At 70.3% G+C, this 226,569-nt stretch carries 197 protein-coding genes, 1 tRNA gene and 23 pseudogenes (1 of these 221 only partly in view); 114 read left to right on the top strand and 107 right to left on the bottom strand.

Translation table 11 applies throughout. The features are described from left to right. Positions 1-18, top strand: partial view of a calcium-binding protein gene (locus KSF81_RS01050; RefSeq protein ID WP_217377350.1) — the 3' portion only. The gene continues 3,738 nt to the left of window position 1, outside the view; 18 of the gene's 3,756 nt are visible here — the last part of the coding sequence; its start codon lies off the left edge, out of view; its stop codon occupies positions 16-18. Between the two features lie 210 nt (positions 19-228). Here the strand turns inward: KSF81_RS01050 and KSF81_RS28805 are convergent, their stop codons facing one another. The 9 genes and pseudogenes from KSF81_RS28805 to KSF81_RS28785 form a co-directional block, all read right to left on the bottom strand. After that, entirely contained in the window at positions 229-612 is a 384-nt protein-coding gene (locus KSF81_RS28805) for a PQQ-dependent sugar dehydrogenase (RefSeq protein ID WP_309139435.1), read from the bottom strand. Beyond that, positions 548-1,360 (bottom strand): PQQ-dependent sugar dehydrogenase, encoded by an 813-nt coding sequence (locus tag KSF81_RS01045; RefSeq protein ID WP_254453302.1) that lies wholly within the window; start codon positions 1,358-1,360, stop codon positions 548-550. Before KSF81_RS01045 ends, KSF81_RS28805 begins: the two co-directional genes overlap by 65 nt. 103 nt (positions 1,361-1,463) lie before the next feature. After that, on the bottom strand, positions 1,464-2,606 hold the full coding sequence (locus tag KSF81_RS01040) for an acyltransferase (RefSeq protein WP_217377349.1): 1,143 nt from the start codon (positions 2,604-2,606) through the stop codon (positions 1,464-1,466). 221 nt (positions 2,607-2,827) lie between these two features. Then, positions 2,828-3,163: a thioredoxin TrxA gene (gene trxA, locus KSF81_RS01035; RefSeq protein WP_217377348.1), complete on the bottom strand. Its 336-nt coding sequence runs from the start codon at positions 3,161-3,163 to the stop codon at positions 2,828-2,830. Between the two features lie 116 nt (positions 3,164-3,279). Next, positions 3,280-3,750 (bottom strand): PD-(D/E)XK nuclease family protein, encoded by a 471-nt coding sequence (locus KSF81_RS28800; RefSeq protein WP_309139685.1) that lies wholly within the window; start codon positions 3,748-3,750, stop codon positions 3,280-3,282. A gap of 361 nt (positions 3,751-4,111) precedes the next feature. Then, positions 4,112-6,763: pseudogene (gene addA, locus KSF81_RS01030) on the bottom strand (double-strand break repair helicase AddA); the annotation flags it as partial. Then, positions 6,760-7,998, bottom strand: a complete 1,239-nt coding sequence (locus tag KSF81_RS28795) for a PD-(D/E)XK nuclease family protein (protein WP_309139434.1) — start codon at positions 7,996-7,998, stop codon at positions 6,760-6,762. The pseudogene addA and the gene KSF81_RS28795, both read right to left, overlap by 4 nt. Positions 7,999-8,012: 14 nt before the next feature. Continuing rightward, complete coding sequence (locus KSF81_RS28790) at positions 8,013-9,686, bottom strand: hypothetical protein (RefSeq protein ID WP_254453301.1); 1,674 nt, start codon at positions 9,684-9,686, stop codon at positions 8,013-8,015. After that, the gene (locus tag KSF81_RS28785; RefSeq protein ID WP_254453300.1) at positions 9,646-9,894 is read right to left on the bottom strand and encodes a hypothetical protein; all 249 of its coding nucleotides are present in this window, start codon (positions 9,892-9,894) and stop codon (positions 9,646-9,648) included. Before KSF81_RS28785 ends, KSF81_RS28790 begins: the two co-directional genes overlap by 41 nt. A 197-nt stretch (positions 9,895-10,091) precedes the next feature. Between KSF81_RS28785 and KSF81_RS01020 the strand changes: the two genes are divergently transcribed. After that, positions 10,092-11,069, top strand: coding sequence for a tripartite tricarboxylate transporter substrate binding protein (locus KSF81_RS01020; protein ID WP_217377347.1), 978 nt, complete (start codon positions 10,092-10,094; stop codon positions 11,067-11,069). A 35-nt stretch (positions 11,070-11,104) separates the two neighbouring features. Here KSF81_RS01020 and KSF81_RS01015 read toward each other — a convergent pair whose 3' ends face one another. From KSF81_RS01015 to tsaE, 3 genes are all read right to left on the bottom strand, one after another. Beyond that, complete coding sequence (locus tag KSF81_RS01015; protein WP_217377346.1) at positions 11,105-11,833, bottom strand: nucleotidyltransferase family protein; 729 nt, start codon at positions 11,831-11,833, stop codon at positions 11,105-11,107. 168 nt (positions 11,834-12,001) lie between these two features. Then, positions 12,002-12,991: an aminoglycoside phosphotransferase family protein gene (locus tag KSF81_RS01010; protein WP_217377345.1), complete on the bottom strand. Its 990-nt coding sequence runs from the start codon at positions 12,989-12,991 to the stop codon at positions 12,002-12,004. Next, positions 12,988-13,461 carry a tRNA (adenosine(37)-N6)-threonylcarbamoyltransferase complex ATPase subunit type 1 TsaE gene (gene tsaE / locus KSF81_RS01005; RefSeq protein WP_217377344.1) on the bottom strand — a complete coding sequence of 158 codons (474 nt, stop codon included), beginning with the start codon at positions 13,459-13,461 and terminating at the stop codon, positions 12,988-12,990. The genes KSF81_RS01010 and tsaE overlap by 4 nt, the downstream gene beginning before the upstream one ends. A gap of 185 nt (positions 13,462-13,646) precedes the next feature. Here tsaE and KSF81_RS01000 point away from each other — a divergent pair, with 185 nt between their 5' ends. Next, on the top strand, positions 13,647-14,681 hold the full coding sequence (locus KSF81_RS01000; RefSeq protein ID WP_217381513.1) for an NAD(P)/FAD-dependent oxidoreductase: 1,035 nt from the start codon (positions 13,647-13,649) through the stop codon (positions 14,679-14,681). A gap of 239 nt (positions 14,682-14,920) precedes the next feature. On the opposite strand, the gene KSF81_RS00995 is transcribed toward KSF81_RS01000, so the two are convergent. The 3 genes from KSF81_RS00995 to gtdA all read right to left on the bottom strand — a co-directional run bounded on the left by KSF81_RS00995 (position 14,921) and on the right by gtdA (position 17,750). After that, a complete protein-coding gene (locus KSF81_RS00995) occupies positions 14,921-16,003 on the bottom strand; it encodes an IS5 family transposase (protein ID WP_217377343.1) in 1,083 nt (360 codons plus the stop codon). Between the two features lie 71 nt (positions 16,004-16,074). Then, a complete protein-coding gene (locus KSF81_RS30840; RefSeq protein WP_256444231.1) occupies positions 16,075-16,209 on the bottom strand; it encodes a hypothetical protein in 135 nt (44 codons plus the stop codon). A 452-nt stretch (positions 16,210-16,661) separates the two neighbouring features. Beyond that, a complete protein-coding gene (gtdA, locus tag KSF81_RS00990; protein ID WP_217377342.1) occupies positions 16,662-17,750 on the bottom strand; it encodes a gentisate 1,2-dioxygenase in 1,089 nt (362 codons plus the stop codon). A gap of 113 nt (positions 17,751-17,863) precedes the next feature. On the opposite strand from gtdA, the gene KSF81_RS00985 reads away from it, so the two are divergent. Together KSF81_RS00985 and KSF81_RS00980 are read left to right on the top strand one after the other, a co-directional pair. Continuing rightward, positions 17,864-17,940: transfer RNA gene (locus KSF81_RS00985), tRNA-Arg, on the top strand. 105 nt (positions 17,941-18,045) lie between these two features. After that, positions 18,046-19,626 (top strand): transposase, encoded by a 1,581-nt coding sequence (locus KSF81_RS00980; RefSeq protein ID WP_217377341.1) that lies wholly within the window; start codon positions 18,046-18,048, stop codon positions 19,624-19,626. Between the two features lie 32 nt (positions 19,627-19,658). Here the strand turns inward: KSF81_RS00980 and KSF81_RS00975 are convergent, their stop codons facing one another. Together KSF81_RS00975 and KSF81_RS00970 are read right to left on the bottom strand one after the other, a co-directional pair. Then, a complete protein-coding gene (locus KSF81_RS00975) occupies positions 19,659-20,252 on the bottom strand; it encodes a transposase (protein ID WP_217377340.1) in 594 nt (197 codons plus the stop codon). Further along, positions 20,158-20,685 (bottom strand): winged helix-turn-helix domain-containing protein, encoded by a 528-nt coding sequence (locus tag KSF81_RS00970; RefSeq protein WP_217377339.1) that lies wholly within the window; start codon positions 20,683-20,685, stop codon positions 20,158-20,160. The genes KSF81_RS00975 and KSF81_RS00970 overlap by 95 nt, the downstream gene beginning before the upstream one ends. Positions 20,686-20,749: 64 nt before the next feature. Here KSF81_RS00970 and KSF81_RS00965 point away from each other — a divergent pair. Further along, positions 20,750-20,950 (top strand): annotated as a pseudogene (locus KSF81_RS00965) (IS110 family transposase); the annotation flags it as partial. A gap of 731 nt (positions 20,951-21,681) precedes the next feature. On the opposite strand, the gene KSF81_RS00960 reads toward KSF81_RS00965, so the two are convergent. The 11 genes and pseudogenes from KSF81_RS00960 to KSF81_RS00905 all read right to left on the bottom strand — a co-directional run bounded on the left by KSF81_RS00960 (position 21,682) and on the right by KSF81_RS00905 (position 34,971). Then, entirely contained in the window at positions 21,682-21,849 is a 168-nt protein-coding gene (locus KSF81_RS00960) for a hypothetical protein (protein ID WP_217377338.1), read from the bottom strand. A 219-nt stretch (positions 21,850-22,068) separates the two neighbouring features. Continuing rightward, the gene (rpiA, locus tag KSF81_RS28780; RefSeq protein ID WP_254453299.1) at positions 22,069-23,295 is read right to left on the bottom strand and encodes a ribose-5-phosphate isomerase RpiA; all 1,227 of its coding nucleotides are present in this window, start codon (positions 23,293-23,295) and stop codon (positions 22,069-22,071) included. After that, complete coding sequence (gene pgl, locus KSF81_RS00945; RefSeq protein WP_217377337.1) at positions 23,292-23,996, bottom strand: 6-phosphogluconolactonase; 705 nt, start codon at positions 23,994-23,996, stop codon at positions 23,292-23,294. The genes rpiA and pgl overlap by 4 nt, the downstream gene beginning before the upstream one ends. Beyond that, entirely contained in the window at positions 23,993-24,658 is a 666-nt protein-coding gene (gene rpe, locus KSF81_RS00940; protein WP_217377336.1) for a ribulose-phosphate 3-epimerase, read from the bottom strand. The genes pgl and rpe overlap by 4 nt, the downstream gene beginning before the upstream one ends. Further along, positions 24,655-25,482 (bottom strand): Cof-type HAD-IIB family hydrolase, encoded by an 828-nt coding sequence (locus KSF81_RS00935; RefSeq protein ID WP_217377335.1) that lies wholly within the window; start codon positions 25,480-25,482, stop codon positions 24,655-24,657. Before KSF81_RS00935 ends, rpe begins: the two co-directional genes overlap by 4 nt. A gap of 34 nt (positions 25,483-25,516) precedes the next feature. Then, on the bottom strand, positions 25,517-27,058 hold the full coding sequence (gene zwf / locus KSF81_RS00930; RefSeq protein WP_217381511.1) for a glucose-6-phosphate dehydrogenase: 1,542 nt from the start codon (positions 27,056-27,058) through the stop codon (positions 25,517-25,519). A gap of 24 nt (positions 27,059-27,082) precedes the next feature. After that, positions 27,083-28,048: pseudogene (gnd, locus tag KSF81_RS00925) on the bottom strand (phosphogluconate dehydrogenase (NAD(+)-dependent, decarboxylating)); the annotation flags it as partial. Positions 28,049-28,071: 23 nt separating this feature from the next. Next, complete coding sequence (locus KSF81_RS00920; RefSeq protein WP_217377334.1) at positions 28,072-30,888, bottom strand: bifunctional transaldolase/phosoglucose isomerase; 2,817 nt, start codon at positions 30,886-30,888, stop codon at positions 28,072-28,074. After that, positions 30,885-32,976 (bottom strand): annotated as a pseudogene (gene tkt, locus KSF81_RS00915) (transketolase). The gene KSF81_RS00920 and the pseudogene tkt overlap by 4 nt, the downstream one beginning before the upstream one ends. 176 nt (positions 32,977-33,152) lie before the next feature. Next, entirely contained in the window at positions 33,153-33,854 is a 702-nt protein-coding gene (locus KSF81_RS00910; RefSeq protein WP_254453298.1) for a CBS domain-containing protein, read from the bottom strand. 592 nt (positions 33,855-34,446) lie between these two features. Then, positions 34,447-34,971, bottom strand: a complete 525-nt coding sequence (locus KSF81_RS00905; protein ID WP_217377333.1) for a hypothetical protein — start codon at positions 34,969-34,971, stop codon at positions 34,447-34,449. Positions 34,972-35,281: 310 nt separating this feature from the next. Here KSF81_RS00905 and KSF81_RS31770 point away from each other — a divergent pair, with 310 nt between their 5' ends. Beyond that, positions 35,282-36,112 (top strand): IS6 family transposase, encoded by an 831-nt coding sequence (locus KSF81_RS31770; protein ID WP_375293295.1) that lies wholly within the window; start codon positions 35,282-35,284, stop codon positions 36,110-36,112. 12 nt (positions 36,113-36,124) lie between these two features. Here the strand turns inward: KSF81_RS31770 and KSF81_RS31765 are convergent. Beyond that, positions 36,125-36,301, bottom strand: a pseudogene (locus tag KSF81_RS31765) (ISAzo13-like element transposase-related protein); the annotation flags it as partial. A gap of 1,182 nt (positions 36,302-37,483) precedes the next feature. On the opposite strand from KSF81_RS31765, the gene KSF81_RS00890 reads away from it, so the two are divergent. Next, positions 37,484-37,705, top strand: coding sequence for a DUF2945 domain-containing protein (locus KSF81_RS00890; protein WP_217377331.1), 222 nt, complete (start codon positions 37,484-37,486; stop codon positions 37,703-37,705). A gap of 1 nt (position 37,706) precedes the next feature. Continuing rightward, positions 37,707-38,243, top strand: coding sequence for a DUF488 family protein (locus KSF81_RS00885; RefSeq protein WP_217377330.1), 537 nt, complete (start codon positions 37,707-37,709; stop codon positions 38,241-38,243). A 3-nt stretch (positions 38,244-38,246) separates the two neighbouring features. Here the strand turns inward: KSF81_RS00885 and tnpC are convergent, their stop codons facing one another. From tnpC to KSF81_RS00845, 8 genes and pseudogenes are all read right to left on the bottom strand, one after another. Next, positions 38,247-39,842, bottom strand: a complete 1,596-nt coding sequence (gene tnpC / locus KSF81_RS00880; protein ID WP_217377329.1) for an IS66 family transposase — start codon at positions 39,840-39,842, stop codon at positions 38,247-38,249. Positions 39,843-39,855: 13 nt separating this feature from the next. After that, positions 39,856-40,212, bottom strand: a complete 357-nt coding sequence (tnpB, locus tag KSF81_RS00875; protein WP_217377328.1) for an IS66 family insertion sequence element accessory protein TnpB — start codon at positions 40,210-40,212, stop codon at positions 39,856-39,858. Continuing rightward, positions 40,209-40,634 (bottom strand): IS66-like element accessory protein TnpA, encoded by a 426-nt coding sequence (gene tnpA / locus KSF81_RS00870; protein WP_217377327.1) that lies wholly within the window; start codon positions 40,632-40,634, stop codon positions 40,209-40,211. The genes tnpB and tnpA overlap by 4 nt, the downstream gene beginning before the upstream one ends. Positions 40,635-40,979: 345 nt before the next feature. Further along, complete coding sequence (locus tag KSF81_RS00865) at positions 40,980-41,180, bottom strand: hypothetical protein (protein WP_217377326.1); 201 nt, start codon at positions 41,178-41,180, stop codon at positions 40,980-40,982. 33 nt (positions 41,181-41,213) lie between these two features. Next, complete coding sequence (locus KSF81_RS00860) at positions 41,214-42,539, bottom strand: MFS transporter (RefSeq protein ID WP_217377325.1); 1,326 nt, start codon at positions 42,537-42,539, stop codon at positions 41,214-41,216. 137 nt (positions 42,540-42,676) lie between these two features. Continuing rightward, a pseudogene (locus KSF81_RS00855) lies at positions 42,677-43,045 on the bottom strand (transposase); the annotation flags it as partial. 149 nt (positions 43,046-43,194) lie between these two features. Next, positions 43,195-45,372 (bottom strand): sensor histidine kinase, encoded by a 2,178-nt coding sequence (locus tag KSF81_RS28775; RefSeq protein ID WP_254453297.1) that lies wholly within the window; start codon positions 45,370-45,372, stop codon positions 43,195-43,197. A gap of 321 nt (positions 45,373-45,693) precedes the next feature. Beyond that, a pseudogene (locus KSF81_RS00845) lies at positions 45,694-46,409 on the bottom strand (IS6 family transposase). A 233-nt stretch (positions 46,410-46,642) separates the two neighbouring features. Here KSF81_RS00845 and KSF81_RS00840 point away from each other — a divergent pair. The 6 genes from KSF81_RS00840 to KSF81_RS00815 all read left to right on the top strand — a co-directional run bounded on the left by KSF81_RS00840 (position 46,643) and on the right by KSF81_RS00815 (position 52,487). Continuing rightward, positions 46,643-46,864, top strand: coding sequence for an acetyl-CoA carboxylase biotin carboxyl carrier protein subunit (locus tag KSF81_RS00840; protein WP_217377324.1), 222 nt, complete (start codon positions 46,643-46,645; stop codon positions 46,862-46,864). Positions 46,865-47,054: 190 nt separating this feature from the next. Then, positions 47,055-48,653: an ABC transporter substrate-binding protein gene (locus tag KSF81_RS00835; RefSeq protein WP_217377323.1), complete on the top strand. Its 1,599-nt coding sequence runs from the start codon at positions 47,055-47,057 to the stop codon at positions 48,651-48,653. Positions 48,654-48,684: 31 nt separating this feature from the next. Next, positions 48,685-49,599, top strand: coding sequence for an ABC transporter permease (locus KSF81_RS00830; protein WP_217377322.1), 915 nt, complete (start codon positions 48,685-48,687; stop codon positions 49,597-49,599). Between the two features lie 92 nt (positions 49,600-49,691). After that, on the top strand, positions 49,692-50,489 hold the full coding sequence (locus KSF81_RS00825) for an ABC transporter permease (RefSeq protein WP_254453792.1): 798 nt from the start codon (positions 49,692-49,694) through the stop codon (positions 50,487-50,489). Between the two features lie 7 nt (positions 50,490-50,496). Further along, complete coding sequence (locus tag KSF81_RS00820; RefSeq protein WP_217377320.1) at positions 50,497-51,480, top strand: ABC transporter ATP-binding protein; 984 nt, start codon at positions 50,497-50,499, stop codon at positions 51,478-51,480. Beyond that, positions 51,477-52,487 (top strand): ABC transporter ATP-binding protein, encoded by a 1,011-nt coding sequence (locus KSF81_RS00815; protein WP_254453296.1) that lies wholly within the window; start codon positions 51,477-51,479, stop codon positions 52,485-52,487. The genes KSF81_RS00820 and KSF81_RS00815 overlap by 4 nt, the downstream gene beginning before the upstream one ends. 21 nt (positions 52,488-52,508) lie before the next feature. Here KSF81_RS00815 and KSF81_RS00810 read toward each other — a convergent pair whose 3' ends face one another. Next, positions 52,509-54,035: an acyl-CoA carboxylase subunit beta gene (locus tag KSF81_RS00810; protein WP_217377319.1), complete on the bottom strand. Its 1,527-nt coding sequence runs from the start codon at positions 54,033-54,035 to the stop codon at positions 52,509-52,511. 123 nt (positions 54,036-54,158) lie between these two features. Between KSF81_RS00810 and KSF81_RS00805 the strand changes: the two genes are divergently transcribed. From KSF81_RS00805 to KSF81_RS28765, 3 genes and pseudogenes are all read left to right on the top strand, one after another. Further along, positions 54,159-56,351 carry an acetate--CoA ligase family protein gene (locus tag KSF81_RS00805; RefSeq protein WP_217377318.1) on the top strand — a complete coding sequence of 731 codons (2,193 nt, stop codon included), beginning with the start codon at positions 54,159-54,161 and terminating at the stop codon, positions 56,349-56,351. Continuing rightward, positions 56,312-57,262: pseudogene (locus KSF81_RS28770) on the top strand (carboxyl transferase domain-containing protein); the annotation flags it as partial. The gene KSF81_RS00805 and the pseudogene KSF81_RS28770, both read left to right, overlap by 40 nt. Beyond that, positions 57,174-57,959: a carboxyl transferase domain-containing protein gene (locus KSF81_RS28765; protein ID WP_309139433.1), complete on the top strand. Its 786-nt coding sequence runs from the start codon at positions 57,174-57,176 to the stop codon at positions 57,957-57,959. The pseudogene KSF81_RS28770 and the gene KSF81_RS28765, both read left to right, overlap by 89 nt. Here KSF81_RS28765 and KSF81_RS00795 read toward each other — a convergent pair. Next, positions 57,956-58,507, bottom strand: coding sequence for a transposase (locus tag KSF81_RS00795; protein WP_217377317.1), 552 nt, complete (start codon positions 58,505-58,507; stop codon positions 57,956-57,958). The two genes, KSF81_RS28765 and KSF81_RS00795, sit on opposite strands and share 4 nt — an antisense overlap. Positions 58,508-58,542: 35 nt before the next feature. Next, positions 58,543-59,052 (bottom strand): helix-turn-helix domain-containing protein, encoded by a 510-nt coding sequence (locus KSF81_RS00790; RefSeq protein ID WP_217377316.1) that lies wholly within the window; start codon positions 59,050-59,052, stop codon positions 58,543-58,545. Between the two features lie 60 nt (positions 59,053-59,112). On the opposite strand from KSF81_RS00790, the gene KSF81_RS00785 reads away from it, so the two are divergent. The 3 genes and pseudogenes from KSF81_RS00785 to KSF81_RS00775 form a co-directional block, all read left to right on the top strand. Further along, positions 59,113-59,925, top strand: a complete 813-nt coding sequence (locus KSF81_RS00785) for a tripartite tricarboxylate transporter substrate-binding protein (RefSeq protein WP_309139432.1) — start codon at positions 59,113-59,115, stop codon at positions 59,923-59,925. A 37-nt stretch (positions 59,926-59,962) separates the two neighbouring features. Beyond that, positions 59,963-60,301: a glycosyltransferase gene (locus tag KSF81_RS00780; protein ID WP_217377314.1), complete on the top strand. Its 339-nt coding sequence runs from the start codon at positions 59,963-59,965 to the stop codon at positions 60,299-60,301. Positions 60,302-60,843: 542 nt separating this feature from the next. Then, positions 60,844-61,215: pseudogene (locus KSF81_RS00775) on the top strand (transposase); the annotation flags it as partial. A gap of 550 nt (positions 61,216-61,765) precedes the next feature. Here KSF81_RS00775 and KSF81_RS00770 read toward each other — a convergent pair. Then, a complete protein-coding gene (locus KSF81_RS00770) occupies positions 61,766-62,155 on the bottom strand; it encodes a hypothetical protein (protein ID WP_217377312.1) in 390 nt (129 codons plus the stop codon). 222 nt (positions 62,156-62,377) lie between these two features. On the opposite strand from KSF81_RS00770, the gene KSF81_RS00765 reads away from it, so the two are divergent. From KSF81_RS00765 to KSF81_RS00755, 3 genes are all read left to right on the top strand, one after another. Further along, the gene (locus KSF81_RS00765) at positions 62,378-65,119 is read left to right on the top strand and encodes a hypothetical protein (RefSeq protein ID WP_217377311.1); all 2,742 of its coding nucleotides are present in this window, start codon (positions 62,378-62,380) and stop codon (positions 65,117-65,119) included. 1,767 nt (positions 65,120-66,886) lie between these two features. Continuing rightward, a complete protein-coding gene (locus KSF81_RS00760; protein WP_217377310.1) occupies positions 66,887-68,440 on the top strand; it encodes an IS3 family transposase in 1,554 nt (517 codons plus the stop codon). A gap of 69 nt (positions 68,441-68,509) precedes the next feature. Next, positions 68,510-68,989: an autotransporter domain-containing protein gene (locus tag KSF81_RS00755; RefSeq protein WP_217377309.1), complete on the top strand. Its 480-nt coding sequence runs from the start codon at positions 68,510-68,512 to the stop codon at positions 68,987-68,989. On the opposite strand, the gene KSF81_RS00750 is transcribed toward KSF81_RS00755, so the two are convergent. After that, positions 68,961-69,812, bottom strand: coding sequence for an IS5 family transposase (locus KSF81_RS00750; protein WP_217377308.1), 852 nt, complete (start codon positions 69,810-69,812; stop codon positions 68,961-68,963). The two genes, KSF81_RS00755 and KSF81_RS00750, sit on opposite strands and share 29 nt — an antisense overlap. Before the next feature lie 63 nt (positions 69,813-69,875). Between KSF81_RS00750 and KSF81_RS00745 the strand changes: the two genes are divergently transcribed. From KSF81_RS00745 to KSF81_RS00735, 3 genes are all read left to right on the top strand, one after another. Then, positions 69,876-70,298, top strand: a complete 423-nt coding sequence (locus KSF81_RS00745; protein WP_217381507.1) for an autotransporter outer membrane beta-barrel domain-containing protein — start codon at positions 69,876-69,878, stop codon at positions 70,296-70,298. Then, positions 70,264-70,944 carry an invasion associated locus B family protein gene (locus KSF81_RS31760; RefSeq protein ID WP_375293294.1) on the top strand — a complete coding sequence of 227 codons (681 nt, stop codon included), beginning with the start codon at positions 70,264-70,266 and terminating at the stop codon, positions 70,942-70,944. The genes KSF81_RS00745 and KSF81_RS31760 overlap by 35 nt, the downstream gene beginning before the upstream one ends. Positions 70,945-71,794: 850 nt before the next feature. Next, the gene (locus KSF81_RS00735; RefSeq protein ID WP_217377306.1) at positions 71,795-72,130 is read left to right on the top strand and encodes a helix-turn-helix transcriptional regulator; all 336 of its coding nucleotides are present in this window, start codon (positions 71,795-71,797) and stop codon (positions 72,128-72,130) included. A 306-nt stretch (positions 72,131-72,436) separates the two neighbouring features. On the opposite strand, the gene KSF81_RS00730 is transcribed toward KSF81_RS00735, so the two are convergent. After that, entirely contained in the window at positions 72,437-74,827 is a 2,391-nt protein-coding gene (locus tag KSF81_RS00730; RefSeq protein WP_217377305.1) for a heavy metal translocating P-type ATPase, read from the bottom strand. Positions 74,828-75,027: 200 nt separating this feature from the next. On the opposite strand from KSF81_RS00730, the gene cueR reads away from it, so the two are divergent. The 4 genes and pseudogenes from cueR (at position 75,028) to KSF81_RS00710 (ending at position 78,465) form a co-directional block, all read left to right on the top strand. Next, positions 75,028-75,513, top strand: a complete 486-nt coding sequence (cueR, locus tag KSF81_RS00725) for a Cu(I)-responsive transcriptional regulator (RefSeq protein WP_217377304.1) — start codon at positions 75,028-75,030, stop codon at positions 75,511-75,513. A gap of 82 nt (positions 75,514-75,595) precedes the next feature. Next, positions 75,596-75,991: a hypothetical protein gene (locus KSF81_RS00720; RefSeq protein WP_217377303.1), complete on the top strand. Its 396-nt coding sequence runs from the start codon at positions 75,596-75,598 to the stop codon at positions 75,989-75,991. A gap of 147 nt (positions 75,992-76,138) precedes the next feature. Then, positions 76,139-77,038, top strand: coding sequence for a DUF305 domain-containing protein (locus KSF81_RS00715; protein WP_217377302.1), 900 nt, complete (start codon positions 76,139-76,141; stop codon positions 77,036-77,038). A 535-nt stretch (positions 77,039-77,573) separates the two neighbouring features. Continuing rightward, a pseudogene (locus KSF81_RS00710) lies at positions 77,574-78,465 on the top strand (transposase). A gap of 783 nt (positions 78,466-79,248) precedes the next feature. Here KSF81_RS00710 and rpsD read toward each other — a convergent pair. Then, positions 79,249-79,866: a 30S ribosomal protein S4 gene (rpsD, locus tag KSF81_RS00705; protein WP_217377301.1), complete on the bottom strand. Its 618-nt coding sequence runs from the start codon at positions 79,864-79,866 to the stop codon at positions 79,249-79,251. A gap of 197 nt (positions 79,867-80,063) precedes the next feature. Between rpsD and KSF81_RS00700 the strand changes: the two genes are divergently transcribed. The 4 genes from KSF81_RS00700 to KSF81_RS00685 all read left to right on the top strand — a co-directional run bounded on the left by KSF81_RS00700 (position 80,064) and on the right by KSF81_RS00685 (position 83,122). Next, positions 80,064-80,264, top strand: a complete 201-nt coding sequence (locus KSF81_RS00700; protein ID WP_217377300.1) for a hypothetical protein — start codon at positions 80,064-80,066, stop codon at positions 80,262-80,264. A gap of 393 nt (positions 80,265-80,657) precedes the next feature. Next, the gene (locus KSF81_RS00695) at positions 80,658-82,100 is read left to right on the top strand and encodes a sorbosone dehydrogenase family protein (RefSeq protein WP_217377299.1); all 1,443 of its coding nucleotides are present in this window, start codon (positions 80,658-80,660) and stop codon (positions 82,098-82,100) included. 80 nt (positions 82,101-82,180) lie between these two features. Then, positions 82,181-82,654 (top strand): c-type cytochrome, encoded by a 474-nt coding sequence (locus KSF81_RS00690; protein ID WP_217377298.1) that lies wholly within the window; start codon positions 82,181-82,183, stop codon positions 82,652-82,654. Between the two features lie 105 nt (positions 82,655-82,759). Then, on the top strand, positions 82,760-83,122 hold the full coding sequence (locus KSF81_RS00685; protein ID WP_217377297.1) for a transmembrane 220 family protein: 363 nt from the start codon (positions 82,760-82,762) through the stop codon (positions 83,120-83,122). Here KSF81_RS00685 and KSF81_RS00680 read toward each other — a convergent pair. The 4 genes from KSF81_RS00680 to KSF81_RS00665 form a co-directional block, all read right to left on the bottom strand. Continuing rightward, positions 83,109-84,029: a TatD family hydrolase gene (locus KSF81_RS00680; protein WP_217377296.1), complete on the bottom strand. Its 921-nt coding sequence runs from the start codon at positions 84,027-84,029 to the stop codon at positions 83,109-83,111. The two genes, KSF81_RS00685 and KSF81_RS00680, sit on opposite strands and share 14 nt — an antisense overlap. Before the next feature lie 15 nt (positions 84,030-84,044). Further along, entirely contained in the window at positions 84,045-84,884 is an 840-nt protein-coding gene (locus KSF81_RS00675) for an EboA domain-containing protein (protein WP_217377295.1), read from the bottom strand. A gap of 101 nt (positions 84,885-84,985) precedes the next feature. Continuing rightward, positions 84,986-86,281, bottom strand: coding sequence for a metabolite traffic protein EboE (gene eboE, locus KSF81_RS00670; RefSeq protein ID WP_217377294.1), 1,296 nt, complete (start codon positions 86,279-86,281; stop codon positions 84,986-84,988). After that, the gene (locus KSF81_RS00665; RefSeq protein ID WP_309139684.1) at positions 86,278-87,339 is read right to left on the bottom strand and encodes a 3-dehydroquinate synthase; all 1,062 of its coding nucleotides are present in this window, start codon (positions 87,337-87,339) and stop codon (positions 86,278-86,280) included. Before KSF81_RS00665 ends, eboE begins: the two co-directional genes overlap by 4 nt. Before the next feature lie 581 nt (positions 87,340-87,920). Between KSF81_RS00665 and KSF81_RS00660 the strand changes: the two genes are divergently transcribed. Then, positions 87,921-88,451 (top strand): DUF882 domain-containing protein, encoded by a 531-nt coding sequence (locus KSF81_RS00660; protein ID WP_254453294.1) that lies wholly within the window; start codon positions 87,921-87,923, stop codon positions 88,449-88,451. Positions 88,452-88,494: 43 nt separating this feature from the next. On the opposite strand, the gene putA is transcribed toward KSF81_RS00660, so the two are convergent. Then, positions 88,495-92,478: a trifunctional transcriptional regulator/proline dehydrogenase/L-glutamate gamma-semialdehyde dehydrogenase gene (gene putA, locus KSF81_RS00655; protein ID WP_217377292.1), complete on the bottom strand. Its 3,984-nt coding sequence runs from the start codon at positions 92,476-92,478 to the stop codon at positions 88,495-88,497. A 235-nt stretch (positions 92,479-92,713) separates the two neighbouring features. Here putA and KSF81_RS00650 point away from each other — a divergent pair, with 235 nt between their 5' ends. From KSF81_RS00650 to KSF81_RS00625, 6 genes are read left to right on the top strand one after another with little or no spacing between them, the layout of a single operon-like run. After that, positions 92,714-94,120, top strand: coding sequence for a Xaa-Pro peptidase family protein (locus KSF81_RS00650; RefSeq protein ID WP_217377291.1), 1,407 nt, complete (start codon positions 92,714-92,716; stop codon positions 94,118-94,120). A gap of 22 nt (positions 94,121-94,142) precedes the next feature. Further along, the gene (locus tag KSF81_RS00645; RefSeq protein WP_217377290.1) at positions 94,143-94,397 is read left to right on the top strand and encodes a GAF domain-containing protein; all 255 of its coding nucleotides are present in this window, start codon (positions 94,143-94,145) and stop codon (positions 94,395-94,397) included. Further along, positions 94,394-95,392 (top strand): tripartite tricarboxylate transporter substrate binding protein, encoded by a 999-nt coding sequence (locus tag KSF81_RS00640; RefSeq protein WP_217377289.1) that lies wholly within the window; start codon positions 94,394-94,396, stop codon positions 95,390-95,392. The genes KSF81_RS00645 and KSF81_RS00640 overlap by 4 nt, the downstream gene beginning before the upstream one ends. Positions 95,393-95,396: 4 nt before the next feature. After that, a complete protein-coding gene (locus KSF81_RS00635) occupies positions 95,397-96,275 on the top strand; it encodes a gamma-glutamyltransferase (RefSeq protein ID WP_217377288.1) in 879 nt (292 codons plus the stop codon). Further along, positions 96,184-97,032 (top strand): gamma-glutamyltransferase, encoded by an 849-nt coding sequence (locus tag KSF81_RS00630; RefSeq protein ID WP_375293293.1) that lies wholly within the window; start codon positions 96,184-96,186, stop codon positions 97,030-97,032. The genes KSF81_RS00635 and KSF81_RS00630 overlap by 92 nt, the downstream gene beginning before the upstream one ends. A 13-nt stretch (positions 97,033-97,045) precedes the next feature. After that, a complete protein-coding gene (locus KSF81_RS00625; RefSeq protein ID WP_217377286.1) occupies positions 97,046-98,035 on the top strand; it encodes a tripartite tricarboxylate transporter substrate binding protein in 990 nt (329 codons plus the stop codon). 186 nt (positions 98,036-98,221) lie between these two features. Here the strand turns inward: KSF81_RS00625 and KSF81_RS00620 are convergent, their stop codons facing one another. Both KSF81_RS00620 and KSF81_RS00615 read right to left on the bottom strand, forming a co-directional pair. Continuing rightward, the gene (locus KSF81_RS00620) at positions 98,222-98,686 is read right to left on the bottom strand and encodes a hypothetical protein (RefSeq protein ID WP_217377285.1); all 465 of its coding nucleotides are present in this window, start codon (positions 98,684-98,686) and stop codon (positions 98,222-98,224) included. A gap of 574 nt (positions 98,687-99,260) precedes the next feature. After that, positions 99,261-100,601, bottom strand: a complete 1,341-nt coding sequence (locus KSF81_RS00615; RefSeq protein ID WP_217377284.1) for a hypothetical protein — start codon at positions 100,599-100,601, stop codon at positions 99,261-99,263. Between the two features lie 594 nt (positions 100,602-101,195). Between KSF81_RS00615 and KSF81_RS00610 the strand changes: the two genes are divergently transcribed. The 3 genes from KSF81_RS00610 (at position 101,196) to KSF81_RS00600 (ending at position 105,436) form a co-directional block, all read left to right on the top strand. After that, the gene (locus KSF81_RS00610) at positions 101,196-103,439 is read left to right on the top strand and encodes a penicillin acylase family protein (protein ID WP_217377283.1); all 2,244 of its coding nucleotides are present in this window, start codon (positions 101,196-101,198) and stop codon (positions 103,437-103,439) included. After that, the gene (locus KSF81_RS00605) at positions 103,436-104,965 is read left to right on the top strand and encodes a GH3 auxin-responsive promoter family protein (protein ID WP_217377282.1); all 1,530 of its coding nucleotides are present in this window, start codon (positions 103,436-103,438) and stop codon (positions 104,963-104,965) included. Before KSF81_RS00610 ends, KSF81_RS00605 begins: the two co-directional genes overlap by 4 nt. 159 nt (positions 104,966-105,124) lie before the next feature. Further along, positions 105,125-105,436: a hypothetical protein gene (locus tag KSF81_RS00600; RefSeq protein WP_217377281.1), complete on the top strand. Its 312-nt coding sequence runs from the start codon at positions 105,125-105,127 to the stop codon at positions 105,434-105,436. A 159-nt stretch (positions 105,437-105,595) separates the two neighbouring features. Here the strand turns inward: KSF81_RS00600 and KSF81_RS00595 are convergent, their stop codons facing one another. The 9 genes from KSF81_RS00595 to KSF81_RS00555 form a co-directional block, all read right to left on the bottom strand. Next, complete coding sequence (locus KSF81_RS00595) at positions 105,596-106,033, bottom strand: PPC domain-containing DNA-binding protein (RefSeq protein WP_217377280.1); 438 nt, start codon at positions 106,031-106,033, stop codon at positions 105,596-105,598. Then, complete coding sequence (locus tag KSF81_RS00590) at positions 106,018-106,941, bottom strand: SMP-30/gluconolactonase/LRE family protein (RefSeq protein ID WP_217377279.1); 924 nt, start codon at positions 106,939-106,941, stop codon at positions 106,018-106,020. The genes KSF81_RS00595 and KSF81_RS00590 overlap by 16 nt, the downstream gene beginning before the upstream one ends. Before the next feature lie 14 nt (positions 106,942-106,955). Further along, on the bottom strand, positions 106,956-108,650 hold the full coding sequence (locus KSF81_RS00585; RefSeq protein WP_254453293.1) for a GMC family oxidoreductase: 1,695 nt from the start codon (positions 108,648-108,650) through the stop codon (positions 106,956-106,958). Next, the gene (locus KSF81_RS00580) at positions 108,647-109,261 is read right to left on the bottom strand and encodes a gluconate 2-dehydrogenase subunit 3 family protein (RefSeq protein ID WP_217377278.1); all 615 of its coding nucleotides are present in this window, start codon (positions 109,259-109,261) and stop codon (positions 108,647-108,649) included. Before KSF81_RS00580 ends, KSF81_RS00585 begins: the two co-directional genes overlap by 4 nt. Next, complete coding sequence (locus KSF81_RS00575) at positions 109,254-110,201, bottom strand: hypothetical protein (protein ID WP_254453292.1); 948 nt, start codon at positions 110,199-110,201, stop codon at positions 109,254-109,256. Before KSF81_RS00575 ends, KSF81_RS00580 begins: the two co-directional genes overlap by 8 nt. A gap of 30 nt (positions 110,202-110,231) precedes the next feature. Then, entirely contained in the window at positions 110,232-111,497 is a 1,266-nt protein-coding gene (locus KSF81_RS00570; RefSeq protein WP_217377277.1) for an alpha-hydroxy acid oxidase, read from the bottom strand. 4 nt (positions 111,498-111,501) lie between these two features. Beyond that, the gene (locus tag KSF81_RS00565; RefSeq protein WP_217377276.1) at positions 111,502-113,289 is read right to left on the bottom strand and encodes a thiamine pyrophosphate-requiring protein; all 1,788 of its coding nucleotides are present in this window, start codon (positions 113,287-113,289) and stop codon (positions 111,502-111,504) included. Next, complete coding sequence (locus KSF81_RS00560; RefSeq protein WP_217377275.1) at positions 113,270-113,908, bottom strand: hypothetical protein; 639 nt, start codon at positions 113,906-113,908, stop codon at positions 113,270-113,272. Before KSF81_RS00560 ends, KSF81_RS00565 begins: the two co-directional genes overlap by 20 nt. A 233-nt stretch (positions 113,909-114,141) precedes the next feature. Continuing rightward, positions 114,142-115,185 carry an SDR family oxidoreductase gene (locus tag KSF81_RS00555; protein WP_217377274.1) on the bottom strand — a complete coding sequence of 348 codons (1,044 nt, stop codon included), beginning with the start codon at positions 115,183-115,185 and terminating at the stop codon, positions 114,142-114,144. A 153-nt stretch (positions 115,186-115,338) separates the two neighbouring features. Here KSF81_RS00555 and KSF81_RS00550 point away from each other — a divergent pair, with 153 nt between their 5' ends. The 11 genes from KSF81_RS00550 (at position 115,339) to KSF81_RS00500 (ending at position 127,061) form a co-directional block, all read left to right on the top strand. After that, positions 115,339-116,040 (top strand): cytochrome c3 family protein, encoded by a 702-nt coding sequence (locus KSF81_RS00550; RefSeq protein WP_309139431.1) that lies wholly within the window; start codon positions 115,339-115,341, stop codon positions 116,038-116,040. A gap of 492 nt (positions 116,041-116,532) precedes the next feature. Then, a complete protein-coding gene (locus tag KSF81_RS00545) occupies positions 116,533-118,860 on the top strand; it encodes a 4Fe-4S dicluster domain-containing protein (protein ID WP_217377273.1) in 2,328 nt (775 codons plus the stop codon). Further along, positions 118,857-120,212 carry an NrfD/PsrC family molybdoenzyme membrane anchor subunit gene (nrfD, locus tag KSF81_RS00540; protein WP_217377272.1) on the top strand — a complete coding sequence of 452 codons (1,356 nt, stop codon included), beginning with the start codon at positions 118,857-118,859 and terminating at the stop codon, positions 120,210-120,212. The genes KSF81_RS00545 and nrfD overlap by 4 nt, the downstream gene beginning before the upstream one ends. Beyond that, positions 120,209-120,730 carry a DUF3341 domain-containing protein gene (locus tag KSF81_RS00535; protein WP_217377271.1) on the top strand — a complete coding sequence of 174 codons (522 nt, stop codon included), beginning with the start codon at positions 120,209-120,211 and terminating at the stop codon, positions 120,728-120,730. Before nrfD ends, KSF81_RS00535 begins: the two co-directional genes overlap by 4 nt. Next, positions 120,730-121,245, top strand: a complete 516-nt coding sequence (locus KSF81_RS00530) for a cytochrome c (protein ID WP_217377270.1) — start codon at positions 120,730-120,732, stop codon at positions 121,243-121,245. The genes KSF81_RS00535 and KSF81_RS00530 overlap by 1 nt, the downstream gene beginning before the upstream one ends. Beyond that, the gene (locus KSF81_RS00525; protein WP_217377269.1) at positions 121,242-122,303 is read left to right on the top strand and encodes a hypothetical protein; all 1,062 of its coding nucleotides are present in this window, start codon (positions 121,242-121,244) and stop codon (positions 122,301-122,303) included. Before KSF81_RS00530 ends, KSF81_RS00525 begins: the two co-directional genes overlap by 4 nt. Beyond that, positions 122,293-123,435 (top strand): hypothetical protein, encoded by a 1,143-nt coding sequence (locus tag KSF81_RS00520; protein ID WP_217377268.1) that lies wholly within the window; start codon positions 122,293-122,295, stop codon positions 123,433-123,435. Before KSF81_RS00525 ends, KSF81_RS00520 begins: the two co-directional genes overlap by 11 nt. Beyond that, positions 123,432-124,373, top strand: coding sequence for a cytochrome c oxidase subunit II (coxB, locus tag KSF81_RS00515; protein ID WP_217377267.1), 942 nt, complete (start codon positions 123,432-123,434; stop codon positions 124,371-124,373). Before KSF81_RS00520 ends, coxB begins: the two co-directional genes overlap by 4 nt. Further along, positions 124,370-126,052: a cbb3-type cytochrome c oxidase subunit I gene (locus KSF81_RS00510; RefSeq protein ID WP_217377266.1), complete on the top strand. Its 1,683-nt coding sequence runs from the start codon at positions 124,370-124,372 to the stop codon at positions 126,050-126,052. The genes coxB and KSF81_RS00510 overlap by 4 nt, the downstream gene beginning before the upstream one ends. Then, the gene (locus KSF81_RS00505) at positions 126,049-126,690 is read left to right on the top strand and encodes a cytochrome c oxidase subunit 3 (RefSeq protein ID WP_217377265.1); all 642 of its coding nucleotides are present in this window, start codon (positions 126,049-126,051) and stop codon (positions 126,688-126,690) included. The genes KSF81_RS00510 and KSF81_RS00505 overlap by 4 nt, the downstream gene beginning before the upstream one ends. Next, positions 126,687-127,061 carry a cytochrome C oxidase subunit IV family protein gene (locus KSF81_RS00500; protein ID WP_217377264.1) on the top strand — a complete coding sequence of 125 codons (375 nt, stop codon included), beginning with the start codon at positions 126,687-126,689 and terminating at the stop codon, positions 127,059-127,061. Before KSF81_RS00505 ends, KSF81_RS00500 begins: the two co-directional genes overlap by 4 nt. Before the next feature lie 74 nt (positions 127,062-127,135). On the opposite strand, the gene KSF81_RS00495 is transcribed toward KSF81_RS00500, so the two are convergent. Beyond that, positions 127,136-128,734 (bottom strand): ABC transporter substrate-binding protein, encoded by a 1,599-nt coding sequence (locus KSF81_RS00495; RefSeq protein WP_217377263.1) that lies wholly within the window; start codon positions 128,732-128,734, stop codon positions 127,136-127,138. Positions 128,735-129,184: 450 nt separating this feature from the next. Between KSF81_RS00495 and KSF81_RS00490 the strand changes: the two genes are divergently transcribed. Next, entirely contained in the window at positions 129,185-130,063 is an 879-nt protein-coding gene (locus KSF81_RS00490; RefSeq protein ID WP_217377262.1) for a tripartite tricarboxylate transporter substrate binding protein, read from the top strand. A gap of 247 nt (positions 130,064-130,310) precedes the next feature. Here KSF81_RS00490 and KSF81_RS28760 read toward each other — a convergent pair whose 3' ends face one another. Next, positions 130,311-132,869, bottom strand: a complete 2,559-nt coding sequence (locus KSF81_RS28760; RefSeq protein WP_254453291.1) for an MFS transporter — start codon at positions 132,867-132,869, stop codon at positions 130,311-130,313. Positions 132,870-133,094: 225 nt separating this feature from the next. Between KSF81_RS28760 and KSF81_RS00480 the strand changes: the two genes are divergently transcribed. The 5 genes and pseudogenes from KSF81_RS00480 to KSF81_RS31755 form a co-directional block, all read left to right on the top strand. After that, entirely contained in the window at positions 133,095-133,535 is a 441-nt protein-coding gene (locus KSF81_RS00480; RefSeq protein WP_217377261.1) for an AraC family ligand binding domain-containing protein, read from the top strand. Positions 133,536-133,596: 61 nt separating this feature from the next. Beyond that, complete coding sequence (locus KSF81_RS00475) at positions 133,597-133,923, top strand: helix-turn-helix domain-containing protein (RefSeq protein WP_217377260.1); 327 nt, start codon at positions 133,597-133,599, stop codon at positions 133,921-133,923. Between the two features lie 13 nt (positions 133,924-133,936). Next, the gene (locus KSF81_RS00470; RefSeq protein WP_217377259.1) at positions 133,937-134,893 is read left to right on the top strand and encodes a transposase; all 957 of its coding nucleotides are present in this window, start codon (positions 133,937-133,939) and stop codon (positions 134,891-134,893) included. A 53-nt stretch (positions 134,894-134,946) separates the two neighbouring features. Next, positions 134,947-136,179: pseudogene (gene istA / locus KSF81_RS00465) on the top strand (IS21 family transposase); the annotation flags it as partial. A 26-nt stretch (positions 136,180-136,205) separates the two neighbouring features. Continuing rightward, positions 136,206-136,274: pseudogene (locus KSF81_RS31755) on the top strand (hypothetical protein); the annotation flags it as partial. 303 nt (positions 136,275-136,577) lie between these two features. Here KSF81_RS31755 and KSF81_RS00455 read toward each other — a convergent pair. The 5 genes from KSF81_RS00455 to KSF81_RS00435 form a co-directional block, all read right to left on the bottom strand. Beyond that, a complete protein-coding gene (locus tag KSF81_RS00455; protein WP_217377258.1) occupies positions 136,578-137,204 on the bottom strand; it encodes a response regulator transcription factor in 627 nt (208 codons plus the stop codon). An 838-nt stretch (positions 137,205-138,042) separates the two neighbouring features. Further along, complete coding sequence (locus KSF81_RS00450) at positions 138,043-138,771, bottom strand: Crp/Fnr family transcriptional regulator (RefSeq protein WP_217377257.1); 729 nt, start codon at positions 138,769-138,771, stop codon at positions 138,043-138,045. A 277-nt stretch (positions 138,772-139,048) separates the two neighbouring features. Further along, entirely contained in the window at positions 139,049-139,498 is a 450-nt protein-coding gene (locus KSF81_RS00445; RefSeq protein WP_217381865.1) for a hypothetical protein, read from the bottom strand. A 701-nt stretch (positions 139,499-140,199) separates the two neighbouring features. Then, positions 140,200-140,721 (bottom strand): YdcF family protein, encoded by a 522-nt coding sequence (locus tag KSF81_RS00440; RefSeq protein ID WP_217377256.1) that lies wholly within the window; start codon positions 140,719-140,721, stop codon positions 140,200-140,202. Next, on the bottom strand, positions 140,718-141,962 hold the full coding sequence (locus KSF81_RS00435; protein ID WP_217377255.1) for a bifunctional 2-polyprenyl-6-hydroxyphenol methylase/3-demethylubiquinol 3-O-methyltransferase UbiG: 1,245 nt from the start codon (positions 141,960-141,962) through the stop codon (positions 140,718-140,720). Before KSF81_RS00435 ends, KSF81_RS00440 begins: the two co-directional genes overlap by 4 nt. A gap of 82 nt (positions 141,963-142,044) precedes the next feature. Between KSF81_RS00435 and KSF81_RS00430 the strand changes: the two genes are divergently transcribed. Beyond that, a complete protein-coding gene (locus KSF81_RS00430) occupies positions 142,045-142,620 on the top strand; it encodes an invasion associated locus B family protein (protein WP_254453290.1) in 576 nt (191 codons plus the stop codon). Next, positions 142,617-143,783 carry a 23S rRNA (adenine(2503)-C(2))-methyltransferase RlmN gene (rlmN, locus tag KSF81_RS00425; RefSeq protein ID WP_217377254.1) on the top strand — a complete coding sequence of 389 codons (1,167 nt, stop codon included), beginning with the start codon at positions 142,617-142,619 and terminating at the stop codon, positions 143,781-143,783. Before KSF81_RS00430 ends, rlmN begins: the two co-directional genes overlap by 4 nt. Positions 143,784-143,796: 13 nt before the next feature. Here the strand turns inward: rlmN and KSF81_RS00420 are convergent, their stop codons facing one another. Together KSF81_RS00420 and KSF81_RS00415 are read right to left on the bottom strand one after the other, a co-directional pair. After that, positions 143,797-144,792 (bottom strand): tripartite tricarboxylate transporter substrate binding protein, encoded by a 996-nt coding sequence (locus tag KSF81_RS00420; RefSeq protein ID WP_217377253.1) that lies wholly within the window; start codon positions 144,790-144,792, stop codon positions 143,797-143,799. Between the two features lie 14 nt (positions 144,793-144,806). Continuing rightward, positions 144,807-145,301 (bottom strand): MaoC family dehydratase N-terminal domain-containing protein, encoded by a 495-nt coding sequence (locus KSF81_RS00415; RefSeq protein ID WP_217377252.1) that lies wholly within the window; start codon positions 145,299-145,301, stop codon positions 144,807-144,809. Between the two features lie 121 nt (positions 145,302-145,422). On the opposite strand from KSF81_RS00415, the gene KSF81_RS00410 reads away from it, so the two are divergent. The 8 genes from KSF81_RS00410 to KSF81_RS00375 all read left to right on the top strand — a co-directional run bounded on the left by KSF81_RS00410 (position 145,423) and on the right by KSF81_RS00375 (position 154,541). Next, the gene (locus KSF81_RS00410) at positions 145,423-145,719 is read left to right on the top strand and encodes a SemiSWEET family sugar transporter (RefSeq protein WP_217377251.1); all 297 of its coding nucleotides are present in this window, start codon (positions 145,423-145,425) and stop codon (positions 145,717-145,719) included. A 405-nt stretch (positions 145,720-146,124) separates the two neighbouring features. Beyond that, positions 146,125-146,331 (top strand): hypothetical protein, encoded by a 207-nt coding sequence (locus tag KSF81_RS00405; RefSeq protein ID WP_217377250.1) that lies wholly within the window; start codon positions 146,125-146,127, stop codon positions 146,329-146,331. Then, positions 146,322-149,573, top strand: coding sequence for a carbohydrate-binding domain-containing protein (locus KSF81_RS31230; protein WP_217377249.1), 3,252 nt, complete (start codon positions 146,322-146,324; stop codon positions 149,571-149,573). The genes KSF81_RS00405 and KSF81_RS31230 overlap by 10 nt, the downstream gene beginning before the upstream one ends. Before the next feature lie 600 nt (positions 149,574-150,173). Beyond that, positions 150,174-151,532, top strand: coding sequence for an aldehyde dehydrogenase family protein (locus KSF81_RS00395; RefSeq protein ID WP_217377248.1), 1,359 nt, complete (start codon positions 150,174-150,176; stop codon positions 151,530-151,532). A gap of 71 nt (positions 151,533-151,603) precedes the next feature. Then, a complete protein-coding gene (locus tag KSF81_RS00390; protein ID WP_217377247.1) occupies positions 151,604-152,353 on the top strand; it encodes an SDR family oxidoreductase in 750 nt (249 codons plus the stop codon). Positions 152,354-152,393: 40 nt separating this feature from the next. Beyond that, entirely contained in the window at positions 152,394-153,239 is an 846-nt protein-coding gene (locus tag KSF81_RS00385; RefSeq protein WP_217377246.1) for a fumarylacetoacetate hydrolase family protein, read from the top strand. Positions 153,240-153,251: 12 nt separating this feature from the next. Next, positions 153,252-153,536: a hypothetical protein gene (locus KSF81_RS00380; RefSeq protein WP_217377245.1), complete on the top strand. Its 285-nt coding sequence runs from the start codon at positions 153,252-153,254 to the stop codon at positions 153,534-153,536. A gap of 30 nt (positions 153,537-153,566) precedes the next feature. Beyond that, entirely contained in the window at positions 153,567-154,541 is a 975-nt protein-coding gene (locus tag KSF81_RS00375) for a hypothetical protein (RefSeq protein ID WP_217377244.1), read from the top strand. Positions 154,542-154,562: 21 nt separating this feature from the next. Here the strand turns inward: KSF81_RS00375 and KSF81_RS00370 are convergent. Next, positions 154,563-156,097, bottom strand: a pseudogene (locus KSF81_RS00370) (UxaA family hydrolase). A 452-nt stretch (positions 156,098-156,549) separates the two neighbouring features. Between KSF81_RS00370 and KSF81_RS00365 the strand changes: the two are divergent. The 3 genes from KSF81_RS00365 to KSF81_RS00355 all read left to right on the top strand — a co-directional run bounded on the left by KSF81_RS00365 (position 156,550) and on the right by KSF81_RS00355 (position 159,251). Then, positions 156,550-157,512: an acyltransferase gene (locus tag KSF81_RS00365; RefSeq protein WP_217377243.1), complete on the top strand. Its 963-nt coding sequence runs from the start codon at positions 156,550-156,552 to the stop codon at positions 157,510-157,512. A gap of 168 nt (positions 157,513-157,680) precedes the next feature. Beyond that, complete coding sequence (locus tag KSF81_RS00360; protein ID WP_217377242.1) at positions 157,681-158,808, top strand: ABC transporter substrate-binding protein; 1,128 nt, start codon at positions 157,681-157,683, stop codon at positions 158,806-158,808. Further along, on the top strand, positions 158,775-159,251 hold the full coding sequence (locus KSF81_RS00355; protein WP_217377241.1) for a hypothetical protein: 477 nt from the start codon (positions 158,775-158,777) through the stop codon (positions 159,249-159,251). Before KSF81_RS00360 ends, KSF81_RS00355 begins: the two co-directional genes overlap by 34 nt. Before the next feature lie 165 nt (positions 159,252-159,416). Here the strand turns inward: KSF81_RS00355 and KSF81_RS00350 are convergent, their stop codons facing one another. Both KSF81_RS00350 and aspS read right to left on the bottom strand, forming a co-directional pair. Beyond that, positions 159,417-160,262 (bottom strand): EipB family protein, encoded by an 846-nt coding sequence (locus tag KSF81_RS00350; protein WP_254453289.1) that lies wholly within the window; start codon positions 160,260-160,262, stop codon positions 159,417-159,419. A gap of 30 nt (positions 160,263-160,292) precedes the next feature. Next, a pseudogene (aspS, locus tag KSF81_RS00345) lies at positions 160,293-162,105 on the bottom strand (aspartate--tRNA ligase). A gap of 139 nt (positions 162,106-162,244) precedes the next feature. Here aspS and rnd point away from each other — a divergent pair. Further along, entirely contained in the window at positions 162,245-163,429 is a 1,185-nt protein-coding gene (gene rnd / locus KSF81_RS00340; RefSeq protein ID WP_217377240.1) for a ribonuclease D, read from the top strand. Between the two features lie 215 nt (positions 163,430-163,644). Here rnd and KSF81_RS31750 read toward each other — a convergent pair whose 3' ends face one another. The 8 genes and pseudogenes from KSF81_RS31750 to KSF81_RS28750 all read right to left on the bottom strand — a co-directional run bounded on the left by KSF81_RS31750 (position 163,645) and on the right by KSF81_RS28750 (position 170,738). Beyond that, positions 163,645-163,776 (bottom strand): hypothetical protein, encoded by a 132-nt coding sequence (locus tag KSF81_RS31750; RefSeq protein WP_375293292.1) that lies wholly within the window; start codon positions 163,774-163,776, stop codon positions 163,645-163,647. A gap of 91 nt (positions 163,777-163,867) precedes the next feature. After that, a pseudogene (locus tag KSF81_RS31745) lies at positions 163,868-164,194 on the bottom strand (Ppx/GppA family phosphatase); the annotation flags it as partial. 127 nt (positions 164,195-164,321) lie between these two features. Further along, a pseudogene (locus KSF81_RS31740) lies at positions 164,322-165,032 on the bottom strand (Ppx/GppA family phosphatase); the annotation flags it as partial. A 158-nt stretch (positions 165,033-165,190) separates the two neighbouring features. Beyond that, positions 165,191-167,392 (bottom strand): RNA degradosome polyphosphate kinase, encoded by a 2,202-nt coding sequence (locus tag KSF81_RS00330; RefSeq protein ID WP_217377239.1) that lies wholly within the window; start codon positions 167,390-167,392, stop codon positions 165,191-165,193. Positions 167,393-167,401: 9 nt separating this feature from the next. Continuing rightward, complete coding sequence (locus tag KSF81_RS00325) at positions 167,402-168,184, bottom strand: chromosomal replication initiator DnaA (RefSeq protein ID WP_217377238.1); 783 nt, start codon at positions 168,182-168,184, stop codon at positions 167,402-167,404. Continuing rightward, on the bottom strand, positions 168,181-169,329 hold the full coding sequence (locus KSF81_RS00320; protein WP_309139430.1) for an AI-2E family transporter: 1,149 nt from the start codon (positions 169,327-169,329) through the stop codon (positions 168,181-168,183). The genes KSF81_RS00325 and KSF81_RS00320 overlap by 4 nt, the downstream gene beginning before the upstream one ends. Before the next feature lie 46 nt (positions 169,330-169,375). Then, entirely contained in the window at positions 169,376-169,921 is a 546-nt protein-coding gene (locus KSF81_RS00315; protein WP_309139429.1) for a CDP-alcohol phosphatidyltransferase family protein, read from the bottom strand. Between the two features lie 43 nt (positions 169,922-169,964). Continuing rightward, entirely contained in the window at positions 169,965-170,738 is a 774-nt protein-coding gene (locus KSF81_RS28750) for a hypothetical protein (protein ID WP_254453288.1), read from the bottom strand. 178 nt (positions 170,739-170,916) lie between these two features. Here KSF81_RS28750 and purM point away from each other — a divergent pair. The 3 genes and pseudogenes from purM to KSF81_RS00300 all read left to right on the top strand — a co-directional run bounded on the left by purM (position 170,917) and on the right by KSF81_RS00300 (position 172,864). Continuing rightward, positions 170,917-171,982: pseudogene (gene purM / locus KSF81_RS00310) on the top strand (phosphoribosylformylglycinamidine cyclo-ligase). Beyond that, positions 171,982-172,695 carry a phosphoribosylglycinamide formyltransferase gene (gene purN / locus KSF81_RS00305; RefSeq protein WP_309139682.1) on the top strand — a complete coding sequence of 238 codons (714 nt, stop codon included), beginning with the start codon at positions 171,982-171,984 and terminating at the stop codon, positions 172,693-172,695. The pseudogene purM and the gene purN overlap by 1 nt, the downstream one beginning before the upstream one ends. A 10-nt stretch (positions 172,696-172,705) precedes the next feature. Continuing rightward, positions 172,706-172,864 carry a hypothetical protein gene (locus tag KSF81_RS00300; RefSeq protein ID WP_217377235.1) on the top strand — a complete coding sequence of 53 codons (159 nt, stop codon included), beginning with the start codon at positions 172,706-172,708 and terminating at the stop codon, positions 172,862-172,864. A gap of 94 nt (positions 172,865-172,958) precedes the next feature. Here KSF81_RS00300 and ndk read toward each other — a convergent pair whose 3' ends face one another. Then, positions 172,959-173,381 carry a nucleoside-diphosphate kinase gene (gene ndk / locus KSF81_RS00295; RefSeq protein ID WP_217377234.1) on the bottom strand — a complete coding sequence of 141 codons (423 nt, stop codon included), beginning with the start codon at positions 173,379-173,381 and terminating at the stop codon, positions 172,959-172,961. A gap of 220 nt (positions 173,382-173,601) precedes the next feature. Between ndk and KSF81_RS00290 the strand changes: the two genes are divergently transcribed. The 4 genes from KSF81_RS00290 (at position 173,602) to KSF81_RS00275 (ending at position 178,616) form a co-directional block, all read left to right on the top strand. After that, entirely contained in the window at positions 173,602-174,624 is a 1,023-nt protein-coding gene (locus tag KSF81_RS00290) for a hypothetical protein (RefSeq protein ID WP_217377233.1), read from the top strand. A 118-nt stretch (positions 174,625-174,742) separates the two neighbouring features. After that, a complete protein-coding gene (locus tag KSF81_RS00285; RefSeq protein ID WP_217377232.1) occupies positions 174,743-176,611 on the top strand; it encodes an ABC-F family ATP-binding cassette domain-containing protein in 1,869 nt (622 codons plus the stop codon). A 143-nt stretch (positions 176,612-176,754) separates the two neighbouring features. After that, positions 176,755-177,081 (top strand): hypothetical protein, encoded by a 327-nt coding sequence (locus KSF81_RS00280; RefSeq protein ID WP_217377231.1) that lies wholly within the window; start codon positions 176,755-176,757, stop codon positions 177,079-177,081. Between the two features lie 548 nt (positions 177,082-177,629). Continuing rightward, complete coding sequence (locus tag KSF81_RS00275) at positions 177,630-178,616, top strand: alpha/beta fold hydrolase (protein WP_217377230.1); 987 nt, start codon at positions 177,630-177,632, stop codon at positions 178,614-178,616. A gap of 19 nt (positions 178,617-178,635) precedes the next feature. Here KSF81_RS00275 and KSF81_RS00270 read toward each other — a convergent pair whose 3' ends face one another. Beyond that, positions 178,636-179,433, bottom strand: coding sequence for a class I SAM-dependent methyltransferase (locus KSF81_RS00270; RefSeq protein WP_217377229.1), 798 nt, complete (start codon positions 179,431-179,433; stop codon positions 178,636-178,638). Between the two features lie 208 nt (positions 179,434-179,641). Here KSF81_RS00270 and KSF81_RS00265 point away from each other — a divergent pair, with 208 nt between their 5' ends. From KSF81_RS00265 to KSF81_RS00205, 13 genes are all read left to right on the top strand, one after another. Beyond that, entirely contained in the window at positions 179,642-180,919 is a 1,278-nt protein-coding gene (locus KSF81_RS00265) for a hypothetical protein (RefSeq protein WP_217377228.1), read from the top strand. Further along, on the top strand, positions 180,920-181,684 hold the full coding sequence (locus KSF81_RS00260) for a glycosyltransferase family 2 protein (RefSeq protein ID WP_217377227.1): 765 nt from the start codon (positions 180,920-180,922) through the stop codon (positions 181,682-181,684). It begins immediately after the preceding gene. Between the two features lie 328 nt (positions 181,685-182,012). Beyond that, positions 182,013-182,294 carry a phosphopantetheine-binding protein gene (locus KSF81_RS00255; RefSeq protein ID WP_254453287.1) on the top strand — a complete coding sequence of 94 codons (282 nt, stop codon included), beginning with the start codon at positions 182,013-182,015 and terminating at the stop codon, positions 182,292-182,294. 387 nt (positions 182,295-182,681) lie between these two features. Beyond that, on the top strand, positions 182,682-183,650 hold the full coding sequence (locus tag KSF81_RS00250; RefSeq protein WP_217377226.1) for an AMP-binding protein: 969 nt from the start codon (positions 182,682-182,684) through the stop codon (positions 183,648-183,650). Next, positions 183,650-183,949, top strand: coding sequence for a hypothetical protein (locus KSF81_RS00245; RefSeq protein ID WP_217377225.1), 300 nt, complete (start codon positions 183,650-183,652; stop codon positions 183,947-183,949). The genes KSF81_RS00250 and KSF81_RS00245 overlap by 1 nt, the downstream gene beginning before the upstream one ends. Continuing rightward, positions 183,946-184,935 carry an acyltransferase gene (locus tag KSF81_RS00240; RefSeq protein WP_217377224.1) on the top strand — a complete coding sequence of 330 codons (990 nt, stop codon included), beginning with the start codon at positions 183,946-183,948 and terminating at the stop codon, positions 184,933-184,935. The genes KSF81_RS00245 and KSF81_RS00240 overlap by 4 nt, the downstream gene beginning before the upstream one ends. Then, complete coding sequence (locus tag KSF81_RS00235) at positions 184,841-185,449, top strand: LolA-related protein (protein WP_217381864.1); 609 nt, start codon at positions 184,841-184,843, stop codon at positions 185,447-185,449. The genes KSF81_RS00240 and KSF81_RS00235 overlap by 95 nt, the downstream gene beginning before the upstream one ends. Positions 185,450-185,475: 26 nt before the next feature. After that, positions 185,476-187,788 (top strand): MMPL family transporter, encoded by a 2,313-nt coding sequence (locus KSF81_RS00230; protein WP_217377223.1) that lies wholly within the window; start codon positions 185,476-185,478, stop codon positions 187,786-187,788. Next, positions 187,788-189,002 carry a beta-ketoacyl-ACP synthase gene (locus KSF81_RS00225; RefSeq protein WP_254453286.1) on the top strand — a complete coding sequence of 405 codons (1,215 nt, stop codon included), beginning with the start codon at positions 187,788-187,790 and terminating at the stop codon, positions 189,000-189,002. Before KSF81_RS00230 ends, KSF81_RS00225 begins: the two co-directional genes overlap by 1 nt. Beyond that, entirely contained in the window at positions 188,999-189,808 is an 810-nt protein-coding gene (locus tag KSF81_RS00220) for a beta-ketoacyl synthase chain length factor (RefSeq protein ID WP_217377222.1), read from the top strand. Before KSF81_RS00225 ends, KSF81_RS00220 begins: the two co-directional genes overlap by 4 nt. After that, the gene (locus KSF81_RS00215) at positions 189,805-190,239 is read left to right on the top strand and encodes a phosphotransferase (RefSeq protein ID WP_217377221.1); all 435 of its coding nucleotides are present in this window, start codon (positions 189,805-189,807) and stop codon (positions 190,237-190,239) included. The genes KSF81_RS00220 and KSF81_RS00215 overlap by 4 nt, the downstream gene beginning before the upstream one ends. Continuing rightward, complete coding sequence (gene fabG, locus KSF81_RS00210; RefSeq protein ID WP_217377220.1) at positions 190,236-190,955, top strand: 3-oxoacyl-ACP reductase FabG; 720 nt, start codon at positions 190,236-190,238, stop codon at positions 190,953-190,955. The genes KSF81_RS00215 and fabG overlap by 4 nt, the downstream gene beginning before the upstream one ends. A gap of 280 nt (positions 190,956-191,235) precedes the next feature. Then, positions 191,236-192,135 (top strand): tripartite tricarboxylate transporter substrate binding protein, encoded by a 900-nt coding sequence (locus tag KSF81_RS00205; protein WP_309139428.1) that lies wholly within the window; start codon positions 191,236-191,238, stop codon positions 192,133-192,135. Between the two features lie 153 nt (positions 192,136-192,288). Here the strand turns inward: KSF81_RS00205 and KSF81_RS00200 are convergent, their stop codons facing one another. Beyond that, on the bottom strand, positions 192,289-192,489 hold the full coding sequence (locus KSF81_RS00200) for a hypothetical protein (RefSeq protein ID WP_217377219.1): 201 nt from the start codon (positions 192,487-192,489) through the stop codon (positions 192,289-192,291). A 40-nt stretch (positions 192,490-192,529) separates the two neighbouring features. After that, positions 192,530-192,787 carry a hypothetical protein gene (locus tag KSF81_RS00195; RefSeq protein WP_217377218.1) on the bottom strand — a complete coding sequence of 86 codons (258 nt, stop codon included), beginning with the start codon at positions 192,785-192,787 and terminating at the stop codon, positions 192,530-192,532. A 96-nt stretch (positions 192,788-192,883) separates the two neighbouring features. On the opposite strand from KSF81_RS00195, the gene KSF81_RS00190 reads away from it, so the two are divergent. Further along, a complete protein-coding gene (locus KSF81_RS00190; RefSeq protein WP_217377217.1) occupies positions 192,884-194,191 on the top strand; it encodes an NAD(P)/FAD-dependent oxidoreductase in 1,308 nt (435 codons plus the stop codon). 387 nt (positions 194,192-194,578) lie between these two features. Beyond that, a complete protein-coding gene (locus tag KSF81_RS00185; protein WP_217377216.1) occupies positions 194,579-195,586 on the top strand; it encodes a glycoside hydrolase family 16 protein in 1,008 nt (335 codons plus the stop codon). Positions 195,587-195,731: 145 nt separating this feature from the next. On the opposite strand, the gene KSF81_RS00180 is transcribed toward KSF81_RS00185, so the two are convergent. Together KSF81_RS00180 and KSF81_RS00175 are read right to left on the bottom strand one after the other, a co-directional pair. Next, the gene (locus tag KSF81_RS00180) at positions 195,732-196,118 is read right to left on the bottom strand and encodes a hypothetical protein (RefSeq protein WP_217377215.1); all 387 of its coding nucleotides are present in this window, start codon (positions 196,116-196,118) and stop codon (positions 195,732-195,734) included. A gap of 60 nt (positions 196,119-196,178) precedes the next feature. After that, entirely contained in the window at positions 196,179-197,168 is a 990-nt protein-coding gene (locus tag KSF81_RS00175) for a ketopantoate reductase family protein (protein ID WP_217377214.1), read from the bottom strand. 341 nt (positions 197,169-197,509) lie between these two features. Between KSF81_RS00175 and KSF81_RS00170 the strand changes: the two genes are divergently transcribed. The 5 genes and pseudogenes from KSF81_RS00170 (at position 197,510) to KSF81_RS00150 (ending at position 202,222) form a co-directional block, all read left to right on the top strand. Further along, on the top strand, positions 197,510-198,688 hold the full coding sequence (locus KSF81_RS00170; RefSeq protein WP_217377213.1) for an MFS transporter: 1,179 nt from the start codon (positions 197,510-197,512) through the stop codon (positions 198,686-198,688). A 358-nt stretch (positions 198,689-199,046) separates the two neighbouring features. Next, positions 199,047-200,120 carry a ribonucleotide-diphosphate reductase subunit beta gene (locus KSF81_RS00165; RefSeq protein WP_375293291.1) on the top strand — a complete coding sequence of 358 codons (1,074 nt, stop codon included), beginning with the start codon at positions 199,047-199,049 and terminating at the stop codon, positions 200,118-200,120. Positions 200,121-200,293: 173 nt separating this feature from the next. Then, the gene (locus KSF81_RS00160) at positions 200,294-200,986 is read left to right on the top strand and encodes an SCO family protein (protein WP_217377212.1); all 693 of its coding nucleotides are present in this window, start codon (positions 200,294-200,296) and stop codon (positions 200,984-200,986) included. A gap of 97 nt (positions 200,987-201,083) precedes the next feature. Next, a complete protein-coding gene (locus KSF81_RS00155; protein WP_217381496.1) occupies positions 201,084-201,365 on the top strand; it encodes a hypothetical protein in 282 nt (93 codons plus the stop codon). 91 nt (positions 201,366-201,456) lie between these two features. Continuing rightward, a pseudogene (locus KSF81_RS00150) lies at positions 201,457-202,222 on the top strand (alpha/beta fold hydrolase). Between the two features lie 5 nt (positions 202,223-202,227). Here KSF81_RS00150 and KSF81_RS00145 read toward each other — a convergent pair. From KSF81_RS00145 to KSF81_RS00130, 4 genes are read right to left on the bottom strand one after another with little or no spacing between them, the layout of a single operon-like run. Then, a complete protein-coding gene (locus tag KSF81_RS00145) occupies positions 202,228-202,914 on the bottom strand; it encodes a DNA-3-methyladenine glycosylase (RefSeq protein WP_217377211.1) in 687 nt (228 codons plus the stop codon). A gap of 22 nt (positions 202,915-202,936) precedes the next feature. Further along, on the bottom strand, positions 202,937-203,905 hold the full coding sequence (locus KSF81_RS00140) for a tripartite tricarboxylate transporter substrate binding protein (protein WP_217377210.1): 969 nt from the start codon (positions 203,903-203,905) through the stop codon (positions 202,937-202,939). A gap of 49 nt (positions 203,906-203,954) precedes the next feature. Beyond that, a complete protein-coding gene (locus tag KSF81_RS00135; protein ID WP_217377209.1) occupies positions 203,955-204,458 on the bottom strand; it encodes an L-lactate permease in 504 nt (167 codons plus the stop codon). A gap of 11 nt (positions 204,459-204,469) precedes the next feature. Further along, the gene (locus tag KSF81_RS00130) at positions 204,470-205,393 is read right to left on the bottom strand and encodes a hypothetical protein (protein ID WP_217377208.1); all 924 of its coding nucleotides are present in this window, start codon (positions 205,391-205,393) and stop codon (positions 204,470-204,472) included. A 48-nt stretch (positions 205,394-205,441) separates the two neighbouring features. On the opposite strand from KSF81_RS00130, the gene KSF81_RS00125 reads away from it, so the two are divergent. Continuing rightward, positions 205,442-205,870 carry a gamma-glutamylcyclotransferase family protein gene (locus tag KSF81_RS00125; protein ID WP_217377207.1) on the top strand — a complete coding sequence of 143 codons (429 nt, stop codon included), beginning with the start codon at positions 205,442-205,444 and terminating at the stop codon, positions 205,868-205,870. Positions 205,871-205,898: 28 nt separating this feature from the next. Here the strand turns inward: KSF81_RS00125 and KSF81_RS00120 are convergent, their stop codons facing one another. Continuing rightward, positions 205,899-207,032 (bottom strand): M20/M25/M40 family metallo-hydrolase, encoded by a 1,134-nt coding sequence (locus KSF81_RS00120; protein ID WP_217377206.1) that lies wholly within the window; start codon positions 207,030-207,032, stop codon positions 205,899-205,901. Between the two features lie 208 nt (positions 207,033-207,240). Between KSF81_RS00120 and KSF81_RS00115 the strand changes: the two genes are divergently transcribed. After that, positions 207,241-208,131, top strand: coding sequence for a TauD/TfdA family dioxygenase (locus KSF81_RS00115; RefSeq protein ID WP_217377205.1), 891 nt, complete (start codon positions 207,241-207,243; stop codon positions 208,129-208,131). Between the two features lie 21 nt (positions 208,132-208,152). Here KSF81_RS00115 and KSF81_RS00110 read toward each other — a convergent pair whose 3' ends face one another. The 8 genes and pseudogenes from KSF81_RS00110 to KSF81_RS00080 form a co-directional block, all read right to left on the bottom strand. Then, a complete protein-coding gene (locus tag KSF81_RS00110; protein WP_217377204.1) occupies positions 208,153-209,127 on the bottom strand; it encodes a tripartite tricarboxylate transporter substrate binding protein in 975 nt (324 codons plus the stop codon). Positions 209,128-209,200: 73 nt separating this feature from the next. After that, entirely contained in the window at positions 209,201-209,638 is a 438-nt protein-coding gene (locus KSF81_RS28745; protein WP_254453285.1) for a tripartite tricarboxylate transporter substrate-binding protein, read from the bottom strand. 37 nt (positions 209,639-209,675) lie between these two features. Further along, positions 209,676-210,176, bottom strand: a pseudogene (locus KSF81_RS28740) (Bug family tripartite tricarboxylate transporter substrate binding protein); the annotation flags it as partial. A 14-nt stretch (positions 210,177-210,190) separates the two neighbouring features. After that, positions 210,191-211,147, bottom strand: a complete 957-nt coding sequence (locus tag KSF81_RS00095; protein ID WP_217377201.1) for a tripartite tricarboxylate transporter substrate binding protein — start codon at positions 211,145-211,147, stop codon at positions 210,191-210,193. 48 nt (positions 211,148-211,195) lie between these two features. Continuing rightward, a complete protein-coding gene (locus KSF81_RS28735) occupies positions 211,196-211,363 on the bottom strand; it encodes a hypothetical protein (RefSeq protein WP_254453284.1) in 168 nt (55 codons plus the stop codon). A gap of 79 nt (positions 211,364-211,442) precedes the next feature. After that, positions 211,443-212,189: pseudogene (locus tag KSF81_RS00090) on the bottom strand (Bug family tripartite tricarboxylate transporter substrate binding protein); the annotation flags it as partial. 12 nt (positions 212,190-212,201) lie between these two features. Further along, positions 212,202-213,191 carry a tripartite tricarboxylate transporter substrate binding protein gene (locus KSF81_RS00085; protein WP_217377200.1) on the bottom strand — a complete coding sequence of 330 codons (990 nt, stop codon included), beginning with the start codon at positions 213,189-213,191 and terminating at the stop codon, positions 212,202-212,204. A gap of 61 nt (positions 213,192-213,252) precedes the next feature. Next, a complete protein-coding gene (locus KSF81_RS00080; protein WP_217377199.1) occupies positions 213,253-214,251 on the bottom strand; it encodes a tripartite tricarboxylate transporter substrate binding protein in 999 nt (332 codons plus the stop codon). 206 nt (positions 214,252-214,457) lie between these two features. Between KSF81_RS00080 and KSF81_RS28730 the strand changes: the two are divergent. From KSF81_RS28730 to KSF81_RS00070, 3 genes and pseudogenes are all read left to right on the top strand, one after another. Beyond that, positions 214,458-215,111: pseudogene (locus tag KSF81_RS28730) on the top strand (ABC transporter transmembrane domain-containing protein); the annotation flags it as partial. Between the two features lie 76 nt (positions 215,112-215,187). Continuing rightward, the gene (locus KSF81_RS28725) at positions 215,188-216,237 is read left to right on the top strand and encodes an ATP-binding cassette domain-containing protein (RefSeq protein WP_309139427.1); all 1,050 of its coding nucleotides are present in this window, start codon (positions 215,188-215,190) and stop codon (positions 216,235-216,237) included. Between the two features lie 174 nt (positions 216,238-216,411). Continuing rightward, the gene (locus KSF81_RS00070; protein WP_217377198.1) at positions 216,412-216,846 is read left to right on the top strand and encodes a CBS domain-containing protein; all 435 of its coding nucleotides are present in this window, start codon (positions 216,412-216,414) and stop codon (positions 216,844-216,846) included. On the opposite strand, the gene KSF81_RS00065 is transcribed toward KSF81_RS00070, so the two are convergent. Then, positions 216,818-217,120: a hypothetical protein gene (locus KSF81_RS00065; protein ID WP_217381863.1), complete on the bottom strand. Its 303-nt coding sequence runs from the start codon at positions 217,118-217,120 to the stop codon at positions 216,818-216,820. The two genes, KSF81_RS00070 and KSF81_RS00065, sit on opposite strands and share 29 nt — an antisense overlap. Before the next feature lie 322 nt (positions 217,121-217,442). Between KSF81_RS00065 and KSF81_RS00060 the strand changes: the two genes are divergently transcribed. The 3 genes and pseudogenes from KSF81_RS00060 (at position 217,443) to KSF81_RS00050 (ending at position 220,295) form a co-directional block, all read left to right on the top strand. Beyond that, positions 217,443-218,285 carry a TRAP transporter substrate-binding protein gene (locus KSF81_RS00060; protein WP_254453283.1) on the top strand — a complete coding sequence of 281 codons (843 nt, stop codon included), beginning with the start codon at positions 217,443-217,445 and terminating at the stop codon, positions 218,283-218,285. Positions 218,286-218,448: 163 nt separating this feature from the next. Continuing rightward, positions 218,449-218,985 (top strand): TRAP transporter small permease, encoded by a 537-nt coding sequence (locus tag KSF81_RS00055; protein ID WP_217377197.1) that lies wholly within the window; start codon positions 218,449-218,451, stop codon positions 218,983-218,985. Positions 218,986-218,989: 4 nt separating this feature from the next. After that, a pseudogene (locus KSF81_RS00050) lies at positions 218,990-220,295 on the top strand (TRAP transporter large permease). Here KSF81_RS00050 and KSF81_RS00045 read toward each other — a convergent pair. Beyond that, positions 220,261-221,223: a peptidoglycan-binding domain-containing protein gene (locus tag KSF81_RS00045; RefSeq protein ID WP_217377196.1), complete on the bottom strand. Its 963-nt coding sequence runs from the start codon at positions 221,221-221,223 to the stop codon at positions 220,261-220,263. The pseudogene KSF81_RS00050 and the gene KSF81_RS00045 overlap by 35 nt on opposite strands. Before the next feature lie 467 nt (positions 221,224-221,690). Between KSF81_RS00045 and KSF81_RS28720 the strand changes: the two genes are divergently transcribed. Next, positions 221,691-221,909 carry an MscL family protein gene (locus tag KSF81_RS28720; RefSeq protein WP_254453282.1) on the top strand — a complete coding sequence of 73 codons (219 nt, stop codon included), beginning with the start codon at positions 221,691-221,693 and terminating at the stop codon, positions 221,907-221,909. After that, positions 221,864-222,100, top strand: a complete 237-nt coding sequence (locus tag KSF81_RS28715; RefSeq protein ID WP_309139425.1) for an MscL family protein — start codon at positions 221,864-221,866, stop codon at positions 222,098-222,100. Before KSF81_RS28720 ends, KSF81_RS28715 begins: the two co-directional genes overlap by 46 nt. Here the strand turns inward: KSF81_RS28715 and KSF81_RS00035 are convergent. The 6 genes from KSF81_RS00035 to KSF81_RS31735 form a co-directional block, all read right to left on the bottom strand. Then, positions 222,069-222,464, bottom strand: a complete 396-nt coding sequence (locus tag KSF81_RS00035) for a CBS domain-containing protein (protein ID WP_217377195.1) — start codon at positions 222,462-222,464, stop codon at positions 222,069-222,071. The genes KSF81_RS28715 and KSF81_RS00035 overlap by 32 nt on opposite strands. Further along, a complete protein-coding gene (locus KSF81_RS00030) occupies positions 222,427-222,744 on the bottom strand; it encodes a CBS domain-containing protein (protein WP_217377194.1) in 318 nt (105 codons plus the stop codon). The genes KSF81_RS00035 and KSF81_RS00030 overlap by 38 nt, the downstream gene beginning before the upstream one ends. Before the next feature lie 24 nt (positions 222,745-222,768). Then, positions 222,769-223,407, bottom strand: a complete 639-nt coding sequence (locus KSF81_RS00025) for a hypothetical protein (RefSeq protein WP_309139424.1) — start codon at positions 223,405-223,407, stop codon at positions 222,769-222,771. Continuing rightward, positions 223,401-223,784, bottom strand: a complete 384-nt coding sequence (locus KSF81_RS00020; protein ID WP_217381862.1) for a cation:proton antiporter — start codon at positions 223,782-223,784, stop codon at positions 223,401-223,403. Before KSF81_RS00020 ends, KSF81_RS00025 begins: the two co-directional genes overlap by 7 nt. Continuing rightward, positions 223,760-224,164: a cation:proton antiporter gene (locus KSF81_RS00015; RefSeq protein WP_217377192.1), complete on the bottom strand. Its 405-nt coding sequence runs from the start codon at positions 224,162-224,164 to the stop codon at positions 223,760-223,762. The genes KSF81_RS00020 and KSF81_RS00015 overlap by 25 nt, the downstream gene beginning before the upstream one ends. Positions 224,165-224,589: 425 nt before the next feature. Continuing rightward, positions 224,590-225,423: a tripartite tricarboxylate transporter substrate-binding protein gene (locus KSF81_RS31735; protein ID WP_375293361.1), complete on the bottom strand. Its 834-nt coding sequence runs from the start codon at positions 225,421-225,423 to the stop codon at positions 224,590-224,592. Between the two features lie 908 nt (positions 225,424-226,331). Between KSF81_RS31735 and KSF81_RS00005 the strand changes: the two are divergent. Beyond that, a pseudogene (locus KSF81_RS00005) lies at positions 226,332-226,569 on the top strand (hypothetical protein); the annotation flags it as partial.

Raw genomic sequence — 226,569 nt, 5'->3', positions numbered from 1 at the left:
GATTTCCTGTTCGACTGATGCCAAGGGCCTCCAGCACCATCGAGATTGCACCTGACACTGATGGCGGCTGCCCGTGACCGATCATCCGCCGCTTCAAACCTCGGGCACAAACCTGCGGTCTGCTTGGCTTCACGGCACCGGCGGCGGGCCGCAGTCTTCGCCTCGGCGCGGGTCGAAGCCTCGTGCCGCTGGTCTGTGTCATGGCCATTGGCCTCTTGTATGAAGATCTCAGCCCGGCTCCAGCCGCAGCACCCGGCCGCTCACCTCGTCGGTCAGGATGTAGAGGAAGCCCTCCGGCCCCTGGATCACCTGGCGCAGCCGCGCCTGCCGCCAGAGCAGCCTTTCCTCGCCGACCACCCGGTCGCCCTCGGTGCCGAGCCGCACCAGGCCGGGCGGGTTCAGCGCCGCCAGGAAGAGGCTGCCGCGCCAGCCGGGAAAGGCATTGCCGGTATAGAAAGCCATACCTGACGGGCTGACCGAGGGCACCCAGACATGGATCGGATCCAGCATGTCTGGTCGCGACACGCCCTCGCCGATGCGCGATCCGTCATAGTCCACGCCATGCGTCACCACCGGCCAGCCGTAATTGCCGCCCGGGCGGATCAGGTTCACCTCGTCGCCGCCGCGGGCGCCGAATTCCCGCTTCCCAGAGGCTGCCGGTCCAGGGGCTGAAGGCCAGGCCCTGCGGGTTGCGATGGCCATAGGAGAAGATCTCCGGCCGCACCCCCGGTCGCCCGGCAAAGGGATTGTCGGCCAGCGCCGCGCCGTTGCGCGAGACCCGGAGAATCTTGCCGGCCAGGTCGTCCAGCCGCTGCGCCCGCAGCTTGGTGACGAAGCGGTCGCCGGTGGAGAGGAACAGCGCCCCGTCCCGGCCGAAGGCGATGCGGCAGCCGAAGTGGTTGCGGCCGCGGGCCTGGGGCGGGGTGGCGTCCAGCAACGGCGTCACCGCTTCCAGCGCATCGGCCTCGGGCGCCAGGCGGGCGCGGGCGAGGCGGGTCGCTGCGCCGGTCTGGCCCCCGTCCCGCACCAGCGCGGCGTAGCAGAGGTAGACCTCCCGCGTCGTGGCGAAATCAGGCGCCAGCGCCAAGTCCAGCAGCCCGCCCTGGCCTTCCGCCTCCACCGTCGGCACGCCCCGCAGCGGCGGCGAGACGCGGCCGTCACGGCCGATCAGCCGCAGCCGGCCCGGCCGTTCCGTGACCAGCAGGCGCCCATCCGGCAGGAAGGCGCCGCCCCAGGGCCGTTCCAGCCCAGTGGCGAATTGGGTGACGCGGAAACTCGCGCGTTCCGAGGTGACGGGCGCCTGCGCCCTGGCCATGGGCGCGGCGAGCAGCAGCAGGGTGGCCAGCAGGAGGGGACGCATGCTGGCGAAGTAGGGGCTGGCAGCCGCGGCGCAAGCGGGTGGTGATGGTAGCGATCTGCCCGGCCATGGCGGCGCGGGCATCCGCCCCTCCTGGCCTCGCTGCTCAGGGCGTCGCCAGGGTCACGGTCCGGTCCACGACGGGCGCCTTCCGCACCCTCTCGGCGGGCATGATCGAGAAGGGGCGCTCCACCAGCAGGAACAGCAGCGCGGAGCCGACCAGGGTCAGCAGGAAGGCGGGCGGCAGCAGCACCCAGAAGGCCATCTCGCCGAGCCGATGCACCGCCGGCAGGAAGCCCAGCACGAAGAAGACCATCTTCAGGACCAGGCCATGCACGAGGTAGTAGGAATAGCTCATATTGCCGAGCCACCGCAGCGGCCGGACGACCAGCATCCCGGCGACCGGCCCGCGATGCGCGAAGCCGGCGGCGCAGAGCAGGAAGCAGGTGGCAAAGAGCGCGGTGAACTTCGCAGCGCCCGGCAGGTCCTGGAGCAGCACGAAGCCGCAGGCGGGTATCGCCGCCAGGGCCGCCGGATCCAGGGCGGGGCCGGCCCTGGGGCGGCTCCTGAGGGCCGGCAGCAGCTCGGCGAGGATCATGCCGCAGGCGAACATGCCCATCCGGGGATGCGGCAGTTGCAGCACCTGAGCGGCGATGACGGCTGCCAGGAACACCGCGACCCTGGCCCCTGGACGCCATGCCCGCAGGCGCAGCATGGCGATCAGCAGGGGCACCGTCAGGTAGAAGAACATCTCATAGCTGAGCGACCAGGCGACGGTGATGATCGGCTCGATGCTGAAGATGCCGGGAAGCAGCAGGAGATTCGCCAGCACGTAGACGAAGCCGTTCCAGGCCCCGCTCGGCAGCTTGCTCTCGGAGGGCAGCAGGAAGGAAAGCACCAGATAGACGCCGAGGAGCACCGCGAAGGCGGGGTAGAGGCGCTGCACGCGCCGGCGCATGAAGCCGGGGAAGGGCTGCGGCCTGCGGATCAGGGTGCCGTAGATCAGGTAGCCGCTCAGCACGAAGAACAGATCCACGCCGGCATGGCCGACGGTCCGCAGCACCGCGGCGACCGGCAGGGCCAGGCCCATGATGTAGGGATCGACCAGGGTGCAGTAGTGGACGAAGAAGACGAGGATGACGGCGATGCCGCGCAGGCCTTCCATCGGCAGCAGCCGGCTGGCCTCGGCCTGGCCGAGTTCGAACCACTCCGCGAGGCGGGTCGGAAGCCTTCCCTGCCGCAACGCCATGCGCCACCCCTGGACCATCACCCCCCCACGGGGGAGAGGGCACAGCCGATAGACTGCTTGCGCCGGCGCAATGCCGTCAACCCGGGAGTTTGCCCCACGCCGCGCCGGTCCAGCGGGTGGCGGGAGCGGCAGGGGAAAGGGGCAGGCCAGCCGATGGCCCTATCGGCCGGCCTGTTTCGCGAGATCGGCCCGGGAAGGCCTGCCGCCGCTGATGCGGGGCCTCAGCCCTCGCCGATATTCCCCGCAATCCAGTCCTTCAGCGCGCCCTTGGGCAGCGCGCCCACCTTGGTGTCCAGCAGCTTGCCGTCCTTGAACAGCAGCATGGTGGGGATGCCGCGCACCGCGTATTCGTTCGGCGTCATCGGGTTCTCGTCGATGTTCACCTTCGCGATGGTGAGCTTGCCGTCATACTCCTTCGCGATGTCATCGAGGATCGGCCCGACCATCCGGCAGGGGCCGCACCACTCCGCCCAGAAGTCCACCAGCACCGGGCCGGAGGATTCCAGCACGTCCTGCTTGAAGCTTTCGTCGGTGACGGCCTTGGTCAGTTCGCTCATGGTTTCGGCTGCCTCGCTCCGGGGATCGGCCCCATTCTTGCCGCAAAGTCGGGCGGCGGGGCCTCGCGGTCAAGGATTCCGAAAAAGCGGGGCCGATATGCGTGCCATGCGTAACCTTACGGTTCATGCCCATCCAGCAGCGCCGGCGGCAGCGGCATGAGCCGGGCGCCATAGGTCCAGACCAGGGCGCACTCCACTTCCCGGCCTGGAAAAGCCTGTCGCAGCACGGCCCGATAGGCGGCCATCTGCCGGAGATAGAGCGGCGCCACATCCTCTGCCCTGGCCGGGGGCGGGCGGTTGGTCTTGTAGTCCAGCACCTGCACCCGCGTTTCCGTCACCACCAGGCGGTCCACCTGGCCGGCGACCAGGTGGCCGCCCACCCTTCCGGCGATCGGCGCCTCGGCCAGGCTGTCCGGGCCGAAGGCAGCGGCGATCTCCGGCAGGGCGAGCAGGGCCAGCACCTCGGCCAGCACCTCCGCCTGGTCCGGCTCGGCCAAGCCATGGCCGGGGCGGGCGAGGAAGCGGCGGCCAGCGGCCTCGCGCTCGGCGGGCGCGCGCTCCGGCAGGTGCTGCAACAGGGCATGCACCAGGCGGCCACGGCGGAAGCGGCGGCCCCCCGGGTCGGCGGCGCCATGCGGGGCGGCGGCGGGGGTCTCCTGCTCGCCCGGCAGGGCGGAGGGGGCGAGGGCCTCCTCCGCCGCCTCGGGCGGGGCGGGGCGGGTGGCCCAGCCGGGCAGGCTCTCGGCGGCGAGGATTTCGGCGGCGGCACGATCCTCGGCGGGCGGCACGGTCTGGGCGCAGTCCAGCCGCCAGGCGGGGGCGCCGGCGAAGTCGCAGGGGGGCGGGGGCGCCGAAGGCCAAGTGGTCGAAGGGCAGTTCCGCCGCGCCCCTCTCGCGCAGGCGGCGGAAGCCCTGGGCCACCATCCCGTGCCATTCCTCGGGCTCGTCGCCCCAGCCGCAGACCAGCAGCCGGTCCTCGGCGCGGGTCAGCGCCACATAGAGCAGCCGGTTTTCCTCCTCCCGCCGCTTCGTCTCCTCGGCCTGGAGCACGGCGCGATAGGCGGGGGCGTGGAATTCCTTGCGGTTCTTCGGCGCCCAGAGGGGCAGGTCGTTGCCCTCGGCCCCGGTCCAGCGCAGCGCCTTCTCGCCCTTTCCCGCGCCGATATCGGGCAGGATGACGATTGGCGCCTGCAAGCCCTTGGCGCCATGCACGGTCATGATGCGCACCGCATCGGCGCCGCTCTCGGCCTCCCGCTTCACCTCGGCGCCGCCGCGGCGCAGCCAGTGGACGAAGCCCTGCAGGCTCGGCGGCTGCTGCCGCTCATAGGTGAGCGCCGCGTTCAGCACCTCATCCAGCGGGTCCGCCGCATCGGGGCCGAGCCGCGCCAGCAATTTCGCCCGCCCGCCGAGGCCACCCAGCGCCCGCTCCCCCAGCACCTCCGCCAGCAGCGCATGCGGGGTGATGAGATCGGCGCGGTCGGCCAGCGCCGCCAGCCAGTCCGCCACCGCGCCGAGCGGCGTCTCCGCGCCCCGTTCCGCCATCAGCGCGCCCCAGAGCGAGCCGCTGCGGCCATGCGCCAGGCCGAACAGCGCCGCCTCCCCCAGCCCGATCAGGGGGCTCTTCAGCAGCGCAGCCAATTGCAGGTCGTCTTCCGGCAGCAGCAGCACGTCGCACAGCGCGAGCAGGTCCTGCACCGCGATCTGCTCCACCAGCGCGAGGCGATCGACGCCGCCCACCGGCACGTCGCGCTCCTTCAGCGCGCGCACCAGGCGCTGCACGAATTCGGTTCGGCGACGGACCAGCACCAGGATGTCGCCGGGCCGCACTGGGCGCGGCACCAGCGCCTCGGCACCCGTGGCGGGATCGCGGCGGCGGAGGCCGCGCGCCTCCAGCCGCTCGTGCCGGATCATATGCGCGATGCGCGCGGCCAGCGCCTCGGCCAGCAGCGCCGGCGCATCGGCCACGCGCTCCGGCCGTTCCGGCACCTGCCAGGGCAGCGGCTTCGGCTTTGCCGCCGGGCGCAGCAGCGGCCATAATTCCACGCAGCCGGCATGGCCGGCGCGGTCCGGCCGGTGCTCCAGCACCATGCCATCCGGCACCACCCCGGCCCGCGCCTCGCCCTCGGCGAAGACCGCATCCACCAGCGCCAGCACCGGCGCGGTGGAGCGGAAGGAGACATTGAGCTGCACCCGGCGGAAATCGCCGCCGATGCCGGTGACGCGGCTGCGGAAACTATCCTCCCATGTGCCGAAGCCGGCGGCATCGGCGCCCTGGAAGCCGTAGATCGACTGCTTGATGTCGCCCACCGCGAAGACGGTGCGGATGCGCTCGGCCGCCTGATTTCGCCGCTCCACCCCGGCGCCGGCGAAGAATTCCTCGGTCAGCGCCGCGGCGATGCCCCATTGCGCCGGGTTGGTGTCCTGCGCCTCGTCCAGCAGCACATGGTCCAGCCCGCCATCCAGCTTGAACAGCACCCAGGCGCTACCGGGGTCGCGCAGCACCTGCTGGGCGATGGCGATGAGGTCGTCATAGGCCAGCAGCCCGGCGGAGCGCTTGCGCGCCTCGTAGTGCCGCAGCACCGGGTCGGCCAGGGCCAGCAGCGCCTCGGTCGCGGCGAGCAGGCGGCAGGAGGCAAGCTGTTCCTGCACCGCCCGCAGCCGCGCCGCCTCCGCCTCCATCGCCGCATCGCCGGCCAGCGCGGTGCGGAGCGTGCCCTTGTCGGTATGGAAGATACCGTGCCAGTCCTGCCAGCGGGCCGCCCGATCCACCTCGCCCAGCGCCAGCCAGGCGCGCATCTTGCCGGCCAGCTCGCGCGGCGTCTTGTTCTTGTGGTTGAGCAGCGCCGCCGCCGCCTGGCCCACCGCATCCGGCACCTGGCACAGCGTCGCCACCACTGCCTGCTCATCCGCCCCATCCGGCAGGTCGAGCGCCTGGGCGAGCCGGAGCCGCATCCCCGCCACGCCGTTGCAGCCTTGCAGGCAGGCGGCGACGCGATGCCGCTCCCGCATCAGCGCCGCCACCACGGCGGAGAAATCCTCGGCCGAGACCAGCCCCGCCAGCAGCGCCAGGTTCTCCGGCGGTGCCTGGCCGCCGGCCAGCACGGCCTCCCGCGCATCGGCCAGCAACGCGGCGGCATCGGCCTCCTCCACCACGCTGAATTGCGGCGGCAGCCCCGCCTCCAGCGGGAAGGCGTGCAGCAGCGACTGGCAGAAGGAGTGGATGGTGGAGATCCGCATCCCGCCCGGCAATTCCAGCACCTGGGCGAAGAGCTGGCGCGCCCTGCTGCGCAGCGCCTCGCCGGGTTCGCAACCCAGCGCCTGCAACTGCGCATCGAGCCGCGCCTCATCGGCGCAGGCCCATTCGCCGAGGCGGCGGGCGAGGCGCGTCGCCATCTCCGCCGCCGCCGCCCTGGTGAAGGTGAGGCAGAGGATGCGGTTCGCCGCCTGGCCGTCCTGCAGCAGCAGGCGCAGCACGCGGTCGGTCAGCACCTTGGTCTTGCCGGAGCCCGCCGAGGCACCGACCCAGGCGGAGACCAGAGGGTCGGAGGCCAGTTTCTGCGCCAGTTCCGCCTGTTCGCGGGCCGGGACGGGCGCGTTCATGCCATGCCCCCGGTGTCTTCCGCACCGGCCCATTCGGCGATGCGCGAGAGGTGGTCGTATTCGCTGCCCGCCGGGTCGCGGCCGGGATGCGGGCGGGCGATGAAGGCGCCCTGTCCGAGCAGGAAGCGCAGCACCAGCCCGCGCAGGTTCTCCAGGGCGTCGCTGGCCAGTGTCTCGATCTCCTGCGCCTCCTCGCTCACGCCGCGCAACTCGCCCGGCTGCGGCCCGCCGGTGAGGCGCCAATAGAGCAGCGCCTCCGCCGTGCCGGCCGGGAGGTTCTGGAAGCCGCCCGCCGCGGCGATCGCCGCCTCCAGCACAAGCTGCGGTCGGCGCCCGTCCTTGGCCTGCACCACGGCCGGCAGGGTGCCGGTCTTGTAGTCGAAGATCGCCAGCCGGCCATTGGCCAGGATGTCGATGCGGTCGGCCCGGGCGGTGAGGGTCACGGCACGGCCATCGGCATGGCGCAGTTCCAGCCGGCCCGGCACTTCCGTGGCGCTGCGGGCAATGCCGCCGCCGCTCCGCGCCGCCTCCTCCTGCGCCAGGACGAATTCGCCGATGCGCAGCAGTCGCGGCCGCCAGAAGGCGACCAGCCCGGGCCGCGCGCCGCCGCGGGCCAGCGCCGCCTCGGCGGCCTCGGCGAACCAGGTCTCCGCCAGGTCGCGGCCGGGCCAGGGGCCGGTCGTGAGCCGGCGGATGAAGCGGGCCATCGCCTCATGCACCAGGTTGCCGTAATCCGCGGCGCCGATCTCGGCATCGAGGTCGTTCAGCGGCCGCAGCCGCAGCACCCGCCTTGCGTAATAGGCATAGGGGTCGGCGATCAGCGTCTCCACCTCGGTGACGGAGATCGCATCGGGCCGCGCCGCTGCCGGCGGGCAGGGTGCCGGGCGCTCGCAGGGCCTGACCTGCTCCGGCCGGTCGAGCCGCGCTGCCCAGCCCGGCGCCGCGCTGGCCGGCAGGGCCAGCCCGCCGGGATGCGCCGCGTCATGCTGCCCGGCCAGGAAGGTCTCGATACGGGTCAGCCAGCGGGCCGGCACGGTGGGGGCGCCGCCGCGCTTGGCCGCGCGCGAGAGCACCGCCTGCGGCGCGGCGCAGGCGGCCAGCAGGAAATCGGCGCAGACCCGGCCGATCCGGGCCTCGGGCTCCGGCAGGCCGAATTGGCCGCGCATCGGCCGGCTCATCCAGGGGCCGGGATCGGTGGCGAGCGGCCAGACCGTCTCGTCCAGGGCGCCGAGCACCACCCGATCGAAGGTCAGCAGCCGCGCCTCCAGCAGGCCGAGGATCTCGACGCGCGGATGCGCCCCCCTTCCCGCCCGCGGCTGCCGCGCAGGCTCGGCGCGGCGGCGCCGGCCATGGCGGCATCGAACAGCGCCGGCCAGGCGGCGGGCGAAAGCGGCCCGAGCGCCGCCATCGCCGGGCCGAGGCTGGCCAGATGCCCGGCCAGCGCCTCGCCCTCCGGCCCGGCATAGAGGCGCAGCCCGCCCGGCCGCTCCGCCGTGCCCGCCAGCGCCTCGGCCGCCGCCAGATGCGCGGCAAGCAGGTCGGCGGGTGGCCGGACAGGGCCTTCCGGCAGGGCGGTGAAACCGTCCAGCGCCGCCTCCAGCCGGTCCAGCAGCGCCATCACCTCGGCGCCGGCCTCCTCTTCGGCGCGGTCGCGGAAGGCGGCGCGGGCGGCCTCGCGCAGCCCCGCCAAGCCTGGCGCCGGGCGCGGCCCGCGCAGCGCCGCGCGTTCCAGCCGGCGGGCGGCGCGCAGCCAGGTGCCACGCTCCCAGCCGCCGGCGCAGAGCGGGTGCTTCAGCACCGACAGCAGCGGCACCGGCGCGAGATCGGCGGCCAGCATCCGCGCCAGCAGGCGGAGGAAGCCGCCGGCGGGGGTCTCGGCCAGGCTCTCGCCGGCACTGTCATCGGCGGTGACGCCGTGTCGCGCCAGTTCCGCCGAGACGCGGCGCGCGAGGTCGCGGTCCGGCGTCACCAGCGCGGCGCGGGCATGCGGGTTCTCCAGCGCCTCGCGCAGCGTGAGCGCGATGGCCGCCGCCTCCGCCTGGGCATCGGGGGCCAGTAGCAGCGAGAGCCCCTCGGTCGCCGCCTGCCACTGCGCCGGGCGGCGCGACTGCCAGGCGGGCAGCCCGGCCGCCGGGCGCAGCGCCATGCCGAGCAAGGCGGGGCGACCGGCCGGCACGGCGCGGGCCATGTCGTCTTCCGACCTCTCTCCTGGCAGGCAGCCGGGCCAGCGCCGCACATCCTCGCGCTGCGCGCCCAGCGCCTGCAACAGCCGCTGCTGGCCGCAGAAGGGATGCGTCGGCGCCTCGCGGATCGCTTCCCAGACCTCCTCGGCGCTGCGCTGGTCGACGCCGTGCAGCACCACCATGCCCCGAGGCAGTTCCGTCGCCACCACCCGCAGCAATTCCGCCGCCGCCGGGATGGTGCCGCCGACCCCGATGCCGGCGGCGATGACGGGGTGCTCGGGCGGCGCCGCCTGCCAGGCGCGGGTCTGGGCACGCAGCGCCTGCACGCGGCGCATGCCGATATCGAGCAGCCCCTCGCGTTGCAGGAAGCCCTGCCATTCCGCCACCACGCCCCGCATGAAGGTGAGCGTCACCTGCCAATGCGCCGCATGTTCCTCCGGCACCAGACCGGCCAGGCGCCGCAGCCATTCCTCGGCCAGTTCATCCGGCGGGCTGGCGGCGAGCAGGTCGAGGTCGCGTTCCTCCAGCGCGATCTCGTCCAGCAGGGTGGCCAGGGCGGCGGCCAGCGACCAGGCCTGTTCCGGCGTGGCCGGGCCGCCATAGCGCATCGGCAGGCGGCGCACGAGTTCGGTCAGTACCGCCTGGCGGCGCAGCGCATCCACCGCGGGCGGCAGGTCGAGCAGCGCGGGCAGCGCCAGCTCATCCGCATCCTCGGTCGAGAGCCCGGCCAGCGCCCGCATCCGCGGCAGCAGCAGCGCCTGGGGAATTCGCGACGCGCAGGAAGGCGGTGCGCAGCGCGCGGGCGGAGCGCCGGGTCGGCAGCAGGATGGTGACGCGGGAGAGCCGCTCCGGCGCCTCCGCAGGTTCTTCCCCTGGCATCTGCCGCAGCAGGCCGGCGGCGAGGCAATCCAGGAAGGGCAGGTGCGCCGGGATATCGAAGAGGTTCATGCCCTGCTGCTGGATGCGATCGCCTGTCTGGATCGACAGGGTCTAGAGCATACCGCGTCCGGGTGGAACCACAGGGCGATTCGCCTACCGGGATGGCCGGTGACGGAAAATTTTGGCTGTAACCGGGAGGATTATGATCTAGTGGCGCCAATTCGGGAGCCATGCGCCACCCGGCTTCGCCGGGGAGGAGACAGGTCATGAAACGCCGCGCCTTGCTCAGCGCCGCCACGACGCTGCCACTCCTGCCGCGCCCGGGACTGGCCCAGGCCGAGGGCCCCTGGCCGTCGCGGCCGCTCCGCATGGTCATCCCCTGGCCGCCCGGCCAGTCGACCGATGTGCAAGGCCGCCTGATCGCCCAGTTGCTGACCGAGCGCCTGGGCCAGCCGGTGGTGCCGGAGAACCGGCCCGGCGCCGGCGGGCAGATCGGCACCAATGCCGTCGCCAAGGCGGCGCCGGATGGCTATACGCTGCTCGCCGCCTCGATCGGGCCGATCAGCTTCCAGCCCCTGGTCAGCCGCACGCCCTACGATGTCGAGCGCGAATTGGCGCCGGTGGTGAGCTACGGCATCGCGCCTTTCATGCTGCTCGTGCGGTCGGATTTCCCAGCCACGGACCTCCGCGCCTTCCTGGCGCTGCTGCGCGCCAATCCCGGCAAGTACAGCCATAATTCCTCGGGCGTCGGCGGGGCGCAGCACCTGGTGACTGCGCTGTTCAACGCCAAGGCCGGAATCGAGGCGCTGCACGTGCCCTTCCAGGGCAGCGGACCGGCGCTGGCTGCGCTGCTCGGTGGCCATGTGAGCTACGGCATCGACACGCCGGCGGCGGCGATGCGGCTGGTGCAGGAGGGGCAGCTCCGGTCGCTCGGCATCACCACCGGGCGGCCTTCGGCGCTGCTGCCCGGCATGCCGCCGATCGCCGCAGCGGGTGGCCCGCCGGACTACGATATCGGCGGCTGGAACGGGCTGATGGCACCGGCCGGCACGCCGAAGCCGATCCTGGACCGGCTGGGGGCGGAGGTGCGGCAGGGCCTGGCGACGCCCGCGCTCCGCCGGCATTTCGAGGCGATCGGCGTCGAGGTCGAGGCGCGGGGACCGGAGGAATTCAGGGCGCTCCTGCGCGAGCTCTGGGGAACCTTCGGCGATCTGATCCGCCAGCTCGGGCTCCGGCTGGAGTAGCGCCGGGCCGCGCTATTGCCGGCCCGGCGGGTGTTTCAGAACGGCGCCCGGATCAGCCCTGCCTGCATCGCCGCCTCCGCCCGTTGCAGGTCGGGCGGGGTCGAGAGGTGGAACCAGACGCCGTCATGCACCAGCGCGAAAAGGCGGCCGGCCGCGATGGCGCGGTCATAGAGGCGGTTCAGGCTGAAGGGACCTTCCGGCGCGTCCTGGAACAGCGCCGGCGACAGGATCTGCACGCCAGCGAAGATATAGGGCGCCAACTCCCGCTCCTTCGGCCGCCGCAACTGGCCGATCGGGTCGAGCAGGAAATCGCCGCGCCCCACCTCGCCCTCCACCTGGGCGCTGCGGACCAGCAGCAGCAGCCCATCCATGCGCTCCGGGTCGAAGGCGGCAGCCAGGCGGGAGAGCGCCGGGGAGGGGCCGTTCAGCCAGACGCTGTCGCCGTTGACCACGGCGAAGGGGCCGGGGCCGAGCAAAGGCAGGGCGCGCGTCACGCCGCCGCCGGTTTCCAGCAGCACCTCCTCGCGTTGCAGGGTGATGCGCGGCGCCTGCCGCGTGGCGACCGCGGCGGCGACCTTCCCGGCCTGCCAATGCGCATTCACCACCGCGTCGGTGACGCCGGCTTCCTCCAGCCGGTCGAGCGCGCGGTCCAGCAGGCTGCGGCCCTGCAGCAGCAGCAGCGGCTTGGCGGTGGTCTCGGTCAGTGGCCGCATCCGCAGGCCGAGCCCGGCCGCCAGCACCATGGCATGGGAGAGGTCAATCATGCCTTCCTCCGATCGCTGGAGCGCAAGGCATGACAGGAGTCGGTGGGCATCATGCCTCCCCCCGATCGCTGGAGCGCCGCAGGGCGCGGAGGCGTGAAATCGGCGGGCATTATGCCTCCCTCCGATCGCTGGAGCGCCGCAGGGCGCGGAAGCGTGAATCGGCGGGCACTATGCAGCCTCCGTGCGGGATGGCGGGTTGCGGCGAAGCTCGTGCGGCACATGCGCGTCGAGGAAGTCCCGCAGCGGCGCGCAGGCCGGCTGCGACAGCGAGCGTTCGAGCAGCGCCCAGCAGCGCGGCCCATGCTTGAGGTAGTGCGGCTTGCCGTCCCGCCGGTCCAGCCGCACCCAGAGCGCGGCGACGCGCAGGTGCCGCTGCGCCCCATGTGCCGCCATGGCGCCGAGGAAATCGCCGCGGTCCAGCCCCGGCCGCAGTGCCAGGTAGCGCGCCAGCGCCGCGCGGCGCACCGCAGGCAGCACATCCCGCCGCGCATCCTCGACCAGCGAGACCAGGTCATAGGCGGGATGGCCGAGCGCCGCGTCCTGGAAATCCAGGATGCCGGTGCGGCGCGCGCCGCTGCGGCGGGGCAGGCGCATCAGGTTGGCGGGGAAGTAGTCGCGATGGACGAAGCCGCGCGCGCCCGCGAAGGGCGCCAGCATGGCCAGCAGCGCCGCCTCCAGGCCCGAGCGCACCGCTGCCTCCGGCGCGGCGCCGAAGGCTGCCGGCCACCACCAGTCGAGGAAGGTCGCGGCAGTGGCCTGCACCATCGCCGCCGCATCCCAGGCCGGCAGGCCGGGGGGTGGCGGCGCGGCATGCAGCGCCGCCAGCGCCTCGGCGGCTTCCTCATAGAGGGGCAGGGGGTCGGCGCCGGCATCGAGCAGCCCGGCATGGGTCGCCTCGCCGAAATCCTCGATCAGCAGGAAGCCGGCCGCGGCATCCTCCGCCAGGATCTCCGGTACCGAGAGGCCGGCAGCCAGCAGGTGCCGCGCCAGGAAGGCGAAGGGCCGCACATCCTCGGGCGGCGGCGCATCCATCAGCAGCGCCGGGCGCGGGCCGCCCAGCAGACGGGTATAGTGCCGGTGGCTGGCATCGGCGGGCAGGGGCTGCCGGGCGGCCGCGGCGAAGCCATGCGCGGCCAGGAAGGGTTCCGGGAACCTCATGCCAGCAGCGCCCCGAGGCGGCCGGCCCAGCCCGAGAACCTCGCCAGCCGCGCCTCCCCCGCTGGTCCATGCGCCAGGGCCAGGGTCAGCGCGGTGGGGTCCTCGGCGGTGGGGCGCAGCGCGCCCAGCCGGTCCGGCCATTCCACCAGCACGATCCCCTCCCGCGCCTCCTCCCAGCCGAGTTCGGTGAGGTCGGTCGGGCCGGAGAGTCGGTAGAGATCGAAATGATGCGCCATCCTGCCATCCGGCAGCTCGTAGGATTGCACCAGGGTGAAGCTGGGCGAGGGCACCTCCAGCGCCGGGTCGCCGGCCAGGTGCCGCAGGAACGCGCGGGCGAAGGCGCTTTTCCCGGCGCCGAGCGGGCCTTCCAGCAACAGCACATCCCCTGCCCGCGCCGCCGGGGCAAGGCGGGCGGCCAGGCGCCCGGTGGCCGCGAGATCTGGCAGATGCAGCGTGATCGGGCCTTCCATCGGATCGGAAACCTGGTGCCTGATGGTAGCAGAAGCGGGGCCCGGAGTATCGGGGCTCAGGGTCCGGGCAATCGGGCAGGGCGGTCGCAAGGGCGGTGTTCCGGGTTGCACGCGCCGGGTTTTGCGCGCTTTCGGGTCTTCCTCTATGACGCCCCGCTGGATCAAGGAAGACGGCAATGACGGCGATGGTGTCGGATGCACGCGCCGCGGTCACGACTGAGACGGATGTGGCGATCATCGGCGCCGGCCCGGTCGGGCTTTTCGCGGTGTTCGAATGCGGGATGCTGCGGATGCGCAGCGTGGTGATCGACGCCCTGGACGCGATCGGCGGCCAATGCGCCGCGCTCTACCCGGAGAAGCCGATCTTCGACATCCCGGCCCATCCGGCGATCGACGCGCAGGACCTGGTCGACCGGCTGGAGAAGCAGGCGGCGCCCTTCACGCCGCTCTATCTGCTCGGCCGCCGGGTGGAGGCGCTGCGCGAGGTGGACGGGATGTTCACGATCGGCACCTCGGCCGGCGACAGCATCAGGGCTCGCGCCGTCATCATCGCCGCCGGGGCCGGCGCCTTCGGCCCGAACCGGCCGCCGCTGGAGGGGCTGCACGGCTACGAGGCCAGCGGCGCGGTGCGCTACCTGGTCACCCGGCGGGAGGAGTTCCGCGGCCGCCGCGTGGTGATTGCCGGCGGCGGCGATTCCGCGGTGGACTGGGCATTGTCCCTGAAGGGCATCGCCAGGGTCACGGTGGTGCATCGCCGGCCGAAATCCCGCGCCGCCCCGGAAAGCGCCGCCCGGCTCGACGAGGCCGTGGCAAAGGGCGAGGTGGAGATGGCGATCCCCTACCAGCTGCATGGGCTGGAAGGCGACGGCGCGCGGCTCACCGGCGTCACGGTGGCAACGCTCAAGGGCGAGACCCGGGTGATCCCGGCCGACCACCTGCTGGCCTTCTACGGGCTGTCCATGGAACTCGGCCCGATCGCCGCCTGGGGGCTGGCGCTGGAGCGGAACCATGTCGCCGTGGCGCCCGCGACCTGCGAGACGAATATCCCCGGCATCCACGCGGTGGGCGACATCGCCACCTATCCCGGCAAGCTGAAGCTGATCCTGCAGGGCTTCAGCGAGGCCGCGATGGCAGCGCATGCCATCCATCCCCGGGTCTTCCCGGGGGAGGCACTGCATTTCGAATACAGCACCAGCAAGGGCGTGCCGGGGGCGGGTTAGAGCAAACTCCGTCTGGGTGGCGTCACCCGAGCGGAGTAAGTTGCTCGGCAGAACAAAAGACTACAGCGGATTCCGTGAGCCGATGCGAACGGAAAACGCTCTATCAGGCTGCTGAAATTCGCGCTGGATTAGCGGGCGTGGCGGGATTTGCCGGAGCTTTCGTCGGGCGCGCTGCCGCATACTGGCTGCCGGACGGGTTTTTCCGGTTTCTGTCGTGCCCTTCGGGCAGAGTCCGGGCGTCAGGCCGCCGCCAGCAGCTTCGGCAAGCGGACGAGATTGTAGGCGGCCATGGCGAAGGTGAACTGCCAGTCGATTTTGGGCAGCCCGCGATGGCGCGCCTTGCGCAGCCCGGCGATCGTCTTGGCCCAGCCGAACGCCTCCTCGATCCTTTTGCGGATGCGCAGACTGATCGCGTAGCCGGGGTGGCGGGTGGTGCGGCCGTCAATCGCCGAGCATCGTCCGCTGGTATTCTGCGCCAGATGCGGGGTCACGTTGATCTCGCGCAGTTCAGCCACGAAGTCCTGCGTATCGAAGCCCTTGTCGCCGCCCAGCGTGACCCGTTGCGGTCGCTCGCCATGGGGCTCGACCAGATGCAGCGCCGCCAGCCGCTCGGCATGGCCCGAAGCACGGGTGGCGACCGCGCCGACGATCAGCCCGTTGCGGTTCTCCATCAGGGCATGGCCCATGAAGCAGAGCTTGGCCTCCTTGCCCCGCCCCTTGCGGTAGAGCCGGGCATCCGGATCGGTCATTGAGGCATGGGTGTCGTTGCTTCGGCGCTGGCCATGGAAGTCCTGCTCGCCATTGCGGCCCGCGCCGGGTGGTGGGCCGGAGCCATCCTTCGGCCGGAAACTCTTGGTGCTGGCCCACGCCTCCAACAGCGTGCCATCCACCGAGAAGTGCTCGGTCGAGAGCAGCGCCTTGACCTTGGGCTGCGCCAGCACCGTGGCGAGGAACTTCACTGCCACATCGCCCGCCAACAGCCGGTCGCGGTTCTTGGTGAAGGTCGTGGCATCCCACACCGGGTCGTCGACGCCAAGCCCGACGAACCAGCGGAACAGCAGGTCGAACTCAATCCGTTCCACAAGCTGGCGCTCCGAGCGGATCGAGTAGAAGGCTTGCAGCAGCAGGGCGCGCAACAGCCGCTCGGGCGGGATCGAGGCCCGGCCGAAGGGCGAATAGAGCGCGCTGAACTCGGCCGATAGATCGGCCAGGGCGGCATTGACGATGCCCCGGATCACCCGCAGCGGATGATCGGTCCGGACCCGCTGCTCCAAATCCACGTAGCTGAACAGCGACCCAGCCACCGCATCACTGCCGCGCATCCCGGCTCCATCCCCTGCCGGGCGCAAGGAATCATGCAGGCGGCAATGCCGCAACGAATTTTAGCAGCCTGCTAGGCGCCGCCCTGCTTCCGCAGCAGTTCACCGAACCGGGCGGCGTCGCGGCGCGGGGCCTCGACCTTCAGGGTCACGGCGTCATCGGCGGGCAGGATGCTGGTGCAGCGCCGGTCGAGCGGGCCTTCGCGCACCAATGCCTCGATCGCCAGCTTGGCCGCCTCGGCATCGCGGAAGCGGCAGTGGAGGGTGACGGTGTCGGCGGCCGGCGCCGCCCCCCCTGTCCGGCATCATCTCATGCGGCGGCACTGCGCGGGCGCCCTGGGAGGCCGTGGCGGCGACGGGGTCGCTGGCGGGGAAGGTGTCTTCCACCCCGGTCTCGACATTGCGGTCGGGCGTCAATTCGGGGCGTTCGTTGCCCCGGGGCTTGCCGGTTTTGCTGGACATGGCGGTCCCCTCGATTTCCTGGTGGCGAACGCGCCGGCGGCGGAGATGGTTCACCGGCGCCGTTCCGCCCCCTGGTGCAAAAGGCCGGAAAGCCCGGCTCACAGGACGGGGCGCGGCGCGATATAGGAAAGATATCAGGGAGCGGCGCCGTGCCCGTCGCGGTGCCGGGGAAGCAGGATGGTAAGGCGGGCAGGGCGCCCTACCGCGCCAGCCTTTCCTCCCGCCACAGCCCCAGCTTCTCCTGCGCCGCCTTGTCGGAATAGCCGAACAGGATCAGTCGGTTTTCCGCCTGAAGTTGCAGCGCCTGCCAGGAGGGGACCACCAGCAGGTCGCGTTCCGCCAGGGCGAATTCGCGGCCCTCGACCAGGGCCATGCCGCGCCCCTCCACCACCACGAAGACGCTGCCATCGGTGCTGCGGCGCGCAAGCGTGGTGAAGCCGGCCGGCAGGTGGCGGACCTGAGCGGCGATGGTCGGCATCACCGGCCCGCCATCCGCCGGGTTCACGAATTCCAGGGCATGGCCGAGATGCGGGTCGGGCGCCTCGGCCGCCGCCAGGGCGAGCAGGCTCTCCCGCCATTCGGCATAGGGGTAGTGGAACAGCGGCTGCTGCGCCGGGCGGCGATCCGCAGCGGTGGCGCGGAAGGGCCGGAGGTTGCGGCCATAGCGGTGCAGGCTGTCGCCGGCAGGGATGGTTTCGCTCTGCGCCGGCTGGGGCAGGCGTTCGGCGAAGGAGGCGCCATAGAAGCGCACGGTCGGGATATCGAGCCCATCCAGCCAGATCATCGGTCGGCCGGAGGCATTGCCGTGGTCGTGCCACTGCCAATTGGGGGTCAGCACCAGGTCGAAGGGGCGCATCACCGCCTTCTCGCCATCCACGGCGGTGAAGGCGCCATCGCCCTCCAGCACGAAACGCAGCGCGCATTGGGTATGGCGGTGGCAGGGCGCCACCTCCCCCGGCAGGATCAGCTGGAGGCCGGCATAGAGGCTGGGGACGATGGCGGAACTGCCGGCCAGGCCCGGATTCTCCAGGATCAGTACGCGGCGCTCGGCCTGTTCAGCGCTGATGAGGTCGCCGGCCCGCAACAGGTAGCCCCGCGCCGGGGCATAGGCCCAGAGATGCGCCTGGGCGGGGGAGCGGGGGGTGGGCGTGACCAGCGCATGCAGCACTTCCCAGAGCGGATAGAGACTGTGCGGCTGCATCTCGGCATAAAGGGCCTTCAGCTGCGCCTGCTGGGTATTCGCGCCGGATGGTCCGGTGGGGGAGGTCTTATTGGGAGTGCTGTCCATGCTTCGTTCCTCCGCTGCGCCAGCATAATCCGGGCAGGCGGCGAGGGGGAGGCGGGGACAGTGGCGCGGCGGGGCTTCCGTTGGCGCGGCGGGCGCGCTATGGAGGCGGCGACGGACCCGTAGCTCAGCTGGATAGAGCGTTGCCCTCCGAAGGCAAAGGTCGCACGTTCGAATCGTGTCGGGTCCGCCAGATTTCCCAGAGTCTTAGCCGCATTTTCGGTAAGTGGGGCAAAACCTGTTGCGAGGGTGCGGTTTGCCCTTCCCAGGTGTCGGCTGGTCTGATTCCCTCGGGAGCATGGTCCCGCCTGCCGATCCTGACACGCTGTCGCCGGCCGAGCTGAAGGCGCTGGTCAGCGCCCTGCTCGGCGAGGTGGCGGAGCTCGAGCGGATTGTGGCGGCGCAGCGCGAGGAGATCGCCCGCCTCAAGGGACTGAAGGGTCGGCCCGCGATCAAGCCGAGCGGGATGGAGCAGGCGAGCGAGCCGACGCCGCCGCGCGAGCGCCCCGACCGTCGTGGCCGCGGCAAGGTGGTGCCGCGGGTGGCGGTGGAGGCGCGGGTGCTGCGGGCCACGGTGCCGCCCGGCTCGCGGTTCCAGGGCTACCAGGACTTCCTGGTGCAGGACCTCATCATGCGGACGGAGGCGGTGTGCTACCGGCGCGAGCGCTGGCTGACGCCGGAGGGGCGGCTGGTCGTTGCGCGCTTGCCGGGCGGGGTGGATGGCCATTTCGGCCCCGAACTCCGGCGCTACGTGCTCGCCCAGTACCATCAGGGGCAGACCACCGTGCCGCGGCTGGTGGCGCAGCTGTGGGCGGTTGGGATCGCCATCTCCAAACGGCAGGTCATGCGCCTGCTGATCGCCGGTCAGCAGCCGTTCCTGGACGAGAGCCAGGAGGTGCTGCGAGCCGGACTGGCGAGCGCGGCCTGGATCACGGTTGACGATACGGGCGCGCGGCACCGGGCGGTGAACGGCGCCTGTACGCAGATCGGCAACGCCCACTTCGCCTGGTTCGGCACCACGGCCAGCAAGAGCCGGCTGAACTTCCTGGAGCTGCTGCGGGCCGGGCACGGCGACTACGTGGTGAACGCCGAGGCGCTGGCCTACATGCGCGAGCGCGCCCTGGCCGGGCCGGTGATCGCCCGCCTGGAAGGCCATCCGCAGCGCGTCTTTGCGAACCAGGCGACCTGGGCCGCGCACCTCGAGCGGCTCGGCATCCGCAGCATGGAGGACAGCCTCGCGCCGGCGCGCCTGGCCACCGAAGGCGCGCTCTGGGGTGCCATCAAGGCACATGGCCTGCTGCCGGGGACGGTGATCGTCAGCGGCGATGCCGGCCAGTTCGCCGTCGGCGAGCACGCGCTCTGCTGGGTGCATGCCGAGCGTCTCGTCCACAAGCTCGACACCTTCACCGACCAGCAGCGGACTTCCCAGGCGCGCATCCGCGAGCTGATCTGGTGGTTCTACGCCGACCTGAAGGCGTACCAACGAGAGCCCAGCCGGCGCCGCCGGGCCGAGTTGCGGGTACGCTTCGAGCGCATCTTCAAGCGCCGCACCGGCTTCGTCGTGCTCGACCGATTGCTCGAGCGCCTGCACGCCAACAAGGCGGAACTGCTGCAGGGGCTGGACCACCCCGAAATCCCGCTGCACACCAACGGATCGGAAAACGACATCCGTGCCCAGGTCACCCGGCGCAAGATCAGCGGCGGCACCCGAAGCGACATGGGGCGCGACTGCCGTGACGCCTTCCTCGGCCTGGCCAAGACCTGCACCAAGCTCGGCCTCAGCTTCTGGGACTACCTCGGCGCCCGGCTCGGCATCGCCGGCCAGCCCACCATCCCGTACCTGCCCGACCTGGTCAGAGCGCGCTGCCAGAACGCCTGAACGCCACAGGTTTTGCCCCACTTACACGGAAGTTACGTAAGGCTCAGGCCGGCGTGCCGGAAACAGCCGATGATGAAATCTGCCCGGTGCTGCAAGCGGCGGAAGGCGCGTTGGACGCGCCGGTGGAGGTCGGCAATGCCGCAGGGCAGGGCGTTTTCCATGGTACGTTTGACCCAGGCATTGCAAGGCTCCTCGGGATTGAGGTCTGGGGCGTAGGCCGGCAGGTAGGCCACTGCGAAGTCGCGCGCATGGTGTGCCAGGAAGGCGGCGGTGCGGTGGGCGCGATGGGCGTTCAACCGGTCCCAGACGACCAGAAGGGGCCGGCCGATCATGCGCCGGAAATGCTGTAGGGCCTGGATCACCACTGGGCTCGACACGCTGCCTCGGACATGCCGGGCATACAACTGCCCCGCCGGGGTCACCGCGACCACGCTCGACACCTCGCGCCGCTTGCTCAGCCGCTGCAGTACCGGGGTCACCCCGCGCCGCGCCCAGGTCGTCCCCGGACGGGCCCGGAAGCTGTGGCCGGTTTCATCGAGGAAGACGATGGTGCGCCGCTCGCGGCGGGCCCGCTTTTTTGATTGCCGCCCAGGTGCGGCGCGGCCAAGCGGCGATCGCTCGTTCATCTCGCTCCCGCGCCCGGGTGGCCGGGCGTTGCACCGAAAAGCCGAACGCCTTCAGCGGCCGCTCCAGGTAGCACGGGTGGTAGGCCACCCCGAACTCCCGCCGGATCAGTGCCGCAATGCGCCGCAGGGTCCATTGCTCGGTTTCAAAGCCGGCCGCCACCGACCCCTGCGCCAAGACCTCGCCCAGGCGCTCCCAGGCTGGGGCATCGAGGCGCGCCGGCCGGCCGGTCCGTGGCCGCGGCCGCAAGCCGCGGCGGCCCTCTTGCGCCAGCGTCGCTGCCCAGCGGCACACGCTCGCCCCACTCACCCCGAGTTGCCGGGCAATCGCCGCCTGGCTCAAGCGCCCTTGCCGCAACAGCACCGCCGCTGCCAGGCGCCGCTCCTCCAACTGCTCAACCGTCAAGCGCGTCGGCCGCCAAGCATCATCATTCATGGGCACCTCCTCACGGACGTGCTGCCCCCCCTGAGCCTTACGCCCTTTCCGTGATGGTCAGTAGCTGTTCGAGGCCGCGGCCTGCCTGCTGGTGCGGGTGCAGAGGCCGTCGGCGCTCAAGGCATGGAGCCTCAAGCTGGTGGAGCGGCTCGGCTTCGAGCGCGCGGCGGTGGCCGTGGCCCGGAAGATCGGCGTCGTGCTGCACGCCATGTGGAAGGCGGACGCCCCGTTCCAGGCTTGGCCTGCCGTCCCAGCCGCGGCCTGATCACCTCCGAGTTCACCGGTTCCGCCAAGCAGGCGGACGCAGGCGTCCCTGCCGGAACGCGACGCAGGCCATCCCGCGGTGGGTCTTGCGGCCGGGCGACCGGACCGCGCGCTCGACATGGAGGGGTCTCGTCTCGAGGCGCGTGGTGCGGCGGCCACCGAGGCCGACCGCGGAAACAGCCACGCTCCGGCGGCGACGCGGCGTAGAGGGGCAGCAGAAAGGAGTTGACGAAAGAGGCCGCGATCAAGCAACCCACCTGATCCCGCTCGGCAGGAAGCGCCCGTCCCGCGTGCCGCCGGGCGAGACCGAGACGTGGATGTCGTGCGCGAGCGCCGCCGCGGCGAAGGGCGCGCCCTGAAGCCGCTGTTGCCGAGCAGGTCGCCCTCGAAGCCGAGCGCGGCCAGCCGCGGCAGCATTGGCAGGGTGCCCGCGCGGTCGTCCGTGTTGGCCGGCTGCAATTCCAGCCCCAGCTCCAGCAGCGAGCCATACTTGTCGCAGCTGGCAAACAGCTTGACACCCTTGACCAGCTTGCCGCCGTCGATGCCCCGGCCCCATGCACTCGGAGCCGAGCGGAGCGAGCGGCTGTCGAACACCGCCGCCGAGGGCAGGACCTCGTCGCCGTGGGCCAGGCGCCAGTCCAGCGCGAGGCGCTGGCCCAGCCGGCGTCACAGCCCCAATCGCGTCCAGCGGGCGAAGCTGCTGTGCAAGGTGGTGAAGGGAATGCCCGAGAGCTAGCCGGCGATGCGGCACTGCAGGCCGCCGAAGGTCAGCGTCCAAATCGGCCCGATCAGGCGCCGCCGTAAGCTGAGGTCCGGCTTGCGGCCACGGCGGTGCACGCCGACCCGCTCGCGGTCCATGGCCTCCAGTTCCGCCTCAACGGCAAAGACGAATACCTCCACCTCGGCCAGGACGTTCCAGCCGTCACCACGGCTGGGGCGGGGAACAGGTCGGGCCGAAGGTGGAAGGAGATCAGAGGTGTTCGGACGGCTGGCGCGAGACATTGACCCGAGATGGTCAGCCCAGGCTGCCGACACGATCTATGTCTCGGAGCCGACCCGACCACCCCAAGTCATTTCGCGTCCAGCCTCTAACATACAGCACTACCGACCCATGCTGAATTATTGTCGCCCGAGTAAGCGAATACCATCGTTGGTGGCCACAATTGCGCGCTCGGCTAATCCGAGGAACAGCCCAGTCTCGACGACCCCAACTACGGCGTGCAATTGGCAATCAAGTGCGGCGGCATCGTCGATCAGACCCAGGCTGCAGTCCGCGATGTGGTTTCCGCCGTCCGTTACGAATGGAGCTCCGTCCGGAGCGCGTCGCAGCACCGGCCGCATGCCCAGTCCTTCGAGGCGAGCGAGTGTCGCCTGCCAGCCAAAGGTGACGATCTCGACCGGGACGGCTCCGCGCCCAAGGCGGGTTACGAGCTTGGATTCGTCCGCCACGACCAGCATGCGCCGGCTCGCGGCCGCGACGATCTTCTCCCGCAGCAATGCCCCGCCCCGTCCCTTGATCAGCGCGAGCGAGGACGGCTCGACCTCGTCCGCACCATCAATCGCCAGGTCCAGTTGCGCATGAGCGGCGAAGTTGGTCAGCGGCACGCCGAGCCGGCGGGCGAGGGCCGCGGTCCGCTCGGAGGTGGGTATGCCCGAGATCCGTAGTCCGTCCGCGACCCGCGCGGCCAGCGCGTGCACGGCCAGTTCCGCCGTGGAGCCGCTGCCGAGTCCAAGCACCATGCCGTCCTCGACCGCCGCCATCGCCGCCTCGGCCGCGCGCTGCTTCAGTCCATCCTGGTTGGTCATGCCCCTGCCCGTTGGCGCCACCGAGCCGAGCGCCCGGAGCATGGCCTCCACGATCTCCCGCGGTCGGTGCTCGACGGAAACGGTGATGGGCCGCTCGTCGGCGCCCGGCTCCTCGAGAGCGGCGAACTGGCTCTGCATCAGGCTCGCCGGCATGAAGTGGCCGTGACGCGCCGCCTGCCGGCGCGCGATCAGGGTCCTGTCGCCCTTCAGGTAGACCAGTCGTACATCGGGCCGGCCGCCGCGCAGCACATCCCGATAGGTCCGCCGCAGCGCCGAGCAGGCGACTACGCCGTGTTCGCCCGCGGCGCGGCGGTCATCGATCCAGGCGACGATGGCCCGCAGCCAGGGCCAGCGGTCCTCGTCGGTCAGCGGGATGCCGGCGTGCATCTTCTCGATGTTGGCCGGCGGGTGGAACTCGTCGCCGTCCGCGAACGGCCAGCCCAACCGTCCCGCGAGCAGGGTACCGATGGTCGTCTTGCCCGAGCCTGACACCCCCATGACGACGACGACCGAGATCCGGTGCCCATCCATGCCGCTCATACCCCCATGGCCGCCTGATCGGCGAAGACCGTAATGGTGCCCTTCGGCCGCACCGCGGCGGCCGGCAGGGCGGCGTCGCCATTGAGCAGCCGCCGTAGGATGGCCTGCTTCTCTGCGCCGCTCACTAGGAACGCCACCGCGTCGCTGTCGTCGAGCGCGGGGTAGGTGAGGGTGATCCGCGGCTCCGGCTTGGCGCCGAGCACGGCCACGACCCAGGCCCGGCGCTCCGCCAGCGCCGGCGTGCCCGGGAACAGCGACGCGGTGTGCCCATCCGGCCCGAGGCCGAGCAGTTGCACGTCGAACAGCGGCTCCCCCGGCCGCTGCGCCGCGAAGGCGCGGAGCTTCGTCTCGTAGCGCCGGGCGACCTCCTCGGGCGTGCCGTCCACCGGCACGGGATGCACGTTCCCGGGTGGGATCGGGACCTGCGCGATCATCGCCTCCCGTGCCATACGCTGGTTGCTGTCCGGATGGTCCGGCTGGACAAAGCGCTCGTCGCCCCAGAACAGGTGCATGCGCCCCCAGGGCACCCGGCCCCGCCAGGGCAGCGCGGCCAGCCGCCGGTAGAGCCGCTTCGGCGTGGAACCTCCCGAGAGGGCCAGCGAGAAACCGCCCCGCTTCGCGGTTGCCCGTTCGACCAGCCAGGCGGCAACACGCTCGGCGAGGGCTTCCGGGTCGGCCAGAACCTCGACTATCGGAGTCATGCCCGGTCGCTCCCACCGCGCAGCGCGGCGATGGCGGCTGCGTAGTCGGCCGCGTGAAACACCGCCGTGCCGGTCACGAGGATCTCCGCCCCGGCGGCGATCGCCGCCCCGGTATTGGCCAGGCTGATCCCGCCATCGACCGCGATCCGGGGACAGTGGCCGAGTGCAGCGCCCATGGCGCACAGCCGGCCGATCTTCGGCAGTACCTCCGGCAGGAAGGTCCGGCCTCCGGCGCCCGGATTGACGGTCATCACCAGCACCACGCCGCATAGCGGCAGCACCCATTCCGCGGCCTCGGGCGGCGTCGCGGGGTCGAGGACCACGCCGGCCTCGAGGCCCAGCGCGCGGGCCTGCAGGAGGGTGGCGTGCAGATGCGTGGTGGAGGCCGCCTCGACCTGCACCAGGACCCGGTCGGCGCCGGCGCGGGCGAAGCTGTCCAGGTGCCGTTCGGGTTCGGCGATCATCAGATGCGCCTCGACCGGCTTGCGGGTCGCGGCCCGCACCGCCCGGATGACCGGCGTTCCGAAGCTGATCTCAGGGACGAAGCGGCCGTCCATGACGTCCACATGGATCAGGTCGGCCCCGGCCCGGTCGGCCGCCCGCACCTCCTCCGCCAGCCGGCCGAAATCGGCGGCGAGGATCGAGGCCGCGACCTGCGTCATGGCGGCGGCCCGTCCAGGAAGAGGCGCTCGACCGCGCGGGCGAAGCCCTCGTCGTCGTAGGAGGCGGTGGTGGCGTCAGCCTGGGCCTGGACCTCGGGGCTGGCATTGCCCATGGCGATGGCGAAACCGCTGCGGCGGAACATCAGCACGTCGTTGGGCTGGTCGCCGATGGTGGCGACCTCGCCCTGCGCGATGCCAAGGTGGTGGGCGAACCAGTCGACCACGTCGCCCTTGTTCGCCTGCGGGTGGGTCACGTCGAGATAGTAGGGCTGCGACCGCGCCGCCGAGGCGGTCCCGCCGAGCGCCTCCTGCGCCGTACGCTCGCAGCGTGCGACCAGATCGAGGTCATCGCTGACCCCGACCAGCTTCACCGCACGGTCGAGCAGAGGGTCGAGTTCTGCCACGACCCTGGGCGGGAACTTCACCGTCCACTGCTCCCGCGCCACATGCGGCGCCTTGAGATCGCGCAGCAGCCAGTCGGCCCCGGCATAAACCCAGAGATCAAGGCCGTGGCCGCGGATGATCGAGGCCGCACGCCGTGCCGCTTCCGGCTGGAGGGTGCGGCCCTCGATCACCGACAGGTCCGGCCGCACATACTGCCCACCATTGAACCCGGCGATGGGCAGATCGAGCCCCAGCGGCTCGACCAGCATCGCCATTCCCTGCGGCGGCCGGCCCGAGGTGATGGCGAAGCGCACACTGCGCCTCCGCAGCGCCCTGGCGGCCCGGGCCGCACGCTCGGTCAGCACCTTGTCACGGGTGACCAGGGTGCCATCCACATCGGCGAGCAGCAGCGACAGCCGGGCCGGGCGTGGTCGGGTCATGCCGCACCGGGCGCCGGCGGATGCAGGGCCGGGGTCATGTGAGCTTCAGCCAATGCCGGCCATCCCGCGCCAGCAGCGCTTCGGCACCGGCAGGGCCATCGCTGCCGGCGGCGTAATGCTCGACCTCGGCCGGCGATTCGAGCATCGGCTGCACGGCGGCCCAGCTGGCCTCCACATTCTCCGCGCGCTTGAACAGCGTCGCGTCGCCGATCAGCACGTCGTAAAGGAGGGTCTCGTAGCCGGTGCTCGGCCCGGCCTTGAACCAGTCCGTGTAGCGGAAGTCCATCCTGACATCGGCAAGGCGCAGCGTCGGACCGGGCTGCTTCGCGCTGAGGGAAAGCGAGATGCCCTCGTTCGGCTGGATGTGCAGCACCATGAGGTTTGGCGTTGTGCACTCCACCGGCGTGGCACGGAACATGGTATAGGGCGCCGGCTTGAACTGGATCGCGACCTCGGTGCGCCGCACCGCCAGCCGCTTGCCGGTGCGGACATAGAAAGGCACGCCGGCCCAGCGCCAATTGTCGATGTGCAGCTTCATCGCGATGTAGGTCTCGGTCCCGCTGTCGGGTGCCACATTCGGCTCCTGGCGGTAGCCGGGGACCGCTGTGCCGCGCACCCTGCCGGCATCGTACTGGCCGCGCACCACGTCGCGCGCCAGCTCCTCCGGGCCAGGCGACCAGATCGCCTGCACGACCTTCGTCTTCTCCGCCCGCACCGCATCGGCGCCGAAGTCGTTCGGCGGCTCCATCGCGGTCATGGTGAGGAGCTGCATCATATGGTTCGGCACCATGTCGCGCAGTGCGCCGGCGGTCTCGTAGAAGCGCCCGCGGCCCTCGACACCGACCGTCTCGGCCGCGGTGATCTGCACGTGGTCGATGTGGTCGCGGCACCACAGCGGCTCGAAGATGCCGTTGGCGAAGCGCAGGGCCAGGATGTTCTGGACCGTCTCCTTCCCCAGGTAGTGATCGATCCGGAACACCTGGCGCTCATCCACCAGGCCGAGGATGCGCGCGTTCAGCGCGCGGGCGGAGGCGAGATCGGTGCCGAAGGGCTTCTCGATGACGGCGCGGCGGAAATCGCCCTGCTCCTCGTGCATCAATCCGGCCTTTGCCAGATGCTCGACGATCGGACCGAAGAAGCGCGGCGCGGTGGCGAGATAGAAGACGCAGTTGCCATGGCCCCCCGCCTGCTTCGCCGCAGCGAGGCGCTCACCCAGGCGGCGGTAGGTGGCGGCATCCTCGAAGTCGCCGGTGAGGTAGAAGAGCCGGTCGCGCAGCCAGCCCCAGGCGTGGCTATCGATCGAATCGGCGGAGAATTCGCCGCTCCTGTCGGTGGCATAGCCTTGCACGGCCTCGGTCAACCCCTGCCGGTAGGCTTCGTCGCTCCGCTCGTTGTGATCCACGCCGATCACCGTGAAGCCGTCCACCAGAAGCCTGCCCAGGCTGAGATTGTAGAGGGCCGGCATCAACAGCCGCCTGGTCAGGTCGCCGCCGGCGCCGAAGATGACGAAGCTCGCAGGGGGTGCCGGGCTGGCGCGGGCCAGCAGCGCCGGATCCGGGCAGAGGCGCTCCCTCATGGCCTGTTCCCCCCCGTGCGGTGTCTCGACATGGCCGCCGAATTGGAAGCGCATGGCGCTCAGCAGCCTCTCGCCGAAGGTGTTGCCGCTGCGCGAGCGGAACCGGGCAAAGAGCGCGGCCGAGAGCACCGGCGCCGGCACAGCCTCCTCGATCGCCGCCTGGACGGTCCATCGGCCCTCGCCGCTGTCCTGCACCTCGCCGGTGAAGGTCGAAAGGTCGGGATTCTTCGCCAGGGCTGCGGCGGAGAGGTCGAGCAGCCAGGAGGAGACCACGCTGCCGCGGCGCCAGACCTCGGCGATGTCGGCGGCGTCGAGGGTGAAGCGCTCCTCCTCCGGCAGTGCCGCGGAGCTGCGGTTGCGCAGGATGTCGAAGCCCTCGGCATAGGCCTGCATAAGGCCGTACTCGATGCCGTTATGGACCATCTTCACGAAATGGCCGCTGCCGGCCGGGCCGCAATGCAGGTAGCCCTGCTCCACCCGCGAGGCGCGCCCCTCGCGCCCCGGCGTGCGCGGGATGTCGCCGAGCCCCGGCGCCAGGGCCGCGAAGATCGGATCGAGCCGCTCCACCGCAGCCTTGTCGCCGCCGATCATTAGGCAGTAGCCGCGCTCCAGGCCCCAGACGCCGCCGGAGGTGCCGGCATCCAGATAGTCTATGCCGCGCGCCGCCAACTCCCGCGCACGCCGGATGTCATCCTTGTAGAAGCTGTTGCCGCCGTCGATGATGGTGTCGCCGCGTTCGAGCAGTCCGGCCAGTTCGGCAACGGCCTCCTCCGTGATGCGGCCGGACGGTAGCATCACCCAGACGGCGCGCGGCGGCGCCAGCTGCCGGACCAGTTCGGTGGGGCTCCCTGCCGGTGCGGCGCCGGCCGTCGCCAGGCGCTGCACGGCCTCGGCGCTGCGGTCGAAGGTCACGCAGCGGTGGCCCGCCCGCATCAGGCGCAGGCCGATATTGCCGCCCATCCGACCGAGGCCGATAATCCCGATCTCCATCCCGCCGCTCCCTGCCCTTCTGCTCACGCCAGCGCCCGGGCGATCGACGCCTCGAGCCGGCGCAGGCCGGCCTCCATTTCCGTGCCGAGATGCACGCGGAGCACCCGCCGCCCGCGCTCCCGCAGCACCGCCAGATCACCCTGGGCCTGCGCTGCCTCGACGATGCCGAAACTGTACCTCTCGCCCGGCACCGGCAGGTCGCGGGCCGGCGCGGCGGTGACTTGTAGGAACACGCCGCTGTTCGGACCGCCCTTGTAGGCCTGGCCGGTCGAGTGCAGGAAGCGCGGTCCGAACTCGGCGGCAGTCGCCACCCGCTTCGCATCGCGCACCGCCATGCGCATCCGCTGCAGAGCCGCGCGGTGGGCCTCGCTCCGCTCGAGATAGGCGAGCAGGGCGAAATAGTCGCCCGCGCCGAGCCGGCCCAGATGCGCACGGATCGCCGCGTCGAGCCCGCCGGGCGCGACCTCGCCGAACAGGGCCAGCCCGTCCTCGGCCAGCGCCGGCACCTCCTCCGGCAGCATGCCTGAGGCCGCATAGGCATCGGTCAGCGCGCGCGTCTTGATCTTGCTCGCCTCGACATCGGGCTGGTCGAAGGGGTCGATGCCGAGGATGCTGCCGGCCACCGCGGTCGCCATCTCCCACAGGAAGAAGGCCTGTCCGAGCTGCCAGCGATCGGCCAGCGCGACGCGCGCGACCGGCTGGCCGGCCTGCGCCAGCGCCTCCATCGCCACATCCTGCCCGGCATCGAGGCGGAGATGGGCGAACAGGCGGTCCTGGCCGTAGGCTTCGGGCGCGCCGAGCGCCTCGCCATCCACCGGGACGAGGCCACGCCCGCCCTTGCCCGTGCTTTCCGCGATGAGCTGCTCCAGCCAGGCGCCGAGATCGGCGATGCCTGGGGAGGCGGTAATCGTCACCTTGTCCCGCCCGCCGCGGCCGAGCACACCGAGCACGGCGCCGAGCCTTACGCCGGGATTTTGGGCCGGCGGCACGCCCGCGCCGCAAGCCCGCACCATCAGCGCCGCGGCTTCGAGGAAGCGGCGCAGGTCGAGCCCCATTGCCGCCGCCGGCACCAGGCCGAAATTCGACAGCACGGAGTAGCGGCCGCCGATCGCGGGGTCCCCGAGGAAGATCCGGCGGAACCCGTCCCGCCCGGCCATCGATTGCAGCGTGGATCCAGGATCGGTAACCGCGACGAAGTGCCGGCCGACCCTCTCCGTCCCGACAGCCGCCTTTACCCGCTCCCAGAAATGGGCCTTGAGGATGTTGGGTTCGAGCGTGCTGCCCGACTTCGAGGCGATGATCACCAGGGTGCGCGCCAGGTCGCAGCGCGCCTCGAAGGCGGCGATCTGGGCAGGATCGGTGCTGTCGAGCACCAGGAGTTCGGGGAAGCCGTCCTGCCGGCCGAAGGTCTCGGCCAGCACCTCGGGCCCGAGGCTCGATCCCCCCATGCCGAGCAGCAGGATCCGGGTGAAGCCCTCGTCACGCACCTCCCGCTGGAAGGCCAGCAGCTCCCCGAGATGGGCGCTCCGGTCATCCACGATGCCGAGCCAGCCGAGCCATTTCGCCTCCTCGGTGCCCGTCCAGAGCTTGGCATCGCCGGCCCAGAGGCGGCGGATGCCGCCCCCTTCACGCCAGCGCTCCAGCTCGGCCTCGACCGCCTTGCCCTCCGCCTCCGGCAGCCTCACCTCCAGGCGGAGCAACCGGTCGCCCAGCATCGCCGCCCGCTTGGCCGCGACGGCGCCGAGCAACTGGTCGGTGGCGTCGGCGAATTTCCGCACGCCGTCGACGATGAGCCTCCCGGTGACGCCGTCGAGATCCAGGCCGAACCGCTCCGCCGCCGCCAGCACCTCCCTGGCCTCGTCCAGCCCTTCGGTCAGCGAGGCGCGGGGGTTGCCATGATCGCGGAAGGCATCGATGGTCGCCGGCGGTAGCGTGTCCACAGTGTCCGGCCCGATCAATTCCTCCGCATACATGACATCGCGATAGGCCTTGTCCTTCACGCTGGTGCTGGCCCAGAGCAGCCGCTGCGGCATGGCGCCCCGCAGCGCCCGCCAGCGCGGGCTCGCCAGCACCTCCTGGTAGTGGAGATAGGCCAGCTTGGCATTGGCGATGGCGACGCAGCCGCGCAGCCGGCGCAGCGCCGGCGCCTCGGGGTCGCCCGCGGCAACGCGGCGGTCGATCTCCTTGTCGATCTGCGTGTCGATGCGGCTGACGAAGAAGCTGGCGACGCTGGCGATGTGGCTGATGTCCTGGCCGCGCGCGGCGCGCTCCTCCAGCCCGGCAATGAAGGCGTCGGCCACCGCGGCATAGGCGCGGCGGGCAAAGAGCAGGGTGACGTTGACATTGATCCCCTCGGCGGTCAGCCGCCGGATGGCCGGCACGCCCGCCTCGGTCCCCGGAACCTTGATCATCAGGTTGGGCCGGCCCACGGCGGCCCAGAGCCGGCGTGCCTCGGCGATCGTCGCCTCGGTCCGCTGGGCCAGATAGGGCGAGACCTCGAGGCTGACATAGCCATCGGCGCGATGCGTCGCCTCGAAGACCGGGTGCAGCACGTCACAGGCCGCGCGGATGTCCTCGATCGCCAGATGCTCGTAGATTTCCACCACGCCGTGGTCGCCTTTGGCGGCCAGCCGGCGGAAGCCCTCGTCGTAATCGGTGCCCCCGACGATCGCCTTCTCGAAGATCGACGGGTTGGCGGTGACGCCCTTCAACCCGTCGGCCAGGACCAGCCGGTGGAGGGAACCGTCGGCGATGAAGCTGCGCCGGATGAAGTCCAGCCAGAGCGACTGGCCGAAGGTCTCGAGCCGGCGCAGGGGGTTGGTCGTTTGGGTGGGGCTCATGCGGATGCTCCTCCACGTGCTGCGCGGGTGCGGGCGGCTTGGCGGCGACCTTCCTCGGCGACTCTCTCCGGCGTGAACCCGAACCTGTCCTGCAGCGCCGCGAGCGGCGCCGAGGCACCGAAGCTGCGCATCCCGATGACGGTGCCGCCGGGCCCGACATAGCGGTCCCAGCCGAGGACGGCCGCCTGCTCGATGGCGACGCGGCCGGGGATGTCCGGCGGCAGCACCTCGGCGCGGTAGGCCTCCGGCTGTGCCTCGAACAGCTCCCAGGATGGCATGGAGACAATGCGCGCCCGGATGCCTTCGGCCGCGAGCCTGTCGCGCCCGGCGAGGGCGAGTCCGACCTCGCTGCCCGTGGCGACCAGGATCACCTCCGGCGCCTCCGCCTCCGCCAGCACGTAGGCGCCGCGCGCAAGGCCAGAGGCGGGGGCAAGCCGCATGCGGTCCAGGGTTGGCAGCGCCTGCCGGCTGAGGACGAGACAGGTCGGCCTGTCCTTCTGCGTCAGAGCCACCCGCCAAGCCTCCGCCACCTCGTTCGCATCGGCGGGGCGGATCACCAGCAGACCAGGGATAGCCCGCAGGCCGGCCAACTGCTCAATGGGCTGGTGCGTCGGCCCGTCCTCGCCCACGCCGATGCTGTCGTGGGTGAAAACGTAGACCACCGGCAGTTCCATGATGGCCGAGAGCCGGATTGGTGGCCGCATGTAGTCGCTGAAGATCAGGAAGCCGGCGGCGTAGGGGCGCAGATGCGCGAGCGCCAGCCCGTTGGCGATTGCGCCCATCGCGTGCTCGCGGATGCCGAAATGCAGGTTGCGGCCGCCATAGTCGCCGGCCTCGAAGTCGCCCGCACCGGCGAAGGTGAGGTTGGTCTTGGTCGAGGGCGCCAGGTCAGCGGCGCCGCCGATCAGCCAGGGCAGCCGCGGTGCGATCGCGTTCAGCACCTTCTGCGAGGAGTCACGGCTGGCCAGACCCTTCGGGTCGGCTGGAAAGACGGGGATGTCGGCATCCCAGTCTTCGGGCAACTCGCCCCGCTCCATCAGGTCCAGTTCGCGCGAGAGCGCCGGCTGCGCACCACGGTAGCGCTCCCGGAGCGCCTCGGACTCCGCGTAGAGGCGAGCGCCGCGCCGGCCCAACACCGCGGCGAAGTGCTCGCGCACCCCATCCGGCACCAGGAATTGCGCGTTCTCCGGCCAGCCATAAGCGCACTTGGTCAGCCGCACCTCCTTCTCGCCGAGCGGCTCGCCATGCGCCTCGCGCGTGCCTTGCCTGTGCGGCGCGCCGTAGCCGATGACGCTGCGCACGATGATCAGGGTCGGCCGGTCCGCGGCGATGCCGCGGAGCGCATCCTCCACGGCTGCCGTGTTGTTCGCATCCCCCACCCGACGCACCGCCCAGCCATACGCCTCGAAGCGACGGCCCACATCGTCGCTGAAGGCGAGGTCGGTCGAGCCCTCGATGGTGATGCGGTTGCTATCGTAGATCCAGGTCAGGTTCGACAACCGTAGATGGCCGGCGATCGAGGCCGCCTCGTTCGAAACCCCCTCCATCATGTCGCCGTCGCTGCACAGCGCCCAGACATGGTAATCGAGGATCGGGAAGCCCGGCTTGTTGTACCGCTCGGCCGTCCAGCGCTGCGCCATCGCCATGCCGACGCTGTTGGCGACCCCCCTGGCCGAGCGGGCCGGTGGTGCTTTCGACGCCCGTGGTCAGCCGGTATTCGGGATGGCCGGGAGTCCGGCTGCCGATCTGGCGAAACGCCTTGATGTCGTCGAGCGTGACGGCCTCGCCCTGCCCATCCGCGTCGCGCACGTCCGCGAGGTGCAGCAGGGCATAAAGCAGCATCGAGGCATGCCCGACCGAGAGCACGAAGCGGTCGCGATTGGGCCACAAAGGGTGAGCGGGATCGTATCGCAGCACTCTCTGCCACAGCGTATAGGCGACCGGTGCGAGCCCCATGGGCGTGCCGGGATGGCCGGACCTGGCTTTCTGCACCGCATCCATCGCCAAGGTGCGGATCGTGTCGATGCACAGTCGGTCGATAGGTCGGACGGCCTGCATGCCCGGCTCCTGATCATGTTCGACACTCATGGCACCTCCGCTGCTGAGGGCTGGGGGGGAAATTCGGCTATCTGCATCGCCATCAGGCAGCGCAGGATGTTACGGGCACCCTCCACGGCGCCAAGGGTAAGCAGCACGTTCGCGCTCTCGACGCGATCGAGCGCGAACAGCGTCAGGTTGCACAGGACCCGGTCATCGCCTGATCCTCATGTGTATTCGGCGTAGAAGTATTGCGGCAGCGGCTGCGTCCGATCAGCTACACCCTTGACTCCGGGCACCTGCTCGGCCAGCACGTGCAGGCCGCGCTGCGCTGCTTCGCTGGTCGAGAAGCCGTGGAACTCAACCACGCCATCCTTGACTTCGACCACCGTGTGAGAGGTGTCTGCCCAGGGCTCGCGCCGCATCTTAGCGACGACCGCACGCCGGATAAGCTCATCGGACACCTCGGTCGCCTCCGTCGTCGGCGCGACGAGTGCCCGGAGCAGGTCTGCACGGCTGACGAGGCCGCGGAGACGGCCGTCCTCCATCACCAGCACCCGGCGGATGCCGTACTGCTCCATCAAGGCCGCAACCTCGGCGACCGGGGTCTCCGGCGTGACGGTAACGACATTGGCCGTCATCACTTCGCGCGCCACGAAACCGTGCGTGCGCGAGTAGCGGTCGGCTGCTGCCACCGGATCCGCGACGAGGGTGGTGAACCAGGAGGGCGGCTTGTCGAGCCGGGATGCAATGCGACGGATCAGATCGGCCTCGCTGACAATGCCAAGTAGCGCACCATCGGCATCGACAACCGGCACGGCCGAGATGTGGCGATCGGCGAGCAGCCGCGCGATGGCCGCCACCGGGAGATCGGGCGGGATCATCTCCACATCGGGTGTCATCAAATCCCGCGCTTTCAGGCCGTCCATGGCTGTCCCTCCTCAGGTTGTTGGTGCTCCGCCCTGCGGCGTGCGGTAGCCCTTGATGGCGCATGCCGCGCCGCTGGCTGCGATGGCAGCCGGGATGAGCTGCTTGGCGGTGCCGTGTTCGGATCACTCTCCGGCAGGCCATGAGGCTGAGCAAATCGGTCCGGCCGATCATCACCCATCTCCCGCTCCTTCGGGCCGTGCCGCATCAAATATGAGCGTGTCGGGAAGTAGCCTCGCCGGCCCGCAGAAAACAGGCAATCCCGATTTATTGGTCTTTGATTGCAAATATTCTGCTATCTCAATCAGGACAGATACCTTCGTCGTTGGGTTCCCGTCACGGACATTGTCACGGGAACCGCCGCCGGCCGAAATGAGGCGACTGGCGAGGCATGGCGGATGAGCCAGACATTCGACCTGTGTCACTGCCACCGGTTCCCGGGCGAGATCATCAACCACGCGGCCTATGTAGCGCACATTCAGCTTCAGCTCCCGAGACGGCGAGCTGCTCCCGGCCGATCGAGGCACGATCGTCTCCCACGAGAATGTCCGGTGCTGGTGACGCCTTGCTGTTGTCCTGCAATGGCGGACCTCCTCATTGGCCGTGCCCGGGCGACAGGGCGCCGACGGTGGCGAGGCGGTCGGCGCCCCCGCGCTCTGCGCGCGTCCTCGGGACCGGAGCCCGCCGCACGGCCTGCGGCAGATGGGCGACGGAGAGGACCTGGACCTCCTCCGTGCGTCCATCGTTGTGGCGGACGACCGCCTTCGATCCAGCCATCAACCCGAGCACGGCGACGCCCAGCGGTGTCGCCACTGGGAGCGCCGATTTCGGGAAGGCGTGCTTCTCCTCCGTACCGACGAGGACACGCGCCTGCGCGGCGCGTCCGCCAAGGCTGAGCACCACGCGGGAGCTCAGCGTGGCAAGGCCGGAGATGATCGCGCCGGGAGGCAGGATCACGCAGCGTTCGAGCTTCTCAGCCAGGGCGCGGCCGATCGGGTCATCCGATTCCAGCCGCGACCGCGCGATCGCCTCCAGGGTCCACAAGTCGTCCGAAGCAACGAAGGGCGCGCCCGCTCTGGGGCCACGGCGTGCACGGGCAGCATCGACCACGAGCACCACTCCTCTCGTTCCTGGACGGGGGACGCGCGCCTTCGGGGAGGGCACGTCCTCGGTCCATCCGACAGTGGTTGTCCCCGAGCCCGAGGCTAAAGGCCTGCGAGCAGAGTACTCGGCCGCCCTACGCGGCGGGATGTCGCGCTGAGCAAAACCATGTTCTTCATCTTGGGCCTGGGCGCGTCGCTTTCAACGTGCTCGCGGTCCGGCCGCTGCGTGGCGCACGAACGCCGCAGGTAGTGCAGGGGCAGGGGCGCTCCGATGCTACACGCAGCGTCGGGTCCAAACCTCTACATGGTGGCTACATGGTGGCCACATGGCGGCGGGCGGCATTGCCAAGTTGGCGGTCTCTATCCAGAACGAAGTGGCTGGGCCAAGCTGGGTTGATGGCGCCCGAGTTCGCCACCTACCCCGGCTACCGCCTCCCCGCCGAGATCATCAGCCACGCCATATGGCTCTATCATGTCTTCAACCTGAGCCTGCAGGACGTCGAGCTGATCCTGGCCGAGCGCGGGATTACGGTCACGCACGAGAGCATCCGGCAGTGGGGCCTGAGGTTCGGGACCGACTCGCCCGAAAGCTGCGTCGGCGCCGGCCGAAGCCCGGCGACACTTGTCCCCTCGATGAGGTCTTCCTGCGGATCAGCGGTGTGCTGCACTACCTTTGGCATGCGGTGGGCCAGCACGGGGTTGTGCTCGACATCCTCTTGCAGGGCCGGCGGAACGTGACCGCGGCTACATGCTTCTTCAAGCGCCTGCTGGCCGGACTGAAGTACAAGCCGAAGTGCATCGTCACGGATGGCCTGCGCAGCTACGGCGCAGCGAAGCGCAAGTTCCTGCCCGATGTACGACATCGCAGCAGCCGCTACCTCAACAACCCGGTCGAAAACTCCCATCGGCCAACCCGGCGCCGGGAGCGCCAGATGCAGCGGTTCAAGTCACCCAGGCAAGCCCAGCGGTTCCTGTCGGCGCACAGCATGATCTACGGTCACTTCCACGATCTGCACGGTCGGGATGTTGTGAGCGCAGTTGACGCACTCGCGCTTGAACACAGCCTCGATCTTCGGATCGCCGTTGTACCCATCAGTCATTTCGATGAGCGCCTGGAGCCAGCGATGCGGCGTTTGCCTGCACGGCTCACTGTCTAGATCCATGCCAAGACGGCCGAAAATCTCGGCCATGTATCGCTCGAAACGCTCCTCGTCGGCTGAGTTGCTGCCGCCGCAGTCGGCGGTGATGACCAGCCACCGGGCCTCGGGGTAGCGGGTCTGGCCCAGCTGCTGCCACCAGCGCCGGATGCTCTCGACCGCGAAGGCCGCCGTGTCGGCATCCACGCCGCCTGCGTCATCTCCACCTCAGCCAGGACATTCCCTGCGGAGAGGGTCCGCCGGTAGACCGAGCCATCCCACCGGTCAACCTGATTGAGCGGACGGCGCCGGAGTGCCCACACCGTGAAATCCAGGCGGAATGGGGGCGTGACAGCAATGGTAAAGGAAGACCGCGCCAATCCGCACTCAGCGCATCGGCACGCCCTTCACACGAATTCCTGTGGCACGATAACATCGTTGATCGTGGATAACCCCGACTCGATCCCAGGGATCTTGATGAGATTCGGCCGATTGGCTGCGGCACCGTCGCGCCTCGGTGATCAATCCACCGGTGTTGCCGACCGGACGGGGTGATATTTCAGGGCTGACAAGCCCGTCCACCTCTTGGCTTCGTGCGGCAAGTGTCCAGGGCTTGCTGTCACCCAGTGCGCCCGCAGGTGCGTGTTCGATGTGCTCAGGGGCCATTTGCAACCTCCCGCGGCTGCTCGCGCAACCGATGGCCGCTGCCACGGTTGCGGGTTCGATCGAGGGGTATCTCAGCAGTCCCGCGAACTGCACAGACAGGCGAGATCAGCGGCTATGGGAGGAGCATGCCAGCGCAGGGCAATCGGATGAAGCACATCCTTTCCCACGGTCATTCCTTCGGCGAATGCCAAGCTGCGCCGGATGGGCCTGCCATCCCAGGCCGGCGGGGCCCACGCGCACTCCACCCTGTCGCTGGCGACCTTCGAGGAGGAGGAAGGGCAGAAGGCGTCGGCGACATGGGCCGCGTCGGGACGGCAGGGGCTGGTGGTGGCTGCGGCATCCCTGAAGAGGTGACCCGAGCCTCTGACCCCCAAATTTAGGCAGGATCCGTCCTTACGGGTGGGCGGACGAGGAGGTCAAGATGGCCCGACATGGCGTATCGCTCCGTCGGGAGTTCCTGGCAGGCTCCGCCACCCGACCCGTGATCGGCCGTGGCTCGCCAGGGACACCCAGTCCAAGGCGGAACTGCAGTCGAGCGTTCGCGCGGCCATCGGGCGGCGCAGCCTGTCGCCGGAGCGGATCGCCTCGCTCCGGCCGCACGCTCCGGGTACCCGTGGAAGGGCCGGCCTCCGTGCCGTCCATGCGGCAGCCGACGCCGAACCCTCAACCGGCACAAGGTGGAACCCCATTTCCAGCCGGAGCGTTCAAATGGCGGAAGCGGGAAAGATGGGCAAGAAATTCAACATCGGAGACCATGTGAGCTGGAATTCGGAGGCGGGCCAGGTCAGTGGGACGATCACGGCCATCCACATGAGAGATTTCAGCTACAAGGGCCATATGCGACACGCCACGGAGGACGATCCGCAATACGAGATCAAGAGCGACAAGACTGACCACATCGCGGCCCACAAAGGTGGTGCGCTGAAATCCTTGGCGGGCAAAAGGTAGCTTGGACCTTCCGTTTTTCACGGTCGGCCATTCCACCCACAGCAAGGAGGAGTTCGTCGGTCTGCTGCGAACCACTGACATCGGCATCGTGGCTGACATACGGAAGATGCCGAGGTCGCGCGCCAACCCGAAGTTCAACGAGGGCACGCTCGCCGAGGCCCTGGCTCTCTTCCAGATTGCCTACGAACACATCGCGGCCCTGGGCGGCCTGCGCGGGAGGGCGAAGGCTGCGCCTGTCGCGCTCAACGGCCTCTGGGAGAACCGGAGTTTCCCCAACTACGCCGATTACACGCTGACGGCGGACTTCCGCGTCGGCCTGGATCGCTTGGTCGAGGTGGGCCGCGCGCGGCACTGCGCCATGATGTGCTCGGAAGCCGTGTGGCGGCGCTGCCATCGCCGCATCGTCGCCGACTACCTCATCGCCCGCGGCGAGGCCGTCTTCCACCTCATGGGGCAAGGCCGCATCGAACCGGCCCGCCTTACGGCCGGAGCCATCATCAGTAAGCGCGGCGACGAGGCCCGTGTGGCTCGCGTTTGACGGTCAGCCGTTGTGGTTGGGCGCCCAGCACCACGGCATGAGCTCGTCGATGCGGCCGTTGGGCCAGCCGTTCACGAGGCGGGTCAGCACGTCAGTGAAGTAGCGCTGCGGGTCGACGCCGTTCAGCTTGCAGGTCTCGACCAGGGAGGCCACGGCCGCCCATCTTGCCCCGCCATCGTCGCCGGAGGCGAATAACGCGTTCTTTCGGCTGAGACAGATCGGCCGAATGGCGCGTTCCACGGTGTTGTTGTCGAGCTCGATCCTGCCGTCATCCAGGAACCGCACCAAGCCGTCGCGATGGTTCAGCGCGTAGCGGATGGCCCCCGCGGTGGGGCTGCCGCCGGGCAGGCGTGCCAGTTGCTCCGAGAGCCAGGCGAACAGCGCCTCGACGAGGGGACGGCTCTGTTCCTGCCGGCCCACTCGACGGAGGTCAGGTGGCTTGCCGCGCAGCTCCGTCTCGACCGCGTAGAGGGCAGCGATGCGCTTCAACGTCTCCTGGGCGATCGGCGCGGTCTTGCCCCTCGCCAGTTCGATGAATTCCCGCCGCACATGGCTCCAGCAGAATGCCAGCGTGATGCCGCCATCCGCCGCGGCCAGCGTTTTGTACGCACCGTAGCCGTCGCATTGTAGGATGCCCTGGTAGCCGGCCAGCAGTGCTTTTGCATGCTCGGCGCCGCGGCCCGGCGCGTAGTGGAACACCACCGCCGGCGGGTCCACTCCGCCCCAGGGCCGATCGTCGCGCGCGATCGCCCAGGCATAGCCCTTTTTCGTCTTGCCGCGTCCTGGGTCGAGGACCGGCATGGTGGTCTCGTCGGCGAACAGCCGCAACGAGCCGAGCAGGATCTCGCGCATCCGCCGGACCACGGGGACGATCTCCGTCGCACCCGTGCCGGCCCAGTCGGCGAGCACCTCGCGGCCGATCTCGATCCCCTGCCGCGCCAGGATCTGCGACTGGCGATAAAGCGGCAGGTGGTCGGCGTAGCGGGAGACCAGCACATGCGCGACCGTTGCCTCGGTCGGCATGCCCCCCTCAATCAGGCGGGCCGGCGCGGGCTCCTGCATGACCACGCCGGGGCAGGCGCGACACGCCAGCTTCGGCCGCTTCGTCACGACGACGCGGAACTGGGCGGGGATCACGTCCAGCCGCCTGGCGGTGTCGCTGCCGATCTCGACCAGCGGGCCCTGGCAGCAGGGGCAGGTCGTCGCCTCCGGCGCCAGCACCTGCTCGACCCGTGGCAGATGCGCCGGCAGGCCGCCGCGGCCCTCGCGGCGACGCTTGGTCTGGTTATCGCGCAGCGTCGGAGACCGCTTGCCCGCCTCGGCCGCGTTGCCAGCCAGCGTCGCCTCGATCTCCTCGAACGCGAACAGCAACTGCTCCTCCGGGAGACGCTCGGACTTCGTGCCGAACTGACGGCGCTTGAGCTTCAGCAGCAGGTGCTGCAGGCGCTCATTCTGGCTCGCCAGTGCATCACGCTCGGCGGTAATGCTCCCAAGCTCGGTGCTGAGCGTGTCGCACCTCGCCAGCGTCTCGATCAGCAGCGCGCGCAGCGTCGCAGCATCCTCCGGCAGGCTCGGCGTGTCGTCATCCGCGGCGCGCATCGTGCCGCCGATTCTATGCAGGGACGCTCGGCGTGGGAATCTCCCGCGTGGCCTGGACGCGTCGCCAATCAATGCCGTCGAACAGCGCGGCGAACTCCACCGGCGTCAGGCGGACCACGCCGTCCACGATCACCGGCCAGCGGAACGTGGAGGCCTCCAGTTGCTTCCAGACGAGGACCAGGCCGCTGCCGTCCCAAAGCAGGATCTTGATCCGGTCGGCGCGCCGCGACCGGAACACCAGCACCGCGCCCGTAAAGGGATCGGCGCCCAGCACCTCGACGGCGAGCGCGGCCAGGCTGTGCGCGCCCTTGCAGAAGTCGACCGGCTTGGTGGCCAGCAGGATCCGCGCCCCGGCGGGCGGCGCGATCATGCCGCTGACGCTCGAATGGCCCGCAACACCGCCGTCAGCAGGTCGACGTCAGTGCCGGGCGTGACGCGCAGAACCGCGCCGGCCACCCCCACCTCGATTGATGGTGGCGCAGGCAATGGCAGAGCCGCCTCGGGCGCACGCACCGGCGTCTCCGCCACGACCGGCACGAAGCTCAGCGGCGCCACCGCCGCGCGCCGCATCTCCCGACGCCACGTGAACACCTGCTGCGAACTGACCTGCCAGCGTCGCGCCACATCGGCCACCACCGTGCCCGGCCGCAGCGTCTCCGCCACGATCCGCGCCTTGTCGTCCTCAGACCACTTCCGCCGTCGGCCAGGCCCGGTCAGAACCTCTACACGCCGATAGCCGCCGTCCTTCGCGCCATCGTTAATGTCGACCATAATGTCGGCCCGAAGCTCCATGCTCCACGCCGAACCAGCACATCTACCCACCCCGCAGGAAGACGGGCCTCGACGCCGCGCTTACCATCATCAGGCCGGACGTAACGATTATCTATCCCGCGAGGATCGCTTCGGCATGAATGCCCGGTGCCGCCGCGGATGTGGTGGAATCGGGTGGCGGCGTGGCCTCCTCGTAGCGACGGGCCAGTCGCGGGCGAGAGATGGTTCGACCCGATCGAAGCGGGGCCCCCCGCGAGCGGATATGCGGCCTCGCCGGCGGGCCGCTGGAAGGGAAGCCGGCGGCGACGCTGACTGCCCCTCGGTGATGTCTGGGGCCGACCCACTCGGACCCCGTCCCACACACCATCACTCTGAGGGGCAGCCGCCCTTCCGCCTATCATCAGACGGCCGGCCCATTGCGGCATCTGAGCTAAAGGGAGTTGATTGCCAAGGGTCTGTTACAGGAAGAGGCTTCACGACCTGATAGCCGATCAGCCGCAGGAGGATCATCATCAGCGTCGGTTGCCATAATTCCAGCGCCCCGATGGGCAGAACCGTTTCTGCCATCTCCAGGCTCTGCTCGGCTATGATACGGACTGGTCAGCGCACCGGACCGCTGCCGTGACAGTCGCTCCGCAGCGGTGCCACCGCGAGGAATCCCAGCACCCCCATCACCAGTGCGAATGCAACGCCCCATTGGTAGCTGCCGGTCCGGTCGATGATCAGGCCAGCCACTAACGGACCGCACAGGGCTGAAATGCTGGAGGCGGTGAAGAACACGCCCAGTATCGCACCGAGGTTTCCAAGGCCGAAGAGCTCGATCAGCACCACGGGCGTCAGTGCAATCCGCAGCCCGTAGCCAAACCCGAGCGTCGCGGCGAACGCCACCAGCCAGCCGTAGCCGGTGAACGGCAGCCACAGCAGATAGCTTGCCGCCATCACCAGCACCGAGATTTTGTATAGCCGGACCAGACCAACCTTCCGGCTGATGAGGCCGATTCCACCTCGCCCCAGGATGCTCATGCCGCCGATGATGGAGATCAGCGCCGAGGCGGCGACCGGGCTGACGCCGGTGGCGTGGGCAAAAGGTGGCAGGAAGACCATCGACGCAACGAGGCCCGTCGTGGCCAGCACCCAGGAAGCGTAGAGCAGCGCAAACGGGCGCGACCGCACGACGCTCCGCAGCGTCGTTGTCTGGGCCGCCCGGGCAAGCGGCGGCTGGCGGGCAAGCCTGGCGCAGAGCAGGAGCAGCAGGAACGAGCCCGCGCCGAACAGCGCGTAGGCCATCCGCCAGCCATGCGCCTGGATCAGCACCGCAGCCGCGGGTGGAATCAGCAATGTCCCGCATCCGGTGCCTGCCGCAGCCAGGCCCAGGGCCGTCGTGCGGTGGCGGTCGAACCATCCGCCAACGAGCGCCAGTGTCGGGATATAGGCGCAGGAGGCCCCGATGCCGACGCCAACGCCATAGGTCAGATAGCCGATCCACATCCGCGGCGCCGCGGCCGTGAGTGCCAGCCCGGCTCCCATGATGACCGCGCCCGTCGCGATGATGCGCCGCGGGCCGACGCGGTCGCTCAACCGACCGGTGACCGAGCCAAAGGAATAGAACAGCATGCCGGTGACCGCGAAGAAGACAGAGGTCGCGGTGCGGCTGGCGTGGAACTCCGCCTCCATCGGAGAGAAGAATACGCCGAAGCTGTACATCACCCCGAAGGCCACGAAACCGGCAATGAAGGCGGACAGAGTGGCGAGCCAGCCCGCGAGGGAATCTGGCGCATCAGCAGCGGCGTGGCCTTGCGTCATCCTGAAGGTGCGTTCCGCGTTGGCTGGATGGGCCAGTTTAAGGAGGGCACTGCCCGATCGGTACCCCAATTCTTTCGCCGACTTATCCAACGCGCCGGCGCGCGTGTCCGTCTCCGTCCGCATCAGCAGCGCCGGTGCGCCATCACTCACCGAGCAGGGCGCAGGTACCGCCTCCGTGCCCTGTCCGCACTGCGGTCCGTATCTCGATGGCATCTTGCACCGCGGGCTCAGCCAGCGATGGACCTGCCTCGGCGTGCCATCCCCATGGCCCGGACCAGGTCATCCACGGAGCGGGTCGAGATGCCCTGGACATAGGCTTCCTGGATCACCGCGGTCAGCGCCTTCTCGGCGGTCCGCCGGGGCTCCAGGAAGCCTGGGAAGTAGGAGCCGCGCCGGAGCTTCGGGATCCGCAGTTCAACGGTGCCGGCGCGGGTCTGCCAGTCGCGCTCGCGGTAGCCGTTGCGTTGGTTCACCCGCTCGGCGCTGCGTTCGCCATGGCCGGCGCCGCACACCCCGTCGGTCTCCAGTTCCATCAGGCGCTGCGCGGCGAAGCCGATCCTCTCGCGGAGGAAGGTGGCATCAGAGCCCTTCTCCAAGAGCTCACGAAGGGCAATCCTGTCGTCGGTCATCGTGGTTTTCCAAGGTGGGGGTTGTTGGCCTCGACAACCCAACCCTACCCAGGACCATCACCATGGCCGCCACCGTTACGATGGCGGCCTCCTACACCACGCCCAGGGGCACGATCGCCGCCATCGCCGCCCGGCCAAGCGGCGCGCCATTAACCCTCCTGCGGCTCTGCCGCCAACTTACCTTCGCCGGCTCCCTCGGCCGCCGGCCCCTGCCACGCCACCGCCGCCGCGTCCCGCTCGGGCGGCAGCGCCGCCTCGATGGTGCAAACGACGCCATTGGGCCTGAATCCCATTGCGACCCGGCCCCGCAGGTCATGTGCCAGGCTCCGCTCGATCAGGCGCGAGCCGAAGCCGCGGCGGGTCGGCGGCGCGACATGCGGCCCACCGGATTCCGTCCAGCGCAGCCACAGCAGCCGGCCAGGACGGAGCGCCCACTCCACTGTGACGCGGCCCGCCGGGACGGAGAGCGCGCCGTATTTCGCTGCATTGGTCGCAAGCTCGTGGAAGGCGAGCGTCAGCGCGAGCACAGCGCGCGGCGGCAGCCAGATCGGCGGCCCCTCGCGAAGCACGCGGCCCGGCTCGGCCGGGCGGAGCGGGGCCAGCGCGGCATCGAACAACTCAGCCAGCGACGCGCCTTCCCAGCTCTCGCGCGTCAGCACGTCGTGCGCCGCCGAGAGCGCCAGCAGCCGCGCCTGCAGCCGCGCCTTCGCCGTCTCGAGATCCGGCGCGGCGCCCAACGTCTGCGCCGCAATCGCCTGCACCGCCGCCAGGCTGTTCTTCACCCGGTGGTTCAACTCGTTGAGCAGCAGGTGCTGGCGCTCGTCCTGAAGCCGCAGCGCTTGGACCGCCGCGGCATGGCTGGTGATGTCGAGCGCCGCGACCGTGATGCCGACCACCGCCGCGCCGGGCCCGCCGCCGTCGCGTAGCGGCTCGGCGGTGACGTCGTAGTGGCTCACCCGGCCGTCCCGCCCGGTCCAGGTGAGGTCGCGTCGGATCCCGGCCCCGGTCTCCAGCACCTCCCGCTTCAGCGCGATCAGCGCGGCGACCTCCTCGGGCCGTGCCCCCGTGGCGATCTCGCCGTCGCGCCGGCCGAGGACCGCCTCGGGCGTCGCGTCGCGGTGCGGATTGGCGATCCAGGTGTAGCGCAGCTCGCGGTCACAGGTGTAGGCGGTGACCGGTGCGCTGAGCAGCGCGACGCGGAAGCGCTGGTCGGTGAGATGCAGCGCCGCCGCCGCGCGCGCGCGCGCGGCCTCGCGCGCGTGAAGCTCGCGCGCGGCGGCGGCGAGCACGACGCCGACCTGGTTCGTCTCGCGCAGCGGCGTCGCCAGCGCCGGGACCGGCTCGTCGCGCCCCAGCGCCGCCGCAGCCGCCGAAAGCGCCCGCGCCGACCGGGTGATCCGCTCGCCGACCGCGAAGGCGCCGAGCAGGGCGAGCGCTACCGCGCCGGCGCCGATCGCCCCCAGGAACCACAGGGCGCGGCGCAGCGGCGCCGTGACCAGCGCCATCGGCACGACGACGCCGGTCCGCCAGCCCGACACATCGGACCATTGATAGGCGAGCATGGACGGCACGCCGGCCCGGTCGAGGCCGATCACCCGCCCGCCGGGATGTGGCATTTCAAGAGGAACATCGCGCACCGTCTTACCGACAAAGCTTTCCGGATCCCGCGTGCGCGCGACGAAGATGCCGCGCCGGTCCACCACCGCAGCGGTCGCGCCAGGATCGAGGGTGATGAACTCGTCGAGGATGCGTTGGATCCGCGCCAGAGGCATCGAGAGGCTGAGGAAATACGGCGCGCTACCCAGGCCATTGCCGACCCGCACCGGCAGGATCACGGCGAACTGGAGCGTCGGGTCCACGATCCCCCGGAACACGTCGGTCACCACGGGCCGCCCGGTGCGCGCCACCTCGGCATCCGCGGCGGCGAGGGTGATGCTGCGGGGCAGCGGGTCGCCCCAGCGGACGTTGCTGTTCAGCACGTAGCGGCCGGCCCGATCGCGCAGCGCCACCACACCGCCGACGACGCGCGCGGTCGCCGCCGCGCGCTGGTGGAAGGCGGCGAGGTCGCCCTCGGCCAGCGCCTCGGATTCCGCCAGGACGCGCGCCGTGGCGAAGATGTCGACGAAGCCGCGGTCGAGGATGGCCGAGGCCTCCCGCACCACGTCCGAAGCATGGGTCTCGATGCGATTGCGCTCGGATTCCGCGAAACGCCAGATGACAAGGGCGGCGAAGGCGAGCACGGGCAGCAGCAGGGCGGTGAGCAGGAGCAGCAGATGGGCGCGGATCGAGAGCGGTCTCCCCCACCGGGATCGCGGTGCCGCTGCCATCACCGTCCACGCATCCGCATGAAAGGAGCCTCTGCAGTACTTCTTTAGACTATGGGAGGTAGCCGCCGCGATGGCAACTACCGGCAGGCCGGTCGGTGGTTGCCGTCCGGACCGGAGGTGGCCCGATGGCGCGGCGGCCCTCCACCATCGCCTGTGCGACGCATCGGCGTTTTCCTTTTCCTCTAGCCTGAAAATTCGGTTGTGCAGCCGCACGGCATTGCTGCTGGCGTCGGGACCGGTTGTTGGCTGCTGCCGGCACCGTCAACCTACCGACTCTGCGGCCGCTGCGCTGACATGCCAAGGGCGTCGGAGCAGCAGATTTCAGACGGCGGCGGCGACCCCGCTGATGCCGGCCCATACCTCGGATGCATACGCCCTCGCGGCGCGGTATTCGCCGGCGGAGGCGTGGTCGCGGCGGAGGTGGAACAGGTTGTTGATCTGGTCGTGGGCGCAAGAAAGCGCTGCGCTTGCCGCGGCGACTTGAAGCGCTTCATCTGCCGTTCTCGTCGTCGTGTCGGCTGGTGTGAGTTTTCCGCCCGGTTGTTCAGGCCCTTACGCTGGCGATGCTCGACGCCGGACATCATCTCCTGCTTGGCCGCCCCGTAACTCGGGAGCTTGTCGGTGATCATGACGCGCGGCGCTCGGCATCGCCGCTTCAGCAGCTTGCACAGCAAGCACTTGGCGGTCCTCTTGTCGCGCCGGCTCTGCACCAGCACGTCGAGCACCATCCCTGTCTGATCGACCGCACGCCAGAGCCAGTGCATCACCCCGGCGATCTTGATGACGACCTCATCGAGATGCCACTTGTCTCCGGCACAGGGCAACCTCCACCGGATCCGGTTGGCGAACTCCTGGCCGAACTTCAGCGCCCACTGCCGGACGGTCTCGTGGCTGACCACGATGCCGCGCGCCGCCAGCATCTCCTCGACCATGCGTAGGCTGAGCGGGAAGTGGAAATAGAGCCAAACAGCTTGGCTGATCACCTCGGCCGGAAAGCGGAATCCGGCATAGGGCGACTTGGCGGCTGGCGAGCTCATTCCGGATTCATGCCGGACCAGGGTCAGGCCGCCAAGCCCCGCTCAACCTGACGGTGCCCCTCAGACTGCCAGTTTGGTCGGCTAGGAGCCGACAAGTTGACTGTGCTGGCCGATGTGCGGCGGCGGCTTGGCAGGGCGGTGAAGCCGCTCCATGGTAGCGCTTGTGTGCAGTGCCGAGGGACAGCACCGGCAAACAGCTCGCCCCACGTCCAGGACGAGATAGGAGGACCACCTTGGCCAGGATTCCCGTGAAGTCCGAACTATCCGGCAGCGTCTGGAAGCTGCAGGTCCAGATCGGTGACCAGGTTGAGGAAGGAACCGACTTGCTGCTGCTCGAATCGATGAAGATGGAGATCCCGGTTTCGGCCCCGTCGTTGGGTGTCGTCGCCGAGATCCTGGTCACCGAGAGCGAGCCGGTTACCGAAGGCCAGGTTCTGGTGATCCTTACCAGATAGAGCGTCACACCTGGGCGACGGGCGCCATCCTGCTTGTCGGCTGCGGGTGGTCGATTTAGCATTGAGTTGAGTGCCGTCCGTTGCTGGGCGACGAGCACGAGAATAGCTAGACTATGTTGGCATCGCGTGGCTCCGCCCATCAGCTTGGCTCTGCGATACCCAACCAAGAAGAACAGCGGGAGGATCATGCATGACACTGGCAACGGATAACGGCAGCCATCAAGCCTTCCTTGGGCATCAGCCGATCGGCCGACGCGCCGTGGCAGGCGGATTGATCGCCACGGCCCTTGCTTCCGGGTTGGGCGGGGCGAAGACCGCGGCCGCGCAGGGGAAGCCGCCCCTTGTGGTGGCCGCCGGCACCGACATCATCACGCTCGATCCCTGCCGCATCGCTGGCGGCAACGACTATCTGTTCTTCGCCAATGTCTTCGAGGGGCTGTATAGTCATGACGAGAATGGGCGCCTGGCACCGGCGGTTGCCGAGAGCCATACCGTCAGCCCTGATGGCCTCAAATACGAGTTCGTCCTGCGGTCGAATGCACGATTCCACAATGGCGATCGTGTCACTGCCGAGGATGTCCGGTTCAGTTGGCAGCGCGCGATTGCGCCGGAAACTCGCAACCCCCGCGCCAGCGTGCTGGTGGCGAATATCGCCGATGTCGAGGTCCTGGGCGAACGCCGCTGTCGCGTGTTGCTGAAGGCGCGCGACGCCTCCTTCATGGAGAATCTCGGCGAATACTGGTACATCATCTCAAAGCGGCATGCGGAGTCCGCAGGCGAGGCTGCGTTCGAGCGCCAGCCCATCGGCACCGGCCCCTTTGCCTTCGTCGAGCGCCGGATCCGATCCCATATCAAGCTGCGGAGCTTCGATGAACATTGGGGGCGGGTTCCGCAGGTCGGCGAAGTGACGATCAAGATCATTCCGGACGATCAGTCCCGCTTGGCGCAGGTCCAGACCGGCGAGTCTGATCTCGTGATCAATATCCCGCCCGTGCTGGCAGCGCCATTGCAACGTATGCCCGATTTGAAGGTGATCCGCGCCCCTAGCTTCCAGAACATCTATGTCGCCATCAACGCCCTCGGCGGCAACCCGATCCTTGCCAAGTCCGAAGTGCGCCGGGCGCTCAACATGGCGATCGACAAGAACATATTGCTGCGCACGGTGATGCTTGGCTTCGGTACAGCACAGGATCTACCATGCAGCCCCGGCCTGCTGGGCTGCGACGTCAGCGTGCAGCCCTACGGCTTCCAACCGGACAAGGCCCGCGAGATACTGTCCAAGGCGGGGTTCGAGTTCAACAAGCCGCTCCGCATGGTGGGTCAGGGATCGGGACGCGTGCCCCAGGCGCGCGAGACCTTGCAGGGTGTCGCCACTTTTTTGAACCGCATCGGCATCAAGACCGAAATCACCATGCTCGACTACGGCGCGTGGATCGCGGTCTATGGCGGCAAGGAGAAGGATCCCGCGGTCGATCTGATCTTCGCCAATTTCACCGACTATAATTCTGATCCTTCGGGCCGCCTGCTGCGATCAATGCGCACCGGCGCTTCCTATTCCTGGTATTCCAACCCGGAGGTGGACGCGTTGCTAGCGAAGATGAACGATTTCTCCTCGCCGGAAGAACGGGCTTCCTTCTTGCACCGGCTCTTCGCCAAGCTGCATGAGGAAGCGCCGCTCATCCCGCTCTGGTCAACGGATTCGATTTATGCCGCGAGCCGGACCATCAAATGGAAGCCGACGCCGAACGTGTCCTGGCCCGTGCTCTGGAATGTCGAAAAGGCCGGCTGACCGGTAGCAGAACTGCGAGAGACAACACCGGATGGGGCCCTTTATTCTGAAGCGGATCGGACAGACGCTGATCACGCTTCTGCTCTTGACGATCCTGATCTTTACGCTTGCGCGGCTGACGGGCGACCCCACCCCGCTTGTCATGCCCTCCGAGGCGACCGATGCGGACCGCACCTTCTTCCGAGAGCAATACGGGCTCGACCGTCCTCTGCATGAGCAGTATCTAGTGTTCCTGCGCAATATTCTGAGCGGCGATTTCGGGGTGTCCTTTCGTTACCGGGAACCCGCGATGAATCTGGTGCTGGCAGCCATCGGGCCGACACTGCAACTGGCGGGGCTGTCGATGCTGCTCGCCATCATAATCGGTGTGCCGCTGGGCATCGCCGCGGCGCTGCGGCAAGGCTCCTGGTTCGCGGCGATTGTGCGCGGCTATGCCGGGCTCGGGCAGGCGATGCCGAGTTTCTGGGTCGGGCTGATGCTGATCATGCTGCTCTCTATCACATTGCCAATTTTTCCTTCCTCCGGCTATGGCGGGGTAGCAAATTTCGTCTTGCCCTGCGTCACGCTTGCCTTCTTCGCCTCCGCCTCGGTCACATTGCTGACCTGGGCCAATATGACCGAGGCAATGCGCAGCGACTTCGTTCAGATGGAGCGCGTTCTTGGTATTCCGAACCGCCTGATCGTCCTGAAGCATGCGCTTCGGAATGCATCGCTGCCGATCGTAACCTATCTCGGCCTGCAATTCGGCTTGCTGCTCGGTGGCGCAGTGGTAACCGAACGGGTCTTCGCTTGGCCAGGCGTCGGTCAACTTGTGGTGGAGGCAATCCTGAACCGAGACTTCCCGGTGGTGCAGGCCAGCGTCCTGCTGACGGCAGTGCTGTTCATGACCGTCAATCTCTGTGTTGATCTTCTTTATGCGGTGCTCGACCCACGGGTCAGCGCATGACGCGCGTGGCTGCGTTGAATGCCTCGTCCTGGTGGTCGCTCCGCTTGCGCTGGCGTCGCCGCACGGGTCGGCCGCGGCTGCCCGTGCTTTCGATGGCGCTCTGCATTCTGCTGATTTTCGCAGCGGTGGCCGGCGGCGCGATTGCCCCTTTCGCTCCGGACGAACCTGATTTCACCGCGATACTTGCGCCGCCCTTCTGGATGGAGGGTGGGTCCACCATGCATCTCCTCGGCACCGATCAGCTTGGCCGCGATATGCTGAGCCGGCTAATCGGCGGCGCGCGCGTCTCACTACTAACTGCCGGCGCCGCAGTTCTGGTCGCAGGAACCATCGGCGTGGCGCTTGGCCTCATCGCCGGCTATCTCGGCGGTCTCGTCGAGGCGGCTATCATGCGCGTGGTCGATGCCTTTCTCGCGCTACCCTTCATCCTGATGGCTCTCGCCTTCGTCTCGGCGCTGGGCACCGGAATCGGCAACATCATCCTGGTGATGATCCTGACCAATTGGGCTCGCTACGCGCGACTGGTGCGCAGCGAGGTCGTCTCCATAAAAAAGCGGGATTTCGTGCTGCTGGCCCGCGTGGCTGGCGTGCGACCGATGGCGATCGCGTTGCGGCATGTATTGCCGAACGCCATGACTTCTATCCTGGTGCTGGCGGTGCTGGATATCGGCCGAGCCATCATCCTGGAATCCTCACTCTCCTTCCTCGGCCTTGGCATCCAGCCGCCGGATGTCTCCTGGGGCCTCGCCTTGGCTGAAGGGCGCACCTACATGAGCGTCGCCTGGTGGCTCACGGTCTGGCCGGGTGTGGCGATCGTGCTCGGGGTGATGAGCTTCAACCTGGTCGGGGACTGGCTGCGGGCCAGCTTCGATCCTCGTGGCGTGTTGTAGGGCAGCCATGCACCGCGAGACCTCGCCGCCAATCCTGACGGTCAAGGACCTGACTGTCGCCTTCGGTCCGATGGAGCGGCCTGCCCGTGCAGTAGCCGGTCTGAACTTGACGCTGCAACCTGGCGAGATTCTCGGCATCGCCGGCGAGTCCGGCAGCGGCAAGTCAACCCTGTGCAACGCCATCATCCGGACATTGCCCCGCAGTGCACGGGTGGGAGGTGAAGTGCGCTATGACGGCCGGCAGTTGCTTGCCTTGTCGGAGCGGGAGATGCGCGGCCTGCGCGGCAGCGAGATTTCCATGGTGCTGCAGAACCCCATGACCTCGCTCGATCCGCTCTTCACCATCGGCAACCAGGTCGACGAGGTGTTGCGTGAACGGCGTCGCCAAGGGCAGTCGAACGACCAGGTCACGGCCATCGGCCTGTTGCGCCGCGTGCATCTCACCGCGCCTGAACTGCGGCTGCGGCAATATCCGCACCAACTCAGCGGCGGGATGCGGCAGCGGGTGCTGACGGCCATGGCGACGGCCGCCACACCACGGCTGCTGATTGCCGATGAGCCGACCACCGCGCTCGATGCCTCCATCCAGGATGAGATTCTGCTGTTGTTCCGCGAGATCCGTGACAGGGCCGGCACCGCCATCATCATCGTGACACATGACCTCTCGGCCATCCGCCGCCTCTCCGACCGCATCATCGTGATGTATGCCGGCCGTCTGGTGGAGGAAGGACCGACTGCCACTGTCTTCAGTGCACCACGGCATCCCTATACCCGGGCGCTGCTCGACTCGCTGCCGCAGGTCGAAGGCGATACGGTGACGCTGAAGGCGATCCCGGGCCAGGTGCCCAATCTTGCCGAACTGCCACACGGATGCGCTTTCGCGGACCGCTGCCCGGTGGCGATCGCGCGGTGCCGCACCGAAGACCCGACTGAGATGCAGCTTGGCCTGCGCCATCGCGCCTTCTGCTGGCTGGCCGATACCGCATCATGACCGAAGCCCCCGTGATCGAGGCACGCAGCCTCGGCAAGACTTTCATCCTGCCGCGCGGTGGGCTGTTCGAGGCTCGGCGCTCGGTCATCGCGGTGGAGGACGTGTCCTTCTCCGTGTCGCGCGGCACCACCTTTGGTATCGTCGGTGAGTCCGGCAGCGGCAAAAGTACCGTGGCCAAGATGCTGCTGAAGCTGGAGCGGCCGACTTCGGGAACGCTTTGGGCCGAGGGCCAGGATATCTTCGCCCAGACCGCCGCGCAGGAACGCGCCTATCGCCGCATGGTGCAGACCGTGTTCCAGGACCCCTATGGTGCGCTGAGCCCGCGCATGCGTGCTGGCCGCATCATCGCCGAGCCCATGCGTGCCCAGGGCACGGACCGCGCAACTGCCAAAGCCAAGGTGGCGCAGTTGCTGGAGATAGTCGGCATGCAGCCGGAGGCAGCGAGCCGCTACCCACATGAGTTCAGCGGCGGGCAGCGCCAACGGATCGCCATCGCGCGTGCGCTCTCGGTCGATCCGCGATTGTTGGTGTTGGATGAGCCGGTTTCGGCACTGGATGTCTCGGTGCGGGCGCAAGTGCTGTCTCTGCTGCAGGAGATGCAGGCACGACTTGGCCTCACCTACATCTTCATCGGTCATGACCTCGCCGTGGTGCGCTATCTCAGCGAATCTGTGGGCGTCATGTATTTCGGGCGCCTGGTTGAAATAGGCACGGCGCGCCAGGTTCTACGCCGTCCGGCACATCCTTATACACAGCGACTCGTTGCGCTTGCCGCGGCGAAGGCGCCTCTTGGCGCCGCGCGTCTCCAGGGCGAATTGCCGAACCCGCTGAATCCGCCGAGCGGCTGCCTGTTCCGCACCCGCTGCAGCTACGCGGATGCCCTCTGTGCCGCGAAGAGGCCCGAGTTGCGCGAAGCCAGTCCCGATCAGCGCGTAGCCTGTCATCACCACGAAGCGATCGCGGCTGGCAACAAGGCCGAGACGGGACCGCTACTCCAGCCCGCCTGACCGAGCATCTCCCCCGGACGATCAGAAACTATAGGGCCAGGTGCTCATCAGGTGCTGACCCACGCTATTCGTGGCACGTCGCTGGTGCACCGCCAGCATGCGGCTCAGCCAGTCGCGTGTGTCACGCGGATCGATGACATCCTGGATAAGGAAACCCGCCGCCAGATCATAGGCACCGGTGTCGCGGGCCAATTCCTGGCGAAGCGCCTCAAACCGTTTGGGTTCCGCCTTCTGGCGGATCCCATGCACCACATTCACCGCCACGCCTGGATCCATGAAACTGGCGTCAGCGGAATACCAAGCGGCGATTTCATCGGCGTTGCCGCCCATATTGATATAGGCCTGTCCATAGCTCTTGCGCATGATGACCGCGAGTTTCGGCACCGTCGCCATCTCGAGCGCATGGTTGAAATTCATGATGTGGCCGGCAAGTCCCAGCCTCTCTCCCTCGACGCCGACGAGGAAGCCGGGCGTATCGGTCAGCAGCACTAATGGTACATTGAAGCTGTCGCAGAGTACAACGAAGGAGGTTGCCTTCCGGCAGGCCTGAGGATCCAGTGCGCCGCCCTTGACCACCGGGTTACTGGCAATGATGCCGACCGTCCTGCCACCGATCCTTGCCAGGCCGCAGGTCAGAACCTTGGCGAAGCGCTCCTTTATCGGAAAGAAGCTGCCGAGATCGACGATGGCCTCGATCACCTTCCGCACGTCATAGACCTTGCTGCGGAGTTCGGGGACGACATCAAGCAAATGCTGCATCGCCTCGCCCGAGCCAGCCGGCACCACCGCGCGCGGTGGTGCCTCCATGCTGTGCGATGGCAGGTAGCCGAGGAAGCGGCGGATGGTGCTGAGCACTTCCTGATCGGTTTCGCAGGCGCGGTCGACCTCGCCGGTGACCTCTGTCCGCATGCGCCAGCCGCCAAGTTCCTCCGGATCGACATCCTCGGAGATCGCGACCGAGGTCACCTTGGAACTGGAGACCGCCATGATGGCGCCCTTCCGCATCAGCACCAAGTCCGACATCGCCGCCTTCCAGGTCGGCGAGCCATAGCTTTGTCCAAGGACCGCCGTGACCCAGGGCGTCTGCCGGCGCCGGTCATAGATCTGGTGGCTGCGGGTGCGCGCGATGCCGCGCGCGCCCATGACATCGGGAATACGTGCGCCTCCCGCCTCACCCAGCACTACCAGAGGCATGCCCTGTGTCATGGTTGCCTTGCGGATGTGCTGGAACTTCAGGCTGGCGACAGGCGCACTCGAAGCACTGAGGGTGGTGATGTCGTAAGCGATGACGCCAACCGACCTGCCCTCGATGCAACCATAACCCGTCACCACACCGTCACCAGGCGAACGGTCGCGATCTTCGGGGCGCTCCGACACCGCGAAGAGCCCGACCTCCTGGAAGCTACCAGGATCAAGCAGATGGTCGAGGCGCTGCCGTGCATTGAGAATGCCCGCTTTCGCGAGTTCTGCCAGCTTGCGGGGTGAGCCCATGCGCAGCGCCTTCTGCCGACGCGCGGCGTGTTCAGCGATCCTGTCCTCGAATGGCATGCGATCCCCGGTCTTCGGTGGAGAATCCGGCAACCATGGCAGAGTTGACGACCCCTTCAAGAGGGGTTTCATTCCCAGGGCGAGAGAGACAATGCGCCGTCGTACTGCCAGGGGAGAATGGCCATGAAGCAGGACCTGGACAGCAGGCGCAGGGCGAATTTGCAGCGCCTTTTCGAACCTGCCTCTGTGGCCATCCTGGGCGCATCGGAGATTCGCACGAAGCCCGGCGGTCGCCCACTCGCCTATCTGTCGGAAGCAGGCTTTGCCGGCCGTGTGTACCCGATCAACCCACGGCATGAAACGCTGTTCGGCTATCGCTGCTACCCTGCCATCGCAACATTGCCCGAAGTGCCGGACCTCGTGGTCGTGGCGATCCCGGCGAATAGTGTCCTGGCGGCGGTGCACGACGCCGCGGCGGCCGGTGTCGGCGCGATGGTGATCTATACCAGTGGCTTCGCCGAGATCGGACCGGCGGGCGAGGCGGCTGAGCGCGAGATCCGCGAGATTGCAGCGCGGACCGGACTCATCATCTGCGGTCCGAATTGCCAGGGTATCGCCAATCTGTTCAACGGGCTGGCCGTCAATTTCTCAACGGCCCTCTCGGAGGGGCAGCCACGACCAGGTCCGGTCGGCATCGTTTCGCAGAGCGGGCTAGTAGGCGCCCTCGTCACCTCGGAATGCATGGCCCGTGGGCTTGGCATCGGCTACCTCGTGAGCACCGGCAATGAGGCGGGCTTCGAATGCGCCGACGCCATCGTCCATATGGCGGAGGATGACCGCATCCGGGTGATTGCCGGCTATGTCGAGGGAATCCGCGATGCGGGCCGCTTCCGCGAAGCTGCCGAGCGGGCGCGCGACAGGGGCAAGCCGCTGGTCATCCTGAAGGCCGGCCGCAGCCCGGATGCGGCCCGCGCCGCCGCTTCGCACACCGGATCGCTCGCCGGCCCTTCGCATCTCTTTGATGCGCTCTGCGCCGAGCTTGGTGTGGTGCAGGCCGAGAGCCTGGAAGATCTTGCCGACGCCGCGGCGACCTTCGCGCATGGCGTGCCGCTGCCGGCCGGGCCGCGCGTTGGCATTGTCGGCAATTCCGGCGGCTTCAATGTGATCTGCACCGATGGCCTGCATCGTTTCGGGTTGAGCCTGGCACCATTTTCGGCGGAAACGGTCGCCGCCATCGCACGGGTGATCCCATCTTACCTCGTCGCGCAGAACCCAGTGGATCTGGCCACGTTGCCGATGACGGATCTGGTGACAACACGGTCACTGCTGGAACGCATGGTGGCCGACACCATGGTGGACATCATCATCTGCTGCTTCGGCGCTATCCGGGCGAAGGTCGAGGAACTCACCGCGATGCTCGCCGAGTTCGCCCGCTCCGCCGAGAAGCCGCTGCTCGTTGCCTGGCTGGCTTCGGCACCGGCCGGTGCGACCAGCCTTGCCGTCGGCGGTGTCCCCACTTTCTCGGATCCCAGTCGCGCGGTGAAGGCTGCACGCCGGCTGCTGCACGCGCCGCGCGCCGGCGCCGCCATTGGCTTGGCGGTACGACAAAGCGTTACGGAAGCTGCCCTGGCACCACTAGCCGCCAGGTTGCGGGACATGGCGGCATGCCACCAAACCATTGCCGGAGAGGCCGTGCTGCTGCCATTGCTGGCGGAGGCAGGACTCAAAGTGCCACGCATGGTGCAGGTGGCATCACCCAAAGAGGCACAGGCCGCTTTCGCGTCGCTGGGTGCGGTTTCTGTCGCGGTGAAGGTGGATTCCGACGAATTCCCGCACAAGACGGAGATCGGCGGTGTCAGATTGGGGATTACCTCCGCCGAGGCTTGCCGCGACGCCTGCCACATGGTGCTGGAGAATGCATCGCACAATGCGCCGGCGGCGGTGCTGCGTGGTGCTTTGATCGCCGAGATGATCGCCGATGGGGTTGAAATGATCATCGGTGTGAAGCGCGACCCGGTGCTCGGCCCGTTCGTGGCGGTCGGCTTCGGTGGCATTTTTGTGGAAGTCCTACAGGATGTGGTGTTGCGGCCGGCGCCACTCGACGCTGTCGCAGCGTTGCGGATGCTGCGCGAGCTGAAGGCTTTCCCGCTGCTGGATGGGGCCAGAGGCAAGGCTCGCAAAGACATTGCTGCACTCGCCCGCGCGATCGCCACGGTATCGGAGATTGCTGCTGCCGTGCCGCAAATTGTCGAGATGGACCTCAACCCGGTTTTCCTGCGCGACGAGGGACAGGGGCTGGTGGTGGCCGATGCCCTGCTCCGCATAGCGGATGGCGCATGGCCCGCGGCGCCGGCAGTGCCGCGGCATCCGGTCTGAGCGGCTTTACCCATCCAGAAATGGATAAATGGAGGAAGACAAGCATGCCCTGGCAGCCTGAGCTCGATGACCTCCGAGCGCGCGAGCGCTTGGCGCAGGCCATGGGAGGGCCGGCGAAGATCAAGCGCCAGCACGATGCCGGCCGTCTCACCGTCCGCGAGCGGATCGGCGCTTTGATCGATCCGGGCAGCCTGTTCGAGATCGGCTCCATCGCCGGCAAGGCGGAGTATGATGCGGAAGGCCGGATAGTGGAGTTCACGCCATCCAATTGCGTCATGGGTCGTGCCACGGTCAATGACCGGCCGGTCGTGATCATCGGGGATGATTTCACGGTTCGTGGCGGCTCCGCCGATGCGAACATCAAAGAAAAGCATGTCATGGCCGAACGGATGGCGCAGGAATGGTCCCTGCCGATCATCCGTATCATCGAGGGCTCCGGTGGCGGTGGCTCGGTCAAGACAATCGAGACCACCGGCCGCGCCAATCTGCCCGGCGGCAACACTGCGGGCACGCCGCAATTCCATTACACGACCGACAATCTGTCGCATGTCCCGGTGGTGGCGCTCGGCCTCGGCTCGGTCGCGGGGCTCGGCGCGGCCCGGCTGGCATCCAGTCACTATTCGGTTATGACCAAGGGAACATCGGCGATGTTCGTGGCGGGCCCGCCCGTGGTGGCCCGCACCAGACAGACGCTCAGCAAGGAAGAACTCGGCGGCTGGGAAATCCAGACGCGCAGCGGTGCCGTGGACCAAGCCGTGGAGACGGAGCAGGAGGCTTTCGCCTGCGCCCGCCGCTTCCTGTCCTACCTGCCGTCATCAATCCATGATGTGGCGCCGCGCGGACCGCAGTTGGATGACCCAGGCCGCCGCGATGAGTCCCTGTTCTCGGCGATCCCGCGCGACATGCGCAAGGTTTACCGGATGCGTCCGATCCTGCAGGCGATCTTCGACAAGGGCTCCTTCTTCGAAATGGGGGGGGATGTTCGGGCGCTCCATCATCACCGGCTTCGCCCGGATCGACGGGCTACCGGTCGCGGTCATGGCGAGCGATCCGTATTTCTATGGAGGTGCCTGGACCAGGGACACTTGTCACAAGGTCATCCGCTTTGTGGACATGGCGGAAACATTCCATATGCCGGTCGTGTATCTGGTAGACTGCCCCGGATTCCAGATCGGGCTGGATGCTGAGCGTGCAGCGACGATCCGGCATGGTGTGCGGGCCATGGCCGCGGTGAACCAGGCCACGGTTCCTTGGTGCTCCATCATTGTCCGCAACTGCTTCGGCGTGGCCGGTGCGGTGCATCAACCGGCCGGTCGCTTTGCAATGCGCTATGCCTGGATCACCGCCCGCTGGGGCTCTCTGCCGCTCGAGGGTGGGATCGAGGCAGCCTATCGCGCGGAGATCGAAGCCGCGCACGATCCCACAGCCAAGCTGCAGGAAATCGAGCAGCGGCTGATCCAACTTCGCACGCCGGCGCGCACCGCGGAAAGCTTTTGGGTGGAGGAACTCATCGACCCGCGCGATACTCGCAAGGTGCTCTGCCATTTCGCAGCACTTGCAGAATCGCTGCGGCGTCCTGGGCCACGGGCTTTCGGGATGCGACCCTAAGTAGGTGGCCAAAAGTCTTCTATCAGGTTCCTGAGCCAGAAGTGCTTTGAAGCCATCCCGGCCTTGCGGCACGCCTGCTGGGGTGTCAGTCCCAGCACCCAGTCTGCGGCATCGCTGGCCAGAGCATTCACCGAGGTGGCCTGCCGATTGGCGGCGATGAGCCGCTTCAGTTCGCGCCAGAGTTGGTCCATGGCGTTCAGTTCCGGAGCCTGCTTGGGCAGCCAAAGGAACCGGATGCCAAGCGCCGCGGCCAGCATCTGGGTGCGCGCGGCGGTGTGTGCGCTGGCCCGGTCGGCCAGGAGCCAAATCGTGCCGGCGGCGCGGTAGCGGCGTCGCACCTCGCGCAAGAAGACCTGCGCATCGGCAGCGCCGGCACGCGGACGGACGAGCACGACCCGGTGCGCGGTCCGCAGGTCGATCGCGCCGAACAGCACTCGCTTGGCGTTCGCGCCGGTGATCGGCACGGTGGCCTGCGTGCCCTTGAGAGCCCAGGCCGCGCGCAGCGGGGGAAACAGCCGCAGCAATGTCCAGTCGCAGCACAGCAGCACGTCGCCGGCGCGCCAGCCAGCGCGCAGGCGCCGGATTATTCCCCTTTTTTCTGGGCCAGATGTACTGCCCGTCCGACGTAGACGTAGCGGGGCCGCTTCCAGCGGTAGTTCGCCTCATGCAGGCGGCGGCGCAGCGTTCGGGCGCCGACCGTGATGCCGTGACGTCGGTGCAGATACTGCCTGAGCAGAGGCACCGTCCAACTCGTCGCCTGATAGCCGCAGCCGCGCGGGTCGCGTGCCAGGGCCGCCGCCAGGCGGCACGGAGTGAGCCGCGGGGCCGAGTGCGGTCGCCCGGGGCGCGGGCGGTCCGCCAGGGCGGCGGCATCATGGGCCGCCAGGTAGCGTTCGAGCCACCCGCGAACACTGAACCGTGTGGCGCGCACGTGCCGGGCCACCTCACTGATTGGCTGTCCTTCAGCGACCAGCAGCACCGCCTCGACCCGGCGGTACAACCGTGCCTCGCGCGCCACCGATAACACACGCTCAAGGCGGCGCCGATCGGCCGGAAAAAACCGCTGCACCTCACGCTTTGCATGTCCACGCATGCCAGCCAGTGTGCCAGCAAGATCAGACTGGTCGAAAACTTTTGGCTACCTACTTAGTGGATGAAATCTGACAGAAGGTACCCAGGCGCAGCTTCGAAAGCCGCCTTGCGGCATCGGCATCAACAAACCCGTCTCAGAGCGGGTATGTTGCGATGTCCCCGGGCCGACGACACCGGTACCTGGGAGATGAAGCGCCATGTCTGGACTCACCCTGACCCGCAGGGCCAGCCTCGGGCTGAGTGCCGGCGCCGTCGCGGTCGTCGTTACCCGCCCCGCGGATGCGCAGCCGTTGTCAGTGAACCCGTCTACTCCTGCATTCCGCCCCGCACGTATGATCGTGCCGGTGCCCCCGAGCGCCCCCCCGACCTCGCCGGCTGCCTGCTGGCCGAAGGGCTGGCGCGCCGCCGCGGCCACCCGATTGCGGTGGAGAACAGGGCCGGTGCCGACGGCGTGATCGGAGCCGAGGCATTTGTCCAAGCCCGCCCCAGCGAAGCCCTCTTCTACAGCTTCGTCGCGGCGGTGACGGTCGCGCCGCTCCTGCACGAGGGGCGTCTGCCCTTCGACCCGGAGGCCGACTTGGTGCCGATCTCCACCGGTGCGGCCGACTTCTTCGTCGTTTCCGTCTCGCCGACGCTGCCGGTCCGTACGCTGGCCGAGTTCGTCGAGCACGCTCGGGGCCAACCCGGCGCCTTGAATTGGTTCGCCTCGCCAGGCGCACCCTGCATGGTTGCGGCACTGCCGCAACGGGCTGGGCGAGATTCTGGAGGAGCGTGCCGCGAGCGGCCGAGGCCGACAGGTGCCGCGCGGGGTCAAGCGCAAGATGAGCAACTACCCGCTGCGGCCCCGCGCCCCGCAGCCGATTACCTGCGTTGATTACAGGTCCGCGATAAGGATCTCAAAGTGAACAGCATTGACCCTAGACCTGGGTCAGCTTTCAACCGGCGACCGGGTCAGTTTCACTCCGGCGGCTACACTGGTATTCCCCTCGCGCACGGACACCTTCGGGTTGGTGCTGCTGGAGGCGCTGGCCTGCGGCATGCCGGTGGCCGCCTATCCCGTCACCGGCCCGCTCGACGTGCTCGACGGGCGTCAGGACATCGGGGCGCTGCACCGGGACCTCCGGACCGCCTGCCTAATGGCCCTCGGTGCCGACCCGGCCGCCTGCCGCGCCCATGCGGAGCGCTTCTCCTGGCGCACCTGCACCGAGATCTTCGTAGCGAACCTGGTTCCCGCCGCCCAGTCCCACTGAACGGTGCGCCCGGCGGCGACCGCGCTACCGCGGCAGCGGCACGGTCTTGAAGGCGCGCCAGTCCTTGAGAGCATGCAAAGCCGCGGGGGGCAGGTCCCCGAGGCGCCGCTCGGGTAGGCTCCTGGCCCGCGGGGCGAGGGAGCAGGGACCGGTGGTGAACCTGGTGTGGCGGGTGAAGCTGGTCGCGGAGCTGGGGCCGTCCATCAGATCACCTCACTCTGGCCAGGCACGTCGCCGGCACCTCGACGCGGCCAAACCCCCTCCGCACCAGACGTGATCGCGGTGCGCGCGCGGGAGATCATCGTGACACCGCGGCCACCGGGAGCCGAGCTCAGCTGGGTCGGGCCGGACCAGGCACCCGGCGCGCCATCCGGAGCCCGAAGGTGCGGGGCCTCCAGCAGACGCCGAGCCTCGGCCAGCACGGCATCGGCGCCGAGGACGCAGACGCGCCGCTCCGCGCCGAAGGCGAGGCCGCCGATGTCCACCCCGGTGAGCAGGGCCGCGAGCTCGGCGGCCAAAGTCTCCTGCATGGCCGCGGTCACGATCCCTACGAAGCACCCTGGCTACTCGATGGCCCGATGCACGGCGAAAGGTTTGGCGTCTCTGTGCAGCAGGTCCTGGTGCCAACGCTGCGGCCGGACGATCTCGTCATCATGGACAACCTCAGCAGCCACAAGAGCGCGGCCGTGCGCCGCGCCACCCGCCAGGCCGGCGCCAAGCCACTCCTGCTGCCGCAATACTCGCCCGATCTGAACCCCAGCGAGCAGGTCTTCGCCAAACTCAAACACCTGATGCGCAAGGCCGCCGCACGAACCCAGGACGCGGTATGCAGCACTATCGGCATACTCCTCGACACCTACACGCCGCAGGAGTGTGCCGATAGTGCTGCACATTCCGGATATGGACAAAAGTAAACACATCGCGCTCTAATATGCGCGTTGTGCCTTAAGAACAACTATAGGAACGGCAAACATGACGCACTTGCCTGCAGGCCGTCGGGGCTTGGCGACCGGCAAGCCTGCGTTTGCCGTTCCCTGTCACGCCCGGATGAGGCTCGGCAAGCCAGTGGTAACCGAGAACCGGGCCAGTGCGGGGGCGAGCATCTGCGACGCAGCAGTTTCCCGAACGGGGCACGATGACGGCATGCTGCTGACATCGCCAGCGGCCGCCCTGACACGTTCTCGCATTTCCGACCTATGCCAGAACTCGACGGGTGGCCTGCCATGCGCACCGATGGTCACGATCGCCCATGCTGTTGTCGCCGGAAGGAGGTCCGATGGCCGCTTGAAATCATCGCTCCTCCTGGCTCTGGGCACCTTCACGGTCGCGCAGTTCATGTACCCGGACATGGCGCAGGCCCAGTGCAACGCCAGCAGCAACCCTTCGCCGCCGCCACCGGTGCAGTCTAGTTTCTCCAACCAAAGCTTCGGCACGACGCCGCCCCTGACACCCTACTCGGCGACCTCACGAGGTCTCGCTGGCTGCGTGGGAGGGGATGGAGGATTTGGGGAGCCCGGTAGTCCTGGCAGTCCAGGACAGCCCGGCGGCCAGATCGATGGCACGAACAGCGCGCTGACCATCATTGGTGGCGGTAATCCCGATGCCGGACTCCAGACCTTTGGCGCGCGCATCACCAGTGCGGGCGGAACTGGAGGAGCAGGCGGCGAGAGCGGCTTTGTAAGCAATTTCTCCGCTGTCGGGGGCAATGGCGGTGCTGGTGCGGCCGGCGGTGGAATCACGCTCAGGTTCGATGGCACCTTTGTCCCGGACCCGACGACAGGTCTGGCCACGATTGGACTGAGCGGAAACTCCCTCGGTGGCGTCGGTGGCGCCGGAGGAGAGGCCGACGATCAAGGAACCTTCGCCAGGCAATCAGGCGACGGAGCCCCGGGAGGCTCCGGTGGCTCCGTTGCACTGATTGCCAGCGGTTCCGTCCGCGCGGAGAGTCAAGGTGTGGCGGCAGTGTCGACCGGAGGAAATGGTGGCAATGGCGCTGACGCTTACACTACTGGCGACCTATTTGACACCGCCCAAGGCGGCGTTGGCGGTAATGGGGGAGGAGCGGCCGCGGCATCGGTGCAGTGGCTCAGCGGCACCGTAGTGACCTCGCAGTTCGGCCTGCTTGCCACGGCGGAAGGTGGGTTCGGGGGCTCTGGCGGCGCGACCGGGGTCAGCTTTACCACAGCCGTGGGCGGCAATGGCGGAGTTGGCGGTGATGGTGGGCCAGCCAGCGTGCTGCTCAGCAGCGGGACTGTCACGGTCAGCTTAGCCTCGTACCTGTCCTACGGCAGCGGGATCTCCGTGTCCTCCAATGGCGGCAACGGTGGTCATGGCGGAGTACCGCACTACGGGACCGGTGCCTCGGGCGGCAATGGCGGGAATGGCGGTAATGGCGGCTCGGCCAGTGCCACGCTCCTTGGAGCGGTGACCTATAACGGATCGGATGCCTCGGGCCAGGTCAGCGGGCACGGGGTCCTGGTCCAGTCCAACGGCGGCGTTGGCGGACAGGGCGGGGACGCCACTGCCATTGAAGGTCAGGCCGGTGGCGGCGGGTTTGCCGGTGCTGGCGGCAGTGCAACGCTGACCATCGGCAACGCGACGACTGCCGGCAGCATCCGGACATCGGGCAACTTCGCGCATGGCGCCCTGGTGCAGAGCATCGGCGGCGGTGGCGGCAATGGTGGTCAGGCGCATTTCAACACCGAGGGCGGCGCGGGGGCGGCGGGCGGCCATGGCGGCGCGGTGGAGGTGGATTCGCTGCGGGGGTCGGTGGTCGCCACCGGCAAGAACGCTGTTGCAATTCTGGCGCAAAGCGTCGGCGGCGGCGGCGGCGGCGGTTCGGGTGGCGATACCAACGACGTCGCCATCGGTGCCCAGATCGCCATCGGTGGCAATGGTGGCCTTGGCGGCGATGGCGGCACGGTCAGGTTGAACCTGGCGCAGGGCGTGTTCGCCTCCACCAGTACGCTCGGCGGCGCCGGAATTCTGGCGCATAGCATCGGCGGCTCCGGTGGCGCCGGTGGCAGCGCCGTCTCCCAGGGTATTGGGATCCTGTCGATGGCCATCGGCGGCGATGCCGGGGGCGGCGGCCATGGTGGCCCGGTGAACGTCACCAGCAACGCACTGATCACCACCTATGGCGACCATGCCGCCGGCATCCAGGCACAGAGCATCGGCGGCGGCGGCGGCAAGGGTGGCTCGTCGGTGTCATTCGTGGGCGGCATCGTTCCAGTCGCGTCGGTGGCGGTCGGCGGCCGCGGTGGCGGCGGCGGCCCGGCGGGCGACGTGTCCGTCACCAATACCGCGCAGGTCACGACCTATGGCCCGGACGCGCACGGCGTCCTGCTCCAGAGCATCGGCGGCGGCGGTGGCACCGGCGGCGCGGCCGCGGCGCGCGCGGTCGATCTCTCCCCGAACAAGAACATCCCCGCCATCTCCATCTCGGTCGCGACCGGCGGCGCCGGCGGCGCCAGCAACACCGGGGGCACTGTCGGGCTCAACAATGCCGGGCTGATCACCACGGCCGGCGACGGCGCCATCGGGGTCATGGCGCAGTCGGTCGGTGGTGGTGGTGGCACCGGCGGCGACAGCACGGCCGCCTCCTATTCGGGTGGCAACACCGGGGGCGGCCTTTCAGTCTCAGTCTCGGTGGCGGTCGGTGGCGCCGGCGGGACGGGCGGTACCGGCGGTGCGGTGACCATCGCCAACCAGGGGCTGATCGCGACCCTGGGCCAGGATGCCTATGGCGTCTTCGCGCAAAGCGTCGGTGGGGGCGGCGGAACCGGCGGTGGTGGAGACGCCACCGCATCGTCCAATGAGGCCAAGGGTAGCTTCAGCACCTCCATTGGAATCGGCGGCAGGGGTGGCACCGGCGGGCACGCCGGCATCGTCGGCCTGACCAACAGCGGTGCCATCACCACCCGCGGCGATGGAGCGGATGGCGTGTTCGCCCAGAGCGTTGGCGGAGGTGGCGGGGCCGGCGGTGGCGGCACCGCCACGGCCAGCGGCGGCAACCTGGCCATTGCGGTCGGCATCGGCGGTAGCGGCGGCGCCGGCGGCAACGGCAACACGGCAACGGTGCAGAACAGCGGCAGCATCGTGACACGGGGCACCGACGCCATTGCCCTCTCGGTGCAGAGCATCGGCGGGGGTGGCGGCAAGGGCGGCAAGGGCGGCGCGACAGCCGGGGGCGTGACCACATTGTCCAACGCGCAGGCCCTGTTCGACACTCTGTCAGCCGGGCTGAACATCAACCAGAACGTCATCAACCTCGGCGACGGCATCCTGCAGATCGGCCAGATTGGCGAGGACATCAAGGCGACCTATGACGAGTTGCGGGGCATCTTCACGCAGCCACAGGCCGGCGAGGCGGAGAACGGCACCAGCGTGCAGATCAACGTCTCGGTCTCGGTCGGGGGGCAGCGGCGGCGCGGCAGGCAATGGGGGCGCCGCGAATGCGACCAATCTCGGGTCGATCGCCACCTTCAGCGCCCAGTCCGACGGCATCTACGCCCAGAGTGTCGGTGGGGGCGGCGGAAGTGGCGGGGCGGCGAGTTCGACCAGCGGGGCGAGCGACGATACGCCGGTCCAGACTGCGGTCGGGGTGGGCGGCAGGGGCGGGGGTGGTGGCATCGGCGGCCCGGTGACCGTCGTCAATGGCACGGGCGGCACCATCCTGACCCAGGGCGTCGCAGCCTTCGGCATCTTCGCACAGAGCGTCGGCGGCGGTGGCGGCGAGGGATCGCTGGCCGGGACGGTCAGCGGCTCCTTGAAAAGCCTCTCGGTCGGTGTTGGCGGCAATGGCGGCCGAGGCGGTGATGGCGGCACCGTCAGCGTGACCACCGGGGACGGCACCAGCGGCAGCAGCATCACCACCACCGGCAAGCATGGCATCGCCATCTTTGCACAGAGCATCGGCGGCGGCGGCGGCCTGGTGCGCACCATGACCACCGATCAGACCTTCGACCCCTCCAAGATCATCGTAAATCCGCAGGGGCGTGTCGGTGATGTCCATGGCCTGACGCTGACCTTCGGTGGCCAGAACGGCATCTCGGGCCAAGGCGGGGAGGTGCGGGTCACCACCAGTGGCCCGGTCACGACATCGGGCCTCGATGCGCATGGCATCCTGGCGCAATCCATTGGCGGCGGTGGCGGCATGGCGGTGGGTGGCCGGGTCACCCTGCCGCCGGGCGGCACCGGCGGCGCTGGCGGCGCGAGCGGGAATGGCGGCCCCGTCATCATCCAGCTACAGACCAACACGACCATCACCACGAACGGCAATGGCGCCTACGGGGTGCTGGCGCAGAGCATCGGCGGTGGCGGCGGCGTCGCCGGCGACCTGTCTGCGGTCGGCTCCTACCAGTCCGGCACAGCCAATGCGGTGAAGGCCAATGGCGGCGACGGAGGTGCAGTATCGATCACAGCGAGCAACGCATTTGTCCGGACGTTTGGCTCCTACGCCCCGGCCATCTTCGCGCAGAGCATCGGCGGCGGCGGCGGCCTGATCGGCTACGACGTCCCTGCCGCGGGGGCGACCGGCATCATCGCGCGGGGCACGGCGGGCGGCAGTGGCACCGGCGGCGGTGTGACGGTGTCGCTCACCGGCAGCCGTGTCCAGACGTTCGGCGTGGGATCGGCTGGCATCTTCGCTCAGAGTGCCGGCACATCCTCCGGCCCGATCCGGATCTCGATCGATCGGCTCTCGGAGGTCGATGGCGGGACACCAGATCCCAAGAATCCGAACCTGCGTGAGACCGCGGCGATCCGGCTGCTGGGCGGCACGGCGAACCAGATCACGAATGCAGGCGGGATCGAGTCGATTGGCGGCCTGGCCATCTCGGCGGACACGCCGCGAAGCAACACCAGCGTCACCAACACCGGCTCGATCAAGGGCGACATCGTGCTCGGCGGCGGAACCGGCAGCGTCGTCGACAACCGACCGGGCGGCGTGATCGACGCCCCGACCACCATCGACCTGAGCGGCGGCGTGTTGCGGAACGCGGGCACCCTGCATGTCGGTGGGGCAGGGGTGATTGGCCGGACGGCGCTCACGGGCGACCTGGTCCAGGGCACGACGGGCCGCCTTGTGGTGGACACCAACCATGCCACCGGCACGGCCGATCAGCTCAGCGTGCAGGGCAGCGTGCGCCTGGGCGGCACGGTGGAGGTGCATCCGGTGGTGGTTGCCAACCGTGCCGTGACCGTGCTGACGGCAACTGATGGGGTCATGGTAGACGCCGGCCTTTCCTCCAATCGCATGCATCTCTTTCGCTTCGACCTGCGGCAGGCTGGCGGCGCCCTGCAGGTGCAGCCCGTGGCGGAGTTCAGCGCGGCCGCCAGCGCGCTCGGCAACAACCAGCGCCAGGTAGCAGGGCATTTGCAGGAACTCTGGAACGGGGGTGCCAGGCTCGACGCGGCCTTCACGGCACTGGCCGGGATCGGCAATGGGGCGCGCTATGGGCAGGTCCTGCACAGCCTCTCCGGGCAGACGGTCGGCGCCATCGCCGCCTTCCCCCTATGGCAGGGAAGTTGTCCGGCGCCTTGAGATGATCTCTCATTTCCAGAGGGGCGGGACGGAGGGATGATTTGGCCTACTCGACGGAACGCCGCGCGGCGGTTCTGAGGAAGCTGGAGCCGCCGAACGCGGTGCCCTTGCGGCAGCTGGCCAAGGAGGAAGGGATCTCCGAGGCAACGCTGCACACCTGGCGCCGCGAGGCTCGCCGCCAGGGGCGGCTCCTGCCCGATGCCGACGCCGGCCCGGAGGGTTGGACGTCGCGCGACAAGTTCGCCGCCGTTCTCGAGACCGCCGCCCTGAACGAGGCCGATCTCGCCGCCTACTGCCGCCAGCGGGGTCTCTACCCCGAGCAGATCCAAGCCTGGCGGACCGCCTGCGAGCAGGCCAACGACTGGGACCGCGCCAGCAGCCAGCGGCTGGGCCAGGCGACTAAGGAGGAGAAGAAGCGCATCAAGGCCATCGAGCGGGACTTGGCGCGCAAGGAGAAGGCGCTGGCCGAGGCGGCGGCGCTGCTGGTGCTGCGAAAAAACGCCGCGGCGATCTGGGGGGGACGGCGAGGACGCATGATCAGCACCCCAGATCGCCAGAACGCCATGGCGCTGATCGACCAGGCTGTCGCGGCCGGCGCGCGCCGCGCCCAGGCCTGTGCGGAACTCGCGCTCGATGAACGGACCTGTCGCCGCTGGCGGGCCCGGGACGGCGCGCCCGAAGACCGCCGCCCGACGGCGCCTCGGCCAGCACCGGGCAACAGGCTGTCCGAGGCGGAACGCCAGGCCGTGCTGGAGGCCTGCAACAGCCAGGCCTTCAAGAGCCTGCCGCCAAGTCAGATCGTGCCCCGCCTCGCAGACCAGGGCCGCTACATCGCCTCGGAAGCAAGCTTCTACCGCATCCTGCGGGCTGAGGGTCAGCAGCACCACCGTGGCCGGGCGAGGCCGCCGGCGCGTCGCCAACCGCCGACCAGTCACCGCGCCCGCGGCCCCTGCGAAGTCTGGAGCTGGGACATCACCTGGATGCCCGGCCCGATCCGGGGCGGGTTCTTCTATCTCTACCTCATCCTCGACGTCTACAGCCGCAAGATTGTCGGCTGGGAGGTCCACGAGCGCGAAGCCGCCGAGCTGGCCGCCGAGCTCGTGCGCCGCGCGGTCTGGGCCGAGGGCTGCCTCACCCGCCCTCTCGTCCTGCACGCCGACAACGGCAGCCCGATGAAGGGCGCGACCATGAAGGCCACCCTCGAACGGCTCGGCGTCATCGCCTCCTACAGCCGCCCGCGCGTCAGTGACGACAACCCGTTCTCCGAAGCCCTGTTCCGTACCTGCAAGTACAGGCCGGACTGGCCAGCATCGGGGTTCGCCAGCAGGGAGGACGCGCAACACTGGGTCGCCCGTTTTGTGGCCTGGTACAACCACGAGCACCGCCACAGCGCGATCCAGTTCGTCACGCCCAGCGCCCGGCATGCAGGTGAGGATCGCGCGCTCCTCGAGCGTCGGACCGAGCTCTATACCGAAGCTCGCGCCGCCAACCCCGCGCGGTGGTCACGCCAAATCCGAAACTGGGCGCCGGTCGGCGACGTCTGCCTCAACCCCGAGCGCGACATCAGCGACCACGAAATCAGAGACGCCGCCTGATGGGCACCGGACAACTTCTTTGACAAATACCGCTTCCGCCACAGCTCGAGCCAGAATTTCATCACCAACATGCTGAACGACTGCGCGACCTTCGAGGGGGCCGGCCTATCGCAGGATGAGGCCAGCTGCGGCTGGGCACGCTTCTTCGGCGGCCATGCCGACCAGGACGGCAGGGGTGGTGCGCTCGGCTACCGGATGAACGCCTGGACTTTCCAGGCCGGCGGCCAGCGTGAGATCGCCCCCGGCTGGTTCCTTGGCGGCTCCCTCGCCTATGAGAACAGCGAGTTCCGCGGCGATGGCGGCACCGCCACGGTGAGGGGCGACAGCTTGCTGGCGGGCGCAATCCTGCGCTACCAAACCGGGCCCTGGCAGGTCTCCGGCGTGCTCGATTTCGGCTATGGTTGGTATGACAGCAGGCGCAGCGTCTTCATAGGCCCGGTCGGCGGCACGGCGAGTGCCTCGCCGACCGCCTGGCACTTGGGCGTCCATTCGCGCATCGCCTATCAGGTGCCCTTAGAGCCTATCCCGGTAGGGCATGTCGCCAGGTGATGATGGCGAGTGCGAAGTGGAGCTGCGCGAGGTAGTTGCTGGGTTTCTTGGCCCAGCGGATCAGGATCGAGCGGAACCGATGGAGCCATGAATGCGTGCGCTCCACCACCCAGCGCCGCGCCTTGGCCCGGGCGTGACGCTTGGCGCTGACCTCCTCGCCGCGTGTGCGCAGGTGCAGGGTGAAGCCGAACTCCTCGGCCAGGGCGCGCGGCTCGTCGTAGTCGAAGTCCTTGTCGAGGCAGAGGTGCTGCGGTCGACGGCGGGTCGGTTCGGGCCGCTCGATCGGGATGGCCTCGAGCGTCTCCCGCATCAGCTTGTGATCGTTGCGGTTGGCCCCGTCGATGGTCGCCCCGAGCGGGACGCCGCGGCCGTCGGTCAGCACCAGGCGCTTCACCCCGCGCTTGCCGCGGTCCGTCGGGTTGCGGCCGGTTTTCTCGCCACCCAGCGGCGCCTTGCCCATCGCCCCGTCCAGCGCCAACCAGGTCCAGGCGATGCCACGCAGTGCGTCGTAGGCCAGCAGGCCCTCGCGCCAGAACGCCGCGAAGACCCCGGCCGCGAGCCACTCCTGGAAGCGCCGGTGCGCCGAGGACGACGAGCAGATCGTGGTCTCCCGCAGCGCATTCCACTGACACCCCGTGCGCAGCACGAAGAAGATGGCGTCCATCGCCGCCCGGTCCGGCACCCGCGGGTTGTGGCAGCCCAGTGGGTGCGGCGGGCGTGGTGGCAGCAGTGGCCCCATCTTGGCCCAGAGCGCGTCCGGCAACCGCCAGCCGTCGTCCCGAACGCGCCACTTCCTCGCTTTCCGTGCAGTCCCTCTCGTCATCCCAGGTAGATGGAGAGCCGAGGATCATCCTCCTACTGGGATACGCTCTAAGCAGGCTGGTATCTGCAGCCTCGGATCGACCTGCACCTGAACTATGTGCAGAGCAGCAGCTATACGGAAACCGGCGCAGGACCCTTCAATCTGGCGGTGGAGGCCGAGGGTGCTTCCACCTTTGCTGCCACCCCCGCGGTCGAGATCGGTGGACGCATTCCTCTCGGCAATGCGGCCGTGCTGCGCCCCTTCGCAAGTGCAGGCATTGCTTTCCTCGCTAATAGCGACTGGGCAGCCACGGCACGCTTTGCCGGACAGACGGAAAGCCGGGGTTTCCGCGCCGCCACGCCGATCCCGGACGTGCTCGGCAAATTCACGGCCGGCGCCGAATTGTTGAGTAGCACGAACTGGGACTTCCGGCTCCAGTACAGCGCGGAGACCGGCGACGGCTATACAGGTCATGCTGGCATGGGACGGCTCGCCTACCGATTCTGAGCAGTTTCACGAGAGCACCACCCCGCGAGAAGGACGATCCGCGATGCCCACGACACTCCCTCGTGCCACCGCCCTCGCGATGTTGACAGCCCTATGCAGCCAGCCCTGGAGCGCCCTGGCCCAGGCGCCATCCCGCAGCACACCGCCGACCACCGCGCCGTCCCCGCCCGTACGGGAACAGGCGGCGGTGCCACGTCCCAATCGCACCACGGCTTCTTACGGCGACTGGGTGTTGCGCTGCGAACTTCCGCCCGGTACGGAGGAGGGCACCTGCGAGGTGACCCAGACGATCCTTGACCAGCGTGGCCAGTCGCTGGCCCACATCACCATGCGTCGCACCACCCCACCCGCCCAATCTTCGATCTCGATTTCAGTTCAGGTCGGGACGAGCACAACTGTTACCGAGCCCCTGCGCCTCAGCATGGAGGGTCAGCCCGCTCTTATGCTCGCCTTCCGCCGCTGCCTGCCCCGCGGCTGCTTCGCCGAGACACAGCCTTCGGACGCCGAGCTTGGCTCGCTTACCCACCGGGCCGGACCTGCCAAGCTCGAGTATCACGACGGAGATGGCCAAGTGCTCTCCCTGCCAATATCGCTCCGTGGACTCGCCAACGCTCTCGGCGCTCTCCGCTCTCCTGAGCGCCGGTGAGGATCGCTACTACCTCTCAGCACGCCAGCGTCTGGATAGGCGTCGAATCAGAATTCCTGTTGACGGCGGCCACACGCTGCCGGGTTTGGAGGCAATAAGTGGGCAAGACGGGTCCGTGATGGCCCTCAACCAGCCCGTCTGACCGGCCTGCGAGGCCGCCGCGGCGGGACCTGGGCGCATTGGCAGCTGGCGCTGTCCTGTGCCCGCTATCTCTCGCCGCAGCGAGGGCACAACTGCGCGGCATCGGCGAGCGACCCCGGCGCATTGCCGAGGGCGCGGCCCCGGCGGTCAGCCGTAAGATCGTCAGTGGGAGGCCAATCTCACCATTGCGATAGACTCGGTGGCAGGACGGGCGCATCTCGCCGGAGAGGGGCTTCGGGCCGGTCCGCCGAGGGCATTCGGCGCAGGGGGAAGGGCTGCGACATGCAGGTCACGTCGAGCGGCCGGATTGCCATCTGGCAGGGCGGCAGCATCTGGATTGGCGAGACCAAGGCGACCACCGGTCTGCATGCCCACCACGCGATCCAGATCACCATGGCGCTGCATGGGGAGTTCCGCCTCCGCGATCCCGCGACCCCGGACTTCGGTGAAGGCCTGACCGCCGCCATCGTGGCCGCGAACCGGCCGCACGTGTTCTCGGCGGAGGGGACGGTGGCCCTGGTCTTCGTCGAGCCGGAATCCGTCGAGGGTCTGGCCCTCCAGGAGAAGCACTGCCGCGGCGGAACCATCTCGCGGCTTTCACCCGAGCACCTGGGGGACGGGCCCGCCCTGCTGCTCGAGGCTTACCGGACCGCCGGCGGGCGGACCCGGATGGAGGAGATCGCCCGCGGCATCGTCGACCGCCTCCGAGGTGGCGCCGTGCCGAAGGGCACGCCAGATCCGCGGGTCCTCCGCGCGATACGGCTGCTCTCCGACCGGGTCGACGATCCCCCCCACCCTGGGGGAGGCTGCCGCGGCAGTTGGCCTCTCGGCGGGCCGCTTCCGGCACCTCTTCGTGGCCGAGACGGGGCTCCCCTACCGCGGGTATGCCCTTTGGCTCCGGCTCGGGCGAGCGGTGGACGTGTTCGCCGCGGGCGGCTCGCTGACCGACGCGGCGCACGATGCCGGCTTCGCCGACTCCGCACACCTGAGCCGCACCTTCAGGCGCATGTTCGGCCTCGCGCCCTCTTCGCTGCACATCGGGTAGCCCCTTCGTTCAAGCGAACCACCGCGGGACGCGGATAGGTTCAGGGCGTCAACCCAAGCCACGGAGGTCACGATGTCCACCGACTTCAACTGCAACTGCCGGCCGACCTGCACCTGCGGCCCTGACTGCCGCTGCGGCGCCAAGGCCGCGGCATCCTGCGCGTGCGGCTCAGATTGCCGGTGCGGCGATGCGTGCCGGTGCGGACAGGAGAGCCACTGCGGTTCCGGATGCCGCTGCGGTAGCTGACATCGGCGCGTCCGCGCGGCCCGATCTTCCGGGTCGCGCGGCGCCGCTCAGGCACGGTGGTCAGCCCAGCCGTGTAGCCCTGAGGCGCAAGGCGTTCCCGACCACGCTGACGGAGGACAGCGCCATGGCCGCCGCCGCGATCAACGGCGAGAGCAGGATGCCGAGGAACGGGTAGAGCACCCCGGCCGCAACCGGCACGCCGGCGGCGTTGTAGGCGAAGGCGAAGAACAGGTTCTGCCGGATGTTGCGCATCACCGCCCGCGACAGCCGTCGGGCGCGGACAATACCCGTCAGGTCGCCGCCGAGCAGGGTTACGCCCGCGCTCTCGATGGCCACATCGGTCCCGGTGCCCATGGCGATGCCGACCTCGGCGGCGGCCAGCGCTGGCGCGTCGTTTACGCCATCGCCCGCCATCGCCACATGCCGACCCTCCGCCCTCAGTCGCTCCACTGCGCGCTGCTTGTCCTCGGGCAGCACCTCGGCCACCACCTCGGCGATGCCGAGGCGCTTGGCCACCGCCTCCGCCGTGGTGCGGTTGTCGCCGGTGAGCATGACCACCCGCACGCCCTCCGCGGCGAGGCCGGCCAGCGCCACCGGCGTGGTCTCCTTCACTGGGTCGGCCACCGCGACCAGGCCGGCGGGGCGGCCGTCCACTGCGACGAAGAAGGCCGTGGCCCCCTCCCCGCGCAGCCGCTCCGCCTCCGCCGTGACGGCCGCGGCATCCACGCCTTGCTCCTGCATCAGCCGCGCGTTGCCGACCGCCACGCGGCGCCCTTCGACCATCCCGGTGACGCCGCGCCCGGACGGCGCGTCGAAGCCCTCCACGGACGGCACGGCGAGGCCGCGCCCCTCCGCCGCCCGCACCACCGCCTCGGCCAGCGGGTGCTGGCTCGGCCGCTCCAGCCCGGCGGCGAGGCGCAGCACCTCGGCCTCCTCGAAGCCCGGCACCGGCACCACGGCCACCACCTCCGGCCTGCCCTGGGTGAGCGTGCCGGTCTTGTCGACGACGAGCGTGTCGATCCGCTCCATGCGCTCCAGCGCCTCGGCGTTCTTGATCAGAACCCCGGCCTGGGCGCCGCGGCCGACGCCCACCATGATCGACATCGGCGTGGCCAGGCCGAGGGCGCAGGGGCAGGCGATGATCAGCACCGTCACGGCCGCGACCAGGGCATGGGCCAGCCGCGGCTCCGGCCCCCATACCGCCCAGGCGATGAAGGCCAGCACCGCCACCAGGACCACCGCCGGCACGAACCAGCCCGCGACCTGGTCGGCCAGGCGCTGGATCGGCGCCCGGCTGCGTTGCGCCCCGGCCACCATGCGCACGATCTGCGCCAGCACCGTGTCCTGCCCGACCCGGTCGGCGCGCATGACGAAGGCACCCTGGCCGTTCAGCGTGCCGCCGATGACCTGGTCGCCCGGGCCCTTGCGCACCGGCACCGGCTCGCCGGTGACCAGGCTCTCGTCGAGGTTGCTGCCGCCCTCCAGCACCGCGCCGTCGAGCGGCACCTTATCGCCGGGCCGCACCCGCAGGTGGTCGCCCACCATCACGGCCGCGAGCGGCACCTCCTCCTCCGACCCATCGGCGCCGATGCGCCGGGCCATGGCCGGGGCGAGGTCGAGCAGGGCGCGGATGGCGCCGCCGGTGCGCTCACGGGCGCGCAGCTCCAGCACCTGGCCGAGCAGCACCAGCACCACGATCACCGCCGCGGCCTCGAAGTAGACCGCGACCGAGCCGTCGTGGCCGCGGAACGCCGGCGGGAAGACCCCCGGGGCCACCGTGGCCACCACGCTGAACAGCCAGGCGACGCCGGTGCCGAGCGCGATCAGGGTGAACATGTTCAGGCTGCGGTTCACCAGGGACTGCCAGCCGCGCACAAAGAAGGGCCAGCCCGCCCAGAGCACCACGGGCGTGCCGAACAGCAGCTGGATCCAGTTCGAGGTGCCGCGCCCGACCAGATGGTCGAGGCCGAGCAGGTGCCCGCCCATCTCCAGCACGAAGACCGGCAGCGTGAGCGCCAGGCCAATCCAGAAGCGCCGGGTGAAGTCGACCAGTTCGGGGTTCGGTCCGGCTTCGCCGGTCGGCACCTCCGGCTCCAGCGCCATGCCGCAGATCGGACAGTTGCCGGGGCCGGCCTGCCGGATCTGCGGGTGCATGGGGCAGGTGTAGGTCGTGCCGGGCATGACCGGCTCGGCGCGGCGGGCCGGCTCTCTGTTGCCCAGGTACTTGCCAGGATCGGCCACGAACTTGGTCCGGCAGCCGGCCGAACAGAAGTGGAAGGTCTGCCCGGCGTGCTCGGCGCGGTGCTTCGAGGTCACCGGGTCCACCCTCATGCCGCAGACGGGATCGGTCACCAGGGTGGCGTCGGCCACGGCAGCGCCACCCCGGCGGTGATCATGGCCGTGCCCGGCATGGTGCTTGTGATGTTCGTGGCCGTTGTGCTGACCGCTCATAGGTGCCGCCTCCGACAGGGCCCGCGGCATCGCGGGCGGATGTGGTGTCGTGGTCTTCGCACCTTCCCCCTTCCCATGACGGGAAGGTCAAGCTTCTCGTAAAGGAATTGGATGCCTTACTCGGCCCTTGACCTTCCCACGGTAGGAAGCCCCATCTTGGCCGCAGTTGCAGAACCAGGTGCTCCGGAAGGAGGGCGACCGTGAACATCGGACAGGCGGCAGCGGCCTCTGGCGTCTCGACGAAGATGCTCCGCTACTACGAGAGCATCGGCCTCATCCCCAAGGCCGGCCGGACCGAGGCGGGCTACCGCGTCTACTCCGGCACGGACGTGAACACCCTGCGCTTCATCCGGCGTGCCCGCGACCTCGGGCTCTCCATCGAGCGCATCAGGCTGCTGGTCGGTCTCTGGCAGGACCGGGAACGCTCGAGCGGCGACGTGAAGCGGATCACCGAGGAGCACGTGGCCGAACTCGAGGCCAAGATCGTCGAGCTCACCGCGATGCGGGACTCCCTCCGGGAGCTGGCCGATGCCTGCCACGGCGACCACCGGCCGGAGTGCCCGATCCTGCGCGACCTCGAAGGCGATGTGGACCGGACAGCCAGGCGAAGAGCTGAGCCCCTTGTCCGGGAACGTCGGGGGCATCCTCTCGAGGCGCATCGACGCGGTCACCACCACGGCGCGTAAACCGGAGAGGTCGAGCCGAGGGCGACACGGGACGATGAGGCAGAAGCGGATGCCGAGGGGCACGGGCATGTTCAGGAGGGTGGTGGCGGGCCTGCTCGCGCTGGCCCTGCTCGTCCTGCCGGCCGCTCCCCTGCGGCACGCCTCGGCCGCGCCGGCCGGCCACCAGGCCGCCGTCCACTGCGTCGTGCACGACAATGCCGTCTCCGCGGGTCAGGCGGCCGATGCCGGCCACCACCTGCACGGCCACCTCCTCCGTCAGGCCGACGACCAGGGCCAGCCGTGCGATGATCCAGGCGGCAAAGCCGGGTTGGCCTGCTGCGTGTCCGCCCAGTGCCCGGCCATGGTCGCTGCTCCGCCGCTCGCGGCGACAAGCCTTCTCCCCTCCCTTGGACCGTCGGCCCGCTACGCCTTCGAAACGCAGCGGCCGCACGGCATCGACGTCGCTCCCGCCCTGCCGCCACCGCGCGAAGCCGCCTGACCAAGTGCCGCCCGGTCCGCGGAGCCCCGCAGACCCGACGGCCGGATATGCCGGGCTTCGTACGACGACACGGCCCTGACAGGGGCGCCGCGATCCGCCCGGACCACACGCCCCCAGGACCGCGGCGAGAGCGACAGGAACACACAGATGTCCACAACCATCCGCAACCAGGCCGCCAAGCGGTCCTCGCTCCGGCTCACCCTGCTTGCCGCGACCGCCGGGCTGGCGCTCGCCGCCACCCCTGCCCTCGCCGCCATCGAGGACGGCTACGAGCCCGGTGGCACCCCGGCCACCACGACCTGGTACGGGCCGGCGAACCCGGCTGCCCTCAAGGCCGACCGCGACTACGTCGCCGGCATGCGCCACCACCACGCCGGGGCGCTGACCATGGCCCAGGAGTACCTCGCCGACCCGCAGGCGAGCAGCCCGGTGCTGCGGCGCCTGGCGCATGCCATCATCCGCAACCAGCGCTTCGAGATCGGCCTGCTCGACGAGGTGGCGCGGAACCTCGACCGGCCGCCTGTGGTGGTGGACCTCGGGATCCTGCGCTTCGCCGCTCAGTCCATGGCGACCGAGGGGCTGGGGCAGCGCCAGCGCTTCCTGAAGTCGCCGATCCCAAGCCCGCTGGCCGCGCTGGGCTCCGATGCCCCTGTCACCGCGCGCGACGTGCAGTTCGCCAAGGGGATGACGGTCCACCACCAGGCGGCGCTCGACATGGCGCGGGCCTACAACGCCGACCAGAACGCCCGGAACACCTTCCTCCGGCTGATGAACGTCGACATCGTCACCGACCAGAGCCAGGAGATCGCGCTCATGCGCTCGGTGGTCGCCGCCTACCCCGGCGACCCGAACATGGTGCAGGTGGACGCGTCGGCGATTCACGGCATGGAGGCCATGCAGCACGGTGGCGGCCACGCCGGGCATGGTGCCGCGGCGCCGCCGCAGGCCCCGGCTTCCGCTCCTGCGGCGCAGTCCCTGGCACCGCAGGCCCGGGCGCAGGCGGCGCCGCATGGACAGTTCGGCCCGGCCGGACCAGCGACGCACTGACAGAGACCACCGGGATGGCCATCACCAACCTCCTCCGGGCCGTGGGCGGTCTCGCCGCCCGGCGGCTCCTGCTGGGCCTCGCCGCGGTCGGCCCGGCAACGGCCGCATTCCGATCTCCGCGCCTCCGAACCGGCGGGCGGGGCGATGCTGCACCCCCGCCCAAGAGCGCTAACCTCTCCTTCGCGGAACCAGTGCGGATCACCTCCCTGCTGCTGCTGGGCGGGAAATCCTGGCCGTTGAGCTCGCGGCCCTCTCACCGGCGTGGACATCGGCGGTCTCGCCTTCGGCGTGGAGCGGCGCGTCTTCGTCCTCAGCGCCGATGCCGTGCTGGCAGAGGCTCAGCGTCTGCTGGCCGGCGACGCCCCGCATCCCTCGGCCTCCGCCTGGCAAGCCGTATGCCGACCTGGCCGCTAGCCTGTCTTATTCACGACGGCATTGCGGTGCGGCTGGCGGGCGTGGCGTAAGGTGCTGATTGCGTTTACGGATTTGGGTGTCGAGACCAACCCGTAGGACCTCAGGCCGCGCCACACCCGCCATGGATGACAATACGACCGCGCCGTTCGGCTTTCCAGCAATCGGCCGCAAGAAGGTGGCAGCCGCCTTCGACGGCGGGCGGCTGACCTCGGATGGTGGCGTGCTGCTGCTGGCCGTGGCCGAGCGCCAGCTCGGCGTCTGTGACCGGCTGGCGGCGCTGATCTCCGACCCACGCGGCCCATCGCGGGGGTCCACCCGCTGGCTGACATCCTGCGGGCCCGGATCCTGGCGATCGCCTGCGGCTACGAGGATGCCGACGACCTCGACCACCTGCGCCGGGATCCCGGCTGCAAGCTGGCCTGTGGCCGCCTGCCCGACAGCGGGCGAGACCTGTGCTCGCAGCCGACCATGTCGCGTTGGGAGCACGCGCCCTCCTTGCGCGAGGTGAGACTAACGCGCCGGTCCTGCGCCGCTATGCCGAAACCCGCTACCGCGCCAAATCCTGGTCCTGCGAGCGGCGGGTGGTCGCCCGCATAGAGGCCAGCACCGAGGGCCTGGATATCCGCTTCGTGGTGACCAGCTTCGCCCAAGGCCACGCCGAGTGGATCTATGACAGCCTGTATTGCGCGCGGGGACAGGCGAAAAACCTGGTGAAACTGCACAAGGCCCAGCTCGCCTCTGATCGCACGTCTTGCCGCGCGCCGCTGGCCAACCAGGTCCGCCTGGCCCTTCACGCCGCCGCTTACTGGCTGCTGCTGACCCTGCGCGATCGCATCCCCAGGACGCATGAGTTGGCCGCCGCCGAGTTCACCACCCTCAGGCTGCACCTGCTCAAGGTCGCAGGCCGGATCATCGAGACTGCCAGCAAGGTCCGCATCGCCTTCGCCGCCGCCTGCCCACATGCAGTGCTGTTCCGCGGCCTCGCCCGCAGCTTCCACCCGGCCGGGCCATGACCAAGGGGGCCAGTGCCCCCACTACGTCTCTCGCCCAGCAACCTCCAACGCCGCCCGTCCGAGCCCAACCACACCGCCGAAAGCGGATGCGGCCGCATGCCCACTGCTCAGATCAGCCCGCGGACGCACCTGTCGTCCACCCTCGCCGCGAAAGCCCTTGTCTCCTCCAGCGGCACGCTCCTAGCCAGGTCGTTTAAGACGCAGTCCAAACCTTGGTCATATCCGCGCCGGTAACTCTGCTCCCCAGCGAGTGACACGCTGCTGTCAGAGAGATGGGACGGGTGTTGATGGTCGATGCTATAGGGGCGGAATACGACTTCGTTCTCCCCGTCCTGCCATGGCGCCGTGAAGTTGTGGCGCTTGCACGCGTCAAGGAGGATGTCCTCCGCCGTGGCGATGTCCGACCGAACCCAATAGCGGCACACCTCCTCAAACTCGGCCACAACCTCTTGCGGGGCGTTACAGGCCCGAAGGATGCGAACCATCCTCGCCTTGTCCCGCTCAAAGCTCTTGCCCATCGCCTAAACCCCCCCTTACCCCATGCCGCCTGTTCACGCCCGCCGCAATAACGCACGGGGGCGTGAGGCTGCCAGCGCATGTGTCAGGCGGCTTTCCCTCGCTCCGCTTCGGCCGTGTTGAGGTGCGGCAGGCCCGCCCCGGAATACTTCGGCAACGCAGGCGTAAGGGGGAAACCGTGAGGGGAGGCGTGAGGGGGGAGAGGCGCGACCACTCCCCCCTATAAGCTACTGAAAATACTCTTTCTCTAGATGCAGCCTCTCAATCTCAGCGCGAATAGAACTCCACCACCATGTTCGGCTCCATCTGCACCGGGTAGGGCACATCCGAGAGCTTCGGCGCGCGCAGGAAGCGGCCGCGCATGGCGCGGTGGTCGATCTCCATGTATTCGGGCACGTCGCGCTCGCCGCTCTGCGCCGCATCCAGCACGGCGGTGAGCTGCTTGGACTTCTCCTTGACCTCGATCTGGTCGCCATCCTTCACCTGGAAGGAGGGGATGTTCACCCGCTTGCCGTTCACCATGACATGACCGTGGTTGACGAACTGGCGGGCGGCGAAGGGGGTCACGGCCAGCTTCATGCGGTAGACGATGCAGTCCAGCCGGCGCTCCAGCAGCGCGATCAGGTTCTCGGAGGTGTCGCCCTTGCGGCGCACGGCTTCTTCGTAATACTTACGGAACTGCTTCTCGCCGATATTGCCGTAGTAGCCCTTCAGCTTCTGCTTCGCCATGAGCTGCACGCCGAAATCCGTGGGCTTCTGCTTGCGGCGGGCGCCATGCTGGCCGGGGATGGTCTCGCGCTTGTTGATCGGGCTCTTGGCCCGGCCCCAGAGATTCACCCCGAGGCGGCGATTGATCTTGTACTTGGATTCGGCGCGTTTGGTCATGCGGCAAACCCGCCCCTTCGGGGCGGCCTTCTTCTCGCGTGTTTGTCCCGGTAGGCCCAGGCCCGACACGGGCGAGGGCGGGCGCGGGCCGAACCAAGTTCCCTTGGAGCCCGTCCACATTCCCAGGAGGAAGGCGCCGTTTAGGTGGTTCGGCCCGGGCTTGTCAAATCCCGGCGCCGCGGCCTAAGGCGGCCGGCATGGTCACCCGTGAAGAGATCCTGATCCTCGGCCTCACGGCCGGCACCGTGGGCAGCCTGGTGGGTGGGCTGATGCTCGGCATCGGGCTCGGGCTGGTAGTGCAGGGGGCGCATATCGGCTGGCTGCTGGTGCTGCCGGCGGCGCCGGTGGCCGGGCTTCTGGGCTATGCGCTGGCGCGGAAGCTGGCGCGGCGCCTGTAGCTTTGCCAAGCCGCAGTTGATCCCCCCTGGCATCATCGGGTCCGAATTCGCTTTCCGGGCCCGCCCTCTGACCCAGCGGCACGCTCCCTGGCCGGAAGCCCGCACGCCGTCCAGCGCCTGCGCGCCGGCATGAGGAGCGCATCCTGGCCATCCTCTCACCGGGCGGCATGTCCTGCCTGAACGGTCGTGGTGCGCGATTTCGTGTCACGAACGCGTCAATGCTGAAAACGATATTGCCATGCCGCGGGCTCCAGACGGAGGCTTGCCTACGCGGCTTCGGAATCGTGGCCAAGCGCGTCATTGGCAAGACATCGGTGGGAGGAAACCTGCCTGATCGTCCGAGCGCTTCGCGCAGCCCTGCTCGGCTGTGTTTTCGGCATGTCGGCGGCATGCATGCCGGCGATGGCGGCCGAGAATCCGGCGACCGCCGATCAGGTCGCGCGGCCGGGCGGCACGCTGCCCGGCAATCCGCGCATCGCCCTCGTCCGCGTCGCGGAGGGTTTCCAGGACCCGACCAACGTCGCGAATGCCAATGACGGCACCGGCCGCATCTTCGTGACGGAGCGCGTCGGCCGCATCCGCCTGGTCAACCGCGACGGCACCGTGCAGCAGGATCCCTTCCTCGACCTGACCAATTTCAACCCGCTCGGCACCGACGTGCAGACCGGCTTCGTCGAGCAGGGGCTCTATTCGGTCGCCTTCCACCCGCGCTTTCGGGAGAATGGCTACTTCTTCGTCCACTACGCCTCCCTGCCCTTCAATGGAGACGGTGTGATCCTACGCCTGCAGGTGGACCGGGCGAACCCCAATGTGGTTTCGGCGGAGCGCATCCGTGAAACCGCGAAGGTCATCATGCGGATCGAGCAGCCCTACTACAACCACAATGGCGGCCAGATCGAGTTCGGCCCCGACGGATTCCTCTATATCGGCAGCGGCGACGGCGGCTGGGAAGGCGACCCGCTGCAGGCCGGGCAGGACCTCAATACCTGGCTCGGCAAATTGCTGCGCATCGACGTGGACGTTCCCGAGGACGATGGCCGCGCCTACCGCATCCCGCGCGAGAACCCCTTCGCCAGTGCGGCGCGCGAGCAGTTGATGACGCTGTTCGGCATCACCGAGAAGCAATTCGCCCAGATCCGTACGCGCGCGAAGCCCGAGATCTTCGCCTATGGGCTGCGCAATCCCTACGAATTCTCCTTCGACCGGCGCACCGGCGACATCTACATCGCCGATGTCGGGCAGAACCACTGGGAAGAGATCGACTGGATCCCCGCAGGCAGCCGCGGCGGCCAGAATTTCGGCTGGTCGCACATGCAGGGCAGCTTCTGCCACCCGATGACCGGCCCGAACGACCAGTGCCCCACCATCGGCCTGCTGCCGGTCGCGCAATACCCGCATGAGGAGGCCTATCCGGGCGCGCCGAAGCAGAGCGAGGGCTCGGGCTGCTCGGCCCAGGGCCTGGGCGTGGCGAATGATCTCGGCCCGCAGAGCCTGTATCTGGTGGGCGACTGGTGCTCGGGGCGGGTCTTCGGCATCGCCTGGGACGACAGCGCGCGCCGGTGGCAGATGCGCGAGTTGCTGCGCACCAACCTGCAATTCACCGCCGGCGGCTATGACGAGGACGGCAACGTCATGGCCGTGAACGCCAACAATTTCTACATCGGCGAACAGGGTGCGACGCAGAACCCGCCGGGCTCGCTCTGGCGCGTCGTGGCGGCCGATCGCGTGCCGCAGGGCGCCGTCACCGCGCGGACCGCGGCGCCGCAGGGCCAGCAGCCGCCGGCGCAGCCCGCCGCGGCCCCGGCGCAGCCCGGGCAGCCGCGGCAGGCTCGCTGAGCCGGGCCAACCGGGGCGGGCCCGCCATGGACATGCCGGCGGGCCCGGCCCCTTCGTCGTTTTCCTCCGGAGAGCCGTCCTTGCGCATCCCGCTCGGCATCCTCGCCGCCGCCTTCGCCGCGGCCGCCCTGGCCCAGGACATCCCGCGCAATCCCGACGGGACGATCCAGTTCCGGCACGCGCTCGACAATGGTCCGCTGGAGCTTGAGTTCCGCCCGCAGCAGGCCATCACAGATGCGGTGCGGAGCTTCCACCGGACGGGCGAGAACCCGTATCGCGGCGACCAGGTGGCGACCCAGGCGGGCCGGAGCCTCTGGGCGCAATGGTGTGTCTCCTGCCATATGCCCGATGGCACCGGGCGCATCGGCCCGAGCCTGGTGGATGACCAATATGCCTATCCCCGCGTCCGCAGCGATATCGGCCTTTTCGAGGTGATCTATGGCGGCGCCGCCGGCGCGATGCAGGCTTTCGGGCGGCGGATGGACCAGGACCAGATCCTGAAGATCATGGCCTATATCGACCGGCTGCGCGAGCAGCGCGGCGGCGCGCGGTAGCGGCGGCACCCGCACCAGGATGGCCTGCCGGCACGCCATGCACCTGGATGCCCGACCTTCCCTTCGGCTGCGCCAGTCGCCGCCTTGCCGCGATGGAGGCCGTTGATGCGTGCCGTCAGCATGCTGCTCGGTGTGGTGCTGCTGTTCTTTGCCGTGCTGCAGTACAATGACCCGGATGCCCTCTACTGGGGCGGCGTTTATCTGCTCGCGGCCGGTTTCCAGCTTGCCGTGCTGCTGCGGGGCCGGCCACTCGCGCGCATCCCGGCGCTGCGCCTGGCCGCCTGGCTCTGCATCGGGCTGTTCCTGCTGGGCTTCGCTGCCCTCGCCGGCAAGATCGGCCCCGGCTGGATCCATGTGGAGGAGGCGCGCGAGGCTTTCGGCTACCTGATCTGCGCCGGCGCGACCGGCTTCGCCCTCCTCGCGACCCGCGCCGGGCGCAGCCTGCGCCCCGGCCTCACTCGATCCTGAGATCCTCCTCGCCGCGGCGCCGTGCCAGCGCGACACGCGGCTCCTGCCCGCCGCGCAGGACCGAGTTGCCCATGTAGAGCGTCCGCTGGTCGATCGGTGGCGGGTTCAACCAGTCCTCCTCCCGCATCTGGCCGCTGCGGCCGTAGGCGGCCAGGGCATTGGTATAGGTCACGGTGCGGATCGCCTCCTCGGCGATGCCGCCGCGGCGCATCAGCTCGGCGGTCTTCGGCACGGCCAGGGGGTCGGAGACACCCCAGTCGCAGGCGCTGTCCACGATGATGCGCTCCGCGCCGTAGCGGCGGACGATCGCGACCATCCGCTCATTCCCCATCTTGGTGCCGGGATAGATCGAGAAGCCGGCCCAGAAGCCGCGGTCCAGCACCTCCTGCATCGTCTCCTCGTTGTTGTGGTCCACCACCACCCAGGACGGGTCGAGCCCGTGCTCCACCACGACATCCATGGACCGTGTGGTGCCGCGCTTCTTGTCGCGATGCGGCGTGTGGATCATGACCGGCAGGGACAGCTCCCTGGCGAGATCGAGCTGCTGGCGGAAATAGCGATCCTCGGGATCCGTCTGCTCGTCGTAGCCGATCTCGCCGATGGCGACGACGCCCTCCTTCAGCGCGAAGCGGGGCAGGATCTCCATCACCGCCTCGGCCAGTTCCTCGTTGTTCGCCTCCTTGCTGTTGAGGCCGATGGTGCAGTAGTGGCGCAGGCCGAATTGCCCCGCGCGGAACCTCTCCCAGCCGATGATGGTGGAGAGGTAGTCGATGTAGCTGCCGACATTGGTGCGTGGCTGGCCCAGCCAGAAGGCCGGCTCGATGCAGGCGACGACGCCGGCGGCCGCCATCGCCTCGTAGTCGTCGGTGGTCCGCGAGATCATGTGGGTATGGGTGTCTATGTACATCGCCCCTCGGCTCCCTCAGCGCGCGGTGTCGCCGGGCTGTGCCAGCCTGCCCGTCTCGATCGCGGCGGCGAGCCCGGGCTCCTGCGCCAGCAGTTCCCGGGCGCGCGGCGCGGGGCAGGCGGCCAGCGCGAGTGCCGCCGCTTCCCGCTCCGCCACATCGGCGCTCCGCAACGCGGCCGCCAGGTCGTCGAGCGCCGCGTCATCGGCATGCGGACCGACGCAGCGCCAGAGCTCCGGGCCGACCGGCCGGCCGGCCGCGCGGCGCTCATGCGCGTAGTCGCAGAGCATGCGCGCGAGCGTCGGGTTGGCGCGGCGGTCCAGCCCCTGGATGGGCGCGAGGGCCGAGCCGATGAAAAGGGCCTTCAGCACCATGTGGTTCCAGGCGTTCTCGTCGAAGCTTTCGGCCGGATAGGGATTGCGGTGCGCCACCGCCTCGAAGATCGGCTTCATGCCGCTGCGCACGCCCTCGCGCGCGCGGGCTTCGTGCCGCTCCGGATCGGGATAGAGCGGCAGGCCGCGGTAGAAGGCGATCATTTCGGCAATGTCGGCGGTGGCGAAGAGCTGGCGCAGGCGATCGGCGAATTCCGGGCCCTGGCCGCCGCCGGCCAGCAGCAGCACGAGGCGGCCGGCCTGGTCCAGGCTCCAGCCGCGCGGGTCCCAGCCAGGGCGCGCCACCTCCGCCGCCGCCAGCGCCGCCGCGTCCAGCACCAGGTCGGCCTTGCCGAGCCGTCGCGGCACCAGGCTGATCGCCAAGTTGAACTCACGGGCGCTGGCACCGGCCTCCAGCCGCGTGCACTGGTCCGCAAGCCAGGACTGCGCATCGGGCGGAAGCTGGGCCTGCAGCCAGGCAGTCATCAGATCCATGGGCCGCGGCATGGGTTGGGCACCTTTCCGCTCGGGGTCCGCCGGATGCCAGGGTGGCCGCGCGGCGGGTGGACCGTCACTGCACAAGCATATCAGTGCGGCCGTCGCATTGCATTCCGCTGATCCGACGCCGCAGGACGGAGATCGCCGAGGGCGGCAATCACCCCCCAAGCTGCTCCCGCACCCAGGCCAGTTCGCGCGCGATCGCCTTGGTCACCTCGACCCGCCGGAGTTCGGGGGGGCAGCACGTCCCAGGTATAGGTCTCCACCTCAAGATGCGGGCTGATCGCCTCACGCCGCTGCAGTGCAAGGATCTCGCGCAGAAAGGGCTGGGTCGTGGCGAAGACACCGAGATCGTCATGGAAGACCGGCACGTGGAAATGCACGCGCCATTCACGCGGCCCACCCGCCGCGTCGCCTTCGAAGGCGGCGAAAGCGTCGGCGAGGTCGAGGTAGCGGATGATCCGGCCATCCGCGCGCCGCTCGACCACCTGATGGAGGTAGACGCCCTCATCGAAGGGGCGCAGGCGCGCCACGGCCGCAGCGTCCACCCGCGGGATCCGCAGCGCCGAGGAGAGCTGGAGCTTGCCGACTCCGATGCCGCTCCGCCGCAGCCGCGCCAGGCTTGCCGCGGGATCCTCGAACTCCACCGCGGCATGGCAGACATCGAAGCAGAGGCCGAGATGCCGCCGCACCGCCGCCTCGGCCGCGGGCGCGGAGAGCCCCGCCAGGGCGGCGAGGCGGGCGATGGCGGCGCGCGAGAGCAGGTGCTCCTCGAAGAACAGCGCGGCCTCCTCGATCGTCTCCAGCAGGCACATCGGCTCGGGCTCGAGCGCGAGGGCGATGGTCCGCCCCGTGCGCTCCCGCAGCGCGATCAGCTGCGCCGTGTGCCGCAGCAACGCATCCCCCACCTCCGCAACCGCGCCCGGTGCGCCGGCGAGAGTGCGGAATCCGCCCGGCACCGTGCTGACGCTGCCGGTCAGGTCCGGCTGGTCCGCCGGCATCAGGGCGGCGAGCAGGCCCGCGAGGCGGTTCGTATAGGCGAGCCGCTCCGGCTGGCGCCAGTCCGGCTGATAGACCTCCTCCTTCACGCGCGCGCCGTGGAAGCGGCCATAGGGGAAGCCGTTGATGGTGAAGACATAGAGGCCATGGCGGCCGAGGAAATCGCGCAGCCAGGCGAGGCTCTCCGCCTCCTCGGCCAGCGTCGCGGCTGCCGCCGCCGAAAGGCGCAGCCCGACCCCCATCGGCGCATCCGGCGATGCGCGGCGCTTCACCTCGGGCAGGTTGCGCTCGATCGCGGCACGGACCTCCGGCCAGGACTCGCCCGGGTGGATATTGGTGCAATAGGTGAGATGCGCCGGCGCCTGGCCCGGAAGATCGAGCCTCACGGCGCGGCGCTCCGGTCCTGGAGCCAGGCGATCGCCGCGGCGACCAGCGCCTCATCCATGGCATGCACCTCGATGCCACGGCCGATTCCGGCCAGCAGCGTCACGGTGAGCTCGCCGCCGAGATGCTCGCGGAACTCCCGCAGCCCGGCGAGCACCGCGAGAGGGCCGTCGCCGCCCTGGCGCTGCGTGAGCGCGGGGTGGTAGAGCCGGAAGCCGAGATGCTCCAGCAGCGCGGCGATGCGCAGCTCCTCGCCGGGTGCCAGCAATCCGGCGAGCACGGAGTACCGCGCATCGAGCGCGATCCCGATCGCCACCGCCTCGCCATGGCGGAGATGGTGCCGGGTCAGCGCCTCCAGCTTGTGCGCGGCCCAATGGCCGAAGTCGAGCGGCCGGGCGCTGCCGGTCTCGAAGGGATCGCCGCCCTGCGCGATCTGGCGCATGTGCAGCTCCGCGCAGCGGCGGATCATCCAGGCCATCGCCGCCGGTTCGGACAGCACGAGATCGTCGGCGTGCCGCTCCAGCCAGAGGAAGAAGTCGGCGTCGCGGATCAGCGCGACCTTCACCGCCTCGGCCATGCCGGCGATGCGCTCGCGCGGCGGCAGCATCGCGATGAAGTCGGCATCGTTCAGCACGGCGAAGGGGGGCGCGAAGGTGCCGCAGAAATTCTTCACCTCGTACAGGTTCACGGCATTCTTCACGCCGACACCGGAGTCGTTCTGGGCGAGGACGGTCGTCGGCACGCGGATGAGGCGCAGGCCACGATGGGAGGTGGCGGCGACGAGCCCCACCGCGTCCAGCATCGCGCCGCCACCCACGGCGATGACGAAGGAGTGCCGGTCCAGGCGGTGATCGAAGACCAGGCGCTGCATGCGCTCCACGAAGTGGAGGTCGTTCTTGACGACCTCGCCGCCCGGCACCGGCACCGGCGGAGCGACCAGCTCGATCCGGCCGGAATGGTGCCGGGCATAGGCGGCGATCTCGTCGCTGAGCCCGGGCCGGCTTGCGGCCAGCCCATCGTCGAGGAAGACCAGGCAGCGATGCCGGCGGTCGGGCTCGATGCGGCCGACCGTCTCGGCCAGCAGGGGGGTTGCGGGGGTCGAAGAGGTGCTCGGTGAAGGCGACCGGGTACTCGTAGGCGACCGCGAAGCGCTGCACGACGGTTTCGGTATGCAGGCGCGCCGCGGTCTCGGCTGGCGACGGCGGATCGAGGCTGCTGCTACCGGTACTCATGCTTTCTCCCGCCGCCAGCGACGTCATATCCATTCTGCGGCGATCTGAGCAGCATGCTGCGCTCTTGCCTATGCCGCCGCAATTGCCCTCGCGAGGCTATGAGGCACGGATGCCACTCGGTCGCGAGGGATGCCCGGACGGGTTCCGGCGTGGCTTCACCGCGCCAGGCCACCGCGCAGCCATGCGCGAGAGACCGCCGAAAATGGTGCCCAGATGCGCCTGGAGCCCGATCTCCCTTTGGCTTCCGTGCCAGCATGGCGCTGAGGCGCATGGCGGCACTGGCTCGGTGGCGCCTGGGTGGCCTGCCGCTCAGGTTGGTGAAGCGGGAGCCTCGGTGTGCCTATACTTAGGATTGATAAGTTGAATTCTAATTCCCATTTTTGGCTAGAGCGAGTAGAAACATGCCTCCATGCTCTCGCGGCGCACCCTCCTCCTCACGGCCGCCCCATCATCCGTGACATGGCCCGCCCGGGCAGGCTCCGGCGCCTCCAGCGAGCGGTGGATATGGGCGGTGAACCGCGCCGGAGAGGAGGTGGCCGTCGCCTATCGCTCCGGGAACAGTTACAACGCAGTGGCACTCGCCCGCTTGCGCCACCTCTTTCGCGACCTGCACGAAGACCTTCAGGGTCCGCTGCCGGGATTGCTGGTTGATATCCTCTCCGTTCTCCAGGAACGATGGGCATATCGGCGGCCCCTCGTCATCGGCTCGGGCTACCGGACCCCCCGCACCAATGGCTCGATCGAGGGCGCGGCACCGGGAAGCCTGCACCTTCAGGGACTCGCGGCGGACATCACCATGCAGGGCGTCCATCCGGACGAACTTGGAGCCGTGGTGTGGATGCTGTCACGCCGCCTCGGCTTCATGGGCATCGGGCTCTATACGGGCTTCGTCCATGTGGACATCGGCCCGCAAAGGGTCTGGACGCGCGTCGGTTCCTGACTGTCTATAGCGGCGGCATCGCAAGGCATCACCCGTCCGGGCTTCAGCCGATGGTCATGAGGCCAGCATTCCCGCCGGCGGCGGCGGTGTTGGTGCTCACGGAGTGCTCTGCCAGCAGAAAATCGAGCGGGTAATCCGCCGAGCCGGCCTGCAACGCGTCGGATGCGGCGCCGAAGACCGGCCGGATGGGCCCTTCCAGCCCGGCGACCTCCTGGGCCAGGTTGCGCAGCGCATCGCCATCGCCCTCGAACAGCACGGCGGCGCAGCCGGAGGCATCGCGGCTCTCGGCCAGCGTGATGCGATCGCGCAACTCCACCGGAAGGCCATCGAGCAGGGTCCGCAGTGCCTCCGGTGCCCAGACCCGCGCGGTATTTCCGGTGGCGAGCGCCGCACCGATCTGCACCAGCAGGCCGAATTCGGTGGCCGCCACGCAAAGCACGGTCCCCCTGGCATGGAGGGAATAGAGGTTGACCTCCCCCACGGGTCCGGGAAGGTCCAACTGCGACCCCAGGCGCGAGTTTTCGGCATAGCGGCGGCATCGCGCGGCAGCTTCCGCCTTGCCCTGCGAGGCCAGCCAATCATGCCAGGCGGATGGGCGCATGACCTGACCGGGCGGCAGCCCCGTCTCGGCCGGGCAGGAAGCCAGCAGGCGCCGCAGGGTGAGCGGTCCGCCCGCCTTCGGCCCGGTGCCGGAGAGCCTCTGCCCGCCGAAGGGCTGCACCCCCACCACGGCGCCGATCAGGTTGCGGTTGACGTAGATATTGCCCGCCGCGACGCGCCGGGTCAGCCGGGCGATGGTCTCGTCGATGCGGGAATGCACGCCGAAGGTCAGGCCATAGCCGGTGGCATTGATCTCCTGCACCAGCGCGTCCAGCCGGTCCCGCCGGAAGCGCAGCACATGCAGCACCGGCCCGAAGACTTCCCGCTCCAGCTCGGCCAGGCTCTCGATCTCGATGAGTGTCGGCGCGACGAAGGTGCCGTGCCGGCAGGCTTCCGGCAGCGCCAGGGCATGGACCGCCCGGCCCTTCTCCCGCATCGCCCCGACATGGGCGAGGATGCCATGTTGCGCCTCGGCGCTGATCACCGGGCCGACATCGGTGGAAAGCCGGTCGGGATTGCCGATGGCAAGCTCCGCCATGGCGCCCTTCAGCATGGCCAGCACCCGCTCCGCCACCTCCTGCTGCAGGCAGAGCACCCGGAGCGCGGAGCAGCGCTGGCCGGCGCTGTCGAAGGCCGAGGTCAGCACATCGCCCACCACCTGCTCGGCAAGCGCCGAACTGTCCACCACCAGCGCGTTCTGCCCGCCCGTCTCGGCAACCAGCGGGATGGGCTGCCCCGCCGGGCTCAGCCGCTCCGCGAGCCGGCGCTGGATCAACCGCGCCACCTCGGTGGAGCCGGTGAACATCACCCCGCATATGCGGGGATCGGCCACCAGCCGCGCGCCGACCTCGCCATTGCCGGGAAGAAGCTGCACGGCGCCCGGCGGCAGGCCGGCCTCGCGCAGCAGGCGCAGGGCCAGGGCGGCGATCAGCGGCGTTTCCTCCGCCGGCTTGGCCAGCACGAGGTTGCCCGCCGCAAGCGCCGCCGCGACCTGGCCGGTGAAGATGGCCAGCGGGAAATTCCAGGGGCTGATGCAGGCGACCGGGCCGAGCGGCCGGTGCGTGGCATTGTCGAAGCCATCACGGACCTGCGCGGCATAATAGCGCAGGAAATCCACCGCCTCCCGCACCTCGGCGATGGCATTGGGCAGCGACTTCCCGGCCTCGCGCACGATGGGGCCGAGCAGCGCCGGCATGCGCCCTTCCATCAACGCGGCGGCGCGCAGCAGGCAGGCGGCCCGCTCGGCCGGCGGCGTGGCCTGCCAGATGGGCGCGGCGGCCACCGCCTGGGCGAGGGCCGCCTCCACCACCGCGGGCGTCGCCTCGACCACGCGGCCCACCAGGTCGCGGTGGTCGGCTGGGTTGCGGATCTCGCGCGCTTCCCCGGCCGCTTCGCCATCGCCCAGCAGGGGCGCCGCGGTAAGCGGGGCCTCGGTGCCGGCCAGCAGGGCGGCGGAGAGCGAAGCCAGGCGCTGCTCGTTCGACAGGTCGAGCCCGGCGGAGTTCGGCCGCTTGTATCTTGCGGACCGGTTCACGCCCTCCGGCTGCGCCTCCAGGCGACCGGGCCGCTTGTATCTTGCCGGCCGGTTCACGCCCTCCGGCTGCGCCTCCAGGCGACCGGACGACTCGGCCCCGAACAGGTCACGCGGCAGGGCGATGCGCGGATGCGGCGCGCCAGGCGGCTCGATGGCGCGGGCCGCCGCGACGGGATCGGCGATCAGCGCCTCCACCGGAACCGCGGGGTCGCCGATGCGGTTGACGAAGGAGCTGTTGGCACCGTTCTCCAGCAGCCGGCGCACCAGATAGGCCAGCAGCGTCTCATGCGTGCCCACGGGGGCGTAGATGCGGCAGGGGCGGTTCAGCCTGGCCGGGCCCACCACCTCCTCATAGAGCGGCTCGCCCATGCCATGCAGGCACTGGAACTCGTATTGCCCGGCATGGAAGTCGCTGCCCGCCATGGCATGGATGGTCGCCAGCACCTGCGCGTTATGGGTGGCGAATTGCGGGAAGACCGCGTCCGGCGCCGCCAGCAGCTTCCGCGCGCAGGCCAGATAGGACACGTCGGTATGGACCTTGCGGGTGAAGACCGGGAAGCCCTCAAGCCCCTCCACCTGGGCCCGCTTGATCTCGCTATCCCAATAGGCGCCCTTGACCAGGCGCAGCATCAGCCGGTGGCCGCTGCGCCGCGCCAGGTCGATGAGGTGGTCCAGCACGAAGGGGGCGCGTTTCTGGTAGGCCTGCACCACGAAGCCGATGCCGTCCCAGCCGGCCAGTTCCGGCGCGACGCAGAGCGCCTCCAGCAGGTCGAGCGAGATCTCCAGCCGGTCGGCTTCCTCGGCGTCGATGTTCAGGCCGATGTCGTAGCGCCGGGCCAGCACCGCCAGCGCCAGCAGGCGGGGCAGCAGCTCGGCCATCACGCGGTCCCGCTGGGCGCGGGAATAGCGCGGATGCAGGGCGGAGAGCTTGATCGAGATGCCGGGCCCCTCATGGATGCCGCGCCCGCCGGCGGCCCTGCCGATGGCGTGGATGGCCTGTTCGTAGTCGCGGAAGTAGCGCTCGGCATCGGCGGCCGTGGTCGCGGCCTCGCCCAGCATGTCGTAGGAATGGCGGAAGCCCTTGGCCTCCATCCGGCGGCTATTGGCCAGCGCCTCGGCGATGGTCTGGCCGGTGACGAATTGCTCCCCCATCATCCGCATGGCGAGATCGACGCCCTTGCGGATCACCGGCTCGCCGCCGCGGGCGATCAGCTTCGCAAGGGCCGAGGACATCCCCGCCTCGCTGCTGGTCGCGGTCAGCCTGCCGGTGACCACCAGCCCCCAGGTGGCGGCATTGACGAAAAGCGAGGGGCTGTGGCCGAGATGGGAGCGCCAGTCGCCGGCGCTGATCTTGTCGCGGATCAGGGCGTCGCGGGTGGCGCGGTCCGGGATGCGCAGCAGCGCCTCCGCCAGGCACATCAGGGCCACGCCCTCCTGGCTGGAGAGCGAGAATTCCTGGATCAGCCCCTCCACGCCGCCGCGGCTTCCCTTGGCCCGCAGCGCCTCCACCAGCTTGCGCGCCAGGTCGCGCGCGGCCCTGGTGACGGGCTCCGGCAGGGTCGCGGCCGAGATCAGGAGGGGCAGGCACTCCGCCTCCGGCCGGCGATAGGCTTCGGTGATCCTGGCGCGCGACACCGTCTGCGGCTGCACGCCACGGGCGAATTCCACGAAGGGCTGCGGTGCAACCGGCGCTGCCGCCGCGGATTCGGGCGGGTGGGTATCGGAATCTTCCAGGATGGCGGGCAGGCTGCCGCCGCGCTCCAGCCGGTCCAGCACCGAGAGGATCGCCTGCTTCACCAGCCAGTGCGGCGTGCGGCCCTGCGCCTCCGCAGCGGCCTTCAGCCGCGCCCGCAGAGCATCGTCCACCTTCACGCCAAGCGTCGAGGCCGCCATCGAGCCGAACTCCTGGGCGCAACCGATTCCGGTTGGCTGCCTGCCGGGGCATCACCGCAATACAAAGAAGGCGCAACCTCCTTCGAAATCAAGGTTGCACCTGCCGGACGGCAGCGTCTGGTAGTATGCTGGTTCCAAGGATTGGCTGCGGGCACACGGCATCCCGGGCAACCGCATCCGCCGCGGCCTGCGCCTCGGCTGACCACTCCGAACCCGTCCGAAGGAGCACGCCGCCATGGCCGTTCTCAGCGCTGCCGTCCGCGACCACCGCATCGGCCTCATGCAGGCCCTCATGGATCGCGAGGGGTATGATGCCCTCGCTTTCACCCAGGGCGACTTCTTCCAATTCGTCACCAATTTCTCGACCGATGTGCAGGTGTGGGAACGCCCCATCCTCTGCATCGTGCCGCGCAACGGCGCGCCCTTCGCCATCCTGAACGAGCTCTCCACCAACCATTGGCGCTTCGGCGCCGAGGCGGACAAGCTCTGGGTGACGGATGTGGAGTTCTATGCCGAGCATCCCCGCCTGACCCGCCGCGTGCCACTGGTGACGCAATGGCCCGAGATGGTGGCCGACCGCCTGCGCCGCGCCGGCCTGGCCCGTGCCCGCATCGGCGCCGATACGGCGGGCGGCATGCTGGCCCGCGCGGCGGCATTGCTGCCGCATCTCAGGCTGGAAGGCGCCACCGCCGGCTGCCGCAGCCTGCGCTGGGTGAAGCATGCCGAGGAAATCCAGCTCCTGCGCGAGATCGCGGCGCTGACCGACTGGGTGCAGGACCGCTACCGCGAGGCGATCCGCCCCGGCCGGCTGGTGCAGGAGATGGACATGGCCATGGCTGCGGCGATGGCGGAGGAATCCGCCCGCCGCTTTCCGGGCGAGCATCTGGAGATCATGCGCTGCTGGACCCTCTCCGGCCCGGCGAGCTGCGCGCCGCATGGCGATGGCCGCTCCTCGGGGCAGCGGATCGAGAAGGGCCATGGCCTGGTCAATATCGTCATCCCGCGCGTGAACGGGCTGGTGGTGGAGAATGAGCGCACCTGGTTCTGCGGCAGGCCGGACAGCCGCCAGGCCTTCCTGTTCGAGACGGCGCGGGCCGCGAACGAGGCGGCCTGCGCGGCGGCCGTCACGGGCCAGCCCGTCTGCGCCATCGATGCCGCCGCCCAGATGGTGATCGAGCGTGCCGGCTGCGCGGACCTCATGCTGCATCGCACCGGGCATGGCATGGGCACGCTCGGGCATGAATTCCCCGGAGGACATGGCCTTCAATACCCGCCCGCTGCTGGAGAACGAGGTCTATTCGGCCGAACCGGGCCTCTACCAATGGGGCCTGGGCGGCTTCCGCCACGACGACACGGTGGTGGTGGGCGCCAGGCCCGAGGTGCTGACCCGCGCCTCCAAGGATCTCGCCGCGCAGACGGTGGCATGAGCATGGAGCATGTGCAGCGGGTCGCCGCCGCGCTCGCGGCACCCGGCCAGCCGGCGACCGGCCTGGCGGCGCTGGACGCGGCGCTGGGTGCCACCATCGGCCACCGCCTCTTCACCGTGCTCCTGCTGGACGAGGCGCGCGGTGTCAGCCGCCGCTTCCACAGCAGCCGGCCAGCGGCCTATCCGGTGGGGGGGCGAGAAGCCCATCCGGCGTGATTCCGAACTCTATCGCCTCGTCGTGCAGCAGGGCGTCCCGCGCTTCTGCCGCAACCGCGAGGACATCATCCGCGCCTTCCCCGACCACGATCTCATCCTCTCGCTCGGCTGCGAATCCGCCGTGAACATGCCGGTGCGCTGGGACGGGCGGACGCTCGGCGCGCTGAACCTGCTGCACGAGGCCTGCCACTACACCGAGGCGCAGTTGCCCGCGCTCTCGGTCTTCGCGGCGCTCGCCGTCGCGCCTATCCTGCGCATCCTGGGAGAAGGACGATGACCCACCCCATTCCGCGCCGCATGGCCGGCGCGCTGCTCGCCGCCCTGGCTGCTCCCGGCCTGGCCACCCGTGCCCTGACCACCCCTGCCCTGGCGCAGGAGGCGGGGCAGGCGCTGCGCGTCATCATCCCGCAGCCGCCCGGCGGCGCGACGGATATCCTGGCCCGCCTGCTCTCCGAGCCGCTCTCGCGCGAACTCGGGCGGCCGGTGGTGATCGAGAACCGGCCCGGCGCCAACGGCATCATCTCCATCAATGCCCTGCGGCAGTCGCGCCCGGATGGCGGGACGCTGCTGCTGGGCGGCGTCTCGATCTTCAGCTTCAACCCGAACCTCTACCCCAACCTGCCCTATGATCCCTGGCGGGACTTCACCTGGATCGCGCCCATCGCCGACACGCCCTTCGTGGTGGTGGCCGGGCGCCGCACCGGCATCACCAGCATGGCGCAGTTCATCGAGCGCGCCCGCGCCCGGCCCGAGGGCGTGACCTATGGCAGCGCGGGTATCGGCAATTCCACGCATCTGGCCATGGAGATGATCGCCGAGCGGGCCGATATCCGCCTGACCCATGTGCCCTTCGCCGGCTCCGCGCCCGCCCTGACCAGCATCATCGCCGGCGACACGGATTCCATGGTGAACCCGCTCGGCAGCACCCTCTCCGCCATCCAGGGCGGCAACGTGGTCCCCCTCGCGACCCTGGGCACCGAGCGCTCGCCGGCGCTGCCCGAGGTGCCCACGCTGCGGGAGGCCGGGCTGGCGGATGTGACGATGCCCGGCTGGTATGCCTTTGTCGGCCCGGCCGGCGTGGCGCCTCCCGTGGTGGAGCGGCTGAACGCCGCCATCCGCGCCGTGGTGGACAGCCCCGCCGTGACGCAGCGCCTGCGCGAGGCGGTGCTGGAGCCGGTCTCCGGCTCGGCCGCCTCCATCCAGCAGCGCGCCAGGTCGGAGAGCGAGGCGATGGCCGCCTTCATCCGCCGCCGCGGCATCCGGGTGGAGTAGCGCCATGCCCCGCCCCGAACGACGCCTGCCCGAACCCCGCGCCATGATCGTGGCCCCGCAGCCCGAGGCGGTGGAGGCGGGGACCGCCACCCTCGAGGCCGGCGGCAATGCGCTGGATGCCGTCCTCGCCTGCGCGCTGGCGCAAGGCGTGGTGGACCCGATGATGTGCGGCATCGGCGGCCTCGGCGTGCTGCAGATCCTCGACCCCGCGACGGGTGACCATCTGGTGCTGGACGGCCTCTCCACCTGCCCCGCCGCCTGCACCGAGGGGATGTGGGAGGCCGCCTTCGAGCGCGAATGCCCGGATGGCTACGGCTATGTCCTGCGCGGCCATGTGAACGAGCTTGGCCACGCCGCCGTCACCACGCCCGGCATTCTGCAGGTCTTCGCCGAGGCGCATCGGCGCTGGGGGCGCCGCCCCTGGGCCAGCCTCTTCGAGCCGGCCATCGGGATCGCCACCGAAGGCTGGCTGGTGCGCCCGCATGTGGCGACGATGTTCACCCTGGACGAGCGTGCCTATGGCCGCCTGAGCTACCGCGAGAAGCTCGCCTTCACCGAGGACGGCGCGCGGCTCTATCTGCGTGGGGATGGCTCGCCCAAGCGGCTCGGCGATACGGTGCGCAACCCGGACCTCGCGGCCACCCTCGCCGCCCTTGCGCGGGACGGGGCGGAGGATTTCTACACGGGCGGCATCGCGCGCCGCATCCTGACGGATATGGAGCGCCACGGGGGGGCTGCTCGCGGCCGCCGATCTTGCAGGCTTCCGGCCAGAGATCGCGGCACCGCTCACGGTGGGCTACCGCGGTCGCCTGGTCGCTCTGCCGGCGCCCCCTGCCGGCGGCATCATGGTGGCCGAGATGCTCCGCATCCTGGAGCAGTTTGACCTCACCGCGCTCGGCCACAACAGCCCCGATTACATGCGCGTGGTGGCGGAGGCGATGAAGGTCGCCGGCCGCGACAAGGACCGCCATATCGGCGACCCGCGCTTCGTTCCCCCGCCGCTGGCACAACTGCTCTCCGACGCCTATGCCGAGGAGCGTGCCTCCGCCATCCGCGCGGGCGAGAAGCTGCACCTGCCGCGGGTCGGCGCGGACTCGCAGCACACCACCACCGTCTCCTGCGTGGACGCGCAGGGGATGGTGGCCTCCCTGACGCATACGCTCGGCCTGCCATCCGGCGTCATCCCGCCGGGGACGGGCTTCATGCTGAACGGCGCGATGAACTGGTACGATCCGCGCCCAGGCCGCGCCGGTTCCATCGCGCCCGGCAAGCGGCGCTTCTCCTCCATGTCGCCTACCATCGTGCTGGAGGAGGGGCACGCCGTCGCCACGATGGGCGCGCCGGGCGGCGCCTGGATTCCCATCGCCATCCTGCAGGCCCTGGTGAACCTGCTGGATTTCGGCATGACGATGCAGGAGGCGGTGCAGGCCCCACGCTTCAGCGCGACCAGCGACGCCATCGATATCGGCAACCGCATCCCGCGCGCCGCGCAGCGCGCGCTGGAGGCGATGGGCTACGAGGTGCGCCGCTCGCCCGCCAGCTATCCCTTCGCCGCCGTGCACGGCATCGTCATGTGGGACGGGCGCCTGGAGGGCGGCGCCGACCCACAGCGCGACGGCCTGGCCGCCGGCATCGCATGAGGAACGCCACGCCATGACGATGTCCCGCCGCAGCCTTGGCCTCGCTGCGCTCTCCGGCCTCGCCGCGCCGGCGCTGGCCCGGGCGCAGTCCTCGGCGCCCTGGCCGCAGGCCCAGCCCATCCGCTTCATCGTGCCCTTCGCACCGGGCGGCACCACCGACATCATCGCCCGCATCGTGACGGGCGAGATGTCCCGCCGGATCGGCCAGGCGATCCTGGTGGACAACCGCCCGGGCGCGGGGGCCACCCTCGGCACCGGCCAGGTCGCGCGCGCGGCCCCCGATGGCTACACGCTGGTGCTTTCCGTCATCAGCGCGATGGTGGTGGGCAAGGTGCTCTATGGCGAGCGCGTGACCTGGGACCCCGACCGGGACTTCGCGCATATCGCCATGGTGATGAGCACGCCCTACCTGATCCTCGTCCGTCCCGACCTGCCGATCCGCACGCTGGCCGAGCTTGTGGCCGAGGCGCGGCGCCGGCCGGACGCGCTCAGTTACGGCAGCGCCGGCATCGGCTCCATGCCGCATCTCGTCATGACGCGCTTCCTTGCCGCGGCCGGGATCACGATGACGCATGTGCCCTACCGGGGCGCGGCGCAGATCGCCACCGACATCGCGGGCGGCGTGCTGCCGATGATGGTGGACAGCCTGACGGCGGCCAGCGCGAATATCCGCAACGGCGCGCTGCGCCCGCTGGCGCATAGCTGGCCCGAGCGCATCCCCGCCTTCCCCGACATCCCGACCTTCCGCGAGCTGGGCTTCGAGGGCTTGGTGGTGGATGGATGGTCCGGCATCGCGGCGCCCGCACGCACACCGCGCCCGATCCTGGAGCGGCTGGCCACCGCGACGAAGGAAGCGCTGGAGGCGCCCGACGTCGTCCGCCGCTACGCCGAGACGGCGACCGCACCGGGCCGCCTTTTCCTCGACGACGCGCAGCGTTTCGTGCGCGAGGAACTGGCGGTCTGGACGCCCATCATCCGCGCCTCCGGCGCCACCTTGGATTGACCTCCAGCGCGGAGAAGGGTTCGCCGCAGGGCAGGAAGGGCGCCTTGGTGGCGAAGCTCAGCCGGCGTCGCTGCCGGGCCGGGCGGCCAGGGCCACCTGCGCGCGCCTGCGCAGGTCGCTCCTGAGCACCCTGCCCAGGGAATTGCGCGACGGCCCGCCGCATCGGGCTCGCGGTCGTCAGCCCCTTCAGCGGTGCGGCAGCCATATTTCGAGCGTATGGGCCGGGACCGCCGCGTTCGGCTCCGATGCCAGCACCCGCCAGGCATTCCCCCAGCGGCGGCGGAACCGTAAGGCCAGGTGCTCTCCTGCGCCCGCGTCTTCGCCGCGGAAGTAGTGAATCTCGCGCCGTCCCGGCACGGCAGCCGCAGCGCGGATGTCCACGACCTTCACCCCGGCCCGGCGTGCCTCCTCCGCGATCCGCTGCGCCGCCGTCCGCCCAGCCGCCGAGCCGCGCCGATGCTGGATGAGGATCTCCGGAGGCGGCTCGGTCGGGCTGCGCATTGCGGCGGCATGACGCTCGTCGGGTGAGGCGTCCTCCCCTCGCCCGGTCGGCCCTCGCCCGGTCGGCGCATCGGGTTCGGCCCCCGAGGTGCAACCCGTGGTCCCGACCACGGCAGCCCCTGCACAGCCCCGGCCGCTGGCCAGCACCATGCGTGGGTAGCTCCCGTCTCCGGCAGGCGCCACGGCGGAGCCTGGGGCGTCGAGCTGGACCTCGTGCCGGTCCCTCCGGCCAGGGGGCATGGCCGCGCCGACCTCCAGCCTGAATCGATGGGCGGGGAGGCTGTCCAGAGGGGCAGAATGCCGCGACGTGGTGGGAGGCGAGAGTCCCTCCAGCACGACAAGTGTGGCAAGGCCGCACCAGCAGGCCGCTGCCGCGATCGGTCCTCGATAACGGGAGAGGCGGTTCATCCCCGCCACGCCCAGCGGTCGAGGGCGGCCCCTCTTCCACCGCATCCGGTGTCCGAGCATCACACCCCCCGGTGTTCACCCTGGATGCCGGCCTGGTGGGCGGACGGCAGATTTGTATACTATTACTATTACGCGCCGCGCCGCGCTGGAGTGGCCGGGACCCGCAGAGGGCCGGCAGGTGTTGCGTTCGGGACACGAGCCTGGGGAAGCCCTGCATGCGCCGGGCGTTGTTTGCTCGTGGTCCGCCGGCCTATGTGGCCATGCCCTTGGAACCGTCCCCATCCACCTGGAGCAGGCCCGGGTGGTGCCAGGCGGGCTAGATGCCCTCGCCGGCGATGATCGGCAGGAGCGTGGCCTGCAGGGGAAAGTCGAACCGCCAATCCGCACCGAGGCCGGGAGGCAGCGACGCGTAGGCGCTCCAGTCATCGGTGACGGCGTTGCCGCGCCCGACCTGCTCGCCATGGAGGCAGTAGCCGATCGCACGCCGTTGCGCCCCGCCGAGGCAAGGCTCATGGCGGAGCAGGATCCGGTCCGTGCCCATGAGTTCCATCGCGGTCACGGCGCGCGAGGCGCCCTGGTCAAGGACCGACCAGCCGCGCCCGTCGCGCGCGGCACGGCTTGCTTTCAATCGCCGGCCCTGGTCATGGTCCACGGTGAGCATGGTCGTGGCCGGGCTCTCGGCCCGGGCCAGGCTGATCCGGGGTCCGGGGCCCGGGAGATCCGCCAGGCCGGGACCGCACCGCACACGCTGATGCCACGCGATGGCATAGGCGGCGCGGCGCGCGAAGAGCCGCAGGTCCGGAGCGTCGCGGTGCGACCAGTCCTGTCCATCGCGGGGCTCGCTGTCGCCGGTCTGGGGGATGGCGAGCCGGAAGTTCTGGCTCGGGTCGGCCACCACTTCGGCGAGTGCGGCGCGCACCGCCCGGTGTCCCTCGGCGCTGTCGCCATAGGGGATGGGCGACCAGCCATAGGCGGGCAGCTCCCCGGGACCGGTGGCCGGACGGCCGAAGGCGGCGCGGATCAGGCCGATATGGCGCCGGATGGCCGCGGCATGCGTCGCGACATCGCCCATCCGCTTGCCGCGGCTGTCGGCTTCGGTATGGATCCACAGGATGCCGAGGCATTCGGCACGGTCACGGGCGGTCAGCAGCTCACGCAGGAAGCGGTCTAGCGATCGTCCGGCAAAGCCCTGCTGCCAAAGGGAGGGGTCCATCCCGGGCTGGTGCACCAGGAAGGCACCATCGTCACCGGGCGCCCAGAGCGGCCGGCCGCCATAGGTGGTGGCCATGTCGGGGTTGCGGTGGGCCCCTTCGCGCAAGGCATAGCCGTCGAGCCGCCGCAGGCCATCGAGGCGCGGATCGTAATAGGCCCTCCCGATCCCGAGCAGCGCGGCGAGGCCCTGGTTCATGATCCAGATGCCGCCATCATGCAGGAAGAGGCCGGCATTGCTCTGGCCCGTGATGAGCAGCCCGGCCTTGCCGGAAGGCGGCCAGCCGGCCTGGGCCGTCCGGTCGTCCGGAGGCGAAGCCGGAGGACGTGAACCGGCCGGCAGGATACAAGCCGCAGCCCTCGTGCCGGCCAGCGCCGCGCCGGTCAGTGCAACGGCGCCGGCCAGCAGGCCACCGCGCCGGCTGGTCGTTGGCTGCCCCGGCAGCATGGATCGCGCCGCCTTGTCCAACTCGCCGTCTTGCATCGGTCCCACCCGGAAGGCGAAGTGCAGGATAGGCCGATCGATGCTCTCCGCAAGCAGCGCCCGGCCTTCCCGAAGAGTTCAGGGCAATAGCGTCTCGACCGAACCGCTGATCGCATCCATGACAACAACCGGGAAGGAAAGCCGCAGACCTTCGATCCGCCGGAGCTTGGCGGACCGGGTCTTCCGGGTCGGAGCAGGCTGCCGGCCGCGTAGCCCTCCGATGTTGCCGCCATCGGGTCGCGCGCAACCCAGGCATCGCCGACCGGCCGATTCAGCACGCCGTCCCGGGCGGCTGGCAAGCCCTCCCGCCACTGGTTCCTCACACGCTGGCCGAGGCGAAGGCTTCACCCTTCCGCTCCGCTTCCACGCGGCGGCGCAGCGACTCAGGGCGGCGTTGCCAACTCGGGCGCGGGTGATCGCCTGAGGGCCGGCATCTGGCCATGTCTGCTGGCGTTACCATGCCGGGCAGGAGACCGGGACGCAAAGGGGGGGAGATCGGGCGTGGCCTCTGGCGGCAGACTATGGCGGGGCGGGGCGCTCCTGCTGGCGGTGGCCGCCATGCTCCCGGGCTGCGCGGCGCTGCTGCCGCGCCAGGTCGGGGTGGCGGACCGCCTGGCCGCCCTGCCGCGGCAAGGGCTGGACCTGCAGCGCCCCGTGACCATCCGCTGGAACAGCCATCTCGTCCCCTGGATCGAGGCCGAGACCGATGCCGATCTCGGCTTCGCCCTGGGCCTGGTGCATGGGCATCTACGCGGCGCCCAGGTCGCGTTGCTGCGCATGGTCGCGCGGGGGCGGCTCTCCGAGATCGCGGGGCCGCTGGCCGTCGATATCGACCACGCGCTGCGGATCCTGGATTTCGGCCGCGCCGCGCCGGAGGTCGAGCGGCGATGGCCGGCGGAAACACGCGACTTCGTCCAGGCCTTCGTCGCCGGGCTGAATCGCGCCACCTCGGGCGGACCTCGGCCACCGCCCGAATCCGCCCTGCTCGGCCTCCGGCCCGAGCCCTACAGCGCGGCCGATATCCTGGCGATCGGCCGGCTGGCGGGCAGCGATATCAACTGGCTTTCGCTCTTCTCCCTGCTTGCTGAACGGGGACGGCCGGGCTTCGCGCGGCTCTGGCGGCGAACCCTGGAGGCCGGCGCGAGCCTGACCCCGCCCGAGGACGAAGCGGACCCGCGGCAAGCGGCGCTCAATGGCCTGCTGCTCGGCCTGTCGCGCTCGGGCAGCAATGCGGTGGCGGTGGCGCCCTCGCGCAGCGCCTCGGGCGGGGCGCTGCTGGCCTCGGACCCGCATCTCGGCCTGTCGCTGCCCAATCTCTGGTTCATCGCGGGCATGCGCTCGCCCTCCTTCCACCTGGTGGGGCTGATGGTGCCGGGGCTGCCCATCACCGGGCTCGGGCGGAACCCGGATCTCGCCTGGGGCGGCACCAATCTCCGGGCCGCTTCCTCCGACCTCTTCGATGTCTCGCGCCTGCCGCCCGAAGCCTTCGCCGAATCCGAGGTGACGATCCGGCAGCGGCTGTGGCGCGATGCGCGGCGGCGCATCCGGGTGACGCCGCTCGGGCCGGTGGTGACGGATGCGGCCCTGGTGCCCTCCCGCCCCGGCGAGCCGATCGCGCTGCGCTGGGTCGGGCATGAGCCGACCGACGAGATCACCGCCCTGCTGCGGGCCACCCGCGCCCGCAGTGCCGCCGCCTTCCGGGAGAGCTTCGCCGGCTTCGGCGTCTCGCCACAGAACATGCTCCATGCCGACCGCGCCGGGACCATCGGCCGGCTCACCGCGGCCGTGCTGCCCTCCCGCCCCGGCTTTCCGGCTGCAGACCCGGTGCTCGATGGCGCCGATCCCGCGGCGACCGCGCCCTGGCGGCAGTTGCGGGATGCAGGCAGCCTGCCCTGGCTGGAGAACCCGCCGGAGGGCGTGCTGGCCTCGGCCAACGAGAACCCCGCCACCTGGGCGGATAACCCGCCACGCATCGGCTGGTTCTTCAGCGATGGCGACCGGGTGGACCGGCTGCGCGCGCTGCTGCTCGCCAGGCCGAAGCTGACGCCGGAGGACATGGCGGCGTTGCAGACCGATACGCGCTCCCCCAAGGCGGCGCTGCTGGCCGAGGGGCTGCTCGCCCGGCTGGACAGCCTGCCCGGCGGGGCGCCGGAGCCCGCCATGCTGGCACGGCTGCGCGGCTGGGATGGCGATTACGCCGCAACGAGCGAGGCGGCGCTGGTCTTCGAATTGCTGCTTGTGCGGCTGGTTGCGCGGCTAGTCCCGGCCCTGCTGCCGGAAGGCCGCGAGGGCGGCGGCCGGGGACCGGAGACGGGCTGGGATTTCATCACCACCTTCCTGCTGCGCGACCTCGACGCGCTGCCCCCCGCCCGGCGGGAGGCGGTGCTGCGCGGGGCGGTGGCCGCGGCCGCACCGCTGGCGGCGCGCTGGCGCAATTGGGGGGAGGTGCACCGGCTGCGCGCGGCGCATTGGCTGGTGAACCTGCCGCTGCTCGGCCGCGCCTTCGTGCTGGGCGATTTCCCGGTGGGCGGATCGCGGGAGACGCCGATGAAGACCGGGCATGGGCTGGTCTCCGGCCCGCATGAGGTGAGCTTCGGCTCCATGGCGCGGTTCGTCTCCGACCTCGCCGACCCGGATGCGAATTGGTTCGTGCTGTTCGGCGGCCAGGATGGCTGGCTCGGCAGCGCCGCCTTCGCCGACCAGGTGCCGCTGTGGCGGGAGGGGCGCGCCATCCGCATGCCGCTGCGGCCGGAAGTCGTGGCGGTGGAATTCCCCGAAGTGACGGTGCTCTCCCCGCGATGACCGGCCCGCCCTTCGATGCGACGCCCCTGCTGCACCTGGCGACACGGCGCCGCATCGCCCGGCTGCTGGCGATGAACCCCGTGACGACGCAGGAGATACTTCTGCTGCGGCTGGTCCGGCGCGCGGCCCGCACCCGCTTCGGCATGGCACATGGTTTCGGCCGCATCGGCAGCGTCGCGGAATTCCAGGCCCGGGTGCCGCTGCGCCGCTACGAGCAGTTCTGGGAGGAGTGGTGGCGCGAACCCTACCCGGTGTTGCGGAACATCACCTGGCCGGGCCGGCTGCCCTATTTCGCGCTGTCTTCCGGCACCACCTCCGGCCGGACGAAATACATCCCGGTGACGCGGGAGATGGTGCGAGCCAATCGCGGGGCGGCGGTGGATGCGCTCGGCTGGTATCTGCATGCGAATCCCCGGAGCCGCGTCTTCGGCGGCCTCTCCTTCATGCTCGGCGGCTCCACGGCGCTGGAGCGGCTGGCGCCCGGCGTGCGGCAGGGCGACCTGTCCGGCATCGCCGCGGTGGAGGTGCCCGGCTTCCTCGCCGCCTGGAGCTTCCCGCCGCGGCGGCTGGCGCTGCTCGCCGATTGGGACCGCAAGCTGGCTGCCCTGGCGGAAGCGGCGCCGGCCGGGCGCATCCGCGTGCTGACGGGCACGCCGAGCTGGCTGCTGGTGTTGCTGGAACGCCTCGCCGCCCGGCATGGCCACCCGCCGCTGCCGGCCTTGGAACTGCTGGTGCATGGCGGTGTCGCCTGGGCGCCCTATCGCGACCGCCTGCTGCCCTACCTGCCCGCGGGCTGCGCCACCCGGGAAGTGTATCCGGCCAGCGAGGGCTTCGTCGCCATCGCCGACCGGGGCGAGGGCGAAGGGCTGCGGCTGAACCTGGACCGCGGCTGCTTCTTCGAATTCGTGCCCCTGGCGGAGCTGGAGGCGCCGAACCCCCGCCGCCATTGGGCGGCGAGCATCGAGACCGGCATCGAATACGCCGTGGTCGTCTCCTCCTGCGCCGGGCTCTGGGCCTATGTGCTGGGCGATACGGTGCGGTTCCTGGACCGCAGCCCGCCGCGGCTGCTGGTGACGGGGCGCACCTCCTACAGCCTCTCCGCCTTCGGGGAGCACCTGACCGGCGAGGAGATCGACGCGGCGCTGCTGGAGGCCGCCGCCTCGCAGCGCATTGCCGTGGCGGAATATACGGTGGGTCCGGCCTTCCACGGAACGCGTGGCCTGCATCGCTGGCTGCTGGAGCCGGCAGGGGCCCTGCCTGACGACGCCACCCGGCTGACGCCGCGCCTGGTGGCCGCGCTGGATGCGGCACTGACCCGGCGGAACGATGACTACGCGGCGCATCGCCAGGCCGGGCAACTGGGCGCACCGGAGATGGTCCTGCTGCGGCAGGGCAGCTTCGCCGCCTGGATGCGGGAACAGGGCAAGCTCGGCGGCCAGCACAAGGTGCCGCGCGTCATCGCCGATCCCGACCGGTTTGCGGCGGCCGAAGCGGTGCTGGAGGCCCTGAACCGGGCGGCGGGGTAGTGCGGACCAAGCCTGCCAAGGCAGCCGGAACGCTCCGGCCCCTGCCGTTCGGAGCGTCCTCGGGACATGGGAACGGGATGGCTCTTTCAGCATCGGCCAAACCGCTGCGCGGCGCAGGAGTTAGGGGGAGGAGCGGAGCAGCAGCCAGGGAGGCCGACCATGGCCGACGTCACGACCGACCACGCGACCATCCGGAAATGGGCGGAATCGCATGGCGGAAAGCCCGGGGCCGTCAACCGGACGCATACGGATGACGATGTCGGGATCATCCGCATCATGTTCCCGGAAAGCTCGCATTCCGAGAGCGCGGCCCTGGTCGAGATCTCCTGGGACGAGTTCTTCCGGCAATTCGAGGAGAGCAAGCTGGCGCTCCTCTACGAGAAGGATGGCCGCTTCAGCAAGATCGTGGGCCGCGACACCGCCGCACGGCGCGAACACGGCGACCACGGCGCCTCCCGCCACAGGGAATGACGGGGCCGGGCCTGGGCGCAGGGATGCCGGCATGGCCCCCTGCGGCAGGGCCATGTCAGCCGGCGCGAACGGAGCCGGCTGCGCGACCCGGATCATGCGGTTGAGCGCCGCGATGGCGGGAGCGCGGCAAGCGCATGATCCGGTTTTTTCCTGACCCGGCTACAGGCGGATCAGCGCCAGCCCGCTGCGCGCGTCATGCGCCCGCCACAGATGCGCCGGCGATTCGTTGACGATCACCTCGAGGGTCGGCCTTACCCGCGCCTCCAGCAGATGGCCGCCCAGCGTCGCGCCGCCGCGCCGCCCGAGCACGGCATGCAGGTGCAGCTTCGGGCCGCCATCCTCGCCCAGCGTCATGTCGCCGGCGAGCGACAGCACCTCCACCTGCTCCTGGACCGGGATCTTCTCGTATTCCTTCGTCTCCCAGTCGAAGAAGGCGAGGGTCGCCGATCCGAAGGCGCCGATGGCGGTGACCTGCGCCGCGGTCAGCCGTTCATCCGCGGCCAGGCGCGTCAGGCACGCCATGGCCTCGTCGCCGATATCGAGCACCGCTGCATAGACCCGCAGCCCATTGGCTTCATGGATCATCCTGCTCCGCATCGCCTCGCCTCCTGCCTGTCGTTCCACCGGTCGAGCCGCAGCCGGCCGGGCGGCAGCCCCCGCGTCGCGGTCGGGACCGCGAAGAGCGCGCCGGCCACTTCCGCCTCGCCCGGTCCCGCCCCCTGCCGCGCGGTGGTGACAAAGAGCGTCGCCAGGCCAGGGCCGCCGAAGGCGCAACTCGACACCGCCCGCGCCGGCAGGGGCACAGCTTCCAGCAGGCGCCCATCCGCGGCATGGCGCGTGAGCCGGCCGCCGCCGTTATGCGCGATCCAGAGGCAGCCCTCGGCATCCATGGCCATGCCATCCGGCACGCCCGGCGCATCCTCGGAAAAGCGGAGGAAGACACGCCGGTTCCGCGCTTCGCCATCGGCGCCGAGATCGAAGGCGAAGACGCAGCGGCGGTGGCTGTCGGTCCAGAAGAGGCGCGCGCCGTCCAGGGAGAGGGCTGGGCCGTTCGGGATAGTCCAGCCATCCTCGACCAGGCGGCAGGTCCCGTCGGGGTCCAGCCGGTGCAGGGCGCCGCCGCCCTCGCGCCCGCCTGTCTCCATGGTGCCGAACCAGAGACGGCCGCGCGCATCCACCTTGCCGTCATTCGGCCGGCAGCCCGCCGGCCAGGGCGCGGGCCGGGCGAGGGCTTCGAGACCCTCCGGCCCCGCTTCCGGCGCGAAGAGGTGCAGGCCGGACTCCAGGCCGGGCAGCAGCCGGCCGCGGGGGTCCGTGGTCAGCGCCAGGCAGCCGATCCGCCCCGGCATCTCCCAACTGCGCCGGGCTCCGCCCGCCTCGTCGGCGCGGTGCAGGCGCCGCCCCTCGATGTCGAGCCACCAGATCGCCCCGGCATCTTCGTCCCAGAGCGGTCCCTCGCCTAGTTCCGCCCCCGCCGACCAGAGCAGGCGCGGCGGGCCCGCCACGACACCGCCCGCACTCACAATTCACCCCGCCGCGCGAGCGTGCGGATGCGGTCCGCGGCGCGGCAGGCCAGCGCCTGGATGGTCAGCGAGGGATTGACGGCGCCGCTGGTCGGAAACAGCGAACCATCGCAGACCCAGAGATTGGGGATGTCCCAGCAGCGACCATCGGCATCGGTCACGCTCCGCACCGGATCGGTGCCCATGCGGCAGGTGCCCATCAGATGCGCGGTGTCCTCCACGTCAAAGAGGCCGGTGACGCCGGCCCCTTCCAGCAATTGCCGCTGGAAGCGCAGGGCGTGGCGGATCAGCCGGCGGTCGTTGTCGCAGTAGGAAAAGGTGACGCGCGCCACCGGCAGGCCGAAGCGGTCCTGCTCCGCATCCAGGGTGACGCGGTTGCGTTCCTGCGGCATCACCTCGCCCACGATCTTGGCGCCGGCCCCGTGGATGTAGTCGGTCATCCGCTGCCGCAGGTCCTCGCCCCAGATCCCACGCGCGGTGAGGACATTGGCCCATTCCACCGGCAGCGGCCCCTGGCTCATCGGCACATAGCCGCCATCGAAATCCTTGCCCGTATCGGTGTAGTTCCAGTGCTCGGTCAGGGCGAGGGAGGGCGGGCCCTTGTACCAGCGCACCTCCTCCTCGACCCGGCCGAAGACGCCATGGCCGGAATGCACCATGAGATTCTTCCCCACCAGGCCGGAGCGGTTGGCGAGGCCATCCGGGAATGCCGGGCAGGCGGAGTTCAGCAGCAGCCGCGGCGTCTCCACCGCATAGCCCGCCACCACCACGTTGCGCGCCCGCTGGAAGCGCCACCGCCCCTCGCGGTGGTAATGCACGCCGCTGACGCGCCCGCGCGGCCCCAGCTCGACCCGCCCGGCCATGGCCAGGTCGCGGATTTCCGCCCCGGCGCGGATGGCGCGGGGAATCCAGGTGACCAGCGGGCTCTGCTTGGCATTGGTGGAGCAGCCGATGATGCAGAAGCCCCGGTAGACGCAGGGCGGCGACTGGCCGCGCGGCGCAGAGACAGTGGCCAGCGGCACCGGCGCCCAGGGAATGCCCAGCGCCTCGCAGCCGCGCGCCAGCACCAGCCCGGCGGCGTTCACCTCATGCGCGCGGTAGGGATAGCGGCCGCGTGGCGGGCCCCAGGGGTAGCGCACGGGGCCGGCGATCTTCAGCGCCTCCTCCACCTCGGCGTAGTAGCGCCACATCTCCTGCCAGGGGATCGGCCAGTCCACGCCATAGCCAAGCGAACTGCGCGCGCTGAACCATTCCGGCCGGAAGCGCAGCGAAACCATGGCGAAATGCACCATGCTGCCGCCCACCGAGCGGCCGCTGTTGTTGCGGCCCATCTCGATGGGATCCTCGCCATCGGTGATCCGCTCGTCCAGCCAATAGAGCTTGCTCTGCTCCAACTCGTCCGAGGCGAAATCCTCCAGCGGCCGCCAGAAGGGGCCAGCCTCCAGCGCCACCACGCCGAAGCCGTGCTCGGCCAGGCGGCAGGCCAGGGTGCTGCCACCGGCGCCGGTGCCGATGATGGCGAAATCCACCGGCTCGTCCTCGGGGTATTCGCGCATCGGCAGCCAGGCGCCGGGGCGGAAGACATCCGGCGCCCGCCCCTGCCGCGCCCGCGGCGTGACGAGCGGGTCTTCGCCGGCCGGCCGATCCGGGCCTCCAGGGCTGGCGCCGCTGTGGTTATCGGACGCGCTCATGGCTTGCGTTCCACCGCTTCCCAGGGATCGCGGCGGTCGAAGCCCATGCGCACATAGCCGCGTGGCGAGGCCGGGCCGCCGAAGCCGATCTCGTTCCAGGCGGTGGGATGCGCGTAATAGGCGTCCACGATGTCGTGCAGCAGCCGCGCCTTGAAGAAATGCGCCACCGGCAGGCCCTGCCACTCCGCGGCCCGCACCTCGCCCTGCTGGATGCTGTGCAGCAGCGCATCCTGCTGCGCCGCCGCCAGGGCGTGGAAAGCGGCGCCGTGCCGGAGCCGCGCCTCCGCCTCGATGGCGGCGAGGCCGCGGCGCCAGGCTTCGCGCAGCGGCGGCATGTCGGCCTGGCGGAATCCGTCGCCGCGGTTCTGCTGCATCTGCTGGTCCAGCAGGGCGGCGATCGGCACGGGGTCGGCGCGGTCGGGCGGCTGCGGCAGGATGCGGGCGCAGACCGCGTTCAGCGTCCGCCACTCGGCCTCGGTGAAGAAGCCGTGCGCCTGCGGCGGCAGGGCCAGGCGTTCCTCGATGACGCGCCTGGTCTGCGGGTTCCAGGAGGGCGTGTCGCGCTTCGCCAGCACGTCATAGCCGGGGAAGCGATGCATGGACTCAGCCATCCCGCCCCTCCTCCTCCAGCAGCCGCAGCGCCGCCAGCCCGGCCAGGGCGAGGCCGGTGAAGCTGGGCGGCGCCGGCAGCGGCGGGCCGTTCAGGATGTTCTGGCTCCAGTTGCGCCAGCCGCCCATGTTCCGGTGGATGCCGAAGGCGTGGAAGCCGACCCCGGCGAAGCCGAGCAAGGCGGTCAGCCGCAGCCACCACCGGGCCAGCCGCCGCGGCCGGCGCCGGCCCGGCTCCGCCGCCGCGCGGGCCAGCAGCGCCGCCGCCACCGGCGGCAGGGCGACCGGCACGAACATGAACGGGTCATGATAGGCGCCGCGGAAATGGAACAGCGCCGCCTCGGCGCTGGTGCCCGCCAGGCCGGTGGCAGCCAGCCCGGCCAGCAGCCGCCCGGCCGGCTGGCCGAGAATGCGTGGCCGGCGCGCCGCCGCATCCTCCCGCACCCGCTCGGCGGCGAGGCCGACCGCGCCGGCCAGCAACAGCGCCATCGGCGCGCCCACCGGCGCACCGTAGAACAGGTTCAGCCAGGAGAAGCCGCCAGGCCGCTTGCCGATGTTCCAGAGATGAAAGCCATTGCCGACCAGCCCGGTCGCCGCCGCCAGCCCATAGACCGCATCGCGCGCCGCATGCGGCAGCGGCCTCTCGTCCAGCAGCCCGTGCAGGCTGGCCGCCAGCGTGAGGGAGGAGGCCGCCAGCGGCACATACATCGCCCTGTTGAAGAACATGGCGCGGTAGTGTTCCAGCCCGCTATCGGCCAGCACCGCCAGCGCCAGGATGGCCGCGCCGCCATGCAGGTGCCGGGCGACCCGGTCGGTGCGGCGCGCCTCGCGGCCGGTCCGTGGCGGTGGGCGCGGCGCGGCAAGCACCGCGCCGGCGAGCGGCAGGGCGAGATCAAGGAGGTGCCCGGTCCTGCCGCCCCGCCTCGCCTCCAGCATGCGCATGCTCGCATCCTTTCCGTGTCACCGGGACATTCAGCGCGTCAGCACATCCGGGCTGAGATCACGGACTGAGGTGACGCCCAGCAGGCCGAGGGTGCGGTCCATCTCCTCGCGCAGGATTGCGATGGTCCGTGCCGCACCGGCCCGCCCGGCCGCGGCGACGCCGTAGAGCGTGGCGCGGCCGATCTGCACCGCATCCGCCCCGAGCGCCAGCGCCTTCAGCACATCCGAGCCATGGCGGATGCCGCCATCCACCAGGATCGTCAGCCCGTCGCCCACCAGGCGGCGGGCCTCGGGCAGGCTGTCGAGGCCCGAGACGGTGCTGTCGAGCTGCCGCCCGCCATGGTTGGAGAGCACGACGCCATCGGCTCCGGCCTCCGCCGCCCGCGCCACATCCGCGGGGCGCAGCAAGCCCTTGACCAGCAGCTTGCGCGGCCAGAGCGCGCGGATGCGCGCGATCTTGTCCCAGTCGAGCCCCTTGTCCATCTGCCCCCGCACCCAGAAGGCGCTGTCGTAGAAGCCGCGATGCTCCCTGGGAACGAACTCGATGATGTTCTCGAAAACGGGCATGCCTCGGCGGCGCAGCATGGTCGCGGCCAGCCAGCGCGGGTGCAGCCCGGCGCCGAGGATTGAGCCCCAGGTGAGGTGCCCCGGCCTGGTGAAGTGCCGCCCGGACCAGGCGCGGTCGCCGAAGATTTGCGCGTCGATCGTCACCACCAGCGCCTCGCAGCCCGCCCGCTCCGCCCGGGCGATCAGCTGTTCCGTCACCGAAGGCCATCCGAAGACGTAGAGCTGCCACCAGTGCCGCAGGTCGAGGCCTGCGGCGACATCCTCCATCGCCATGTTGGACATGGTACTCTGGGTGAAGGGAATGCCCGCCTCGGCGGCGGCCTCGGCCAGCATCCGGTCGGCGCCGGCGCGGAACAACCCGTTCAGCCCGGTGGGCGCGATCACCAGGGGCAGTGGCATGGGGCGGCCGAACAGCGTGGTCGCCAGGCTGCGCTGCGAGACATCCACCAGGGCGCGGGGCAGGAAGCGCCAAGCCGCCAGCGCCGCCAGGTTCCGCGCCAGGGTCTGCTCCTCCTCGGCGCCGCCTTCGAGATAGCCGAGGGCGAAGGCCGGCAGGATGCTATGCGCCATCGCCCTGAGATCCTCGACCGTGACCGCCCGCGCGGGATCGTGGCCGGCATAGAGATGCCGTGCGGGCGTGGCATCGAGCTGGGCAGGGCTGGACGCCGGGGCAGCCCCGGACTTGGCCAGGCTGGCAGCATTGCCGGGCATCGGGGCCTCGGCGCGCATGGCGTCAGCTCCGCCCGGGCAGCACTGTGCTCAGCACCTCCTTCGCGGTGTTCTTCAGCACGCTGCCGAGCTCCGGTTCGCCGAACATGCTGGAGACGAAGGCGCGGGCCTGCTTCAGCGTGATGTGCGGTGGCAGTGGCGGCACGTTAGGGTCGGCGTAGAATTCCACCAGGACAGGCCGGTCGGAGGCGAAGGCCTCGTCCCAGGCGGGGCCGACGCGGTCCGGATTGTCCACGAAGATGCCCTTGAAGCCCAGCAGCTCCGCGTATTTGTGATAGGGGACGTTCGGGAGCTGCTGCGAGCCCTCGAATTTGGGATCGCCCGCCATCGCCCGCTGCTCCCAGGTCACCTGGTTCAGGTCGCGGTTGTTCAGCACCAGCACCACGAAGCGCGGGTCCGACCAGCGCTTCCAGTATTTATGGACGGTGATCATCTCGTTCATGCCGTTCATCTGGAAGGCGCCGTCGCCGCAGATGGCCAACACGGGCCGGTCGGGATGCGCGAATTTCGCGCCCACCGCATAGGGCATGCCGGAGCCCATGGTGGCGAGGCCGCCGGACAGCGAGGCCATCATGCCGCGCCGCAGCTTCACGTCGCGCGCGTACCAGTTGGTGTGGGAGCCGCTGTCGCCGGCGATGATGCAGCGGTCGGGCAGGCGCGGCGAAAGCTCCCAGAAGATACGCTGCGGGTTCAGCGGCTCGGCAGCGTCCATGGCGCGGGCTTCCAGCACCTTCCACCAGTCCTGGATCCCGCTCTCGATCCCTTCCCGCCAGGAACGGTCGCCCTTGCGGTCCAGCATGGGTAGCAGCGCCCGCAGCGTGGCCGCGCTGTCGCCGACCAGGTTGACCTCCATCGGGTAGCGCAGGCTGAGCATGCCCGGCTCCAGGTCGATCTGCACGCCGCGGGCCTGGCCCTCCTTCGGCAGGAATTCCGAATAGGGGAAGCCGCTGCCCACCATCAGCAGCGTGTCGCATTCCATCATCATGTCGTAGCTCGGCTTGGTGCCGAGCAGGCCGATGGAGCCGGTGACGAAGGGCAGGTCATCCGGCACCGCCGCCTTGCCGAGCAGCGCCTTGGCGATGCCGGCGCCGAGCCGTTCCGCCACCTCGATCACCTCGTCGGTCGCATGCATCGCGCCGGCACCGACCAGCATCGCCACCTTGCTGCCGGCATTCAGCGCGTCGGCGGCGCGGCGCAACTGGTCCTCGGTCGGCATGACGCGCGGGGCCTGGTAGCCGAGGCCGGAATGGATGGTGCCGTGCTCGCGCGGCGGCGTCTCCACCGCGTCCAGCTCCTGCATGTCGTTCGGAATAATGATGCAGGTCACCTTGCGCCCGGCCTTGGCGATGCGCATGGCCCGGTCCACCAGGTGGCGGATCTGCGCCGGGACGCTGGCCTGCTGCACGAAGGCGCCGGCCACGTCCTTGAACAGGGTGGTAAGGTCCACCTCCTGCTGGTAGTGCCCGCCCAGCGCGGAGCGCGCCTGCTGCCCGACGATGGCGAGTACCGGTTGATGGTCCAGCCGCGCGTCATAAAGGCCGTTCAGCAGGTGGATGGCGCCCGGGCCGGACGTGGCAAGACAGACGCCGACCTCGCCGGTGAATTTCGCATGGGCGCCGGCCATGAAGGCGGCCATCTCCTCATGCCGCACCTGGACGAAGTCGATCGCGCCATCGGCCCGGTCGAGCGCGCCGATCAGCCCGTTGATGCCATCGCCCGGGTAGCCGAAGACGCGCCTGACGCCCCAGTCGTGCAGCCGCTGCCACAGGAAGTCACCGACTGTCTTCGCCATGCCCTGCCTCCTCTCGCGGCCCGGTCCGCAGGCCGGGCTCCGGCTCGCGGCCGGCACTGGCGGGAGCAACACGCCGCGATTCGCCAGGTTGCAACCGCGCCTGGTTAAAGCTTGCCAACCCGCGGCCCTCCCGGGCGACAGCGCCCGGCGCCGCGTGCCGGCGCAGGTCGCGCCCCAGCATGCGGAGGATCTCGCCGAGGTCGTATCGCAACGCCTCGTCCCGCAGGCGGGGCAGCGCCTCGCGCAGCCTGCGCGCCAGCCGCTCCAGTTCGGCATCGGATGGTGCCGGCGCGTCCTGCGGCGCCACGGCCATGCCCGAGGCAGCGCTCCGTCTGCGGCCCGATGCCGCGTCCAGATGCCCGACATGCCGCCACACCATCGCCGAGAGCCAGGCCCGCTCCAGCCTGGTGCCAGCCCATCCCGCCGCCAGCAATTCGTCCAGCAGCGCACGGATCTCGTCATTGCCCAAACAAACTGGGGCGGCGGAGGCAGGCTCGTGCGGGAAGGCAGCGGATAAGGCGGTGGGGCGGAGGGTATCGCGACCTTCCCGCGGTGCCACCATTCCTGGTGGCGCCTCGACGGCTCCGTCCTGGCGATGCATGCCTTCAGTGCTGGCCATCACCCTGCCTCCGCCGATTGCCGGGCCGACACGCGAAGTGTGCGTTCGGCGGGGAATCTTGGGTGGGGCCCGCCAGCACACAAACTAAATCCATTGCTGGATGACTGCGGGAATTCTGCTCGAAATGCCGATGCGGCGCTAATGCGCGAACCATTGCCCATGGGCCTTGCGCCGGCCGCGGGGGTTCCGACAAAGCCCGCACCTGCCGTGCCCGCCGATGCGCAGCGGCATCGTCAATGGCGCGGCTGGCGGGGCCAGGGGTGCTCGGGCGGGGAAAGGCCGCGCCAGGCAAGCGGCAGCAGCAACCCGAGCGCGAGGCCCGCAGCGCCGCGCAGCCAGGCCGGATCGACGGCGCCGACCCGGTCGCGCGCCCGCGCGTCGAAGCGGCCATGCGTCCCATGGTCCCCGGGCAGCGGCGCCATCAGGTTGTCCGGCTGGCCGGGCGGCTCGGGCTCCGCCGTCATCTGCCCGTCATAGCCGCGGCGGGCGAGCAGCCGGTCCAGCAGGCCCGGCGCCACCATCGTGCCAAGGATCGCCTGCACGGAGGCCCGACCCACCCAGAGCTCCCGCGGCGCCGAAAGCGCGGCCTGGACGATGCGCTCCGCCACCGGCTCCGGCTGGTGGATGGGCGGCACGGGCTGGGCGCGGCGCGGCATATGGCTGCGCGCCCAGTCGAATTGCGGCGTGTTCACCGCGGGAAGCTGCACCATGGTCAGGCGGATGCGGCTGCCCCCATGCCGCAATCCGCATCGCAGCGAATCCGTGAATCCGCGGATCGCGAATTTCGCCGCGCAATAGGCCGATTGCAGCGGGATGGCGCGATAGGCGAGGGCGGAGCCGACCTGCACGATCGTGCCGGCATCCCGCGGCCGCATGTGGCGCAGCGCGGCGAGCGTGCCGTGGACATAGCCGAGATAGGTCACCTCGGTGACCCGGCGGAATTCCTCAGGCACCATCGCCTCGACCGGCGCGAAGACCGTCGCCATCGCGCAGTTCACCCAGGTGCCGATGCCGCCGAGTTCCGCCGCGGCGCGGTCCGCCGCGGCGAAGACCGCCGCCGCATCGGCCGTATCCGCCGGCACGGCGATGGCCCGCGGAGCCCCGGCCGCCTCGGCCTCGCGCCGCGCCGCTTCCAGCCCCTCCGTCCCCCGCGCGACCAGTGCGACCCGCGCCCCGCGGCGGGCAAAGGCCAGCGCCGTGGCGCGCCCCACGCCGGCCGAGGCGCCCGTGACGACCACGGCACCCTGCGCCGCCAACGACCGGGATCCACGCTCCATGAACGCCTCCTGCCTTGCCAAAGGACCGAACACGCGGCGTGCGGAGCGGGTTGCCGGCGCGAACGAACCAGGATGGGGCGCCCGCGTTGGCGGATCGGGCGGCCAATGCCGGACGGACCGTCCCCTTCAGCTCGGGGACAGGGCAGATGAACGGTGCTCGATGAACCGGATGGCTCCCGCCTGCCGCGGGATGACGCGGAAGCGCAGCTTTTTCCGCGCTGGGCGACGCTTCTGGCGCGCCTCGTCCTCGTCTCCCTGGTTGCGGTGCCGCTCGGGCTCCTGGGGCTGCTGATGGCGGTGCAATACATGCCCTATGTCACGGGCCAGACCATCACGCCCGAGCAGCCGGTGCCCTTCAGCCACGAGCACCATGTCGGGGGCCTCGGGATCGAGTGTCGCTACTGCCATACCTCGGTCGAGCACTCGCGCTTCGCCGGCCTGCCGCCGACCCATACCTGCATGACCTGCCATTCCCAGCTCTGGACCAATGCCGCGGTGCTGGAGCCGGTGCGGCGCAGCCTGGCGGAGGGCAGGCCGATCCGCTGGCGGCGGGTGAACGAACTGCCGGACTACGTCTATTTCGACCACAGCATCCATGTGGCGAAAGGCGTCGGCTGCACCACCTGCCATGGGCCGGTGGACACCATGCCGCTGATGCGCCAGGCGGCACCGCTCACCATGGGCTGGTGCCTGGACTGCCACACCCATCCGCAGGCGCATCTGCGGCCGGAGGGCGAGATCTATGCCGGCCACTGGTCGCCGCCGCCGGACCAGGAGGCGCGCGGGGCCGAGTTGATCCGCCACTACCTGATCCGGACCGAGCATTTGACCGACTGCTCGGTGTGTCACCGGTGAGCGGCGATCCTCTCTCCCGCCGCCAGGCAGCGCTCGGCCTCATCGCCGCGGCGATGTCCGGGACGCTGGTGGGCTGCTCGCCGCCAGAGGAGGAGATCCTCCCCTATGTCGAGCAGCCGGAGAACCTGGTGCCCGGGCTGCCGCTGCGCTTCGCCTCGGCCCTGCCGCTGAACGGCTATGCGCGTGGCGTCCTCTGCACCTCCTTCGAGGGCCGGCCCACCAAGGTCGAGGGCAATCCGGCGCATCCGGCGAGCCTCGGCGCGACCGACGCCTTCGCCGAGGCGGAGGTCATGCAACTCTACGACCCCGACCGTTCGCGCAGCCCGCGCCAGGCAGGCCGGGCGGCGACCTGGGAGGGTTTCCTGGCCGCCTTCCTGCCGCGCCTCGACGCGCTGCGGGCACGGGGGGGAAGGGCTGCGGCTGCTCACCGGCCCGATCACCTCGCCCACGCTGCTGCGCCTGATCGGCGCGGCGCGGGAGCGCTACCCGCGCATGGCCTGGCACGCGCACGCGCCGATCGGCGAGGAGAATGCGCGGCGCGGGGCGGCGCTCGCCTTCGGCCGGGCGCTCGATCTGCTGCCCCGGTTCGACCGCGCCGAGGTGGTGCTGTGCCTCGATGCCGATCCGCTCGGGCCTGGCCCGGACCAGATCCGCAACGGCCGCGCCTTCGCAGCGCAGCGGCAGGCCCGGGCGGGGGCGGCGCGCTTCCTCCGGCTCTACGTCCTCGAGCCGGTGATGTCGCTGACCGGCGCGAATGCCGACCACCACCGGCCGGTGCATCCCGGCGAATTCCGCGACATCGCCGCTTGGCTCGCCGCCGAGCTCGGTGCGCCGCTGCCGCGGCCCGACCTGCCGGAGGAGCGGGTGCGCTTCCTGCGGGCCGTCGCGGCGGACCTGCTGGCGCATCGCGGCACGGCACTGGTGCTGGCCGGCGAGGCCCTGGCGCCGGAGCTGCATGCTTTGGCGCATTGGATGAATGCGCGGCTCGCGGCGCCGGCCGAGGCCATCGCGCCCGTCTGGCCGCCGGAGCAGGGCGGGCCGGCCTCGCTCGCGGATCTCGTGGCGGCGATGCGGACGGGGCAGGCGGACACGCTGCTGATTCTCGGCGCCAACCCGGCCTATGACGCGCCGGCCGATCTCGGCTTCGCCGAGGCGCTGCGGCAGGTCCCCTTCGCCCTGCACCACGGGCTGCATCCGGATGAGACGGCGGCGCTCTGCGCGTGGCACCTGCCCGCGCCGCATCCGCTGGAGGACTGGGGCGACCTGCGGTCCCGGGACGGCACGGCCGCCATCATCCAGCCGCTGATCCGGCCGCTCTATGCCACGCGGTCGAGCGCGGCGCTGCTCGGCCTGCTGGTCGGGCAACTCGACCTCGCCGGCCATGACGCGGTGCGCGAGACCTGGCGCGCAAGCCGCGCACCGGCCGAATTCGAGACCTGGTGGCGCCGCACCGTGCATGACGGCGTGGTGCCGGATAGCGCCACACCGCGCCTCGATCCGCCGGAGCCGCGGCTGCCGGAACTGCCGCCCGCCACGCCTTCGGGCGGCCTCGCGCTCGTGCTGCGCCCCGACGCCTCGGCCTGGGACGGCAGCTTCGCCAACAATGCCTGGCTGCAGGAATGCCCGCGGCCGCTGACGCGCCAGGTCTGGGGCAATGCCGCGCTGATGGGGCCGGAGGAGGCGGCGCGGCGCGGCCTGCGGCAGGGCGACCTGGTGCGGCTGGAAGCGGGCGGGCGGAGCATCGAGGCGCCGGTCCTGCCTCAGGAGGGCATCGCGCCCGGCGTTGTCGTGCTCAGCCTCGGCTATGGGCGGGAGAGGGCCGGCGCCATCGGCAGCGGCCTCGGCGCCAATGCCTATGCGCTGCGGCGGACAGACGCGCTCTGGACGGTGGCGGATGCGGGACTCGCGAAACTCGGCCGCCGCGCACCACCGGTGTTGGCGCAGGAACACCAGAAGCTGGAGGGCGAGGCGCGTGAGCTGCTGCCCCTCGTCCCGCTCGGGGAGGCGCTGCACGATGCGGGGACTTCGCCGGCACATGAACTGGATCCACCGGGCTTCTACCCGGACTTCCCATACGAGGGCTATGCCTGGGCGATGGTGATCGACACCTCGCTCTGCATCGGCTGCAACGCCTGCGTCCTCGCCTGCCAGTCCGAGAACAACATCCCCGTTGTCGGTCCCGAGGAGGTGGAACGGGGCCGGGACATGCACTGGCTGCGCATTGACACCTATGTCCAGGAGGCCGGCGGGGAGATGCGCCCGGGCTTCCAGCCCGTGCCCTGCATGCATTGCGAGAAGGCGCCCTGCGAGCCGGTCTGCCCCGTCGCCGCCTCGGTCCATGACCATGAGGGGTTGAACGTGCAGGTCTACAACCGCTGCATCGGCACGCGCTTCTGCCAGTCCAACTGCCCCTACAAGGTGCGGCGTTTCAACTTCTTCGGCTATGCCGACGGGCAGGAGTACAGGAACCAGGGCGCACCGGTGATTGCCGCGCAGCGCAACCCGGAGGTCACCGTTCGCGCCCGCGGCGTGATGGAGAAGTGCACCTATTGCGTGCAACGCATCAGCGCCGCGCGCCGGACCGCCGAGAAGGAGAAGCGCAGTATTGCCGAGGGTGAGGTGGTCACCGCCTGCCAGGCCGCCTGCCCGACCCAGGCGATCCGCTTCGGCGACCTGAACAAGCCGGGGTCCGAACCCTCGCGCCTGCGGCGGGAGCCGCATCACTACGCCCTGCTCGGCCATCTCGGGACAAGGCCGCGCACCACCTATCTCAAGCGGGTGCGGAACCCGAACCCCGCGCTGGAGGAGGGCGGCGGATGAGCGCAACGGCCGACAAGCCGACGCTGCCCCCGGAGGCCAGCTATGCCGGGATGATCGGCCGGGTCGCCGACCCCGTGCTGGAGCGCCGCCCCGGGCGCCGCTGGTGGATCGGCTTCGGCGCCACCCTGCTGCTCACCCTCGGCTTCGCCGTCTGCCTCGCCTGGCTCTTCATCGAGGGGGTGGGGATCTGGGGCATCAACACGCCGGTGGTCTGGGGCTTCGCCATCGCCAATTTCGTCTGGTGGCTCGGCATCGGCCATGCCGGCACGCTGATCTCGGCGCTGCTGCTCATCACGCGGCAGAACTGGCGCGCCTCCATCAACCGCTTTGCCGAGGCGATGACGCTCTTCGCCGCCACCATCGCCGGGCTCTTTCCCATCATGCATCTGGGGCGGCCCTACCGGTTCTACTGGCTGGTCCCCTACCCCAATACCATGGAGGTCTGGCCGCAGTGGCGCAGCGCCCTGGTCTGGGACTTCGCGGCCATCTCCACCTATATCATCTTCTCCATCCTCTTCTGGTACTGGGGGCTGATCCCGGACCTCGCCACCATGCGGGACCGGGCGCGTGGCCGGATCGCGCGCTACGCCTATGGCGCGTTCTCGCTCGGCTGGCGCGGCTCGGCGCGGCACTGGCAACGGCACGACGCGCTCTACCGGGCGATGGCCGGGCTCGCGGTGCCGCTCGTCGTCTCCGTGCACAGCGTCGTCGGCATGGATTTTGCCGCCAGCCTGATGCCGGGCTGGCAGGAGACGATCTTCCCGCCCTATTTCGTCGTCGGCGCCATGTTCTCCGGCTTCGCCATGGTGGTCACGCTCGCCGTCCTGGTGCGGCGGGGCCTCGGCCTGCAGGCGGTGATCACCGAGCGGCACTTCGACGGCATGGGCAAGATCGTGCTCGCCGGCTCCGTCGCCATGGGCATCTCCTACCTGACGGAGTGGTTCACCACCTGGTACGGCGGCGACCGGATCGAGTATGAGCACCTGGCATACCTGTTCACCGGCGACTATGCGCCTTTGTACTACGTGATGCTCTTCTGCAACGTGCTGGTGCCGCAGATCCTCTGGCTGGGCCGCATGCGGCGGAACATCGCCGTTGCCTTCGTCGTCAGCATCGTCATCAACATCGGGATGTGGCTGGAGCGTATCCTGATCATCTGGAACACGCTCTCGCATACCCATCTGCCGAGCATGCGGCACGTCTTCTATCCGACCTTCTGGGACTGGGCGACGCTCGGCTGCTCCATCGGCCTCTTCGCCTTCCTCTTCTTCTGCTTCGTGCGGCTCGTCCCTTCGGTCGCCATGCACGACCTGAACAAGCGCCTGCACCAGGAGAAGGAGGCGCGGGGATGAGCGAGGGGCGCGTGCTGCTGGCCGAATTCCGCGATCCGGAAACGCTGCTGGACGCTGCCCGGCGGGCGCGGGATGCGGGCTGGCAAGGGCTCGACGCGCATGTCCCCTTCGCCATCGAGGGGCTGACCGAGGCACTCGGCCTGGGGCCGACCCGCATCCGGCTCGCCATGCTGATCGGCGGCGTGCTGAGCGGCGCCTTCGTCTACTGGCTCCAGTGGTACAGCGCGGTGCTGGACTACCCCGTCAATTCCGGCGGCCGGCCGCTGAATAGCTGGCCGGTCTTCCTGATACCGACCTTCGAGGCAACGGTCCTTGGCGCGACCCTCACCGGCATCGTCGCCTTCCTCATCTCCACCGGCCTGCCGCGGCTGCACCACCCGGCCTTCGCGGCGCAGGGTTTCGACCGCGCAAGCCAGGACCGCTTCTTTCTTGCCGTCGCCGACCCGGAAGTGGATGCGGTGCGGCTCGCGGCGGCGCTCGATGGCCTCGGCCCGCTCTCGATCCGCGAGGTCGGGTGATGCGGGCCGGCCTCCTCCTTGCGCTGCTGGCGCTCGCCGCCTGCAAGCAGGAAATGACGCAGCAGCGCCGCTACGACACCTACGAACCGGCGCCGCTCTGGGCCGATGGCGCCTCGGCGCGGCCGCTGCCGATGGGCGTGGTCGCCCGTGGCGATCTGGCGCGGGAGGCCGCGGCGGCCGAGCCGCCCGAGGTCACGCCGGCGCTGCTCGCGCGCGGGCAGGAACGCTTCGGCATCTACTGCGCGCCCTGCCACGGCCCGGCCGGCGATGGCGACGGCATGATCCCCCGCCGCGGCTTCCCCCATCCGCCGAGCTACCACACGGCCCGGCTCCGCGCCGCGCCGGCCGGCTACATCTTCGGCGTCATCACCCGCGGCTACGGCGTGATGTACGGCTATGCGGCCCGGGTGGAGCCCGCGGATCGCTGGGCCATCATCGCCTATATCCGCGCGCTGCAACTCTCGCGCGGTGTCGAGCTGGCATCTATTCCCGATGCGCGGGAGAGGCTGCCATGAGCGCGCCGGACTGGCTCCGCGCCCATGCCGGGCGGCTGTTCCTGGCGGGCATGGCCGCCGCGCTCCTGCTGCTGCTCTGGGGCCTTGCCGCACCCGGGCTTGCGCTGACGGGCTGGCTCGCGGGCCTGGTTTTCTGGCTTGGCATCGCGCTCGGCGCCTATGCCCTGCTCGCGGTGCATGCGCTGACCGGCGGCCTCTGGCTCGCACCGCTCTTCCCGGTGCTGGCGCCCGCCGTCGCGACGCTGCCGGTCTTCGCGTTGCTGGCGCTGCCCCTGCTGCTTGGCGCCGCGGCGGTCTGGCCCTGGGTGTCGGACCCTTCCGTGGTGAGGCACGCCTCGGTGGTGCACTGGTACCTCAACCTGCCCGGCTTCGCCCTGCGCGGGACGGTGGCGCTCGCCGGCTGGTCCGTGTTCGGCCTGCTGCTGGTCGGCGGCGGCGCGAGGCGGCCGGCGGTGGGTGCCCCGGCGCTGATCTTCCACGCGGTTGCCGTCACCATGATCGGCGTGGACTGGGTGCTGTCGCTCGAGCCGCACTTCCGTTCCACCGTCTTCGGCGCGGCGCTCGGCCTCTCCCAGTTGCTCGCGGCGCTCGCCTGGGCAGCGGTGCTGGAGCCGGAGCCGCAGGGTTTCCGCGGCAAGGCAGGCGACCTCGCGCGGCTGATGATGGCGGCGGCGCTGGGCGCGATCTATCTCGGCTTCGCGCAGTTCCTCGTCGCCTGGTACGGCAACCTGCCGGACAAGGCGGCATGGTTCCTGAAGCGCGAGGCCCTGCCCTGGATCCTGCTGGAGGGCGTCTCGGTCGCGCTCTCGGCCGTGCTCCCCATAGCCGCGCTGCTGCCGACGGTCGTGCGGCGCAGCCCGCGCGCGCTCGCCTGGATCGGCGGTGGGGTGCTGGTCGGCGTGCTGCTGCACACCGCCTGGCTGGTCGGCCCGTCCTTCGGGCCCTGGGCGCTGCTCTCCGCCGCGCTCGGGACCGTGGCCATCGGCGGGATCTGGACGGGCCTCGCCGGCGGCCCCTTCGCCGCCCGGCTGGCGCACGAGGTGCCGCATGGCGCGTGAGACGATGCTGGAGGAACGCCGTGAGCCGCTCACCCTCCGCCCCTGGCTGGTCGTCGGCGTCGGCCTCGGCACGCTCGGCCTTGTCGGCGCGACGCTCGGAGCCGTCTGGCTGTTCGAGAGCATCGCAGGCATTCAGGGCCGTGGCGTCGCCCCGCCTGCCGCCTTTGCGCCGCCACAACTGCAGAGCGACCCGGCGGGCGACCTGCGCGACTACCTGGTGGCGCAACGCGCGCGGCTCGATGGCTATGCCTGGGCGGATCGCGAGAAGGGGCTGGTGCGCATTCCGGTCGACCGGGCCATGGCGATGATCGCCGCACGCGGCGCGGCCGCCTATGAGCCGCTCGATCCCCCCCCGCATCCCGGATCCGCGCCGATGACGCGCCGCGGGCTGCTGGCACTGCTGGCCATGCTGCCGGCCGCGCCCCTCCGGGCCGAGGAGGAGCCGGGGCTGGCGCCGCCGCCCGATGCGCGGCTGCCGCCGGGCCTGGTGGTCCGCGATGCGGCGGGCCGCGTCCAGGGCATGGGCGAGGTGCTGGATGGCCTGCCCGCGGTCTTCGCCTTCGCGGATTATGATTGCGCGGCGCTGTGCGGCACCGCGCTCGGCCTTGCCGCCGCCATGCTGCCGGAGACGGGGCTCAGGCCGGGCGGGGACTACCGCCTCGTCGTGCTCGGCCTCGATCCTCGCGACGGCCCCGGGAAGGCCGCGGCGATGCGGCGCGCCTGGCTCGGAGAGGGAACCGCGCTTGCCGCCACCGCTCAATTCCTGGTCGCGGAGGCGCCGGTGGTCGAGGCTTCGATGCGCGCCCTCGGCTATCGCGCCCGCCGGCGCGGGGAGGGCTTCGACCATCCGCTGGCGCTGTTCGTCCTGCGCGGCGACGGCCGCCTGGCGGCGACGCTGCCCGCGCTCGGCGCGGCGCCCGAGGACTTGCGGGCGGCATTGCGCGGCGCAGCGTCAGAAGCGGCCCCGGGCCTGCTCGCGCGCGTGCAACTGCTCTGCGAGGCCGCCGCCTCCGGCCGCGGAGGGGCGCTGCGCGGGGCGCTGGCCGCCGGGGGCGCGGCGACCCTAGCGCTGCTCGGCGGCGGCCTCCTGCTGTTGCGGCGGCGGGAGCGCCAGGGGGTGAGCCCGCCATGAACCGCTTTTCGCTCTGGCCGCAGGCGGCCTCGGAGCAGGCGGCGCGCGTCGACCTGCTGTTCATCGGCCTGCTGGTGATCTCGGGCGCGATCCTGCTGCTCGTCGCTGGCCTGCTGCTGGTCTTCTGCCTGCGCTACCGCCGTGGGTCATCGGCTCCGCGTGGGCTGTTGCCGGGGTTCCTCCGCCGTGATGTGGAGATCGGCTGGACCACCGGCACGCTCTTCCTCGCGCTGTTCCTCTTCTGGTGGGCCGGGGCGACGCAGTTGCGGGCCAAGGACCCGCCTGCCGGCGCACTCGAGATCCATGTCGCCGCCAAGCAGTGGATGTGGAAGGCGCGCCACCCGAATGGCGCGCGGGAGATCAATGCGCTGCACGTCCCGCGCGGGGAGGCGGTGCGGCTCGTCATGACCTCGCAGGACGTGATCCACAGCTTCTTCGTCCCGGCCTTCCGGCTGAAGCAGGATGTCATCCCCGGACGCTTCACCGAGATGTGGTTCCGCGCGACCGAGCCGGGCGAGTACCGGCTGTTCTGCGCCGAATTCTGCGGCACCGACCATGCCCGCATGGGCGGCACCGTCACGGTGATGCAGCCGGAGGACTACGCGCGCTGGGCCGCGGCCCAGCCGCAGGAGGAGAACCTGGCGGAGGAGGGTGCCAGGCTCTTCACCGCACTCGGCTGCTCCGGCTGCCACGCGCCGGCCTCGGCGGTGCATGCGCCGCTGCTGGCCGGCGCGTATGGGCGCATGGTGCACCTGGCCGATGGGCGCACGATACGGGCCGACGAGGCCTATATCCGCGATTCCATCCTGCAGCCGAAGCGCGATGTGGTGGCGGGCTTCGAGCCCATCATGCCCTCCTTCGAGGGTCTCGTGGACCAGGGCGACCTGCAGCGCCTGGTCGCCTATGTCCAGTCCCTGCGCGGGGAGGCGGCGCGATGAGCGGCATCACGGCGGAACGTGCCGTCCCGGACAGGCCGTCGCGCGCGGACAGCTACCTGACAGTGGAGACGGGCCTCGCCTCCTGGCTGCTGACCACGGACCACAAGCGCATCGCCCTGCTCTACATGGCGGCGATCACCGTCTTCTTCTTCGTCGGCGGCGCCGGCGCGGTGGCGATGCGGATCGAGCTCTTCACGCCGCAGGCCGACCTGCTCTCGGCCGATGCCTACAACCGCGCCTTCACCTTCCATGGCGTGATCATGGTGTGGTTCTTCCTGATCCCCTCCATCCCGGTCATCCTCGGCAATTTCCTGCTGCCGCTGATGATCGGCGCCAGGGACCTCGCCTTCCCGAGGCTGAACCTGATCAGCTGGTACATCTTCATCGCCGCGGGCGCGCTGGCCGCCTATACGCTGCTGGCGGGCGGGGTCGATACCGGCTGGACCTTCTACACGCCGCTATCCACCGCCTTCGCCAATGGGCATGTGCTGGCCGCGGCCACGGCGGTCTTCGTCGCCGGTTTCTCCACCATCGCCTCGGCCGTGAATTTCATCGTCACCACGCATCTGCTGCGGGCGCCGGGCCTCACCTGGTTCCGCCTGCCGCTCTTCGTCTGGGCGCTCTATGCCACCAGCGTCGTGATGGTGCTGGCCACGCCCGTGCTGGCGATGGTGCTGCTGCTGATCTTCGCCGAGCGCGCCTTCGGGATACCCATCTTCGACCCGCTGCGCGGCGGCGACCCCGTCCTGTTCCAGCACCTCTTCTGGTTCTACAGCCATCCCGCCGTCTACATCATGATCCTGCCCTCCTTCGGCGTGATCTCGGAACTCGTCACCTGCTACGCGCGGCGGCGGGTCTTCGGCTACAGCTTCATGGTCTATGCGATCCTCTGGATCTCCCTGGTGGGCTTCCTGGTCTGGGGCCACCACATGTTCGTCTCCGGCCAGTCGGTCTTCGCCAGCCTCGCCTTCTCGCTGCTCTCCTTCGTCGTCGCCGTGCCCTCGGCGATCAAGGTCTTCAATTGGACCGCCACGCTCTACCGCGGTCAGATCGTCTTCGACGCGCCGATGATCTACGCGCTCGGCTTCATCGGGCTCTTCACCATTGGCGGGCTGACGGGGCTTTTCCTCGCCTCCGTCCCGGTGGACGTGCACGTGACGGACACCTATTTCGTCGTCGCGCATTTCCACTACATCATGGTGGGCGGCGCAGTTTCCGCCTTCTATGGCGGCCTCACCTTCTGGTGGCCGAAGATGACCGGGCGGCTCTATCCGGAGGGCTGGGCGCGCTTCGCGGCGGTCATGATGTTCTTCGGCTTCGGCTTCACCTTCTTCCCCATGTTCATCATGGGCTTCCTCGGCATGCCGCGGCGCTATCATGTCTATCCCGAGGAGTTCCAGGTCTGGCATGTGCTGGCCTCGGCCGGCGCGGTCATCCTGGCCGCGGCCTATCTGCTGCCGATGGGCTATTTCGCCTGGTCGCTGGTTTGGGGCCGCCGGGCCTCCGCCAATCCCTGGGACGCCACGGGGCTGGAGTGGCAGACCTCCTCGCCGCCGCCCCGGGAGAACTTCCTGGTATCGCCCGCGGTGGATCGCGGGCCCTATGACTACCACCCCGCGCATACCGGACCGCCCTCGATGGAGCGCGAGCCGCATCGCCCGCAAGGAGGGCAGGCATGAGCGGCGCCGCCGCCCGCGAGGCCACGCTGCAGAAGCCCTGGCGCAGCCTGCGGCGGGAGCGGGAAGCCGTCTCCTTCGGCACCTGGGTCTTCGTTGCCAGCGAGGCGATGTTCTTCGCGGGGCCGCTGCTGGCCTATGCCGCCTACCGCAGCCTCTGGCCGGAGGCCTTCGCGGCGGCCGGGCGCGAGACGGACATCGTCTATGGAACCGTCAATACCGCGCTGCTGCTGACCAGCAGCCTGACCATGGCCGCGGCGGCGGAGGGCGCGCGCGCCAGGCTGCGCCGCCTCACCCTGACCTGCCTCGCCGCGACGGCGGCGCTGGGGCTCGCCTTCCTCGTCGTGAAGGGGTTCGAGTACCGCGAGGACATCCACAAGCACCTCATCCCCGGCGCGGGATTCAGGCTGGACATGCCGCCGGCGCAGCTCTTCTTCGCTTTCTACTGGCTGCTGACGGGGGTGCATGCGCTGCATCTCTCGATCGGCATCGGCATCACAGTCACGCTGCTGATCCAGGCTTGGCACGGCAGCCGGCCACTGCCGAGCCCCGCTTTCGAGGGCGCGGGCCTCTACTGGCATTTCGTGGACCTGGTCTGGATCTTCCTCTACCCGCTGCTCTACCTGATGGGGCGATCGTGACCGGGCTCGGCGAGAACCTGCCGCGGAATGCGGGCGCGATCTGGCACCGCATCCTGCCGGTCTGGGTGGGGCTGATGGCGCTGCTCGCCGGCACGGCTGCCGGGGCCTATCTCCCGCTCGGCCGATTCAACCTCGTGCTCTCGCTCGCCATCGCGGTGGCCAAGGCGACGCTGGTGGTGCTGTTCTTCATGCAGTTGCGGCGGCCGAATCCGCTGCTGCGCCTCGCCGCCTCCGCGGCGCTGGTCTTCATGGCCTTCCTGTTCACCCTGACCTTCGCCGATGTGCTGACACGCGCCGCCCCGACCCAGCCCGGCACGGTGACGCCGCAGGTCACGGCGCCGCAGCAGGCAACGGGGCAGCGGGCCTTCTGATGGGCGGCGCCGAAGCCGGCCCGGCCCCGGCCACCTCCGGCCGGGCTTTCGGCACCGGCTTGCAGCGCCCCCCCTCAGCGTGCCGGAGCCGTGCCCGTGGCCGCCGGATGGACGTCCTGGGCCCGGGTCAGTTCGTCGGCACGCGCGGCATGCGTCAGCCCGCGGCGCATCGCCCAGACATTCTTCAGCATGTGCAGCGGCGTGATCGGCTCATCGGCCATCACGAAGCGCATCGCGTCCTGCAACTGCCGCTCGCGCCGCTCGTCATCCATCTCCCGCATCGCCACAAGCAGGCGCTGGTCGAATTCGGGGTTGGAGTACCGGCCCCGGTTGACCGCGCCGAGGCCCCGCTGCCGGTCATAGGTCGCCAGCACCGAGCGCATCGCCGCCGAGGTCTCGCCGGTGGAACTGCCCCAGGAAGCCAGCCAGACCGAGTATTCCTGCCGGCTGGCCTTGCCGATGAAGCTGCTGAAGGGGACCGCTTCGACCTGGGTGCGAACCCCGACGCGCGCCCACATCTGGCCGACCGCCTGGATGGTGCGCCCATCATTCGGGTAGCGGTCGTTCGAACCGTGCAGCGTCAGGCGGAAGCCGTCCGGGAAGCCCGCCTCGGCCAGCAGCCGGCGCGCCGCCTCCGGGTCGGGGCGCGGCGGTTGCAGGTCCGGCACATAGCCGTAGACCCCCGGCGGCACGAACTGCATGGTCGGCGCAGCGACACCCTCCATCACCCGCTCGACGATCGCCTGCCGGTCGATCGCCAGTGACAGCGCCCGCCGTACGCGCAGATCCCGGAGCGGATTCCGCTCCAGTGGCCGGCCCTCATTGTCCGTGATGAAGGGCGATGCGCCGTCGCGCGAATGGTCGTAGACGATGAACATGTTCCGGAGGCTGTCGACCTCCGAGATCACCACCCGCTGGTCATGGCGCAGCCGGGCGACATCGCTGGTGGGCACCTGGTCGATGAAATCGGCATCGCCGGCCAGCAGGGCGGCCGTGCGCGAGGCATCATTGGTGACCATGCGATAGTCCACGCGCCGCCAGGCAGGCTTCTCGCCCCAGTATTCCTCGTTGCGCCCGAGGAGGATGCGGTCGCCCGGGCGGTGCTCGACGAGGCGAAAGGGACCCGTGCCGATCGCGGCGCGCCCGGCATTGAAGTCATCGGTCGTGGCGTTCTGGTGCGTCTCCCGGTCCACCACCGGCAGCCGCGCGAGGTCGACCAGGAGCGCCGGATAGGGGCCCTTGGTGCGGATGCGGATGGTCAAGGGGTCCACCACCTCCACGGCCTGGATCGAGCGGGTATAGGTGGTGAAGGAGCCCGGGCTGTTCACGATGGTCGGGAGGCGCGCCACGGTGAAGGCGATATCCTCGGCGGTGAATCCGGCGCCATTGTGGAAGCGCACGCCTGGCCGCAGCTTGAATTCCCAGGTGTCGTCGGCGAGCAGGCGCCAGCTCTCGAGCAGGCCAGGCCCCACCCGCGCCTGGGTGTCCGTCTCCAGCATGCGGCTGAACAGCATGCTCGCCATCGCGTTGTTCGGCCCGACATTGTAGAAATGCGGGTCGAGCGAGCCGACGACGGCGCCGACCGCCATCGTCAGATCCTGCGAAGTCGCCGCCACCGGGGCCGTCAAGGCCGTCGCGGTGGCCAGGGCCGCGGCCTGCCATGTCCTGTTCATGTCCCGTTGCGCCTCCCTGCGCCTTGCTTCGATGCAACCCGCTCTGCGGCTCCGCACCCGGATGCCCTGGGCTTGGCGCGGACCAGCGCTTCGCCGCGGCAGGCTTGTTGCGGGTTTGGCCGAATGGGCGAATTGCACCGGCGCGGGTCTCCCGGCCCGCGGCCCCACCTTGCCGTGCGGCCGGCCGCGAGCGGGTTCACTTCCTGGTAGGTTGCGCGACGGGGCGAAGCACGCGGCTGTGTCCGCATCCGCTTCCGGCCCGGGCCTATAAGCCTCGGCAGATCCGGCCGAGACACGAGCCGGGCGGACTGGGAGGCAAAAATGGATCATGGGAGGTTGGGCACCCGCCCGCTGCGGCGGCGGGCTGCGTTCGCATTGGCCGCATCGGGGCTTGCGGCGGCGGGCACCAGGGCGGCATACGGAGCCGACACGGATTGGCCCGCCCAGCCGGTGCGCTACATCAATCTCTTTGCGCCGGGCGGCGCGACCGATGTCATGTCGCGGCTCTACTGCTCGAAGATGAGCGAATTGGCCGGGCAGCAATTCATCGTCGAGAACCGTGCCGGCGCCGGCGGCACGGTCGGCCAGGCCGCAATCGCGCATGCGGCGCCGGACGGCTACACGGTCGGGCTGGGCAGCGTCGCGTCGCTCTCCGTCGCGCCGTCCCTCTATCCAAGCCTGCCATACGATCCCGCAAAGGACTTCACCTTTATCTCGGGCATCTGGCAGGTGCCGAACCTGCTGTTCTGCAACCTGGCCCTGCCGGTGCGGAGCGTGCCGGAACTGGTGGCGCTGGTGAAGGCCAATCCCGGGAAATACGTCTATGGATCGGGCGGCTCCGGCACCACCCCGCACCTGACGATGGAGCTGTTCAAGCAGAAGGCGGGGCTCGACATCATCCATGTGCCCTACCGGGGCGGCGCACCGGCGATGGTGGACCTGATGGGCGGGCGGGTTCAGATGATGTTCGACAACGTCCCGACCGCGATAGGCGCCGTCCGCGACGGCAAGGTGCGGGCGCTGGCGGTGACGGGTGCCGAGCGCAACGAGGCCCTGCCCGGCGTCCCGGCCATGACGGAATTCTACCCTGGCTTCGAGATCACCTCCTGGGGCAGCCTCGTCGGGCCGGCAGGTTTGCCACGGCCGGTGGTGCAGCGGCTCTCGGCCCTCACCAGGCGGGCGCTGCAGGACCCGGAGCTGATCCGGCGGTTTGCGGAGAACGGGGGCACGACCTGGTGGACCAGCCCCGAGGACCTCGCCGCCTTCCGCACCGAGCAGGCGGCGCTCTTCGCGCAGCTGGTCCGGGCATCCGGAGCGCGGATCGACTGACCACCGCAACGGCGCGGCTTCGGTCCGGGAGGACCGCGGCTGCGCCAGGCGGCACCGTGCAACCCACCCAGCCATCCGCTCCGCGGCGCTACGCACCTCGCGTCCACAAGCAAGGAACTGCGGTCATTGCACGGCCACCATCTCCTGCATGCGCGGGTGCAGGGAGCGGAAGTAGCCGTAGGTGCCCGGCGGGGCGAAGGTGAACCGGTCGTCGGTACCGGGTGCCGGCGACCGCAGGCCGTGCGGGTCAGCTCGCCACGCGGCCGGGCCGGAGGGCCGCGCCGGCCGCCAGCGCCGCGACGGCGAGCGCGAGCGGGGCGAAGGAGACCCAGAGCACCGTGTCCCAGCCATAGGCGGTCAGCAGCCCGCCCGAGGCGAAGGAGCCCAGCGCCATCATGCCGAAGATGATGAAGTCGTTGAGCGACTGCACCCGCGTCCGCTCCTCCGGCCGATGGCATTCCAGCACCAGCGCCGAGGCGCCCACGAAGCCGAAGTTCCAGCCGAGGCCGAGCAGGATCAGGCTCCACCAGAAATGCGCGACCCCCTGCCCCAGCAGCCCAGCCACGGCGGCAGTGCCGATCAGCATCAGGCCGGCGGCCACCACGCGCGGCGCGCCGAAGCGGGTAATCAGCCGGCCGGTGAAGAAGCTCGGCGCATACATCGCGATGACATGCCATTGCAGGCCAAGATTGGCCGATTCCTGTGACAGGCCGCAGAGCCGCATCGCCAGCGGCGCGGCGGTCATCAGGAAGTTCATCAGCAGGTAGGAGACGACGCCGCAGATCACCGCGGTGACGAAGCGCGGCTGGCGCGCGATGACGGCAAGCCGCCGCCCGCCGGCCATCTCGGCGGCCGACAGCATGGGCAGCCGGACGCCGAGCAGCACGAGGGCGCAGAGCGCCGCCACGCCGGCCTGCGCCAGGAAGGTGGCCGCGAACAGGTAGGGCGGCCACAAATCCATGGTGTGGGTGACCAGCTGCGGGCCGATCACCCCGGCGAAGACGCCGCCCGCCATGACCAGCGAGAGCGCGCGCGGGCGCCGCGCGGCCGGCACGCCATCCGCTGCCGCGAAGCGGAAGGACAGCACCACCGCTGCATAGGCGCCGCCGAAGAAGGTGGCCAGGCAGAACAGCCAGAAGGACCCCAGCACCACCGCGAGGGCCGCGAGCAGCCCGACCAGCACCCCGCACCCCGTCCCGGCCAGGAAGGCGGCGCGGCGGCCGTGGCGCCGCGCGATGGCACCGGCCGGCAGCGTGCAGGCCGCCATGCCGACCACGAAGATGGAGATGGGCAGCGTCGCCAGCGCCTTGTCGGGTGCGAGCATGTTGCCGACGATGGCGCCCGTCGCGTAGACGACCGTCGAATTCGCGCCGGCCAGCGCCTGCGCGATGGCGAGCCGTGCGATATTGCCCGAGGCGTATCGGGGCTGGGCCGCGGCGGGGAGCACGGCCGGGGCGGTTTCGGCATGGGACATGGTCGCGTTTCTCAAGCTGTGAGTTGGCCGCGCCAGGCGGCGTCGCGCGGCGAGGGCCGGCGGTGCAGGCGTAGGTCGAGCAGCGCGCGCGCCTTCCCGGCCGCGCCGCTGCGCATCAGGGCGAGGAGGAGCATGTCCTCGACGATCTTGCGCTGGGCGCCGCTGCCGCCGATGCGCACCGCCTCCACCGCCACGGGTTCGAGCAGGCGCGCGCAGCCGGCATAATTCCCCCTCCGCGAAGGCGAGGGCGGCGCGGCAGATCGCGGGCACCACCGGTCCGGTGGCCATGGTCCCGGCCTCGACGAGGGCCGTCAGCGCGGCGGCACGGCGCTCCACCGCCTCCCTGTTGCCGGCCGCCGCCTCGAGCAGGGCCATGTGGATATCGGCGAAGGCCAAGCCGGCCTTGGGATAGACCGGCGCGGCATAGGCCGCCGCCGCCTCCCAGAGCCCCGCCGGCACGGCATGGCCGTAGGCCTGCAGCCGCCACAGGAAGGAGGCGGTATCGCTCACCACGTTGATCGGCAGCGCCGCCGAGGCCGAGGGCTGCACATGCGCCGCGTAGAGCGCCAGCGCCTCCGCCGTGTCGCCGCGCTCCAGCGCGACGAGCGCCGAATGCCAGGCGATGTGGCCATGCAGCGGGCCGCTGCGGTCATAGCCCGGCAGCCAGCCGCCGATCAGCCGTTCCGCCTCCGCGCCCGAGCCGCCCTCGAACATGGCATGCGCGAGGGCATGCACGGCGTTGGCATTGGCATTGCGCAGCTCGTGGCCGCGCTGCGTCAGCGCCCGGCCCCGCGCCACTGCGCCGTTCTCGGTATGCGACCAGCCGCGATAGGTCAGGAACCACCAGTCGTCGGTGTCGAAATGCCGGGCGTGGCGCTCGCACAGATCCACGCGTGCCTGATCGTGGTCCGCCATGCCGGAGAAGGCAAAGAGCCCGAAGGCGCCGAGGGGCAGCGAGAGAATCAGCACGTCGCGGGGCCGGGTTTCGAGATGGGCGAGCGCGCGCTCCAGCGCCTTCGCCGACTTGCCATGGATGGCCAGGGAGAGGATCTCGACATGGCTGCGCTCGCGCTCCGTCCCATTGCGGGCGACGGCCCCCGCGGCGGTTGCGATCCGCGCCCGGGCTTCGGCCGGCTCGGCACGGATCGCATGCAGGCGGGCACGCGCGGCCTGGGCGAGGGCGAAGTCCGGATCGGCGGCGATCGCCTCGTCGAGAGCTTCCGCTGCGCCTGGCCAAGCCGAAAGCAGCAGGTCTACCCCCTCCCGGTAGCGCTCGGCCGCGAGGTCGGAGGTGGTCGAGAGTGGCAGGCCGCGGCGGTCGGGGCAGGCCATGGTGGTTTCCTCGTTCTAGGATTGGTGCGGGCTCTGGGGCGGTGGCCCCCGGCTGATCCGGCCAACTGGCAAAGGCAGTGCGCCACCCAAAGCCGAGAGTAACCCCTCTCCCGATGGCTGTCTTTCGACGGCCTGACAATCCATGTATAATATCAGCCAAACTAGAGGCTGGCCATGGATTGGGAGACCATCGCAGCACCACCCGGACTGTCTCCCCCCAGGCCGATGACCATTCGCGCGCAGTCCATCCCCGCGCGCCACTATTTCCCGGAGCACGCGCACCGCTGGCACCAGGTGGTCTATGCGATCTCCGGGGTGCTCACCGTGGCCGTCGAAAGGCGCTCCTTCGTGATCTCGCCGGAGCAGGCCGTGTGGCTGCCGACCGGCCTGCGGCACCGGGTGGGCACGCTGCTCGGGGCGGAGTTCCGCAGCCTCTGGATCGCCGACGAGGCCGGCCAAGGTCTCCCGGAAAGCCCGACCGTCTTCGCTGTAACGCCACTGTTGCAGGCCCTCATCATCGAGGTGGCCGAGATCGAAGCCCAGGGGGGACCGCGACGGCTACGCCGGCCGCGTCACGCGTCTGATCCTCGACCAACTCCGGCGCGCGCAGCCCCTCCCGGGCGCCCTCCCCTGGCCGCGCACAGGCGCCCTGGCGAAACTCTGTGAGGCCCTCTACGCCGACCCATCCGATGCCCGCGGGCCGGAGGAATGGGGCCAGGAACTCGGGATGTCGGGGCGGACCCTGGCGCGCCGTTTCGAGGCGGAACTGGGCATGAGCCTGCGCTCCTGGCGCCGCCGCCTGCGGCTGTTCAAGGCCATCGAGCTGCTGGGCGGCAGCCTGAGTGTGACGCAGACGGCCATGGAGCTCGGCTACGGCTCGACCTCAGCCTTCGTGTATGCGTTCCGCACCGAAATGGGCTGCGGTCCCCAGGCCTATATGCGCGGACGTTCGGCGAATCTGAGTGTCCGCACGAGGTTACCGGATGACCGTGTAAGTGGGGCAAAACCTGTTGCGAGGGTGCGGTTTGCCCTTCCCAGGTGTCGGCTGGTCTGATTCCCTCGGGAGCATGGTCCCGCCTGCCGATCCTGACACGCTGTCGCCGGCCGAGCTGAAGGCGCTGGTCAGCGCCCTGCTCGGCGAGGTGGCGGAGCTCGAGCGGATTGTGGCGGCGCAGCGCGAGGAGATCGCCCGCCTCAAGGGACTGAAGGGTCGGCCCGCGATCAAGCCGAGCGGGATGGAGCAGGCGAGCGAGCCGACGCCGCCGCGCGAGCGCCCCGACCGTCGTGGCCGCGGCAAGGTGGTGCCGCGGGTGGCGGTGGAGGCGCGGGTGCTGCGGGCCACGGTGCCGCCCGGCTCGCGGTTCCAGGGCTACCAGGACTTCCTGGTGCAGGACCTCATCATGCGGACGGAGGCGGTGTGCTACCGGCGCGAGCGCTGGCTGACGCCGGAGGGGCGGCTGGTCGTTGCGCGCTTGCCGGGCGGGGTGGATGGCCATTTCGGCCCCGAACTCCGGCGCTACGTGCTCGCCCAGTACCATCAGGGGCAGACCACCGTGCCGCGGCTGGTGGCGCAGCTGTGGGCGGTTGGGATCGCCATCTCCAAACGGCAGGTCATGCGCCTGCTGATCGCCGGTCAGCAGCCGTTCCTGGACGAGAGCCAGGAGGTGCTGCGAGCCGGACTGGCGAGCGCGGCCTGGATCACGGTTGACGATACGGGCGCGCGGCACCGGGCGGTGAACGGCGCCTGTACGCAGATCGGCAACGCCCACTTCGCCTGGTTCGGCACCACGGCCAGCAAGAGCCGGCTGAACTTCCTGGAGCTGCTGCGGGCCGGGCACGGCGACTACGTGGTGAACGCCGAGGCGCTGGCCTACATGCGCGAGCGCGCCCTGGCCGGGCCGGTGATCGCCCGCCTGGAAGGCCATCCGCAGCGCGTCTTTGCGAACCAGGCGACCTGGGCTGTGCGCGGCGGAGAGAAAGTCGGCCACTGGAGCGGCGGCATGATGCGGCTGCGGGCGGTGTAAAACCCGGCCAGTGGTAGGCGGATGCCCTGAGGGATCAGGGGATGCGCCGGGAGATGTTTGTGGTGGAGACCTACGCGGCGGTCCGGCGGTTTGTTTTCATGGAGGGTCACAGCCGGCGGGAGGCGGCCCGGGTTTTTGGGCTGAGCCGGGACACGGTTGCCAAGATGTGCCGATACTCGGCGCCGCCGGGGTATGTGCGGACCAAGCCGGCCGACAAGCCCAAGTTGGGGCCGCTGACCCCGGTGATCGAGGCGATCCTGGAGGCAGACCGGGCGGCTCCGCCCAAGCAGCAGCATACGGCCAAGCGGATCTTCGAGCGGCTGCGCGACGAGCATGGCTATGGCGGCGGCTATACGGTGGTGAAGGATCATGTGCGACGGCAGCGGGCGCGTGGCCGGGAGACTTTCGTGCCATTGGCGCACCCGCCCGGCCATGCCCAGGTGGATTTCGGTGAGGCGGTGGCGGTGATCGGCGGGGTTCGCCAGAAGGTGCATTTCTTCTGCCTGGACCTGCCACAGTCGGACGCCTGCTTCGTGAAGGCCTACCCGCGCGAGACGACCGAGGCGTTCCTCGACGGGCACGTGTCGTCCTTCGCCTTCTTCGGCGGCGTGCCGCTGTCGATCCTCTACGACAATCTCAAGATCGCGGTGGCCAGGATCTGCGGCGACGGCAAGCGCGAGCGGACGCGAGCCTTCACCGGCCTGGTCAGCCATTACCTGTTCCAGGACCGGTTTGGCCGGCCCGGCAAGGGGAACGACAAAGGCAAGGTGGAGGGGCTGGTGAAGTTTGCCCGCTCTAACTTCCTCACTCCGGTGCCGATCGCCGCTAGCTACGAGGCGCTCAACGCCATGCTGGCGGAGCGCTGCCGGCTGCGGCAGTCCGACCGGGCGGGCCGGCATGCCGAGACGATCGGCACGCGTCTGGCAGCGGATCTGGCGGCGCTGCAGCACCTGCCGGGTGTTGCCCTGGAGCCCTGCGAGACGATCAGCGCGCGGGTGTCGTCCACTGCCCTGGTCCGCTATCGCGGCAATGGCTACTCGGTGCCGACCGCGCATGGGTTCCAGACGGTGCTGGTGAAGGGCTTCGTCGACGCGGTGGTGATCCTGTGCGACGGCGCGCCGATCGCCCGCCACGCTCGCTCCTATGGCCACGGCGAGTTCGTCTACGACCCGCTGCACTACCTGGCGCTGCTCGAAACCAAGCCGGGCGCGCTCGACCAGGCGGCGGCCCTCCAGGGCTGGGCTTTGCCACCGGCCTTCCAGCACCTCCGCCAGCTGCTGGAGGCCGCCGCCATCAGGGCTCCTATCCAGGCTTGGCGCCCAGTCCCAGTGACAGCGGATCGGCCACGCGCTGTCAGGGCATCTCCAAGGCTGGGAACAGCTGGGCCCGACGTATTCTGATCGAGGTAGCCTGGGGATGGCGGCAGCATCAGCCCGACAGCCAGCTCTCACGCTGGTATGCGGAGAAGACGGCCGGGCACTCGCCGCGGATCCGACGAAGCATGCGGGTAGCCATGGCGCGGAAGCTCGCCATCACCGTGTGGCACTATGTCAAGATCGGGCTGGTCCCCAACGGCGCCCTCGCGCTCCGGCAGCAGCAACATGGCGCGCGCGTAGAGCTTCGGATCAGCCTTCAGAACTTCGGGTCCGTCCTCCTGGCAGGCAGACCGAGCTTACCCAGGCCGTCAAACTGTCCGACGGATGGGGACCACTGCATTCGACGGGTGGAAACTCTTGGTTTCGGTCGGAGGGATGTCCTCCGGCACGGAGCGCAGGCTCACCAGGCCGTGGTTCCTTGCCCATACCGCGGCTTCCGTCCGGTTCGTCGCCCTGAGCTTGCGAAGGATCCCTTTCATATGGACCTTCACGGTCGCCTCGCTGATTCCGATCTGGCGGGCGATGATCTTGTTGGAATGCCCGGCGCTGAGCGAACGGAGCACCTCCACCTCGCGCGGAGACAGGTGCGCCCAGCCGGGAGGCGAACTGGCCACGGGCTGCCACAGGTTGTGGGCGTTTTCGAACAGGGTCTCGAGGGAAATACCGGGGATGACGCGCTCGCCGAGGAGCACGAGTTCGAGGGCCTTGACGAGGGCCATGGACCCGATCGTCCGCAGAACCAGCCCGTCAACGGACGGCCAGATCTGCAGCACCTGCTCGGAGATGACAGCGTCGACCAGGCCGACAAGCTTGGCACTCGGGAACCTGGCGCGGATATGCGACGCTTCCTCGGCGAAGGACTTGGACTCGGCCGCCAGGATCGTGACCAGCAGGAGTTCCGCCGCGGGGGGTGGGTGCAGCGCCAGTGGCGGCATCCATTGTCACTGAGCAGAACGATACTGTAAACCCGGCTTTGGACAATACTTTTTTCAAGCCTTCTAGGAAAATGGGATTCTTTTCGACGATCCCGACGCGTTTCTCTTCCCGCATTTCCGCCTCCGCTTCCATACGAGGATCCAGTAGACCCTTCGGCTAGTCGCGCCCTGATTGTCTCATTTTATACACAATGATAAGGGGGGCTGGAGATGGTGCCGTATTTTGCGGCGTAGCTGTCGCTGGTCTGGATGCCACCTTCTTGAACAGATCTGGGTTGATCTCGCGCGAGGGTGAGGGTTCCACATGGCTTTCCTGCTTTCGCGACCTCGGTGAATTTTTTTGCCACCGGACTGTCATTGTATAGTATATCTGATTCGACGAGCGGATTCAGAAGCGGCATGTAACAAGATATTGACAAGGGCGTATTGCAACTCCTTTGCTTACGGGGCGCATCCCGCAAGTAATTGCAGTCCTTGAGCCCGGCATCGGCTCTCCCCGGTCATGCGGCCATACCCATTTGGGTGCGCACTCTGATCCCGACTCTGGCCATTTCCCTGGGCCTGAGGCGGCGGAGCGGGAGTGGCTCGGTTGGGGCGTCGCGTCCCCGCCAAAGGACAGCCGCCATGCTGCGCCTGCCGGCCCGCTCCACCGAGCAATGCGTCACGGCCAAGGCGGCTATTTCGCCCGTAGCAACAGCGCGTTTTTGCCATTCCTCTGGCGATGCCTGTTCCAAATGCATGAACGCGCCCTCCCTTTTGGGCATCATTCACACCTAATCCGATCGCGTAAGCCTGCCTGTCCGGTTTCGCACAACGGCAAAGGCGGGTCAGGGCGGGATCAGGAGCCCGGGAGGGAACCCAGCAGGCGGTGGAACTCGCGGCGGACGATGCCGTAGCACTCACAGGCGTAGGCTTCGAGGCCGGGCCGGTCGGTGATAGTCATGCGGCCGTTGCCATAGCGGATTACGCCCGCCTTCTGCAGCGTGCCGGCCGCAACCGTGACGCCGGAGCGCCGGATGCCCAGCATCAAGGACAGGAACTCGTGGGTCATCGGGAACTCGTCGCCCTCGGCCCGGTCATGCGCCATTAGCATCCAGCGCGCGAGGCGCTGCTCGACATGGTGGCGCCCGTTGCAGGCCGCCGTCTGCGAGACCTGCACATAGATGGCCATCGCGTAGCGCAGCAGCAGTGCCCGCAGGATGGAACTGCGCCCCAGTTCCTCCTGGAAGGCAGCCGCGTCCAGCCGCAACGCGGTGCAACCCGCCTGCGTCATGGCCTCGACAGGGGCACGGTCGGTGCCGAAGACGAGAGGCAGCCCGGCCATGCCCTCGTAGCCGATGAAGCCGACCTCGGCGCCATCGCCTTGCTCGAGCGCTGCCACCAAGGAGATCCAACCCGTCTCAGGGAAGTAAACCGCCGGAATAGGCTCGTCCGGGCGGTACAGGGTGTGCCGGGCGGGAAGCTCCACCAGGTCGAGCCGAGGCCGGAGCCGGGCGAGATCCTCGGGCGGCAGGGCCGAAAGCAGGCGGTTGCGCGGGGCAGGTATAGGCTGCTCAGGGAGGACCATGGCCAGTTCCTGTGACGGAGTGACGGCGGATGCACAACGCGCTTCCAGCCGCCCGCACCGGGAGCAGATAGCGGAGGACCGGCCCGATATGGCGATCCTGCCTATCCGGAAAGCCATTCATCCAACACAATTATCCGGCATTTGCATCAAACTGAGCTGCGGGAAACGAGCGACCGCAAACCGGCCCTTGCGTGCCCCGCCGTGCCGGCGCCGCAATCGCGCAGCCGCCTTCTCGTCACCATTTGCCATAGCGTGGTGATCTCCTCCTCGATGGCCTTTAGGGGCCACCACGCCGCTGGCCAGCGCGATTTTCGAGCATGTGCTGGGAGACCATCATGTCGACCACCACGCCGAACAGGAGTCCGGGCGCCCCGGTCGCCCGCAGCAGGCCGGTGCAGCCGGCCCGTGCCGAGGCGGCACGGCGCACATCGCCCAGCACCGCCGTGATCGCCTCATGGCCGCGAACCGCGCCTCGCCCATCCCCGGCCGCCTTCTGTCTCTCCATCCTCATCGAGCGCCTGATCAACCGGCTCAAGCAGTTTCGCCACATCGCAACCCGCCACGAAAAGCGCGTCGCCACCCCGATCGTCTGGACGGCCTCCGCCACCGATTTTCCCTGCGCCACCAGCACCTCCGCCTGGCGCAGCTTCGCCACGATCTCTTCGGGCGTGTGGGCCTTGTCACTGGTCGTTGGATGCAACCTTGAAACGGCCAGGGGGCGCGGCATGCAGGCCGCACCGTTCCATGGACCGTGGTGTTGGTGGTCAGGCGACCCTGCACGCTCGACAGCCAAGGTCATCGGAGTGGTGTTCGACACAAGCGGCTCCACCCTCCCGGACCCTCCCGGCAGGCCGGAACCCGGCCTGCACCGGTGGTAGTTCCTATACCAACTGTCCTATCGGATAACCGTCATGGGCGGAAAGCGGCTGTAGAAGGCGTGGCACTCGGATGTCCGCTCCAGCCTCGCGAGCGGACGTAAATGCGAGCCCTCTGGGTTCGCGCTTGATGGCATGGTGTGGCTGAGAGCGGAATGACAGCTTTCGGTTGGTCGAAGTGGCAAAGCTGACGTTACCGGCGTCTAAATAGTTCGGCTGGTGTCGACCCCTTGCCGACATTTCCTCAGTCGCCAATCGAGCGAATGACCTGCGCTGGATTTTCGTCATCTCACCGTCAGCAGGCCAGGTCCGCTTTCTGGGAGGAGACCGTGGCAAGCAGATGGCCGCAGTGGGCACGATGCCGCCGATCCTATCACTCTCGGCTTATGACCGCATTGCCCCCAAGCCAGACCTTGGCGGGCCGGACTTGGAGGTCCGAGAAAGGCGGCAAGCAGTCATTGGCCCGGGCCGCCAGATCATCCTAACGAACGCCGGTCCAGGGGTCGCCCGACCCCTGGTGGGGATGTCCGAGGGGGCAAGGCCCCCCTCGGCTTCAAGCCCGCCCCCGCAGCCGCGCCCACAGCATCAGCACCGCGTCATAGGGCAGGGCCGGCACCTCCCGCAGCCGCCAGTACCAGCGCTGCCGCCAACCGGCCGAGGCGCGGGGCGGGGGCACCGCGCGGGCCGGCAGCCCCGCCAACCGCAGCAGCGCCAGGCAGCGCGGCAGGTGGTAGCCGCTGCTCGCCACGAAGACCGGCCCGGCATGCCGCATCTCCCGCAGCAGCCGGGTGCAGGCGAGGGCGGAGGAGAGCGTGTCGGTCCCCGTCGGCTCCTGCCGGATGCGTCCCTCCGGCACGCCGAGGCCGCGCAGCAGCGCCGCCATCACCGCGCTCTCGGCCTCGCCGAAGCGGCCGCGGGCACCGGTCGGCAGGTAGAGCGCGCCGGGCAGGGTGGCGCCGAAGCGCGCCGCCGCCTCCACCCGTCGGCGCAGCGTTCCGCTGGCCCGCCCATCCGGCCGCACCGCGGCGCCGAAGATGATGATGGCGGGCGCGGCGGCCTCCTCCGCGGCGTTCACGCCGGGGCGGCGAGCAGCAAGCGGTTCATCGCCTCCATGCTGCGCCGGAGCGCCGCCAGGTCGCGCCAGAAGGTCTCGCGCGGGACGCCATTCGCCGCCAGCTCATCGGCGATGGCGCCGAGCGGGCGCCGCCCGTCCACCCGGCCAAGAATCGCCGCGGCGAGGCGCGGCATCGGCAGCGAGACGCGCAGCCCGTCGAAGCTCACCGGAATGGTGCCGTCCTTGGGTAGGCCGCGCGCCAGTGCCGCCCCATCCATCTCGCGCAGCACCGGCACGGCCTCGGGGCTCTCCCAGGGCGGCGCCGGGTCCGGCGCCTCGGCGCGCAGGCAATAGGCGATGTGGATGCCCATGTTGCCGGTGATGGCCTCGGCCAGCGCCGCGCGTTCGATTGGCGGCAGCCCCGCCATGCGGGCGCGCAGCTTCGGGTCGCTGAGATAGCTGTCGGGGTCGTAGCGCACCGGCTCCACCAGGCAGGCGATGCGGAGCCCCGCCGCCTGCACCAGCGCCGCGAGGGCCGGGATGGTGAAGGCGACATCGCGCGGGTTCAGCAGCAGGTCGTAGATCCCGGCATCGCCGCCCGAGATGTGGTCGGTCAGCCAGGGGTTGCGCCGGAGCCAGGCGGTCTCCGGCGCCTGCCGCCAGAGCCGCCGGGCGATGTCGATGCGCGCCGGCGGCGGCTCCTCCGGCGGCGCCAGCAGGCGCAGCGCATCCTGCAACATGTAGACCCCGGTGCGGCCATGCGGCGCATAGACCATCAGCCCGATGCCGCCCCCCGGCGCCAGGGCGCCGACCAGTGCCCTGAGCCCGGCCAGCGGGTCCGGCAGGTGGTGCAGCACGCCGCAGCAATCGATGTAGTCGAAGGGGCCGAGGCCCGACCCCGGCAATTCCAGCAGCGAGCCCTCGATGAAGTGGATGTTGTCCAGCCGCCGCGCCTCGGCCCGCGCCCGCGCGATCCGCTGCGCGGCGGCGCTGCGGTCGAGCCAGGTGACCTCGCCCGGCCGCCCGGCCCAGGCCAGGTGCTGCGCCAGCATGAGGGTGCCGTCGCCGGTGCCGCCGCCGGCCACCAGGGCGCGGAGCGGGGTGGAGGCGAGGCGGCGGGCGCCGAAGATCCAGTGGTCCACCTCCCTGAGATGGCTCGGGCTGCCCACCACCAGGCGCTTCGCCTCCTCGCGCGGGTCGCGGGCGGGGTAGGGATAGGCTTCGTATTGGGCGGCGAGATGGGTATCGGCGGCATCACTCATGGCCCGGCTGCATAGACCAAGCGCGCCCGGACCGGAACGCCACTGCTGCGCCATGCCCTGGAGGAGACCCTGACGGGCGCCGATGCCGGTTGTCGTTGCGGCGACGGGCTCGTATCTAGCGGGGATGCGCCGCTTCTTCCTGCCCGCCCTCCTGGCCCTGGCCGCCCTTTCCCTGCCGATGGCCGAGGCCAGGGCGCAGCAGCGGCTGGGCAGCTTCCAGTCCTGGACCGCCGCCACCCATACGGAGGGCGGGCACAAGGTCTGCTACGCCTTCGCCCGGGCCAGCAAATCCGAGGGCGTGCCCAACCGCAAGGCGAACAATGTCCTGCTGGTGGTGACGCACCGGCCGCAGGGGCGGGACCAAGTGGCGCTACAGGCCGGCTATACCTATCCGCGCACCCCTGATGGCGCCGCCGACCCGGTGCAGGTCGCGACCGGCGGGCCAGCGCTCGGCTTCTTCACCGCCGGCAACAGCGCCTTCGCCCGCAATGGCGGGGCCACCGTCGCCGCCTTCCGCAACGGACGCGAGGCGGTGGCGCGCGGGCCCGGCCCGAATGGCCGCGGCCAAGCCAGCGATACCTTTTCGCTCTCCGGCTTCACTGCCGCCTATGAGGCGATTTCCAAGGCCTGCCCGGCCGAGGGGGGAGCCCGCCGATGAGCGACCTCACCGCCACCGAGCGCGAGCGCATCCTGGCCAAGTCCGCGCTGTTCAACCCGCCGGACGCGACGCTGCCGGATGGCCGCCGCGACCTGGTCGGCCTCTCGCGCGAGGAGCTGGCGGCGGAGATGGCGGCGATCGGCGAGAAGCCCTTCCGCGCCAAGCAGCTCTGGCACTGGATCTACCACCAAGGCGAAACCGATTTCGCGAAGATGACCAGCATCGCCGGGCCGATGCGCGCGAAGCTCGCGGAACGCTTCGTGGTGGAACGCCCCGGCATTGCCACCGTGCAGACCAGCCAGGACGAGACCCGCAAATTCCTGTTCCGCTTCCGCGACGGGCAGCAGGTGGAAACCGTCTATATCCCCGACCGGCACGAGGACCGCGGCGCCGTCTGCATCAGCACGCAGGTGGGCTGCACGCTCTCCTGCCGCTTCTGCCATACGGGGACGCAGAAGCTGGTGCGCAACCTCGGCGCCGCCGAAATCGTCGGCCAGTTCATGGCGGCGCGCGACAGCTATGGCGAATGGCCGAGCCCGAAGGACGACAAGCCGCGGCTGCTCTCCACCATCGTCGTCATGGGCATGGGCGAGCCGCTGTACAATTACGAGGCCACCGCCAAGGCGCTGCGCATCATCATGGACCATGAGGGGATCGGGCTGAGCCGCCGCCGCATTACCCTCTCGACCTCCGGCGTGGTGCCGATGATGGACCGCTGCGGCGAGGAGCTCGGCGTCAACCTGGCGGTGTCGCTGCATGCGGTGACGAACGAGTTGCGCGACGAGATCGTGCCGCTGAACCGGAAATACCCGATCGAGGCGCTGATCGAGGCCTGCCGCCGCTATCCCGGCGCCTCAAACGCGCGGCGCATCACCTTCGAATACGTCATGCTGCGCGGCGTGAACGACAGCGAGGCGGAGGCGCGGGAATTGGTGAGGCTGATCCGCGGCATCCCGGCGAAGGTGAACCTGATCCCCTTCAATCCCTGGCCCGGCAGCCCCTACGAGACCAGCACGCTGCCGGCGATGACCCGCTTCGCCGATATCCTGAACGACGCCGGCTATGCCAGCCCGATCCGCCGCCCGCGCGGCCGCGACATCCTGGCGGCCTGCGGGCAATTGAAGACGGAGAGCGAGCGGCGGCGGGTGTCCGCGGCGCCCTGAGCGGGGCGCCGCCCTACTCCGCCGTCGCCCCGCTCTCCTTCACCACGTCAGCCCAGCGTTCGGCCTCCTCGCGCAAATACCCGGAATAATCCTCCGGCGTGCCGCCGGTCGGCCGGGCGCCCTGCGCCGCGAGCCGCGCCGCCACCTCCGGGTCGGCCAGTGCCGTCCGCACCGCGGCGTTCAGCCGCGCGATGGCGGCGGGGGGCGTGCGGGCGGGGGCCAGGATTCCCTGCCAGGCGCCCACCTCGAAGCCTGGCGGCATCATTCCGGATTCCGCCATGCTCGGCACCTCGGGCAGCAGCGGCGTGCGTTCCGCCGAGCTTACAGCGATGGCGCGCACCCGGCCTTCCCGGATCAGCGGCAGGGTGGTGACGACGGTGTCGGAGGTGAACTGAACATTGCCCGCCGCCGTGTCGACCAGCGCCGCCGCGGTGCCGCGATAGGGCACATGCACCGCTTCCGCCCCGATATGGCGCATCACCAGGAAGCTCAGCAGGTGCGAGATATTGCCGACGCCGCCCGAGGAGTAGGAAATGCGCCCGCCGCTCCCCCGGGCCCAGGCGATGAAGCCGGCGGGATCGCGCGGCGGCTGGGCGGGATGCACCACCAGCGCCAGCGGGGCGGCGGCGGTCAGCGCCACCGGCGCCAGGTCGCGCAGCAGGTCGTAGGACAGGCTGCGGTAGAGCGCCCGGCTGATCGCGATGGAGGAGGTGTTGTAGAGCAGCGTGTAGCCGTCCGGATCGGATTTCGCCACGGCATCGGCCGCGATGTTGCCGTTCGCACCGCCGCGGTTCTCCACCACCATGGGCTGGCCAAGCTCGCGCGCCATGCGCTCGGCCAGGATGCGCGCCACCACATCGGTGGGGCCGCCGGCCGGGAAAGCGACGACGAGCCGCACCGGGCGGGCCGGGAAGGGCGCTTGTGCAAGGGCGGGCCGGGCCAGGAAGAGGCCGGTGGAAAGCCCGGCCGGGAAGCCGGCGGCCAGGGCCAGGACATTGCGGCGTCGCATGGTGGTTCTCCTGCCTATGCGGTGTCGGGGTCGGGCCGGCCAGCGATCAGCCGCTTCACGGTATAGGTCATCACCGTCTCGCCCCGCTGGTTCAGCACGCGCACATCGGAAGTGACCACGGCGCGGTTGCCGCGCGAAGTGGGGCGGACCCCGACGACCGTCACCTCGGCCCCGACGGTATCGCCGAGATGCACCGGCGCCAGGGCCCGCAGGCTCATCTCCAGCAGCGCCAGGCCGGTGCCATGCACCATGCCCCTGAGCAGCATGCCCTCGATCAGCGCATGGGTCAGCGCCGCGGGCACCGGCCGGTGGCCCAGCGCGCCCGCATGCGTCGCATCCACGAAAAGCGGTTCCAGCATGCCGGTGACGGCGATGAAGCCGGCCAGGTCGGCCTCGGTCACGGTGCGGCGGAAGGTGCGGAAGCGCTGGCCCGGCCGCAGCTCCTGCCAATGGAAGCCCTGGCCGAGCAGGGGCGCCTCTGACGCCGGGGGAGGTGGAGTTGCTTCCATGCGCCTGGCAGCCTCCCCGCAAGCCGGGCCGGGGTCAACGCGCCATGCGGGATAGCGGGGGCGGAACCGCCTGACGGTGTTCCGGGTTGCTCCGCCGGCCCCTTCCGGGCCGGAGATCGCCATGGACGCCGCGGCCATCGTGGGTGCGCTCGCCACCCTCGCCTCCACCACCAGCTTCGTGCCGCAGGCCTGGAAGATCATCCGCACCCGCGACACGAAGGCGATCTCCACCGGCATGTATGCGGTGACTGTGCTGGGGTTTTCGCTCTGGCTCGCCTATGGGCTGCTGCTCGGGCAGTGGCCGCTCATTGTAACCAATGCCATTTGCCTCTTGCTTTCGGGTTTCATCCTGGCGATGAAGCGCCTGCCCAAGCGGAAGCGGCAGGCGGTGGCGGAGGCGCTGGACCCAAAAGTCTGATGCTGCCGCCATCAGGATCCGTTATAAGAGTGATTGAGTTAGAACTGAACTAGTTACAATAGTCGCCCGAATGCGCGGCGGCGCATCGCCAGGCTGCCAGCCAGTGTGGCGGTTGCGGCCATCTGGACATCATTCCTCATTCGTTTCTGGCACTGGCCGTGACCGGTCGGGCCTTGGCGCCAAGAGGGGCGCCGAAGCCATTTTCCCGCCTGCCGCTCGATCGGAGCGGCAATCCCGGCCCGTGGTGGGCCACCGTTCCCGCATCCCGGGGGCGGCCTTCGACATAACATGTTGCAACTATTGAGTTTACACCAAATTCGCCGGCCGATCACTTTTTCGGCATTTTCTGCTTGCAGATTGAGGCGAATGGATTTTGTATAAATCAACCTTTGGTGGAGTTACCCCTTGTCCGGTACAGCCAATCTCCCCGCCTTCGCGCCGCTCGGCGCGGGCGATATCGTCAGCCTCTCCTTCCAGAATGCCGGCACGGCGGCGCTGAAGGGCGGCGTCACCACCTTCGGCCAGGTCTTCGCCCTGGGTGAATTGCCGGGGGGGGCGGGCCTCAAGGCGATCGTCGGGGGGGGGCGGAAGTGGCGGTACAGGTGGACGTGAAAACCACCTATGCGGACGGCTCGGCCAAGATGGCCGTGCTTTCCGTGGTGCGGCCCGACCTCGCCGCCGGGGCTGCCGTTGATGTTGTCCTGTCGCGGGGCGCCGGCACGGCCGGGGGAACGGTCGACCTGCTGGGCGGGCTCGGCGGCCATTCCTTCGCGGTCGACCTGACGGCGCATGGCGGCGGCACGGTGCATGTCGATGTGCTGGACGCGCTGCGGCATGCGCTGGCGGATGGCTCCGCCTCCTTCTGGCAGAAGGGGCCGCTGGCTTCCCAGGCGCGGGTGGAGGTCGAGCTTGCGGGCTCGCAGCGCCTCGTCTTCGACGTCACCGCCTTCAAGGGTGGCGGCCTCTCGGTGGATGCGCAGTTCAAGAACGACCAGGCGATGGAGGCCGTGGGCGGCAGGGTCGCCTATGATGTCGTCGTCACCATGGACGGGCACGAGGCGGCGCGGGAATCCGTCGACCAGGGGCAGTACCAGAGCTGGCACCGGGACTTCACGGCTGGCACGGATGGTGGCCAGGGCCTCGGCGATCCGGCCAGCGGCTGGCTCAACATCCGCCAGGATACCGCGCATCTCGAGAAGACGGGTGCGGTGGCCAATTACAACCTCGCCCTGGGCGTGCAGGACAGCCTGCTGGCGTCATACCAGTCCAGCATGAACGCGCCCGGCTGGGGCGACCCGCTGGCCGCGAACGGCGTGACCCAGTACATGCCGATGACCGGCGGGCGCCCCGATATCGGCATCACCACCCAGGCGAACACGGCCTGGCTGATGACCCAGGATGCGCGCGCCGCCGGCTATGCCATGGGCCAGGCCGAGGCGGCGAGTTCGGTGCCCTGGCATTTCTGGGACGAGGCGCATGGCACCTGGCTCAATACCGACAACTACCCGAACCTGTGGATCGACTACCGCGGCACCGGGGGCGTGCCAGGCGACCGCGCATCGGGTGGCCTGACGCAGCTGCTCGATGACTCTTCCGGCTGGGCGCCGGATACGGCGCATATGCCGAACCTGTCCTATGTGCCCTATCTGCTGACCGGCGAGCGCTGGATCCTGGACAACCTGAACGCCCAGGCCTCCTACAGCATCATGTCGCAATGGCCCTACCCGCGTGGTGGCGCCGATGACAACGTGATCAACATCAACCAGCTGCGCGGCTCGGCCTGGAGCATGCGGGAAATCGAGGGGGCGGCCTGGGCCAATCCCGACGGCAGCGTCGAGAAGGCCTATTTCGAGGCCGCAGGGAATGCCAACTGGAAGTGGCTGGTCTCCATGATCCCCACCTGGACGGCGGCCCAGGGGGAGGCGCATGGCTGGGTACCGAGCGGCATGGACGGCACCATCGACAATGTCGGCATCTCGCCCTGGCAGCAGGACTACTTCGCCTCGGTCGCCATTGCCGCGGCGCGGCAGGGCAATGCGGATGCATTGACCTTCCTGAACTGGCAGACGAACTTCCTGGTCGGCCGCTTCACCAGCGAAGCCAAGGGCTTCAAGATGCATGATGGCGCAGCCTATCACATCGCCATCGCGGATGAGGCAACGGGCGCGGTCTACAAGACCTGGGCCGAGATCGGCGCGGCGACCGTGGCGCGCGGGCTGTCCAACGGCGACGGTTGGGACGCCAGCGGGGGCAATTACGGCCAGCTCGCCCTCGCCACCCTGAGCGGCATCTACCAGCTCACCGGTTCCACCGAGGCGGCGGCGGCCTATCGGGCGCTGGCGGCTGACCACCCGCCCTATACCGGGACGGCTGACTTCGCGAACGACCCCACCTCTGCGCTCACCCCGCCGGACCAGGGCAGCTGGACGCCCCCGCCCCCGCCCCCGCCCGAGCCCACACCCACACCTGAGCCGACGCCCACTCCCACACCCACTCCCACCCCAACACCCGAGCCGACGCCCACCCCAACGCCGACGCCCGAGCCGACGCCCACCCCAACCCCCACCCCCACACCGTCCACGGGAAATGCCACCATCGGCAGCGGCAGCGACACGCTGGTGCTGCGGGTGAGCCAGGATGCCTGGAACGGCAGCGCGCAATACACGGTCAGCGTGGACGGCAAGCAGATTGGCGACATCCTGACGGCAAGCGCCCTGCACGGCTCGGGGCAGAGCGACACCATCACGGTGAAGCTCGACCTGGCAGCCGGCCCGCATGAGGTAACGGTCAACTTCCTGAATGATGCGTGGGATGCCACGCATGACCGGAACCTCTACGTCGAGAGTGCCACCTATAACGGCACCGCGGTGGCCGGCGGCTCGCTGGGGATGTACTCGGGCGGACCGGCCATGTTCACCTTCACCGAAGCGCCCGCGGCCGGCCCCACTCCGACGCCCACACCGACGCCGACGCCTGTTCCAGGCAACGTGCCGCCGGCGAAATTCGGCAACTCCCCGACCTGGGGCCAGGACGCGCAGGTCTCGATCGAGCATCAGACCTATGCCGGCGTGGGGGTCGCCACCTTCATCGCCACCCCCGCCTGGGGTACGGTGCAGGCGGTGCAGATGGTGCCGGCGAGCTGGTCCGCCGGCTATGCCAGCCATCTCGGCTTCGGCAACTTCGTGCAGGCCAACCTCGACCTGCATGCCGCCGGCAGCACCGACCTCGATGTCCTGCTGGTCGGCGCCAAGCGGGGCAATGTCATCCTGGGCGACGGCGATGACCACATCACCTGGGTGGCGCATTCGGATACCCGCGGCGCCGGCAATGCCATGGTGATCGAAACCGGCGGCGGCGACGATGTGGTCCTCGTCACCGCGGTCGGCCTTTCCGCGCTGGCGGATGGCTTCAAGGCCGGCAATGGCGCGCTCTACAATGCCGCCTATGATGGCCAGTACTCCTGCGCGCAGGTGACCCTCGGCGCCGGGCACGACAGCGTCACGGCCGAAGGCATGGTCAAGCTTACCGTCCAGGGCGGGGCGGGCTTCGCCACGGTCATTGGCGCCGGCGGCAACGATGTCATCCATGCGGGCACGGGCGGTGGCAACTTCACCGGCGGCGCCGGCAAGGACACCTTCGTCTTCGAGCGCGGCGATGGCCATGTGGTGATCGAGGATTTCACCTCGCGCACCGACAAGCTGCAGTTCGTCGGCCTGACCGCCGCCGATGTGCACATGGCCAAGGCCACGGAGGGCGGCGTTGCCGGCCTGCTCGTCACCTACGACAACACGGGCGACAGCGTCTTCCTCGCCCATGTCAGCAAGCTCGTCGCCAGCGACTTCATCTACGCCTGATACCAGCGGACCGGTCCATGGACCGGTCCGAGGCGCCGATGGTGCGAGGCCGGCAAACTGGCGGCCTGCGCATCAGGCGAAGCCTGCCTTGCAGCGACGCCGGCCTTCCGCCGGCGCCGCTGCGGGGCCACTGAATGCGGCGGCCCTGCCCGGCTGCCGGCAGGGCCGGGCGGGACCCCGATGTTCCGCCCGGATCGACGGGGCATCCCGCAAACCGCAACGGGACGGAATCCGGCTTCCGTCCGTCCGGCCCTGATCCGCGCAAGACTATCGCAGCAGTGCTGGCCGGGGATGGCCAGGGCGGCGCAATCCGTGAGCGCGAGGGAATGGTGAACCGCGCCTCCGGGATTCCGTTTTTCAGCATTCCACCCTGTGCCAGGGTTCAGGCATTCTCATCACGGTTCTTCCGAGGCGCCGGGCCAGGATTGCGGGCTTCGCGACCGTATCCTCCCGGCCCGCCCCGATGAACAATCTCCAGGGCAAGGACAGCCGGACCATCGGGTGCATGCAACGTTCCGCCGCCGGCCCGGCCCCGCTTCGGAATGGAAGCCCTGACCTGCTGGATCCCGCTTGGGCGCTCCGCCGCCGGGGCGGCGTGGCATGACGGTGCCGCCCTGTGCCTCGCCCGCCGCGGCCCTGGCCGCGCTGCGGGCGGCGGAGGCGCGTGACGGCGCGCTGCCACCCGAGCGCCGCCATGCCCTGCTCGATGCCCTGGCCACCACCATGCTGCGCCGGGCCGAGGCGATCGCCGCCGCGCTGGATGCCGATTACGGCGGCCGCTCCGCCGAGGAGACGCTGATCGCCGAGGTGAAGCTGGTGGTGGAGGCCGCCCGCTTCGCCCGCCGCCACCTGGCGCGCTGGGCCAGGCCGCGGCGGGTTGGCGTGCCATGGGCCTTCCGGCCGGCCCGGGCGCGGGTGGAGCCATGGCCCAAGGGTGTGGTCGGCATCATGGCGCCCTGGAACTACCCGGTGCAGCTTGCCCTGCTGCCGGCGGTGGATGCGCTGGCCGCCGGCAACCGCATCGCCCTCAAACCCTCGGAGGCGACGCCGCGCAGCGCCGCGCTGCTGGCGGAGATCCTGGCGGAGGCGCTCGGCCCCGATATCGCCCGCTGCGTCCAGGGCGGGCCGGAGATCGCCGCCGATTTCGCGGCGCAGCCCTGGGACCACCTGGTCTTCACCGGCGGCACCGGAACCGGCCGCAAGGTGATGCGCGCGGCGGCGGCGGGGCTGGTGCCGCTGACCCTGGAACTCGGCGGCAAATGCCCGGCGCTGGTGCTGCCGGGCGCCGACCTGGCGGTGGCGGCGCAGGCCATCCTGGCGGGCAAGTCGGTGAATGCGGGGCAGACCTGCATCGCGCCGGATACGGTGCTGCTGGTCGGCCATGGGCGCGGAGCCTTCCTCGATGCCTGCCGCGCCACCGGCATCGGCCTGCCGGAAACCGCGGTGCTGAATGCCGCCCAGGCGGCGCGGCTGGAGGCGCTCTGCGCCGGCGCCAGCCTGACGCCGCTGGCACCTGATGGCCCCGGCCGGCGGCAGGCGCTAACGATCGCCGAGGCTGCGGCCGATCACCCGCTGCACCAGGCGGAAATCTTCGGCCCGGTGCTGGCCCTGCAGCCGCTGCCCGGCCTGGCCGAGGCCATCGGCTGGATCGCCGCCCGGCCGCCGCCCCTGGCCATCTACCTCTTCGGCGCCACGGCCGCGGAGGAGCGGGCGGTGGTGGAGGGCACCCGCAGCGGCGCCATCATCGCCGGCCGCTGCCTGGAATACGCGGCCTTCCCGGCGCTGCCCTTCGGCGGCGTCGGCGCCTCCGGCTTCGGGCGGCGGAACGGCGAGGCGGGGTTCCTGGAATTCAGCACGCTCCGCGCCCGCGTCTCGCACGGCCGCTGGAGCCTCTCCCGCCTGCTCGATCCGCCGCGCGGCGAGCGGGCGCGGGCGCTGGTGCGCCGGCTGCTGCGGTAGGGCCGCGCCCCGCCGCAGTTGACGCCGCGGGCGGCGCCGTGATGATGGCGCCGGTTCGCGGAGGGCGGGGAATGGCCGGCAGGCTGCAGGGGAAGCGATGCTTCGTGACGGCGGCGGGCCAGGGCATCGGCCGCGCCACCGCGCTGGCCTTTGCCGCCGAGGGCGGCCAGGTCATCGCCACCGACCGCGACGCGGCGAAGCTGGCCGGGCTGGAGGCGGCCGGGATCGAGGCCCGGACGCTCGATGTGCTGGATGATGCTGCGGCGGCGGTTGTGATCGCGGCGGCCGGGCCGCTGGATGTGCTGTTCAATTGCGCCGGCTTCGTCCACCAGAACACCGCGCTGACCTGCACGGATGCGGAATGGGAGGCCGGCTTCGCGCTGAACGTGCGCGCCATGTGGCGCTGCATCCAGGCGGCGCTGCCTGACATGCTGGAGCGGCGCGGCGGCAGCATCATCAACATGGCCTCGGCCTGTTCCAGCGTGAAGGGCGCGCCGGGGCGCTTCCTCTATGGCACCACCAAGGCGGCGGTGGTGGGGATGACCAAATCCATCGCCACCGAATACGTGGCGCAGGGCCTGCGCTGCAATTGCCTCTGCCCCGGCACGGTGGACACGCCCTCGCTCGGCGAGCGGATCGCCGCCAATGCCGCGGCGGCGGGCGGGATGGAGGCGGCGCGGGCCGGCTTCGTCGCGCGCCAGGCCATGGGGCGGCTGGCCACGGCCGAGGAGATCGCGGCGCTGGCGGTCTATCTCGCCGCGGAGGAAAGTGCCTTTGTCACCGGCCAGGCCATCGTCATCGATGGCGGCTGGACATTATAGCTTCGCGCCGACGCAACCAGGACTTGGGAAGGGACCACCGATGAAGCTGCTCCGCTACGGCCCCGCGGGCCAGGAAAAGCCCGGGATGCTCGACGCCTCCGGCACCATCCGCGACCTCTCGGGCCAGGTGCCCGACCTGGCCGGGGCGGCGCTGTCTGCGGCCGGGCTGGCGAAGCTGGCGGCGCTCGACCCCGCCAGCCTGCCGGCGGTCCCCGGCAAGCCGCGGCTCGGGCCGCCGGTCGCGGGCATGAAGAACCTGGTCTGCATCGGGCTGAACTACGCCGACCATGCGGCCGAGACGGGTTCGCCGATCCCGAAGGAGCCGATCGTCTTCCTGAAGTCGCTGGGCGCGCTCAGCGGCCCGAACGACGATGTCGTCATCCCGAAGAACAGCCAGAAATGCGACTGGGAGGTGGAGCTGGCGATCATCATCGGCAGCCGCGCCACCTGCGTCAGCGAGGATCAGGCGCTGGAGCATGTCGCCGGCTATGCCGTGGGCAACGACGTCTCCGAGCGCGAATGGCAGATCGAGCGCGGCGGGTCCTGGGACAAGGGCAAGGGCTGCGATACCTTCGGGCCGGTCGGCCCCTGGCTGGTTACCCGGGACGAGGTGCCGGACCCGCAGAACCTCTCCATGTTCCTCGACGTAGACGGGGAGCGCATGCAGGACGGCTCCACGCGCACCATGATCTTCGGGGTGAAGACCATCGTCAGCTATGTCTCGCATTTCATCACCCTGCATCCGGGCGATGTGATCTTCACCGGCACGCCGCCGGGGGTGGGGCTGGGCAAGAAGCCGAACCCGGTCTTCCTGAAGCCGGGGCAGACGATGCGGCTCGGCATCGCGGGCCTGGGCGAGCAGGTGCAGCGGACGGTGGCAGCGTAAAAGGAGTACCGCGTGCCTACTCGAGAACAGGTCTTCACCCCAAATGACTTTCCGACCCACACCTATGTGCGGCGTGCAGATGATGAATCTGAAGAGCGGATTCGGTACGCACTTCAAACGCCAAAGCAAGTTATTTCGTTGTCTGGGCCGTCCAAATCCGGCAAGACCGTTCTCGTTGAGAAAATCGTTGGCGCGGAGAAGCTCGTAAAGATCCCAGGGTCCGTTGTGAAGAAGGGGGAAGATTTCTGGAATTACATTTTGGATGCATTGGCCGCACCTAGTTCGCATGCGCGCTAGAATACTTCAGGCAATACCAACCAGACCAATGTGCAGATTCGATTGGCGCTTTCTGGCCCGCCAGGAACACCGAGCAGCGATGCAACGCTAGGGAGCCAGAGACAGACGACAGCTTCCATTTCAAACACCGCAACTACAAGCCGGCGAGGAATTCATGAAGTTGAGGCGATTCTGAAATCGACCGAACAGATTATTTTTGTTGATGACTTCCATTATATTTCGCCGCCGGTCCAAAGGGAAGTTGCTCAACAAATCAAAACGGGCGCAGATCGCGGGATAAAGTTCTGTATTGCTTCTGTGCCTCATCGTTCAGACGACGTGGTCCGCAGCAATCACGAACTACGCGGCAGAACTGCGAACATAGACACGAAATATTGGACAGAACATGATCTGAGGGAGATTGGTATAAAGGGCTTCGATGTTTTAAATGCCGCTGTATCTACTGATTTTATTGAGAAATTAGCCGTAGAGTGTTGTGGATCTCCGCAGCTCATGCAGTCCGCCTGCCTGGAGCTCTGTCGGCATTTGGATCTAAAATCAACCAATCTCGGAATTTTGCGGCCCAAGCTTGGCAATGAGGATATGGAGGCGGTCCTTGCGCGCGTGTCGGCTAACGCGAACTACGCGACGCTTGTACGCAACCTTCATCAGGGTCCGCGGTCCAAAGGCCAAAGGCGGGATCGATTCCCGTTTGCTGATGGAACGCTGGGAGACGCCTACCGATGCGTTCTCTTGGCCCTTTCTCGCGACCCGCCGCGCCTTATGCTTCCCTACGCGGAAATGATGGACCGGATTAAGCGGGTCTGCACAGGCCCGGCCCCAATATCAGCAAGCATACAAAATGCCTGCAAACAAATGACAACGATTGCAAGGAAAGAGAATGGCGCTGAGCGAATAATTGAATGGGATGAACGCGGTGGGAGCGGAGCATTCCACATTATTGACCCTTATTTCCTATTCTACTTGCGGCATTCAAGTCAATTGAGCGAGCTCATTCCTAAATAGCCGCTATCTTAATGAGCCTCATCACATCGTCGCCCCCAGCACCCAGGGCGCGAATTCCGCCCCGCCGAAATCGAAACCCTCGCTTTTCGTCCGCTCGCCGCTCGCCACCCGCAGCATCAATTGGAAGATGCGCTCGCCCGCCTGCTGCACGCTTTCCTCGCCCGTCAGGATGGTGCCGCAATTCACGTCCATGTCGTCCTGCATCCGCTGGTACATCGGCGTATTGGTCGCCAGCTTGATGGAGGGCGTGGGCTTGCAGCCGAAGACGCTGCCGCGGCCGGTGGTGAAACACAGCAGGTTGGCCCCGCCCGCCACCTGGCCGGTGGCGCCCACCGGGTCGTAGCCGGGCGTGTCCATGAAGACGAAGCCCTTCTGCGTCACGGCTTCCGCATATTTCACCACATCCACCAGGTTGGTCGTGCCGGCCTTGGCCATGGCGCCGAGCGACTTCTCCAGGATGGTGGTCAGCCCGCCCAGCTTGTTGCCCGGGGAGGGGTTGGCATCCATCTCGGCGCCCTCGCGCTCGCAATAGGCTTCCCACCAATGCATCAGGTCGACCAGCTTCTGCCCGACCTCCCGGCTCACCGCGCGGCGCGTCAGCAGGTGTTCGGCGCCATAGGTCTCCGGCGTCTCGCTCAGGATCACCGTGCCGCCATGCCGCACCACCAGGTCGGAAGCGGCGCCGAGCGCCGGGTTGGCGGTGATGCCGGAATAACCATCGCTGCCGCCGCATTGCAGCGCCACCTTCAGCTCGCTCGCCGGCACCGGCACGCGCTGCACGGCATTCGCCTCGGCCAGCACCTCGCGCACGAAATCCAGCCCCGCGGCCACGGTCTTGCGGGTGCCGCCCATCTCCTGGATGGCCATGTCGCGCAGCCGGCCGGTAAGCCGCTGCTCCTCCAGCAGCCCGCCGATCTGGTTCACCTCGCAGCCGAGGCCGATGGCGATGACATGGCTGAAATCCGCATGCCGCGCGAAGCCGCCGAGCGTCCGCCGCAGCAGGGTCAGCGGCTCGCCCTGGGTCATGCCGCAGCCGGTCTTGTGGGTCAGCGCCACCACCCCGTCCACGCCAGGCCAGGCGGCCAGCGGGTCCTCGCCCGTGATGGGGTTGCGGCGGAAGGCCTGCGCGATCAGCTCCGCGACATGCGCGCTGCAATTCACCGAGGTGACGATGCCGATGTAATTGCGCGTCGCCACCCCGCCATCGGCGCGGCGGATGCCCAGGAAGCTGGCCGGCACCGGCACCGGCTCGGTCGGCTTCGCATCCACGCCCCAGGCATAGTCGCGGGCGAAGTCGCCCATGGCCAGGTTGTGGGTATGCACCCATTCGCCGGGCGCGATCGGCGCGGTGGCGAAGCCGATGATCTGGCCATAGCGCCGCACCGCCTCGCCCGGCGCATGGCCGCGCAGCGCGACCTTGTGGCCGGCGGGGATGCGCTTTTCCGTCGCGACGCCCGGCGCCACGGGGGTGCCGGGGGGGGCAGAACCTGGCGGGCGATCACCACCCCATCCTCGGGATGGAGCCGGATAACGGGTGGCTGCGTGACGGCGTCCATGCGGGCGATTCCCTCCCTGCGCATATCCCTGGGGGCCACGGCTGAAGGGCCCGCCCGGCGGCATCCTAGACCATACTCGGCCTGCCTGTGATCCAGGCTTCGACCGGGCGGCCGGCCCTCCGTGGGGCGCGATGGTCGGGCGGTCCCGGCTGCCGCAGCGTGGCGCCGCGGTCACGCTTTGCTGCCTACGCGCTCTTGATGATGGAATTTTGTTCACTTATGGCGTTGTGGACCGGACATGCAGAAGATCCAGACCCAGGCTGGCGCCCCGTCGTCCCGGCTGCCGGAACTCGATGCCATGCGTGGTGCCGCCGCCTTCCTGGTGCTGGTGCATCACGCCCTGCGGATCGCCGACATTCCCTATCCCTTCGGCGACCCGCTGCCCGACCGCATCTTCCACACGCTGATGCATTTCTCGCCGCTGCGGGTCCTGGGAATTCGGCCGCGGGCCGGTGCTGTTCTTCTTCGTGCTCAGCGGCTACGTGCTGACGCGGGCGCTGCTGCGGGGCGGCTCCCCGGGGCTGCTCGCCTTCGCCGTGCAGCGCAGCGCGCGGCTGATGCTGCCGGTGGCGGCCTCCGTGCTGCTCTCGGCCGCCCTGTATTTCGCGGTGGTGGACCCGGCGCTGCTGCAGGGGCCGCTCTGGGAGCGCCGCCTGCATCTCTGGGCGGAGCCGCCGAACCTGCCCGCCGCCCTGCGGGAAATGGCGCTGCTGCAGACCGATACCGGCTATCCCACGCTCAACCCGGTGCTGTGGTCGCTGGTGCATGAATGGCGGCTGACGCTGTTCCTGCCGCTGGTGCTGCTGTTCCGGGGCCGGGTCTGGTCCCTGCTGGCGCTGGCCACGGCGATGACCTCGATCGGCGTGCTGGGGGGCGCCAATGAGAATGCGGTGCATCTCGGGCCGCAACTGCACAGCACGGTGGTGGCCAGTTCCTATTTCGCCCTCGGCATCGGCAGCGGTGCCGCGCTGGCGCTGGCCGGGCCGCTGCCACCGCTGACCGCCGGCCAGTGCCGGGCAGCCGGCCTCGCGGCGGTGGCGCTGCTGGGGCTGGAGGCGGATCTCGCGGCCTATCTGGCCTCGGTGCTGCTGATCGTGCTGGCGCAGCAGCCCGGGCGGTTCCGGCAGACCCTGCGGCGGGGGCCGCTGGTCTGGCTCGGAAAGGTCTCCTTCAGCCTCTATCTCGTGCATGCGCCCGTCATGGTGGCCTGGCTGTTCCTGCTTTATGGCAAGCTGCCCTTCTGGGTCATCCTCGTCAGCGGCCTGCCCGTCGCGCTGCTGGCCTCGGCGGTGATGCACCGGCTGGTGGAGGCGCCGTCGCGGGACCTGGCGCGCTGGCTGGAACGGCGGCTGGCGCGGCGGCCGCACCGCGCCGGCGCGACCACGGAGTCGCCCGCCGGGCACGGATTGGGCTGAGCAAGCCTCCCCGGCGCCGCGACCTTGCGGGGCCGGCCTAGGCACCGCCCGGCCCCGTAGCCCCGGCGGCTTGCCCGGGGCCCGCCAATGGCCGAGAAACCCCCCTGGCGCGGCAGCGTGCAGCCACCCTTGGTCCGGCCGCCGCGCCCCGCGCCTGGAGGATGCCTGATGCGCCGCCGCTCGCTGCTCACCGCCGCCCTGGCGCCGCTCGCCGTGCCGGGCCGGCGGGTGCTCGCCCAGGCCACGGCGCGGGCCAGGACGCTGCGCTTCATGCCGCAGGCGGCGCTGGCGGTGCTGGACCCGATCTTCAATCCAACCACCATCGTCACCACCCACGGCTTCTGCGTCTTCGACACGCTCTACGGCGCGGATTCCCGCCTGCGGCCGCGGCCGCAGATGGCAGCGGGGCATCAGGTCTCGGCCGATGGACTGGAATGGACCATCCGCCTGCGCGACGGCCTCCGCTTCCATGACGGGGAGCCGGTGCGGGCGCGGGACTGCATCGCCTCCATCCGCCGCTGGGCGGTGCGGGACGGGTTCGGCCAGGTGCTGGCCCGCGCCGTGGCGGAGTACACCGCGCCGGAGGACCACAGCCTTCGCATCCGCCTGCACCGGCCCTTTCCGGCCCTGGCCGATGCGCTGGCCAAGCCCGCCGCCAGCCCCTGCTTCATCATGCCGGAACGCCTGGCCGGCACGCCACCCGACCGCCCCCTCACGGAGATGGTCGGCAGCGGCCCCTGGCGCTTCCTGCCTGGCGAGTTCGTGCAGGGCAGCCAGGCGGCCTATGCGCGGAACGAGCACTACATCCCCCGCGACGAACCGGCCGAGGCGGCGGCGGGCGGCAAGCGGGTGCATTTCGACCGGCTGGAACTGGTCTGGATCCCGGATGGCGGCACCGCCGTCGCGGCGCTCCGGACCGGCGAGATCGACTGGATCGAATACCCGCTGCCCGATCTCGTGCCCGTGCTGCAGCGGGACCGCGGCGTGACCACCCAGGTCTATGACCCGAACGGCTTCCTCGGCTTCCTCCGCTTCAACCACCTGCACCCGCCCTTCAACGACGTGCGGCTGCGCCGCGCCATCCGCGACGTGCTGGCGCAGCCGGACTACATGGCCGCGGTGGCGCTGCCCGGGGATTGGAGCGAATGCCACGCGGTCTTCCCCTGCGGCCTGCCCGGGGTGCGTGGATCGCGCCCGCCCCGCGCAGCCTGGACCAGGCCCGCGCGGCGCTGCGCGAGGCCGGCTATGCCGGGGAGCGGGTGGTGCTGGTCAATCCCACCGATTTCGCCGCCGTGACGCAGCAGGGCAGGGTGACGGCGGACCTGATGCGGCGCCTCGGCGTGAACATCGACCTGGTGGAGAGCGACTGGGCCACCACCGTCGCCCGCCGCGCCAGCCGGGAGCCGCCGGCGCGCGGCGGCTGGAACCTGCACAACACGAATTTCCCTGCCGCCGCCGTCGCCAACCCCGCGGTCAGCCCGATCATCCGCATGAACGGGGATCGCGCCTGGTTCGGCTGGCCCTCCGACGCGGCGGTGGAGGCGCAGGTGGATGCCTGGATCAACGCCCCGGACGAGGCAGGGCAGGCGCGGGCCATGGACGCCCTGCAGCAGGCGACCTGGGAGGCGGTGCCCTTCGCGCCGACCGGCATGTTCCGGCTGCGCACGGCCTTCCGCAGCGACCTCTCAGGCGTATTGCAGGGGCCGAACCCCTTCCTGTGGAATCTCAGGCGGGGGTGAGCCGTCCGGTCGTCCGGAGGCGCAGCCGGAGGGCGTGAACCGGCCGGCAAGACAACCCGGTCGTCCGGAGGCGCAGCCGGAGGGCGTGAACCGGCCGGCAAGACAACCCGGTCGTCCGGAGGCGCAGCCGGAGGGCGTGAACCGGCCCGCGGGAGACAAGCGGGGTCAGCAACCGCCCGGCAGGATCGCCAGTTCCTGCAACTTGCCGTCCACGCTGAACTCGCCGAAATCCATGTTCAGGTCATCCGCCACGCCATTCTCGAAGTAGCGCAGCCCCACCTCGTAATCCGGCGCGCTGGCGCCGCCGCCGCTGGTGTCCTTGCGGTCGAAGAAGGCGATCCGCATCCGGGCGCTGCCGAGCGGCGACAGCACGGGGAAGCGCTCATTCGGCTGCGCCGCCTGCCAGCCGGAGATCACCGTGGTGGTGTCCTGCGCCCCGTCCGGGCTGGTGCCGTCGAAAAGCGGCGCCACCAGCATGCGCGAACCCGCCCGCGCGGTGGCCAGGGCGCGGATGGTATGCAGCATTGGCAGCAGGGTGCCGGGCGGCAGTGCCTCCTCCTTCGCGGCCGGGTCGGTATAGCGGACGCGGCCGCCCTCCGGCGTCACCTCCGCCTCGCCCGTCACGCGCTGGGAGACGGCGCCCTGCGAGCTTTGCGTCAAGGAGAAGCGGATGCTGCGCCCGTCCTTCGTCTCGTAGGTCGAGTAGTCGGAGGCGGTCTCCACCTGCTGTCCGTCGCGGTCGGTGAGCATCAGGGTGAAGCGCTGCCTGGTGGCCCAGGCGTCGCAGGCATCCACCACCTCATAGAGCATCACCCCCTCGGCCCGGGCGATGTCGGAATTGTCCCGCACCCGGTCGAGGGTCAGGTGATAGGCGGCGCGATGCGCGGCCATGGCCTCCGCCCCCGGTTCCGCCGCCTTCGCCTGGGCCGGGGCCAGGGCGGAGGCGATGCCGGCGGGCAGGAGGCAGGCGGTGCCGAGCAGGGCGGCGAAGAGGTGGCGGCGCAGGGGCATCGGGGCCTCCTTCAGGAGCAAGCGCCCCACTTAGGGTGTCCTGCCGCCGGCCGCACCCTTGGCGGGCGGCAGGTCCAGGCGAATATGCAGTTCGCGGAGCCGCGCCGGCTCCACCGGGGCAGGGGCGCCCATCATCAGATCCTCGGCCTGCTGGTTCATCGGGAAGAGGATCACCTCGCGGATATTCGGCTCATCGGCCAGCAGCATGACGATGCGGTCGATGCCGGGGGCAGAGCCGCCATGCGGCGGCGCGCCGTAGCGGAAGGCGTTCAGCATGCCGCCGAAGCGTTTCTCCACCACTTCGGCCGAATAGCCGGCGATCTCGAAGGCGCGGATCATGATGTCCGGCCGGTGGTTGCGGATGGCGCCGGAGGAGAGCTCGATGCCGTTGCAGACGATGTCGTACTGGAAGGCCTTGATCTGCAACGGGTCCATGCTGTTCAGCGCCTCCAGCTCGCCCTGGGGCATGCTGAAGGGGTTGTGGCTGAAATCGATCTGGCCGGTTTCCTCGTTGCGCTCGTACATCGGAAAATCGGTGACCCAGCAGAAGCGGAAGGCGTCCTTCTCGATCAGGCCGAGCTCCTGGCCGAGCCGGCTGCGCACCTGGCCGGCGAATTTCGCCGCCGCCTCCGCCTTGTCGGCGGCGAAGAACACGGCGTCGCCGTCCTTCAGGCCGCAGGCGTCGCGGATCGCGGCGGCGCGCTCCGGCTCCAGGTTGCGGGCGATGGGGCCGCGGGCCTCGCCGGCCTCGAAGGTGATGTAGCCGAGGCCGCCGGCGCCGCTCTCCCGCGCCCATTCATTGAGCTTGTCGAAGAAGCTGCGGGGATTGCCGCCGGCGCCCGGCGCCGGGATGGCGCGCACCACGGCGCCCTTCTCGACGGCGCGGGCGAAAAGCCCAAAGGCGCCGCCGCGGAACTGCTCGGTCACGTCGCGGATGCGGAGCGGGTTGCGCAGGTCCGGCTTGTCGGAGCCGAATCCAGCATCGCCTGGTCGAAGGGGATGCGGGGGAAGGGGGCAGGCGTCACCATGCGCTTCGTGCCGGAGAATGCGGAGAATTCCTCGAAGACGCCGGCCAGCACCGGCTCGATCGCGGCGAAGACGTCCTCCTGGGTCACGAAGCTCATCTCGAAATCGAGCTGGTAGAACTCGCCGGGGGAGCGGTCGGCGCGGCTCGCCTCGTCACGGAAGCAGGGGGCGATCTGGAAGTAGCGGTCGAAGCCCGCCACCATGGCCAATTGCTTGAACTGCTGCGGCGCCTGCGGCAGCGCATAGAAGGTGCCGGGATGCAGGCGGGAGGGCACCAGGTAGTCGCGCGCCCCTTCCGGGCTCGACGCCGTCAGGATCGGCGTCTGGAATTCGGTGAAGCCCTGCTCGATCATCCGCCGCCGGATGGAGGCGATCACCCCGGCGCGCAGCATGATGTTGCGGTGCTGCTTCTCCCGCCGGAGGTCGAGGAAGCGGTAGCGCAGCCTGAGGTCCTCCGGGGATCGGCCTCGCCCGCCACCTGGATCGGCAGCACCCCGGCCTCGGACTGCACGTTCAGTTCCCGCACCCGCAGCTCGACCTCGCCGGTCGGCAGGCGCGGGTTGATGGTGGCGCCCTCGCGCCGCACCACCTCGCCGGTCACGGTGATGACGCTTTCCGGGCGGAGCCGGTCGGCCGCCTCGAAGACCGGGGAGCCCTGCGCCACCACGCATTGCGTCAGGCCGTAATGGTCGCGGAGGTCGATGAACAGCAGCCCCCCATGGTCGCGCTTGCGGTGCACCCAGCCGGACAGGCGGACGGTCGAGCCGGCATCGGAGGCGCGGAGCGCGCCGCAGGTATGGGTGCGATAGGCGTGCATTGGTCGGGGAACCCTGGATGGCGGCCGGAAATGCCGGCCGGAAATGGCAGCGCAGAGAGGGTCGCCCCGCGGCGGAAGTCAACCCCGGCCCCGCGGCCCGGCTTTTCCCCGCGCCTCCCGCAGTCTAGAACCGCGGCCCATGAGCCGTCGCCCGCCTGCCCCGGACTCCGTTCCGGCCCTCATCACCACCACCGCCGATCTCGCCGCCCTGTGCGAGCGGCTGCGGCATGAGACCTTCGTCACGGTCGATACCGAATTCATGCGGGAGCGGACCTACTGGCCCGAGCTCTGCGTGGTGCAATTGGGCGGCGAGCAGGAGGTGGCGGTGGTGGATGCCCTCGCCCCCGATCTCGACCTCGCCCCGCTCGGCGCCCTGCTGGCCGACCGCAAGGTGGTGAAGGTCTTCCACGCCGCGCGCCAGGACATCGAGATCTTCCTGCTGAAATCCGATGCCGTGCCGACGCCCCTCTTCGATACCCAGGTTGCCGCCATGGTGGCCGGCTTCGGCGACCAGGTGAGCTATGACCAGCTCTGCCGGGCCCTGGCCGGCGCGCAGATCGACAAGGCGCATCGCTTCTCGGACTGGGCGGCCCGGCCGCTCTCGCCCTCGCAGATCGCCTATGCGGCGGCGGATGTGACGCATCTCAGGAAGATCTACACCGCGCTCCGCAACCGGCTGGAGCGCGAGGGGCGGATGGAATGGGTGGCGCAGGAAATGGCGGTGCTCGACCAGCCCGCCACCTACCGCGTCGACCCCGAGACCGCCTGGGAAAGGCTGAAGGCCCGCACCGGCAACCGCCGCTTCCTCGGCCTGCTGCGCGCCGTGGCCGCCTGGCGGGAGCGGGAGGCGCAGCGCATCAACATCCCCCGCCAGCGCCTGGTGAAGGACGAAACCCTGCTGGAGGTGGCCGCCACCGGGCCGGAGACCCCGGCCGACCTGGCGCGGGCGCGCGGCATCTCGGAGGGTTTCGCCAAGGGCCGCAGCGGCGCCGGGCTGCTCGCCGCGATCCAGGCCGCCAAGGCGCTGCCCGATTCGGACCTGCCCGAGGCGCCCCGCGACCGCGGCGGCCCCTCGCCCTCGCCGGCCCTGGTGGCGCTGCTCAAGGTGCTGCTGGCCGCCAAGAGCGAGGAGCATGAAGTGGCGCCAAAGCTGCTCGCCAGCAGCGACGACCTCGACCGCTTGGCCACCGAGGCGCATCCCGACCTGCCGGCGCTGCGCGGCTGGCGCCGCGAGGTCTTCGGCGAGTCGGCGCTGGCGCTCAAGGCCGGGCGGCTGGCGCTCGGCGTCGATGGCCGGCGGGTGAAGCTGATCGGGGCGGAATAGGGCGGCGGGCTACGGCGGATTAGAGCGTGATCGCTTGAGGTGCTCGCAGCGAAAAGCGTGAATCACGCGATCAAACAAAGGCCTGGAGCATGATGCGTGAACGAAGGTGAACGCATCATGCTCTAGCGTTCATTCCTGAACGCGAATCCGCCGTAGCTCCTTGTTTGCAGAGCAGATTCACGCTCCCGGACGTTCACATCCGTCCGCGATCCGCTCTATTCCGGAACCGCCTCCCGGTCCGCCACCTCCACCACCGCCTCCAGCCCGAGCGAGGCCGCCAGCGCCTCCACCCGGCGCAGCACGCTTTCGCCGGCGAAGACGCCGGTGCCCTCCGCTAGGCGCAGCACCAGCCTGTCGCCATGCCGGGCCAGCCTGGTGCCGGCCAGCAATTCCCGGGGTGCCGCCGCAGAGCGTATAGGCGAGCCGCAGCGCCGCCCCCAGCGTCTCCGCCTGGCGCAGGGCCGCCGCATCCAGCAGCACCCGCGTCGGCGCCAGGAAGGCGGCACCCGGCTCGGCCTCGTAGCGGAGCGCGGCGCTGAGCGCGAGGAAGGCCCGCCCATGGTGGTCGAGCCCGATGCCGTTCCGCCTGAGCACCCTGAGGAAAGCCTGCTCCGCCCGGTATTCCGGGTGGTCGTGGCTGCCGATGTCGGAGATCCAGCAGGCGGCCTCGCGCAGGGTGCGGTCGGCCGCGCCCTCCTCCGGGAAGAGCGGGTCGGTCCAGGCCAGCAGCGCCGGCGGCAGCTCGGGGTCGCGGCCCCAATCCACCGCCAATTCCCCGCGCTGCCGTCAGCAGCGGATCGGCCTGCCGCACCGGGTCCGGCAGCAGCCTGCCATACCAGCCCTCCCGCAGCCCATTGGCCGAGAAGACCACGCGGCCGGCCCCGGTGGCGCGCAGCAGGCGGCGCATGACCACGGCGGCGAAGGGCAGGTCGCCCAGGCGCTTCTGCGGCGCGCCCGGCATCCGCTCCAGCATCCGGCGGGAGGCGGCCATCACCACCCCGGCCAGGTCCCGCGCCTCCTCCCGCCGCAGCACGTAGTGGTGGACGATGGCCAGCGGGTAGCCGGTCTGGGCGATATGCATCCGCGCCAGCGCCCGCCAGGCGCCGCCCACCAGATAGAGGTCGCGGCCGGCGCCCTCGGCCAGCCAGGGCTGGCGGCCAAGCTCCTGCTCGGCGATGCCGCGGGCGCGGGCGACGTCATTGCCGGCCCGCTCCGCCAGGCGGATGACACCGATGGGCAGGGAGGCGGCGCGCACCGCCCGCCCGGCCTCCAGCCGCACCACTTCCAGGGAACCGCCGCCGAGATCGCCCAGGATGCCATCGGCGCCGGGAATGCCCATCAGCACGCCGTCGGCGGAAAGCCGCGCCTCCTCGTCGCCGGTCAGGATGCGGATCGGCACGCCGGGCATCCGCGCCTGCAGCCCGGCCACGAATCCCGGGCCGTTGGCGGCGTCGCGCACCGCCGCGGTGGCCAGCACCTCCAGCGGCTCGGCGTGCATGGCGCGGGCCACGGCATGGTAGCGCGCCAGCACGGTGAGCGCCGGGCCGATCGCCTCCTCGTTCAGCCGGCCGGAAGCCTGCACCCCGCGGCCGAGGCCGAGCACCGCCTTTTCGTTGAAGATCGCCTGCGGGTTGCGGCCGCGCCCCTCGAAAACCACCAGGCGGACAGAATTCGAGCCGAGATCGACCACGCCGCAGCGCGGCGGCCGGACCCCGCCGCAGGCGGCGCCGGGCCAGAGGGAAGCAGGCGTGTCCAAGCCGTTCAGTCCTGCGCCACCCGGTTCTGCCGGGGCCGCCTGCCCACGGCTGGCGTGCGGGTCGGTGGGTTCAGCGCGCTGCCGCGGCCGGAGAGCGAGGGGTTGGTCATGAAATACTCATGCGCCGAGACCGGATGCAGCCCTGCCGGCAGCCGCCGCCAATGGCCATCCGCCTGCAATTCCCAGGACTGCGCCGTGTCCTTCAGGTTCACCACCATGATCTGGTCCAGGATCTGCGCATGTACCGTGGGATTCTCCACCGGCACCAGGGTCTCAACGCGCCAATCCATGTTCCGCGCCATCCAGTCCGCCGAGGAAATGAAGACCCGGGCGCGGCGGCTGGGCAGCCGGTGGCCATTGCCGAAGGCGCAGATCCGCGAATGTTCCAGGAAGCGCCCGACAATGGACTTCACGCGAATGTTCTCGGACAGGCCAGGCATGCCGGGGCGGAGGCAGCAGATGCCGCGCACCACGCAGTCCACGCGCACCCCGGCCTGGCTGGCGCGGTAGAGCGCATCGATCAATTGCTCGTCCACCAGGCTGTTCATCTTCAGCCAGATGCCGGCCGGACGGCCTTCCCGCGCGAAGCGGATCTCCTGCTCGATCAGGCCGAGCAGCGCCGGGCGGATGGTCAGCGGCGCGAAGGCCAGGGCCTCCATCGTCTCCGGCCGGGCATAGCCGGTCATGTAGTTGAACAGCCGCGCGGCGTCGCGGGTCAGGCCGGGATCGGCGGTGAAGAAGCTGAGGTCGGTATAGATGCGCGCGGTGATCGGGTGGTAGTTGCCGGTGCCGAAATGCGCGTAGCTGCGCATCGCCTGGCCCTCGCGCCGCACCACCAGGCTGACCTTGGCGTGGGTCTTCAGCTCGACGAAGCCGAAGACCACCTGCACGCCGGCGGCCTCCAGCTCGCGCGAGAGGGCGATGTTGCGCTCCTCGTCGAAGCGGGCCTTCAGCTCCACCATGGCGGTGACGGATTTGCCGGAATCGGCCGCCTCGATCAGGGCGCGGGCGATCGGGCTGTCGCGGCTGGTGCGGTAGAGCGTCTGCTTGATGGCGACCACATTCGGGTCGCGCGCCGCCTGGCGCAGGAACTGCACCACCACATCGAAGGATTCGTAGGGGTGGTGCACCACGATGTCCTTGGCGCGGATCGCCGCGAAGCAGTCCCCGCCATAATCCAGGATGCGTTCCGGGAAGCGCGGCGTATAGGGCGTGAAGAGCAGGTCCGGCCGGTCCTCCACGATCAGCTGCTTCAGGTCGGAAAGGCCGAGCAGCCCATCCACCACGAAGACGCCGGTGCGGTCGGCAGCCAGTTCCTCGGCGACGAAGCCCACCATGTCGGCCGGCGTGTCGGCGGTGACGGAGAGGCGGATGGCGCGGCCGCGGCGGCGGCGCTTCAGCGCGGTCTCATAGGACCGCACCAGATCCTCCGCCTCCTCCTCGAATTCCACGTCGGTGTCGCGGATCAGGCGGAACAACCCGCGCTCGGCCGGGATGAAGCCTGGAAAGAGGCGGCCGAGGCAGAGGACGATCAGGTCCTCCAGCAGCACGAAGCGGATGCTGCGGTCGGCGCCGGCCGCTCCGCCCGGGGCGGGCGAGGGCAGGCGGATGAAGCGGTCCACCTGCGGCGGCAGCGGCAGCAGCGCCCGCATGGTGCCGCCATCCTCCTCCCGCACCAGCTTCAGCGCCATGCAGAGCGCCAGGTTGGCGATGAAGGGGAAGGGATGCGCCGGGTCCACCGCCAGCGGCGTCAGCACCGGGAAGACCCGCTCCATGAACCAGTCCTGCAGCCAGGTCCGGTCGGCCTCCGACAATTCCACCGCGTCCAGGAGGCAGACGCCGGCCTCGCGCAGCAGGCGGCGCAGCGTGTGCCATTCCCGGTGCTGGTCCGCGATCAGGGACCGCGCCCGTTCATGGATGGCGGCCATCTGCTGCGAGGGCGTGCGGCCATCCGGCGAGGGGCTGGCGATGCCGGCGCGTTCCTGGCCGATCAGCCCGGCGACCCGCACCGAATAGAACTCGTCCAGGTTCGAGGAGGAGATGGCGACGAAGCGCAGCCGTTCCAGCAGCGGATGCCGCGGATTGGCCGCCTCCTCCAGCACCCGCGAATTGAAATCCAGCCAGGACAGCTCCCGGTTGATGAAGCGGTCCGGGGAATCCGGCGCGATGGCGGGAAGGGCGGGTGGCAGCGCTTCGGCGAGGGACATGCAGGCAGCCTACAGCAGCCGCGGGGTCGAGGTGGAGCCGCCGTCTTGCTCGGGCGTCGAATCGTCATCCGTGGCGCCGAAGCCGGGCAGGTCGGCCAGGGCGGCGCGGGCCAGGCTGCGGGTCAGCCGGCCGCCGGTGGCCAGCGCCGCGCGGTCGAGCCGGGCGGCCGCCTCGGCCACCGCCGCGGCCTCGCGCGGCAGGCGCGGCAGCAGCCAGGCCTGCACCCCGGGATCGACCCGCAACTGCCGGTCGGTGAAATGCTTCTGCAGCAGCGCCGCCAGCAGCGAATCCGAGGGCGGCAGCACCGCCACCGCGGTCATGGCGCGCAGCCGGCTGCGGAGGTCGGGCAAGGCCACCGGCCAGCGCGCCGGCGCCTCCCGCCCCGCCAGCAGCACGGCCTGGCCGCCTTCGGCACAGAGGTTCAGCAGGTGCAGCAGCGCCTCCTCCTCCGCCGCGCAATCGGCATCGTCCACCGCGAGGCCGGGGCCGGGCGGCACCTCCGGCATGCCACGCAGCGCCGCCAGGCCGCGCAGCCGCGGGCCCTCCAGCACCGGCCACCCGCGCGCGGCGGCCAGGCCGCGCAGCATATGCGTCTTGCCGGTGGCGGCCGGGCCGAACAGGGCGAGGCGGCCGCCGGGCCAGTCCTGCGGCCGCCGCAGCCAGGCCAGCGCCGCCTGGTTCGATTCGTCCTCCAGCAGGTCGGCGGGGTCGTGGGAGGCGGCGAAGGGCAGGGGCAGGGCCAGTTGCCGGGCCGGTTGTCGGGCGGCTTGGCCGGGCTGCGCGGCGCTCATAGCCCGGTGCGCGGCGGGTCGAGGTAGAGCGGGCTTTCCAGGTAGCGCCGCAGCCAGTAGCGCGCCACCACGCCGATCGCCGCCGCCATCGGCACCGCCAGCAGCACGCCGAGGAAGCCGAAGGCGACACCGCCGGCGAACAGCGCGAAGATCACCCAGACCGCATGCAACTCCACCCGGTCGCCCAGCAGGCGCGGGTAGATGATGTAGCCCTCCACCACCTGGCCCAGCAGGAACACCGCCAGCACCAGCAGCACCCCGTTCCAGGTGCCGAATTGCGCCAGCGCCAGGGTCACGGCGGTCACCATCCCGGTGACCGAGCCGACATAGGGGATGAAGGACAGGATGCCCGCCAGCAGCCCGACGGTCAGCCCAAGCTCCAGCCCCACTGCCGAGAGCGCCGCCGCGTAATACACCGCGAGCAGCGCGCAGCAGATGAACTGCCCCCGCAGCCAGGCCGAGAGCACGCGGTCCGTGTCCCGCGCCAATTGCCGGAGCGTGGCGGCGGAGCGGCGCGGCAGCCAGGCATCCAGGCGGATCAGGATGCGCGGCCAGTCGCGCAGCAGGTAGAAGGCCACCACCGGCGTGACCGTGACCAGGGTGAAGACGTAGAACAGCGCGACGCCGCCACCGATCAGCCGCGCCAGCGCGGTGCCGAGGAAGGAGATCACCGACCCGGCCTGCCCCACCGCCAGTTCCTGCAGCCCGGTATCCATGAAATCCGGCCCGAGGCGTTCCGCCAGCGCCGCCAGCGCCTCCCGCACGGCCTGGCCGATGCCGAGCACGTAGCTCGGCAGGCGCTGCAGCAGCACGGTGATCTGTGCCACCAGCAGCGGATAGAGCAGCAGCAGGCAGAGCAGCGCCACGGCCGCCAGCGCCAGGATCAGCAGCAGCGCCGAAAGTCCGCGCGGCACGCCGACCCGCGCCAGGTGGGTGGCCGGCGGGTCCAGGAAATAGGCGATGAAGGCGGCCAGGACGAAGGGCGTCAGGATCGCCGAGAAGAGCCAGAGGCTGAACAGCAGCACCAGCGCCACCCCGGCCGCCAGCCCGATCCGCTGCGCCCTGGTGGCGACGCGGGGGCCGACCGGCAGCGGGCGGCCGCGGCCGGGCGCTGGCGCCGGCTCGCCCGCGAGGGGGCGGGTCACGGCGGGCGCGGGGGGCGGCGCTTGCGGCATCAGCTTCACGTTGCGGTCAGGCCCTGGGCCGGCGCAGCGTGGAGACGACATAGGCGATGCCGGAGGCCGCGGTGGTGGTCGCCACCGCCCAGATCATGGCCAGCAGCAGCGCATCCGCCTGCAACCGGAAGCCGGCCAGGAACAGCGCCAGCGCCGCCAGCGCAAGCTGCACCAGGGTATTGAGCTTGGAGATCCAGAGCGGCCGGATCGCCGGCGGCTGCCCCAGCACCCAGAGCAGCAGCACGCCGCCCACGATCACCAGGTCGCGGAATACCACCAGGATTGCCAGCCAGTCCGGCAGCACGCCGATGCCGGCCAGCGCCACATAGACCGAGACCAGCAGCGCCTTGTCCGCCACCGGGTCGAGCAGCGCGCCGAGCGCTGAGCGGGCATTCAGCACCCGCGCTAGCCAGCCATCCACCGCATCCGAGAGTCCGGCGCCGACGAAGACGCCGAAGGCCAGGTCGAGCCGGTGGTGCAGGATCAGCCAGATGGCCGCCGGCACGGCGCAGAGCCGGGCCAGGGTGATGAGGTTGGGCAGGGTCACGAGCGCATTGCTCACGGCGCCGGCCGCCTCGCCGCCGCTTTCGGGGCGCGCGCGCGTCTCAGCCGCCTCCGGCAAGGCCCAGCCGCCAGGATTCGCCGAAGCCCGGCCCTGGCCCCGCCGCCGGCACCAGGGCGATGCCGAGCGCGGCCAGGTCCCCGGCCGCGATCGGCGGCGGCGCCCGCAGGCCGAGCCGGAGCCGCGCCGCATCCACCGCCAGTGCCTGGATCTCCACCGAGGCGACCGGCCCCGCGCCGCTCAGCCGCCGTCGCAATTCCAGCCATTCACCCATGGAACGATAGGTGGCGACGACCTCCAGCCAATTTGAGGCCGGGCTCGATGGCGCCGGCGCCGATACCGCCGACTCGCCGGGCGCCGCGGTCCCGGCCAGGCCCGGCACCCGCGACCCGAGTGCCGAGCGCACCCGGCCGGCGCTGAAATTCACCGTGATGCGGCCGGTATAGCGGGTCGGGGAGGTGCGCTCCTGCTCGATGACGATGGAGGAGACGAGATTCTCGATCTGCCCGTCCGACAGGTTGATGGGCGGGGCCCCGGCCTCCGCCACCAGCCGGTCCCAGGCGATGCGGCGGCCGGCGGCCAGCGCCCGGTCGCGCGCCAGCACGCCGTTCTCGGCGGTGGCCTCGGCCGGGATGCCGCGCTGCGTCAGGTTGAGCAGGCCGGAGGGCGCCGGCATGGCGGCAGCCTCCGGCGCCGCCAGGTCCTGCGCGGCCGCCGGCTGCCAGGCGGGCAGGCCTGCGAGAAGGCCGGCAAGCAGCAGCGCCGCGGTTGCGAAGCGGCCGCGCGCGTGGTTGTTTCCGCCGCGGCCGGCCGGCATGGCCGGCCCGGAGCCCGTTCTGCAACCCAGCATCGGCTCTCCGTCTCTCCCGGATGTTCCGCCGGCCGATTCGGACCGCCGCGCCTCATGGCGCCAGGATCATCGGACGATATGTTGCCCTGTAGCCGATCGGAGGCCGCCCTGACCAGTTCCCCCCGAATCCTCCTCCCCGGGAAGCCTGACCTACCGTGATGCCGGGGTGGATATCGAGGCCGGCGACGCGCTGGTCGAAGCGATCAAGCCGCTGGCCCGCGCCACCTCCCGCCGCGGCAGCATGGGCGGGCTCGGCGGCTTCGGCGCGCTGTTTGACCTGAAGGCGGCCGGCTTCAAGGACCCAGTGCTGGTCTCCTCCACCGATGGCGTCGGCACCAAGCTGCGGGTGGCCATCGATGCCGGGCAGCACGACACGGTGGGCATCGACCTCGTCGCCATGTGCGTGAACGACCTGGTGGTGCAGGGCGCCGAGCCGCTGTTCTTCCTGGACTACTTCGCCACCGGCCGGTTGCGGCTGGAACAGGCCCGCGCGGTGATCTCCGGCATCGCCGAGGGTTGCCGCCAGGCCGGCTGCGCCCTGGTGGGCGGCGAAACCGCCGAGATGCCGGGCATGTATGCGGCCGAGGATTACGACCTCGCCGGATTCGCGGTGGGCGCGGCGGAACGCGACCGGCTGCTGTCGGGCAGCAACCTCGCGCCGGGGGATGTGCTGCTCGGCCTCGCCAGCGCGGGGGTGCATTCCAACGGCTTCTCCCTGGTGCGCCGCGTGCTGGAGGCGGCCGGACTGTCCCTGGCCGATCCCGCGCCCTTCGCGTCGGGCGAAAGGGGGGGGCCAGACGCTCGGCCAGGCGCTGCTGGCGCCGACCCGGATCTACGTGAAGCCGTTGCTGGCCCTGCACAAGGCCGGGCTGCTGAAGGCCGCCGCGCATATCACCGGCGGCGGCCTGCCGGGCAACCTGCCGCGCGTGCTGCCGGCGGGGCTGGAGGCGGTGGTGGATGCCGCCACCTGGCCGGTGCCGCCGGTCTTCGCCTGGCTGGCCGCGGCGGGGAACATCGCCGCGGACGAGATGCTGCGGGTGTTCAATTGCGGCATCGGCATGGTGGCGGTGGTGCCGGCGGCGGCGGCCGAGGATGCCGCGGCCCGGTTGCGCCAGGCGGGCGAGACGGTGTTCCGCATCGGCGAGCTTGCCGCCGGCCAGGGCCCGGCCGGGCTACGGGTGGAGAATCTGCCCGAGGGCTGGCCCAGGTGATTGCCGGGCGGCCAGGCCGGACCCGCACCGCCATCCTGATCTCCGGCCGCGGCTCCAACATGGCGGCGCTGCTGGCGGCGGCGGCCGATCCCGCCTATCCGGCGGAGATCGCGCTGGTGCTGGCCAATCGCGCCGATGCCGGCGGCTTGGCGCTCGCCGCCGCCGCCGGGGTGCCGACGGCAGTGGTGGAAAGCCGCCCCTTCCGCGGCGACCGCGAGGGGTTCGAGCGGGCGGTGCAAGCCGAGCTTCTCCACCATGACGTGGCACTGGTGGCGCTGGCCGGTTTCATGCGGGTGCTGACGCCGGGCTTCGTGGCGGCCTGGGAGGGCAGGCTGGTGAATATCCATCCCTCCCTGCTGCCGGCCTTCCCTGGCCTTGATACGCATGAGCGGGCGCTGGCGGCCGGGGTGCGGCTGCATGGCTGCACCGTGCACCTGGTCAGCGCCGGGGTGGATGAGGGGCCGATCCTGGCCCAGGCCGCGGTGCCGGTGCTGCCCGGCGACACGGCGGCGGCGCTGGCGGCGCGGGTGCTGGAGCAGGAACACCGGGTCTATCCGGCGGCGCTGGCCTGGCTGGCGGCCGGGCGGGTGCGGATCGCGGCCGGACGTGCCATGGTGGCGGGAGCGGTGGCGCCGGGGACGGCTTTGCTGAACCCCTTGCCGGGACCGCTCGCGCTTCTTACACCGACGCCCCGAGTGGCGGGACCAGAATAGGGAAAAGGCCGTGGCCGAGCATCAGGAGTCTTACGAATTCAGCGCCGTCGAGACGAAGGACATCCTGGCCGAGCGGGAACGCGGCTGGGAGGGTTTCACCCAGTTCCTTACCTGGTCCTTGCTGGTGACGGCGCTGGTGCTGATCGCGCTGCTGGTCTTCGTGGCCTGACGCGGCCGAGGGCTGCAGACCCGGGGGGTCTGGGCCGGGCCATGAGCAATGCGGATCGGCCGCCGGGAAGCTTCCGGCGGCCGATCCAGCCTGCTCAGGCGACGATTTCGATGCCGGCGAAGAAGAAGGCGATCTCGGCCGCCGCATTCTCGGCGCTGTCCGAGCCATGCACGCTGTTCGCCTCGATGCTCTCCGCGAATTCCTTGCGGATGGTGCCGGGGGCGGCATTGGCCGGGTTGGTGGCGCCCATGATCTCGCGGTTCTTGGCCACCGCGCCCTCGCCCTCCAGCACCTGCGCCACCACCGGGCCGCTGGTCATGAAGGCCACCAGGTCGTTGTAGAAGGGCCGCTCGCGGTGGACGGCGTAGAACTCGCCGGCCTGCTCGGCGGAGAGCTTCAGGCGCTTCTGCGCGATGATGCGCAGGCCCTTCTCCTCGAATTTGGCGTTGATCCTGCCGGTGAGGTTCCGGCGGGTGGCATCCGGCTTGATGATGGAAAGGGTGCGTTCGAGGGCCATGGGAGCGTTCCATACATAGTGTCGCGGCCGGATAAGCGGGCTGAGGACTGGATGCAAGCCCGCCTCCCGATTGGCTCTCTCTCAGTTCAGTGTCCGCCCGGCGTTGTTGCCTTATAAAAACGTTTACATTTTTGGCCATTTGAGGCATAAAGTTAGCAAGTATATGCTCGCGAAATTCGCGATACTAAAGCTGAGTTTAAACGTAGTTAGGAAAAAACGGATGATAACGCCCGCTGGAGAGTTAAGTATATTCAGTTTTTCCGGCGCGATGATTTTAGATGAGGCAGCAGAAATATTCCGGATGGTAGGCAACTACAGGGGTCATAAGGTAGCGTTGCAACCTCCGGTTCGGATAGCCAAGCCGACTTGGAGACCTATCCCACAATTTGATTCGGAGAGCTTCGCTAATATTTTTGTCGGTTCGCCTCCGATGTCAGGACCATTTAAGATGGCGGCGCTGCCAAATCTTGTATTGGGCCAAGCCCCTAGTATAAAACTTGCTTTCGGCGATGAAGATGCTGGTCAGTTTAGTCGTTTCAAAGATACTTTAATCGTTGAATTCTACGGATCGCAGTCAACAGAAGTGAACTGCGAAAATTTCGTTTCTGCATTCACTGACTGGTTGCGCGTAAAATCAGGGCAGTGGTGGATAGGCGTGCCCGCTGAAGGCCTGACTGGCAATAAACATTTATTATTTCAAATGAGCGGAGATCAAAACGTAGAAAGTGCTCCAATCGCAACAGTAAGGCAAATTACACCTCCACAAACGGCGAAATCTATTTCGCCTGAAGTATGGAGCGAATCTTTCTTGCTGGCGTGCAAAGAGGAGTGGCCTGCCGAACACGAACTCACTTTTTGTGAAATTCAGCATCAATATAGCCTGAAAAATTGGCCAACATGCATAATATTGATGTGTTCCATGTGGGAGAGGCAGAGAGACAAAATACTTAAAGCTAGAAACATCAGTATCAAAAGCCTGAATGTTGGCGAAACTAATCTATTGAAACACATAACGGCAGGATTTGAAAAGAAATTTGGAAGGAACCTTTCCAAAGAAAAGCATTCTCTTTACGAATTTATGAAAGCTTGTTGGGCAGCAAGAGGTCATGCCGCACATGGGAAAAATATAATCTGGATTTACCAGGGAAAGAAATCGAAAATTGAAGATTTGCCGCCCGAAGAATTTCATTTCATGTGCCGATCTATTATCGATTGGCTCGAAGGGGTATTTGCAAATTCATAAAATTGGCCCAATAGATATTAGGTCAATTCCAGAAACCCGTTCAGGTAGGTGCTCATCTTGATCGACTGGGCCAGCGGGCTTGCGAGTCGCGCAGCCTTTTCTGCCTTATAGGGCCACCATGACCGTTCTGGCGATCCGCGACCTCACCCTACGCATAGCCGGCCGCGCCCTGATGGAGGGCGCCGACCTGATGGTGGACCCCGGCCGCAAGATCGGGCTGGTCGGGCGCAACGGCGCCGGCAAGTCCACCCTGCTGCGCGCCATCACCGGCGATCTGCACCCGGATGGCGGCGAGATCCGCCTGGCCGCCCGCGCCCGCATGGGCCATGTGGCGCAGGAGGCGCCGGGCGGCCCCGAAAGCCTGCTGGAGACGGTGCTCGCCGCCGATACCGAACGCGCCGCCCTGCTGGCCGAGGCGGAATCCCACCCGCCGCCGCACCGCGTCGCCGAGATCCATGAGCGGCTGATCGCCATCCAGGCCGACAGCGCGCCGGCCCGCGCCGCCACCGTGCTGGCCGGGCTCGGCTTCGACGCGCAGGCGCAGGAGCGGCCCACAGCGGAATTCTCCGGCGGCTGGCGGATGCGCGTGGCGCTGGCCCGGGTGCTGTTCCTGGAACCCGAATTGCTGCTGCTGGACGAGCCGACCAACCACCTCGACCTCGAAGCCACGATCTGGCTGGAGGGCTGGCTCTCGCGCTTCTCCGGCGCCGCCATCGTGGTGAGCCACGACCGCGAATTGCTGGAGCGCTGCGTCGATGCCATCGTGCATCTCGATCGCGGCAAGCTCACCCTCTATCCCGGCGGCTTCGAGAATTTCGTGCGCGTGCGGGCCGAGCGCCAGGCGCAGCAGGTGGCGCAGAACGAGCGGCTGGGGGCCGAGCGCGCCCGCATCCAGTCCTTCGTGGACCGGTTCCGCGCCAAGGCCAGCAAGGCCCGCCAGGCGCAGTCGCGCGTGAAGGCGCTGGAGCGCATGCCGGCGATCGAGGCGGTGGTGGAGGACAGCGTCACCCGCTTCGCCTTCCCCGAACCCGCCGCCCTGGCGCCGCCGGTGCTCTCCCTCTCGCAGGCCAGCGCCGGCTATGACGGGCGCGCGGTGCTGCGCGACCTCGACCTCCGGCTGGACCAGGACGACCGCATCGCGCTGCTCGGCGCCAATGGCAATGGCAAGTCCACGCTGGCGAAGCTCTTCGCCGGGCGGCTGCCGCTGCTCTCCGGCGGGATGCACCGCGCGCCGAAGCTGAAGGTCGGCTATTTCGCGCAGCACCAGACGGATGAGCTGGACCCCGCCGGCACGCCGCTCTCCCACATGCAGGCGGCGCTGCCCCGCGCCACGGTGCAGCAGTGCCGCGCCCAGCTCGCGCGCTTCGGCCTGGACGTGGATCGCGCGACGACCTTGATCTCCGCCTGTTCGGGCGGCGAGAAGGCGCGGCTGCTGCTGGCGCTCTGCACGCGCGAGGCGCCGCAACTGCTCATCCTGGATGAGCCCACCAACCACCTCGACATCGATGCGCGGGAAGCCCTGGTGAAGGCGCTGGCCGAATATGGCGGCGCGGTGGTGCTGATCTCGCACGACCCGCATCTGGTGGAGCTGGTCGCGGACCGGCTCTGGGTGGTGGGGGAGGGGAGGGTGCGCCCCTTCGATGGCGACCTCGACGACTACCGCGCCCTGCTGGCCGACCGCACCCGCGGCGGCAACCGCGCCGAGGCGGCGCCGAGGCGGCGGGAGGAGCGGCGCGGCCGGGCGGTCTCCCGCACCGCGCTGGCGCCGCTGCGTGACCGGGCGAAGCAGTTGGAGGCGCAGCTTGCGAAGCTCCAGGCGGAGGCCACGACGATCGACGCCGCGCTGCTCGATCCCCGCCTCTATGCCAACAAGAATGCCGACCTGATCGCCCGCGCCACCGCCCGCCGCGCCGCCGTGACGAAGATCATGGAATCGCTGGAGACCGAGTGGCTTGAATTGCAGGAGCAGTTGGAGGCGGCGGCCTAGATCGGCACGCCCGCAGCGGCCAACCCATCCATCCGGCGGATCGGCGGCATCCACACCACGCATTGGGCGGCGGGTCGGGCGGGGAGCATCTTGCGTGGCAAGGGAAGGGCGCATCGCCCACCCAGGACACGAAAGAACATCCCATGCTTCGCAACATCCTCTTCGCTTCGATGATCGCTTTCGGTGCGGCCGGCGCCGCCGTGGCAGCGGAGGGCCCGCGCCTGGTCGGCGGCGGCACCAATGCCGAGGTCGAGTACAGCGGCGCCCCCGAGGGCGTGGTGGTCGGCGGCGGCACCGTGCTGCTGCATGGCGGCGGCGAGAACCGCAGCTTCACCTATGGCCAGGTGAACGCCCTGCCTGGCCGCATCGGCCAGGTGGTCGGCGGCGGCGAGAATACCGAGGTGGTCTACCAGCCCAGCCTGCCGGCGACCGGCCTGGCCCGCGCGTCGGACGACGCCTTCCGTGGCTAGTGCAACCCCGTCCCGATCGGAAATGCGCGTTTCCGGTCGGGACACCGGATCGGATCATGGGCCGGCCTGGATGCTCCGGCGTCCAGGCCGGCTGCTTGAAGCCGGTCACATGCTCCCGTTGGCGCGTATGTTGCATAGACGATGCCACTTGGCTCTCGACACCGATTTGGCTGCTGAGGCAATGTTGTCGCTCGCGTGATACCGAGGCTTGGGACCATGTTGCATGGACTTGGCGGGCGGGCTGATTGCGGGTCCGAATAATTCATGGCGCGCGGCCGCTGCCGAATGCCAGGGACCCCGGCAATCCTCCCCCTTTCGGCTGAGCGCGCCTGTCGCCAAGGGCTCTCCGCCATGCCTGACAAAACCAAGCCGTTTCCCGTTCCTGCCCGAATACTTGCTGCATTGACCGGTTCCGACGTCGGGTATTTGAGGGCATTGCCGGAGCTGCCAGGAGGATGCGAGTCCCCGGGAGGACATCCCGCCAGGAACCCGGTCCTTTCCAGGTCGGACCTGTGCCAGGGCAGCGAACCCCAATGAAAAAAGCCGGGTTGGTCCTCGCCCTGCTTTGCCTCGGCGTGCTTGGCCTGGCCGGGTGCACGCCCGTCACCATCGGTTCCGGGTTGCCCGCCGCCGCGCCGGCCATCGGGCGCGACGCCTTCATCATGTCGGATGGCGCCAGGCTGCCCTACCAGGCCTGGCTGCCCCAGGGCAGGCCGCGGGCGATCCTGCTCGGCCTGCACGGCTTCGGGGATTATTCCATCAACGCCTTCGACCTGCCGGCGCCGCTGTTCACCGCCCGTGGAATCGGGGTCTATGCCTATGACCAGCGGGGGTTCGGCGCTGCGCCCCATCGCGGGATCTGGCCCGGCGGCGCCACCCTGGCGGGTGATGCGGCGGCGGTCACGCGGCTGTTGCGGGCGCGCCATCCCGGTGTGCCCGTCTACCTCATGGGGGAAAGCATGGGGGCTGCCGTCCTGATGGTGGCCGCCACCTCCGCGGACCCGCCGATGGTCGATGGCTATGTGCTGCTGGCGCCCGGGGTCAGGGGCCGTGCCAGCATGAGCCGGTTTTCCAGGGCTGCCCTCGAAGTGGCGGCCCGCGCGATTCCGGCGGTCGGCTTCCGCGGGTCGGCGCCCGGCTACGCCCCGACCGACAACGAGGAGGTGATGCAGCGCTGGTCGCGCGACCCATTGACGGTGAAGGAGTTCCGCGTCGATGTCGTCTACGGCTTGGTGAACCTCATGGATGATGCCGAGGCCGCCGCGCCCTACTTCAACGCGAATGCGCTGGTCCTCTATGGCGGGCAGGACCTGATCGTGCCGGAGCGTCCGATGCGGCAGTTCCTGCGGGCGCTGCCGGCGGCGGGGCCGCACCGCCTCGCCTTCTATCCGCATGGCCATCACCTGCTGCTCCGTGACCAGGAGCGCGCCCTGGTGGCCGCGGATATCGCCGCCTGGCTGGAGCGCCCTGACGCGCCGCTGCCCTCGCACGCGGATGCCGCGGCCAGGGATTGGCTGCGCGCATCGGTCGAATGAGCGGCGATATCCGGCCCGGCTACCCCGGCGGGCGCCGCGCGCTATAGGCGCGGAAGATGCCCAACTGGGTCTCGCAGGCGACCTGCACGAAGCCCGCCTGCGCCAGGCTCCGCTGGATCACCGCCGGCGGGACGCAGGCATCGATGGTATCCCAGTAGTATCGCATCAGCGTCTCGGCGCGGGTGCCGGCCCCGGCCAGGCGGCTCAGGGCGGGAACGACCCGGCCGAGATAGGACCGGACCGCGGCATAAGCGAGCCTGCTGTCGGGGCGCCCGATCTCCAGCAGCAGCAGGTTCCCGCCGGGCCGCAGCACGCGGTGGTATTCCGCGAAGGCGATGGCGAGGTCGGCCACGTGGCGCAGCGCGTAGCCCATGCTCACGAAGTCGAGGCTCGCATCGCCGAGCGGCAGCGCCTCGGCCCGCGCCTGGATGAGCGGGATGGCGAGGCTGCGCCTGGCCTCGGCCAGCATGCCCTCGCTCAGGTCCAGCCCGATGACGTCGCCGGGCCTGCCGGTGATGCGGACCGCCTCGCGCGCCACCAGCCCGGTGCCGACCGCGACATCCAGCAGCTTTGCGCCCGGCCGCAGCCCGGCCCGCTGCAACGCGCGCCTGCGGTACCAGGCCCCCGATCCCAGCGAGAAGGCGCGGTTGATCCTGTCGTAGGAGGCGGCGGTCTGGTTGAAGAGGTCGCGGACGAAGCCGTCCCGGTCCTGCGCGGCCGGGTGGTAGTCCAGCAGGGGCGGGTGCGGTGCGGACGGTCCGGCGCCATCCGCGGTCCCGTCCTGGCGAATCCTCGTGCTCTCCGCGCCATGCGCCATTGCCACCGCCGTATTGTCCCCCTGCCTCGCCCCGGCCTGCCGCGCGAATTCGGGCCAAACTATTCAGGAAGGCGATGCGAGACAACGCGGCATCGCCGCATCAGCGAAGGCCGGGCGCCCCCCGCCTCCCTGGGCGGCATGCAACCCCTCCTGTAGATTGCGCCCCCCGGTGGCTGGTATCCCCCGCCGGGCCAGAAGGGAACCTGCGATGCGCCTTGCCCGTCACCTCACGCCATTGCTCGGCCTGTGGCTGACGGCCTGCAGCACGGTCGGCTTCGACCGGCCCGGCGGCATCGCCCAGGCAGCCTATACCGATCTCATTCCGTATTTCGCCGAATTCTGCGCCCTGTCGCAGATCAAGCAGAAGCGCGGCTTCGGCGCGGAGATCCGCGGCGAGATCGGCGGCCATGCCGTCTTCTACCTGCATGGTGCCTGCCGCGCGGCGGAGCAGGGCCAGACCACCCTCCGGCTCTGCGACGAGCCCGCGGCGGAGCCGGCCGATGGCGTCGGGCTCAGCATGAACGCGCATTTCCGCAATGCGAAATGGATCGCAACGCCCGGCCGCGACTTCTTCTTCCACGGCAACATGGCGGCCGGGGAACCGCTCACCCGGGCCGGCTATGCCGCTGTCCAGGCCGAGGCCAGGCGCCTCGGCATCTATGACGGCATCGCCTTCCACAAGGAGGTCTTCGACGACATGCCCGAAGGCATGGCGCGGGAGACGTGGAAATACGAGGTCTCGGTCGCCACCGACTATGCCATCAGCCTCGGCCGCGGCCGGTTCTGCGCCCGCGTGCCGGTCAACCGGGCGCAACTGGCGGTGATGGTCGGCTTCCTGAACGAACAGAACGCGCCCTACCGTGAGGGACGCGAGGAATTCCGCTGGAGCCTGTTCCAGGACAACTGCATCCACCTGGCGCACAACGCGCTCGCCGCGGCCGGCGTCTGGGCGGAATGGCCGACCGGCCGGCCCTTCCTGCTGGCGATGTTCGACTTCCCGGTGCCGCGCAACGAATTCGTCAACCTGATGCGGCGCACCGGCGACGCCTCCCTGCTGGACCCGGCGGCGCTGCATGCCGATCCGGCGGCGCGGCGGGCGCTGCTGCAATTCGGCCAATTGCCGCTGCGGCCCGGCGCGCTGATGGAATCGCGGCCGCCGCAGCGGCCGAACGAGGTCTATGACACCGAACTGAAGCTGATCTTCTACGACGACCCGACCTTCGGCCCCTATCAGGGCTGGTTCGACGAGATCCAGGACGACCCGCGCCGGCACGACCTCCGCGGCAACCTGGCCTGGGTGGCGGGGCGCTATCGCGAGGCATTGGTGGAGCGCAGGCCGCTCGCCTGGTGGCTGGCCCGGCGCCCCGCGCGGGACGACCCGGCGGGCTTCGGCGAGACCTACCGGCATCTCTATGCGTTGCTGGAGCAAGGCGCGGCGGCGGTCGAGGCGCGGCTGGCCGGCCTCGACGCCGCCGGGCGCCGCTGAATGCGGCCATCGCGCACGCATCTCGTGCTGATCCCCACCTACAATGCCGGCGCGCTGCTGCTGCGCACGGTGCGGGAGGCGCGTGCGGCCTGGGCGCCGGTCTGGGTGGTGGTGGACGGCAGCACGGACGGCTGGGACGCGGCGCTGGCGCCGATCGAGGCGGGCGACCCGGGCCTGCGGGTCTTCCGGCTGCCGCGCAATGCCGGCAAGGGCGCCGCGGTCCTGCATGCCTTGCGGGAGGCGGACCGGCTGGGCTTCACCCATGCTCTGGTGATGGATTCGGACGGCCAGCACCCGGCCGACCGCATCGGTGAATTCATGGCGGCCTCCGCCGCCGCGCCCGAGGCCATGGTGCTGGGGCAGCCGGTCTTCGGCGCCGATGCGCCGCTGGAGCGGGTGCTGGGCCGGCGGCTGTCCAATTGGTGGGCGGATCTGGAGACGCTCTGGGCGGGCATCGGCGATTCGCTGTTCGGCTTCCGCGTCTATCCGGTGCGCCCCCTGCTGGAGGAAATGACCCGCCATCGCTGGATGCGGCGCTTCGATTTCGATGCGGAAGCGGCGGTGCGGTTGTGCTGGCGCGGGGTGCAGCCGATGAAGCTGCCGGTCCCGGTGCGCTACCTCAGCCGGGCCGAGGGCGGCGTCTCGCATTTCCACTATGTCAGGGACAACCTCCTGCTGGCCTTCATGCATCTGCGCCTGGTGCTGGGCTTCCTGCCACGGTTGCCGCGGCTGCTGCGACGCCGCTTGGCCGGCCGGCCAGGGTGAGTCCTGCCTGAAGGGCGGGCACCCGCCGCCGGCCGTGGCGCCGCTCCGGCGCCCTGGCCGAGGGGAAATTACGCGTGGCGTGCCACCGGGCGGCAATGCGGACAACCAGCGGCAGCCGGGCGGGCACCCGGCGCCAAACCCTTGCCACGGTTGCGTTACTCGCGGCCCGGGGCGGTTCGCCGCAGCGGGCCGGATGCTTTACAGGCATTCTCCTGCCCCTGTAATGTGCAGCATGGAGAGACCTGTGGCCGACCCGCATACTTCCTCGCCGGCACCATCCGGCAGCGCCGGTCAGCAGATGACCAATCAGCAGACGCCTGGTGAGCAGATGCCCGGTGAACAGACGGACGCAGAGCGCAAGCTCGCGGAACTCATCGTCGCCGCGCTGCAGCTTGAGATCGCGCCCACGGAGATCGAGCCGGAGGCCGCCTTGTTCGGCGATGGCCTCGGCCTGGACTCGATCGATGCGCTGGAACTCGCCTTGGCGATTTCCCGCGCCCATGGCATCGAGTTGCGGTCCGATGACCAGCAGAATCGCCGCATCTTCGCCTCCCTACGCAGCCTGTCCGCGCATATCGAGGCGTCCCGCGCTGCCGCCACGCCGCCTTGACCCGGCAATCCGGCTACCCGCTCGTCGAACGCCCACCGGGGGCCACGCTCTTCCGGCGCGACGGCCTGGCCATCTCCGCCGACGACCTGCTGCGTGACGCGGAAGCCCTGGCGGCCAGCCTGCCGCCGGGGCGCTACCTGCTGAACCTGTGCCGGGACCGCTACGCCTTCGCCATCGCCTTCCTCGCGGCGCTGCTGCGGGAACAGGTCTGCCTGCTGACCGGCGAACGCTCCGCCGCCGCGCTGGCGGGGCTCACCGCGGGCTTCCCCGGCTGCGTCGCAGCCGTCGACGATCCGGCGCAGGAATTGCCGCCAGGGCTGCCGCTGCATCTGGTGCGGCCGGGGGAAGCCGGCACTGGCCCGGCCGCGGGCAATCCGGTGATCCCCGTTGGGCGGCTGGCGGCCATCGTCTTCACCTCCGGCAGCACGGGGGGTACCGGTCGGCCACGAAAAGACCTGGGGCGCCCTGGCCGAGCGCAGCCGCGCCGCCGGCCTGCGGTTCGGCCTGGCGGAAGCCGCGCCGGCCACCGTCATCGGCACCGTGCCGCCGCAGCACATGTATGGTTTCGAGACCACGGTGCTGCTGCCGCTGCATGCCGCCGCCGCCGGCTGGTGCGGCCCGACCTTCTTCCCGGAGGATATGCGCGCCGCCCTGGCCGCGGTGCCCGAGCCGCGCCTGCTGGTGACCACGCCATTGCAGATGAGCACGCTGCTGCGGGCGGGGCCCGGCCTGCCGCGGCTGCGCGCCGTCATCTCGGCCACCGCGCCGCTCGATGCCGCGCTGGCCGCCGAGGCCGAGGCGCGCTGGCAGGCCCCGGTGCTGGAGATCTTCGGCGCCACCGAGGTGGGCTCCATCGCCAGCCGCCGCACCCTGGAGGGCGATGCCTGGGCCACCTATCCCGGTGTCGCGCTGGCGCCGGTGGCGGAGGGCGTCGGCATCACCGCGCCGCATGCGCCCGCGGTGCCGCTGGACGACCAGGTGGAGGCGCTTGGCCCGGACCGGTTCCGGCTGCTCGGCCGGCGGACGGATATCGTCAAGCTCGGCGGCCACCGCGCCTCGCTCGCCGGGCTGAACCGCATCCTGCTGGGGCTGGACGGGGTGGAGGATGGCGCCTTCGTCCTGCCGGAGGCCCTGAACCCCTCGGCGACGGCGCGGCTGCTGGCGGTGGTGGTGGCGCCGCAGCGGAGTGCCGACAGCATCCTGCAGGAGTTGCGCGGCAGGATGGACCCTTTGTTCCTGCCGCGCCGCATCATCCGTGTCCCCGCCTTGCCCCGCAACGAATTGGGCAAGCTGCCGCGGCAGCGGCTATTGGACCTGCTGGCGCAGTCGGACGCCTGCGCCAGCGGAGCGGCCTGATGCGGCCGGCCGGGCAATTCAGCATCGCGATGGAGCATCCCTGCCTCCCCGGCCATTTCCCGGGAAACTCGGTGGTGCCGGGTGTCGTGCTGCTGGAGGAGATCCTCGCGCTGGTCCTGGCGGCGCATCCGGGGCGGGTGGTTATCGGGCTGCCGCAGGTGCGGTTCCTCGTGCCGGTCCTGCCGGGACAAGTGGTGGAGGTCGCGGCCGGCCCGGTGGCGGGCGGCATCGGCTTCACCGGCGCGGTGGCGGGACGCGAGGTGCTGCGCGGCAGGCTGGAGCTGGGTTCCCCGCCATGACCACGGCGGCCTGGACGAAGCAGGTGGAAGGCGGCAGCGCCCTGCCGCTCCGCGCCCTGTTGTGGCTGGTGCTGCGGCTGGGCGCCCCGCTCGGCGCGCTGGTCCTGCTGCCGCTGACCGCCTGGTACCTGGCCACCGCCGGCGCCGCGCGCGCCGCCTCCCGCGACTATCTCGGCCGGGTGCTGGGGCGGCCGGCGCGGCTGGCGGAGGTGGCGCGGCATTTCCACGGCTTCGCCTGCGCGGTGCTGGACCGGGTCTTCCTGCTCGCCGGCCGGCTGGACGGCTTCGATATCCGCATCGAGGGGCTGGAGCATGTCCTGGCGGTGCTGGCGCGCGGCCAGGGCTGCGTCCTGCTGGGCGCGCATCTCGGCAGCTTCGAGGTGCTGCGCAGCGTCGCCCGCCATTCGCCGGTGCCGGTGCGGGCGATGATGTATCGCCGCAATGCCGGTGCGCTGACCGCGCTGCTGGACCGGCTCTCGCCCGGGCTCCGCGAGAGCGTCATCGAGATCGGCGAGCCGGGCAGCATGCTGCGGGCGCGGGAGGCGGTGGAGCGCGGCGAGATCGTCGGCCTGCTGGCGGATCGTTCGCCCCGTGGCGAGAAGACGGTGGCGGTGCCCTTCCTCGGCAGCCCGGCGGGTTTCCCGGCCGGCCCCTTCATCCTGGCCGCCAGCATGGCCGCGCCGGTGGTGCTGTTCCAGGGCCTCCGCACCGGGCCGCGCCGCTACACCGTGCGCTTCGAGCCATTCGCCGAGCGCCTGGCGCTGCGCCGGGCGAGCCGGGCCGAGGATCTGCGCGGCTGGGTCGGCCGCTATGCCGCCGCGCTGGAGGCGGCCTGCCGGGCGCATCCCTTCAACTGGTTCAATTTCTTTCCTTTCTGGGAGCACGGCCAGCATGCCGGACCCGATGCGGCGCCGTCCGGTCCTGTCGCTTCTCCTGTCCTGCCTGGCGGCGCCCTGGACCGCCCGGGCCCAGCCCGCGCCGGTTGAGGATGCCCCGCTCGACCTGGAGGCGCTGATGGCCCGCATGGCCGCGGTGCCCGAACGCCACGAGAGTTTCCGGGAGGAGCGGCGGCTCGCCGCGCTCAACTTCCCGCTGGTCATGACCGGCACGCTCCGCTACCGCCGCCCCGCGCATCTGGAGAAGCTGACGGAGACGCCGCAGCCGGAAAGCCTGGTGGTGGAGGGCGACCGGGTGGAACTGACCCTCGGCAACGAGCCGACCCAGATCCTCGACCTGGCGCGGGCGCCGGAATTGCGGGTGCTGGTGGATGCGGTGCGCGCGCCGCTCTCCGGCGACCTCGCCGCGCTCCGCCGCTCCTTCGCGGTGCGGGCCACCGGCACGCCGGATGCCTGGGTGCTGGAGCTGCAGCCGCTGGAGCCGCGCGCCGCCCGCTTCCTGCGCGCAGTGCGCCTGGCCGGCAGCGGCACCAATGTGCGGGAGACACTGCTGCTGCAGGCCAATGGCGACGTGCACCACATGCTGACCAGGCCGCTGCCCTGACCCCGGCAACCAGGCGTGCCTGGCCGGTGCTGGCGGCGCTGGCGGCGGCGGCGCTGCTGCTGGCGGCGGTGCTGCTGCTGGCGGTGCGGGTGCGCACCGACATGGCCGAGTTCCTGCCCCGGGGCGAGACCGAGGCCGCCCGGCTGGTGCTGCGGGAGGCCCGCGCCGGCGCCGCCACCGGCCTGATCCTGGTGGGCATCGAGGGCGCGCCCCCCGCCGATCTGGCACGGATCAGCCGCGCCATGGCCGAGGCCCTGCCCGCCACCGGCTTATTCTCCCTGGTCATCGGCGGCGAGGCCGCGCTGCCGGAAGCCGAGGGTGCGGCGCTGTTTGCCCGGCGCTACCTGCTCTCCCCGGCCAGCACCGCGGAGGCCTTCACCGAGCCTGCCCTGCGCGCGGACCTGGAGGCTCTGCTGCGGCAACTCGGTTCCTCCATGGCGCCGCTGGCGGTGCAATTCGGCCTGGCCGATCCGCCGGGCGCCTTCCTCGCCATGCTGCGCGGCTGGGCCGGCTCCAGCAGCGTGCGGGTGGTGGAGGGCGCCTGGTTCGCCGCCGGGCAGGACCGCGCCCTGCTGCTGGCGCGCAGCCGGGCCGGCGGCATGGATATCCCGGCGCAGGAGGCGGCGACGGCGGCGATCCAGGCGGCTTTCTTGGCGGCCTCGCCCGGCCCGGCCCGGCTGCTGGTGGCGGGGCCGGCAGTCTTCGCCCGCGATGCGGCGCGGGCCATCCGGGGCGATGTGGAGCGGATCGCCCTGCTCTCCACCGGGCTGGTGGCGCTGCTGCTCTGGTGGCGATTCCGCTCGGCCCTGGTGCTCGCGGCCATCGCCGTGCCGGTGGTGCTGAGCATCGCCGCCGCGGCGCTGGTGGTGCAACTGGGCTATGGCGCGCTGCATGGCGTGGCGCTCGGCTTCGGCATCACCATGCTGGGCGTCTCGCTGGACTATCCCGTGCTGATGATCGGCCACCGCAAGGCCGGCGAGCCGGCCATGGCGACAAGGGCGCGGATCGGCCCGGCCTTCGTCCTGGCGGTCATCACCGCGACGCTCGGGCTGGCGGCCATGGTCTTCTCCGGCTTTCCCGGCCTTTCGCAGCTTGGGGTCTTCTCCGCGGCGGGGTTGGCGGCGGCGGCGCTGGCCACCTGGTGGCTGCTGCCGCGGCTGGTGGTGGCGGCGGAACTGGCACCGGTCTCCGCCGGCAACCCGGCCTGGCTGGCGCCGGTGGAGGGGCTCAGGCGCTGGCGCCTGCTGGGGCTGCTGCCGGTGCTGGCCGCCGCGCTGTATCTCGCTGCGCGGGGCGGCCCGGACTGGGAGGGCGACCTGCAAAGCCTGAGCCCGGTGCCGGCCGCCTCGCGGGCGCTGGATGCCGAGCTGCGGGCCCAGCTCGGCGCGCCGGAGGTGACTCAGTTGCTGGTCATCCAGGGGGCGGATGCGGAGGCCGTGCTGCGGCGGCAGGAGGAATTGTGGCCCGTGCTGGAGCGCCTGCGGGCGGCGGGCGCCCTGGCGGGGGCGGAGCTGGCGGCCCGGCTGCTGCCGAGCATCGCCACCCAGGAAGCCCGCCGCGCCGCCCTGCCGGCGCCCGGGGAACTGGCCCGGCGCCTGGCGGCGGCCGGCGCCGGGCTGCCCTTCCGCCCGGATGCCTTCGCGCCCTTCCTGCAAGCTGTCGCCGCCAGCCGGGACCTGCCGCCGCTCCGGCCGGAGAACCTGGCCGGCACGCCGCTCGGCGCCCGGCTGGAACCCCTGCTGTTCCAGCGCGAGGGCCGCTGGCACGGGCCGGTCGCCCTGCGGGGGGTGCACGACGCGGCCGCGATCCGGGCGGCGCTCGATGGCCGGGAGGGCGTGGTCTATGTCGACATGCGCCAGGAGCTGGGCGGCATCCTCGCCCGCTATACCGCCCAGGCCTGGCATTGGCTCGGCTGGACCGGGTTGCTGGTGCTGGCGGTGCTGGCGGCGGGGCTGCGGGATGCCGGGCGGGTGGTGCGGGTGTTGGGCTCGGTCGTTGCGGCCCTGCTGGTGGCGGTGGCAGTGCTGACCCTTGCCGGCGCGCGGCTTTCCCTGCTGCACCTTGTCGCCTTGCAGCTTGTGGCCGGCATCGGCCTCGACTACGGACTCTTCTTCTCGCGCCCCCTGCTGGATGCGGAGGAAAGGGCCCGCACCTTGCGTACGCTGGTGACCTGCAACGCCATGACCCTGCTGACCTTCGGCCTGCTGGCGGCATGCCAGACCCCGCTGCTGCGCGATATCGGCTGGACCGTGGCGATCGGCGCGGTGCTCGCGATGGGCTTCGGCTTCCTCTTTGCCGGTGAGCGGCCCGCGCCGCGGGGCGCGGGGCAGCGCCGCTGATGGCCAGCCGCATGCGGCCGCTGGTGCTCTCGGCCAGCACCGCCGTCAGCGCGCTCGGCCAGGGCGCCGCGGCGCAGGGAGAGGCGCTCGCCGCCCGCCGGGGCGGGCTGCGGCCCAATGATTTCGAACCCGCGGTGGGCGGCTGGATCGGCCGCGTGGCGGGGGTCGAGGATGTCACCCTGCCGCCTGAACTCGCCGCTTATGATTGCCGCAACAACCGCTTGGCGGCGATGGCGCTGGCCGCCGACGGCTTCGCCGAGGCGGTGGCCGAGGCGCGGGAGGCCTATGGCGCCGGCCGGATCGCGCTGATCCTCGGCACCAGCACCTCCGGCATCACCGCGGCCGAGGAAGCCTACCGCCAGCGCGACCCGGAAAGCGGCACCCTGCCGGCGGGCTTCGACTATGGCCGCACCCAGGACCTCGCCTCCTTGGCCGGCTATGTGCGGGCGGCGCTGGGCCTGCGGGGGCCTTCGCTGGTGGTCTCCACCGCCTGCGCCTCCTCCGCCCGGGCCTTCATGGATGCCGCGCAACTCATCCAGACCGGGATCTGCGATGCCGCGGTGGTGGGCGGCGCGGACAGCCTCTGCCGCATGACGCTGCAGGGCTTCGCCGCCCTGGAACTGATCTCGCCCACCGCCTGCCGCCCCTGCGACGCGGCGCGCAGCGGCATCTCGATCGGCGAGGCGGCGGGCTTCGCCCTGCTGGAACGGGCCGAGGCGCCGCGCCGGGATGGCGGCGCCGGGCCGCGCCTGGCGCTGCTCGGGGCCGGGGCCAGCAGCGACGGCTACCACATGTCCTCGCCGCATCCGCGGGGGGCGGGCGCCATCGCCGCCATGCGCCAGGCGCTGGCGAGCGCCAGCTTGGCCCCGGATGCGGTGGACTGGGTGCATCTGCACGGCACCGGCACCCGCGCCAATGACGCGATGGAGGACATGGCGGTCATGGCGGTCTGCGGCGCGGATACGCCATGCAGCTCCACCAAGGCCTATACCGGCCATACGCTGGGGGCCTGCGGCATCCTGGAGACGGTGCTGGCCGGGCAATGCCTGGAGCGCGGCTTCGTCGCCGGCTGCCTCGACGTGACCGAGCCGGACCCCGCCTTCCAATCCCGCGTGGCGACCGCGAACCTGGAGCGGCCGCTGCGGTACGTACTGAGCAATTCCTTCGGCTTCGGCGGCATCAATTGCAGCCTGGTGCTCGGCAGCCCGCCGTGACGGTGCTGGAAGCCAACATCATCGGCGTTTCCGTCTGGGGGCCGGGGCTGGAGGGCTGGGCCGCCAGCCGGCCGGTGCTGGCCGGCGAGGCGCCCTATGAACCCCGCCCTTCGCCCGCCCCGCCGCCTGCCGTGCTGCCGCCGACCGAGCGGCGCCGCACCGGCCCGGTGGCCCGGCTGGCGCTGGTGGTGGCGCAGGAGGCCGCCGCCGCCTCCGGCCTGCCGCCGGCCAGCCTGCGCAGCGTCTTCGCCAGCAGCAACGGGGATGGCGTGGTGGTCGGCGGCATCCTCGATGCGCTGGCAACCATCCCGGCGGAAAGCCGGCCGGTCTCGCCGACGCAGTTCCACAATTCCGTGCACAATGCCGCGGCCGGCTACTGGTCCATCGCCAATGCCAGCGCGGAGCCGGCCACCTGCCTCGGCCTGCATGACGACACCTGGGCGGCGGGGCTCTTGAAGGCGATGGCCGAGGTGGTGGCGGATGCGGAGCCGGTGCTGCTCTGCGCCTATGACCACCCGCTGCCGGCGCCGCTGGATGCCAGGCGGCCGACGCTCGCGCCCTTCGGCCTCGGCCTGGTGCTGGCGCCGCCCGGCATCGGCAGGCCGCTCGCGCGGCTGGCGGTGCGCTACGAGGCCATGGCCGGCGCCGCGCCGCCGGTGCCGCGCATCGAGGGGCTGCGCCCGCTGGCCGCCGGCAATGCCGCGGCGCGCGCCCTGCCGCTGCTGGAGGCGCTGGCGCGCGGCGGCGCGGCGAGCCACTTTCTGCCCTATGGCGATGGCAGCCTGACGGTGACGCTGGCGCCATGAGCGGCCCCGCCGGGATCGCCGGGCTGGTGCCGCATGCCGGTGCCATGGTGCTGCTGGACCGGGTCGAGGCCTGGGATGCCGCCGGGATCACCTGCTTCGCCCGCTCCCATCTGGATGCCGCGAATCCGCTGCGGCGCGCGGGCCGGCTGGGGGCGGTGGCGGGCATCGAATACGGCTTGCAGGCGGCGGCGCTGCATGGCGCGCTGGCGGCCGGCGAGGTGCCGCAGCCGGCCGGCTATCTCGCCAGCCTGCGTGGCGTGGCGCTGCTGGCGGAGCGGCTGGACGACCCGGCGCTGGGCGCGTTGCGCGTCGCGGCCCGGCTGGAACGGCAGGAGGAGGGCGGATTGATCTACGGCTTCGAGATCGGCTCGGAGGCCGGGCGGATGCTGCTCTCCGGCCGCGCGGCGATCGCCCTGCCACGCCTGGCATGAAGCGGGCGCTGGTCACCGGCGGTGCCAGCCCGCTCGGCGCCGCCATCTGCCGCAGGCTGGCGGCGGAGGGGCTGCATGTGGTGGTGCATGCCCATGCCGGCCTGGCCCGGGCCGAGGCCCTGGCGGCGGAATTGCAGGCCGCCGGCGGCAGCGCCGAGGCGCTGGGCTGCGACCTCACGGATCTCGCCGCCACCCGCGCCGCCATGCTGCACCTGGCTGAAGCGGGCGTGCCGCAGGTGGTGGTGCACAATGCCGGCACGCACCAGGACGTGCCGATGGCCGGCATGAGCGAGGACCAGTGGCGCGGCGTGCTGGATGTCTCGCTCGGCGGTTTCTACGCGGCGGTGCAGCCCCTGCTGCTGCCGATGCTGGCGACCCGCTGGGGCCGCATCATCGCCGTCTCCTCCGTCACCGCGCTGCTCGGCAACCGCGGCCAGGTGAATTACGGCGCCGCCAAGGCCGGGCTGATCGGCGCGGTGAAATCCCTGGCGCGGGAGGTGGCGAGCCGTGGGGTGACGGTGAATGCCGTGGCGCCCGGCGTCATCGCCTCCCCTGCCGTGGACGCCGCCCTGGACCCGAAGCGCATCGCCGAGATCGTGCCGATGAAGCGCGCCGGAAGGCCGGAGGAGGTGGCGGCGCTGGTCGGCTTCCTGGCCTCCGCCGAGGCCGGCTACATCACCGGCCAGGTCATCTCCATCAATGGCGGTATGGCCTGAACGGCGCGCCCGGCGGATTTCGGCCGAAGCGGCGGGCGGAACAAACCTGCCCGGCAGGAAACCGCCCGGGCCCGTGACGGTTGGGGCCTGGTGGTGTATCGGCCCGGGTGACCGTGCCGGTGACGTGGCCGGCCCCCCGGCGCAGCCCGCGCCACGGGCAATACCTTTGCTTCAGAGGCCAAGATGATCCGCCGTCGTGCATTCCTGGGCGCAAGCGCGCTGACGCTTCCCACGCTCTCCGCCGCCCGGGCGCAGGCCCCCCGCCTTCCCGACGCGGCCGGTGCGCATCGTCGTGCCCTATGCGCCGGGCGGGGCCGTGGACCTCACCGCCCGCTTCCTGGGGGAGCGGCTGCAGCCCCAGCTCGGGCAGAACATCCTGGTGGACAACCGCGGCGGCGCCGGCGGCAACCTCGGCGCCGATGTGGTGGCCAAGGCCGAGAAGGATGGCTACACGACGCTGCTCGGCTCGGCCTCGATCCTCTGCGCCAACAAATTCCTGTTCCGCCGTTCGATGCCGTTCGATCCCATGCGCGACCTGGCGCCGGTGACGCGGGTGACCACCGGGACGGTGCTGCTGGTCGTCAATTCGGACCGGCCCTGGAAAACCTTCGCGGAGCTGATCGCCGCGGCGAAGAAGGACCCGGGCAAGATCACCATGGGCTCCTCCGGCACCGGCACGGTGAGCCACCTGACGCTTGAATCCCTGAAGCGCGCGGCCGGCGTGGACATCACCCATGTCCCCTATCGCGGCGGCGGGCCGGCCTTCCAGGACCTGCTGGCGGGCAATATCGACATGATGTTCGACGTCATCCCTGCCGCGATGCCGAATGTGCGGGAGGGCCGGTTCCGCCCGCTGGCGGTCGGCAGCGCCGAGCGCGTCACCTATGTCCCGGAACTGCGCGACGTGCCCGGCATGCGGGAACTGCTGCCGAGGTCCAACATGGACATCCAGAGCTGGTACGGGATCAACGTGCCGACCGGCACGCCGGACGACCGCATCGCCATCCTGCACCGGGCCATCACCGAGGTGGTGCGCTCCGATGCCTTCCGGCAGCGCATGGAACCGATCGGCTTCGCGCCCATCGCGGACGAGACGCCCGCGGCCTATGGCGCCTATATGCGCGAGCAGGAGAAGGTGTGGCAGGGCATGGTCGAGGCATCGGGCGCCACGATGGAATGATGGCGGCCCGGCGGGCAGGGGGCGGCTTGCATGGCCCCGCTGCCTGCCAGAGTGGATCGCCGCAGGGCGGAACCGCCCGGAGGCGTGAATCTGCGCTGCAAACAACAGCCTGCAGCGGCGTGGCGAACCATCAATTTGGCACGCCGTTGCAGGTCAGCCCCCGCGGCGCCCGATCAGCCGCGCCAGCACCATCAGCGCCACGCCGAGCGCGACGACCCCGTAGGTTTCCGGGTCCGACCGGACGGCCCCGATGATGGCGGCCGGAACCCAGAGCAGCGCGTCCCAGCCGAAGAGATGTGCGCCGAGCCCGAGCGCCACCAGCGCGGCACCGATGGTCCATAGCCACCTGGCCATTCCTGCATCCCTTCGGGCCCCGTCGCTTCGCCCCGCTGCCTCAACCGCTCCGCCGCGCCCGGTCACGCTCGATCGCATCCTCCACCAGGCGGCGGTCGCGCGCCGCTGCCTGCCGGTTCCGCACCACCACCACGGCCCAGAGGACCGCGAGGCCCCAGGTCAGCAGCCCCGGCACGAAAGGCAGGATCAGCAGCACCAGCCCCAGCGCCCAGAGCAGCGCGTTGAACAGCGCCTGGAAGGGGCGGCCCGCCAGCAGGATCGCCACGGGTGGCGCGAGGAAGGCCAGGAGATACAGCATGTCTCCAGAACCATCGGGCCACGGCCCGGTTGCGTCCAGCCAAGAAGTGCCGGTGGCGCTTGACGGCGTGGCCAAGGTCACGGAAGCATTCCGCCCATGTCCGATCCCAATTCCCCCGACGTCGCCATCATCGGCGGCGGGCCCGCCGGCTCCACCGCCGCGGCGATGCTGGCCATGGCGGGGCGCCGCGTCACCCTGCTCGAGAAGTCGGCGCATCCCCGCTTCCACATCGGCGAAAGCCTGCTGCCGCGCAACCTCGACATCCTGGAGCGCCTGGGCGTGCTGGAGGAGGTGCGCGGCATCGGCGTCCACAAGCCCGGCGCGGAATTCGTCTCCGACCGCACCGGCCGCAGCGCCGCCTTTCCCTTCGCCAAGGCGCTGAACCGGTCGCGCACCCATGCCTGGCAGGTGAAGCGCTCCGAGTTCGACACGCTACTCTTCGCCAATGCCCGCCGGCGCGGCGCGACCATGCTCGAGAATACCCGCGTCACCGATATCCGCTTCGGCGCGGTGGGGGAGCGCCCGACCGTGCTGGCACGCGATGCCGCGGGCGCGGTGCTGGAGCTCAGGCCGCGCTACCTGCTCGATGCCTCGGGCCGCGACACCTTCCTCGCCGGCCGGATGCGGGTGAAGGATTCCAACAAGTACAACAACACCGCCGCCACCTATGCGCATTTCCGGGGCGTCGAGCGGCGCGGCGGCGAGCTCGATGGCTATATCAGCATCCACCTGGCCGAGGATGGCTGGTTCTGGCTGATCCCGCTGCCGGGCGACATCATGAGCATCGGCTTCGTCGGCAACCAGTCGGCCTGGAAGGGTCGAAAGGGCAGCGCGGCCGAGCTGTTCCTGGCGCGCATCGCCGGCAGCCCCACGGTCGCCGCCCGCAGCCGGGGGGCGGAGATCGTCTCCGAGGTCTACAGCACCGGCAATTACAGCTACCGCGCCCGCCAGGGGCATGGCGACGGCTACCTCATGATCGGCGACGCCTATGGCTTCGTCGACCCGATGTTCTCGACCGGGGTGCTCATGGCGATGACCTCCGGCGAACTCGGCGCCGCGGCGGCCGATGCCTGGCTCGACGACCCGGCGCGCGGCCGCAGGCTGGCGGCCAGGACCAACCGCGAGCTGGCCCGTTCCATGGAGCGGATCAGTTGGCTGATCTACCGCGTCAACGACCCGGTCATGCGGTCGCTGTTCATGGCGCCGCGCAATACGCTCTGGATGCGCGACGGCATCATCAACATGCTCGCGGGCAACCTGTATGGCGAGTTGCGCGCCATCGTGCCGGTCCTGGCCTTCAAGACGGTGTACCAGGTGCTTTCGGCCCTGCACCGGATGGGCCTCGGCCCGGCCATGCCCGAGGCGATGCCGGCCGCGCCGCTGGGCGCCGCAGCGGCGGAGTGACGCGCCCGCCAGGGCGCCGGAGCATTCGGCGACCCGATCTGGCGGGGTGAGTCCGGCAGACGCTTCCCGCGCAGTTCCTGCTGATGACGGTCGCGATCCGCAACCATCTGCAAGCCGCGTCCTGCCGACCGGCCCCATAACCGGCACGAAGGATCGCGGACACGGTGGCCAGGCGCAATACCGTGTCTCGAAGGCTGATTCCCGAGAGATTCCCAGGCCGTGATCTTCCGGCGTGGGACCACCGCAACACTCGCGAGCAGGTGCTGTGCCATGTGTTGCAAGCCTGCTTCGGTGCCGCGTCATCCTGCGCTACCAGCGGCTGTCACCGGAACTGTATGACGCAACATTGGTTCTGCGCTGGCGTGCATTGCTGCGAGGAGGAAGATTTTGGCGGACGACGTGGATTGGAATGCGCTTGCTGCGCAGGTGATGGCCAATTACGAGGCCACCGGAAGCTGGTACGTGGGTGACGCAACCCCGCCTGTCTCACAGCCCGACCCCGTGCCGGAACCGGAGCAGCCCCCGCCCGTAGCGGAGCAGCCGCCGCCGGCCCCGGAACCGGCTCCTGTGGACTGGAATGCGATCGCTGCGCAGGTACTGGCCAATTACGAGGCCACCGGAAGCTGGTACATGGGTGACGCAACCCCACCTGTCACACCGTCCGATCCCGCGCCGGAACCGGAGCAGCCTCCGGCCCCGGGCACACCTGTGGAAGCGCGGCCAGGCTACACCGTCGTGCTGAGCGATGATTTCAGCAACGGCTATGACCATTCGCATTGGGGCGACCCCTTCCCGTTGCCCTACCCGAATGGCCCGTCCTCGAACGGCGCCTATATCTGGAACCCCGGCGACGTCAACGTGCGCGACGGCGAGATGCAGGTGACGATGACGCACCAGGCGGACGGGACCTGGACCACCAGCGGGTTCAATTCGTTCAAGGCAGGTGTGGGGATCCACTACGGCACGGTGGACTTCGATGCCCGCGTCGAGAGCGCGCAGGGCACCACGGCGGCGTTCCTCATGTGGCCGATGACGGATACCTGGCCGCCCGAGATCGACATCCTGGAGACGCCCAAGGGCGACGCGATGCATGTGCTCCACTGGGGCAACAGCAGCGCCGATGCCGATGTCATCATGGGCGGGCCAGATCCGTCGGACTGGCACCACTACACGCTGACCTGGCTGCCCGACCTCGTGAAGATCGAGACCGATGGCCAGTTGGTGGCGCAGTGGGATTACAATTCCCCTGATGTGCCGATGGGGTTCGGCATGATGGGCTTTGTCGGAAGCGGTTGGGACGGCTGGATGGGCGGGACGCCCGACGCCTCCACCCCACCGATCGTCACGGCACATCTGGACAATGTCGTCATGGCGCAGTGGAACGGCATCGCCTGAGAAGGACGCCGCGGCGCGCTACCTGCTCGCGCGCCGCGGCGGGCCCTGCGACCACGACGCCGGGCGGACCTTTGGAGTAATTCCAAGGGCCGCTGGCCTTGGCCATCGGGCGCGGCGTCCGCTGCGCCGCCGATCGATCAGGCCATCAGAAGGGCAGCCGCAGGGTGGCGCCCGGCGAGGGCAGCCGGAACCCCTGCGGCTGGCGGGTATCCGGCGAGGGATCGCCGCTGTGGAAGGTTTCCCCCTGGCCAAGCAGCGTGGGCGTTGGCACGCCGAGGGAGAGGCGCGGCTGCGGCAACCGGTCCTCCAGGGGCGGGCGGGCATTGGTGCTCGGCACCGGCGCCGGCTCCAGCCCTGGAATCCGGGAGGGCGGCGGCGGGCCATCGATCATCGGCGGCGCGGGCGGCGGGCCGGGCGCGGCCCGGGCGGGAGGCGCGGGCCGCTGCCGCCGCCGGCGTGGCCGTTCCGCCGCCACTGCCTCCCGCCCCACCAGCAACGCCGCCATGCCGAGCAGCCAGCCCCGGCGCGTCACGCCTGCGCATCCTTCCCGCATGCCCGCATGGCGACAATGACGCGGCAGCGGGCGGCGGGTTCAGCCGGGCGCGCTGCCCGTCGCGCCGGAGCTCCGTGCCAGCAGCCGCAGCAGCCCATGCACGCCGCGGAGCGTCGGCGCCGGCAGGCCGAGATGCCCGGCCAGTTCCACCAGCCCGCCCAGCAGCGGGCCGATCTCCATGGTCCGCCCCGCCTCGAGGTCCTGCAGCATGGAGGTGCGGAAGGCGCCGAGGCGGCGGGTCACAGCGATGCGCTCCTCCGGGTCCCGGGCGATGGGCAGGCCGATGCGGGCGCCGATCTCCGCCATCTCCCGCATCATCGCCAGCACCAGGCCGCGCGCGCCCCCGTCGTCGAGCAGCGCCACCGCATCGGCGCGGGCCAGGGCGCTCAGCGGGTTCATGTTGGGATTGCCCCAGAGCTTCAGCCAGATCTCGGCGCGGATATCCTGAACCACCTCGGCCGGCACGCCGCCCGCCCGGAACTCCGCCGCCAGCGCCGCCACCACCTCGCCTCTGGTCCCGGAGGGGTCGCCGAGCAGCAGCCGGTCCGCCTGCAGCACCCGCACCTGCCCCGGCGCCTCCACCCGGCTCGCCACATGCGCGACGCCGCCGATCACCCGCCCGGCCGGCAGCGTCCGGGCCAGCGTGCCACCGGGATCGACGCCCTCCAGCGTCAGCCCCTCCGCCGGCCCACCGAAGCCTTCGAAGAACCACCAGGGGATGCCGTTCTGCACCGCCAGGACCAGCGTCTCCGGCCTGAGCAGCCGCAGGATCAGCGGCAGGGCACCCGGCAGGTCGTGGCTCTTCAGGCCGAGCAGCAGGAGATCGGCGCCGGCCAGGGCGGCCGGATCATCGCTGGCGGGCAGGCGGAAGGCCCGGCGCCGCTCGCCCTGCAACAGCACCAGCCCGTGCCCGCGGAGCGCCGCCAGGCTCGCGCCGCGGGCCAGCAGCCCCACCTGATGCCCCGCCTCCGCCAGCCCGGCGGCGAGCCAGCCGCCCACCGCCCCGGCGCCCAGCACCGTGATCCGCATCGCGCCCCTCCTGTCCCGCGCCGATCCGCGCCGCCCTCCGGTGCCGATCAGCTCCTGGGGGTGGAGGATAGGGCATGTCCGGCCGGAAGCGGGTGGGATGACCGGCAGGGGACACACCCCGTTTGGTTTCGATCGGTGCTTGGTGCGCCGGGGACCGATGCTTAGGCTGGCCGCATGCGAATCAGCCGCCTTGCCCCGCCGCCTGCCTTCGCGGACCATGCCCCCCGGCTGGGCTTGGCCGGCGGGGATGCCGCGGCTGCGGCGCATTCCTCACCCTCGGCTTGGTGCCGGAGGCCGCTGGTGCCGGGCACTGCCATGGCCTGCCCCGGCTGCCGCTGACTATGCAGGGACAGAGCGGGCCGGGGCGGCGCCGGGTCGTCCTGGCACTGGGCACCACCCAGACCTTCGCCTGGGCTTCGAGCTACTACCTGCCGGCCATCCTGGCGGTGCCGATGGCGGCCGAGCTAGGCCTGTCGCGCAGTTGGATCTTCGCCGCCTTCTCCGGCGCGCTGCTGCTGACCGCGCTGCTCGGGCCGCTGGCGGGCCGCGCCATCGATGCACGCGGCGGGCGGGATGTGCTGTGCCTCTCCAACCTGATCCTGGCGGCCGGGCTGGTGCTGCTGGGGCTGGCGCAGGGGCCGCTGCTGCTCGGCGCCGGCTGGGCGGTGCTGGGGGTCGGCATGGCCTTCGGGCTCTATGACGCCGCCTTCGCCACCCTGGCCGGGCTCTATGGGCGGGAGGCGCGGGGGCCGATCACCGGCATCACGCTGATCGCCGGCTTCGCCAGCACGGTGGGCTGGCCGGCCTCGGCGGCGATGGAGGCCGAGATCGGCTGGCGTGGCGCCTGCCTGGCCTGGGCGGCGCTGCACCTGCTGGTGGCGCTGCCGCTGAACCGGCTGCTGGTGCCGCCCGCCCCGCCGCCGGCCCCGCCCGGCACGCCGGAGGTCGCGGCCGCGCCGGCGCAGCGCGGCGCCATGGCGCTGCTGGCCTTCATCTTCGCGGTGGTGGGGCTGGTCTCGACCGGCATGGCGGCGCATCTGCCGCGGCTTTTGCAGGAGGCCGGCGCCACGGCGGCCGGCGCGGTGGCCGCGGGGGCGCTGATCGGCCCGGCGCAGGTGGCGGCCAGGCTTGGTGAATTCGCCTTGCAGCGGCATCTGCGGCCGCTCTCGGCGGCGCGGCTCGCCACCCTGCTGCATCCGATTGGCGCGGCGCTGCTGCTGGCGCTGGGCGGGCCCGCCGCGGCCGCCTTCGCGGTGCTGCACGGGGCGGGCAACGGGATGCTGACCATTGCCCGCGGCACCCTGCCGCTCGCGCTGTTCGGGCCGGCGGGGTATGGGCTGCGGACCGGGCTGCTGGCCGCCCCGGCGCGGCTCGCCCAGGCCGCCGCGCCGCTGCTCTTCGGCGTGCTGCTGGATGCCTGGGGGGCGGGCATGCTGCTGGTCTCCGCCGGGCTCGGCCTCGCCTCGCTGGCGGCGCTGCTGGTGCTGCGGATGCCGCGCGCAGTGACGCCGGCGCGGTGAGCGGCCGGTTGCCGCCTGCTCCGGCATCGTCATGCTCCTCCGCTCCTGATCGGCTGCGCGGGGCCAGGATGCCGCCATTGCATGGCGTGGCCTGGACGGCACAGGGGCGCGGGATTCCGGGATGCCCCGGGGCAGGAATCGTTTTGCGGGCAACGGCCGCGTGATATGGGCGTTGCGGCATTGCACGGGACAAATTGTCGAGCAGGAGCCTGAAGGATGGAAGCCCGGGAGACGAGGTGGCGCGGCGCGGCAGGAAGGGCAGACAATTCGGCGTTTCGCGCCGGCGCGTATTTCCCTGAGGCTGCCGGCTGCTGAATCTGGCAAGCTGGCACCACGACTCGCAACTTCACAGCATTCAATGGCGGGCATCATGGCCGATGGCAATTACTCCCCCGAGGAACACCCCCTGCGCTTCGACCTGCTGACCGCCAACCCGGTCTACAAGCCCTTTCGCTACCCCTGGGCCTATGACGCCTGGCTGACGCAGCAGCGCGTGCATTGGCTGCCGGAGGAGGTGCCGCTCGCCGATGACGTGAAGGACTGGCAGAGGAACCTCAGCGCCGCCGAACGGAACCTGCTGACGCAGATCTTCCGCTTCTTCACCCAGGCGGATGTCGAGGTGAACAACTGCTACATGAAGCAGTATTCCCAGGTGTTCAAGCCGACCGAGGTGCTGATGATGCTCTCGGCTTTCTCGAACATCGAGACCATCCACATCGCCGCCTATTCCCACCTGCTGGACACGGTGGGAATGCCGGAGATGGAGTACTCGGCCTTCCTCAAATACAAGGAGATGAAGGACAAGTACGACTACATGCACGGCTTCACGGTGGACAGCAAACCGGAGATCGCCAAGACCCTGGCCGCCTTCGGCGCCTTCACCGAGGGGCTGCAGCTTTTCGCCTCCTTCGCCATCCTCATGAACTTCCCCCGCTTTAACAAGATGAAGGGGATGGGGCAGATCATCTCCTGGTCGGTGCGGGACGAGACGCTGCATTGCCTCTCCATGATCCGGCTGTTCCGCACCTTCGTGCAGGAGAACCCGGAGATCTGGACCGAGGAATTGCGCCGCGACATCTATCTCATCTGCGCCACCATCGTGAACCACGAGGACGCCTTCATCGACCTGGCCTTCGAACTGGGCGGCGTCCAGGGCCTCGATGCCGCGGATACCAAGCAGTACATCCGCTTCATCGCCGATCGGCGGCTGCAGCAGCTTGGCCTGCAACCGCTCTTCCACATCGAGAAGAACCCGCTGCCCTGGCTCGACGAGATGCTGAACGCGGTCGAGCACACCAATTTCTTCGAGAACCGCGCCACCGAATATTCCAAGGCCAGCACCTCGGGCACCTGGGAGGAGGCCTTCTCGGACAGCACCTTCTCCTCGCCGCAACCGGCCGGCGCGATCCTGGAAGCCACGCCGCGGCACTGAGCCGCGGGGGCGCCGGGGCCGCCATACCGGTTTCGGCGCACCGGAAAACAACGGCTTGGTGGCCTGCCTGTCCCTGGAAATTCGCGGGCGAAGTTCAGGGGCAGGCCACTGGCGTCTGGCCGTGATCCGTCTTGCCCTGGCGGTTGCGGCCAGTCGCGGCTATCTAGCCTGCCATGCTCCGTACGATCCGCCTCTTCTCCCTGTTCCTGGCCCTGCTGGTAGGCGGGGTCTGGGCCTATGCCTGGGTGACCCGTGCCCCGGGGGAGGGGCTGGCGGAGGCTTTCGCGGGCCGGCTTGGCATGCTCTTCGGGGGGCAGCAGGCGCCCATCCCCTCGGCCGGTGGCATCCAGCTTCCCCAGGGCACCTCGCTCGGCGGGCCCTTCAGCCTGACCGACCAGACCGGCCGGGCGGTGACGGAGCGCGACTTCGCCGGGGGCTGGATGCTGATCTATTTCGGCTATACCTACTGCCCGGATGTCTGCCCGACCGAACTCGGCACCATGGCCGCCGCGGTGGATGCCATGGGCGCCGCCGGCGAGAAGGTGGTGCCGGCCCTCATCACGATCGATCCGCAGCGGGATACGCCGGCGCAACTCGCCGATTACGTCGCCCGCTTCCATCCGCGCATGCTGGGGCTGACCGGCACGCCGGAGCAGGTGGCGGAAGTGGCGCGGCGCTACCGGGTCTATTTCGCACGGGTGCAGCGGGCGGAGATGACGGACTACCTGATGGACCATTCCAGCTTCATCTACCTGGTCGGACCCGATGCGCGGGTGCGGTCGCTGTTCCGGCCGGAGATGCGGCCGGAGGACATCGCCGCCGCGGTAGCGGCGCAAATGGGTGGGGCGGCGCGCAGGAACAGTTGACGCGACCGCATCGCATGGTCGACCAATGCGTTTGTGTTTCATATCTGCTGGCCCGTTCCGCAGCGCTGCGGCGGTCCAGGGCAGGGGGGCCGGCATGATGGACGAGGACACGGAACAGGACGGGCCGCGCGACGGGGCGCGCAGCGCCAATGCGCCGCGGCACAGCCGCCGCCTGTCCGACAAGATCCTGATCGCCTTCCACCACGCCTGCGACCAGGCGGATTACGAGGTGGCCGAGCAATTGCTCCGCATCCTGGAAATGATGCTGACGCGTCGCCCGACCTCGCCCGACACCAACCGGCGCCGGAACATGGAGAGCCTGGTCGCGGCGCATGAGCGGCTCTGGCACCTCCGCCACCCCGAGGCCAGCGACCGCTAGATCCTCCCTCCGCCAGCCGGGGGGGGCGGCTCTCGGGACGCATCGCGCCAGGGCCGCGGGCACCAGGGCCGGGCAGCAGCAGGAGGCGGGTATGGAACTCAGCGCGACCGAGGCCGGCGCAGGCGATCCCGTGCTGCTGCTGCATGGGCTCTTCGGCTCGGCCGGGAATTGGGGCGCGATCGGCAAGCGGCTGGCGGCGGGGCATCGGGTGATCGCGGCCGATCTCCGCAACCACGGGGCCTCACCCCACGCTGCCGCCATGGACTACCCGGCGATGGCGGCGGATGTGGCGGAGACGCTGGCGGCGCGGGGCGCCATGCCGGCCGCGGTGCTCGGCCACAGCATGGGCGGCAAGGTGGCCATGGCGCTGGCCCTGGCGCGCCCCGGCCTGGTCACGCGCCTGGTGGTGGCGGATATCGCCCCGGTCGCCTATCCGCCGTCGCTGCGCGGCTATGTCGAGGCCATGCAGGCGCTGCCGCTGCGCGCCGGCCTGACGCGGCGGGAGGCCGATGCGGCGCTGGTAGCGGCGGTGCCGGAGCCCGGCATCCGCGGCTTCCTGCTGCAGAATCTGCGCTTCGGGCAGGACCCGCCCGAATGGCGCCTCGGCCTGGCGGAGATCGCCGCCGCCATGCCGGTGATCGAGGGCTTCCCGGAATTCGGCACCCCCCTATCCCGGCCCGACCCTGGTGCTGGCCGGCGAGCGTTCGCGCTACATCCGGCCGGAGCACCATGCCCGCATCCGAGCCCTCTTCCCCGATGCCCGCTTCGCCACCGTGCCCGGCGCCGGCCATTGGGTACATTCGGAGAATCCGGAGGGCTTCCTGGCGCTGATCGAGCCCTTCCTGGCAGGCGGCTGACGCCTTTATTGCGGCTTGAAGACGCTGCGCTTCGCCGCATCCGCGGCGCGCCAGAGATACCAGGCGGCGGCGCTGCGCCAGGGGCCCCAGGCCAGGCCGATCTCGGCCAGGGCCTTGGGCTTCGGCTGCTCATCCAGGCCGGCGGCGACGCGCCAGCCCTCGCGCACGCCGAAATCATCCACCGGCAGCACATCGGGGCGGCCGAGCGTGAAGATCAGCAGCATCTCCACCGTCCAGCGGCCGACGCCGCGGATCGCCACCAGCCGCTCGATCAGCGCCGCATCCGAGAGGCCAGCGCAGCCCTCCCGCGTCGGCACCAACCCGCCGGCCGCCTTCTCGGCGATGTCGCGGATGGCGGCCACCTTGCTGCCGGAGAAGCCGCAGGTGCGCATCGCCTCCGGCGGCAGGGCCAGCACCAAGCCGGGCGGCGGGAAGGCATGGCCCGGAAACAGCGCGAGGAAGCGGCCGAGAATGGCTTCCGCCGCGCGACCATGCACCTGCTGATGCGCGATGGCGCGCACCAGCGCCTCATAGGGTTCGCGCGGTACTGGCTCCAGCGTGCAGGGGCCGATCTGGCGGATGACGCGCTTCAGCACCGGGTCGCGCCGCAGGTGCCGCAGCGCGCCGGCCCATTCGGCCCGGGGCTTGCCCGGGGCCGCGAGGGCGGCGGCACCGCCGACGAGTTCGACCATCAGCGGCTCCGACGCAGGGACATCAATCCACCGAAAGCTTCGCGTCGCGGGCCAATTGGGTCCAGCGCGCGTGCTCCCGCTCCAGCCATTGCGGCAGTTCCGCCGTGGGCACGACCAGGGGATCGACGAAGGCGCCGCGCAGCCGCTGCTGGGTGGTCTCGTCCATCGCCTGGTTGAAGGCGGACTGCAGCCGCGCCAGCACCTCGGGCGGCGTGCGGCGATGGACGAAAAGGGCGTTCCAGACCGGCAGGTCGTAGCCGGCGATCCCCGCCTCCTGCAAGGTCGGCACATCGGGCAGGGCGGAGGCGCGGCGGCCGGTGGTGACGGCCAGCGCCCGGAAGGCGCCCGCCCGGATCTGCGTGGTGGAGGTGGCGGTGGTGTCGAAGAGGAAGTCGAATTCTCCCGCGAGCAATGCCGCCACCGCCGGCGAGGAGCCGCGATAGGGCACGTGCACCGCCTCGAACCCCGCCGCTTTCATGAACATCACCGCCGAGAGATGCGAGGAACTGCCATTGCCGACCGAGCCATAGATCAGATTGCCGCGCTTGCCCCTCGCCACCAGCTCGGCCACGGATTTCACGTCCAGCCGGGAAGGGTTCACCGAAAGCACATTCGCCATGTCGGCGATGGTGCCGATGGTGGCGAAGTCCCGCACCGCATCGACGCCGGAATTGGCATAGAGCACCGGGTTCACCCCATGCGTCGCGGCGGTGCCGAGCAGCAGGGTATAGCCGTCCGGATCGGCCTGGGCCGCGGCCTGCACGCCGATATTGCCGCCGGCGCCGGCCCGGTTCTCCACCACCACCGGCTGACCGAGGCGCACCCCCAGCGGCTCCGCCATGATGCGGCCCATGAGGTCGGTCACGCCGCCCGGCGGATAGGTGACGATGATGCGCAGCGGCCGGTTGGGGAAGCCTGGCTGCGCATGCAGGGCGGGCGCGGCCAGCAGCCCGGCCAAGGGGGCACCGAGCAAGGCGCGTCGTGTGGTCATGTGTTCTTTTCCTCCCGGCGTCCACTGATAGAGACGTAGCGCGGCCGGCCTAGCGCAGCAACCACACCGCCAGCGAGCCCAGCCCCACCACCAGCGCCATCGAGGGCAGCAGCAGCCGCCAGATCTGCCCCGGCCGCGTCCCGTCGGCCAGCAGGCCGCAGATCAGGGCCAGCACGCCGACGCTCATGCCCGCGCCCGCGCCGCCGGCGAAATTGTGCAGGCCCGGCGCAAGCGCCGCCGGCAGGCCCGCCGCCTGGCCGAGCCCCGCCTGCACCGGCATCAGCGCCGCATTCGATCCTACATTGCTGCCGGTGATCATGCCGGAGAGCAGCCCCATCGGCGTGATCGCATAGGGCGCCAGCGGCCCGAGCCCCGCCACCGCCGCCGCCGCCAGCGCCGCCGCCGCGCCGCTGCCCGCCAGCACCCGCCCCAGCACCACATAGAGCAGCATGGCCAGCGCCGGCCGCAGCGCCCGCCGCAGCGCCGCCCCCGCCCGGGGCCCGCCATCCCGGTGCCGCAGCAGCAGCGCCGCCGAGACCAGCCACAGCACCACGGCCACATGGGTCAGCGGCAGGCCCGGGATTCGGCGAAGGGCCGGAAGGCCGGCGCATCCCGCCAGAGCCGCGCCAGCAGCAGGCAGGCGGTGAGCAGCAGATAGGGCGCGGCGGCGCCGAGCGCGGCCACCAGGTCGCGCGGCGGGTCGGCCCGCCACAGCGCCCAGACCAGCACCGGGCCGCTGGCGAGAATCCCCGCCACCTCGAAGGGCAAAGTGAGGTTCGCCAGGATCAGCAGCGTGGCCATGCTGCCCAGCATGGCAAGCTGCACGGCGCGCTCCCGCCCCGCCACCGGCACCCCGGCCCGCGCCGAAAGCCCCCAGAGCACCGGCCCCATCAGCACCAGCCAGGCGGCATTCGGCCAGGCCGCCACCATTGCCACCTGCTGCGCCGGCACCCCCGCCAGCACCGCGCCGAGCGCTGTCCCCGGCCCCAGCCCGCCCCAGGGCACCAGCACCAGCGCCTGCAGGGCCAGCGCCCCGGCCACGGCGCCGGAGCCCGGCGGGTGCGGCCGGGCGCCATCGCGCCCATGGTCATCCGCCCCGATCCCCATGCCGCGCAGCGCCGTCAGCGCAAAGACCGCGCCCACCGCGAAGCCGGTCACGCTCTCCAGGAAGGCGCCCATGGGCAGGGTGACGGCGAAGACGCGGGCGGCGGTGGCGGGGCGGGGCGCCGGCGCCCCATCGCCCGAGACCGCGGCATGGAACAGCAACCCGCCCGCCACCACCGCCACCGGTTGCAGCGCCAGGAAGGCGCCGCGCAGCACCTCCATCGCCAGGAAGCCCGGCAGCGCCGTGCCCGCGGGCAGCGAGACCAGCGCCGCCGGCACCGCCGCCACCAACGCCACCAGGCAGGCACCGACCGGCCCGGCCCGGCCGCTGCCGAGCAGCAACAGGAGAAGCAGCAGGGGCAGGGCCTGGAGCAGCAGGGTCATGCCGGCATCCTTGCCGGGGCGGGCCGCTCGCGCCAGGGTGGGGCCTGCATGACAGCCCCGAGCCTCTATGCCGCCTATGGCAGCAATCTCTGGTATGCGCAGATGGCGCGGCGCTGCCCCGGCGCCACGGTGGCGGGGCAGGCGCTGCTGCCCGGCTGGCGCCTGGTGCTGCGCCGCTTCGCCCTGGTCGAGCCCGACCCCGCCGCCGCCTGCCCGATCGGGCTATGGCATGTGACGCCCGGGCACCTGGCGGCGCTGGACCGCTACGAAGGCCCGCATTGCTACCGGCGTGACAGGCTGGCCCTGCCGGCGCCCGTGGCGGGTCTCGGCGAGGCCTGGATCTATCACGAGATCATCGACCGCCCCGGCCCGCCAGCCGCGGAATACATCCGGCGCCTGCGCGACGGCTACCGCGACTTCGGCTTCGACCCCGCCCCGCTGGAGGCCGCGCTGGCAGCCGCGTGCCGCGTGGCATAGGCCGCGCTGCCCAGGGCCAGCCCTCCGCTCACGCCACCTGCAACAGCCCTGCCAGCAGCCGCGCCCGCGGCACCAGGCTGTCGAGGATCAGGTGTTCCTCCAGCGTATGCCCGCCGGCGCCCTGCACGCCGAGCCCGTCGAGCGTCGGCACGCCCATGGCGCCGGTGAAATTGCCGTCCGAACCGCCGCCGCTGCTCTGGCTGCTGATGTCGAAGCCGATGCGCTGGGCGATGCCGCGGGCGGTGGCGTAGAGCGCCATGCCCCGCTCGTCCGGCTCCCAGACCGGCCGCGTCACGCCGCGCGTCACCGCGAGCTGCACGTCGTTGCCGGTGGGGCGGAGCGAGAGCATGCGCTCCACCGCCTCATCGAGGTCCTCCTGGCGCTTGGCCATGGAGAGGCTCTCGGCGTCGCAATGGGTGGCGACGCAATTCACCCATTGCCCGCCATGGATGACGCCGATGGAATAGGTGACGGCATCCGAGGTCATCGCCTCGATCGCCACCACCTGGCGGCACATCTCGCGGATCGCGCTGCGCCCGTCCGCCAGGCGCGCCCCGGCGTGGCTCGGCTTGCCTGTCGTGCGCAGGTTGAAGCGGGCGATGGCGTAGCGGCCCGTCACCACGCCGCCATCCGGCCGCGCCGGCTCCGGCACCAGCACCACGGCATGGCGCGCCGCCTCGGCCTCAATCAGGTCGCGGGTGGAGGGGCTGCCGACCTCCTCGTCGCTGGTCAGCAGCACCGTCACCGGCCGGCTGGTGGCGATGCCGGCGCGCAGCAATTGCCGGATCGCCTCGATGGCGATGTAATTGCCGCCCTTCATGTCGTAGATGCCGGGGCCATAGACCCGGTTGCCCTCGCGCCGCCAGGGCAGCGGCCCCAGCGTGCCGATCGGGTGCACCGTGTCGAGATGCCCCATCACCAGGATGCCGGGCTCATGCGCGCGCGGATGCGGGAAGCTGGCGCGGAGGCAGGGGCCATAGCCCAGCCGGCCCGGGATGGTCTCGATCCGCGCGCCCATCAGCGCCAGGTCGCGCCCCGCGATCTCCATCATGCGGGCCACCGCGGCGGCATCGAAGGTCGGGCTTTCGCATTCCACCCAGCGGCGGAGGCCGGGCAGCATGGCCTCGGCATCGAAGGGCAGGTCGAGGGCGGGCGCGTCCATGCGGGATTTCCTCAGATACGGTCGGGCCGGCAGCCTGCGGCCGCAGGGCCGTTGCATCAAGGGTGCCCGGCCGGCCTTTCTTCCGCCTTCTTTCTCTGCCGGCCAGGCGCGGGCACTGATAGAATGGGTCCATGACCCCACCCCCCGTCTCGTGCCCCAGGCCGGTCCCGCTGTCTGGACCGGCGCCTCGCTCTCCCCCGCCGATTGGATGCTGCCACTGGGCGCGGAGGCCGCAGCCGAGCTTGCCGCCACCGTCGCCGCCCTGAACAACCGCCGGCCGGAGCGGCCGGAGGATGCGCCCCTGCCGCATCTCGGCCCGATCCTGCAGGGCGTGGCGGAGCGGCTGGAAAATGGCCGCGGCTTTGTCCTGCTGCGCGGCCTCAGCCTGGAGCGGCTGGAGGCGGAGATGGCGGTGGAAGCGGCGCTGCTGGTCCTGGCCGCGCATCTCGGCACCGCCCTGCCGCAGGACGGGGACGGCACCCTGGTCGGCCGCTTGGCCGGGCCGACGGCGGAGGCGGAGGCGCCGGCCCGCTTCCATGCCGACCCCGCCGATGCGGTGGGGCTGTTCTGCCTCGGCCAGCCGCGCGAAGGCGGCAGCATCACCCTGGTTTCGGCCCCCGCCCTGCACAATGCATTGTTGAAGGCGGACCGCACCGCGCTGGCGGTGCTGCATGCGCCGCTGCCGCACCGCGCCCCGGAACCCGGTGCCGAGCCACGGCTGCTGCCGGTCTTCAGCACCACCAGCGGGTGTTTCGTCGGCCGCTACGACCGCGAGGCGATGCCCGAGACCCTGCCCGAGCCGGCCCAGATCGCGGCGCTGGCGGCGCTGGACGCGGCGGCGGCGGCGCCGGGCCAGGCGCTGTCGATCCCGCTGCATGCCGGCGACCTGCTGCTCTACAACCCGCAACTGGTTTGGAAGCGCGTCCACGCCGGCGAGGCCAGCGCCGCCGATGCGGCGGAGCGGACCCTGCTGCGCCTCTGGCTCGCCACCCCCTTCTCCCGCGCCCTGCCGGAGAGCTTCCGCGCGGTCTTCGGCGAGATCACGGCCGGCGCCACCCGCGGCGGCGTGCCGGCGGCGACGAAGATGGTGGGAGGCTGAGGCCGGCGGGCAGCGCCGCCGCTATTCCAGCTTCGCCCCCGAAATCCGCACCACTTCAGACCATTTCGCGTTCTCTTCCGCGATGTAGCGGCTGAATTCGGCCGGGCCGAGCGGCCGCGGCTCGCTGCCGACCTCGCGCAGCTTGGCCTGCACCTCGGGCTCGGCGATGGCGGCGAGCGTGGTGGCGGCGAGCTTGTCGATCACCGGCTGCGGCGTGCGCGCCGGCGCCTGCAGGCCGAACCAGGCCACCGCCTCGAAGCCGGGCAGGCCGGCTTCAGCCACGGTCGGCGTCTCCGGCACGGTGAACCAGCGGTCCTTCGAAGTCACGGCCAGCAGCCGCAGCGCGCCCGAGCGGAGATGCGGCAGATAGGCCGGCAGGTTGTCCACCGCCAGTTCCAGCCGCCCCGCCAGCAATTCCGGCAGCACCCCGCCGGTGCCGCGATAGGGCACGTGCTGGATATCGATCCCGGCGCGGCTTTTCAGCAATTCGGCGCAGAGATGGCCGGAGGTGCCATTGCCGGGGGTGCCGTAATTCATGCCCCCCGGGTCCTTCTTGGCCAGCGCGATCAGCTCGGCCAGGGTATTCGCCGCCGTATTGGGATTGACGATGATCCCATTGGCCACCTGGTTCACCTGCGCGATCGAGGCCAGGTCCTTCTGTGGGTCGAAGGGCATCTGCTTGTAGAGGAACTGGTTGATGCTGGCGGTGCCGATGGTCGCCATCAGCAGGGTGTAGCCATCGGGGTCGGATTTCGCCACGGCATCGGCGCCGATATTGCCGCCGGCGCCGGCGCGGTTGTCCACCACCACCGGCTGGCCGAGGCTCTGGCCCAGCCGTTCCGCGATCACCCGCCCCGTGACATCGGTGGCGCCGCCGGCCTGGAAGGGCACGACGAGGCGGATCGGCCGGTTCGGCCAGGCGGCCTGGGCCCGGAGCAGGGAAGGGGCGGCAAGGAGGGGCAGGGCACCGAGGACGGCGCGGCGATGCAGTGGCATGGGGGGGCCTCCATTGGCAGGGGGATGGCCTGCCACCGTAGCCCCAACGCCGGGGCGGCCGCCACGCTTCCGCTCAATCCAGCTTTATGCCCGCCGCCCGCACCACCTCGCCCCATTTCGCGTATTCGGCAGCGATGTGGCGGCCGGATTCCGCGGTGCCGAGCGGCGCCGCCTCCACCCCGAGCCCGTGCAGCCGCGCCCGCGTCGCCTCGTCCCGGAAGCCGGCCAGGGTGGCGCGGGCCAGGGTCTCGATGATGGGCGCTGGCGTGCGGGCCGGCGCCTGCACGCCCCACCAGGGGGTGGCGACGAAGCCGGGCAGGGCGGATTCCGCCACCGTCGGCACTTCAGGCGCGGCGAACCAGCGCTCGGCGGAGGTGACGGCCAGCAGCTTGAGCTTCCCCTCCCGCACATGCGGCAGATAGGTCGGCAGGTTGTCGACGCAGAGGTCGAGCCGCCCCGCCACCAGGTCCGTGATGAGCGGCGCGGTGCCCCGGTAGGGCACGTGCTGCATGTCCAGCCCGGCCTGGGATTTCCAGGTATTCCGCGGTGAGGTGGCCGGAGGTGCCGTTGCCCGGCGAGCCATAGGTGAGCTGCCCCGGCCGCGCCCTCGCCAAGGCGAGCAATTCGGGCAGGGTCTTCGCCGGCAGGTCCGGCCGGGCCAGGATGCCGTTCGCCACCAGGCAGGTCTGGGCCACCGGGATGATGTCCCGCACCGGATCGAAGCTCAGCCGCTGATAGAGATGCGGCGCCATGGCGGAGACGCTGATGACGGCGATGAGCAGCGTGTAGCCGTCCGGCTCGCTGCGCGCCGCCGCCTCGGCGCCGATATTGCCGCCGGCGCCGCCGCGATTCTCCACCACGAAGGGCTGGCCGAGTTCCGCGGCAAGCCGCTCGGCCGTCAGCCGCCCCACCGCATCCGTGGCGCCGCCCGGCGGGAAGGGCACAATGACGCGCACCGGTCGCGCCGGATAGGTGCCCTGCGCCCGCAGCAGGCCCGGCGCGGCCAGGCTGGCGAGGGCGCCGAGGGCGGCGCGGCGGGGGAGGGTCATGCGGGGCTCCGGGATCAGTCCACCTTGGCGCCGGAGACCTGCACCACCTCCGCCCAGCGCGCAATCTCGGCCTTGATGAAGGCTTCGAAAGCGGCGGGGGTGGTGCCGCCTTCCGGCGTCAGGCCCGGCGGGTCGCCGCCCAATTCGGTGATGCGGGCGCGATAGGCCGGGGTCCGGGTGATGGCGTCCAGTTCCGTCCCCAGCCGCTCGATGATCGGGCGCGGAGTGCGGGAAGGGGCCTGCACGCCGAACCAGGCGGTGGCCTCGAAATCCGGCACGCCGGCTTCGACCAGCGTCGGCACATCGGGCAGGGCCGGGGAGCGGCCCGCGCTGGTCACGGCCAGCGCGCGCAGCCGCCCGTCGCGGATATGGCCGAGGCAGGAGGGCATGTTGTCGCAGCCGGCATCCAGCCGCCCCGCCACCGCCTCGATCAGCATCGGCCCGGCGCCGCGGAAGGGGACATGCACCAGGCTGGTGCCGGTGCGCATCATGAACATCTCCATGCACATATGCGGCGAGCCGCCGCTGCCGGCGCTGCCGTAATTCAGCGCGCCCGGCCGCGCCTTGGCTGCCGCCACCAATTCCTGGGCGGTGCGGATCGGGGATTCGGCGGGCACGAAGATCACGTTCGGCACCCGGATCAGCAGCGCCACCGCCGCCAGGTCCTCCGGCTTCACCTGCATCCGCGCGCCCCAGAGGGAATAGTTGATGGCGGCGGTGGAGATGGTGCAGCAGAGCAGCGTGTAGCCGTCCGGATCGCTGCGGGCGACATGCTCGGCGCCGAGATTGCCGGTGGCGCCGGAGCGGTTCTCCACCACCATCTGCTGGCCGAGCCGGGGCGAGATCATCTCCGCCGCGATGCGGCCGGTGATGTCGGTGGTGCCGGCCGGCGGGAAGGGCACCACCAGGCGCACCGGCCGGTTCGGCCAGGCGCTGCCCTGGGCATGGAGAAGCCCGGGGGCGGCAAGCAATGCCCCCCCCGGCCAGCAGGCTGCGACGGGGAAAGGCTGCCATGGGCTCTACTCCACCTTGGCGCCGCTGCGGCGCGCCACATCCAGCCAGCGGGCCCGCTCGGCCGTGAGGAATTGCTCGAAGGCTTCGGGCGAGGTGCCGCCATCCGGCGTCAAGCCGGGCAGGTCGGCGCCAAGCTGTTCCATGCGGCTGCGGAAGGCAGCGTCCTTCGCCACCGCGTCCAGCTCCCCGCCCCAGCCGGGCGATGACGGGCTTCGGCGTCTGCGCCGGGGCCAGCACGCCGAACCAGGCGGTGGCCTCGAAGCCCTTCACGCCCGCCTCGTCCAGCGTCGGCACATCCGGCAGCACCTTGCTGCGGCGGGCGCCGGTGGTGGCGAGCGCGCGCAGCTTGCCGTCGCGGATGAAGGCGAGGGAGGAGGGAATGTTGTCCATCCCCGCATCCACCCGCTCCGCCATCAACTCGGTCAGCATGGGCGCGCTGCCGCGATAGGGGACATGGGTCATGGCCGCGCCGGTCATCAGCTTGAACAACTCGCCGCAGACATGCGGCGAGGAGCCGATGCCGGCGGTGCCGTAATTCAGCCCGCCCGGCCGCGTCTTCGAGAGTGCCACCAGTTCCGGCACGCTGCGCGCCGGCAGCGAGTTCGCGACCATCAGCACATTCGGCACGCGGATCAGCAGCCCCGCCGCCGCCAGATCCTCCGGCTTGTAGGGCATGCGGTCGCCATAGACGGCGAAATTGATGGCGCCGGTGCCGATGGTGGTGAGCAGCAGGGTATGGCCGTCCGGCTCGCTGCGGGCGACGAATTCCGCCCCCACATTGCCGCCGGCGCCGGGGCGGTTCTCCACTACCACGGAATGGCCAAGCCGGGCAGAAAGCTGCTCAGCGGCCAGCCGACCCACCAGATCGGTGGTGCCGGCCGGGGTGAAGGGGATGACCAGGCGGACCGGCCGGCTCGGCCAGGCCTGGGCCCGCGCCAGGCGCGGTGCGGCGAGCAGCAGGGTGGCGCCGGCCAGCAGCCGGCGGCGGGATGCATGCATGGCGGCGGCTCCCTATTCGATGGTCGCGCCGGATTTCCGCACCACCTCGCCCCATTTGGCGATCTCGGCCTTGATGAAGGCCTCGAAGGTTTCGGGCGAGGTGCCGCCATCCGGCGTCAGGCCGGGCGCCATGCCGCCCAATTCGGCGAATTTGGCGCGGGTGGCCGGCTCCTTCGTCACGGCGTCGATGGCGGTGCCGAGGCGTTCGATGATCGGCCGCGGCGTGCGGGCCGGCACCTGCACGCCGAACCAGGCGGTGGCCAGGATCTCGGGGTAGCCGGCCTCGGCCGTGGTCGGCACATCGGGCAGGGCGGGGGAGCGGACCTCGGTGGTGACTGCCAGCGCCCGCAGCCGCCCGTCCTGGATATGGCCGAGCACCGAGGGCAGGTTGTCCACCGCCACCTGGATGCGGCCGGAGATCACCTCCTGCAGCATCGGGCCGGCGCCGCGGAAGGGCACATGCACCATCTCGATGCCGGTCACCGTCTTCAGCAGCTCGCCCGTCAGGTGCAGGCTGGTGCCGAGGCCGGAACTGCCGTTGTTGAGCTGCCCCGGCCGCGCCTTGGCGTAATCCACCAGCTCCTTCAGGGTATGCACCGGCAGGCTGTTGGTGACGAAGATCGCGTTCGGCACCTTCAGCACCAGCCCGGCCGCCGCCAGGTCCTCCGGCTTGTAGGGCATCCGCGCGCCATAGAGGCTGTAGTTGATGGCGCTGCTGCTGACCGTGCACATCAGCAGGGTGTAGCCGTCCGGCTCCGCCTTCGCGACCGCGTCCGAGCCGACATTGCCGCCGGCGCCGGGCCGGTTCTCCACCACCACCTGCTGGCCGAGCCGCTGGGTCAGCCGCTCCGCCAGGATGCGCGCCGCGATATCGGTGGTGCCGGCCGGGGTGAAGGGCACGATCAGCCGGACGGTGCGGTTGGGATAGGCGGGCTGGGCGTGCAGGGCAGGGGCTGCCAGCAGGCTGGCGCCGGCGGCGAGGGTGGCGCGGCGGGTGATCATGGCGTGGAGGCTCTCCCGGGATTGCTTTGTTCGGCCTGTAGCATGGGCGCGGAGCGCCGGGTCAGTCCACCCTGGCACCGGAGCGGCGAATGACCTCCGCCCATTTCACGCTCTCGGTGCGGATGTATTCGGCGAAATCGGCGATGGAGCCGCCGCGCATCCGGGCGCCCACCTGCTCCAGCCGCTCCCGCGCCATGGGGTCGGCGACGATGCCATTCACCTCGGCGTTCAGCCGCTCGATCACCGGCTGCGGCGTGTGGACCGGCACCTGCAGGCCGAACCAGGCGGTGGCGGCATAGCCGGGCAGGCCGGATTCGGCGACCGTCGGCACATCGGGCAGGGCCGGCGTGCGCTCCGGCGAGGTCACCGCCAGCGCCCGCAACTGGCCGGACCGGATCAGGGTGATGACCGAGGGCAGGTTGTTCATGCCGATATCGATCCGCCCACCCAGGATCTGGTTCGCGGTATCGGCGCCGCCGCGGAAGGGGACATGCAGGATATCGACGCCGGCATCCGCCTTCAGCATCTCACCCGAGAGGTGCAGGCTGCTGCCGCTGCCGGAACTGGCATAGGTCAGTCCGCCCGGCTTCGCGCGCGCCGCGGCCAGCAGGGCATGCAGGCTGTGCCAGGGCGCGTCGCGCCGCACCACGATCACATTCGGCAGATCGGCGAAGAGCGCCACCGGCACCAGGTCCTCCGGCCGGTAGCTCAGCCGCTGGTGCAGGTTGGCATTGATGGAGGCGGTGCCGATCGAGGCGAAGAACAGGTTGTAGCCATCCGGCTCGGCGCGGGAGGCGAGTTCGGCGGCGATGACGCCGGCCGCGCCACCGCGATTCTCCACCACCACCGGCAGGCCGAGCCGGGCGCCCAGACGCTCGGCCATCACCCGCGCCAGCAGGTCGGTGGCGCCACCGGTCGGGAAGGGCACGATGAGGCGGAGCGGCCGGCTCGGCCAGGCCGGCTGGGCCCTGGCGGGCAGGAGGCCGGTCGCCGCGGCCAGGCCGAGGGCAATGCCCGGCAGGGCGCGGCGCGACGGGAACCCGATCGGGTCACGCGGCATTCTCGGCTGGTCTCCTTCCTGGCCGCGGGAACTCTTGTCCCGCTGGGCCGATCTTTCCCTGTTCCTGCCGCATCGGGCCGGCGCATGGCAAGCCTTGCCGGAGGGCGGGGCGGGCCTGTACGGACGGCTCTCACCCGCTCCGGCGCCGGCCGGGTGGGTATTGTCCGGGGAATTCGGGCAAGGGAGGCCATCGGGGGCGCGGCCGGATGCAGTTTCTGAAGCTCTATGGGCGGGTTCTCGGGCTCCTGGCGGCGGATCGCTGGGTGGCGATCGGCCTTACCGCCGCGAATGTCGCGCTGGCCGGCTTGCAGTTCCTGGAACCGGTGCTGTTCGGCCGGGTGGTGGACGTGCTGTCCCATGCCGCCGGCATGAGCCGCGATGCGGTCTGGGCGGAGGCGCTCTCCCTGCTGGCGCTCTGGGGGGCGGTGGGCCTGTCCGGCATCGGCGCCAATGTCGCCGTCTCGCTGCTCTCGGACCGCATGGCGCATCGCAACCGGCTGATCTGGATGCAGCGCTATTTCGAGCATGTGCTGGCCATGCCGCTCTCCTTCCATGGCGACATCCAGTCCGGCCGGCTGATGAAGGTGATGCTGGTCGGCATGGATAACATGTTCGGCCTCTGGCTGGCCTTCTTCCGCGACCATCTGGTGACCTTCATCGCCGCCATCGTGCTGCTGCCGCTGACGCTCGCGATGAACTGGCGGATGGGCCTGCTGCTGATCGGGCTGGTGGTCTTCTTCTCCATCCTCACCGCCTTCGTGATCCAGCGCACCGAGACGGCGCAGAGCGTGGTCGAGCGGTTCCAGACGCGCCTCGCCGGCAATGCGCAGGACGCGCTCTCCAACGTGATGGTGGTGCAATCCTTCACCCGGCTGAACAGCGAGGCGCGGCTCTTCGGCGACATCGTCCGGCAGGTGCTGGACCACCAATTCCCCGGTGCTGAACTGGTGGGCGGTGGTCTCGGTGCTGACCCGGGCCGCCAGTACCGTCACCGTCATCGCGATCTTCGTCCTCGGCACCGTGTTGCACCTCGATGGCAAGGCGACGGTGGGCGAGATCGTCAGCTTCATGGGCTTCGCCACCCTGCTGATCGGCAAGCTGGAGGGGGCGGTGGCCTTCGTCTCCCGGCTGGTCTTCCAGGCGCCCTCCATCGTCAAATTCTTCGAGGTGCTGGACGCCCGCAGCAGCGTGCCGGAGCGTCCCGGCGCGCTGACCCTGGACCGTGCCATCGGGGCGGTGGAGTTCGACCGGGTGGCCTTCGCCTATCCCGGCGGCACCCGCATCCTGACCGACATCTCCTTCGAGGCGCCGCCCGGCCGGACCCTGGCGCTGGTCGGCCAGACCGGCGCCGGGAAATCCACCGCCATGGCGCTGCTGCAGCGCCTCTGGGACCCGGTGGAGGGCCGCATCACGCTGGATGGCCATGACCTGCGCGACGTCACCCTGGAAAGCCTCAGGCGCAATATCGGCGTCGTCTTCCAGGAGAGCATGCTGTTCAACCGCACCATCCGCGACAACCTGCTGATCGGCCGCGCCGAGGCGACGCAGGAGGAGATCGAGCGCGCCTGCCGCATGGCGGAGGCGCATGACTTCATCCAGCGCCAGCCCCAGGGCTACGACACCATGGTGGGGGAGCGCGGCGCCAGCCTCTCCGGCGGCCAGCGCCAACGCCTGGCCATCGCCCGCGCGCTGCTGAAGGACCCGCCGGTGCTGATCCTGGACGAGGCCACCAGCGCGCTGGACGCGGCGACCGAGGCGCGGGTGCAGAAGGCGCTGGCCGCGCTGATGGCGGGCCGCACCACCTTCGTCATCGCGCACCGCCTCTCCACCGTGCGCGATGCCGACGAGATCCTGGTCTTCGAGGGCGGCCGCATCGCCGAGCGCGGCAGCTTCAACGACCTGGTGCAGCAGGGCGGCCGCTTCGCCGAACTGGTCCGCACCCAGCTCACCGGCCAGACCGCGGAGCCGGCCCAGGCGGCCGAGTAATGCCGGCGGAGTAGCACCGGCGGCGTATCGGCCGCCCACCGATCCTTGAGGCGGGACGGCAGCGGCTTTTGCTTGCCCGGCGGCCCGGACGGGGCGCAGGCTTCATGCGACGGCAGGTTCTTCGTGCCTCGCGCACGGTGCCACCGGCCAAGAAGGGCCCAAGGAGGGCAGCCCATGCTCATCGCCGCGATCCTCAAGCACAAGGGCACGGAGGTCGTGTCCGTCGCTCCGGCCGACCGGGTGGTGGACGTCGTGCGCATCCTGGATCAGCGCCGGATCGGCGCGGCGCTGGTGCGCGATGCCGAAGGCCGGATCATCGGCATCATCAGCGAGCGCGACATCATCCGCGGCATGGCCGGGCACGGCCAGGGCACCTCGCAGCTGCCGGCTGAGCAGCTCATGACCCGCGACCTCGTCACCGTCACGCCTGAGACCCTGGTGGTGGAGGCGCTCGGTCTCATGACCAACCACCGGGTCCGGCACCTGCCGGTGCTGGTGGACGGCCAGCTTGCCGGCCTGGTCTCGATCGGCGACCTGGTGAAGGCGCGGATCGAGGAGGCGGAATACGAGACGGAGACGCTCAAGACCTACGTCGCCTCGGCGGGGTGAGCGACTGCCGTTCATTGATCTGCCGCAAGGACATGGCGGCGCGGCGGCGCTCCACTGCCGCGCAGGCAATCCTGCCCGGAGCACCGATGCCATGAACCATCGCCACCGCAAGACGCTGCATGCCCTCTTCGCCCATCCCGTCAGCAGCAATATCGACCCGAAGCTGGTGCATGCCGCGCTTGCGGATCTGGGCGCCGAGGTGGTGCATGGCGGGCACGGCCAGGTCGTGGTGAAGCTGAAGGGCCACACCCAGGGCTTCCACGACACCCGCCACAGCCTCTCCAAGGAGGAGGTGGGCGGGCTCAGGGAAATTCCTGGAAGCCGTCGGGGTGGACCCCGCGCGCGACTATCCGCTGTAGCGGGCCGCAAGCTTCCGCTTGCCGCGACGGGGCGACCCCTGCATCAATCGCAGAGGACAATGAAGGACAGGGGGCTTCCCGCCATGCCGATCACCCGCCGCGCCGCGCTCGCGGCCCCGGCCTTCCTGCTTGCGGGCCCAGTCCTGGGGGCGGGCGCGCATGCCCAGGCGCCGACCCGCTGGCAGATGGCCACGCCCTATCCGGACGGGGATTTTCCAGACCCGGAACATCCGCGAGATGGCGGCGGAGATCGAGCAGTCCTCGGGTGGCCGCCTCGCCCTCCAGGTCCACAGCAATGCCAGCCTGCTGCCCATGGCGCAGATCAAGCGCGGCGTGCAGACCGGCCAGGTGCAACTCGGCGAGGTCCTGCTCACTGCCTATTCCAACGAGGACCCCTTCTTCGACGCCGACGCCATCCCCTTCCTGGTGCGGGATTTCGCCAGATCGAAGCGGCTGGCGGGATTGCAGAAGCCCTATATCGAGGCGCGCCTCCAGCGCCAGGGCCTGGCGCTGCTCTATACCGTCGCCTGGCCCGCGGCGGGCTTCTATACCCAGGTGCCGCTGAACAACCTGGATGTGCTGCGCGGCAGCCGCTTCCGCACCTTCAGCCCGATGACCAACCGCTTCGCCGCGCTGGTCGGCGCCAATCCGGTGCTGGTGCAGCAGGCGGAGCTGGCCCAGGCCTTCGCCACCGGCATCGCCACGGCGATGGTGACCTCGGCCCAGACCGGCGTCGATACCTCGGCCTGGGACTATGCCAAGGTCTTCACCCCGGCCACCTTCTCCATGACCAAGAACGCCGTGCTGGTCTCCCGCCGGGCGCTGGAGGCTTTGCCGGCCGACCTGCGGGAGGTGTTCCTGGCCGCCACCCGCCGTGCCGAGGAACGCGGCTGGCGCTATGCGGAGGAGGCGCAGAAGGCCGCCGAGAGCCGGCTGGCGGAGAAGGGCCTCATCATCGGCACCATCCCGCCCGATGTCATGGCCGCGCTGCGCCAGGTCAGTGCCACCATGACCGAGGAATGGATCGCCAAGGCCGGCGAGGACGGCCGGAAGCTGATCGAGGCCCTGCGCGCCGGGTAGGGTTGTCCTCCGGCCGGGCCGCCACCCCGCCGATCGCCCCTTGCGCCGCCCGAAGCCGGCGGCGCGTGGTTTTCCCTGGAACAGATCACCAGGGGACTTCCGGCATGGCGCTTTTCCGCCGCATGCAGCTTGCGGTTGTCTCCGGCCGGGCCTTCCGGGCCGCATGATGCGCCGACTGCTGGATGCGCTCTACACCGCTGCGGCCGGCCTGGCGGCGCTGTCGCTGCTCGGCATCTTCCTGGTGATGATGGCGCAGGTGCTGCTGCGGGAGCTGCGGATGCAATTGCCGGCGGCCGATGACGTCAGCGCCTATCTCTGCGTCGCCACCACCTTCTTCGCCCTCGCCGCCACCTTCAAGCGGGGCGAGCTGATCCGGGTCGGCATGGTGATCGACCGCCTCCGGCCTTTCCCCCGCCGGGTGATGGAGGCGCTGGTGCTCGTGATGGCCGCCGTCATCATGGCCTATGTCACCTGGTGGACCGGCCAGGACATGCTCTTCTCCCTGGAAATCGAGGAGGTGGCGCAGGGCACCGTGCCCATCCCGCTCTGGATTCCGAAGCTCGCCATGCCGCTCGGCGCCGGGCTGCTGCTGGTGGCGATCCTGGACGAGCTCGTCACGGTGCTGCGCGGGGCCAAGCCGAGCTATGTCGTGGCGGCGGAGGAACGCGCGGCCTCCGGCGACTTCTCGGCGGAGCTCTAGGGGCATGGAACTGCTGAGCTTCGCCCTGCTGCTGCTGGTGGTGCTGTGCCTGCTGCTCGGCACCGGGCTCTGGATCGCCATGTCGCTTGCCGCGGTGGGCTGGCTGGCCATGGTGGTGGTGCATCCGAGTCCCGGCCTCTTCCTCGCCTCCGCCTTCTGGGAGGCGACCGGCTCCCTGGACCCTGGCGGCGCTGCCGATGTTCATCTGGATGGGCGAGATCCTGTTCCGCACCCGCCTCTCGGAGGGATTGTTCAATGGCCTCGCCCCCTGGGTGCGGCGCATCCCAGGGCGGCTCCTGCATGTGAACATCCTGGCCTGCGGCATCTTCGGCAGCGTCTCCGGCTCCTCCGCCGCCACCTGCGCGACGGTGTCGAAGATCGCGCTGCCGGAATTGCGCCGCCGCGGCTATGACGAGCGCACCGCGATCGGCAGCCTGGCCACCGCCGGCACGCTCGGCATCATGATCCCGCCCTCCATCATCATGGTGGTCTATGCGGTGGCGGCCGAGGTCTCGATCGTGCGGGTCTTCATCGCCGGGCTGATTCCCGGGCTCCTGGTGATGGCGCTGTTCAGCCTCTACATCATCACCTGGGCGCTGCTCCGTCCCTCGAAGCAGCCGCCGGTCGAGCCGGGCATGCCCTTCGCGGCCAAGCTGCGGCAGAGCGCGCAGCTCATCCCCTGCGGACTGCTCATCATCGCCGTCATCGGCACCATGTTCGCGGGCTGGGCCACGGCGACCGAGGCCGCGGCCTTCGGCGTGCTGGGCAGCCTCATCCTGGCGGCGGTGACGGGCGCGCTCACCTGGCAGAACTTCCTGGACAGCCTGAAGGGCGCCACGCGGCTGTCCTGCATGATCATGTTCATCCTGGCCGGCGCCGCCTTCCTTTCCAAGGCCATGGCGCTGACCGGCATCCCCGCGGCGCTGGCCGCGGCGGTGGTGGCGCTGGATCTCGGGCCGTTCGGCATCATCGCCATGCTGACGGTGGTCTATATCGTGCTCGGCACCGCGCTGGATGGCGTGTCGATGATCGTGCTCACCACCTCCATCGTGGTGCCGATGGTGCAGCATGCCGGCTTCGACCTGGTATGGTTCGGCGTCTTCATCGTGCTGCTGGTGGAGATCGCCGAGATCACCCCGCCGCTCGGCTTCAACCTCTTCGTCATGCAGACCATGACGGGCAAGGAACAGGGGGAGATCGCGATGGCCTCCCTGCCGTTCTTCCTGATGCTGGTGCTGACGGTGGTGCTGATCACCCTGTTCCCGGTGACGCTGGTCACCGGGCTGGCGAACCTGCTGCTCTCACGCTGACGCAGATCGCGTGACTCCGGACCACAGGAGCCATCCGCCATGGCCTTCGTCCACGTCTGGACGAAAACCGCGGAAGGGTCGCGCCGCCGGGCGGAATCGGCGGCGCGGCCTGCCGGTTCAGCGCGGCGTGGTGCCGCCGGTGCCCGGCTGGGTGCCCGAGCCGACGCCGCCCATGGAGCCCGGGCCCGTCGTCGTGCTCGACCCGATGCCGCCGCCACCGACCCCCGGATTGCCGGTCGAGGTGCCGGTACCCATGGTGCCGGTGCCCGTGGTGCTGCGGGTATCGTTCATGCCCGGACCGCCGCTGCCGGTGGGCCCGGTGGTGGTGGTAGGAGCCGGTCGCGCGATTGTCGGTGCCGGTCGTGCCGCCGCCCATATAGGCGCGGTTGCGATCGTCGCGCCGCTGCGCCGTGCTGCTGCGGCTCGCGTCCATGTTGAGCGCCTGCATGGTGCGGGAATCGAGGCGCCCGGTGGGATCCAGGTTGTTCGCCCGCTGGAAGGCCATCGCGGCCTGCGATGTCTGCGGCCCCCAGACCCCATCGGCGGAGCCGGCATTGAAGCCGCGCTGATTCAGCTCCCGCTGCGCCTGCTGCACGCTGCTCGAACCTGCATGGTCACGCCGTGCCGAGCGCGTTCCGGCCCGGCTGCTCCGGTCGTTGTCGAGCGGGGTCCGCACCTCGGGGTTGCTCCAGGGCGGCTCGCCGAGATTGACATCACGTGGGCTCGTGGCAGCGCCGGTCGCGGCACCGGCGCCGGCGCCGATCGCGGCACCCGCCAGCGCGCCGACCGGCCCACCCAGCGCCCCGATGCCCGCGCCGGTCGCGGCACCCGCCGCAGCGCCGCCGGTGGTGCGTTCCCGCGGTTCGGTGCCGCAGGCCGTAACGGCCAGGGCCATCACCGCCACACCGACCAGTTTCCAGGTCATCATCGCCCTCCTCATCCTGCGGCGATGCAGCGTTCGACCGGTCCCATGGGGATCGGCGCGCTCCCGCCTGCGCCGACCGGAACGTCCCCGGCCAGGGATGGTTGCGCGGACGGGATCGATCTCCCGGGGTCGGCAGGGCTCGCGGCGCCGGTCTCCGGCAGGGTGCCAGCCGGGTCGCGGAAGCAGGAATGCAACCTGCCGCCGGGTGCGGCAGCAGGCCGCCACAGCCGGGCCTCAGGGTCGGCACGGCGCCGCCTGCGGCCGCGATATCCGCCTGCGCGGGCCGGCCTGCCTGCCGATCAATTGTTCCGGTTGGGCTGTGCCGCAGCATTCCTCCGGCAGGCGGGGGCGGCCTAAGCTGGCGGCAGCACGGGGGAGAGTCGCCGCATGTCCACCAGCCTCATCCGCGAGCCCGCCTGGACTCCGGGCCTCAAGGCCTTCCCTCATGCGCGGCAGCGTGGTGGACCTGGGTGGGCCTGGTCGTCGGCGCCGCCTTCACCACCATCGTCACCTCGCTGGTCGAGGATCTGATCAACCCGCTGATCGGCCTGGCGGTCGGCGGGGTGGATTTCTCCAACATCTTCCTGGTGCTGAGCGGCGAGCGCCGCCCTCATTGGAGGCCACGCGCGAAGGTGGCGCGGCGGTGCTCGCCATCGGCAAATTCCTCAACACCATCATCAAATTCGTGATCGTCTCCTTCGCCATCTTCTGGGTGGTGAAGGCGCTGTCGCGGCTCCGGCTCAACGAAATCGGCAAGGCGCCGCCGGGGCGGCGACGCCAAGCGAGAACATCGGCCGAGATCCGCGACGAATTGCGCGCCCAGCGGCCCGGGCCTGCCCAGGCCGAGCTCAGAACTCCCGGTTCAGCGGCGCCTCCGTGATGCGGTCCTGCACCACCTTCACCCCCGGCAGGCCGGCGGCGATGGTCGTTAGGCCGCGGCGCACCGCCGGGGAATGGCAGAAGCCGTGGAAAGTCACCGTGCCGCCCTGCACCCCGACCAGCACATAGGGTGCATCGGCCCAGGGCAGCCGGGCCATCTCCTGCCGCAGCGCGGCGCGGATCGCCGCATCCGAGACGTCCTCGGCCGGCGCCAGCATCGCCCGCAGCAGGTCGGCGCGGGAAAGGATGCCGACCAGCATGCCGTCCTTCACCACCGGCAGCCGCCGCACCGCATGCGTCTCGATCAATTGCGCGCGTCCTCGGCGGTCATGGTCTCCGGTCGCCGTCACCAGCTTCCGGGTCACGATGTCCTCGGCGGTCGCGCCATGCGCGCGGGTATAATCCGCTGCCGCCCGGTCGCGGTTGTAGAACAGCCGCTGCGTCAGGCTCCACCTCCGGCGCCGCGCCGGTGGCCAGCCGCCGGATCAGGTCGGCCTCGGAGACGATGCTGAGCAGCATTCCCGATGCATCCGTCACCGGCACCGCGGAGACGCCACGCTCCGCGAGCAGCCGCGCCACGGCCAGCGCCGGCGTGTCCGGCGGCACGGAAATCACCTGGCGGGTCATGATGTCACCGACCTTCATGTTGCGGCTCCAGCATCCCTGGTTTCATCCCGAGGATACAGGTTGCACCGCGGCCCTGCCTCGACAGGGGGTCAACTCTGCGCGAAGAAGGCGGCCCAGCCAGTCTGCTCGCGCCGGCGCTGCTCCGCCGCGCGCCGTTCCATTTCGGTCCGCTCGTCGCCCAGCGCCTGGCGGACGCGCAATCCTCAAGGTCGAGCTCCAGTTCCAGCCGGGCCAGCCCCTCCTCACGCAGCCGGCCCTGGCGGTGCTGTCGATCAGGCGGCCCCGCGCCGCTTCTGGCGAATCGAGGCGAAGCCGCTGCCGCGCCGCCCGTTCCGCCGCCACCGCGCCGCGATCTCCGGCAGCGCGGGTGCAGATGGCGGGCGCGGTCGCGGAGCCCGGCACCAGATCGGCGGCGATGGCACCCTCCAGTGGGTTTAAGGTCAGCCGCCGCTCGATCTCATCGAGTGCGGCCCGGGCGGAGAGGTGGTGCGCCTTCGCCTCCTCCGGGTCGATGCCGCCCGCATGCGCCGGCACCTCGGCGTGCAGCCGGCGGATCAGCCATTCCAGCGTCGTGCCCTGCAGCACCAGCGTCGCCAGGATGGCGGTGAAGGCGAGGAACACGACTGCGTCGCGCTGCGGAAAATCCATCGGCAGGGCCAGCGCCGCCGCCAGGCTCACCACGCCGCGCATCCCGGCCCAGGAGATGATCGTCGCCTCGGCCCAGGGCTGAATCGGGACGGCTGGCGCACCGCCGGGATCAGCTGCGGCAGCCAGGTGGCGGGAAAGACCCAGAGGAAGCGGGAGAGGATGAGGGCCGCCGCCAGCGCCAGGTCGATGCCCACGATCTCCCACCAGGGGCGCCCGTCCAGCCGGCCGAGGATGTCGTTCAACTGCAGCCCGATCAGGATGAAGACCAGGTTGTTCAGGATGAATCCCAGGAAATCCCAGACCGCCCGCCCCGCCAGACGGCTGCGGGGGCCGGCGATGCGGTGCTGCGCCCGGCCCATCGCCAGGCCGGTGGTCACTACCGCGATCACGCCCGAAAGATGCAGCGCCATCGCCGCCAGGTAGCTTGCATAGCAGGCGAGGAAGCCCAGCGCCGTCTCCAGCAGCGTGTCCCCAAGCGGGCCTGGACCCAGATGGCGGGGCGGCCCACCACCCAGCCCATCGCCACCCCGCCGGCGGCCAGCAGCAGGAATCTCCCCATCCCGTCCCAGGGTGCCAATGCGCCGGCGCCCACGGCTGCCACGGCGAACCGGTAGAGCACCAGGGCCGGGCATCGTTCACCAGGCTCGCCCTCCAGCACCGTCACCAGCCGGCGCGGCAGCCGGAGGCGGGACAGCACCGCGCCCGCCGCGACGGCATCCGGCGGCGCGACGATGGCGCCGAGCGCGATGGCCGCGGCCCAGGGCAGTTCCGGCACCAGGTATTTGGCCAATGCCCTGATGCAGAGGCGTTAGGCCACCCACGCAGCCCACCGCCAGCAGCAGGATCGGCCGCAGGTTGCTGCGGGAAGCTGCGCCAGTCCGTCGGAAGGCGCTGGCCTGCGCAGCGGCGGCAGGAAGAAGGCCAGCGCCAACTCGGGCTCGAACGCACCTGCGGCAGGCCGTGGATGAAGGCCAGCGCCATGCCGCCCAGCACCAGGATCACCGCATAGGGCAGGCGCAGCCGGCGCGGGTGAGCAGGGCGAAGCCGATGCAGGCCGCGATCAGGGCAAGGACGGCTTCGACGAGCGGCATGTTTCGGAAACCCAGTGGCCTGATTCCGAAGTCCTTTGGCCGGCCCTCAGGCCACTAGCCTTTGTTTCCAGGGCCTGCTGACGCTTCCTTCGCTGGTGATCCAGCGAACTTCGCGGGCAGGACACTACGGGGTTTGCTTGCCCGGGTCAGCCACGCAACCCTCCCCGGGGCATGCATGCCCAGCCGGCCCGGCCCGATGTGGGCGGCCCGGCTGCTTCAGATGGCTTCCAGGCGCCGCGCCAGGTCCCGGTAGAGCGCCACCTGGCCGCGGAGTGAATCGCGGGTCCGGGCCGGCGGCAGCACCCGTGGATGCCGCCGACGCGGCGCGTCGCGGTGATCCATGCGCGAGGCTCGGCCAGCGCCGCCAGGCCCGCAACTCCAGGCATCCGCCACCGGTTCGGCCAGGGCCGGCGGGCCGAACAGGGCGTTCCAGCCGGTGATCTTGCGCCAGCGCCTCGACCTCCGCCTCCTTGGCGGTGGGCACGCCGGGCAGGGCGGGCAGCCGTTCGCCGTGCCGACCACCAGCGCCCCCAACCGGCCGGAGGCGATGGCGCCGAAGGTGCCGGTAAGGTTGTTGCCGATGAACTGCGCTTGGCCGGAAACCGAGCTGAGCCTCACCGCCTTCGCCACCGCCGCGTAAGGGAATGGCGACCCCGGCATCGATCGGCAGGCCGCTGGCCGCGAAGAGGTGGCGGATGCCGAGATCGAGGATGGTCGCCGGCCCGGGGTGGCGAACATCCAGCCGCCCCGGATCTGCAGGAGCAGGGAGCAACTCGCCCAGGTTCCGCCAGGGCGCCTCGGCGCGGACGCAGACCACGAAGGGGTTCTCGTCCAGCAGGCCGAGCATGGTGAACTCGTCCCAGGCATAGGGGTGCGCGGATCGGTCGCCGGCAGGATGGCGGAGGAGCCGACCCCGGGCCAGCAGCAGGCTCTGCTCGTCCGGTTTGGCGCGCGCCACATACTGGGTGCGCCGACCGCGCCGGAGGCGCCGGTGCGGTTCTCCACCACGTGGTCGCGGCCGGGTTGGGCAATGGCGTGGCGCATGCGCGGCCAGGATGCGGGCGGCGATATCGGCCGCGCCGCCGGCCGAGAAGGGCGCCACCAGCGTGACCGGGCGATCCGGACAGGCGGGCTGGCCCGCGCGGGGCGAAAGGGCAGGCTGCCGGCCAGGGAGCGAGCATCGGCAGGCCTCGCCAGCGGTGGCCAGACGGCGCGGCGAGGGGGCGGCGCATCGGCATCTTCCCCGGCTGAAGCGGTTGCGTGCAAATCTGACCGCGGGCGCGGGGCGCCGCCACCGGTTTCTGCGCCCGGCGGCCCCGGCCTGCTCCCGTAGCTTGCCCCGGTCGTTCCACGCATGCTAACGAAACCGGGATGACGTCCGCGAACGGTACGCCGGTGGCAAGACCCCCGGCGCCCCTCAGCGGGGTTCCTGCGCGTGGCGCGGGGCGCCCTCCCTCCGGGGGCTCGAGGCCCGTGCCGCGCCCGCGGCATGGGCGGCGCGTGCCTTGCCGGTCGGCGCGGTTCTCGCCGCCCTGCTGGTGGTTGCCCTGCCCGGCGCCGCGAGGCCGCGGCTTCCCGATGCGCCGCGCAGGAATTGCTGCCGCCGCAGGCCACCGGAGGCGGCGACCCGCCAAGCCGCTTTGCCTCGCGGGGCCTGCCTGATGCCGCCTGCCGGGCGGAGCGCATCCATGGCCTGCCGCAGGGCCCGCTGGTCGCCATCGCATTGTCCGAGAGCGGGCTGCATGCCCATGCCCTCAGCACTGGCGCCGCGCCCATTACCCGGAGGACCTGCCACGGCGCGGCGCCCATGCGCCGCCGGCGGCGCGGCCAGCGGCTGGCTTGCGGTGCAGGTGAATGCCGGGGTGCATGCCCGTGGCTCTGACTGGCCGCTGGATGCGGAGCGCCTGGCCGATTGGGCGGGCGGCCCCGCGCCGCTGGTTCATGGAGACGGGCGGGTGGGCTGCGGCGCTGCGGCGCTGGCATGGCGGTTCCCCCGCCAGCAGCCGCCATGCGATGTGCCGGGTCCGGGCCAAGCTGGAGCCGACCGCCCCCGGCTCCGACCTGCTGCGGGACCAGGCCTGCGCCAGCGCCGAGGCGGCGCGCC

The organism is Siccirubricoccus sp. G192, from assembly GCF_019084075.1.
Taxonomy (GTDB): Bacteria; Pseudomonadota; Alphaproteobacteria; order Acetobacterales; family Acetobacteraceae; genus G192.
The sequence above is the reverse complement of the archived record's forward strand: the minus strand, read 5'-3'. Positions and strand labels throughout refer to the sequence as shown.

Bases quoted from the DNA above. Each gene is read 5' to 3' on its own strand.
- KSF81_RS01045 (WP_254453302.1), bottom strand. From the start codon at position 1,360: ATGCGTCCCCTCCTGCTGGCCACCCTGCTGCTGCTCGCCGCGCCCATG.
- KSF81_RS01040 (WP_217377349.1), bottom strand. From the start codon at position 2,606: ATGGCGTTGCGGCAGGGAAGGCTTCCGACCCGCCTCGCGGAGTGGTTC.
- trxA (WP_217377348.1), bottom strand. From the start codon at position 3,163: ATGAGCGAACTGACCAAGGCCGTCACCGACGAAAGCTTCAAGCAGGAC.
- KSF81_RS28790 (WP_254453301.1), bottom strand. From the start codon at position 9,686: ATGCGGGCGCTGGCCGGGCTCTCGACCGAGGATGCGGATGAGCTGGCG.
- KSF81_RS28785 (WP_254453300.1), bottom strand. From the start codon at position 9,894: ATGAACCTCTTCGATATCCCGGCGCACCTGCCCTTCCTGGATTGCCTC.
- KSF81_RS01020 (WP_217377347.1), top strand. From the start codon at position 10,092: ATGAAACGCCGCGCCTTGCTCAGCGCCGCCACGACGCTGCCACTCCTG.
- KSF81_RS01015 (WP_217377346.1), bottom strand. From the start codon at position 11,833: ATGATTGACCTCTCCCATGCCATGGTGCTGGCGGCCGGGCTCGGCCTG.
- KSF81_RS01010 (WP_217377345.1), bottom strand. From the start codon at position 12,991: ATGAGGTTCCCGGAACCCTTCCTGGCCGCGCATGGCTTCGCCGCGGCC.
- tsaE (WP_217377344.1), bottom strand. From the start codon at position 13,461: ATGGAAGGCCCGATCACGCTGCATCTGCCAGATCTCGCGGCCACCGGG.
- KSF81_RS01000 (WP_217381513.1), top strand. From the start codon at position 13,647: ATGGTGTCGGATGCACGCGCCGCGGTCACGACTGAGACGGATGTGGCG.
- KSF81_RS00995 (WP_217377343.1), bottom strand. From the start codon at position 16,003: ATGCGCGGCAGTGATGCGGTGGCTGGGTCGCTGTTCAGCTACGTGGAT.
- gtdA (WP_217377342.1), bottom strand. From the start codon at position 17,750: ATGGACAGCACTCCCAATAAGACCTCCCCCACCGGACCATCCGGCGCG.
- KSF81_RS00980 (WP_217377341.1), top strand. From the start codon at position 18,046: ATGGTCCCGCCTGCCGATCCTGACACGCTGTCGCCGGCCGAGCTGAAG.
- KSF81_RS00975 (WP_217377340.1), bottom strand. From the start codon at position 20,252: ATGAACGAGCGATCGCCGCTTGGCCGCGCCGCACCTGGGCGGCAATCA.
- KSF81_RS00970 (WP_217377339.1), bottom strand. From the start codon at position 20,685: ATGAATGATGATGCTTGGCGGCCGACGCGCTTGACGGTTGAGCAGTTG.
- rpiA (WP_254453299.1), bottom strand. From the start codon at position 23,295: ATGAGCGGCATGGATGGGCACCGGATCTCGGTCGTCGTCGTCATGGGG.
- pgl (WP_217377337.1), bottom strand. From the start codon at position 23,996: ATGACTCCGATAGTCGAGGTTCTGGCCGACCCGGAAGCCCTCGCCGAG.
- rpe (WP_217377336.1), bottom strand. From the start codon at position 24,658: ATGACGCAGGTCGCGGCCTCGATCCTCGCCGCCGATTTCGGCCGGCTG.
- KSF81_RS00935 (WP_217377335.1), bottom strand. From the start codon at position 25,482: ATGACCCGACCACGCCCGGCCCGGCTGTCGCTGCTGCTCGCCGATGTG.
- zwf (WP_217381511.1), bottom strand. From the start codon at position 27,058: ATGAGGGAGCGCCTCTGCCCGGATCCGGCGCTGCTGGCCCGCGCCAGC.
- KSF81_RS00920 (WP_217377334.1), bottom strand. From the start codon at position 30,888: ATGAGCCCCACCCAAACGACCAACCCCCTGCGCCGGCTCGAGACCTTC.
- KSF81_RS00910 (WP_254453298.1), bottom strand. From the start codon at position 33,854: ATGGACGGCCTGAAAGCGCGGGATTTGATGACACCCGATGTGGAGATG.
- KSF81_RS31770 (WP_375293295.1), top strand. From the start codon at position 35,282: ATGGCGGCGGGCGGCATTGCCAAGTTGGCGGTCTCTATCCAGAACGAA.
- KSF81_RS00890 (WP_217377331.1), top strand. From the start codon at position 37,484: ATGGGCAAGAAATTCAACATCGGAGACCATGTGAGCTGGAATTCGGAG.
- tnpC (WP_217377329.1), bottom strand. From the start codon at position 39,842: ATGCGCGCCGCGGATGACGACACGCCGAGCCTGCCGGAGGATGCTGCG.
- tnpB (WP_217377328.1), bottom strand. From the start codon at position 40,212: ATGATCGCGCCGCCCGCCGGGGCGCGGATCCTGCTGGCCACCAAGCCG.
- tnpA (WP_217377327.1), bottom strand. From the start codon at position 40,634: ATGGAGCTTCGGGCCGACATTATGGTCGACATTAACGATGGCGCGAAG.
- KSF81_RS00865 (WP_217377326.1), bottom strand. From the start codon at position 41,180: ATGGCAGAAACGGTTCTGCCCATCGGGGCGCTGGAATTATGGCAACCG.
- KSF81_RS00860 (WP_217377325.1), bottom strand. From the start codon at position 42,539: ATGCGGACGGAGACGGACACGCGCGCCGGCGCGTTGGATAAGTCGGCG.
- KSF81_RS28775 (WP_254453297.1), bottom strand. From the start codon at position 45,372: ATGGCAGCGGCACCGCGATCCCGGTGGGGGAGACCGCTCTCGATCCGC.
- KSF81_RS00835 (WP_217377323.1), top strand. From the start codon at position 47,055: ATGACACTGGCAACGGATAACGGCAGCCATCAAGCCTTCCTTGGGCAT.
- KSF81_RS00830 (WP_217377322.1), top strand. From the start codon at position 48,685: ATGGGGCCCTTTATTCTGAAGCGGATCGGACAGACGCTGATCACGCTT.
- KSF81_RS00825 (WP_254453792.1), top strand. From the start codon at position 49,692: ATGGCGCTCTGCATTCTGCTGATTTTCGCAGCGGTGGCCGGCGGCGCG.
- KSF81_RS00820 (WP_217377320.1), top strand. From the start codon at position 50,497: ATGCACCGCGAGACCTCGCCGCCAATCCTGACGGTCAAGGACCTGACT.
- KSF81_RS00815 (WP_254453296.1), top strand. From the start codon at position 51,477: ATGACCGAAGCCCCCGTGATCGAGGCACGCAGCCTCGGCAAGACTTTC.
- KSF81_RS00810 (WP_217377319.1), bottom strand. From the start codon at position 54,035: ATGCCATTCGAGGACAGGATCGCTGAACACGCCGCGCGTCGGCAGAAG.
- KSF81_RS00805 (WP_217377318.1), top strand. From the start codon at position 54,159: ATGAAGCAGGACCTGGACAGCAGGCGCAGGGCGAATTTGCAGCGCCTT.
- KSF81_RS28765 (WP_309139433.1), top strand. From the start codon at position 57,174: ATGATGTGGCGCCGCGCGGACCGCAGTTGGATGACCCAGGCCGCCGCG.
- KSF81_RS00790 (WP_217377316.1), bottom strand. From the start codon at position 59,052: ATGCGTGGACATGCAAAGCGTGAGGTGCAGCGGTTTTTTCCGGCCGAT.
- KSF81_RS00785 (WP_309139432.1), top strand. From the start codon at position 59,113: ATGAAATCTGACAGAAGGTACCCAGGCGCAGCTTCGAAAGCCGCCTTG.
- KSF81_RS00755 (WP_217377309.1), top strand. From the start codon at position 68,510: ATGCTGAACGACTGCGCGACCTTCGAGGGGGCCGGCCTATCGCAGGAT.
- KSF81_RS00750 (WP_217377308.1), bottom strand. From the start codon at position 69,812: ATGACGAGAGGGACTGCACGGAAAGCGAGGAAGTGGCGCGTTCGGGAC.
- KSF81_RS31760 (WP_375293294.1), top strand. From the start codon at position 70,264: ATGCTGGCATGGGACGGCTCGCCTACCGATTCTGAGCAGTTTCACGAG.
- KSF81_RS00730 (WP_217377305.1), bottom strand. From the start codon at position 74,827: ATGAGCGGTCAGCACAACGGCCACGAACATCACAAGCACCATGCCGGG.
- KSF81_RS00715 (WP_217377302.1), top strand. From the start codon at position 76,139: ATGTCCACAACCATCCGCAACCAGGCCGCCAAGCGGTCCTCGCTCCGG.
- rpsD (WP_217377301.1), bottom strand. From the start codon at position 79,866: ATGACCAAACGCGCCGAATCCAAGTACAAGATCAATCGCCGCCTCGGG.
- KSF81_RS00700 (WP_217377300.1), top strand. From the start codon at position 80,064: ATGGTCACCCGTGAAGAGATCCTGATCCTCGGCCTCACGGCCGGCACC.
- KSF81_RS00695 (WP_217377299.1), top strand. From the start codon at position 80,658: ATGCCGGCGATGGCGGCCGAGAATCCGGCGACCGCCGATCAGGTCGCG.
- KSF81_RS00685 (WP_217377297.1), top strand. From the start codon at position 82,760: ATGCGTGCCGTCAGCATGCTGCTCGGTGTGGTGCTGCTGTTCTTTGCC.
- KSF81_RS00680 (WP_217377296.1), bottom strand. From the start codon at position 84,029: ATGTACATAGACACCCATACCCACATGATCTCGCGGACCACCGACGAC.
- KSF81_RS00675 (WP_217377295.1), bottom strand. From the start codon at position 84,884: ATGACTGCCTGGCTGCAGGCCCAGCTTCCGCCCGATGCGCAGTCCTGG.
- KSF81_RS00660 (WP_254453294.1), top strand. From the start codon at position 87,921: ATGCTCTCGCGGCGCACCCTCCTCCTCACGGCCGCCCCATCATCCGTG.
- putA (WP_217377292.1), bottom strand. From the start codon at position 92,478: ATGGCGGCCTCGACGCTTGGCGTGAAGGTGGACGATGCTCTGCGGGCG.
- KSF81_RS00650 (WP_217377291.1), top strand. From the start codon at position 92,714: ATGGCCGTTCTCAGCGCTGCCGTCCGCGACCACCGCATCGGCCTCATG.
- KSF81_RS00640 (WP_217377289.1), top strand. From the start codon at position 94,394: ATGACCCACCCCATTCCGCGCCGCATGGCCGGCGCGCTGCTCGCCGCC.
- KSF81_RS00635 (WP_217377288.1), top strand. From the start codon at position 95,397: ATGCCCCGCCCCGAACGACGCCTGCCCGAACCCCGCGCCATGATCGTG.
- KSF81_RS00625 (WP_217377286.1), top strand. From the start codon at position 97,046: ATGACGATGTCCCGCCGCAGCCTTGGCCTCGCTGCGCTCTCCGGCCTC.
- KSF81_RS00620 (WP_217377285.1), bottom strand. From the start codon at position 98,686: ATGGTGCTGGCCAGCGGCCGGGGCTGTGCAGGGGCTGCCGTGGTCGGG.
- KSF81_RS00615 (WP_217377284.1), bottom strand. From the start codon at position 100,601: ATGCTGCCGGGGCAGCCAACGACCAGCCGGCGCGGTGGCCTGCTGGCC.
- KSF81_RS00610 (WP_217377283.1), top strand. From the start codon at position 101,196: ATGCTCCCGGGCTGCGCGGCGCTGCTGCCGCGCCAGGTCGGGGTGGCG.
- KSF81_RS00605 (WP_217377282.1), top strand. From the start codon at position 103,436: ATGACCGGCCCGCCCTTCGATGCGACGCCCCTGCTGCACCTGGCGACA.
- KSF81_RS00600 (WP_217377281.1), top strand. From the start codon at position 105,125: ATGGCCGACGTCACGACCGACCACGCGACCATCCGGAAATGGGCGGAA.
- KSF81_RS00595 (WP_217377280.1), bottom strand. From the start codon at position 106,033: ATGCGGAGCAGGATGATCCATGAAGCCAATGGGCTGCGGGTCTATGCA.
- KSF81_RS00585 (WP_254453293.1), bottom strand. From the start codon at position 108,650: ATGAGCGCGTCCGATAACCACAGCGGCGCCAGCCCTGGAGGCCCGGAT.
- KSF81_RS00580 (WP_217377278.1), bottom strand. From the start codon at position 109,261: ATGGCTGAGTCCATGCATCGCTTCCCCGGCTATGACGTGCTGGCGAAG.
- KSF81_RS00575 (WP_254453292.1), bottom strand. From the start codon at position 110,201: ATGCGCATGCTGGAGGCGAGGCGGGGCGGCAGGACCGGGCACCTCCTT.
- KSF81_RS00570 (WP_217377277.1), bottom strand. From the start codon at position 111,497: ATGCGCGCCGAGGCCCCGATGCCCGGCAATGCTGCCAGCCTGGCCAAG.
- KSF81_RS00565 (WP_217377276.1), bottom strand. From the start codon at position 113,289: ATGGCGAAGACAGTCGGTGACTTCCTGTGGCAGCGGCTGCACGACTGG.
- KSF81_RS00560 (WP_217377275.1), bottom strand. From the start codon at position 113,908: ATGGCCAGCACTGAAGGCATGCATCGCCAGGACGGAGCCGTCGAGGCG.
- KSF81_RS00555 (WP_217377274.1), bottom strand. From the start codon at position 115,185: ATGGAGCGTGGATCCCGGTCGTTGGCGGCGCAGGGTGCCGTGGTCGTC.
- KSF81_RS00545 (WP_217377273.1), top strand. From the start codon at position 116,533: ATGGCCTGGCACGCGCACGCGCCGATCGGCGAGGAGAATGCGCGGCGC.
- nrfD (WP_217377272.1), top strand. From the start codon at position 118,857: ATGAGCGCAACGGCCGACAAGCCGACGCTGCCCCCGGAGGCCAGCTAT.
- KSF81_RS00535 (WP_217377271.1), top strand. From the start codon at position 120,209: ATGAGCGAGGGGCGCGTGCTGCTGGCCGAATTCCGCGATCCGGAAACG.
- KSF81_RS00530 (WP_217377270.1), top strand. From the start codon at position 120,730: ATGCGGGCCGGCCTCCTCCTTGCGCTGCTGGCGCTCGCCGCCTGCAAG.
- KSF81_RS00525 (WP_217377269.1), top strand. From the start codon at position 121,242: ATGAGCGCGCCGGACTGGCTCCGCGCCCATGCCGGGCGGCTGTTCCTG.
- KSF81_RS00520 (WP_217377268.1), top strand. From the start codon at position 122,293: ATGGCGCGTGAGACGATGCTGGAGGAACGCCGTGAGCCGCTCACCCTC.
- coxB (WP_217377267.1), top strand. From the start codon at position 123,432: ATGAACCGCTTTTCGCTCTGGCCGCAGGCGGCCTCGGAGCAGGCGGCG.
- KSF81_RS00510 (WP_217377266.1), top strand. From the start codon at position 124,370: ATGAGCGGCATCACGGCGGAACGTGCCGTCCCGGACAGGCCGTCGCGC.
- KSF81_RS00505 (WP_217377265.1), top strand. From the start codon at position 126,049: ATGAGCGGCGCCGCCGCCCGCGAGGCCACGCTGCAGAAGCCCTGGCGC.
- KSF81_RS00495 (WP_217377263.1), bottom strand. From the start codon at position 128,734: ATGAACAGGACATGGCAGGCCGCGGCCCTGGCCACCGCGACGGCCTTG.
- KSF81_RS28760 (WP_254453291.1), bottom strand. From the start codon at position 132,869: ATGGCCTGCCCCGACCGCCGCGGCCTGCCACTCTCGACCACCTCCGAC.
- KSF81_RS00480 (WP_217377261.1), top strand. From the start codon at position 133,095: ATGACCATTCGCGCGCAGTCCATCCCCGCGCGCCACTATTTCCCGGAG.
- KSF81_RS00475 (WP_217377260.1), top strand. From the start codon at position 133,597: ATGTCGGGGCGGACCCTGGCGCGCCGTTTCGAGGCGGAACTGGGCATG.
- KSF81_RS00470 (WP_217377259.1), top strand. From the start codon at position 133,937: ATGGTCCCGCCTGCCGATCCTGACACGCTGTCGCCGGCCGAGCTGAAG.
- KSF81_RS00455 (WP_217377258.1), bottom strand. From the start codon at position 137,204: ATGCCGCCACTGGCGCTGCACCCACCCCCCGCGGCGGAACTCCTGCTG.
- KSF81_RS00450 (WP_217377257.1), bottom strand. From the start codon at position 138,771: ATGGTCCTCCCTGAGCAGCCTATACCTGCCCCGCGCAACCGCCTGCTT.
- KSF81_RS00445 (WP_217381865.1), bottom strand. From the start codon at position 139,498: ATGCCGCGCCCCCTGGCCGTTTCAAGGTTGCATCCAACGACCAGTGAC.
- KSF81_RS00435 (WP_217377255.1), bottom strand. From the start codon at position 141,962: ATGAGTGATGCCGCCGATACCCATCTCGCCGCCCAATACGAAGCCTAT.
- KSF81_RS00430 (WP_254453290.1), top strand. From the start codon at position 142,045: ATGCCGGTTGTCGTTGCGGCGACGGGCTCGTATCTAGCGGGGATGCGC.
- rlmN (WP_217377254.1), top strand. From the start codon at position 142,617: ATGAGCGACCTCACCGCCACCGAGCGCGAGCGCATCCTGGCCAAGTCC.
- KSF81_RS00420 (WP_217377253.1), bottom strand. From the start codon at position 144,792: ATGCGACGCCGCAATGTCCTGGCCCTGGCCGCCGGCTTCCCGGCCGGG.
- KSF81_RS00415 (WP_217377252.1), bottom strand. From the start codon at position 145,301: ATGGAAGCAACTCCACCTCCCCCGGCGTCAGAGGCGCCCCTGCTCGGC.
- KSF81_RS00410 (WP_217377251.1), top strand. From the start codon at position 145,423: ATGGACGCCGCGGCCATCGTGGGTGCGCTCGCCACCCTCGCCTCCACC.
- KSF81_RS00395 (WP_217377248.1), top strand. From the start codon at position 150,174: ATGACGGTGCCGCCCTGTGCCTCGCCCGCCGCGGCCCTGGCCGCGCTG.
- KSF81_RS00390 (WP_217377247.1), top strand. From the start codon at position 151,604: ATGGCCGGCAGGCTGCAGGGGAAGCGATGCTTCGTGACGGCGGCGGGC.
- KSF81_RS00385 (WP_217377246.1), top strand. From the start codon at position 152,394: ATGAAGCTGCTCCGCTACGGCCCCGCGGGCCAGGAAAAGCCCGGGATG.
- KSF81_RS00360 (WP_217377242.1), top strand. From the start codon at position 157,681: ATGCGCCGCCGCTCGCTGCTCACCGCCGCCCTGGCGCCGCTCGCCGTG.
- KSF81_RS00350 (WP_254453289.1), bottom strand. From the start codon at position 160,262: ATGCCCCTGCGCCGCCACCTCTTCGCCGCCCTGCTCGGCACCGCCTGC.
- rnd (WP_217377240.1), top strand. From the start codon at position 162,245: ATGAGCCGTCGCCCGCCTGCCCCGGACTCCGTTCCGGCCCTCATCACC.
- KSF81_RS00330 (WP_217377239.1), bottom strand. From the start codon at position 167,392: ATGTCCCTCGCCGAAGCGCTGCCACCCGCCCTTCCCGCCATCGCGCCG.
- KSF81_RS00325 (WP_217377238.1), bottom strand. From the start codon at position 168,184: ATGAGCGCCGCGCAGCCCGGCCAAGCCGCCCGACAACCGGCCCGGCAA.
- KSF81_RS28750 (WP_254453288.1), bottom strand. From the start codon at position 170,738: ATGCCGGCCGGCCGCGGCGGAAACAACCACGCGCGCGGCCGCTTCGCA.
- ndk (WP_217377234.1), bottom strand. From the start codon at position 173,381: ATGGCCCTCGAACGCACCCTTTCCATCATCAAGCCGGATGCCACCCGC.
- KSF81_RS00290 (WP_217377233.1), top strand. From the start codon at position 173,602: ATGATAACGCCCGCTGGAGAGTTAAGTATATTCAGTTTTTCCGGCGCG.
- KSF81_RS00285 (WP_217377232.1), top strand. From the start codon at position 174,743: ATGACCGTTCTGGCGATCCGCGACCTCACCCTACGCATAGCCGGCCGC.
- KSF81_RS00280 (WP_217377231.1), top strand. From the start codon at position 176,755: ATGCTTCGCAACATCCTCTTCGCTTCGATGATCGCTTTCGGTGCGGCC.
- KSF81_RS00270 (WP_217377229.1), bottom strand. From the start codon at position 179,433: ATGGCGCATGGCGCGGAGAGCACGAGGATTCGCCAGGACGGGACCGCG.
- KSF81_RS00265 (WP_217377228.1), top strand. From the start codon at position 179,642: ATGCGCCTTGCCCGTCACCTCACGCCATTGCTCGGCCTGTGGCTGACG.
- KSF81_RS00260 (WP_217377227.1), top strand. From the start codon at position 180,920: ATGCGGCCATCGCGCACGCATCTCGTGCTGATCCCCACCTACAATGCC.
- KSF81_RS00255 (WP_254453287.1), top strand. From the start codon at position 182,013: ATGCCCGGTGAACAGACGGACGCAGAGCGCAAGCTCGCGGAACTCATC.
- KSF81_RS00245 (WP_217377225.1), top strand. From the start codon at position 183,650: ATGCGGCCGGCCGGGCAATTCAGCATCGCGATGGAGCATCCCTGCCTC.
- KSF81_RS00240 (WP_217377224.1), top strand. From the start codon at position 183,946: ATGACCACGGCGGCCTGGACGAAGCAGGTGGAAGGCGGCAGCGCCCTG.
- KSF81_RS00235 (WP_217381864.1), top strand. From the start codon at position 184,841: ATGCCGGACCCGATGCGGCGCCGTCCGGTCCTGTCGCTTCTCCTGTCC.
- KSF81_RS00225 (WP_254453286.1), top strand. From the start codon at position 187,788: ATGGCCAGCCGCATGCGGCCGCTGGTGCTCTCGGCCAGCACCGCCGTC.
- KSF81_RS00215 (WP_217377221.1), top strand. From the start codon at position 189,805: ATGAGCGGCCCCGCCGGGATCGCCGGGCTGGTGCCGCATGCCGGTGCC.
- fabG (WP_217377220.1), top strand. From the start codon at position 190,236: ATGAAGCGGGCGCTGGTCACCGGCGGTGCCAGCCCGCTCGGCGCCGCC.
- KSF81_RS00200 (WP_217377219.1), bottom strand. From the start codon at position 192,489: ATGGCCAGGTGGCTATGGACCATCGGTGCCGCGCTGGTGGCGCTCGGG.
- KSF81_RS00195 (WP_217377218.1), bottom strand. From the start codon at position 192,787: ATGCTGTATCTCCTGGCCTTCCTCGCGCCACCCGTGGCGATCCTGCTG.
- KSF81_RS00190 (WP_217377217.1), top strand. From the start codon at position 192,884: ATGTCCGATCCCAATTCCCCCGACGTCGCCATCATCGGCGGCGGGCCC.
- KSF81_RS00175 (WP_217377214.1), bottom strand. From the start codon at position 197,168: ATGCGGATCACGGTGCTGGGCGCCGGGGCGGTGGGCGGCTGGCTCGCC.
- KSF81_RS00170 (WP_217377213.1), top strand. From the start codon at position 197,510: ATGCAGGGACAGAGCGGGCCGGGGCGGCGCCGGGTCGTCCTGGCACTG.
- KSF81_RS00165 (WP_375293291.1), top strand. From the start codon at position 199,047: ATGGCGGGCATCATGGCCGATGGCAATTACTCCCCCGAGGAACACCCC.
- KSF81_RS00160 (WP_217377212.1), top strand. From the start codon at position 200,294: ATGCTCCGTACGATCCGCCTCTTCTCCCTGTTCCTGGCCCTGCTGGTA.
- KSF81_RS00155 (WP_217381496.1), top strand. From the start codon at position 201,084: ATGGACGAGGACACGGAACAGGACGGGCCGCGCGACGGGGCGCGCAGC.
- KSF81_RS00145 (WP_217377211.1), bottom strand. From the start codon at position 202,914: ATGGTCGAACTCGTCGGCGGTGCCGCCGCCCTCGCGGCCCCGGGCAAG.
- KSF81_RS00140 (WP_217377210.1), bottom strand. From the start codon at position 203,905: ATGACCACACGACGCGCCTTGCTCGGTGCCCCCTTGGCCGGGCTGCTG.
- KSF81_RS00130 (WP_217377208.1), bottom strand. From the start codon at position 205,393: ATGACCCTGCTGCTCCAGGCCCTGCCCCTGCTGCTTCTCCTGTTGCTG.
- KSF81_RS00125 (WP_217377207.1), top strand. From the start codon at position 205,442: ATGACAGCCCCGAGCCTCTATGCCGCCTATGGCAGCAATCTCTGGTAT.
- KSF81_RS00120 (WP_217377206.1), bottom strand. From the start codon at position 207,032: ATGGACGCGCCCGCCCTCGACCTGCCCTTCGATGCCGAGGCCATGCTG.
- KSF81_RS00115 (WP_217377205.1), top strand. From the start codon at position 207,241: ATGCTGCCACTGGGCGCGGAGGCCGCAGCCGAGCTTGCCGCCACCGTC.
- KSF81_RS00110 (WP_217377204.1), bottom strand. From the start codon at position 209,127: ATGCCACTGCATCGCCGCGCCGTCCTCGGTGCCCTGCCCCTCCTTGCC.
- KSF81_RS28745 (WP_254453285.1), bottom strand. From the start codon at position 209,638: ATGCAGCACGTGCCCTACCGGGGCACCGCGCCGCTCATCACGGACCTG.
- KSF81_RS00085 (WP_217377200.1), bottom strand. From the start codon at position 213,191: ATGATCACCCGCCGCGCCACCCTCGCCGCCGGCGCCAGCCTGCTGGCA.
- KSF81_RS00080 (WP_217377199.1), bottom strand. From the start codon at position 214,251: ATGCCGCGTGACCCGATCGGGTTCCCGTCGCGCCGCGCCCTGCCGGGC.
- KSF81_RS00070 (WP_217377198.1), top strand. From the start codon at position 216,412: ATGCTCATCGCCGCGATCCTCAAGCACAAGGGCACGGAGGTCGTGTCC.
- KSF81_RS00060 (WP_254453283.1), top strand. From the start codon at position 217,443: ATGGCGGCGGAGATCGAGCAGTCCTCGGGTGGCCGCCTCGCCCTCCAG.
- KSF81_RS00055 (WP_217377197.1), top strand. From the start codon at position 218,449: ATGATGCGCCGACTGCTGGATGCGCTCTACACCGCTGCGGCCGGCCTG.
- KSF81_RS00045 (WP_217377196.1), bottom strand. From the start codon at position 221,223: ATGATGACCTGGAAACTGGTCGGTGTGGCGGTGATGGCCCTGGCCGTT.
- KSF81_RS00030 (WP_217377194.1), bottom strand. From the start codon at position 222,744: ATGAAGGTCGGTGACATCATGACCCGCCAGGTGATTTCCGTGCCGCCG.
- KSF81_RS00020 (WP_217381862.1), bottom strand. From the start codon at position 223,784: ATGGCGCTGCATCTTTCGGGCGTGATCGCGGTAGTGACCACCGGCCTG.